The organism is Brenneria roseae subsp. roseae, assembly GCF_003115845.1.
Lineage (GTDB): Bacteria > Pseudomonadota > Gammaproteobacteria > Enterobacterales > Enterobacteriaceae > Brenneria > Brenneria roseae.
On the sequence record NZ_KZ819026.1, the window covers coordinates 57672 to 288357 of the forward strand.

The 230686-nt window shown below is 50.5% G+C and carries 215 protein-coding genes, 1 tRNA gene, 1 other RNA gene, 1 pseudogene, 1 riboswitch and 2 other annotated features (2 of these 221 only partly in view); of the genes and pseudogenes, 98 read left to right on the top strand and 120 right to left on the bottom strand.

The genetic code is table 11. The features are described 5' to 3' along the window. From rsmF to yebS, 3 genes are all read right to left on the bottom strand, one after another. Positions 1-111, bottom strand: the 5' end (the start) of a protein-coding gene (gene rsmF / locus DDT52_RS08020; protein ID WP_136155882.1) for a 16S rRNA (cytosine(1407)-C(5))-methyltransferase RsmF. 1341 nt of this gene lie to the left of the window's left edge; 111 of the gene's 1452 nt are visible here — the first part of the coding sequence; its start codon is at positions 109-111; the stop codon falls past the left edge of the window. 105 nt (positions 112-216) lie between these two features. Next, on the bottom strand, positions 217-2850 hold the full coding sequence (locus DDT52_RS08025) for a PqiB family protein (RefSeq protein ID WP_136155883.1): 2634 nt from the start codon (positions 2848-2850) through the stop codon (positions 217-219). Continuing rightward, complete coding sequence (yebS, locus tag DDT52_RS08030; protein ID WP_136155884.1) at positions 2801-4117, bottom strand: membrane integrity lipid transport subunit YebS; 1317 nt, start codon at positions 4115-4117, stop codon at positions 2801-2803. The genes DDT52_RS08025 and yebS overlap by 50 nt, the downstream gene beginning before the upstream one ends. A 345-nt stretch (positions 4118-4462) precedes the next feature. Here yebS and DDT52_RS08035 point away from each other — a divergent pair, with 345 nt between their 5' ends. From DDT52_RS08035 to prc, 3 genes are all read left to right on the top strand, one after another. Then, positions 4463-4969 (top strand): GAF domain-containing protein, encoded by a 507-nt coding sequence (locus tag DDT52_RS08035; protein ID WP_109054938.1) that lies wholly within the window; start codon positions 4463-4465, stop codon positions 4967-4969. 84 nt (positions 4970-5053) lie between these two features. After that, complete coding sequence (gene proQ / locus DDT52_RS08040; RefSeq protein WP_136155885.1) at positions 5054-5788, top strand: RNA chaperone ProQ; 735 nt, start codon at positions 5054-5056, stop codon at positions 5786-5788. 19 nt (positions 5789-5807) lie between these two features. Beyond that, positions 5808-7835 carry a carboxy terminal-processing peptidase gene (gene prc / locus DDT52_RS08045; protein ID WP_136155886.1) on the top strand — a complete coding sequence of 676 codons (2028 nt, stop codon included), beginning with the start codon at positions 5808-5810 and terminating at the stop codon, positions 7833-7835. Positions 7836-7903: 68 nt separating this feature from the next. Here prc and potD read toward each other — a convergent pair whose 3' ends face one another. The 4 genes from potD to potA form a co-directional block, all read right to left on the bottom strand. Beyond that, positions 7904-8947 (bottom strand): spermidine/putrescine ABC transporter substrate-binding protein PotD, encoded by a 1044-nt coding sequence (gene potD, locus DDT52_RS08050; protein ID WP_136155887.1) that lies wholly within the window; start codon positions 8945-8947, stop codon positions 7904-7906. 130 nt (positions 8948-9077) lie between these two features. Further along, on the bottom strand, positions 9078-9854 hold the full coding sequence (potC, locus tag DDT52_RS08055) for a spermidine/putrescine ABC transporter permease PotC (RefSeq protein ID WP_136155888.1): 777 nt from the start codon (positions 9852-9854) through the stop codon (positions 9078-9080). Continuing rightward, on the bottom strand, positions 9851-10711 hold the full coding sequence (gene potB, locus DDT52_RS08060) for a spermidine/putrescine ABC transporter permease PotB (protein ID WP_136155889.1): 861 nt from the start codon (positions 10709-10711) through the stop codon (positions 9851-9853). Before potB ends, potC begins: the two co-directional genes overlap by 4 nt. Then, positions 10695-11810 carry a spermidine/putrescine ABC transporter ATP-binding protein PotA gene (gene potA, locus DDT52_RS08065; RefSeq protein WP_136155890.1) on the bottom strand — a complete coding sequence of 372 codons (1116 nt, stop codon included), beginning with the start codon at positions 11808-11810 and terminating at the stop codon, positions 10695-10697. The genes potB and potA overlap by 17 nt, the downstream gene beginning before the upstream one ends. 420 nt (positions 11811-12230) lie before the next feature. On the opposite strand from potA, the gene pepT reads away from it, so the two are divergent. Next, the gene (gene pepT / locus DDT52_RS08070; protein ID WP_136155891.1) at positions 12231-13466 is read left to right on the top strand and encodes a peptidase T; all 1236 of its coding nucleotides are present in this window, start codon (positions 12231-12233) and stop codon (positions 13464-13466) included. Positions 13467-13548: 82 nt separating this feature from the next. Here the strand turns inward: pepT and DDT52_RS08075 are convergent, their stop codons facing one another. From DDT52_RS08075 to rluE, 8 genes are all read right to left on the bottom strand, one after another. Next, positions 13549-14670, bottom strand: coding sequence for a ribosomal protein uL16 3-hydroxylase (locus DDT52_RS08075; RefSeq protein WP_136156077.1), 1122 nt, complete (start codon positions 14668-14670; stop codon positions 13549-13551). Between the two features lie 68 nt (positions 14671-14738). Beyond that, the gene (gene phoQ / locus DDT52_RS08080; RefSeq protein ID WP_136155892.1) at positions 14739-16193 is read right to left on the bottom strand and encodes a two-component system sensor histidine kinase PhoQ; all 1455 of its coding nucleotides are present in this window, start codon (positions 16191-16193) and stop codon (positions 14739-14741) included. Next, positions 16186-16878 carry a two-component system response regulator PhoP gene (phoP, locus tag DDT52_RS08085; RefSeq protein WP_136155893.1) on the bottom strand — a complete coding sequence of 231 codons (693 nt, stop codon included), beginning with the start codon at positions 16876-16878 and terminating at the stop codon, positions 16186-16188. Before phoP ends, phoQ begins: the two co-directional genes overlap by 8 nt. Before the next feature lie 152 nt (positions 16879-17030). Continuing rightward, the gene (purB, locus tag DDT52_RS08090; RefSeq protein ID WP_136155894.1) at positions 17031-18401 is read right to left on the bottom strand and encodes an adenylosuccinate lyase; all 1371 of its coding nucleotides are present in this window, start codon (positions 18399-18401) and stop codon (positions 17031-17033) included. Positions 18402-18479: 78 nt separating this feature from the next. Continuing rightward, positions 18480-19106: a high frequency lysogenization protein HflD gene (gene hflD / locus DDT52_RS08095; protein WP_136155895.1), complete on the bottom strand. Its 627-nt coding sequence runs from the start codon at positions 19104-19106 to the stop codon at positions 18480-18482. 2 nt (positions 19107-19108) lie between these two features. Then, positions 19109-20215, bottom strand: coding sequence for a tRNA 2-thiouridine(34) synthase MnmA (gene mnmA, locus DDT52_RS08100; protein ID WP_136155896.1), 1107 nt, complete (start codon positions 20213-20215; stop codon positions 19109-19111). A gap of 105 nt (positions 20216-20320) precedes the next feature. Further along, positions 20321-20767 (bottom strand): NUDIX hydrolase, encoded by a 447-nt coding sequence (locus tag DDT52_RS08105; RefSeq protein ID WP_136155897.1) that lies wholly within the window; start codon positions 20765-20767, stop codon positions 20321-20323. Then, positions 20760-21386 carry a 23S rRNA pseudouridine(2457) synthase RluE gene (rluE, locus tag DDT52_RS08110; RefSeq protein WP_168709753.1) on the bottom strand — a complete coding sequence of 209 codons (627 nt, stop codon included), beginning with the start codon at positions 21384-21386 and terminating at the stop codon, positions 20760-20762. Before rluE ends, DDT52_RS08105 begins: the two co-directional genes overlap by 8 nt. Positions 21387-21517: 131 nt before the next feature. Between rluE and icd the strand changes: the two genes are divergently transcribed. Further along, positions 21518-22771, top strand: a complete 1254-nt coding sequence (gene icd, locus DDT52_RS08115; protein WP_136155899.1) for an NADP-dependent isocitrate dehydrogenase — start codon at positions 21518-21520, stop codon at positions 22769-22771. Positions 22772-22891: 120 nt separating this feature from the next. Here the strand turns inward: icd and DDT52_RS08120 are convergent, their stop codons facing one another. After that, complete coding sequence (locus DDT52_RS08120) at positions 22892-23161, bottom strand: hypothetical protein (RefSeq protein ID WP_136155900.1); 270 nt, start codon at positions 23159-23161, stop codon at positions 22892-22894. 401 nt (positions 23162-23562) lie between these two features. Here DDT52_RS08120 and DDT52_RS08125 point away from each other — a divergent pair, with 401 nt between their 5' ends. The 6 genes from DDT52_RS08125 to DDT52_RS08150 all read left to right on the top strand — a co-directional run bounded on the left by DDT52_RS08125 (position 23563) and on the right by DDT52_RS08150 (position 30934). Further along, complete coding sequence (locus tag DDT52_RS08125) at positions 23563-23820, top strand: hypothetical protein (protein ID WP_136155901.1); 258 nt, start codon at positions 23563-23565, stop codon at positions 23818-23820. A gap of 880 nt (positions 23821-24700) precedes the next feature. After that, on the top strand, positions 24701-26869 hold the full coding sequence (locus tag DDT52_RS08130) for a sensor domain-containing phosphodiesterase (protein ID WP_136155902.1): 2169 nt from the start codon (positions 24701-24703) through the stop codon (positions 26867-26869). A 228-nt stretch (positions 26870-27097) separates the two neighbouring features. After that, positions 27098-27976: a protease HtpX gene (gene htpX / locus DDT52_RS08135; protein WP_109054958.1), complete on the top strand. Its 879-nt coding sequence runs from the start codon at positions 27098-27100 to the stop codon at positions 27974-27976. Positions 27977-28304: 328 nt separating this feature from the next. Beyond that, positions 28305-29471, top strand: coding sequence for an oligogalacturonate lyase (gene ogl, locus DDT52_RS08140; RefSeq protein ID WP_136155903.1), 1167 nt, complete (start codon positions 28305-28307; stop codon positions 29469-29471). Positions 29472-29690: 219 nt separating this feature from the next. Beyond that, positions 29691-30482 carry a DNA-binding transcriptional regulator KdgR gene (gene kdgR, locus DDT52_RS08145; protein ID WP_136155904.1) on the top strand — a complete coding sequence of 264 codons (792 nt, stop codon included), beginning with the start codon at positions 29691-29693 and terminating at the stop codon, positions 30480-30482. Between the two features lie 185 nt (positions 30483-30667). Further along, the gene (locus DDT52_RS08150; protein ID WP_425591539.1) at positions 30668-30934 is read left to right on the top strand and encodes a YebO family protein; all 267 of its coding nucleotides are present in this window, start codon (positions 30668-30670) and stop codon (positions 30932-30934) included. A gap of 194 nt (positions 30935-31128) precedes the next feature. On the opposite strand, the gene DDT52_RS08155 is transcribed toward DDT52_RS08150, so the two are convergent. Next, entirely contained in the window at positions 31129-31563 is a 435-nt protein-coding gene (locus DDT52_RS08155; RefSeq protein WP_136155905.1) for an FMN-binding protein, read from the bottom strand. Between the two features lie 436 nt (positions 31564-31999). Here DDT52_RS08155 and thrS point away from each other — a divergent pair, with 436 nt between their 5' ends. The 8 genes from thrS (at position 32000) to ihfA (ending at position 39229) form a co-directional block, all read left to right on the top strand. Then, a complete protein-coding gene (gene thrS / locus DDT52_RS08160) occupies positions 32000-33928 on the top strand; it encodes a threonine--tRNA ligase (RefSeq protein WP_136155906.1) in 1929 nt (642 codons plus the stop codon). Between the two features lie 3 nt (positions 33929-33931). Beyond that, positions 33932-34474, top strand: a complete 543-nt coding sequence (infC, locus tag DDT52_RS08165) for a translation initiation factor IF-3 (protein ID WP_109054963.1) — start codon at positions 33932-33934, stop codon at positions 34472-34474. A 98-nt stretch (positions 34475-34572) separates the two neighbouring features. Beyond that, positions 34573-34770 (top strand): 50S ribosomal protein L35, encoded by a 198-nt coding sequence (gene rpmI, locus DDT52_RS08170; protein WP_109054964.1) that lies wholly within the window; start codon positions 34573-34575, stop codon positions 34768-34770. 42 nt (positions 34771-34812) lie between these two features. Further along, positions 34813-35169: a 50S ribosomal protein L20 gene (gene rplT / locus DDT52_RS08175; RefSeq protein WP_109054965.1), complete on the top strand. Its 357-nt coding sequence runs from the start codon at positions 34813-34815 to the stop codon at positions 35167-35169. A 141-nt stretch (positions 35170-35310) separates the two neighbouring features. Beyond that, positions 35311-35436, top strand: a sequence feature (Phe leader region). Next, positions 35317-35361 carry a pheST operon leader peptide PheM gene (gene pheM / locus DDT52_RS08180; RefSeq protein WP_121514181.1) on the top strand — a complete coding sequence of 15 codons (45 nt, stop codon included), beginning with the start codon at positions 35317-35319 and terminating at the stop codon, positions 35359-35361. Its footprint overlaps the feature before it by 45 nt. Before the next feature lie 105 nt (positions 35437-35541). Beyond that, complete coding sequence (pheS, locus tag DDT52_RS08185; RefSeq protein ID WP_136155907.1) at positions 35542-36525, top strand: phenylalanine--tRNA ligase subunit alpha; 984 nt, start codon at positions 35542-35544, stop codon at positions 36523-36525. A gap of 15 nt (positions 36526-36540) precedes the next feature. Next, on the top strand, positions 36541-38928 hold the full coding sequence (gene pheT / locus DDT52_RS08190; protein WP_136155908.1) for a phenylalanine--tRNA ligase subunit beta: 2388 nt from the start codon (positions 36541-36543) through the stop codon (positions 38926-38928). 4 nt (positions 38929-38932) lie between these two features. After that, positions 38933-39229, top strand: a complete 297-nt coding sequence (ihfA, locus tag DDT52_RS08195; RefSeq protein ID WP_009112984.1) for an integration host factor subunit alpha — start codon at positions 38933-38935, stop codon at positions 39227-39229. Positions 39230-39295: 66 nt separating this feature from the next. Here ihfA and DDT52_RS08200 read toward each other — a convergent pair whose 3' ends face one another. From DDT52_RS08200 to nadE, 4 genes are all read right to left on the bottom strand, one after another. Continuing rightward, a complete protein-coding gene (locus DDT52_RS08200; protein WP_136155909.1) occupies positions 39296-39649 on the bottom strand; it encodes a nitrous oxide-stimulated promoter family protein in 354 nt (117 codons plus the stop codon). Positions 39650-39784: 135 nt separating this feature from the next. Continuing rightward, positions 39785-41503: an ABC transporter ATP-binding protein gene (locus DDT52_RS08205; RefSeq protein WP_136155910.1), complete on the bottom strand. Its 1719-nt coding sequence runs from the start codon at positions 41501-41503 to the stop codon at positions 39785-39787. Between the two features lie 88 nt (positions 41504-41591). Then, positions 41592-42479, bottom strand: a complete 888-nt coding sequence (gene yddG, locus DDT52_RS08210) for an aromatic amino acid DMT transporter YddG (RefSeq protein ID WP_136156079.1) — start codon at positions 42477-42479, stop codon at positions 41592-41594. An 85-nt stretch (positions 42480-42564) separates the two neighbouring features. Beyond that, positions 42565-43389, bottom strand: a complete 825-nt coding sequence (nadE, locus tag DDT52_RS08215; RefSeq protein ID WP_109054971.1) for an ammonia-dependent NAD(+) synthetase — start codon at positions 43387-43389, stop codon at positions 42565-42567. Positions 43390-43614: 225 nt separating this feature from the next. Here nadE and osmE point away from each other — a divergent pair, with 225 nt between their 5' ends. Both osmE and DDT52_RS08225 read left to right on the top strand, forming a co-directional pair. Further along, the gene (osmE, locus tag DDT52_RS08220) at positions 43615-43947 is read left to right on the top strand and encodes an osmotically-inducible lipoprotein OsmE (RefSeq protein ID WP_136155911.1); all 333 of its coding nucleotides are present in this window, start codon (positions 43615-43617) and stop codon (positions 43945-43947) included. A 362-nt stretch (positions 43948-44309) separates the two neighbouring features. Beyond that, on the top strand, positions 44310-44801 hold the full coding sequence (locus DDT52_RS08225; RefSeq protein ID WP_136155912.1) for an RcnB family protein: 492 nt from the start codon (positions 44310-44312) through the stop codon (positions 44799-44801). A 103-nt stretch (positions 44802-44904) separates the two neighbouring features. On the opposite strand, the gene DDT52_RS08230 is transcribed toward DDT52_RS08225, so the two are convergent. From DDT52_RS08230 to kduI, 9 genes are all read right to left on the bottom strand, one after another. After that, positions 44905-46299 carry an L-cystine transporter gene (locus DDT52_RS08230; RefSeq protein WP_136155913.1) on the bottom strand — a complete coding sequence of 465 codons (1395 nt, stop codon included), beginning with the start codon at positions 46297-46299 and terminating at the stop codon, positions 44905-44907. 641 nt (positions 46300-46940) lie between these two features. After that, positions 46941-47660 (bottom strand): oligogalacturonate-specific porin KdgM family protein, encoded by a 720-nt coding sequence (locus DDT52_RS08235; RefSeq protein WP_136155914.1) that lies wholly within the window; start codon positions 47658-47660, stop codon positions 46941-46943. A 408-nt stretch (positions 47661-48068) separates the two neighbouring features. Then, positions 48069-49358: an ABC transporter substrate-binding protein gene (locus DDT52_RS08240; protein ID WP_136155915.1), complete on the bottom strand. Its 1290-nt coding sequence runs from the start codon at positions 49356-49358 to the stop codon at positions 48069-48071. Positions 49359-49373: 15 nt separating this feature from the next. Then, positions 49374-50501 carry an ABC transporter ATP-binding protein gene (locus DDT52_RS08245; protein ID WP_136155916.1) on the bottom strand — a complete coding sequence of 376 codons (1128 nt, stop codon included), beginning with the start codon at positions 50499-50501 and terminating at the stop codon, positions 49374-49376. 13 nt (positions 50502-50514) lie between these two features. Next, positions 50515-51420 carry a carbohydrate ABC transporter permease gene (locus DDT52_RS08250; protein WP_136155917.1) on the bottom strand — a complete coding sequence of 302 codons (906 nt, stop codon included), beginning with the start codon at positions 51418-51420 and terminating at the stop codon, positions 50515-50517. Continuing rightward, positions 51413-52303, bottom strand: coding sequence for a carbohydrate ABC transporter permease (locus DDT52_RS08255; protein ID WP_136155918.1), 891 nt, complete (start codon positions 52301-52303; stop codon positions 51413-51415). Before DDT52_RS08255 ends, DDT52_RS08250 begins: the two co-directional genes overlap by 8 nt. A gap of 45 nt (positions 52304-52348) precedes the next feature. Next, complete coding sequence (gene pelW / locus DDT52_RS08260; RefSeq protein WP_136155919.1) at positions 52349-53980, bottom strand: pectate disaccharide-lyase PelW; 1632 nt, start codon at positions 53978-53980, stop codon at positions 52349-52351. Between the two features lie 280 nt (positions 53981-54260). After that, positions 54261-55022, bottom strand: a complete 762-nt coding sequence (gene kduD, locus DDT52_RS08265) for a 2-dehydro-3-deoxy-D-gluconate 5-dehydrogenase KduD (RefSeq protein ID WP_136155920.1) — start codon at positions 55020-55022, stop codon at positions 54261-54263. Between the two features lie 81 nt (positions 55023-55103). Then, entirely contained in the window at positions 55104-55940 is an 837-nt protein-coding gene (kduI, locus tag DDT52_RS08270) for a 5-dehydro-4-deoxy-D-glucuronate isomerase (protein WP_136155921.1), read from the bottom strand. A gap of 331 nt (positions 55941-56271) precedes the next feature. Here kduI and DDT52_RS08275 point away from each other — a divergent pair, with 331 nt between their 5' ends. Next, positions 56272-56604 carry a cupin domain-containing protein gene (locus DDT52_RS08275; protein ID WP_109054983.1) on the top strand — a complete coding sequence of 111 codons (333 nt, stop codon included), beginning with the start codon at positions 56272-56274 and terminating at the stop codon, positions 56602-56604. 75 nt (positions 56605-56679) lie between these two features. Here DDT52_RS08275 and hxpB read toward each other — a convergent pair whose 3' ends face one another. After that, positions 56680-57345, bottom strand: coding sequence for a hexitol phosphatase HxpB (hxpB, locus tag DDT52_RS08280; protein ID WP_136155922.1), 666 nt, complete (start codon positions 57343-57345; stop codon positions 56680-56682). Between the two features lie 349 nt (positions 57346-57694). Between hxpB and DDT52_RS08285 the strand changes: the two genes are divergently transcribed. Further along, the gene (locus DDT52_RS08285) at positions 57695-58243 is read left to right on the top strand and encodes a YniB family protein (protein ID WP_136155923.1); all 549 of its coding nucleotides are present in this window, start codon (positions 57695-57697) and stop codon (positions 58241-58243) included. A gap of 55 nt (positions 58244-58298) precedes the next feature. Here the strand turns inward: DDT52_RS08285 and DDT52_RS08290 are convergent, their stop codons facing one another. From DDT52_RS08290 to DDT52_RS08310, 5 genes are all read right to left on the bottom strand, one after another. Continuing rightward, the gene (locus DDT52_RS08290) at positions 58299-59159 is read right to left on the bottom strand and encodes a fructosamine kinase family protein (protein ID WP_136155924.1); all 861 of its coding nucleotides are present in this window, start codon (positions 59157-59159) and stop codon (positions 58299-58301) included. A 333-nt stretch (positions 59160-59492) separates the two neighbouring features. After that, positions 59493-60353 carry a metal ABC transporter permease gene (locus DDT52_RS08295; protein ID WP_136155925.1) on the bottom strand — a complete coding sequence of 287 codons (861 nt, stop codon included), beginning with the start codon at positions 60351-60353 and terminating at the stop codon, positions 59493-59495. After that, positions 60350-61213 carry a metal ABC transporter permease gene (locus DDT52_RS08300; protein WP_136155926.1) on the bottom strand — a complete coding sequence of 288 codons (864 nt, stop codon included), beginning with the start codon at positions 61211-61213 and terminating at the stop codon, positions 60350-60352. Before DDT52_RS08300 ends, DDT52_RS08295 begins: the two co-directional genes overlap by 4 nt. Then, positions 61213-62103 carry a manganese/iron ABC transporter ATP-binding protein gene (locus DDT52_RS08305; protein ID WP_136155927.1) on the bottom strand — a complete coding sequence of 297 codons (891 nt, stop codon included), beginning with the start codon at positions 62101-62103 and terminating at the stop codon, positions 61213-61215. The genes DDT52_RS08300 and DDT52_RS08305 overlap by 1 nt, the downstream gene beginning before the upstream one ends. Further along, positions 62100-63014, bottom strand: coding sequence for a metal ABC transporter substrate-binding protein (locus tag DDT52_RS08310; protein ID WP_136155928.1), 915 nt, complete (start codon positions 63012-63014; stop codon positions 62100-62102). Before DDT52_RS08310 ends, DDT52_RS08305 begins: the two co-directional genes overlap by 4 nt. A gap of 933 nt (positions 63015-63947) precedes the next feature. Between DDT52_RS08310 and DDT52_RS08315 the strand changes: the two genes are divergently transcribed. The 3 genes from DDT52_RS08315 (at position 63948) to rlmA (ending at position 65256) form a co-directional block, all read left to right on the top strand. After that, complete coding sequence (locus DDT52_RS08315; protein WP_109054991.1) at positions 63948-64064, top strand: DUF2627 domain-containing protein; 117 nt, start codon at positions 63948-63950, stop codon at positions 64062-64064. Between the two features lie 39 nt (positions 64065-64103). Further along, positions 64104-64313, top strand: coding sequence for a transcription antiterminator/RNA stability regulator CspE (gene cspE / locus DDT52_RS08320; RefSeq protein WP_005968829.1), 210 nt, complete (start codon positions 64104-64106; stop codon positions 64311-64313). Positions 64314-64425: 112 nt separating this feature from the next. Continuing rightward, a complete protein-coding gene (gene rlmA, locus DDT52_RS08325; protein WP_136155929.1) occupies positions 64426-65256 on the top strand; it encodes a 23S rRNA (guanine(745)-N(1))-methyltransferase in 831 nt (276 codons plus the stop codon). Positions 65257-65343: 87 nt separating this feature from the next. On the opposite strand, the gene mntP is transcribed toward rlmA, so the two are convergent. From mntP to DDT52_RS08355, 6 genes are all read right to left on the bottom strand, one after another. After that, a complete protein-coding gene (gene mntP / locus DDT52_RS08330; RefSeq protein ID WP_136155930.1) occupies positions 65344-65916 on the bottom strand; it encodes a manganese efflux pump MntP in 573 nt (190 codons plus the stop codon). A 413-nt stretch (positions 65917-66329) separates the two neighbouring features. Next, a complete protein-coding gene (locus tag DDT52_RS08335; protein WP_136155931.1) occupies positions 66330-66788 on the bottom strand; it encodes a DUF986 family protein in 459 nt (152 codons plus the stop codon). A gap of 99 nt (positions 66789-66887) precedes the next feature. Further along, positions 66888-67730: a PTS mannose transporter subunit IID gene (locus tag DDT52_RS08340; protein ID WP_109054994.1), complete on the bottom strand. Its 843-nt coding sequence runs from the start codon at positions 67728-67730 to the stop codon at positions 66888-66890. 14 nt (positions 67731-67744) lie between these two features. Continuing rightward, entirely contained in the window at positions 67745-68542 is a 798-nt protein-coding gene (locus DDT52_RS08345; RefSeq protein ID WP_109054995.1) for a PTS mannose/fructose/sorbose transporter subunit IIC, read from the bottom strand. Between the two features lie 68 nt (positions 68543-68610). Then, positions 68611-69570, bottom strand: coding sequence for a PTS mannose transporter subunit IIAB (manX, locus tag DDT52_RS08350; protein WP_136155932.1), 960 nt, complete (start codon positions 69568-69570; stop codon positions 68611-68613). Positions 69571-69941: 371 nt separating this feature from the next. After that, the gene (locus DDT52_RS08355; protein ID WP_136155933.1) at positions 69942-70412 is read right to left on the bottom strand and encodes an Lrp/AsnC family transcriptional regulator; all 471 of its coding nucleotides are present in this window, start codon (positions 70410-70412) and stop codon (positions 69942-69944) included. A 193-nt stretch (positions 70413-70605) separates the two neighbouring features. Between DDT52_RS08355 and DDT52_RS08360 the strand changes: the two genes are divergently transcribed. Both DDT52_RS08360 and DDT52_RS08365 read left to right on the top strand, forming a co-directional pair. Then, positions 70606-71247, top strand: coding sequence for a YitT family protein (locus tag DDT52_RS08360; RefSeq protein ID WP_136155934.1), 642 nt, complete (start codon positions 70606-70608; stop codon positions 71245-71247). A gap of 412 nt (positions 71248-71659) precedes the next feature. Continuing rightward, positions 71660-73210 (top strand): TerC family protein, encoded by a 1551-nt coding sequence (locus DDT52_RS08365; protein ID WP_136155935.1) that lies wholly within the window; start codon positions 71660-71662, stop codon positions 73208-73210. Between the two features lie 210 nt (positions 73211-73420). Here the strand turns inward: DDT52_RS08365 and sdaA are convergent, their stop codons facing one another. The 3 genes from sdaA to pabB form a co-directional block, all read right to left on the bottom strand. After that, on the bottom strand, positions 73421-74785 hold the full coding sequence (gene sdaA, locus DDT52_RS08370; protein WP_136155936.1) for an L-serine ammonia-lyase: 1365 nt from the start codon (positions 74783-74785) through the stop codon (positions 73421-73423). 369 nt (positions 74786-75154) lie between these two features. Beyond that, on the bottom strand, positions 75155-75760 hold the full coding sequence (locus DDT52_RS08375; protein WP_136155937.1) for a CoA pyrophosphatase: 606 nt from the start codon (positions 75758-75760) through the stop codon (positions 75155-75157). Continuing rightward, positions 75741-77165, bottom strand: a complete 1425-nt coding sequence (gene pabB / locus DDT52_RS08380) for an aminodeoxychorismate synthase component 1 (RefSeq protein WP_136155938.1) — start codon at positions 77163-77165, stop codon at positions 75741-75743. Before pabB ends, DDT52_RS08375 begins: the two co-directional genes overlap by 20 nt. Before the next feature lie 124 nt (positions 77166-77289). Here pabB and DDT52_RS08385 point away from each other — a divergent pair, with 124 nt between their 5' ends. Beyond that, positions 77290-77532, top strand: a complete 243-nt coding sequence (locus DDT52_RS08385; RefSeq protein WP_136155939.1) for a YoaH family protein — start codon at positions 77290-77292, stop codon at positions 77530-77532. Positions 77533-77567: 35 nt separating this feature from the next. Here the strand turns inward: DDT52_RS08385 and DDT52_RS08390 are convergent, their stop codons facing one another. Next, positions 77568-77912: a RidA family protein gene (locus DDT52_RS08390; protein WP_136155940.1), complete on the bottom strand. Its 345-nt coding sequence runs from the start codon at positions 77910-77912 to the stop codon at positions 77568-77570. A 179-nt stretch (positions 77913-78091) separates the two neighbouring features. Here DDT52_RS08390 and yoaA point away from each other — a divergent pair, with 179 nt between their 5' ends. The 6 genes from yoaA (at position 78092) to rnd (ending at position 84836) form a co-directional block, all read left to right on the top strand. Continuing rightward, positions 78092-80011, top strand: coding sequence for a DNA repair helicase YoaA (gene yoaA, locus DDT52_RS08395; protein ID WP_136155941.1), 1920 nt, complete (start codon positions 78092-78094; stop codon positions 80009-80011). Between the two features lie 130 nt (positions 80012-80141). Continuing rightward, entirely contained in the window at positions 80142-80840 is a 699-nt protein-coding gene (tsaB, locus tag DDT52_RS08400) for a tRNA (adenosine(37)-N6)-threonylcarbamoyltransferase complex dimerization subunit type 1 TsaB (protein ID WP_136155942.1), read from the top strand. 144 nt (positions 80841-80984) lie between these two features. Continuing rightward, positions 80985-81587 (top strand): Slp family lipoprotein, encoded by a 603-nt coding sequence (locus tag DDT52_RS08405; RefSeq protein ID WP_168709754.1) that lies wholly within the window; start codon positions 80985-80987, stop codon positions 81585-81587. Between the two features lie 228 nt (positions 81588-81815). After that, the gene (fadD, locus tag DDT52_RS08410) at positions 81816-83507 is read left to right on the top strand and encodes a long-chain-fatty-acid--CoA ligase FadD (RefSeq protein ID WP_136156080.1); all 1692 of its coding nucleotides are present in this window, start codon (positions 81816-81818) and stop codon (positions 83505-83507) included. 64 nt (positions 83508-83571) lie between these two features. Beyond that, on the top strand, positions 83572-83694 hold the full coding sequence (locus tag DDT52_RS21375; protein WP_281728903.1) for a hypothetical protein: 123 nt from the start codon (positions 83572-83574) through the stop codon (positions 83692-83694). Between the two features lie 20 nt (positions 83695-83714). After that, positions 83715-84836, top strand: a complete 1122-nt coding sequence (gene rnd, locus DDT52_RS08415; RefSeq protein WP_136155944.1) for a ribonuclease D — start codon at positions 83715-83717, stop codon at positions 84834-84836. Between the two features lie 300 nt (positions 84837-85136). On the opposite strand, the gene minE is transcribed toward rnd, so the two are convergent. From minE to minC, 3 genes are all read right to left on the bottom strand, one after another. Then, positions 85137-85406 (bottom strand): cell division topological specificity factor MinE, encoded by a 270-nt coding sequence (gene minE, locus DDT52_RS08420; protein WP_015840174.1) that lies wholly within the window; start codon positions 85404-85406, stop codon positions 85137-85139. 3 nt (positions 85407-85409) lie between these two features. Further along, on the bottom strand, positions 85410-86222 hold the full coding sequence (minD, locus tag DDT52_RS08425; protein ID WP_109055009.1) for a septum site-determining protein MinD: 813 nt from the start codon (positions 86220-86222) through the stop codon (positions 85410-85412). 89 nt (positions 86223-86311) lie between these two features. Next, on the bottom strand, positions 86312-86998 hold the full coding sequence (minC, locus tag DDT52_RS08430) for a septum site-determining protein MinC (protein WP_136155945.1): 687 nt from the start codon (positions 86996-86998) through the stop codon (positions 86312-86314). Positions 86999-87135: 137 nt separating this feature from the next. On the opposite strand from minC, the gene DDT52_RS08435 reads away from it, so the two are divergent. The 4 genes from DDT52_RS08435 (at position 87136) to DDT52_RS08450 (ending at position 89295) form a co-directional block, all read left to right on the top strand. Further along, the gene (locus DDT52_RS08435) at positions 87136-87393 is read left to right on the top strand and encodes a YcgL domain-containing protein (RefSeq protein ID WP_136155946.1); all 258 of its coding nucleotides are present in this window, start codon (positions 87136-87138) and stop codon (positions 87391-87393) included. A gap of 416 nt (positions 87394-87809) precedes the next feature. After that, complete coding sequence (locus DDT52_RS08440; RefSeq protein ID WP_109055012.1) at positions 87810-88466, top strand: fumarylacetoacetate hydrolase family protein; 657 nt, start codon at positions 87810-87812, stop codon at positions 88464-88466. 100 nt (positions 88467-88566) lie between these two features. After that, positions 88567-89013, top strand: coding sequence for a YcgN family cysteine cluster protein (locus DDT52_RS08445; protein WP_136155947.1), 447 nt, complete (start codon positions 88567-88569; stop codon positions 89011-89013). A gap of 84 nt (positions 89014-89097) precedes the next feature. Further along, positions 89098-89295 (top strand): DNA polymerase III subunit theta, encoded by a 198-nt coding sequence (locus DDT52_RS08450; RefSeq protein ID WP_109055014.1) that lies wholly within the window; start codon positions 89098-89100, stop codon positions 89293-89295. 75 nt (positions 89296-89370) lie between these two features. Here DDT52_RS08450 and dsbB read toward each other — a convergent pair whose 3' ends face one another. Further along, positions 89371-89901, bottom strand: coding sequence for a disulfide bond formation protein DsbB (gene dsbB / locus DDT52_RS08455; protein ID WP_136155948.1), 531 nt, complete (start codon positions 89899-89901; stop codon positions 89371-89373). Between the two features lie 492 nt (positions 89902-90393). Between dsbB and fadR the strand changes: the two genes are divergently transcribed. Beyond that, positions 90394-91113 (top strand): fatty acid metabolism transcriptional regulator FadR, encoded by a 720-nt coding sequence (fadR, locus tag DDT52_RS08460; RefSeq protein ID WP_136155949.1) that lies wholly within the window; start codon positions 90394-90396, stop codon positions 91111-91113. Positions 91114-91216: 103 nt separating this feature from the next. Here fadR and DDT52_RS08465 read toward each other — a convergent pair whose 3' ends face one another. Next, positions 91217-92758, bottom strand: a complete 1542-nt coding sequence (locus DDT52_RS08465) for a SpoVR family protein (protein ID WP_136155950.1) — start codon at positions 92756-92758, stop codon at positions 91217-91219. A gap of 307 nt (positions 92759-93065) precedes the next feature. On the opposite strand from DDT52_RS08465, the gene DDT52_RS08470 reads away from it, so the two are divergent. After that, the gene (locus DDT52_RS08470) at positions 93066-94319 is read left to right on the top strand and encodes a D-amino acid dehydrogenase (protein ID WP_136155951.1); all 1254 of its coding nucleotides are present in this window, start codon (positions 93066-93068) and stop codon (positions 94317-94319) included. A 169-nt stretch (positions 94320-94488) separates the two neighbouring features. Here the strand turns inward: DDT52_RS08470 and DDT52_RS08475 are convergent, their stop codons facing one another. Together DDT52_RS08475 and yeaG are read right to left on the bottom strand one after the other, a co-directional pair. Continuing rightward, a complete protein-coding gene (locus DDT52_RS08475; protein WP_109491346.1) occupies positions 94489-95763 on the bottom strand; it encodes a YeaH/YhbH family protein in 1275 nt (424 codons plus the stop codon). 36 nt (positions 95764-95799) lie between these two features. Further along, positions 95800-97734, bottom strand: a complete 1935-nt coding sequence (yeaG, locus tag DDT52_RS08480) for a protein kinase YeaG (RefSeq protein WP_109491313.1) — start codon at positions 97732-97734, stop codon at positions 95800-95802. 572 nt (positions 97735-98306) lie between these two features. Between yeaG and DDT52_RS08485 the strand changes: the two genes are divergently transcribed. Together DDT52_RS08485 and DDT52_RS08490 are read left to right on the top strand one after the other, a co-directional pair. Beyond that, a complete protein-coding gene (locus tag DDT52_RS08485; protein ID WP_136155952.1) occupies positions 98307-99056 on the top strand; it encodes a MipA/OmpV family protein in 750 nt (249 codons plus the stop codon). Positions 99057-99205: 149 nt separating this feature from the next. Beyond that, positions 99206-100072 carry an aldo/keto reductase gene (locus tag DDT52_RS08490; protein ID WP_136155953.1) on the top strand — a complete coding sequence of 289 codons (867 nt, stop codon included), beginning with the start codon at positions 99206-99208 and terminating at the stop codon, positions 100070-100072. 84 nt (positions 100073-100156) lie between these two features. Here the strand turns inward: DDT52_RS08490 and DDT52_RS08495 are convergent, their stop codons facing one another. Together DDT52_RS08495 and gapA are read right to left on the bottom strand one after the other, a co-directional pair. Next, positions 100157-101026, bottom strand: a complete 870-nt coding sequence (locus DDT52_RS08495; RefSeq protein WP_136155954.1) for a D-hexose-6-phosphate mutarotase — start codon at positions 101024-101026, stop codon at positions 100157-100159. Positions 101027-101133: 107 nt separating this feature from the next. Further along, on the bottom strand, positions 101134-102129 hold the full coding sequence (gene gapA / locus DDT52_RS08500) for a glyceraldehyde-3-phosphate dehydrogenase (protein WP_168709751.1): 996 nt from the start codon (positions 102127-102129) through the stop codon (positions 101134-101136). A gap of 344 nt (positions 102130-102473) precedes the next feature. Here gapA and msrB point away from each other — a divergent pair, with 344 nt between their 5' ends. Then, a complete protein-coding gene (gene msrB, locus DDT52_RS08505) occupies positions 102474-102893 on the top strand; it encodes a peptide-methionine (R)-S-oxide reductase MsrB (RefSeq protein ID WP_136155956.1) in 420 nt (139 codons plus the stop codon). A 130-nt stretch (positions 102894-103023) separates the two neighbouring features. Then, a complete protein-coding gene (locus DDT52_RS08510; protein ID WP_136156081.1) occupies positions 103024-103302 on the top strand; it encodes a YeaC family protein in 279 nt (92 codons plus the stop codon). Positions 103303-103362: 60 nt separating this feature from the next. Here DDT52_RS08510 and pncA read toward each other — a convergent pair whose 3' ends face one another. The 3 genes from pncA to sppA form a co-directional block, all read right to left on the bottom strand. Continuing rightward, on the bottom strand, positions 103363-104004 hold the full coding sequence (gene pncA / locus DDT52_RS08515) for a bifunctional nicotinamidase/pyrazinamidase (protein ID WP_136155957.1): 642 nt from the start codon (positions 104002-104004) through the stop codon (positions 103363-103365). 27 nt (positions 104005-104031) lie between these two features. After that, the gene (ansA, locus tag DDT52_RS08520) at positions 104032-105051 is read right to left on the bottom strand and encodes an asparaginase (RefSeq protein WP_136155958.1); all 1020 of its coding nucleotides are present in this window, start codon (positions 105049-105051) and stop codon (positions 104032-104034) included. An 84-nt stretch (positions 105052-105135) separates the two neighbouring features. Beyond that, the gene (gene sppA / locus DDT52_RS08525) at positions 105136-106986 is read right to left on the bottom strand and encodes a signal peptide peptidase SppA (RefSeq protein ID WP_136155959.1); all 1851 of its coding nucleotides are present in this window, start codon (positions 106984-106986) and stop codon (positions 105136-105138) included. A gap of 430 nt (positions 106987-107416) precedes the next feature. Between sppA and DDT52_RS08530 the strand changes: the two genes are divergently transcribed. The 3 genes from DDT52_RS08530 to DDT52_RS08540 all read left to right on the top strand — a co-directional run bounded on the left by DDT52_RS08530 (position 107417) and on the right by DDT52_RS08540 (position 110274). Continuing rightward, positions 107417-107968: an NAD(P)H nitroreductase gene (locus tag DDT52_RS08530; protein WP_136155960.1), complete on the top strand. Its 552-nt coding sequence runs from the start codon at positions 107417-107419 to the stop codon at positions 107966-107968. Between the two features lie 96 nt (positions 107969-108064). Next, on the top strand, positions 108065-109984 hold the full coding sequence (locus tag DDT52_RS08535; RefSeq protein ID WP_136155961.1) for a DNA topoisomerase III: 1920 nt from the start codon (positions 108065-108067) through the stop codon (positions 109982-109984). Beyond that, the gene (locus DDT52_RS08540; RefSeq protein ID WP_136155962.1) at positions 109984-110274 is read left to right on the top strand and encodes a YnjH family protein; all 291 of its coding nucleotides are present in this window, start codon (positions 109984-109986) and stop codon (positions 110272-110274) included. Before DDT52_RS08535 ends, DDT52_RS08540 begins: the two co-directional genes overlap by 1 nt. 69 nt (positions 110275-110343) lie before the next feature. Here DDT52_RS08540 and xthA read toward each other — a convergent pair whose 3' ends face one another. Then, complete coding sequence (gene xthA, locus DDT52_RS08545) at positions 110344-111150, bottom strand: exodeoxyribonuclease III (protein WP_136155963.1); 807 nt, start codon at positions 111148-111150, stop codon at positions 110344-110346. A 232-nt stretch (positions 111151-111382) separates the two neighbouring features. Beyond that, positions 111383-111480, top strand: a riboswitch (glycine riboswitch). A 21-nt stretch (positions 111481-111501) separates the two neighbouring features. On the opposite strand from xthA, the gene DDT52_RS08550 reads away from it, so the two are divergent. Further along, the gene (locus DDT52_RS08550) at positions 111502-112122 is read left to right on the top strand and encodes a trimeric intracellular cation channel family protein (RefSeq protein WP_136155964.1); all 621 of its coding nucleotides are present in this window, start codon (positions 111502-111504) and stop codon (positions 112120-112122) included. 55 nt (positions 112123-112177) lie between these two features. Here DDT52_RS08550 and DDT52_RS08555 read toward each other — a convergent pair. From DDT52_RS08555 to DDT52_RS08570, 4 genes are all read right to left on the bottom strand, one after another. After that, positions 112178-112308: non-coding RNA, RtT sRNA (locus DDT52_RS08555), on the bottom strand. A 40-nt stretch (positions 112309-112348) separates the two neighbouring features. Next, a tRNA-Tyr gene (locus DDT52_RS08560) sits at positions 112349-112433 on the bottom strand. A 150-nt stretch (positions 112434-112583) separates the two neighbouring features. Further along, complete coding sequence (gene purU, locus DDT52_RS08565; RefSeq protein WP_136155965.1) at positions 112584-113432, bottom strand: formyltetrahydrofolate deformylase; 849 nt, start codon at positions 113430-113432, stop codon at positions 112584-112586. Between the two features lie 82 nt (positions 113433-113514). After that, positions 113515-113982: a YchJ family protein gene (locus DDT52_RS08570; RefSeq protein ID WP_136155966.1), complete on the bottom strand. Its 468-nt coding sequence runs from the start codon at positions 113980-113982 to the stop codon at positions 113515-113517. A gap of 134 nt (positions 113983-114116) precedes the next feature. Here DDT52_RS08570 and rssA point away from each other — a divergent pair, with 134 nt between their 5' ends. The 3 genes from rssA (at position 114117) to galU (ending at position 117241) form a co-directional block, all read left to right on the top strand. Further along, positions 114117-115025: a patatin-like phospholipase RssA gene (gene rssA, locus DDT52_RS08575; RefSeq protein ID WP_136155967.1), complete on the top strand. Its 909-nt coding sequence runs from the start codon at positions 114117-114119 to the stop codon at positions 115023-115025. 83 nt (positions 115026-115108) lie between these two features. After that, the gene (gene rssB, locus DDT52_RS08580) at positions 115109-116125 is read left to right on the top strand and encodes a two-component system response regulator RssB (RefSeq protein ID WP_136155968.1); all 1017 of its coding nucleotides are present in this window, start codon (positions 115109-115111) and stop codon (positions 116123-116125) included. A 204-nt stretch (positions 116126-116329) separates the two neighbouring features. Next, positions 116330-117241 (top strand): UTP--glucose-1-phosphate uridylyltransferase GalU, encoded by a 912-nt coding sequence (galU, locus tag DDT52_RS08585; protein ID WP_136155969.1) that lies wholly within the window; start codon positions 116330-116332, stop codon positions 117239-117241. 137 nt (positions 117242-117378) lie between these two features. Here galU and hns read toward each other — a convergent pair whose 3' ends face one another. Next, on the bottom strand, positions 117379-117786 hold the full coding sequence (hns, locus tag DDT52_RS08590) for a histone-like nucleoid-structuring protein H-NS (RefSeq protein ID WP_009112886.1): 408 nt from the start codon (positions 117784-117786) through the stop codon (positions 117379-117381). A 393-nt stretch (positions 117787-118179) separates the two neighbouring features. Between hns and DDT52_RS08595 the strand changes: the two genes are divergently transcribed. After that, complete coding sequence (locus tag DDT52_RS08595; RefSeq protein WP_136155970.1) at positions 118180-118776, top strand: thymidine kinase; 597 nt, start codon at positions 118180-118182, stop codon at positions 118774-118776. Between the two features lie 335 nt (positions 118777-119111). Here DDT52_RS08595 and adhE read toward each other — a convergent pair whose 3' ends face one another. Then, complete coding sequence (adhE, locus tag DDT52_RS08600) at positions 119112-121796, bottom strand: bifunctional acetaldehyde-CoA/alcohol dehydrogenase (protein WP_136155971.1); 2685 nt, start codon at positions 121794-121796, stop codon at positions 119112-119114. 1077 nt (positions 121797-122873) lie between these two features. On the opposite strand from adhE, the gene oppA reads away from it, so the two are divergent. The 5 genes from oppA to oppF all read left to right on the top strand — a co-directional run bounded on the left by oppA (position 122874) and on the right by oppF (position 128552). Further along, positions 122874-124502 (top strand): oligopeptide ABC transporter substrate-binding protein OppA, encoded by a 1629-nt coding sequence (gene oppA, locus DDT52_RS08605; RefSeq protein WP_281728905.1) that lies wholly within the window; start codon positions 122874-122876, stop codon positions 124500-124502. 180 nt (positions 124503-124682) lie between these two features. Further along, a complete protein-coding gene (oppB, locus tag DDT52_RS08610) occupies positions 124683-125603 on the top strand; it encodes an oligopeptide ABC transporter permease OppB (protein ID WP_136155972.1) in 921 nt (306 codons plus the stop codon). Positions 125604-125615: 12 nt separating this feature from the next. Then, positions 125616-126524: an oligopeptide ABC transporter permease OppC gene (gene oppC, locus DDT52_RS08615; protein ID WP_136155973.1), complete on the top strand. Its 909-nt coding sequence runs from the start codon at positions 125616-125618 to the stop codon at positions 126522-126524. Positions 126525-126534: 10 nt separating this feature from the next. Next, positions 126535-127530, top strand: coding sequence for an ABC transporter ATP-binding protein (gene oppD / locus DDT52_RS08620; protein WP_136155974.1), 996 nt, complete (start codon positions 126535-126537; stop codon positions 127528-127530). Then, entirely contained in the window at positions 127527-128552 is a 1026-nt protein-coding gene (oppF, locus tag DDT52_RS08625; protein ID WP_136155975.1) for a murein tripeptide/oligopeptide ABC transporter ATP binding protein OppF, read from the top strand. The genes oppD and oppF overlap by 4 nt, the downstream gene beginning before the upstream one ends. 228 nt (positions 128553-128780) lie before the next feature. On the opposite strand, the gene DDT52_RS08630 is transcribed toward oppF, so the two are convergent. Both DDT52_RS08630 and cls read right to left on the bottom strand, forming a co-directional pair. Continuing rightward, a complete protein-coding gene (locus tag DDT52_RS08630) occupies positions 128781-129104 on the bottom strand; it encodes an HI1450 family dsDNA-mimic protein (protein WP_136155976.1) in 324 nt (107 codons plus the stop codon). 56 nt (positions 129105-129160) lie between these two features. Next, positions 129161-130621, bottom strand: a complete 1461-nt coding sequence (gene cls, locus DDT52_RS08635) for a cardiolipin synthase (protein ID WP_136155977.1) — start codon at positions 130619-130621, stop codon at positions 129161-129163. 197 nt (positions 130622-130818) lie between these two features. Here cls and DDT52_RS08640 point away from each other — a divergent pair, with 197 nt between their 5' ends. Beyond that, complete coding sequence (locus DDT52_RS08640) at positions 130819-130995, top strand: YciY family protein (RefSeq protein WP_136155978.1); 177 nt, start codon at positions 130819-130821, stop codon at positions 130993-130995. A gap of 170 nt (positions 130996-131165) precedes the next feature. On the opposite strand, the gene DDT52_RS08645 is transcribed toward DDT52_RS08640, so the two are convergent. Both DDT52_RS08645 and DDT52_RS08650 read right to left on the bottom strand, forming a co-directional pair. Next, positions 131166-132827 (bottom strand): methyl-accepting chemotaxis protein, encoded by a 1662-nt coding sequence (locus DDT52_RS08645; RefSeq protein WP_136155979.1) that lies wholly within the window; start codon positions 132825-132827, stop codon positions 131166-131168. 163 nt (positions 132828-132990) lie between these two features. Further along, on the bottom strand, positions 132991-133287 hold the full coding sequence (locus DDT52_RS08650; protein WP_136155980.1) for a YciI family protein: 297 nt from the start codon (positions 133285-133287) through the stop codon (positions 132991-132993). A gap of 206 nt (positions 133288-133493) precedes the next feature. On the opposite strand from DDT52_RS08650, the gene DDT52_RS08655 reads away from it, so the two are divergent. Further along, entirely contained in the window at positions 133494-134291 is a 798-nt protein-coding gene (locus DDT52_RS08655) for an energy transducer TonB (protein ID WP_136155981.1), read from the top strand. 116 nt (positions 134292-134407) lie between these two features. Here the strand turns inward: DDT52_RS08655 and yciA are convergent, their stop codons facing one another. The 4 genes from yciA to DDT52_RS08675 all read right to left on the bottom strand — a co-directional run bounded on the left by yciA (position 134408) and on the right by DDT52_RS08675 (position 136926). Continuing rightward, positions 134408-134833: an acyl-CoA thioester hydrolase YciA gene (yciA, locus tag DDT52_RS08660; protein WP_109491342.1), complete on the bottom strand. Its 426-nt coding sequence runs from the start codon at positions 134831-134833 to the stop codon at positions 134408-134410. 121 nt (positions 134834-134954) lie between these two features. Beyond that, positions 134955-135518, bottom strand: a complete 564-nt coding sequence (locus tag DDT52_RS08665; protein WP_136155982.1) for a septation protein A — start codon at positions 135516-135518, stop codon at positions 134955-134957. A gap of 192 nt (positions 135519-135710) precedes the next feature. Beyond that, entirely contained in the window at positions 135711-136463 is a 753-nt protein-coding gene (locus tag DDT52_RS08670) for a YciC family protein (protein ID WP_136155983.1), read from the bottom strand. A 94-nt stretch (positions 136464-136557) separates the two neighbouring features. Further along, positions 136558-136926, bottom strand: coding sequence for a YkgJ family cysteine cluster protein (locus DDT52_RS08675; RefSeq protein WP_136155984.1), 369 nt, complete (start codon positions 136924-136926; stop codon positions 136558-136560). A gap of 286 nt (positions 136927-137212) precedes the next feature. Between DDT52_RS08675 and ompW the strand changes: the two genes are divergently transcribed. Further along, complete coding sequence (gene ompW / locus DDT52_RS08680) at positions 137213-137851, top strand: outer membrane protein OmpW (RefSeq protein WP_136155985.1); 639 nt, start codon at positions 137213-137215, stop codon at positions 137849-137851. A 195-nt stretch (positions 137852-138046) separates the two neighbouring features. Here ompW and trpA read toward each other — a convergent pair whose 3' ends face one another. From trpA to DDT52_RS08710, 5 genes and pseudogenes are all read right to left on the bottom strand, one after another. Continuing rightward, a complete protein-coding gene (gene trpA, locus DDT52_RS08685) occupies positions 138047-138853 on the bottom strand; it encodes a tryptophan synthase subunit alpha (RefSeq protein WP_136155986.1) in 807 nt (268 codons plus the stop codon). After that, entirely contained in the window at positions 138853-140046 is a 1194-nt protein-coding gene (trpB, locus tag DDT52_RS08690) for a tryptophan synthase subunit beta (RefSeq protein WP_210732696.1), read from the bottom strand. The genes trpA and trpB overlap by 1 nt, the downstream gene beginning before the upstream one ends. A gap of 42 nt (positions 140047-140088) precedes the next feature. Further along, complete coding sequence (gene trpCF / locus DDT52_RS08695; RefSeq protein WP_136156083.1) at positions 140089-141450, bottom strand: bifunctional indole-3-glycerol-phosphate synthase TrpC/phosphoribosylanthranilate isomerase TrpF; 1362 nt, start codon at positions 141448-141450, stop codon at positions 140089-140091. Between the two features lie 7 nt (positions 141451-141457). After that, positions 141458-143067, bottom strand: a pseudogene (gene trpD, locus DDT52_RS21535) (bifunctional anthranilate synthase glutamate amidotransferase component TrpG/anthranilate phosphoribosyltransferase TrpD). Continuing rightward, complete coding sequence (locus tag DDT52_RS08710) at positions 143067-144629, bottom strand: anthranilate synthase component 1 (RefSeq protein ID WP_136155990.1); 1563 nt, start codon at positions 144627-144629, stop codon at positions 143067-143069. The pseudogene trpD and the gene DDT52_RS08710 overlap by 1 nt, the downstream one beginning before the upstream one ends. A gap of 95 nt (positions 144630-144724) precedes the next feature. Then, positions 144725-144829: a sequence feature (Trp leader region), on the bottom strand. A 309-nt stretch (positions 144830-145138) separates the two neighbouring features. Between DDT52_RS08710 and rnm the strand changes: the two genes are divergently transcribed. From rnm to rluB, 3 genes are all read left to right on the top strand, one after another. Next, complete coding sequence (gene rnm / locus DDT52_RS08715; protein WP_136155991.1) at positions 145139-146014, top strand: RNase RNM; 876 nt, start codon at positions 145139-145141, stop codon at positions 146012-146014. Between the two features lie 174 nt (positions 146015-146188). Next, complete coding sequence (locus DDT52_RS08720; protein WP_109054017.1) at positions 146189-146809, top strand: L-threonylcarbamoyladenylate synthase; 621 nt, start codon at positions 146189-146191, stop codon at positions 146807-146809. Positions 146810-147042: 233 nt separating this feature from the next. Then, the gene (gene rluB, locus DDT52_RS08725; protein ID WP_136155992.1) at positions 147043-147927 is read left to right on the top strand and encodes a 23S rRNA pseudouridine(2605) synthase RluB; all 885 of its coding nucleotides are present in this window, start codon (positions 147043-147045) and stop codon (positions 147925-147927) included. Positions 147928-148025: 98 nt separating this feature from the next. On the opposite strand, the gene cobO is transcribed toward rluB, so the two are convergent. Together cobO and DDT52_RS08735 are read right to left on the bottom strand one after the other, a co-directional pair. Beyond that, positions 148026-148616, bottom strand: coding sequence for a cob(I)yrinic acid a,c-diamide adenosyltransferase (gene cobO / locus DDT52_RS08730; RefSeq protein ID WP_136155993.1), 591 nt, complete (start codon positions 148614-148616; stop codon positions 148026-148028). Between the two features lie 17 nt (positions 148617-148633). Continuing rightward, on the bottom strand, positions 148634-149395 hold the full coding sequence (locus tag DDT52_RS08735; RefSeq protein WP_136155994.1) for a YciK family oxidoreductase: 762 nt from the start codon (positions 149393-149395) through the stop codon (positions 148634-148636). Positions 149396-149842: 447 nt separating this feature from the next. Between DDT52_RS08735 and sohB the strand changes: the two genes are divergently transcribed. Beyond that, a complete protein-coding gene (gene sohB / locus DDT52_RS08740) occupies positions 149843-150889 on the top strand; it encodes a protease SohB (protein WP_109054021.1) in 1047 nt (348 codons plus the stop codon). Positions 150890-150946: 57 nt separating this feature from the next. On the opposite strand, the gene DDT52_RS08745 is transcribed toward sohB, so the two are convergent. Beyond that, positions 150947-151216 carry a YciN family protein gene (locus DDT52_RS08745; RefSeq protein ID WP_136155995.1) on the bottom strand — a complete coding sequence of 90 codons (270 nt, stop codon included), beginning with the start codon at positions 151214-151216 and terminating at the stop codon, positions 150947-150949. A gap of 534 nt (positions 151217-151750) precedes the next feature. Between DDT52_RS08745 and topA the strand changes: the two genes are divergently transcribed. Then, positions 151751-154348 carry a type I DNA topoisomerase gene (topA, locus tag DDT52_RS08750; protein ID WP_136155996.1) on the top strand — a complete coding sequence of 866 codons (2598 nt, stop codon included), beginning with the start codon at positions 151751-151753 and terminating at the stop codon, positions 154346-154348. Between the two features lie 349 nt (positions 154349-154697). Beyond that, complete coding sequence (cysB, locus tag DDT52_RS08755; RefSeq protein WP_109054024.1) at positions 154698-155672, top strand: HTH-type transcriptional regulator CysB; 975 nt, start codon at positions 154698-154700, stop codon at positions 155670-155672. Between the two features lie 131 nt (positions 155673-155803). Here the strand turns inward: cysB and nth are convergent, their stop codons facing one another. The 10 genes from nth to DDT52_RS08805 form a co-directional block, all read right to left on the bottom strand. Then, on the bottom strand, positions 155804-156439 hold the full coding sequence (gene nth / locus DDT52_RS08760) for an endonuclease III (protein ID WP_136155997.1): 636 nt from the start codon (positions 156437-156439) through the stop codon (positions 155804-155806). Further along, on the bottom strand, positions 156436-157137 hold the full coding sequence (locus DDT52_RS08765; protein ID WP_136155998.1) for an electron transport complex subunit E: 702 nt from the start codon (positions 157135-157137) through the stop codon (positions 156436-156438). The genes nth and DDT52_RS08765 overlap by 4 nt, the downstream gene beginning before the upstream one ends. Continuing rightward, positions 157138-157767, bottom strand: coding sequence for an electron transport complex subunit RsxG (gene rsxG / locus DDT52_RS08770; RefSeq protein WP_136155999.1), 630 nt, complete (start codon positions 157765-157767; stop codon positions 157138-157140). A 9-nt stretch (positions 157768-157776) separates the two neighbouring features. Next, positions 157777-158847: an electron transport complex subunit RsxD gene (rsxD, locus tag DDT52_RS08775; RefSeq protein WP_136156000.1), complete on the bottom strand. Its 1071-nt coding sequence runs from the start codon at positions 158845-158847 to the stop codon at positions 157777-157779. Next, positions 158848-160743, bottom strand: coding sequence for an electron transport complex subunit RsxC (rsxC, locus tag DDT52_RS08780; RefSeq protein WP_136156001.1), 1896 nt, complete (start codon positions 160741-160743; stop codon positions 158848-158850). Continuing rightward, positions 160736-161314 (bottom strand): electron transport complex subunit RsxB, encoded by a 579-nt coding sequence (gene rsxB / locus DDT52_RS08785; RefSeq protein ID WP_136156002.1) that lies wholly within the window; start codon positions 161312-161314, stop codon positions 160736-160738. The genes rsxC and rsxB overlap by 8 nt, the downstream gene beginning before the upstream one ends. Next, positions 161314-161895 carry an electron transport complex subunit RsxA gene (rsxA, locus tag DDT52_RS08790; RefSeq protein ID WP_136156003.1) on the bottom strand — a complete coding sequence of 194 codons (582 nt, stop codon included), beginning with the start codon at positions 161893-161895 and terminating at the stop codon, positions 161314-161316. The genes rsxB and rsxA overlap by 1 nt, the downstream gene beginning before the upstream one ends. A gap of 206 nt (positions 161896-162101) precedes the next feature. Further along, positions 162102-162317, bottom strand: coding sequence for a transcription modulator YdgT (gene ydgT, locus DDT52_RS08795; protein WP_136156004.1), 216 nt, complete (start codon positions 162315-162317; stop codon positions 162102-162104). Between the two features lie 152 nt (positions 162318-162469). Next, positions 162470-163975, bottom strand: coding sequence for an L-arabinose isomerase (gene araA, locus DDT52_RS08800; RefSeq protein WP_136156005.1), 1506 nt, complete (start codon positions 163973-163975; stop codon positions 162470-162472). A gap of 50 nt (positions 163976-164025) precedes the next feature. Further along, positions 164026-165711 (bottom strand): ribulokinase, encoded by a 1686-nt coding sequence (locus DDT52_RS08805; RefSeq protein WP_136156006.1) that lies wholly within the window; start codon positions 165709-165711, stop codon positions 164026-164028. A gap of 375 nt (positions 165712-166086) precedes the next feature. On the opposite strand from DDT52_RS08805, the gene DDT52_RS08810 reads away from it, so the two are divergent. The 6 genes from DDT52_RS08810 (at position 166087) to DDT52_RS08835 (ending at position 173096) form a co-directional block, all read left to right on the top strand. Then, positions 166087-167070, top strand: coding sequence for an arabinose ABC transporter substrate-binding protein (locus DDT52_RS08810; protein WP_136156007.1), 984 nt, complete (start codon positions 166087-166089; stop codon positions 167068-167070). Between the two features lie 118 nt (positions 167071-167188). Continuing rightward, positions 167189-168712, top strand: a complete 1524-nt coding sequence (gene araG, locus DDT52_RS08815) for an L-arabinose ABC transporter ATP-binding protein AraG (RefSeq protein ID WP_136156008.1) — start codon at positions 167189-167191, stop codon at positions 168710-168712. Positions 168713-168730: 18 nt separating this feature from the next. Continuing rightward, the gene (gene araH / locus DDT52_RS08820; RefSeq protein ID WP_136156009.1) at positions 168731-169720 is read left to right on the top strand and encodes an L-arabinose ABC transporter permease AraH; all 990 of its coding nucleotides are present in this window, start codon (positions 168731-168733) and stop codon (positions 169718-169720) included. 124 nt (positions 169721-169844) lie between these two features. Then, on the top strand, positions 169845-170780 hold the full coding sequence (gene araC / locus DDT52_RS08825; protein ID WP_136156010.1) for an arabinose operon transcriptional regulator AraC: 936 nt from the start codon (positions 169845-169847) through the stop codon (positions 170778-170780). Positions 170781-170873: 93 nt separating this feature from the next. After that, positions 170874-171920: an oxidoreductase gene (locus DDT52_RS08830; RefSeq protein ID WP_136156011.1), complete on the top strand. Its 1047-nt coding sequence runs from the start codon at positions 170874-170876 to the stop codon at positions 171918-171920. A gap of 186 nt (positions 171921-172106) precedes the next feature. Then, on the top strand, positions 172107-173096 hold the full coding sequence (locus DDT52_RS08835; RefSeq protein ID WP_136156012.1) for a bile acid:sodium symporter family protein: 990 nt from the start codon (positions 172107-172109) through the stop codon (positions 173094-173096). A 54-nt stretch (positions 173097-173150) separates the two neighbouring features. Here the strand turns inward: DDT52_RS08835 and add are convergent, their stop codons facing one another. The 4 genes from add to manA form a co-directional block, all read right to left on the bottom strand. After that, complete coding sequence (gene add / locus DDT52_RS08840) at positions 173151-174167, bottom strand: adenosine deaminase (protein ID WP_136156013.1); 1017 nt, start codon at positions 174165-174167, stop codon at positions 173151-173153. A gap of 98 nt (positions 174168-174265) precedes the next feature. Beyond that, a complete protein-coding gene (locus DDT52_RS08845) occupies positions 174266-175228 on the bottom strand; it encodes an arsenic resistance protein (protein WP_136156014.1) in 963 nt (320 codons plus the stop codon). A 90-nt stretch (positions 175229-175318) separates the two neighbouring features. After that, positions 175319-176887, bottom strand: a complete 1569-nt coding sequence (locus DDT52_RS08850) for a YdgA family protein (RefSeq protein ID WP_136156015.1) — start codon at positions 176885-176887, stop codon at positions 175319-175321. Positions 176888-176952: 65 nt separating this feature from the next. Then, on the bottom strand, positions 176953-178125 hold the full coding sequence (gene manA / locus DDT52_RS08855; protein WP_136156016.1) for a mannose-6-phosphate isomerase: 1173 nt from the start codon (positions 178123-178125) through the stop codon (positions 176953-176955). Positions 178126-178297: 172 nt separating this feature from the next. Here manA and fumC point away from each other — a divergent pair, with 172 nt between their 5' ends. Beyond that, complete coding sequence (gene fumC, locus DDT52_RS08860) at positions 178298-179695, top strand: class II fumarate hydratase (RefSeq protein ID WP_136156017.1); 1398 nt, start codon at positions 178298-178300, stop codon at positions 179693-179695. 108 nt (positions 179696-179803) lie between these two features. Here fumC and tus read toward each other — a convergent pair whose 3' ends face one another. Next, positions 179804-180736 carry a DNA replication terminus site-binding protein gene (gene tus / locus DDT52_RS08865; RefSeq protein ID WP_136156084.1) on the bottom strand — a complete coding sequence of 311 codons (933 nt, stop codon included), beginning with the start codon at positions 180734-180736 and terminating at the stop codon, positions 179804-179806. Between the two features lie 148 nt (positions 180737-180884). Continuing rightward, on the bottom strand, positions 180885-182144 hold the full coding sequence (locus tag DDT52_RS08870) for an MFS transporter (protein WP_425591540.1): 1260 nt from the start codon (positions 182142-182144) through the stop codon (positions 180885-180887). A gap of 112 nt (positions 182145-182256) precedes the next feature. Between DDT52_RS08870 and DDT52_RS08875 the strand changes: the two genes are divergently transcribed. From DDT52_RS08875 to DDT52_RS08890, 4 genes are all read left to right on the top strand, one after another. Further along, positions 182257-183153, top strand: coding sequence for a LysR family transcriptional regulator (locus DDT52_RS08875; RefSeq protein WP_109054045.1), 897 nt, complete (start codon positions 182257-182259; stop codon positions 183151-183153). Between the two features lie 214 nt (positions 183154-183367). Then, a complete protein-coding gene (gene mlc, locus DDT52_RS08880; protein ID WP_136156018.1) occupies positions 183368-184585 on the top strand; it encodes a sugar metabolism global transcriptional regulator Mlc in 1218 nt (405 codons plus the stop codon). Positions 184586-184766: 181 nt separating this feature from the next. Beyond that, positions 184767-185432, top strand: coding sequence for a dethiobiotin synthase (gene bioD / locus DDT52_RS08885; protein WP_136156019.1), 666 nt, complete (start codon positions 184767-184769; stop codon positions 185430-185432). Positions 185433-185559: 127 nt separating this feature from the next. Further along, positions 185560-187047: an MDR family MFS transporter gene (locus DDT52_RS08890; RefSeq protein ID WP_136156020.1), complete on the top strand. Its 1488-nt coding sequence runs from the start codon at positions 185560-185562 to the stop codon at positions 187045-187047. 86 nt (positions 187048-187133) lie between these two features. Here the strand turns inward: DDT52_RS08890 and DDT52_RS08895 are convergent, their stop codons facing one another. Both DDT52_RS08895 and DDT52_RS08900 read right to left on the bottom strand, forming a co-directional pair. After that, positions 187134-187424 (bottom strand): DUF1161 domain-containing protein, encoded by a 291-nt coding sequence (locus tag DDT52_RS08895; protein ID WP_136156021.1) that lies wholly within the window; start codon positions 187422-187424, stop codon positions 187134-187136. A 98-nt stretch (positions 187425-187522) separates the two neighbouring features. Then, complete coding sequence (locus tag DDT52_RS08900) at positions 187523-187873, bottom strand: DUF1283 family protein (protein ID WP_136156022.1); 351 nt, start codon at positions 187871-187873, stop codon at positions 187523-187525. A 199-nt stretch (positions 187874-188072) separates the two neighbouring features. Between DDT52_RS08900 and DDT52_RS08905 the strand changes: the two genes are divergently transcribed. Beyond that, the gene (locus DDT52_RS08905) at positions 188073-188258 is read left to right on the top strand and encodes a ParD-like family protein (RefSeq protein ID WP_136156023.1); all 186 of its coding nucleotides are present in this window, start codon (positions 188073-188075) and stop codon (positions 188256-188258) included. Between the two features lie 13 nt (positions 188259-188271). Continuing rightward, positions 188272-189045 carry a type I methionyl aminopeptidase gene (gene map / locus DDT52_RS08910; protein ID WP_136156024.1) on the top strand — a complete coding sequence of 258 codons (774 nt, stop codon included), beginning with the start codon at positions 188272-188274 and terminating at the stop codon, positions 189043-189045. Between the two features lie 50 nt (positions 189046-189095). Here map and ydfG read toward each other — a convergent pair whose 3' ends face one another. From ydfG to DDT52_RS08925, 3 genes are all read right to left on the bottom strand, one after another. Then, complete coding sequence (gene ydfG, locus DDT52_RS08915) at positions 189096-189845, bottom strand: bifunctional NADP-dependent 3-hydroxy acid dehydrogenase/3-hydroxypropionate dehydrogenase YdfG (RefSeq protein ID WP_136156025.1); 750 nt, start codon at positions 189843-189845, stop codon at positions 189096-189098. 148 nt (positions 189846-189993) lie between these two features. After that, positions 189994-191211: a glycosyltransferase family protein gene (locus DDT52_RS08920; RefSeq protein ID WP_136156026.1), complete on the bottom strand. Its 1218-nt coding sequence runs from the start codon at positions 191209-191211 to the stop codon at positions 189994-189996. Between the two features lie 29 nt (positions 191212-191240). Beyond that, complete coding sequence (locus DDT52_RS08925) at positions 191241-192080, bottom strand: mannosyl-3-phosphoglycerate phosphatase-related protein (protein WP_136156027.1); 840 nt, start codon at positions 192078-192080, stop codon at positions 191241-191243. A gap of 312 nt (positions 192081-192392) precedes the next feature. Between DDT52_RS08925 and pdxK the strand changes: the two genes are divergently transcribed. Both pdxK and DDT52_RS08935 read left to right on the top strand, forming a co-directional pair. After that, positions 192393-193253, top strand: coding sequence for a pyridoxine/pyridoxal/pyridoxamine kinase (gene pdxK, locus DDT52_RS08930; RefSeq protein WP_425591541.1), 861 nt, complete (start codon positions 192393-192395; stop codon positions 193251-193253). Positions 193254-193331: 78 nt separating this feature from the next. Then, positions 193332-195047 (top strand): tannase/feruloyl esterase family alpha/beta hydrolase, encoded by a 1716-nt coding sequence (locus tag DDT52_RS08935; protein ID WP_136156028.1) that lies wholly within the window; start codon positions 193332-193334, stop codon positions 195045-195047. Positions 195048-195075: 28 nt separating this feature from the next. Here DDT52_RS08935 and DDT52_RS08940 read toward each other — a convergent pair whose 3' ends face one another. Further along, entirely contained in the window at positions 195076-195918 is an 843-nt protein-coding gene (locus tag DDT52_RS08940; RefSeq protein ID WP_136156029.1) for a helix-turn-helix transcriptional regulator, read from the bottom strand. A gap of 29 nt (positions 195919-195947) precedes the next feature. Then, a complete protein-coding gene (locus DDT52_RS08945) occupies positions 195948-196574 on the bottom strand; it encodes a YbhB/YbcL family Raf kinase inhibitor-like protein (protein ID WP_136156030.1) in 627 nt (208 codons plus the stop codon). A 292-nt stretch (positions 196575-196866) separates the two neighbouring features. Here DDT52_RS08945 and DDT52_RS08950 point away from each other — a divergent pair, with 292 nt between their 5' ends. Continuing rightward, on the top strand, positions 196867-197181 hold the full coding sequence (locus DDT52_RS08950) for a helix-turn-helix domain-containing protein (RefSeq protein WP_136156031.1): 315 nt from the start codon (positions 196867-196869) through the stop codon (positions 197179-197181). Continuing rightward, positions 197174-198442: a type II toxin-antitoxin system HipA family toxin gene (locus tag DDT52_RS08955; protein ID WP_136156032.1), complete on the top strand. Its 1269-nt coding sequence runs from the start codon at positions 197174-197176 to the stop codon at positions 198440-198442. The genes DDT52_RS08950 and DDT52_RS08955 overlap by 8 nt, the downstream gene beginning before the upstream one ends. Positions 198443-198688: 246 nt before the next feature. Here the strand turns inward: DDT52_RS08955 and DDT52_RS08960 are convergent, their stop codons facing one another. The 3 genes from DDT52_RS08960 to DDT52_RS08970 all read right to left on the bottom strand — a co-directional run bounded on the left by DDT52_RS08960 (position 198689) and on the right by DDT52_RS08970 (position 199801). Further along, a complete protein-coding gene (locus tag DDT52_RS08960; protein ID WP_136156033.1) occupies positions 198689-198967 on the bottom strand; it encodes a type II toxin-antitoxin system RelE/ParE family toxin in 279 nt (92 codons plus the stop codon). After that, positions 198967-199236 carry a CopG family ribbon-helix-helix protein gene (locus tag DDT52_RS08965; RefSeq protein ID WP_136156034.1) on the bottom strand — a complete coding sequence of 90 codons (270 nt, stop codon included), beginning with the start codon at positions 199234-199236 and terminating at the stop codon, positions 198967-198969. The genes DDT52_RS08960 and DDT52_RS08965 overlap by 1 nt, the downstream gene beginning before the upstream one ends. A 169-nt stretch (positions 199237-199405) precedes the next feature. Next, positions 199406-199801, bottom strand: a complete 396-nt coding sequence (locus tag DDT52_RS08970) for a cytochrome b562 (RefSeq protein ID WP_109054062.1) — start codon at positions 199799-199801, stop codon at positions 199406-199408. Positions 199802-200159: 358 nt separating this feature from the next. Between DDT52_RS08970 and DDT52_RS08975 the strand changes: the two genes are divergently transcribed. Beyond that, a complete protein-coding gene (locus DDT52_RS08975; protein WP_136156035.1) occupies positions 200160-200426 on the top strand; it encodes a YjbD family protein in 267 nt (88 codons plus the stop codon). A gap of 83 nt (positions 200427-200509) precedes the next feature. Here DDT52_RS08975 and DDT52_RS08980 read toward each other — a convergent pair whose 3' ends face one another. Continuing rightward, entirely contained in the window at positions 200510-200794 is a 285-nt protein-coding gene (locus tag DDT52_RS08980; RefSeq protein WP_136156036.1) for a YciI family protein, read from the bottom strand. 252 nt (positions 200795-201046) lie between these two features. Between DDT52_RS08980 and DDT52_RS08985 the strand changes: the two genes are divergently transcribed. The 3 genes from DDT52_RS08985 to DDT52_RS08995 are packed head-to-tail and all read left to right on the top strand — an operon-like array spanning position 201047 to position 207902. Then, positions 201047-202465, top strand: coding sequence for an SrfA family protein (locus tag DDT52_RS08985; RefSeq protein ID WP_136156037.1), 1419 nt, complete (start codon positions 201047-201049; stop codon positions 202463-202465). After that, positions 202465-205452 carry a virulence factor SrfB gene (locus DDT52_RS08990; protein WP_136156038.1) on the top strand — a complete coding sequence of 996 codons (2988 nt, stop codon included), beginning with the start codon at positions 202465-202467 and terminating at the stop codon, positions 205450-205452. Before DDT52_RS08985 ends, DDT52_RS08990 begins: the two co-directional genes overlap by 1 nt. Continuing rightward, positions 205449-207902, top strand: coding sequence for a putative virulence factor (locus tag DDT52_RS08995; protein ID WP_136156039.1), 2454 nt, complete (start codon positions 205449-205451; stop codon positions 207900-207902). The genes DDT52_RS08990 and DDT52_RS08995 overlap by 4 nt, the downstream gene beginning before the upstream one ends. An 86-nt stretch (positions 207903-207988) precedes the next feature. Here the strand turns inward: DDT52_RS08995 and cybB are convergent, their stop codons facing one another. Continuing rightward, entirely contained in the window at positions 207989-208525 is a 537-nt protein-coding gene (gene cybB, locus DDT52_RS09000) for a cytochrome b561 (RefSeq protein ID WP_136156040.1), read from the bottom strand. Positions 208526-208735: 210 nt separating this feature from the next. Next, complete coding sequence (locus tag DDT52_RS09005; protein WP_136156087.1) at positions 208736-210025, bottom strand: Gfo/Idh/MocA family oxidoreductase; 1290 nt, start codon at positions 210023-210025, stop codon at positions 208736-208738. Positions 210026-210144: 119 nt separating this feature from the next. Between DDT52_RS09005 and DDT52_RS09010 the strand changes: the two genes are divergently transcribed. From DDT52_RS09010 to uspE, 4 genes are all read left to right on the top strand, one after another. Further along, positions 210145-211737, top strand: coding sequence for a hypothetical protein (locus DDT52_RS09010; protein WP_136156041.1), 1593 nt, complete (start codon positions 210145-210147; stop codon positions 211735-211737). A gap of 293 nt (positions 211738-212030) precedes the next feature. Beyond that, a complete protein-coding gene (gene ogt, locus DDT52_RS09015; protein ID WP_136156042.1) occupies positions 212031-212564 on the top strand; it encodes a methylated-DNA--[protein]-cysteine S-methyltransferase in 534 nt (177 codons plus the stop codon). Positions 212565-212735: 171 nt separating this feature from the next. Then, on the top strand, positions 212736-213488 hold the full coding sequence (gene fnr / locus DDT52_RS09020; protein WP_109054072.1) for a fumarate/nitrate reduction transcriptional regulator Fnr: 753 nt from the start codon (positions 212736-212738) through the stop codon (positions 213486-213488). Between the two features lie 124 nt (positions 213489-213612). Next, positions 213613-214569: a universal stress protein UspE gene (gene uspE, locus DDT52_RS09025; protein WP_136156043.1), complete on the top strand. Its 957-nt coding sequence runs from the start codon at positions 213613-213615 to the stop codon at positions 214567-214569. An 84-nt stretch (positions 214570-214653) separates the two neighbouring features. Here uspE and pntB read toward each other — a convergent pair whose 3' ends face one another. Both pntB and pntA read right to left on the bottom strand, forming a co-directional pair. Then, positions 214654-216042, bottom strand: a complete 1389-nt coding sequence (gene pntB / locus DDT52_RS09030; RefSeq protein ID WP_109054074.1) for a Re/Si-specific NAD(P)(+) transhydrogenase subunit beta — start codon at positions 216040-216042, stop codon at positions 214654-214656. A gap of 10 nt (positions 216043-216052) precedes the next feature. After that, positions 216053-217582: a Re/Si-specific NAD(P)(+) transhydrogenase subunit alpha gene (gene pntA / locus DDT52_RS09035; RefSeq protein ID WP_136156044.1), complete on the bottom strand. Its 1530-nt coding sequence runs from the start codon at positions 217580-217582 to the stop codon at positions 216053-216055. A 512-nt stretch (positions 217583-218094) separates the two neighbouring features. On the opposite strand from pntA, the gene ydgH reads away from it, so the two are divergent. Then, entirely contained in the window at positions 218095-219048 is a 954-nt protein-coding gene (gene ydgH / locus DDT52_RS09040; RefSeq protein WP_136156045.1) for a DUF1471 family protein YdgH, read from the top strand. Positions 219049-219180: 132 nt separating this feature from the next. Here ydgH and kdsA read toward each other — a convergent pair whose 3' ends face one another. The 6 genes from kdsA to hemA all read right to left on the bottom strand — a co-directional run bounded on the left by kdsA (position 219181) and on the right by hemA (position 224579). Further along, positions 219181-220035 (bottom strand): 3-deoxy-8-phosphooctulonate synthase, encoded by an 855-nt coding sequence (kdsA, locus tag DDT52_RS09045; RefSeq protein ID WP_136156046.1) that lies wholly within the window; start codon positions 220033-220035, stop codon positions 219181-219183. A gap of 82 nt (positions 220036-220117) precedes the next feature. Further along, the gene (gene sirB1 / locus DDT52_RS09050) at positions 220118-220927 is read right to left on the bottom strand and encodes an invasion regulator SirB1 (protein WP_136156047.1); all 810 of its coding nucleotides are present in this window, start codon (positions 220925-220927) and stop codon (positions 220118-220120) included. 2 nt (positions 220928-220929) lie between these two features. Next, positions 220930-221322 carry a SirB2 family protein gene (locus tag DDT52_RS09055; RefSeq protein WP_281728904.1) on the bottom strand — a complete coding sequence of 131 codons (393 nt, stop codon included), beginning with the start codon at positions 221320-221322 and terminating at the stop codon, positions 220930-220932. 44 nt (positions 221323-221366) lie between these two features. After that, positions 221367-222206: a peptide chain release factor N(5)-glutamine methyltransferase gene (prmC, locus tag DDT52_RS09060; protein WP_136156048.1), complete on the bottom strand. Its 840-nt coding sequence runs from the start codon at positions 222204-222206 to the stop codon at positions 221367-221369. Further along, the gene (prfA, locus tag DDT52_RS09065; protein ID WP_136156049.1) at positions 222206-223288 is read right to left on the bottom strand and encodes a peptide chain release factor 1; all 1083 of its coding nucleotides are present in this window, start codon (positions 223286-223288) and stop codon (positions 222206-222208) included. The genes prmC and prfA overlap by 1 nt, the downstream gene beginning before the upstream one ends. 34 nt (positions 223289-223322) lie before the next feature. Beyond that, the gene (gene hemA, locus DDT52_RS09070) at positions 223323-224579 is read right to left on the bottom strand and encodes a glutamyl-tRNA reductase (protein WP_136156050.1); all 1257 of its coding nucleotides are present in this window, start codon (positions 224577-224579) and stop codon (positions 223323-223325) included. Positions 224580-224810: 231 nt separating this feature from the next. Between hemA and lolB the strand changes: the two genes are divergently transcribed. The 3 genes from lolB (at position 224811) to prs (ending at position 227403) form a co-directional block, all read left to right on the top strand. Then, positions 224811-225434, top strand: a complete 624-nt coding sequence (lolB, locus tag DDT52_RS09075; RefSeq protein ID WP_136156051.1) for a lipoprotein insertase outer membrane protein LolB — start codon at positions 224811-224813, stop codon at positions 225432-225434. A 3-nt stretch (positions 225435-225437) separates the two neighbouring features. Then, complete coding sequence (ispE, locus tag DDT52_RS09080; protein WP_136156052.1) at positions 225438-226310, top strand: 4-(cytidine 5'-diphospho)-2-C-methyl-D-erythritol kinase; 873 nt, start codon at positions 225438-225440, stop codon at positions 226308-226310. Positions 226311-226455: 145 nt separating this feature from the next. Continuing rightward, positions 226456-227403: a ribose-phosphate diphosphokinase gene (prs, locus tag DDT52_RS09085; protein ID WP_136156053.1), complete on the top strand. Its 948-nt coding sequence runs from the start codon at positions 226456-226458 to the stop codon at positions 227401-227403. A 208-nt stretch (positions 227404-227611) separates the two neighbouring features. On the opposite strand, the gene ychH is transcribed toward prs, so the two are convergent. Further along, positions 227612-227881, bottom strand: a complete 270-nt coding sequence (ychH, locus tag DDT52_RS09090; protein ID WP_136156054.1) for a stress-induced protein YchH — start codon at positions 227879-227881, stop codon at positions 227612-227614. 285 nt (positions 227882-228166) lie between these two features. Here ychH and pth point away from each other — a divergent pair, with 285 nt between their 5' ends. Both pth and ychF read left to right on the top strand, forming a co-directional pair. Continuing rightward, positions 228167-228754 (top strand): aminoacyl-tRNA hydrolase, encoded by a 588-nt coding sequence (gene pth / locus DDT52_RS09095; RefSeq protein WP_136156055.1) that lies wholly within the window; start codon positions 228167-228169, stop codon positions 228752-228754. 130 nt (positions 228755-228884) lie between these two features. Next, a complete protein-coding gene (ychF, locus tag DDT52_RS09100; RefSeq protein WP_136156056.1) occupies positions 228885-229976 on the top strand; it encodes a redox-regulated ATPase YchF in 1092 nt (363 codons plus the stop codon). A 139-nt stretch (positions 229977-230115) separates the two neighbouring features. Here the strand turns inward: ychF and DDT52_RS09105 are convergent, their stop codons facing one another. After that, positions 230116-230686 carry the 3' portion of an AraC family transcriptional regulator gene (locus DDT52_RS09105; protein ID WP_136156057.1) on the bottom strand. The gene runs 164 nt beyond the window's last position, so the window shows 571 of its 735 coding nt (coding positions 165-735); its start codon lies off the right edge, out of view — the gene reads right to left on this strand; the stop codon is at positions 230116-230118.

A 230686-nucleotide genomic window follows, 5' to 3' on the forward strand; every position in this document is an offset into this window, starting at 1 on the left:
CGGTCGTTGGCAGGCGGCAATAAAATCGTCCATCGAAAGCTGGGCAGGCATGATCGCCCGCGTTGCATCAAGAAATTCAACAGGTAAATTGGCCGGAGTCTGTTTAGCCACGCGGGATGTCCCATTACAGCGATAAAGATTAAGTGGCGGAGTTTACCATAAAAATGATTACCGCGTGGGTCAGGCAGGGGCAGTATCACTGCCCCCTGACAGCGTTTAGTTTGCCGGAATTGCCGTTCCCCATTGACGCCACTCTTTTGGCTCTTCATTACGCAACAGGAAATGTTTGCCTTCCTGCGCCTGCGGTGATAGTGGGGTGGTGGCCGGCGTCGCAAACGCGATACCACCACGGATAAACTGCTGGAATGTGCCGCTTTTTATCACGCCGCCGGTTAACCCGAACTGTAGGTTATAGCCGGAAGCCAGCCAGAATACGGAATTGTCTCTTACCAGATGCTGGTAACGTTTACTGATGCGTAATGCAACGGAGATGCGATCGGAGAGTATCCCCAGCGATAAACCGGTGACCGTTCCCACCTCAATACCCCTGAATAACACCGGCGTTCCCACCTGTAGCGCGCCAGCTTCCGGCGCATCCACGCTGATATTTAATCCATCCTGATAGCGTGAATCGGAAATGGTTGCTTGCTGTAGTTCAAAACTGCGAGTGACGCTGCCGCTGCCCGGTTCAACATTGATATAAGGCTGGAATAATGTTTCCAGATGATTCACGCCGGCCGCTGAAATTTCCGGTGTCACCACGGAAAAACGCGTGCCTGAACGGGCGAAATTACGCACGTATTCGGGATAAAGCACCGCCTGCACCCAGACTTCATTACGCTGGTCGGACAGTTTCAGTGAATCAAGCTGACCGATATCGATACCCAGGTAGCGAATAGGCATTCCCGGTGACAGCTTGCTGGCATCGTAAGTACGAAGGATGATTCGGCTGCCGACCGCACGGGCTGCCGTCTCATTATTGTAGAGGACGCGTTTACCGCCTTTGATTTCAGGCGCGCCTTCGAGGTTATCAAAGCTGATGGCGCCTTTCAGCGCACGATTGAGCGGCGATGCCTGCACGGTTAAACCCGACGTATTCAACTGTACGCGCGCGCCGCCCTCGGCCCAGAACACACTGTTATCAGTCAGCAGCTTGCGGTGTTCCGGACGAATATAGACATCGACTTCAAAATAATTCGCTTTGGGCCGGACGTGCATGATTTCACCCACCTCAAACTTACGGTAGAGCACAATCGAACCATCCTGAATATCAGGCAGGCTGTCCGTCACTAACGTAAGGGTCGGTGAGGGGGTCGTCCCACGAATGCCTTCCTGTGCTTTTTCGAGGTCGCTGAAAAGCGGATAACTCGTCAGGATGTCACCTTTGCTGCCAGGCAGTACCTGAATGCCTCCGCTTACCCATTCCTGCGCACTGGCGCCCAACACCTGTATGCCGTCCAACCCCACTTTAACGTTCACCCGGCTGTTGACGATGAACTTACTGTCCTTATGCAACAGATGACGGTACTGTGGCTCGATCGCCAGAGTAAAACTGACGCCTTGTTCATCCAGCGTGCGCTTAACAATTTGACCAATTTGTACGCCGTGCAGCAAAACAGGCTGTCCACTGTCGATGCCATAGCTTTGCGCCGCGTTCAGCTGTATGGCGAGGGCGCCAGGTTGCGACAACGGCTGCTGGCTGCTGTCCAGCACTTCAAAATGTTGCCGGGGGCCGCCTTCTCCGGGAATCAACGTCAGCGTCGGCCCGTTGAGCAGTCGGGAAATGTTCAGATCGTTAAGTGATAGTTTGGGTTTGGTCAGTTCAATACGCGTGCCTTCACGCATCAGGGAAACCACGGCGGGATCGATAATCAGTTCGCCATTGACCCGCTGGCTGTCGGGAATCAGAGTGATTTTGTTCAACGTTCCGACTTCCAGGCCCTGATACATCAGCGGCGTACGGCCTTCGGCCAGCCCGTCTCCTGACGGCAATTCAAGCGTTATCATCACCCCGCGCTGACTTTGCGCCAGATCGGGATATAAACGGTAGGATTGTTCGGCGCTGGCTATTTCACCGCTTTCCGGAGAATCGAATGCAATCGCGCCGTTAACCAGCGCGGACAGATTTTCCATTTCAACTTTGGCGCCGCTAAAGCTGATATCCGCATTGAAACCGGACACGTTCCAGAAGCGGCTGTCCTTTTTCACCAGATTGGTAAAGCGTCGCTCAATCAGAACGTCGATCGTCACGCTATGGTGATCTTGCGAAACCGTATAGTCATACACTCTCCCCACCGGGATTTTGCGGTAATAGACCAGCGAGCCGTTATTCAGTGAACCTAAATCATCGGCTTGCAGGTGAACTAACAGCTCACCGGTATTCACCCGATATTTGGGTTGTGTATCCAGGGCGGAAAAATGTGACTGTGGTTCGCCTGAACCCGGCATCATGCCAATGTAGTTGCCGCCGACCAGCGCATCGAGGCCGGAGACGCCGGCAAGGGAGGCTTTGGGGGTCACCAGCCAGAATTGCGTACCGGTACGCAGAGCATCGGCCATGTCGCTTTTGATGCTGGCCTCGACCTGAATGGTGCGCAGATCGTCACTGAGCTTGATATCTTGCACGGTGCCGACTTCAACTCCCTGATAACGAACTGGCGTGCGCCCGGCGACAATGCCGTCCGCGGAGACGAAATCAATCGTGACCGTCGTTCCACGCTCCTTTTGATTGGTATAAACCAACCAGCCGGCAATCAGTAGCGCAATTAACGGCAGCAGCCAGAAAGGCGAAAACCGATGTTTATTCTTCACTGTTGCCTGATTTGATATCTCGGGTTTGTTGTCTTGCATCGTTATCCCACATCAGTCGGCTATCCAGCCATTCAACGGCCAGGATAGTTAGCACCACCGCCGCCCCAAAATAAAAAGCGGCGGGCCCCATCGTAAAAGCGAGTAGTTGATCGCGGTTGACGAGCGACATCGTCAACGCAATGACAAATAAATCCAACATAGACCAGCGCCCGATCCAGGCAATCATTCGCAATAGCCGCATTCTGGCCATGATGCCTTGCTCGATCCGGAAATGAATACTGAGCAACAGACTAAACAGCACTACGACCTTGGTAAAAGGCACCAGAATACTGGCGATAAATACCACCAGTGCCACCGGAATATTGCCGGATGCCAGCGAGAGAATACCGGAAAAAATGGTGTCTTCGGTACGAACGCCGTTCACATAGATAATCGAGATCGGCAACAGGTTGGCTGGAAACAGGAAAATGACCGATGCAATCAGGGCGGCCCAGGATTTTTGCAGGCTATGCCGTCGCCGCAACCGCAAAGGGACATGGCAACGCGGGCAGCGTCCCTGGTTATCGGGTGAACTGGTAAAGTGGCAGGCGATACAGATTCGATAGTGTTCTGGTGAAATAACCGGGCGCAGGCGGGGGTAAAAACGCTGCCACAGCTGATCGGTATTCAGATGGATCAGCGTCAGAACGCTCAATGCCATTAGCGCCAGAAATGCAATCAAGCCGTGCCCCGGCTCGACATCGGCAAATTCCCGGACTTTGATGGCGGCCACGGCCATCCCCACCAGATAGATATCCAGCATCATCCATTCTTTCAGCCTGTCCAGCATCAGCAGGATAGGACGCAGGTTCATGCCGATACGCGGCGCAAAGAACAGATACAACAGCGCGAAAACCAGCGTCAGCGGAACGCCGACGGTACAAAAAGCCACCATGCTTGCCGTTACCGGGTTTCCCTGCCGGGTAATCTGCCAGATGCCTTCAAACAGGCTGGCATTGATGGTGACGCCAAGCAGCCGAATGCTGATTAACGGTTCGGTAAAAGCAAACGGCATGAGGACCAGCATGGCAACGGCCATGGCGGTCAGCCGGGAGATGGGCCAGTCGAGCCCCGAACTGACTTTGGCATCGCAGCGCGGGCAGTTGGCCGTCTGGTTGCGCTTGAGTCCGGGTATCATAAAGAGCGCATCGCACTCCGGACAGCGATGGTAACGCGCTATGGTCTGTGATGACGCCGTAATGCCGTCCACCCGCGGCGGTCTGGAAGACGGAACAGGGGCAGGACTGATTATGTGATGTATCTTCATATTTCCTGCTGTCAGGTGAACAGGCACCATTTTAGTGTATCAGGTACTGGCGCATAACCGAACGCTGCCATAGCGTAACTGAATGATGCCTGACATAAAACGCGGCTACACTTTATTTATGCGGTTTATGGCTATGAGAAAAAGACATATAGCGGATAAGATACGCGGTTGCGATGTTGATATGGTGTTCGGCGCATAAATAGCACATTATGCCCGTTGCCTGCATGGTAATGCGGAGAATTCCGTGCGCGGATGAATAAATCTTATGGCATCCTGTAGCGGGTATTTTCGTATTGTGATTTATGCTGTTATCTGTCTGAACTGAAAAGACAACTACATATTATTATGAATAAACAAGAATTTTATAAGGATTTAACCCGTGATTTGTCATCGCTGATCGCGGGAGAAAATCGTTTTATAACAATACTGTCAAACAGTAGCGCATTACTATTTGAGCGTTTGGATGGGGTTAACTGGGCTGGTTTTTATCTACTGGAAAACGATACGCTGTTCCTGGGACCTTTTCAGGGACGGGTTGCCTGTGTCCGTATTCCGGCGGGCAAAGGCGTATGCGGTCGGGCGATCGCTGAAAATCGAATCCAACGCGTAGATGATGTGCATGCCTTTCCCGGTCATATTGCCTGCGATGCAGCAAGTAACGCTGAAATTGTCCTGCCGCTGATAGTCAGCGGTCGATTGATCGGTGTTTTAGATATTGATAGCACGATTTATCAACGGTTTGACGCGGATGATGAAGAGGGTCTTAAAGCCGTGGTGAACGTACTTTGTGCTCAACTTGAAGAGAGCGATGTGCTGACTTTTATCAATTCTCTCACGTTGAGACAAGGATAACGTAGCAATTGCTGATGGCGTCATTATAATGACGCCTGTTCATGCCTGCGCCGGTTGGCAAACCCGTTGTAATCAGGAAATTTCATGGAAAATCAACCTAAGTTGAACAGCAGTAAAGAAGTCATTGCCTTTTTGGCAGAGCGATTCCCGCTTTGTTTCACTACTGAGGGTGAAACTCGCCCGTTAAAGATCGGTATATTTCAAGATCTTGTTGAGCGCGTGCCGGAATCAGATAACGTGAGTAAAACGCAATTGCGTTCTGCATTGAGGCTCTATACCTCAAGCTGGCGTTACCTGTACGGCGTTAAACTGGGCGCTCAGCGCGTGGATTTGGATGGAAATCCATGCGGCGAGTTGGAACAGCAGCATGTCGATCATGCCCGTAAGCAACTGGAAGAAGCGAAAGCCCGGGTTCAGGCACAGCGTGCTGAGCAACTGGCCAAAAAACGCGAAGCAGCCGGGGAATCCGCCGAATCCGCTCGTACCCCACGTCCTCAGGGAAAGAGCGCGCCGCGTCGTGACCGTGATGGTGCCAACACCGCACCGCGTAAATCACGTCAGTCCTCGTTCCGCCAGTCGACGTCATCTTCTCAGCAATCCGTCAAAGCGCAGCCACGGCAGGCCAAACCCGCCGTCAGCGAGCCTCAGCGTGTTGCGGTTACGGATGTTTCCAAACTGCAAATCGGTCAGGAAATCAAGGTCAGAGCCGGCAAAGATGCCATGGATGCTACTGTGCTTGAGATTGCCAAAGGTGAAGTCAGGGTTCAGTTGGCTTCAGGTCTGGCAATGATTGTGCGCGCAGAACATTTGCAGTTCTGATACGGAGGCCAACCTGGGCATGAACAATTTAGTCAGAATGACCGCCATTGCGGGTTTGCTGTTGACAGGCGTCAGTTTTGCAAATGTAAATGCAAATGAAAATATTACACGCGCTGAGCAAATTCCTCAGCTTCAGCAGGAGCCTCAGCATGCAACGGTAAGCGATCGCGTTGCGTCACGTTTCCTGCGCTCCCATTATCGTCAGTTCATGCTGGACGATCAGTTCTCCGAGAAGATTTTCTCCCGCTATCTCAATATGCTCGACTACAGCCACAATGTGTTGCTGGCATCGGATATTGCGCAGTTTTCCAATAAGAAAACGCAACTGGGCGAGGAGATCAAATCAGGTAAGCTGGATATCCCTTATGCGCTTTATAATCTGGCGCAAAAAAGACGTTTTGAACGTTACCAATACGCGTTGTCGTTACTGGAAAAGCCGATGGACTTTACCGGCAACGACACCATCGATCTTGACCGCAGCAAAGCGCCCTGGCCGCAAAATGCGGGGGAGCTTAATCGGTTATGGGATGCCAAAGTCAAGTATGACTGGCTGAGCCTGAAACTGACCGGTAAAGATGACAAAGATATCAAAGAAACACTGACCAAACGTTATCAGTTTGCGATTCGCCGTCTGGCGCAGAGCAACAGCGAAGATGTTTTTCAGTTGGCCATGAATGCTTTTGCGCGGGAAATCGATCCGCACACCAGCTATCTCTCTCCAAGGAACACCGAACAGTTCAATACGGAAATGAGCCTATCGCTGGAAGGTATTGGCGCGGTGTTGCAAATGGATGACGATTACACCGTGATTAACTCCATGGTGCCCGGCGGTCCGGCGGCGAAGAGCAAAAGCCTCTCCGTTGGCGATCGGGTGGTGGGCGTGGGGCAGACCGGCAAACCGATGGTGGACGTTATCGGCTGGCGGCTTGACGATGTTGTCGCATTGATTAAAGGGCCGAAAGGCAGCAAGGTTCGCCTGGAAATTCTGCCGGCGGGTAAAGGGACGAAAACCCGGACGGTGACGTTGACGCGTGAACGCATTCGTCTTGAAGACCGTGCGGTGAAGATGTCGGTCAAGAATGTCGGCAAAGAGAAGGTTGGCGTACTGGATATCCCTGGTTTCTATGTCGGCCTGACGGATGACGTCAAGGTTCAACTACAGAAGCTGGAAAAACAGCATGTCAGCAGCATTGTTATTGATCTGCGCAGCAACGGCGGCGGCGCGCTGACGGAAGCGGTCGGTTTGTCCGGTCTGTTTATTCCGAGCGGCCCGGTTGTTCAGATTCGCGATAATAACGGTAAAATTCGTGAAGATAGCGATACTGACGGCATAGTGTATTACAAAGGACCGCTGGTGGTGCTGGTAGACCGTTTCAGCGCATCCGCATCGGAAATCTTTGCGGCGGCGATGCAGGACTATGGCCGTGCGCTGATTGTGGGCGAACCGACTTTTGGTAAAGGTACGGTACAGCAGTATCGCTCGCTGAACCGCATTTACGATCAGATGTTGCGTCCTGACTGGCCGGCGTTAGGGTCTGTTCAGTATACGATTCAGAAATTTTATCGTATCAATGGCGGCAGCACGCAGATGAGAGGCGTCACGCCAGATGTGATGATGCCAACCGGAACGGAAACGGTTGATACCGGTGAGAAGTTTGAAGATAACGCGCTGCCGTGGGATAGCATTAAAGCCGCTAACTACACGAAGAGCGGCGATCTGAAACCGCTGATCGGTTCGCTGAACGAGTATCATCAGGAGCGGATTGCCAAAGATCCTGAATTCCAGTATGTCGCTCAGGATATCGCGCGCTATAACTCGACGAAAGACAAACGCAACACGGTGTCGCTCAACCTTGCTCAGCGTGAGAAGGAAAATGAAGACGACGAAGCGATGCGTCTGGGACGAATCAACGAGCGTCTGGCAAGGGAAGGTAAAAAACCGCTGAAATCACTGGAAGATCTGCCAAAAGATTATCAGGCACCCGATCCTTACCTGGATGAAACGGTACACATTGCGCAGGATTTGGCGCAGGAGCAAAAAGAGTAAATCTCTCTGTTTGCTTGCTTTTGCCAACCCTCCCCTGCGAAGGGGAGGGTTGAGTAAGCATCAAAAGATTAACGACCCGCTTTCAACTGCTGAAAATAGGTTTCGTACAGCGTGCTGGCGCTGCCAACATCGTTTTGCCACTCACCTTTATTGATTGTTTCTTCATCCGGATACAGCGTTTTGTCACCTGACACCTCGGCAGGCAGCAGTTTCTTCGCTGCAAGATTCGGTGTGGGGTAACCAATGGTCTCAGCTACCTGTGCGGCAATCTCGGGACGCAACAGGAAGTTAATCATTTTCATCGCGCCATCGACGTTTTTAGCATTAGCCGGGATAGCCAGACTGTCCATCCAGAAAATACCGCCTTCTTGCGGCCAGACCACATCCAACGGGGTACCCGACTGACGGGCGACATACGCGGAACCGTTCCAGACCATTCCCAGATTCACTTCACCTTCCATAAACGGATTACCCGGATTATCGGAATTGAAGGTCAATACGTTAGGCATTAATTTCTTCAGTTCGTTATAGGCGGCTTCAATCTCTTTCGGATCGGTGGTATTGGCGGAATAGCCCAGCTTACGCAGCGCAATCTGGAACACTTCGCGAGCATCATCAGTCAGCAGCAGGCTGTTTTTATACTTGGTGTCCCACAGATCGGCCCAGCGAGTGACGCTGGCCGGGTCGATAGCGTCAACGTTAACGCCAATTGCCGTTGCGCCCCAAATATAGGGGACGGAGTATTCGTTGTCAGGGTCAAAGGATTTGTGCAACAGATTCGGATCAAGATTGTGGAAGTTGTTGAGCTTGCTGGTATCAATCTTTTGCAGCATGCCCTCTTTGCTCATTTTGGAGATGAAATAGGTAGAAGGCACGACCAGATCGTAGGCGCTGTCCTGATAGGTTTTCAGCTTGGCATACATGCTTTCGTTGGATTCATAGGTGGAATAAATCACCTTGATGCCCGTTTCCCTGGTGAACTGTTCCAGCAGTCCGGGCGGTACATACTCTGTCCAGTTATAGAAATAAAGAGTTTTACCGTCGTTGGCATTGGCGCTGCTAAGCCCCAAAGCCAGCGTGCAGGCTGCCAGCAGATGTGACCACGTCTTCATATTGTTTATCTCCTTAAATTTCCCAAAGGATACATACCGCTATTTTAAAACCTGTTGGGTATAAGTATTACAGGCTAGTGATTAAATGTGATGTAGTTTTCCTAATCCTGGTTTTGCCATGCATTCCATATTATTTCCTGGTACGGTCGCGCAGGATCAACTGACTGCTGAGAACCAAAAGTAACGATAATATGAGCAACATCGTCGCCAGCGCGTTGACTTCCGGAGAAACCCCAACCTTGACCATCGAGTATATTTTCAACGGCAGAATTTCATATGTCGGGCCGGTGACAAAAGACGATACGACCACGTCGTCCATGGATAAGGTGAAACTGAGTAACCAGCCGGCAGCAACCGCCGGCATGGCTAACGGCAGAATGATTTTTCGCAGAATTATGACTTCACTCGCGCCCAAATCGCGGGCCGCCTCCAGCATTCGAACATCGAATCCTTTCAGACGCGAATAGACGGTTATCACGACGAAAGGCAGACAGAATGTAATATGAGAAAACAGCAGCGACCAGAATCCCAGTGAAATCCCCAACAGCATAAATAGCACCAGCAGGGAGATCGCCATGACGATATCGGGTGACATCATCACGACGAACAACATGCCGCTGACGAACGGTTTACCACGAAAGCGATAGCGATAGAGCGCAACGGCGGTCAGAGAGCCGATCAACGTGGCAAAGGTAGCGGAAAAAACCGCCATAGTCAGCGAATGCTGGGCGGCCTGCAACAGGCTGTCGTTGTTCAGCAGCCGGCGATACCAGTCCAGCGTAAAGCCTTGCCAGTTAATGCCGAAGCGTGCCTGATTGAAGGAGTTCACAATTAAAATAATGATGGGAATGTACAGATAGGCGTAGATGATAGACATAAATCCGCCACGCAACAGGCGTCCAATCATGCCAGTTCCTCTTTCTTGTTCAGCAGGCGGGCCGTGCGGTAGTAGATAAACAGCAGTACCCCCATGATTAAGGTCAGGCAGATACTGGTCGCTGCGCCAAATGGCCAGTCACGAATGTTAAGGAACTGACTTTTGATGACATTACCAATCAGCAGGTTTTTGGCTCCGCCCATCAGGTCTGCGACGAAGAACAGCCCCATTGCCGGCAACAGCACCAGCAAACAGCCCGCAATGATCCCCGGCATGGTCAGCGGAATGACGATACGGATGAATGCCTGCCACTTGTTGGCGCCCAGATCGCGGGCGGCTTCGAGATACGCCTTATCCAGTTTCTCGATGCTTGAATAGAGCGGCAGCACCATAAAAGGCAGCAGGATGTAGATCAGGCCGAGCACCACCGCTTCGGAGGTGTACATAATGCGTAAGGGGGCATCAATGATGCCGGTCCACATCAGGAATTCATTCAAATGTCCGCGCGTGCTCAGAAATATTTTCAGCCCATAAATGCGAATCAGTGAATTTGTCCAGAAAGGGACAATCAGCAAAAACATCATCAGCGGGCGGATTCGTTCTGGCAGGCGGGCCAGGATAAAGGCGAAGGGATAGCCCAGAATCAGGCAGCAAAGCGTCGCGATCGCCGCCATATTCAACGAATGCAGCAGAACCGAGGCGTACATGGGATCGGCAAGACGGGCGTAATTGTCCAGCGTGAACACCAGACTAACCAGATCGGTATCGTCACGGGTCAGGAAACTGGTGCCGATAATCATCAGATTCGGCATGAAAACGAACAGCGCCAGCCAGGCGACGATGATCGTGATAATAGCGTTCTGAAAGCGTTTACGCGGCTTCTTCATCGTGCAGAACGACCTCCCAACTTTCGACCCAGGTCACGGCGACTTTCTGATCGAGCGAGTGATCAAAATCAGGGTCGTCCTCATTGAAGAACTCACTGACCATCACCATTTTGCCGTTCTCAAGCTCAATGTTGGATTCCAGCGTCATGCCTTTGTAATTTCGCTCGCGCACATACCCGATGATCCCCTCGGCCTGCGTGCTGTCATTGATTTCCTCCACCCGCAGGTCTTCCGGTCGCAGTAACACGTTGAGGTGCTGCCCGATGCTAACCGGGAAATTGACCGTAACCACGCACTCGTGTTCTTCCACACGAGCGCGTACCCGCTGTTCGTCAATTTGTTCTAACACGATGGCGTCAAGCCTATTGATTTCACCGATAAAGCTGGCCACAAACAGGTTCTTCGGCTCTTCATAGATTTCTCGCGGCGTACCGTCCTGCTCAATACGGCCATCGCGCATCACCACGATGCGGTCAGACATGGTGAGCGCTTCTTCCTGATCGTGCGTCACAAAAATAAACGTAATGCCCAGCGTACGTTGCAGGGCTTTCAGTTCATTTTGCATCTGCTTGCGCAGCTTGTAGTCGAGCGCCGAAAGCGATTCATCCAGCAGCAGAACTTTCGGCTGATTGACGACCGCCCGGGCAATCGCCACGCGCTGCTGCTGGCCGCCGGAAAGTTGGTGAGGACGACGTTGCGCCAGACTGTCCAGTTGCACCATCTTCAGGGCTTCAATCACGCGCGGGGTAATTTCGGCCGCCGGCGTTTTCTGCATCCGCAGGCCGAAGGCAACATTGTCAAAAACGCTAAGGTGAGGAAATAGGGCGTAGCTTTGGAATACGGTATTAATGTACCGCTGCTCGGCAGGCTGGTGGGTAATATCCTGTTTTTCTAATATAACATTGCCGCTATCTACGGTTTCCAGACCGGCGATTAACCGTAATACGGTGGTTTTACCACAGCCGGAGGGGCCGAGAATGGTCAGAAACTCGCCGTTATTAATGGTGAGATTAAAGTGAGAAATGATGTCTTTGCCATCAAAACTTTTATGGACATCGATCAACTCGACGACCGGTGTAGCGCAAGCGTTATCTTTCATTAAGGTATTGCTCTGTTTCCAAGTATGGCGTGTCCACGGAAGATCCGCTGTGATGCATGCCAAGGGTTATCACCTTTCAGCCTACGAACTCAGTTGAGGGCGGCATTTTACGGGAAACGATGCTCAACGCCAACTTGTGTTGGCATACTTCTGACCGGGAATCTGGATTGCCTGATAAAAGGGGGCGGGGGAATGATATCTGAATATTTCATGATTGTTCTTTTTTTGATGATAATCTGTGAAATATGGCCGGTGGGGCAACGTCTTTGTCGTATTTTGCTACCTTGAAAACGAGGCTGAATAGTGGAAATTACGGTTTTCCCGCTTCAGGGCGCTAACACAGTAAAAACTGACCTGACGCAATATCTGCGTTGATAGCCATCCTCATAATGCAAAACAGGGCTCCAGAGGGCAATAGAGATGGATAAATTACTCGACAGGTTTTTAAACTACGTTTCTTTTGATACTCAGTCAAAATCCGGCGTTCGGCAGGTACCGAGTACAGAAGGACAACTCAGACTGGCGCGTGCTTTGCAACAGGAACTGCTGGAGTTGGGATTTGAACAGGTAACGCTTAGCAAACATGGCTGCGTGATGGCGACGCTGCCTGCGAATGTCGCCTGGGCGGTGCCGACCATCGGTTTTATTTCTCATATGGACACGTCGCCTGATTACACCGGGAAAAATGTCAATCCGCAAATACTGGAAAACTATCGCGGCGGTGATATTGCGTTGGGGATTGGTGACGAGGTGCTGTCGCCGGTGATGTTCCCGGTGTTGCATCAACTGTTAGGTCATACGCTGATTACCACCGACGGCAAAACGCTGCTGGGTGCGGATGATAAGGCGGGAATTGCCGAAATTATCACGGCGATGATGCGATTGAAAAAACGTCAGGTGGCGCATGGGGAAATTCGCATTGCGTTTACGCCCGATGAAGAAATCGGCAAAGGGGCACAGTTCTTTGATGTGAAGACATTTAATGCGCAGTGGGCCTATACCGTTGACGGCGGCGGCGTTGGTGAACTGGAGTATGAAAACTTTAATGCCGCCTCGGTGACCGTAAAAATTGTTGGTAATAACGTGCATCCAGGCAGCGCCAAAGGCGTGATGGTGAATGCGCTGACGCTGGCGTCTCGTTTCCATCAGGAAGTCCCTGCCGAGGAGTCTCCCGAAAAGACCTCGGGTTATCAGGGGTTCTATCATTTGCACAGTGTCAAAGGTGTGGTGGAACGCGCGGAAATGCACTATATCGTGCGTGATTTTGAGCGTTCGGGCTTTGAACGACGCAAACAGAAGATGATCGACATCGCCGAAAAAGTAGGGGCGGGTCTGCATCCCGATTGTTATATCGAGGTGACGATAACCGACAGCTATTACAATATGCGGGAACAGGTCGAGCAACATCCGCATATTATTGCGCTGGCGCAGCAGGCCATGCGGGATTGCGATATTGAACCTGTTCTCAAACCGATTCGTGGCGGAACCGATGGCGCGCACCTGTCGTTTCAGGGGTTACCGTGCCCGAATTTGTTTACCGGCGGATACAATTACCATGGAAAGCATGAGTTTGTGACGCTGGAAGGTATGGAGCAGGCGGTATCCGTCATCATGAGAATTGCCGAATTGACCGCCCAGCGGGCCAAACCACAGTAAGCCTATTTTATCGCGCTGTCGGCATAATAAAAAACCAAAGGCGGGGGAAACCCCGCCTTATTTCTATCTATCATCCTGGAGATTAATCGGCGAAATACCAGTAGCCGCTGTTAACCAGAACGGTAAGCTGGGCCAGGAACGACGGATCGTCCAACGCTTCACCCAACAAGGATGCATCAATAGCATAGTGCTCAGCCAGCGCGAATGCGGCCTGCTTGTGCGGCGTATCGATTTTTTCGCCGTTCACAAAACAGCCATCACCGACGCACAGGACGCGTAACCCGCCCAGACGACGTAATTGCTCACCCTGTTGCAGATACTCGTAGACTTCACCCGCCTGATAAGGCGGTTCCGGCGGCGCGAGATCGAGCTCATGACGAGATTGAGAAATAAATTCACCAAACCAATTCTGGAAATGTTCTGGCTGCTGAACCAGCTCCAACATCATTTTCTGTAGCTCGTCCATCTCTTGCGGCAGAATGGTTGCCGGATGCTCACGCGAGGGAATTGACGGATCGCTGTAGCGATGGCTGCCAAGTTCACGGGAAAGCACATAGTCGGCAAAACCACTCACCAGCTCACGCGCATTCGGGGCACGGAAGCCAACGGAGTAGTTGAGCGCGTTTTCCAGCGAATAGCCCTCGTGCGGGAAACCGGGTGGAATATACAGAATATCGCCGGGTTCCATTTCTTCATCAATGATGGCATCGAACGGATCGACCTGTAGCAGGTCAGGATGAGGAGAATGCTGCTTCATCGGGATCTTTTCGCCCACGCGCCAGCGGCGGCGTCCGGTACCCTGAATGATGAACACGTCATATTGATCCAGATGAGGGCCAACGCCGCCGCCGGGAACGGAGAAAGAGATCATCAGGTCATCCATGCGCCAGTCCGGTAGCTGGCGGAAAGGGCGCATCAGCGCTGCGGAAGGCTCATGCCAGTGGTCGACGGCCTGAACCAACAGCGACCAGTTGGTCTCACCCAAATGATCGAAACTTTCAAAAGGACCGTGGCTGACCTGCCAGCGGCCATTGTTGTGGCTCACCAGACGGCTATCGACCTCATTTTCCAGCGCCAGACCTGCCAGTTCATCAGGAGAAATCGGATCAATGAAATTCGTGAAGCCGTGTTTGATAATGACCGGGCGTTTTTGCCAGTAGCGCGCAAAAAAATCCTGCCAGTCGAGATTGAGCTGATAGTCCATACCATATTTCCCAGGAAACAAGAGGCTGGAAGCAATTATAGCGGAAGCGCCGTCAGCTGTACTGACTTTCACACCTCATTCTGAGCAAGATTCTGGCGGGAGAAGATGGCTTCCACTCGGGCGCCGCCCAGTTTGCTGTCGCTGATGAGGATCTCTCCCTGATATTGTTCAATAATTTCTGCGGCAACCGATAAGCCGATGCCCTGTCCGGGGCGTAACCGGTCAGCGCGCTGCCCTCGCTGGAAAATGACTTCCCGTTTACTGGCGGGAATGCCGGGGCCATCATCGTCAATAATCAGATGAAGTTTATGGTCGGAATGCTGAGCGCTGATCTCGACGAATTCCAGACAGTATTTGCAGGCGTTATCCAGTATGTTGCCCAACACTTCCATAAAGTCGTTTTTTTCACCCACAAACGTGAGTTCGGGGGAGATATCCAGCGTCAGTACGACGCCTTTCCGCTGATACACCTTATTCAGCGCAGAACAGAGTCCATCCAGCATTGCGGGCACGGAATGGACTTCCCGCATCAGCATATGGTGCTCCGAGCGGACGCTGGCGCGGTGCAGGTAATAACCTATCTGCTGTGATATCCGGCTGATTTGGGACAGCATAATCGGTTCTGCCTGATCGATGGTGATCTCTTTACCGGTACGTAATGCCCGCAGTGTGGTTTGTAACACCGCCAGCGGGGTTTTCAGACTGTGCGTCAAATCTGTCAGGGTGGTGCGATATTTATGGTAACGCTGTCGCTCATTATTCAGCAGGATGTTCAGGTTTCTCACCAGACTGAGCATTTCCCGCGGAGGATTTTCATCCAACTGTTCCCGCGTTCCGTTTTCCAGCTCGGCAATTTGCCTCACGAGGTGTTTGATCGGCCGCAAGCTCCAGTGAGCGGCCAGCCAGAGCAGGGGCAACACCAGTATCAGATTGGCCAGCAATACGTAGTTAAACCATTCCCAGACCACGTCCGCCTGCTGCAATTCCTGCGGAATTCTGTCAATGACGACAATCGTCAACTGGGGGAGGTGCTCAGTCTGCGGGTAGACGTTCACCGCGATCGAGTGGGTAAGGGCATTGCTATGCACGTTGTTGAGCGCCCGCAGGCCATTCAGGAGCAGCGTATTGCCCGTGAGCACGGCGCTGCTGGTGTCGCTGTCGGTATCCAGCTCATGGTAGGCGGTTTTTTGCAGCAATTCAGGTTTGATCAGGGCTTCGAGTTCGGGAACTTTCTTTTCACGCCAGAGAATGTTTCCCTGCCGATCGTAAATCAGCACCAGCGTGGGGAAATTGATATCCACATCCGGGGGCGTCACGATGTTGAGCTGATTATCCCGCCACTGTGCCAGGCTATAATACAGATTACTTTCGCCCCGCAGCAGGCGGAAAGAGGTTTTATCAAAATTGACGCTGTAGCCGATAATGGCTACCACGCCGTAAGACAACGACAGCGCGAGGACGATAGCGACTGTCGCCAGCAAAAAGCGAACGCGTAGTGAAAACGGCGGTTTCGGCTCACTCATTTTGCGTTTGATGGTTCTCAATGTCGAAACGGTATCCCTGACCACGGACCGTCGTGATGACGTCGGGTGATCCGGCGCTTTGTATTTTTTTGCGTAAACGTCCCATCAGCACATCAATGGTATGGCTTTCACGCAATTCTGCATCGGGATAGAGTTGCAGCATCAGTGATTCCTTGCTGACCACTTTACCGCTGTTGCGAATCAGGGTTTCAATGATCGTGTATTCAAACGCGGTGAGCTTGACCAACGCGCCATGAATCATCAGTTCGCGTCGTGAAAGATCAATTTCAAACGGTGCGATGTTGATCACCTGTGACGCCAGCCCGCTGTTGCGGCGCATCAGCGCCTGTAAACGTGCGGCAACCTCTTCCATATGAAACGGTTTGGTGACGTAGTCATCCGCACCGGCTTCCAGCACGGCGACTTTATCCTGCCATCCTTCACGGGCGGTCAGCACCAGAATCGGCAATTTAACCTGCTGTGAACGCCAGCGCCGAATCAAGCTTATGCCGTCTTCATCAGGCAGGCCGAGATCCACAATCGCAATATCAGGCGTATTTTCATGTAAAAAATAGTCGGCTTCTTTCGCATCGGCGGCGGCATCAACCTGATGTCCCATTTCATTCATTTGAACGGTCAGATGATGACGTAATAAAATATTATCTTCGATAACCAGAATGCGCACGGTTATTTCCTCTGTCAAACAGGCAAAATCAACCTGATGAAAAGATTAAACTATCCATAACGATAACAAACAAGGAGTAAACAGGTAATAAACGCAGGAATTGTTTGGCGGAAATAAAAGGCGGACGAGGTCCGCCTGAGCAACGATTTGGCTTATTTCAGTTCATCGACCATTTTGATTGCGCGACCAATGTAGTTGGCCGGCGTCATGGCTTTCAAACGGGTTTTTTCTTCTTCAGGCAGCGCCAGACCGTCAATAAAGGCCTGAATGCCTGCGGCATCAACGCGCTTGCCGCGGGTCAGCTCTTTGAGCTTTTCATACGGTTTCTCAATGCCGTAGCGACGCATCACGGTCTGAATAGGCTCGGCCAGCACTTCCCAGTTGTGATCCAGTTCGTCAGCGAGGCGATCGCGATTCACTTCCAGCTTGCTGATGCCTTTCAGGGTTGCCTGATAAGCAATCAGCGCATAGCCAACGCCCACGCCCAGATTACGCAGAACGGTCGAATCGGTCAGATCGCGCTGCCAGCGGGAAACCGGTAGTTTGCTGGCCAGGTGGCCCAATACGGCATTCGCCAGACCCAGGTTGCCTTCAGAGTTTTCAAAGTCAATGGGGTTTACCTTATGCGGCATGGTAGAGGAGCCGATTTCACCCGCGATGGTTTTTTGTTTGAAGTGATTCAGGGCGATGTAACCCCAGATATCACGGTCAAAATCGATCAGAATAGTATTGAAACGGGCAATGCAATCGAATAGTTCGGCGATGTAATCATGCGGTTCGATTTGCGTGGTATACGGGTTCCAGGTAATGCCCAGCGAGGTGACGAAACTTTCGCTGAACGGATGCCAGTCGACTTCCGGATAGGCGGCGAGGTGAGCGTTGTAGTTGCCGACCGCCCCATTGATTTTGCCCAGAATCTCTATCTGCTGAAGCTGTCGATATTGGCGCTCCATACGGTAAGTTACGTTGGCAAACTCTTTGCCGATGGTGGACGGCGTGGCCGGCTGACCGTGCGTGCGGGAAAGCAAAGGAATATCACGGTATTGATGAGCCAGATCGGCCAGCGCATCAATGATTTTGCGCCACTGCGGCAGAATGACATCGCGGCGTGCCGTATTCAGCATCAATGCGTGAGACAGGTTGTTGATGTCTTCAGACGTACAGGCAAAGTGGATAAATTCGTTGACGGCATGCAGCGCAGGCACCGACGCCACTTTCTCTTTCAGAAAATACTCTACGGCCTTAACGTCATGGTTGGTGGTGCGTTCAATGGTTTTAATGCGTTCGGCATCCTGCTCGCTGAATTCGGCGACAATCTGGTCAAGGAAAGCGTTTGCGTCACGATCAAATGCAGGAACTTCCCGGATTTCTGCACAGGCTGCCAGTTTTTGCAGCCAACGTACTTCAACCTGTACGCGGAACTTCAGCAGACCGAATTCGCTGAAAATCGTGCGCAACGTGCTGACTTTATCGCCGTAGCGTCCATCGATGGGGGAAACGGCGGTCAGTGAGGATAATTCCATCGCAAGCAACTCCTGAGATTGGTTTTAATAAAAACATTGAGAGACGGTTAGCACAAGTCGTAGCCGATTAATCGATTGTCAGCAACGAGCTAGTATCTGTTTGGCTTGTTTGACCAGATGACCACGGAAAAACATCAACTGAAGACGTCCTCCGCCAATCTGTTGCCACAGTACGGCAGACCGAATTCCGGCCAGCAACACCGCGCGTACCTTGGCCTGAATCTGGCTGTTTTTCAGTATGTCCGGCGAACCCATGACCTGAATACGCGGCCCCAGCGCACTGATCACATCAACATAAATACCGGCCAGCGCGCCGATGATCGTATCAGAGAGCAGTTCAAAATGCTCCAACTGCCGTTCCAACTGCCCGATGCGTTTACCCAGTTCGTCCAGCGAGGCAGGTTTGGCATTCAGCTTACGCTCAAGGGCGATCAGGCTGAACGCGTAACGCGATAGCTCGGCGCCCGGACCTTTACTGCTGGTGTTCAGAATCCCCAGCAGGGTTTCCAGACCGGTTTTCAGATTACTTTCCGCATCACCATAAACCGACAGCGTAGATGTCGGGTTGACCACCAGAATACTATTCAGAGCGGTGTGCAGAACATGATTGTCGCAATGACCGGTATGCGCCAATTGCTGAACCAGATGGGCCGACTGACAGATACCCGCCAGCGCCAGGGTAATATCATGATAATTTTTCGCCACGATCACTCCTGTAAACGTTCTTCAATAATGCCGCCGCCAAGGCAGATCTCATCCAGATAGAAAACGGCGGACTGTCCCGGGGTGACTGCGGCGACCGGCTCATCAAAACGAACCGAGATGCGGTCTTCGCCGAGTGGGGTGACCGTACAGGGAATATCAGCCTGACGATAACGGGTTTTGACGACGCAACGTAATGCCGCCGTCAGCGGTTGACGGTCAACCCAATGTAACTGTTGGGCAATTAACCCGTATGACATCAGGCGAGGGTGCTCATGCCCTTGCGCGACATACAAAATATTATTGGCGACATCTTTGTCTACGACATACCACGGATCTTCGCCGCCGTCTTTGACGCCGCCAATGCCCAGCCCTTTACGCTGTCCCAGCGTGTGGTACATCAGCCCCTGATGCTGGCCCATCGGTTTGCCATCATCAACGGATAATATTGGGCCCGGCTGGGCCGGCAGGTAACGCGCCAGGAAATCGGTGAATTTACGCTCGCCGATAAAACAAATTCCCGTGGAGTCTTTTTTCCTGGCCGTGACCAGTTCCAGTTGTTCCGCAATTTTGCGAACCTCGGGTTTTTCCAGTTCCCCGACAGGAAACAGACTTTGCGCGATTTGTTCGTGGCTTAGCGTATAGAGGAAATAGCTTTGGTCTTTATTGCCATCCACACCGCGCAGTAAACGGCTTTTGCCGTCAACGTCCTGACGGCGGACGTAGTGACCGGTCGCAATGTAATCCGCACCGAGATCTTCGGCGGCAAATTCGAGGAAGGCTTTGAATTTGATTTCTTTGTTGCACAGAATGTCAGGATTGGGGGTGCGGCCGGCTTTGTATTCCGCCAGAAACAGTTCAAATACATTGTCCCAGTATTCGGCAGCAAAGTTAACGGTGTGCAGCTCAATACCCAGTTTGTCACAAACGGCCTGGGCATCGGCAAGATCGGTTGCCGCGGAACAATACTCCGTGTCGTCATCCTCTTCCCAGTTCTTCATGAACAGGCCTTCAACATGATAGCCCTGTTGTTGTAACAGGTAAGCGGAAACGGATGAATCAACACCGCCGGACATACCGACGATCACTTTTTTCTGGCTGTTATCTGACATGGACATCTCACGAACTGAAATACTTATGCATTAAAAGCAAAAACAGGCGGCGCATTTTAGCATGTTGCGTTGGGGCCTGCACCGCTATTCCTGACGGTCCGGCTGTTAAAAAGGCCAGTTAAAGGCTTGTAGCAGGGTTAAAGGATAACGTTCTGGCTGCTGATAGCAGCGAATACTTTCCGCCACCAGTGGAGATCGCAGGCAGTGCGAATGCAGGATTTCTTCGGCGGTCAGCCAGTGGCAACACTCGATATCGCTGTCGTGGGGTTGGGTTTCGGCGCGCTGCGGGAGATCGAGAGCAAAACAGAAGCGCAGAAACGGGGTTTGGTCTGGCGCAATCCACTGATGCATATGCAGAAAATGTTGCGGCACGGCGTGAATTCCCGTTTCTTCCCATAGCTCGCGGCTGGCCGCCTGAATCAGTGTTTCATCGGCTTCCAGATGTCCTGCGGGTTGATTCCACAGGCGTTTATCGTTAATCAACTCTTCAACGACCAGAAAATGGTTCTCGGCCTGAACAACGCAGGCAACCGTAACATGAGGTTTAAACATCAGTGATTTCCTTCCATTGTCCGGGTAACAAGGTTCCCACGGTCTGATTGGCCATGCTGTAGCGAATCAGACGCAGTGTTGGGTAACCAATATGGGCGGTCATACGGCGAACCTGACGGTTACGCCCTTCATACAGCGTGATTTTCAGCCAGCAATCGGGAATGCTTTTCCGCTCGCGAATCGGTGGCGTCCGTGCCCACAGCCATGCTGGTTCTTCCACAATCTCGGCGCCTGCTGGCAGCGTTTTTCCATCTTTCAGCTCAAGCCCGCGGCGAAACCGTGCCAGCGCGTCGTCATCCGGGATACCTTCGACCTGCACATAATAGATTTTTGCCGTTTTTTGTGCCGGTTGCGTGAGTCTGGCCTGTAGTTTACCGTCATTGGTCAGGATCATCAGCCCTTCGCTGTCCCGATCCAGACGCCCGGCGGCATAGATGTCGCTTAGTGGAATATAGTCCTTCAGCGTCTTGCGGCCCGCCTCATCGGTGAACTGCGGCAAGACATCAAAGGGTTTATTGAACAGCACGACGCGCCGGGGGGCGTTATCTGGACGCCGTTTTCGTGCCGTCTGCGAGCTGAATCGTTTAACGTTGTGATTTTTAACAGGGAATTTATTCATCATCTTTATGGCCGCGGAAAACAAAAGCATTATACTCGAAATGGTTTGCGATTGGCGCGGGCTGAATATTCAAGTAGTATTGACACGCATCTTACAAGTCATTAACAAAATTGCGCTCGAAGGAGAGGTTAATGGAAAGCAAAGTAGTTGTACCGACAGAGGGGCAAAAGATCACGGTTGATGCCCAAGGCAAACTGGTTGTCCCCAATAATCCGATAATCCCGTTTATTGAAGGCGACGGCATTGGCGTCGATGTGACGCCCGCCATGATCGATGTCGTGAACGCGGCAGTGAAAAAAGCCTATCAAGGCAAGCGCGCTATTTCCTGGATGGAAATTTATACCGGTGAAAAATCCACACAAATTTATGGTAAAGACGTTTGGCTGCCTGAAGAAACGCTGGATCTGATCCGTGAATACCGTGTTGCGATTAAAGGCCCGCTGACAACGCCAGTAGGCGGCGGCATTCGTTCTCTGAACGTTGCACTGCGTCAACAGTTGGACCTGTATATTTGCCTGCGTCCGGTACGCTACTACGAAGGTACGCCCAGCCCGGTAAAACATCCGGAGCTGACCGATATGGTGATTTTCCGCGAAAACGCAGAAGATATCTATGCGGGTATTGAGTGGAAAGCGGGTTCGGCAGAAGCTGACAAAGTGATCAAATTCCTGCGTGAGGAAATGGGCGTTAATAAAATCCGTTTCCCTGAACAGTGTGGCATCGGTATCAAACCGTGTTCCGAAGAAGGAACGAAACGCCTGGTTCGTGCCGCGATTGACTATGCGATCACCAACGATCGTGATTCCGTCACGCTGGTGCATAAAGGCAACATCATGAAGTTCACCGAAGGCGCCTTTAAAGACTGGGGTTACCAGTTGGCGCGCGAAGAATTCGGTGGTGAACTGATCGACGGCGGACCGTGGGTCAAGATTAAAAATCCGAACACCGGCAAAGACATTGTGGTAAAAGACGTGATTGCCGATGCGTTCTTACAGCAAATCCTGCTGCGTCCTGCTGAATATGATGTTATCGCCTGTATGAACCTGAACGGCGACTATATTTCTGATGCGCTGGCGGCACAGGTCGGCGGTATCGGTATTGCTCCGGGAGCCAACATCGGTGACGAATGCGCGCTGTTCGAGGCGACTCATGGTACGGCGCCGAAATATGCGGGTCAGGACAAAGTGAACCCGGGTTCCGTTATCCTGTCCGCTGAAATGATGCTGCGCCACATGCAATGGTTCGAAGCCGCCGACCTGATTGTTAAAGGCGTTGAGGGTGCTATCAAGAACAAGACCGTGACCTACGATTTCGAACGTCTGATGGACGGCGCCAAGCTGCGGAAATGTAGCGAGTTTGCGCAGGACATTATCGATAACATGTAATCGGCGTTTATCGAAGATTAAGAAGAAGGGGCCTTTATTGGCCTCTTTGTTTTCCCCGTTATTTATCGGCAATAGTTGCCAATCGGTTTCTATTACGTCTACGTCAAAACCAGAGGCATTTCATTGTTGATGAAATGAGGCCAGCGGTCGTCTGAAATCGGCGGGGAGAGGCGACATGGCAACGGTTCTCAGGTGTCTGTTACAGATAAACCAAACTTCATTTCTGTCATTGGACAGGATGTAATAGGCGTCAGATGTTTCAGATGGATTGAACATTCCAATCGCGCGGTATGCCGTTTCAGCGTTAAAGCCGCTTTTGAGCGGCAAAGGGGTAGGGCCATTGTCCAACTCTTTTATTCTCAGATACAGACCTTCTTCAAACCAAAGCATACTGGCCTCTGAAATCTTACTGATGATTGTAAGAGTATAGGCGCGGGATCGTGTTTCCACCGTATGTCAGGATTTCGATAAGTATAAAAATTAGAATCATTATTGGCAAAAAATACTATTTCGAAGTTTTTACCGTATTTTATGCTAGGGAAATTCTCTCCTTACTTGTTTATTTTGTTATTCAGTCTGGGTCATTGCCGATATCAAAAAAACTAATGTAATGATTCTCTTCATAGGTTCGTCTTATTACACCGCGACTTTGTTAAAAACGTGGATTTAACTTGATCTAAATCACAATCTGACAGTATGCATTTTGTTCTTATGAAAATCCCGTTGTGGGAAAATAATTCATCGATAGATTTCATAAAGGCATGCTGATAGTGATATGCCGCGGAGGATGTATGTCTGTAATTCGCACGTGTTTGAGTCTTTTTGGCGGTGATACTGTGATCGTTCGGTGTCCTAATACTTTTGAAATTCAAATGGTTAATGGTGGCAAGGCCGAAAACGATCAAAATCAGACGGTTACGTCAGGCGCTATTAGCGTTAGTGCGGAAAATGAGATTTATTTAACGGTCCCGTATACCGGTGATTGGGATTTAATCATCAAGGCAAAAAATAATACGCCGGAACATTCGATAAGCTATTTTCCAGCCTGATTAATATCGTGGCCAGTAATTTTTCTAATAAAAAATCGATGCGATAACCGTATATATCCAATAGCTTTTGAGATCCAGGGAAGCGGCAGTTGAATGAATCCCCAGGCGTTTACACAAGGAAGTGACCTGAGGACAATTGACGAATGCCAGACAGGAGCCGTAATGAGAACATTGCGCTTTCAACCTGAAAGATGGCGGGTAAACCTGAACCGGCAGGGAAACATGGCTGTCTGAGAATCCATTGATAGCGATCGCTTATGTGCTGAATATTGGCGTCTCAGCAAAGCCGCATTACTATGCAAAAAGGCCGTTTTTTTCGTAAAAAGACGTTTCTGAAAACCGTTCCCGGTACAATAATATTGCGTACTATAGACCTCTCCTTCTCCCGAATTTAAATCTCTTTGCTGCGAACGCTTTTGTGCTATCTGCATAAAAGGTACACAATTCAGCATGTTTTCCAACGATGAACCTCACGAGAATTGATCAAAAATACTTGCCGCAGTAAGCATCTGATCAGTTCCGTTATCGTGCAAAAGTTTGCATTCCAGCTTTGCAGGCAATACCACTCCGACTTGATTGTAATCAATCTGTGTGATGGCTTTTTATGTCGCCATTGAGCAATAAATTATCCAAAGATCTTAATACATCGGATTGTTATTAGTGTGTGCCAAAGGGGATAGACACGAGATCTTTTGCCATAATCATTTATCAACGATGGGAGTTTACTGCTCTGAACATGGGGTTTTTTACCCATGAGTTCTGCTTGCCAGCGCGGGTTTACTGTTTGCGCCGATACCATTGCAACAATTCATTATATTTATAACTTAAATTTTACTTTTTAATCTGAAACCTAAGACGATGGATACTGTAGGGGGAACCTATGAGTCGTGCCCCAATAGGCAAAGATGAAGCTGCCCGTATTGCTGCTCTTCGTGAGTATGGTGTCAAAAATTTTTTATTTGATACTGGCCTTAACAATTTGATTAATCTGGCGGCAAATATTTTTGACGTTCCTATTGTCTGGATCTCGTTGCTGGAATCAGAACGACAGCTATTTGCGGCGGGTCTGGGGATTTCTTTTTATGAAACGCCAAGAGATCTCTCTTTTTGTACCCATGCGATTCTGAAAAAGAAAATCATGGTGGTTCCCGATGCCAGCAAAGATCTACGTTTCAAAAATAACCCGTTGGTGACCGGTGTCCCTCATGTTCGTTTTTATGCCGGTATTCCATTAAGAACATCGGCGGGCCACGCGATTGGTACGCTTTGCATTGTCGACGTCAAGCCTCGTCTCGCTTTCAGCGCCAGAGACGAACACAATCTGCAGGATTTGGCTGTACTGGTGATGGATAAGCTGGAAATGCGGCGCCTTGATTTAGCGCGAAAAGCCAGTCAGGTTCGGTTTGAAAATATCGCCAATACATCGCCAGACAGTATTATCTGCGTGAATGAGAAAGGCGTGATTACGTTTTGGAATGCCGCTGCCCACAAGATGCTTGAATATGTCGGCGATGAAATTATTGGCTTAAATATTAATACCATCGTGCCCGATGATTTTCTTGCTCAGTTGGATCACCTGATTAGCGATCGTGAGGCCTTGCTCAACGGTGTCATGTTGGAGCTGGCTGTCAGAACCAAAAGCGGTGTGATGGTGCCTGTCGAGCTGTCGATTTCCATGTGGGAAGATAATGAGAATGTCAGCTATGGCGCAATTCTGCGTGATATCACTGAGCGCCGTCGTAACGAAGAACGGCTGTTTTTACTCGCGCATATGGACCCGCTCACCGGGCTTGCAAACCGTACCTTGCTGACCACTAGTCTGGAACAGGCGCTGAAAAAAGATCCTGTGGTCTGCGTGATGATGGTCGATCTGGATGGTTTTAAGGATGTCAATGACAGCCTGGGCCATGCCAGCGGCGATCACATCCTGGTCCGTGTGGCGAAGAAAATTCAGTCCATTGCCCAGACTGGCGATCTGGTTGCCCGCATGGGCGGCGATGAATTTGTTTTGCTGTTTCAGGGGATGACCGACCAGCACGTTATATCCGGCATTGCGGAAAAAATTATCCACGAGGTTTCTCAGGCCATGATTATTGATGATCACCAAATCAATATCAGCGCCAGTATAGGGATCGTGCTGGCTCCTGAACATGGCGTTACGGCGCAGGAATTGTTGACCAGCGTGGATCTGGCGCTTTATCAGGCCAAGTCCGAAGGCCGAAATTGCTATCGGTTTTTTACCCGTGAGCTGCGCGAAATTTTTCAGGCCAGACATGCTTTCCAACTCGAGTTCGTACGGGCGTATGAGCAACATGAATTTGAGATGTTCTATCAGCCGCAGGTAAATCTGGCGAGAAACGAAATCGTAGGCGCGGAAGCCCTGTTGCGCTGGCGTCATCCACATCGGGGATTACTGGGACCGGGCGCGTTTCTTGCTGCACTGGAGCACGGCCCCTGGGCTGAGCGCGTTGGCGACTGGGTTGTTAAAACCGCTTGCGAACAAACTGCCCGCTGGCGTAATGCGGGCGCTGAAAATTTCCGCATCAGCATTAACCTGTTCAGCGCTCAGTTTCGTTCGGGAATGCTGGCGCAGAAGATTGCCGATGTGCTGAGGCAGACGGGATTGCAGCCAGGTGCGCTTGAGCTGGAGATCACCGAAAACATTATTCTGCGCTATGACGAAAACATGTTGCAGCCGTTAAACGAACTTCGCGATGCAGGTATCGGAATTGCGTTTGATGACTACGGTACCGGTTATGCCTCGCTGAGTATGTTGAAAAACTATCCGGTGACGCGACTCAAGATTGATCAGACGTTTGTACGCACCATGTGTGAATCACCCGCGGATGCGGCGATTGTTCGGGCAATACTCTATCTCGGCAAAAGTTTCGGGCTGGGGGTCATCGCGGAAGGGGTCGAAACTCAGGAGCAGTGCGAACGCTTGAGAAGCAAAGGTTGCGAAGAGGCACAGGGATATTTGTTTGGTCATCCGATGTCAGCGGCGGATTTCACTCGGCTGTTGAAACTTGATCTTCCCGCCGCTGAATAACCATTCAACGTTCTACCATTATGATGGATAGCCGACCATGCTGGTCAGCGGTGGGTATTATTTGGGAAGAGGGCAAAGAGATTAATACAAAACGACTTTCCTTTTGAAAAATGTAAAGTTATGTGGATTTAGTAACTGAAAAGTTAAGAATGCTTGAAAATGCCACGGCAACCCATACGATGTGAGTGTTGCAAACTTTATTTTTCTGCGAGAGGAAATCAGACTTCTATGATGCGTATTGCACTTTTCCTGATCACCAACCTGGCGGTGATGTTGGTTTTCGGGCTGGTACTCAGTCTGACGGGAATTCAATCCAGCAGTGTCCAGGGTTTAATGATTATGGCTGGGCTGTTCGGCTTTGGCGGTGCTTTTGTTTCTCTGCTGATGTCCAAATGGATGGCATTACGATCTGTCGGTGGTGAAGTGATTGAACGGCCACGCAATGAAACAGAGCGCTGGCTGCTGGAAACTGTCCGTTCGCAGTCACAGCAGGCCGGTATCGCGATGCCTCAGGTAGCGATTTACCATGCCCCTGATATTAACGCCTTCGCAACCGGCGCCCGCCGTGATGCATCACTGGTTGCGGTTAGCACGGGCTTGCTGCAAAACATGAGCCGTGATGAGGCGGAGGCCGTCATCGCGCATGAAATCAGCCATATTTCCAATGGCGATATGGTTACTATGACGCTGATTCAAGGCGTCGTGAATACTTTTGTCATCTTTATCTCCCGCTTAATCGCGCAGGTCGCGTCGGGCTTCCTGTCCGCTAACCGCGATGGAGAGAGCAGCAGCGGCAATCCGCTGGTCTACTTTGCGGTGGCAACCGTGCTGGAACTGGTGTTTGGCATACTGGCCAGCATTATTACCATGTGGTTCTCCCGTTACCGTGAGTTCCACGCTGATGCCGGTTCCGCCAAACTGGTCGGGCGTGAAAAGATGATTGCCGCGTTGCAGCGTCTGAAAACCAGCTACGAACCGCAGGAAGAAAACAGCATGATGGCGTTCTGTATCAATGGCAAATCCAAATCATTCAGCGAGCTGTTTATGTCGCACCCGCCGTTGGACAAACGCATCGAAGCGCTGCGTTCAGGGGCTTATCTGAAATAAGGCTATAGCGGTATTTCTTAAAAGCCCGGGCCAATGAAGCCTGAGTTCGGTATTCCACCGGACTCAGGCTTTTTTCTTTCTGAAACCCCGCCGCCGGTTTCTGTAACATCAGGGCATAAAATGGTTTCATTGAATCTGAAACAGCTGGTGAAAACAGAAAGAATGTTTTATAAAATAAAACCACGATCACGGAAAAATGAAACATTGTTTCTATAATGTCAGCATACTAGGTAATTCGTGTGAGAGAGTATAGCCAGAATGACGGGTCTTCCTGGTTGTATGCTCGTGCGACGTCAGATTCTTCATGATAAGTTCTAAGGATTTACGGATGGCCAAAGGCAACAAATTCCCCCTAAAATTTCATTCCTATCAGGATGCGGCAACCGGCACCGAAGTGGTGCGCTTAACCCCGCCCGATGTCATCTGCCACCGCAATTATTTTTATCAAAAATGTTTCAGCAATGATGGAAGTAAACTGCTGTTTGGTGGCGCGTTTGATGGCCCGTGGAACTATTACCTGCTGGATCTGAACACGCAGGAAGCCACGCAGTTGACCGAAGGCAAAGGTGATAACACCTTTGGCGGGTTCCTGTCTCCTGACGATGATGCGCTGTACTATGTGAAGAACGTACGTAACCTGATGCGTGTCGATCTGAAAACGCTGGAAGAGAAAACCATTTATCAGGTTCCTGATGATTGGGTTGGTTACGGCACCTGGGTAGCGAATTCTGATTGCACCAAGATGGCTGGCATCGAAATCAGGAAAGAGGATTGGAAACCGTTAACTGACTGGAAAAAATTCCAGGAATTCTATTTCACCAACCCGTGCTGCCGTCTGATCCGTGTTGATCTGGCGACGGGCGAAGCGGAAACCATTCTTCAGGAAAATAAATGGCTGGGTCACCCGATCTACCGTCCCGGTGATGACAACACGGTGGCGTTCTGCCATGAAGGGCCGCACGATCTGGTTGATGCCCGTATGTGGTTCATCAATGAAGACGGCACCAACATGCGTAAAGTGAAAGAGCATGCTGAAGGCGAGAGCTGCACCCACGAATTCTGGGTTCCTGATGGCTCAGCGATGATCTACGTTTCTTATCACAAGGGTAATCCAAACCGCTATATCTGTAGCGTTGACCCTGTCACGCTGGAAGATCGTCAACTGACCGTTATGCCAGCCTGTTCTCACCTGATGAGTAACTATGACGGATCGTTGCTGGTGGGCGATGGCTCCGACGCACCGGTTGATGTGCAGGATGATGGCGGTTACAAGATTGAAAACGATCCTTTCCTGTATGTATTTAATATGCAAACCGGCAAGCAACACCGGGTGGCGCAACATAATACATCCTGGAAAGTGCTGGAGGGCGACCGTCAGGTAACGCATCCGCATCCTTCTTTCACACCGGATAATAAGCAAATCCTGTTTACCTCCGATGTTGACGGAAAACCGGCGCTGTATCTGGCGAAGGTGCCTGACTCAGTTTGGCAGTAGCAAGACTGAATAAACCGCGCCATCATGTTGAATGTCGCGGTTTATTACCTATAAATTTGCTTACATAATTAATTCGTAACGTTTCTGACGCTGATATTTATCAAAGTTACTTGATTATCGTCTTTGCTCCATTGCCATAATCAAAGCGTTCCCTTTATACTAAAACCATTGTTCTATTTTTTTTAAAACAAGAAAAAACTGAGTAGGGTAACCACAAAAATGGCTATTGCAGATTTAGATAAACAACCCGATTCCGTGTCGTCCGTTTTAAAGGTTTTTGGTATTTTGCAGGCATTAGGTGAAGAGCGTGAGATTGGTATTACCGAACTGTCTCAACGTGTAATGATGTCCAAAAGTACCGTATACCGCTTCTTGCAGACGATGAAATCCCTCGGCTATGTAGCGCAGGAGGGCGAATCGGAGAAGTACTCATTGACGCTTAAGTTGTTTGAGCTCGGGGCTAAGGCGTTGCAAAACGTCGATTTGATCCGTAGTGCGGATATACAGATGCGCGAGCTTTCGGTGCTTACGCGGGAAACCATTCACCTGGGCGCGCTGGACGAAGACAGCATCGTTTATATTCACAAGATTGATTCGATGTATAACCTGCGTATGTACTCGCGTATTGGGCGTCGTAATCCATTACACAGTACGGCTATTGGTAAAGTGCTGCTGGCATGGCGCGACAGGGATGAGGTGGAGGAAATCCTCTCGACGGTCGAATTTACCCGCAGTACGCCGCATACTCTCTGTACCGCGGATGAACTGCTAACGCAGTTGGATCTGGTGCGTGGACAGGGATATGGTGAAGATAATGAAGAGCAGGAAGAAGGATTGCGTTGCATCGCGGTTCCTGTTTTCGATCGTTTTGGCGTGGTTATCGCCGGCTTGAGCATTTCATTCCCGACAATTCGTTTTTCTGAAGAAAACAAACTCGGATACGTTAAGATGTTGCATATCGCCGCCAGAAATATCTCTGAGCAGATGGGATACCACGAATATCCATTCTGATTCAAACCGTGCAGTTAAGCCTGTCTTTGCGGCAGGCTTTTTTTATGGCGGGCTATCGGTTCCGTGACTCGCAAAGGCGATACCGGGAAGAGTATCGAACTTGTCGGGCGCTCAGTGTTAAGATGAGTGCAGCGAATGGCTGTTTGCCGTTTGTCCTGATTGACGGAATGTTAAGTGGAGTTGGTGTGAACATATTAGAAATGGTCTTTATCGCGCTGGTGGTAGTGCTGGTGATGCTGGTTTGGTTTTTCATTAACCGGGCGAGCGTTAGGGCAAATGAGCAGATTAAATTGCTGCATGAAATTGTTGAGCAGCAGCGGCAACAGTTGGCGCTGTTAAACATGTTGGTTCCGCAGGAAGTGCGCGAAGAGAAAGCGGAAGACGCCGATGCGTTGCAAATTCAAGAGCGTGATGATGTGCTGGCGTTTAAAAACGTCATTCCTGAACGTTGATCACCGCGTATGGCGATTTTACTGATCCATAAATCACCCCTGAAATTTGTTTGATTAACGTTACCCCAGCAAAATGGAAAAGGCTTCTCTGGAAGCTCGCAGATTCTCCCGCATTCAATCAAAATGCGGGAGATTGATGATTACCGATGGTTATTTGATGAAATTATGATCATCTTTAATGATAACAATAGGGCTTATTCTATTTTAGCCGTTTCCAGATTACCTGCTTTGGCGTTCTTTATCGCCGCGCCTGCCAGTATTTTAAAATCTTCCGTTGAATGTGTTGCTCCGGTGACACCATCAACTTCTGCAACATTTTGTTTTTCCAGCAAGCTCTGAGAAAGTTTGACGGTGTAAATAGTGGGTGATGTGCCGGTCACGGCGTGCATTTTCTGGTTGTATTCTTCGTCGCTGGTCTTCAGATGACCATCTTTTTCACTGGTGTAATCAAATTTGACCTCAGTGATTTTTCCATCCTTGTAGATTAAGTCTAGAAAAGGTTTCCAGCCATTCTCATCAAAGGTGGTAGCTTCGGCTTTATAAGTGCCATCTTTAATCGCACTCTCTGCAGCAAAAACACTGACCGCAAAAAAGGCTGTTAAAACTACAGGCAACAATTTCATTTTCATACTTCATTTCCTTTCTGGATGATGGGAATCGTGACAATGTAAAACCATTAATGATGAGTGGGTATTAAAATCAGAATAGCGTTCTATTTTTTTGAATTCAGTGTTCCAATTAACAGATTTATACTAATGTACGCTTTTATTGTGGCGTTAAGGTGGGCATCTTGATGATGTGCGGCGGGGGCGAGGGTGTTCATCATGTTGATGGTTTCCCTCGATTAACCTGTCGTGACTGGCTTTAACACACGCATTATACGGTGTATTATTACCGCGACGTTATCCATGTCACGCTGGTGGGCATTTTTATGTATGCGCATCCATGTGTATATATTTCGCAGAGTATAGAGGAATAGCATGGTTAACATTTTGATGTTCAATAGTTAAATGATTTTGTATGTGATCTTTCGTGTGGGTCACCACTGCAAATAAGGGAATTATAATGCCTGTTATTACCCTTCCTGATGGAAGTCAGCGTCAATATGACCACGCCGTTTCTCCCCTTGATGTTGCCCTTGATATTGGTCCCGGATTGGCAAAAGCCTGTATTGCCGGTCGTGTCAATGGCGAACTGGTAGACGCCAGCGACAAAATCGAAACCGATGCGCAGTTGGCGATTATCACTGCCAAAGATGAAGCGGGACTGGAGATTATTCGCCACTCTTGCGCCCACCTATTGGGTCACGCCATCAAGCAATTATGGCCGGATACCAAGATGGCGATTGGCCCGGTCATTGATAACGGTTTTTATTATGATGTTGATATCGATCGTACTCTGACTCAGGAAGATATCGATCTGCTTGAAAAGCGCATGCATGAGCTCGCCAGCACTGACTATGACGTGATTAAAAAGAAAGTCAGTTGGCAGGAAGCGCGCGATACGTTTGCTGCTCGCGGTGAGACTTATAAAATTGCCATTCTGGACGAGAACATCAGTCATGATGATCGCCCCGGGTTGTATCATCATGAAGAATACGTCGATATGTGCCGTGGTCCGCACGTGCCGAACATGCGTTTCTGCCATCATTTCAAATTGCAGAAAACGTCAGGCGCCTATTGGCGTGGCGACAGCAAAAATAAAATGCTGCAACGTATTTACGGTACCGCCTGGGCAGATAAAAAGCAGCTCGGGTCTTACCTGCAACGCCTCGAAGAAGCGGCCAAACGCGATCACCGCAAGATCGGTAAGCAGCTCGATCTTTACCATATGCAGGAAGAAGCGCCGGGTATGGTGTTCTGGCATAATGATGGTTGGACTATCTTCCGTGAGCTGGAAGCGTTTGTACGCATGAAGCTGAAAGAGTACCAGTACCAGGAAGTGAAAGGCCCATTCATGATGGACCGCGTGCTGTGGGAAAAAACCGGGCACTGGGACAACTACAAAGAAGCGATGTTTACCACATCGTCAGAAAACCGTGAATATTGCATTAAGCCGATGAACTGCCCGGGTCACGTACAGATTTTCAATCAGGGATTGAAATCTTATCGCGATCTGCCGCTGCGTATGGCCGAATTCGGTAGCTGTCATCGTAATGAACCGTCGGGTTCCCTGCATGGTCTGATGCGCGTTCGCGGCTTTACTCAGGATGATGCGCATATCTTCTGTACTGAAGAACAGGTGCGTGATGAAGTCAATAGCTGTATCAAAATGGTGTATGATGTGTACAGCACCTTCGGTTTTGAAAAAATCGCGGTGAAATTATCTACCCGTCCTGAGAAACGTATTGGCAGCGATGAAATGTGGGATCGTGCCGAGAAAGATTTGGCCGCCGCCTTGAGTGAAAATGATATTCCATTTGAATATCAACCTGGCGAAGGGGCGTTCTACGGACCAAAAATTGAATTTACCTTACATGATTGTTTGGATCGCGCCTGGCAGTGTGGTACGGTGCAACTCGACTTTTCACTACCGGGTCGCCTGAATGCCTCCTACGTGGGTGAAAGTAACGAACGTCAGGTACCGGTAATGATTCACCGTGCCATTCTGGGATCAATGGAGCGCTTCATCGGTATTCTTACCGAAGAATTCGCCGGCTTCTTCCCAACCTGGTTGGCACCGGTACAAGCGGTGATTATGAATATCACCGATAGCCAGTCTGATTATGTCAGCGAATTGACCAGAAAACTGCAAGAAGCAGGCATTCGCGTAAAAGCAGACTTGAGAAATGAGAAGATAGGCTTTAAAATCCGCGAGCACACTTTACGGCGTGTTCCCTATATGCTGGTCTGTGGCGATAAAGAAGTGGAAGCAGGGAAAGTTGCTGTCCGCACTCGTCGAGGTAAAGACCTGGGGAGCCTTGATGTCAGTGAAGTCATTAGCAAGCTGCAACAAGAGATTCGCAGCCGTAGTCTTCATCAATTGGAGGAATAAGGTATTAAAGGCGGAAAACGAGTTCAACCGGCGCGTCCTAATCGCATCAACAGAGAAATTCGCGCACACGAGGTACGCTTAACTGGCGTCGAAGGCGAACAGCTTGGCATTGTCAGTCTGAATGAAGCATTAGAAAAAGCCGAGGAAGCAGGTGTTGATTTAGTTGAAATCAGTCCGAACGCCGAGCCGCCGGTTTGCCGAATCATGGATTACGGCAAGTTCCTCTATGAGAAGAGTAAGGCCACAAAGGAACAGAAGAAGAAACAAAAAGTTATTCAGGTCAAGGAAATCAAATTCCGGCCTGGTACCGATGATGGCGACTATCAGGTCAAACTACGCAACCTGGTTCGCTTTCTGGAAGATGGCGATAAAGCCAAAATCACACTGCGTTTCCGCGGTCGTGAAATGGCGCACCAACAGATTGGTATCGAAATGCTTAACCGTGTTCGTGACGATCTGAGTGAACTGGCAGTGGTTGAATCCTTCCCATCGAAGATTGAAGGCCGCCAGATGATCATGGTGCTCGCACCTAAGAAGAAACAGTAAGGCATTCAAGTAACCGAACCCGCGCCGCGCTTGCGCTGTGCGGGTTTTGTTCGCCTTATCTGATTCGTTGTAATTAACAATGCGAAGTGGAAATTAACATGCCAAAGATTAAAACAGTACGTGGCGCCGCTAAACGCTTCAAAAAAACCGCCAAAGGTGGTTTCAAGCGTAAGCATGCTAACCTGCGTCATATTCTGACCAAAAAAGCGACTAAACGTAAACGTCATCTGCGTCCGAAAGGCATGGTCTCCAAAGGAGATCTGGGCCTGGTCGTTGCATGTCTGCCTTACGCATAAGTAACCTTTTTGAATTTAGAATAAGACTTTAGGAGAGAGCATATGGCTCGCGTAAAACGTGGTGTGGTTGCTCGCGCACGTCACAAAAAAATACTGAAACAAGCGAAAGGTTACTATGGTGCCCGTTCGCGCGTTTATCGTGTTGCCTTCCAGGCAGTAATCAAAGCTGGTCAATACGCTTACCGCGACCGTCGTCAACGTAAACGTCAATTCCGCCAGCTGTGGATTGCACGTATCAATGCAGCATCCCGTCAGAATGGCTTGTCTTACAGCAAATTCATCAATGGCCTGAAAAAAGCCTCTGTTGAAATTGACCGTAAGATCCTGGCTGATATCGCCGTATTCGACAAAGTCGCATTCAGCGCACTGGTTGAAAAAGCGAAAGCAGCGCTGGCATAAGTCAGTTAAAAGAGGGAGCATTGCTCCCTCTTTTAGTTGCGTTAACGCACAGATAAACGAGTATTACTGTTGACATTTTGTGTGTCTCACCTTTCAATAAAGTAGTTTTATTTTCCCGTTTTACGATGACGACAAGGTAACGCAAGTATGCATACTGCTATTTTCCGTTTCTTTTTTTACTTTAGCGCCTGATTTCAGGGTGGCTTTGCGCGTAAGAAAAGAAACGAAAAGTAGCGCCTAAGCCTCCCTCAGGGAGGCTTTTTTGTTTAATAAGCATAATTTTCAATATGCGGAAAAAAGCATCTCGCGTTATTGAGTAAAATATTTTCCAATCATGACAGTTGGCCATACAGGCAGAAGAAGAGGAATGCAATGCCACATCTCGCAGAGCTGGTTGCCAAAGCCAGAACAGCCATAGAAGAGGCCCAGGACATTACCGCACTGGAAAATGTGCGCGTCGAGTATCTTGGCAAAAAAGGTCACTTAACCCTTCAGATGACCTCGCTACGCGAGCTGCCGGCTGAAGAGCGTCCTGCGGCAGGCGCTGTTATCAATCAGGCCAAGCAAGACGTGCAGGAAGCGTTGAATACCCGTAAGCAAGCGCTGGAGACGGCTGAGCTGAATGCCCGACTGGCGGAAGAAACGATTGATGTGTCGCTGCCTGGCCGTACCATCGAAAACGGTGGCCTGCATCCGGTGACCCGCACCATCGATCGCATCGAAACTTTTTTCGGCGAGTTGGGCTTTTCCGTGGCGACAGGGCCGGAAATTGAAGACGATTATCATAACTTCGATGCGCTGAATATTCCCGGGCACCACCCGGCGCGCGCCGATCACGATACTTTCTGGTTCGATGCGAAACGCTTGCTACGTACCCAAACCTCCGGCGTGCAAATCCGTACGATGGAGAATCAACAGCCGCCAATCCGCATTATTGCACCCGGCCGTGTGTATCGTAATGACTACGATCAGACACATACGCCGATGTTCCACCAGATGGAAGGGCTGATTGTGGATAAGAACATCAGCTTTACCAACTTGAAAGGAACGCTGCATGATTTTCTGCGTAACTTCTTTGAGGAAGATTTACAGGTTCGTTTCCGTCCTTCCTATTTCCCGTTTACCGAACCGTCGGCTGAAGTTGATGTGATGGGCAAAAACGGTAAATGGCTGGAAGTGCTGGGTTGCGGCATGGTGCATCCGAATGTGTTGCGCAATGTGGGTATCGATCCTGAAGTCTATTCCGGTTTTGCCTTTGGCATGGGTATGGAACGTCTGACCATGTTGCGTTACGGCGTAACCGATTTGCGCGCATTCTTTGAAAACGATCTGCGTTTCCTCAAACAGTTTAAGTAAGGCGGGAATATCATCATGAAATTCAGTGAACTCTGGTTGCGCGAGTGGGTAAACCCGGCGATTGACAGCGAAGCATTATCTGAACAAATCACCATGGCAGGCCTTGAAGTTGATGGTGTTGAGACTGTTGCCGGATCGTTCCACGGCGTTGTCGTGGGGGAAGTCGTTGAGTGCGGACAACATCCGAACGCCGATAAACTGCGTGTGACAAAAGTTGATGTGGGCGGCGATCGCCTGTTGGATATTGTTTGCGGTGCGCCTAATTGCCGCAAAGGCTTAAGGGTGGCGGTCGCCACTATTGGCGCGGTGTTACCCGGCGATTTCAAAATCAAAGCGGCCAAACTGCGCGGCGAGCCGTCTGAGGGGATGTTGTGCTCGTTCTCCGAGCTGAGTATTTCTGACGATCATAGCGGCATTATCGAATTACCGTTGGATGCGCCGATTGGCACGGACATTCGTCAATATCTGCAACTGGACGATACCGCCATTGAAATCAGCGTAACGCCAAACCGCGCCGATTGCCTTGGCATCATTGGCGTTGCTCGCGATGTGGCCGTACTGAACCAATTACCGCTGACAGAACCAGAAATTCAGCCAGTTGCGGCAACCATTCAGGATACGTTCCCGATTCAGGTTGAGGCGCCGCAGGCTTGTCCTCGTTATCTGGGGCGCGTTGTCAAAGGCATCAATGTTAAAGCGGCTACACCGCTGTGGATGAGTGAAAAACTGCGCCGCAGCGGTATCCGTTCTATCGATCCGGTAGTTGATGTCACCAACTATGTTTTGCTGGAGTTGGGCCAGCCGATGCATGCGTTCGATCTCGACCGTCTGGAAGGCGGGATCGTGGTGCGTTTGGCTAACGATGGCGAAACGCTGACGCTGCTGGACGGCAATAAAGTGAAGCTGAAGGCGGATACGCTGGTGATTGCCGACAAACAAAAGTCGCTGGCCCTGGGCGGCATTTTCGGCGGGGAGCATTCCGGCGTTAATGAAGACACGCAGAATGTCCTGCTGGAATGTGCTTACTTTAACCCGCTGTCCATCACCGGACGTGCGCGCCGCTATGGCTTACATACCGATGCATCCCATCGTTACGAACGCGGTGTCGATCCCGCATTGCAATATAAAGCGATGGAGCGAGCCACGCGTTTGCTGATCGAGATTTGTGGCGGTGAAGCGGGCCCGGTGGTGGATGTGACCAGCGAGGCGAATTTACCTGCGCGGGCGACAATTACGCTGCGTCGTGAAAAACTGGATCGCCTGATTGGTCACGTCATTGCCGATGAGCAGGTAACCGATATTTTGCAGCGTCTTGGCTGCAACGTGACCAACACAGAGGCGGGTTGGCAAGCGGTTGCGCCAAGCTGGCGTTTCGATATGGAGATCGAAGAAGATCTGATCGAAGAAGTTGCCCGTATTTACGGTTACAACAATATCCCGAATATTGCCACGCTCGCACCGTTGACCATGACTTCTCATCGTGAGGCGACGCTTTCTCTCAAGCGCGTCAAGACGTTATTGGTCGATCATGGCTATCAGGAAGCAATTACTTACAGTTTTGTTGACCCGAAAATTCAATCGCTGATCCACCCCGGCGAAGACGCGTTGATTCTTCCCAGCCCGATTTCAGCAGAGATGTCAGCGATGCGTCTCTCCTTGTGGAGTGGGCTGCTGGGGGCGGTGGTGTATAACCAGAACCGCCAGCAGAGCCGTCTGCGCCTGTTTGAAAGCGGTTTGCGTTTTGTGCCGGACAGCAGTGCAGACCTGGGAATTCGTCAGGATTTCATGTTGGCAGGTGTGATTACCGGCACTCGCTACGAAGAACATTGGGATCTGGCGCGTCAGGCCGTTGACTTCTATGATTTAAAAGGAGATTTGGAAGCGGTGCTGGCGTTGACGGGTAAACTGTCTGACATTGAGTTCAAGGCTGAAAGTAATCCGGCATTGCATCCAGGGCAAAGTGCTGCTATTTATCTTTGCGGGGAACGTATTGGATTTATTGGTGTTATCCACCCGGAACTGGAGCGCAAGCTGGATCTGAATGGACGCACAGTCGTGTTTGAGTTGCTGTGGGATAAGGTTACAAACCGCATTCTGCCTGACGCGAGCGACATTTCCCGGTTCCCTGCAAACCGTCGTGATATTGCTGTGGTAGTGGCTGAAAATATCCCCGCAGGCGATGTTTTAGCCGAGTGTAAGAAAGTTGGCGCAAATCAGTTAGTTGGCGTAAACTTATTCGACGTGTACCGAGGAAAGGGCGTAGCCGATGGTTACAAGAGCCTGGCTATCAGCCTGATCTTACAAGATACCTCTCGTACACTGGCAGAAGAGGAAATTGCCGCTACCGTTGCAGAATGTGTAGCAGCATTAAAACAGCGATTCCAAGCATCCTTGAGGGATTGAACCTATGGCGCTTACTAAAGCTGAAATGTCAGAATACCTGTTTGAGAAGCTCGGGCTGAGCAAACGGGATGCCAAAGAGCTAGTCGAGCTGTTTTTTGAAGAAGTTCGTCGCGCTTTGGAAAATGGCGAGCAGGTCAAATTGTCGGGTTTTGGCAATTTTGATTTGCGAGACAAGAACCAACGACCGGGACGTAACCCAAAAACTGGCGAAGATATTCCGATTACGGCGCGCCGTGTGGTCACGTTCCGTCCGGGGCAAAAGTTAAAAAGCAGGGTAGAGAACGCCTCTCCCAAAGAGTAAACGAGATAACCCAAAAGGCCGCGCAAGCGGCCTTTTTCTTTAAGAGGGACGGTCGGGATGGCGTGGCTATCTGGGACCGGTTTTTGATGCCGGATTGTCCGGTACCGGGCGATGATCGTCGATCAAATGGCGGATGGCCAGAATCGGATGGCGAAGCAGCATGCGTGGTCCTGACCAGCGCATAATCGCTTTGATTTCTTCCCGCCTGGCGGGTTGATAGCAGTGAATAGGGCAGTGCTTGCACGCGGGTTTCTCTTCCCCAAAGTAACAACGTTCCAGACGATTGATGGCGTAATCAAACAGACGCTTATATTTGTCTTTGCTGTCGATTTCGGGGTGATGCTTTTCGTACAATTCGATCATCAACCCAACGGTGCGGATTTCACGCTGCCTGTGTTTGCCCAGAGGTTTTCTCGCCATGTCCGTCATTTTCTGATGGAGTAATAATAGATATATTTTAAATGCAATTTATGTGAGTTGAAACCACCAGCGTCACATCCACAGGGAAAATAAAGGAAGATGCGAGGAACAGACGCCCTCGCGAAGAGAAGAGAATCAAGCGTGTCCGAACTGTGCCTGATGCAAACTGGCGTAAATCCCGCTATGCGCGATTAAATCCTGATGACTGCCTTGCTCAATGATACCGCCGTGATCGACCACCACAATGCGTTCGGCATTCTGAATGGTTGCCAGCCGATGGGCAATAACCAGCGTGGTTCGTCCCGCAGAAAGATCGCTGAGCGATTGTTGAATCGCCTGTTCGGTGGCGGTATCCAATGCGGAAGTCGCTTCATCAAGGATCAGAATCGGTGGATTTTTCAGAAAAATCCGTGCAATGGATAAACGCTGCTTCTGTCCACCGGATAATTTGACGCCGCGTTCACCCACGATGGTATCCAGACCGTCAGGCAGATTCTCAATCAGTTCGTCCAGTCTGGCGCGCTGCGCCGCCTGCATGATTTCTTCATCGCTGGCGCCCAGTTTGCCATAGGCGATATTTTCACGAATGCTGCCGCCAAACAGAAAAACATCCTGTTGGACGATACCAATCTGGCTACGCAGAGAAGCCTGCGTCATGTCGCGGATATCAATACCATCAATGGTGATGCTGCCGCTGGTTAAATCATAAAAACGGGGCAGCAGCGAACAGAGTGTGGTTTTTCCCGCGCCTGAAGGTCCGACGAAGGCGATCGTTTCGCCGGCGCGAATCGACAGGTTAACGTTATGGATGATGGGACGACCGGGCGAATAGCCGAAGCCAACCTGGTTGAACCGGATATCGCCTTTGAGTGGACCCACATCGCGAGCGTTGGGCGCGTCTGCAATTTCCGGCACGGTATCAATCAGTTGGGTAAAGCGTTTGAAACCGGCAATACCTTTCGGATAGCTCTCCAGCACAGAGGTAATCTTGGCGACAGGGCGGAAGAACACTTCGATCAGCAGCAGGAAGCCGATAAAACCGCCGTAGGTCAGTTCACCTTCAATGACATACCAGATGCCTGCCAGCATGACGATCAGCTGAATCAGACGTGTGCTCAGGTAGCTGAGCGTCAAACTGGCGGTCATGATGCGATAGGCCTGAAGTTTGGTACGGCGATAGTTTTCATTGTCGTGGGAAAACAGCTTTTTCTCATGCGCTTCATTGGCGAAAGCTTTGACGACGCGAATGCCGCCGACGCTTTCTTCAATTCGGGCATTGAAATTACCAACCTGGCCAAATAACTGGCGCCAGGTATCGGTCATGCGCGCGCCATAGCGGCTGACCAGAAACGTCATGAACGGCACGATAACGATAGTGAGCATGGCCAGTGGCAGATGTACGGTAGCCATCAGAATAAACGCGCCAATGAAGGTCATAATGGCGATAAACAGGTCTTCCGGACCATGATGGGCAATTTCGCCCACTTCCTCCAGATCTTTGGTGACGTGGGTAATAATATGCCCGGTTTTCATATTGTCGTAATAGCGGAAAGGGAGCTTTTGCAGGTGCTCAAACGCCTGGCGACGCATATCGGTTTCGATGCCCACGCCCAGCGCATGTCCCCAATAGTTAACAATGGCCATGAGTCCGGTATTCAGTAAATACACGATCAGTAGCGCAACGGAAGCCAGCAGAATCAGCGACCAGTTCTGCTCTGGCAGCAGCTTGTCGATGAACGCTTTAATTGCCATCGGGAAACCCAGTTCAAGCAGCCCTGCGATAATGGCACAGCCAAAATCCAGCACAAATAACCCTTTATAAGGGGAGTAATAAGAGAAGAAGCGCCGTAACATACCGTTTTTTTGAGTTAAATAAATGTGAAATCTACTATAACAGGTTATTGCACCGAGAGGGATATCCACAACCTGAGGAACATACTGCTTATTCCCGGGGTTGCCGGGTAGCGAACCAGCACAGCAATGAGCCCAGCGTCACCATGATAACACCTTGCCAAAAGGAATACGCGGGCGAGACTCTCAGCCACAATGACGCCAGCAGAGTGGAAATGACCGGGGTAAAATAAGACGCGGTAGCCAGTAATGTCAGATTACCATGCTGAATCCCCGTGTCCCACGCAGAGTAGGCGAGTGCGGTGGAGGCGCCCATGAAAATCAGCTCAATCGCGTTCGTCATGGTAAAGGTTAAGACATTCTCCGCACTGAATGTATATTGCAGCCATAGCACGATGGAGGTGATGAGGAGAAAGAATAGCACTCCGCTTTCTCCGTGGCCGAACCGTTTGGCGATATTGCAATACATGGCCCAGGTTATGGCGGCTGAGAAGGCTAATCCGTAAGCGAGTGGATTGGTCAGGATATTTTGCCATAGCACGTATGGAGACCACGCGTTGCCCCCCTTCATGATCCAGATAATACCGGATAACGAGAGAGCCAGTCCTATCCACAGCAGGAAGCGGCTTTTTTGCTGATTGATGAAGATTGAGAACAGGATGGTCAGACTGGGCCACAGATAGTTAATCATGCCCAGCTCTATCGCTTGCAAACGGTTGTTGGCGAGACCGATAGAGATGGACAGAAAAATTTCATAGCAGATAAAGAGCATTCCCCCGGCCAGAAGATAGACTTTGGGCAGCGTTTTTATTTTGGGAACGCCATGAAACAATAATAGGCAGAGCGTACTGGTGGTGTAAATCATGGCTGCGCCGCCAAGGGTGCCCAGTGATTCGGTAATGCTGCGAATCAGCCCGACAGACGTGCTCCACAAAATAATGGCCAGTAAACCAACGAACGTTGCACGCTGTGGCGTGATCTTCATGCTGAGGTATCTTACGTATCAGTGAAAATAAGAAAAGCGGATGCTGAGGGCAGCATCCGCCAGTGCACATTACATTTGATTAACGCCAGAAATCGTCGAAAACGGTAACCGGTGGCCGGCGCTTGTGTTCGGTTTTGCGATACCAGTTTTCAATGGTCGCCGCGTCTTTCGCATCCACTTGTTTGCCTTCAAGATAGTCGTCAATTTTTTCATAAGTCACACCCAGTGCGATTTCATCGGGCAGTGAAGGGCGATCGTCTTCCAAATCGGCCGTTGGCGTCTTGGTGTAAAGGTGAGAAGGACAGCCCAGTTCGCGCAGAAGCGCCTTCCCCTGACGTTTATTTAAACGGAATATCGGATTGATGTCTGTTCCACCGTCGCCATATTTGGTGAAAAAACCGGTCACCGCTTCAGCCGCATGGTCGGTTCCTACGACCAGACCCGCATTCATGCCCGCGATGCTGTATTGAGCTTTCATCCGTTCACGGGCTTTTTCATTGCCTTTGACGAAATCGGAAAGCTCAATGCCAATGGCTTTTAACGTGGCTTCGCTGGCTTCCACCGCGGGTTTAATATTGACCGTCAGAACCTTGTCAGGTTGTATAAAAGCGATGGCGTCCTGGCAGTCGGATTCATCGGCCTGCGTGCCATAAGGCAGGCGCACGGCGATAAATTGATAGCGTTCATCACCCGTTTCATTGCGCATCTCAGTAATGGCCGTTTGGCAGAGTTTACCGGTTAACGTCGAGTCCTGACCACCGCTGAGCCCCAATACCAGAGATTTCACAAATGGATGAGCATTCAGATAATTCTTTAAAAAATCAACGCTAACGCGAATTTCTTTCACCGGGTCAATGGTACTTTTGACTCCCAGTGCAGTGATAATGTCCTGCTGTAATGACATAATCTCCCCCTCCTGAACTTATTGATCCTGCGGAATAATTATCTTAATCCCCTGAGTGTAAAACGAATTGGCGTGAAGAAAAAGAACAAGCGTTCTGCCAATGGTATTACCTATGAGTGATACCTTTTCTCTATCAATGACGGCGTTATTACACAACCCTGTCATTTGAAAAAAGGCCTTTTGCCATCTAGACTCATTGATGACCCATTCATATGAGGTAATGTAATGAAAAATAATCGACTAATGTGGTGTATTGTTGCGGCAGGAGCAGTCTTTCTTTCTGGATGTTCGGCTTATAACAAAGCAGAAAGCTATGTAAATGAGCCGGTAGTGAAGGATGTCAAGGTAGGAATGACGAAAACGCAGGTTCATCAGCTTGCTGGTTCGGGAGGAATGGAAAGAACGCTGGTGAACGCGAAGGGGACTTGTAGCGATTATCTGTTGAAGAACCGTGACGGCACGGCCCAGAACTATTTTGTCAGCTATGATGAAACCGGGCATGTCCGCAATAAAGGCTTCCAAAGCTGTCAGGCATACGATACTTCTCCGAACCGATAACAGAACTTTCATTATTGTGTAATTGCGTAGGCGATGGACTTACGTGATCATTGGTTATATCTGTGTTTTCATCTCTAAAAGCATGCTGGAAGACGGGCGTTAACGCTTCAGGTGTCTTTCAGCATGCTTTGTGAATATCTCTTGTTCCCTGTGTACCCAATACCTTCCCTTCTATCATGAATTGCCATAACCCCTGGCAGAATAATGAGTAATTATTTGTAGTGTTAAGATTTTGCCTGAATTTGGTAAAATACTGTCAGATAAAGGGTTTTAAGATATTTCCATCTTCCGTCCAACGGCATTGTGCCCGATATTGCTGTTAACCAGTTCTACAAGACTGTTAATGCGTCGAGGAAAATACAATGACGAAAAAAACACTGGCACTGATGATGTCGTTACTGCTGGTCACCAGTTCTTTTTCAGGCATGACTTTTGCGGAAGGTCCGAATGGAGCGCAAGAGCAGAAACGGCAGCCGGTTAATAACCAAAACGGTGGCGAGCACAAGAATGCCCCTGCCGCCAGCAGTAAACAGAAAACCGCACCTAACGGTAATAACCGCAATAATGACAAAGGGACCCCGGTAAAGCAGGCTTCCCGTGGACAGCAGAAGCAGAATGCGCCCAACTTCCGTGAACGCGATCATTTTGTGTGGAGCGGCAATGATTTCAGAAAAGGTCATCCCGTCCCTCAACGTTTTCGTGGGGATAGTTATCGCGTCAATGACTGGCGCGTCCGCGGGTTACATGAACCACCTGCCGGTCAGCACTGGGCCTACATTAATGGTAACTACGTTTTGATCGCGGCAGCCACGGGGATAATCACCGCTATCCTTTTGAATAGTGCGTTAAACTAGCCGTAAAAATTAGTAAGGTGCCGGTAGAGCAACTACCGGCACCTTATCGTTTTATCATCCGCCAGCGACAACTCACGATGTCCACGGTTTTATGAAACGCTATTTACCGGTGCGCTAACTCCGCGTCTTCCCGGGCGTCAAATATCGTTTTATCGGTCTGTTTGAGCAACTGACTGGTCACGGTGCCAGCCGTCATCGATCCGCTCACATTCAATGCAGTACGCCCCATATCAATCAACGGTTCAATGGAAATCAGCAGAGCAACCAGCGTAATAGGTAATCCCATTGCTGGCAGCACAATCAGTGCCGCAAACGTTGCGCCGCCACCCACGCCGGCGACGCCGGCAGAACTGATGGTGACAATCCCGACCAGCGTAGCGATCCACACCGGATCGAGCGGATTAATCCCCACCGTTGGCGCGACCATCACCGCCAGCATGGCAGGATAGAGTCCTGCACAGCCATTCTGACCAATAGTGGTGCCGAATGACGCGGCAAAGCTGGCGATGGAATCCGGCACGCCAATACGACGGGTTTGCGCTTCGATACTCAACGGGATTGTGGCGGCACTGGAACGGCTGGTAAACGCAAAAGTCAGTACCGGCCAGACTTTGCGGAAGAACCGTGCTGGATTGATCCCTGTGAAGGACAGAATCAGGGCATGTACGCCGAACATGATGGCCAGTCCCAGATAGGACGCCACCACAAAACTCCCCAATTTCAGAATGTCTTGTAGATTGGAGCTGGCAACCATTTTGGTCATCAGCGCCATTACCCCGTAAGGCGTCAGCTTCATCACCAGACGAACCAGTTTCATTACCCAGGACTGTAGCGTATCAATCGCAACCAGTACACGTTCACCTTTGGCGCTGTCGTCTTTCAGTAGTTGCAATGCGGCGACACCGAGAAACGCGGCAAATATGACGACGCTGATAATCGAGGTGGGATTTGCCCCGGTTAATTCGGCGAATGGATTTTTAGGTATGAAGGACAAAATAAGCTGAGGCACATTAAGATCGGCAACTTTACCCGCATAATTATTTTCAATCGCGGTCAGCCGTGCGCTTTCCTGCACTCCCTGCACTAATCCGCTGGCCGTCAGGCCAAACAGGTTGGTGACGAAAACGCCGACCAAAGCTGAAATCAGCGTGGTAATCAGCAGCGTAGAGAGCGTCAGCACGCTGATCTTGCCTAATGATGAAGCGTTGTGCAGCTTTGCTACCGAGCTGAGGATGGAAACGAAGACCAATGGCATCACAATCATTTGCAGCAGTTGGACGTATCCGTTTCCCACAATATTGAACCAGGCAATAGACTGGTTGATGACATCAGTATTGTCGCCATAAATAAGATGTAGCGCTAATCCGAATAAAACGCCGACGACGAGCCCGAGCAAGACTTTTTTCGCCAGGCTCCAGTTGCGGTTCTTGCTGCTGTAAGCCAGCATGACCAGTAAACCGGCAAACACCAGAATGTTTAATAGCAGAGGAAAGTTCATCCTCATTTCTCCCTAATTCGTTCTAACCGTTATTTGTTACAAAAATGTCGATAATCGCCGACAGGATACCAGTTCTTTTATCATCATGTTATAGGCGTTTGAGTGATAATCTGGGCAAACAATGGATAATAGGTGAAATAATATTCGCTCGGTTTGCTGCTTTGACAGTTGAATAGTTTGCGCCTGGGATATTGCGCCATCGATAGGGGCGGGTAATGACTGAATCCGGTTATCCCGTAACGGTGGTCAGACTGATGCCGGCATCCTGGTGGCGCCGCTGGCGAGAGCGCGAAAAATCACGGTAGTTCACCTGAATAACATAACGGAAGAGGCGGTGTTGATTGAGTGGTAGCAAAAAAATAGGGTAGTCATTACATCGGAGAAAAAATGACTACCCTGAACCGCAAGAAATACATTAACAAATAACACTCACAAACGAAGAGGGTAATTAGACACAGAAATTAAAAAAGATAAAACTCTTACAGCTAACACAAAATAACACTGACAGACTACTTTCGTTAAAGTATACCCTTAACGAAGGGATGTTAAAAATTAAGCTCACTCATGAAACTTCAACGGATTAATTCCAACATCCCTTTTCCACTGCTAATACTAAAGGATATTTAAATAATCCAGGAATATTAGAAGTTATATTGTACGCCAACACGATAACGGGTTTGGCGATGATCGCTGGTGCCATCCTGAGCTACGTTACCAACAGCAGCATACGGTTTCCAGTTTTTATCCAATGCGTAAGACAGTTTTACATCATGGTCGATGTTATAAGTTTCATTATCGTATTGGTAAGCCCCGGCTTTGTTGGCTTTTTTATAGTCCATTTCATATTCAACCTGGAAGCCCATCGGCAGTTTATAGGCGAGCAACCCGGTAAGGTTATAGCCGTTTTCCTGCGTGCTGCTTGTGCCGCCAATATTGCCGCTTTTTCTCAGGTAATAAGGGCGATAGCGCAGTGAGTAAGACAGATTATCGGTAATATTGACTTTACCACGCAGGTAAGGGCGATAGTTGTTAGAGGATGAGACGGTATCTAAAGAAAAACCAGGTTCAAGCGAGAACGTTTTATTGAAGTTATAAACGTAGCTGGCAACAACTTCGGTACCGTTGCTTACTGTTTCATGGTAAGGCTTATTGGGCGTGACTTCAGAAGACGGTTCACCATTTTTCCATCTTGCTTCAACAGACAAACCAAATCCATTAGCAAAACGATGAGACATTAACAGACGATCGCGATGGTCGTTCTTTGGTGTATCTTTCATTTCATGACGATAGTCAATAGTTACCGCCATTGCATTAACACTAATCAATGAGGTGACTGCCAAAGCTAGTAATTTAAATTTCATTGTTATATTCCCTATCGGTTAGGATGATACTTAATTCAAAAGACGCATTACTATTTTTAATACAAGTTCTATTTTATTTATTATTAAACTGCGTTTTGTGATCGCGATCTGCTTGGGTAACAAAAAGTAAAACACAGTTTCAAAATGTGAAGGAGATCGAATTGAATAGATGGTTTGTTTTAATTTAAATAAAATTTAATAAATATCTTATTTCAGATTATATAAAAACACTGTCATTGTTAATAACAGGTTGATTAATTAATAAGCATTCGTTTCTATTATTTTATAAATAATAAAGAAAATGTCTTGTTTCATTTTAAATGAAATATAATAAGTCACTTGTTTCAATTTATATAAAAACCTGCCATGTTAATGGCAGGTTGGATAATTAATAAATTTCAGGGTATTTTATTTCATTGCACGTTTCAAAATACGTTCAGACTGACGTTGAAAATATTTCGCTGTTTCTTCAACAGATTTCTGGCCGTAATCGATGGACTGAATGGCATCGCCAAACAGGGATACGATTTGCGGATCGTCAAAATAAGGCGAAACGCTCATGCTATGCGGCAGTGTCAGCGCCTGATTCAGACCCGCAACAGCCGGAGAATCATCCTGAATGACGCCATCGGCAGTTAGCTGAGCTACCGCCGCCTTACTTAACGGAACGCCACGCTCTAATCCCAGAGCCTGAACGCCTTCTTTGCTGTTCAACAGGAAGTCAATCAGCAGAGACGCTTCTTTAGGATGTTTGCTTGATTTACCAATTGACAGCATTTGCGCGGGTTTAAAGAACAGACCGGCATCTTTAGCGCCAGGCAACATTGGATAGCTGCCTAACTCCAGTTTTGCCGGGGGTTGCAGGTTATCGGAGTACTTGGTAATCGTAGAGTTCCACATGTAGGTGCCGCTCCACTCGCCGTTAATCCACGGCTTCATTTCATACATGTTGCTCTTGCCGAAAGAGGCATAGTATTTCGCTGAAGGCATAACATGGCTATCAACCAGCGTCTTATACATGTTGAAGAACTCTACCCATTGCGCATCGCTGTATGAGAACTTCTGACCTTTCTCATCAATGGCCGGGATATTGTACTTCTGAACCATATAGGAGTTTAACAGCGCCAGTGAATCCTGATGCTCCAGAACCACAGGGTAGTATTGCTCACCCAGTTTTTCTTTAAACACTTTACCGGCGTTCAGCAGTTCATCCCAGTTTTTAGGATATTCCAGTCCGGCCTTTTTCCAGCTTTCGGTGTTGAAATAGAACACACGAGCCGTAACAGAAATAGGAATGCCGTTCAGTTTGCCATTGACCGTCGTACCCTGAAGCTCTTTTGGATCAAACTGGGTCAGATCCAGCGTGTCTTTGACTTTATTCAGGTCGTAGAAACCATCGCCGTTTTTAGAGAAAATCGGCAGCCAGTTCCAGTTGGTTTGCATGACATCAGGTTCAGTATTACCGGCAATCTGGGTGGTCAGACGGGACAAGTGTCCGTCCCAACCGGTGTACTCTGATTTAACGGTAATATTGGGATGCTGTTTATGGAAATCTTCAATTGCCTTGAGTGTCTGCTGATGGCGGGCGTTTCCACCCCACCAGGACATTCTCAATTCAACCTGATCGGCAGCAAAAGACGGCGCTGCCAATAATGCCAGAGACGACGCTATCAGCGTGTGTAGGATCGCTTTTTTCATCGGTTACTACTCCTGTTAAAGAGAGATATTTTTTTCTGTTTTTGCATCAAAGATATGGCATTTATCCATATCGAACTGGAAGAATATCTGGCGATGCAGACCATTCTTAATAATCAGCCGCGCTTCATCGGACGGAACGCGGCTGGTTAATTCAAAGCCATCAACCTTTATGTACATAAAGAATTCATGGCCCATGTTTTCTACGCGCACCAGTTCACCCTGAGAGTGGTTGGCCTCAAACGGGGTTTCGGAAACGGTCACGTATTCAGGACGGATACCGAAGAAAACATCCTGACCGGAATAGGAGCGCACTTTATCCTGCTGCTCACTGTTCAGGACCAGCGTGTAGTGGCCGACGGTCAACCCAATCTGACCGTCTTTTTCCACCAGCTTGCTGGGTTTGATGTTCATTTCCGGCGAGCCGATGAAGCCGGCTACAAACATGTTGACCGGGAAGTGGTACAGGTTATCCGGCGTATCCACCTGCATGATATGACCCAGTTTCATGACGCAGATACGGTCGCCCATGGTCATGGCTTCGGTCTGGTCGTGGGTAACATACACGGTGGTGGCGGCCTTACCGCTTTTCTTCAACTGCTTGTGCAGATCAGAAATACGGATACGCATCGAAGCACGCAGTTTGGCGTCCAGGTTTGACAACGGTTCGTCAAACAGGAAGACGTCGGGTTTTTTCACGATGGCGCGGCCGACCGCCACACGCTGCGCCTGACCGCCGGAAAGCTGGCGGGGCAGGCGGTCCATCAGTTCTTCCAGTTCCAGAATTTTTGATGCTTCCGTTACCTGCGCTTCGATTTGGTCTTTGGGCATTTTGCTGAGTTTCAGACCGAACGCCAGGTTCTCTTTTACCGTCATGTGCGGGTAGAGGGCATAGTTCTGGAACACCATCGCAATACCGCGCTCTTTCGGCGCCAGGTTGTTCACCACGCGTTCGCCGATACGGACTTCGCCGCCGCTGATAGTTTCCAGACCCGCCAGCATGCGCAGCGTGGTGGATTTGGCGCAGCCCGACGGGCCGACGATAACCATGAATTCGCCGTCTTTAATGGTCAGGTCGATGCCGTGTACCGCTTTGAAACCGTTGGAATATACTTTTTCCAGCTTGTTGAAAATGACTTCAGCCATGATAAATCCTCTATTAACCTTTAATTCCGCTGCTGGTCACGCCTTGTACGAAGTAACGCTGTGCCAGGAAGAAAACAATGATGGAAGGCAGAATCGAAATGCTGGACATCGCCAGGATTTCATTCCACGGAGCGCCTTCGGTGACGTCGATAGACATTTTCAGCGCCAGCGCAATCGGATATTTATCCACGCTGTAGACATAGATCAGCGGACCGATAAAGTCGTTCATTGACCACATGAACTGGAACAGCGCAACAGAGATAATGGCCGGTTTCAGAATTGGCACGACCACATACCACAGCACCTGGAAGGAGTTACAGCCATCGATCTGGGCGGCTTCTTCCATATCACGCGGCACGCCGCGCAGGAACTGGATCAGCATGAACACAAAGAAGCCCTGTGTCGCGAATGCCAGCGGCAGGTACAGCGGCAGGTAGCTGTTCAGCATGCCCATTTCACGGAACATGATGTACTGCGGGATCAACAGGACGGTGCTTGGCAGCAACATGGTGGCGATCAGGGTCGCGAACCAGAAGTTCTTCCAAGGGATCTCGAAACGGGCAAAGCCGTAAGCGACGATGGTGGAAGAGATAATGGTCAGGAGCACTTTCGGGATCACATACTTGAAGGTGTTGATCATGTAGTGACCGAAATTGTATTCCGTCCCGGTTTTCCAGCCGTTGATAAAACCGTCCCAGGTGGCGTGCTCGGGCCACAGACCCAGCGTGGTAAAGATTTCATGGTTCGGCTTGAACGATGCCGAGAACATCCACGCCAGCGGATAGAGCATCAGCAGGCCGACAAACAACAGGATCACGTAACGGATGGCGGCGCTGATTTTCTCTTTACGCAGCGTCCGGCGAACTTCCAGTGCCGCAATTTCTTGCGCAGAAGTCATATTTGAATGCATGTCAGCCATTTTTTCCTCCTTTATCGGCGGAGTAGAACACCCAGTATTTGGACGACTTGAAGGCAACCGACGCAAATACGGCAACAACCAGGAACAGAACCCATGCCAGCGCCGCCCCGTAGCCCATATCGAAATACTTGAAGGCCGTATCATAGATATAGAGTGAGAACAGGTAGGTGTAATGCGTTGGTCCCCCGCCTGTGATGACGTAAGGCGCGGTAAATTCCTGGAATGCCTGAGTGGTCTGCATGATAAAGTTGAAGAAAATTACCGGTGTAATTAACGGCACCGTTACTTTCAGGAACATTTGCCATTTGGATGCGCCGTCAATCATGGCGGCTTCATACTGTGACTGCGGTACGTTCTGCAAGGCGGCCAGGAAGATAACCATGGCCGAACCAAACTGCCATACGCGTAACAGGGTGACGGACATCAGCGCCAGTGACGGTTCGCCCAGCCAGTTGATGGCGTCTAAACCGAATACGCCCAGAAAACTGTTCAACAGACCATCAATGGCGAACAGGGCCCGCCACAGAACGGCGATGGCCACGCTGCTGCCCAGAATGGACGGTACATAGTAAGCGGTACGGAAGAAACCGATACCACGCAGTTTGAAATTAAGCACAAACGCAATTAACAATGCGAAGATTAATTTCAGGGGAATGGTCAGAAAAACATAGGCGAAGGTCACGCCCATTGATTTCCAGAAGAGATCGTCCTCCATCAACATTCGGTGGTAGTTTTCCATACCGGTGAATTCAGGCGGACTCATCAAATCATACTCAGTAAAACTGAGAAAAAATGATGAAACAAAGGGGAAAGCGGTAAACACTATCAGCCCTATTATATAGGGGGAGATATAGGCTAACCCCAGCATTCTGTTTTCATTCATAATGCTTACCTATTGAGTAATTGTGAATCATTAAAAAACATAAAATCAAAGTGTTAATAACTCTGGATAAATAAACTCCACGTCATAGATAATTCTGTTTTCCCCGTTAACGCGAAAATCACCGTGAACATACCCACCTTGTGTTAAGAACGGTGGAATATCGTTTAATTTGTTGCGGCAAGCAGCAATAAGAGTCAATAGCGCCAGTGGAAAGGGATCATCCAGGCGAACATAACGGTGTTGCGCCGAACGAACGAATAAACCGCGGTGGAAATGCTTTTCAAACAGGATTTCCGCGAACTGCCAGGCGTTTTCTGCCCATTTTCCCGACTGTTTGTGCTCTGCCAGTTCAATCATCGCCAGTAGTAGCATTGGGCTGGCAACATCATGAATATCTTCATCATTCAGACGTGTCAGCATGGTATTGATCAGCGCATACAAATCCTCGTCACCGCTGAGGCGATAGGCCCGAACCAGCGGCAACAAATAATCGCCTTCCAGAGCAAAGGGTTTCAGTTCCGTGCCGGCTTTCCCATAATAGCCATCGCGCCTGAAGCGATAGCCAGTCATATCCTGACCGTTATTCCACATGGGACGCAGCGTATTGCTGGTAACGTCATAGGCATACTGGTAATAATTTTTCAGCCCTGAAATGACCCAGCCAAGCATTTCGTCATCTGGCTGGTCATGCAGGATATCCAGCATAGCCAATGGGTTATCAATCAACAGCGGACGCATGTCGCGGAACAATACGTTCGCTTCACGGGCAATTTCGCCGAACTCCGGGCCAAACTGGCGCTGAGCGCGATCGCCAAACCACGATTGTGTCTGATTGTCATCTTCAGGCACCGGCTCGCGCTGTAGCGGTGAGCTGAACTGATAAACCGGCATACCGGTTTCCGGATTACGCGCCAGCACATATTGGCGATACAGGTGTTTACCCCAGTCAGCCGCATGCTTATCGCCAGTGTATGCGGCGTATTTGAAGGCGGCATAAATCAGGTCAGTTCCGGCATTGACAAAGGTCAGCCCTTTGGTGAGTGGCAGAACGGGCCACTGCGCCGGGTCGACAACGTCACGACGTGCGTGCAGAAAGACATCAGGATCGCGGGTTTTGGTGTAATCACCGTGACGTCCCAGATCCAGGGCGTTCCAGTCTTCGACATGCGCATGCCAAAAACCCTGAAGGAAGTTCAGCGTCTTTTCTGCGTTTACGCGATGCAGCAGCGCGTAGTAGGGCAGATGATGCTTTAATTCATGCACCTGCGCTTTTGATTCCGGCCCTTCGCTTGCCAGCGTATCCAGATTGATAAAACGGTGGCCGCCCCAGTAAAACAGGCCGCTGGTCTTATCCACAAAGTGATTCAGAAAATAATCACTTACGACTATGGCTTGTTCCTGATAGTCGGTTTCCCCGGTGACGGCGCTCATGGCACACAGCGTTCTCAGCCAATTCTGCTGACTGGCAAAGTTGGAGATTGGCGCACGGTGTCCGTCAGGGAACTGCCAGACAACCGGTTCATGGCTCAGTACATCAAATCCATCCGCCAGTAATGGCGTTGGATTTGTACGGCTGTGAGCCACTGTCTGAACCGTCTCGATATGACTGCTCAGTGCATTAACCCATTCATCAATCTTCGTTTTTCGGCTGGTGTGCAAACTTGCAAAAATACTCATGGAGTACCTTCTTATGGAACTGAATGTCAGTTCCTTATAAATAGAAACACTGTTTTGATTGATTATATTGCGCGAGTTACCTTGCCGTCATGCACGCAATATCGAAAGTGTGATCAAAGTCGGAACGTTGTTTTGATTTTTTTTCAATGAAGGGTTTGGGTAAAAAAAAAGCGGATAAAAAAATAAATAACTGATTGAAAAAAAAGCAAAAGGCACAATCTACGTTGTGCCTTTTGTCAAGCAATGCATGAAAAGAAAACGCAGCGCGATAAATAAAAAATTAGCGAGCCAGCCAGCCACCGTCAACCGCAATGGTATAGCCGTTAATGTAGTCGGATGCACTGGAAGCCAGGAACACTGCCGGCCCCATCAGATCCTGCGGTAATCCCCAACGACCCGCCGGGATACGATCCAGAATTTCTTTGCTGCGATCTTCGTCAGCACGCAATTGCTGGGTATTGTTGGTGGCCATGTAACCAGGGGCAATCGCGTTGACGTTGATGTTGTATTGCGCCCACTCGTTCGCCAGCAGACGGGTCACACCCATCACGGCACTTTTTGACGCCGTATAAGAGGGAACGCGGATACCGCCCTGGAAGGACAGCATGGAAGCGATATTGATAATTTTGCCGCCGTGACCTTGTTTAATGAACTGGCGGGCAACGGTCTGAGACATGAAGAAAACGCTCTTGATGTTCAGGTTCATTACATCGTCCCAGTTCTTTTCGCTGAATTCGATCGCGTCTTCACGACGAATGATACCGGCGTTGTTAACCAGAATGTCAATCCTGCCAAATTCGGCAACGGCTTTTTCTACCAGATCTGCGTGACCGGCGATATTGCTCATATCGGCTGTCAGGCTGAGGAAACGACGTCCCAGAGCAGTGACTTTTTCGATAGTGTCTTTGGGGTCAACAATGTTGACGCCGACAATATCACAACCGGCTTGCGCCAGGCCGATGGCCATGCCCTGACCTAACCCCGTATCACAACCTGTGATAAGAGCAACTTTACCCTGTAAATCGAAGGAATTTAAAATCATAGCCTTAATCTCTCTGTAAGCGACAATAATGAGTCGTTAGCTGTTACTGTAGGGAATACCGGTCATTCCGGTTGCAAGCGATCAACGTAACTCGCTAACCTTGACGTGATCCATGTCATCGAAAACCTGATTCTCGCCAACCATGCCCCAGATAAAGGTGTAGCGTTTGGTACCCACACCGGAATGGATCGACCAGCTCGGTGAAATCACCGCCTGTTCGTTTTGTACTACTATGTGACGGGTTTCCTGTGGTTGACCCATCATGTGAAAAACGGCCGTTTCGTCGTCCATATCAAAATAGAAATACACTTCCATCCGGCGTTCATGCGTATGGCAGGGCATCGTGTTCCACAGGCTGCCTTCTGCCAGCCTGGTCAGTCCCATAGTGAGCTGACAGGTTGGCAATACGTCAGGAACGATGTATTTGTTGATAGTACGACGGTTGCAACTGGCATCTTCACCAATGGTTTGTGGCGAAGCCTCTGCCTGGGTAATTTTGCGGGTAGGGTATGACGTATGGGCCGGTGCGCTGTTGTAATAGAATTTCGCGGGGTTTGCGGCATCAACGCTGCGGAACTGTACCTCCTTCGCGCCCATGCCAACATATATCGCTGTTTCATTACCGATGTCGTAGCGTTCTCCATCAACGGTGACGATACCGGCACCACCAATATTGATTGCGCCCAGTTCACGGCGTTCAAGGAAATAGCTGACGCCTAGCTGTTTGCTCACTTCGCTGCCAACGGCGACAGTATCATGAACCGGCATAATGCCACCGACGATAATGCGGTCAATGTGGCTATATGTCATGGTGTAGGTATCGGCAGAAAATAATTGTTCGATCAGAAACTCGCGGCGTAAACCTGCTGTATCGAGTTGTTTTGCGTGATCGCGGTGAATGCTTTGACGAACTTGCATTTTTTCGCCTCTCTTTCAGACATAAATAAAAAAACTGCAACAACCCCTTGGCGAAAGCACCGGGCGGAACAAGCGGTGCTGCGTGGCAGTGACAACGTCACTTGAACCTTGATTGCCCGGTTCTTTCTTGTTATAGGGGGATAATAGTTTGGTTGGGATGTGAATTCAATAAAAATGAAATAATGTTTTATTTATTTCTTGAGGGACGTCATGGTTTTGCTTATTTTATGTTTCATCTGGTGAGGATGTTACTAGAATGTCGGTATCTGAAATTACACGCTCATCCTGATATGCGGTGCGGATGAGACATAGAAATAGAGAAGGAGAGATGATGAGACGGTATTTTATTGACGACGAAACGCCATGGGAAGAACTGGGCGGTGGCATCAAACGCAAGATCGTGACCTGGAGTGATGAACTGATGATGGTCTGCGTACATTTCGACAAAGGCGCAATCGGTACGCCTCATAAGCATGATATTCACGATCAGATCGCTTATGTCGCGGCAGGCAGTTTTGAGGTCGTCATTGAAGGCGAAAAACGTATCCTGAAAACGGGTGATGCGTATATGGCCGTCAAAAATGAGATGCACGGTGTGGTTTCTCTGGAAGACGGCAGCGTGTTGATTGATACGTTTTCTCCAAAACGGGCCGATTTCCTTTAATTATCCCCCCTGCCATTGGCCGGATTTGTCGTTCGGCCAATGCGCTCTCTACGGGTTTTCCATTACCGCTTCGTTTTATGCAATATGCCCGATATCTAACTGCTGCAACGATCCCAGTTTGTGATCGGCCAGTGTCCAGCGAGGGTCCTGGCTGAACTCGGGTTGCGGAACGACGATGGAACGCATGCGGGCCGCTTTGGTGGCAATCATTCCATTTATTGAATCTTCCAGCGTGACGCACTGTAACGGCGCAACCCCTAATCCATCGGCCGCATTCAAATAGACCTCTGGATGCGGTTTGCTATACGGTAACTTTTCCGCGGAAACCAAAACGTCAAAATAGGTTTCAAGGTGGAACGTGCGGAGTACCTGTTGCAGCATGTGCAGCGGTGACGCTGAAGCCAGACCGATTTTGAGGTTCTGTTGGCGGCAGAGCTGCAATGCCTGTTCAACGCCAGGCAATAAAGGGCGGCGCTCGTCGACCAATTCGATAGCGCGTTCGATAATTCGGCTAACGACGACTTCTCTGCTCGGCGTTTTCCAGGGGGCGACCTGATACCACAGATCAACCACCATATCGATGCGCAATCCCAGCGTATCGGTCATGGATTGACGTAGTGAGGTGTCAATGCCCAGCGAGGCGATGACTTCAATTTCGGCCATATCCCACAAGGGTTCGGAATCAATCAGTAAACCATCCATATCAAAAATGGCCGCGCGGATAGAAGAATCAGAAGTCATACAACCAGCTCCCCGGAATAGAAAAATCAGAAATCAATAATAATAGGCGTTAATTATATGCTAATTCGCTGCTCATGCTGCTCATAAAGGTTGTCGAGCGATAAAACATTGACTGATAATAAACTTACAGTAGGCTGCTATCGGGTTTTTTATGTCTACACTGTTCGTTATATACCCAATAGATTTATGCGGGCTTATCCTGCCCGCCTCGGGGGGCAATCTGTATGAGCAGAGTCAAGGGATGCTTGCTGCACCCCTGAAGGAGCCGTGTCATTGAGGGCCGAGAGTGCGCCGATGACAGGGATACGAAAGAGATCAATGGATACTGCGTCGTTCAAAAGGGGAGCACATGACGTATCAACAGGCTGGCCGTATTGCCGTGGTTAAGCGTATCGCGGGATGGATAATTTTTATTCCGGCTCTGCTGTCTACACTTGTTTCATTAGCCAACTATTTATATACCTACGCGCAGAAAAAACAGGGAATTGATGCGGTTTTGCTGGATTTTCTGCACTTGATGATTGATATGGTTCGCTTCAATACGCCATTTCTGAATATTTTCTGGTATAACTCGCCGGTGCCTGATTTCTCCCGTTTTTTCACTGCATCAAGCCTGATGTTCTGGTTGATTTATATCCTGATTTTTATCGGACTGGCCTTGCAGGTGTCTGGCGCACGTATGTCGCGTCAGGTGAAAGCGATTCGCGAGGGGATTGAAGATCAGCTGATTCTGGAAAAAGTGAAAGGTGATGCAAGCCGCACGCGCGAGGTTCTGGAAGCGCGCGTTGTCGTTCCACGCCACACCATTTTTCTGCAATTTTTCCCTCTCTATGTCCTGCCGATCGTGATTGCGGTTATCGGGTATATGGTTCTGCGTCTGCTGGGTATGCCGGTATAATCGAATACGATGCCCTATAGGCGCGATTAACGCCTATAGGGCATTGGATGCTACGTTACACGCTGAGTTGTTCTTCTATAGCCTGTTGGGCTTCAAGGATGTTTTTCCCACCGAACAGATTGGCTCGGTTGAGCAGATAATAAATCTGGTAGACCGGCTGGCGCTCAATAAAACCTTTCTCCAGCGGCCATACGCTCTGATAGCCATCATAGATTTGCGGTGGCAGCCCAGGGTAGAGCGGCAGCATCGCCAGGTCGCACTCGCGGTCGCCCCAATAGCAGGCCGGATCAAACAGGTAGCATCCGTTGTGACTGTTCGCGCAATTATCGGGCCACAAATCGCCATGCAATAATGAAGGCTGAGGCTGATGGCCTGCCAGTCTTTCCTCCGTACGGGCAATCAGGGTTTCAATGTGACCAAAATGCATGCCTTTTTCGGCGGCTAACTGAAGTTGCCAGCCAATTCGTTGTTCAGCAAAGAAGGATGACCATCGGCGTTGCCAGCAGTTAGGTTGGGGCGTCGTCGACAGGTCATTGTCAAAATCCAGACCGAACTGCGGTTGGTCGCTCCATTGGTGCAGGTGCGCCAGCTGTTCGCCAAGGCACCAGGCGCTATGTGCATCCAGCGGTTTTACCGGCAGATATTCCAGCAGCAGGAAACTGTGATCGCGGGAACTGCCGACACCATAGACCTCCGGGACATTAACGGTATTACTGCGGGCCAGCAACGTGAGCTGGTCGGCCTCGGCAGTGAATTTGGGCAGCATTTCACGGATATCATATTTTACGAAGACCTCGCGGTCACCATATCGGGCATACCATGCGGCGTGAATTTCCCCGCCTGACAATTCGCGGCGCTCCTGAATGTCAGCGGTACCGAGGTGTTCTTCCAAAAGTCGGCTGATTGCTTGCCACATAAGGTCATCCTCCCATTGATATTGCCAGATACCCGGATCTTCTCGCTTCAGTCACCCGATAGTAGCTGGCTATCACTACGGTAGCCCATTGAGCACGATAAAAACTGGACCTGTGACACAGTGATGATGGATGACGGCAGTAAAAGTGCTCAGGAGAAGAGTATAGACGCAGTTGAAAAATAACGCAGTTATCCCTGTACCGTACAATAGGTAAACGAAATATAAGGGACGTTGCGGGGAGAGACGATGTTTTCCGGGTGGGAATAGCTCAGGGATGGCAGACCATCCCTGAGCTTACGTTATGACCGGGGCAACCGGCTGATGTTTCTCGATTTATGCAATTTTCGCCGGGGCGGTCAACGTTGAGCTCCTATGCTGTTTCCACTGGTGATAAATCAGGGACAGCGTAAAGAACGCAGCCTGAACGATCACAATACAAGGGCCGGTAGCGCCATCAATGTAGAAACTGATTAATGTGCCTGCAATACAGGACACGACAGACACGATCGTTGCCAGGATCAACATACGGTCAAAGCGTTTGCACACCATAAACGCGATGATCCCTGGCGCAATTAGCATAGCGATAACCAGAATCACGCCGACCGCCTGCAATGAGGCCACGATGGTCAAGGCCAGTAGACAGAGAAGACCGTAATGCAGCAGCTTCACTGGCAGGCCGATAACGCGCGCGTGGTCGGGATCGAAGCAGTAGAGCATAAAGTCACGTCGTTTCAGCAGGATGACCGACAACGTGATGCCGGCAATTAACAGAATTTGCGTCAGCTCTTGCCCGGTAATACCCAGCACGTTGCCAAACAGAATATGGTTGAGGTGCTGATCGGTATCAATACGCGCGAACATTACCAGACCGAGTGCGAACATACCGGAGAAAATAATCCCCATGACCGTATCTTCTTTTACCCGGCTATGCTCTTTAACATAGCCGGTGGCGACAGCACAGAATATTCCGGATGCAAAAGCGCCGATCACCAAAGGAATGCCAAGCCAGAATGCCAGAACAATTCCGGGCAGCACGGCGTGGGAGATGGCGTCCCCCATTAGCGACCAGCCTTTCAGCACCAGATAGCATGACAGTACGGCGCATACTGTTCCCGTGACGATGGCGGCGATGAGCGCCCGCTGCATAAACGGAAAGGCGAGAGGTTCAGTTATCCAACTGATGAGCATGTTCATAGCGCGTCTCCCGTCTGATCGCGTCGTCGGGCGCGGCGCGATGCCAGTAAACCATGCTTGGGCGCGAATAAAAAAGCGAGCAGGAATACGATGGTTTGCAGGGTGACGATAACGCCACCCGTTGCGCCATCGAGGAAAAAGCTCAAATAGGCGCCGCTGGCGCTGGTGATGGCGCCCAGCGTAATGGAGATCAGCACCAGACGTTCAAATCGGTCGGTGAGAAGGTAGGCGGTCGCACCCGGCGTGATCACCATCGCGATGACCAGAATGGCCCCCACAGTTTGCAATGCGGCAACGGTACAGGCGCTGAGCAGGGTAAAGAAAAGAATTTTCAGTTTCAGTGGAGAAAGCCCAATCGATCGCGCATGGTTTTCATCAAAAAACACCGCCAGCAAATCCTTCCATAACAGACACAGGATCACGAACGTGACGCCGATGATGATTTCCACCTGTAGCACATCTTCATCGGCAATACCCAGAATATTGCCGAAGATAATTGACTGGACGTTAACCGACGTCGGATTAAGTGAAATAATTAACAGACCGACCGCAAAGAACGTAGAAAAAATGAAGCCAATAATGGCGTCTTCGCGCAGTCGGGTAATATGCCGGATAAGCGTCATGGCCAACGCGGCCAGCATGCCGGTAAAAAACGCCCCAGCGGCATACGGCAAACCAAGCGCATACGCGCCTGCTACACCGGGAACAACCGAGTGCGACAGCGCATCGCCCATTAACGACCAGCCTTTTAGCATGAGGTACGCCGACAAAAATGCGCAGACGCCACCGACAATCGCACTGACCCAGATCGCTTTGACCATGTAGTTGTAGCCAAAGGGCTGCAATAGAATATCGACCATCAGTCTTTCTTTTCCTCCAGAGCTGAACGCAAAGCGGGAGGATCGCTTTTGGTTGAACCATAGAAAACGGCTGGACGTTCATCGTCGGTCAATACCGTCACTGAACGCGTATCATCATCGTCGTGGAGGTGCGGGCCGCCAAGATTAATATGGCGCAACACCCCGCCAAAGGTTTTTTCCAGATTGCTTTGCGTGAACGTGCTATGGGTGGGGCCGGCAGCCAGAACGGTCCGGTTGACCAGGATCACGTTATCGCAAAATTCGGGCACACTACCGAGGTTGTGCGTGGCCACCAGAATCAAATGTCCTTCGTCGCGCAGCGTGCGAAGCAGATCGATAATTGCGTTTTCAGTTTTCACATCGACGCCGGTAAACGGTTCATCCAGCAGCAATACGCTGCCTTGTTGCGCCAGCGCCCGGGCAAGGAAGACGCGTTTTTTCTGTCCGCCGGAAAGCTCGCCGATCTGACGCTGGCGCAGGCTGGAAAGCCCCACGCGTTCCAGCGACTCGGTAACGATATCCCGATCCTGCTGGCTGGGAATGCGCAGAAAATTCATTTTGCCATAGCGCCCCATCATGACGACATCGGAAACCAGTACCGGAAAGTTCCAGTCCACATCTTCGGTTTGTGGAACATAGGCAACCAGATTCTGCTTCAGGGCCTGAAAAATAGGCTGCTTGTTAAGCCGGACTTGTCCGGTGGTTGGTTTAACCAATCCCATGATACTTTTGAATAACGTTGATTTCCCGCTGCCATTTACTCCGACCAGCGCGCAAATCGTTCCGCCATTCAGTGAAAAAGAGGCATGTCGGATTGCCTGATGCCCGTTACTGTATGTGACGGAGACATCATCGACGTCTAATGATTGTGTTGCGGTATCACTGCTCATTGATCAAATCCTTTGGCAATGGTTTCTACCGTGACGTTCAGCAAATCAATGTAGGTAGGAACCGGGCCTTTTTCATTTGACAGCGAATCAACATAGAGCACGCCGCCATACCTGGCGCCCGTCTCTTTGCTGACCTGTTTTGCCGGTTTGTCCGAGATGGTGCTTTCACTGAATACGACAGGAATGTGTTTCTCCCGGACGGTATCAATCACGCGGCGTACCTGTTGCGGCGAGCCCTGTTCGTCCGCGTTGATTGGCCATAAGTACACTTCATTAAATTGATAATCTTTGGCCAGATAGCTAAAGGCGCCTTCACTGGTCACCAGCCACCGTTGCTGTTCAGGAATGCGTGAGAGACGTTCACGTAAAGGAGAATCGATCGCTTTGATTTTCTCTGCATAAGCGTTGGCATTGCGGTTATAGATTTCTGCATTATCCGGGTCGTATTTCACCAGGCCCGCGCGAATATTCTCAATATAGATCAGCGCATTGGACGGCGACATCCAGGCATGGGGATTGGGATTGCCATTGTAGGCACCTTCACGGATGGGCAATGGTGTGATGCCTTCCGTCACGACGACAGCGGGAACATCTTTGACATTTTCAAAGAAGCGCTCAAACCAGCGCTCCAGATTCATACCATTCCACAGAATCAACTGTGCTGACTGCGCCTTGACAATATCTCGCGGCGTTGGTTGATAGTCATGAACTTCTGCACCCGGTTTGGTAATTGACTCTACCGTCGCGGCATCACCGGCAATGTTTTGCGCAATATCCTGGATGATAGTAAAGGTAGTAACAACCCTGAGTTTTTCTGCCGCCTGCGTATGGCCGCTGGCTAGCAGGAGTAATGCGCACGGCAAGGCAACACGTCGCAGGAGGGGGGAGAGACAAACCTGAAAACCGATCATGCAAATAATATCCTTACAAAGCGTGAATGTGTCATATGAGAATAATTATCAATATCATTTAAGTCAAGACACAGGAAAAGAAAGGTAGAAGAAGGTGATAGCGTGTTCGACTGGCAACACGAATGATGGCTGTCTGTGCGTGCACATGAGTAAGGAACCCATAATGCTCCTTCGGTAACAAAAACTGTGATCTAATTTAATAAATCGTAAGTAGTGTTGCAACGTAACTCTAACGATAAGCGAGGAAAATCGCGCTTTTCAGGACAAGTATAGAAGATGACATAAAAACACCATAGAACATAGGGAGATAAATTAACGAAACGGCAGGTCCTGCCGATATAATATAAGTTATATGAATGTGGAATATTTTATCAGGAAGGTGTGGAAACACGATGAGTACAAAATCAGAAAGACGTTGGAAGCTGGCAAGCATAATTTTACTGATCGTATTGGCTGTGTTATTTGTGGTGATGTTGCAGATTGATTAACGGAGAAAAGTGGTAAAATTTAGCGGGAAGGTCATTTTCGTTTCGCTGTGAGGCCTGAATTGGGCGCTTAGAGGAAAAAATAGGAATGGATATCCGATATTTCTATAAGGCTTGAAAGTGGGGACTTTGGCGTTGGGCCTGACGGTCGTATCCTGAAATTTAGGGGTACGAATAATAATGAATTATTATGATCAAGCGAACAGACTATCCGTGGTGTACGCGTTTCTCAGCGTATCTTTTTTATATCAATAAGCTGCTCATTGGACTTATTGGGTAAAGATGTATTTAATCTTATCAATAGAGCGGTTTAGCGCGTAATCGCATATTACTGAGTCATTGATGGCTCTAATCTGTGCGGCATGTCCATGACTGATGAAAAATGGCTTGCCATCGATTACAGAGTGTGTAATAACGCTTCTGGGTAAAACGAGGTACAGTTCTGTATATGAATGGCATTTTCAGTAAAGAAGACTTGAGTACAAACGTTAGCGTTGAATACCGCTTCTCTGCCGATCCTTATCTTAGTGCCTCAAGCAGTAACGACTTTGGTTTGTCTGTATAACGCCTCTGGCGGTTTAAACAATTAAAGGAAATATTTGAAATGGCAAAGATTAAAGGTCAGGTTAAGTGGTTCAATGAGTCTAAAGGCTTCGGCTTTATCACTCCAGCTGACGGCAGCAAAGATGTATTCGTACATTTCTCTGCAATTCAAGGCAACGGCTTCAAAACTCTGGCTGAAGGCCAGAACGTAGAGTTTGAAATCCAAGATGGTCAGAAAGGTCCATCAGCAGTAAACGTCACTGCACTGTAATTTACAGAGCCTGTTGCAAAACCCGCCATGGTGCGGGTTTTTTGTTTTTGGCCGTTTTTAGTTCCTGATATGACGATGGAACCGCGCTGTGGCGAATGAGGAAATGGTACTGATGTCTTACCAATGTCCACTGTGTCAGCATCCGTTATACCGCCGCGAGCGGCAATGGTCTTGTGGTCAACATAGCTTTGATTGTGCGAAAGAAGGCTACGTAAATCTGCTGCCGGTACAATTTAAACGCTCCCGGCAACCGGGTGACAGCGCTGAGATGATGCAGGCGCGTCGGATGTTTCTGGAGGCGGGCCATTACCAGCCGCTGCGGGAATGGGTTATGCAGCGGTTTGATGAAAAACTGGCGGATGAAGCGACCGCATTGCTCGACATAGGCTGCGGCGAGGGGTATTACACGGCTGCTGTGGCGAAACATCTGAAACAGCGCAGAGAAATGGCGGTCTATGGGCTGGACGTCTCAAAAGCGGCGATCCAGCGGGCGGCGAAGCGTTATCAGAACGTGGATTTTTGCGTGGCGTCAAGCCAGCGTCTGCCATTCAACGATCGGTCGTTTGATGCCATATTGAAAATTTATGCGCCTTGTAACGATGCCGAATTGCTACGCACGGTGAAAACAGGTGGATGGGTGATGACGGTATCACCAGGACCTCGCCACCTCTATCAGCTCAAGGCTGAAGTTTACGATCGGGTGCTGTTGCACCCGGTCAAAGATGAAAGGCTGACGGGGTTTGAACTTATCGAACAACAAACGCTGGCCTATCCGATGCAGTTGTCGGGTCAGGAGGGGGCGGCATTGTTGCAAATGACCCCATTTGCCTGGCGGGCGACGCCGGAAGTCAGCCAGCGCTTGCAGGACGCGGCGCAATTCACCTGTGAGACGGATTTTATTATCCGGTTGCATCAGCGCATCGAACCGGTATCTGCATCGTAAGCGCGATCTGATGCGTCTGGATGCCCGCGATAAAAAAGGGGCAGGATCTCGACGATCCTACCCCTTTTTTACAAGATGCTGGAAATGTCAGGCTAAATTACCGATATGTTCATAAAGGATATTACAGCCGATACCAATCAATATCACGCCGCCCACAATCTCGGCCTTTTTACCGAGCAGCGGACCGATGTAACGTCCAATCAGCATACCTAACGTCACCATAATCATGGTCGCCATACCAATAACCATGGCGGTATGGAAGATATTGACTTGCAGGAAGGCAAGTCCAACGCCAATCGTCATGGCATCGAGACTGGTGGCAACCGCTGTACACATCAAAAGTGCCAGACTATGTTTTTTGATTTTCTCGCAGTGGCGGGTATCTGTTTTTTTGCAGCCTTCGGCAATCATGCGGCCGCCAAGGATCACCAGTAAAGTGAATGCAACCCAGTGATCCCATTCGAGAACGTATTGGCTGGCAAAAAAGCCCAAGGTCCAACCGATTAACGGTGTGATGGCTTCAATGACACCGAAGATGAGGCCTGTGCGAATGGCGTCCCGAAAACGGGGCTTGTGCAGTACGGCACCTTTACCGATAGATGCGGCAAACGCATCCATAGACATACCAAAAGCCAGAATGAGAGTTGCTGATAAGTTCATTTTAAATAGCCTCGGCTGGGCGGTTCTCCATATCCACGTTGATCATCCCCAACCAGATGATGACCCCCGTGTCTATGGTCTCGCCTGCCAATCGGCCGCCCGCACCACGCTTTAAACTACCCTTCAAAGGCATAAGGATAGAAAACGAGTATGTTGATACGAGCATTTCTGACGGTAAGGTTTGTCAGAAATCGGCTACTCCCCAATGACGGCGCAACCTTAACATATTATTTATGGATTAAACAACAATAAAAGTTTTATGGGTTATTGATGCAATTGATAATTATTTTCATTTAAATAAAAGGGGCTTAAAAAAGCAAAAAATAACGTCAACGTTGATAAGGTTAAAATACCATCAATATGTTATGGGTATGTTTAATAATAATTCAAATTTATACTGATCCATCTTTATGTTATTGATTTTCAATCATGAAATTATATATCCTTTCCAAATCATCAATCTGGCTAACATGTATTAATAATCGACGCCGTTCCAAATCAATAACCAGAACACCATCCTCAGATAAATTCATGCTCTGAATGCGGTTATAAGCAATAAATATATTGGCATAAAAGAACCCTGTTAATTTAAACAACAGTTTTGGGCGTCTGATATAGGCAAGATAGAACGCCATGAATGCCAGGAAAAGTAAAAGGGAAGTGGTTATTACCGCACCATTATTCATGACATTCTGATAAATAAGAATGACCACCAGACCAATGAAAATAAGGGCATCCAGCCGGCTGACTCGCTTAAGCATGACGCGTAGTTGGGTTTTGCCTTTTAATCGGTCCATGATGAATTCATCGTAGATGGCATAAAGCAGCGCCAATCCGATCAACACCACCAGAGCGATATCCGTAAACGTCATGAGAAACTCCATGGGTAATTAGCAACGTTGAATCTAACATGAAAGAAGGGGGAAGAGGTAAATAGGGCCGGAGGTTTGCACCCCCGGCGATTTGACAGATTACACGCCAAGCAGGCCGATCCAATAACCAAATATACCGATGGCAAAGAAACCGACGATGAGCCACAGCGCGTTGACTTTCCGTCTGAGCAGATACATACAGCCGAACGTCAGCAGCAAAGGAATTAATCCTGGCATGAGCTGGTCGAGAATCGACTGGACCGTGGTGACCGTGGTTTCGCCATTCTGGTTGGTGACCCTTGATACCACCAGCGGTATGTTGACGTGGGTCCACTTGTTAACCAGCGCCCCCATGACAAACAGACCGAGAATGGATGCCCCCTCCGTCATCTTTTGCAGGAAGCCGCCCCCCATATCGTTAACGATATCCACACCTTTCCGATAACCGTAGGCCACCCCGTAGTAGCGGACCAGCAGGCGTACCAGATTAAACAGAACGAAGAAGAGCACTGGCCCCAGCAAACTGCCGCTCATGGCGATACCGGCACCCAACGCGGCAAACACCGGGCGGGCCGTCCCCCAGAATATCGGGTCGCCTACGCCTGCCAACGGCCCCATCAGACCGACTTTAAGACCGTTGATGGCCCCATCATCGATGGGAGCGCCATTGGCGCGCTGCTCTTCCATCGCCATGGTCACCCCAAGCACCGGGGCGGCAACAAACGGCTGGGTGTTGAAAAATTCCAGATGGCGTTTGATCGCCTGTTTACGCTCTTCCGAATTCTCAGGATAAAGGCGGCGGATTACCGGCACCATGGAGAAACAGAACCCCAGCGCCTGCATACGTTCAAAGTTCCATGAACCCTGGAAAAGATTGGAGCGAATAAACACCGCGCGAATATCGCTGGCAGTGAGTTTTTTGACTTCAGTTGTTTCACCCATTTTTCTCACTCCTCTTAGTCCAGTTCATTGTCAAGGTCGTTGCTGCTGGCGGCCACCGGCTGGCCCTGAGACTTGTTGTACTTCGGACTCAGTTGGATATACAGCACGGCCATCACAATACCAATCACACCCAATGCAACCAGGTTGAAGTCGGTGAAGGCAGCGGTAACAAAACCGAGATAGAAGAACGGCATCAGATAGCCTGCGCGCATCATGTTGATGACCATGGCATAACCGACGACGACAATCATGCCGCCCGCGATATTCAGGCCGTTGGTCACGACTTCCGGAATCGAATTCAGCATGGCGTGAACGGCATCAGTACCGACGGAAATCGCGACGATAACGGCAGGGATCGCGATACGCATTGCCTGAAGCAGCAGGGCTGAGACATGAATCCAACTGATTGCGCTTAAATTACCGCGTTCGGCGGCGCTGTCAGCGGCATGCTGGAAGGCGACGGTGATGGTGCGAACGATGATCGTCAGAACCTGACCTGCGGCAGCCAGCGGAATGGCCAGCGCGATCCCCGCGCCCACGCTCTGACCACCGGCAATAACCAGAATGGTCGAGATAATGGAAGCCAGGGCGGCATCAGGTGCAACGGCCGCCCCGATATTCATCCAGCCCAGGGCGATCATTTCCAATGTACCGCCGATAATAATCCCGGTTTGCAAATCGCCCAGAACGGCGCCGATCAGCGTACAGGCCACCAAAGGGCGATGGAATTGGAATTCGTCAAGAATAGATCCCATCCCCGAGATGCAAGCTACGATAAATATCAGCACAATTTGAAGTGTGGTGATCTCCATTGTACTTCTCCTATGGAAAACGTTTCTGAGTAAAATAATTCGTTACACAGCGATAGTTATTAATTGTGTTAACGAGCCATCTTATTAATTAAGTCCATCATTTTGAGCTTGGTATCCGTCGATACTTTCCTGACTTCTAATTCAATTCCGAGCTTATCCAGTTCTTTAAACGCCGCAATATCTTTTTCGTCGATAGAGACTGCGTTATTGACCTGAGTCTTGCCCTGACGGAACGCCATTCCTCCAATATTAACGGATGTTATTTTTACGCCGTTTTCAACCAGCGTGACGACATCGGTCGGGTTGGTAAATAAAAACATGACGCGGTCGGATGCATATTTGGGGTTGTCATAAACGCGAATGGCTTTGGCAACATCCACAACATGCGCCGTGACGCCCGGAGGAGCAACCTGGGTCAGCAGGGTTTTACGCACGTGATCGGCTGCAACTTCGTTACTGACGACAATAATACGCGATACATTGGTTTCTTTGGTCCAGCGGGTAGCCACCTGACCATGGATTAAACGGTCATCAATACGGGCCAGCCCGATCTTCATGTGTTCGCCAGTGCCGCTGATGGGCGCGGCGGCCTGCGCTTTGTATGGGGTCGCGGCAACAGGCCCGGCAGTTGTCTGCTGTTTCAGCGCCTTGACCCCATCTCTGCCTGCTTCCAGAGCAATGGAAACCAGATCGGCGAATGCAGGATTGTCATCCCGCGCCATAAAGGTTTCCGCCAGCATCGGAATATTTACCCCGGCGATAACTTCATGATTCTCCTTGTCCGTTACCAGGCGGCTGGCCGCGTTGAATGGGCTGCCTCCCCAGGTATCGACCAGGAACAACACGCCATTTGCCGTGTCTAATTGAGATAACTTCTCCTGATATTTTTCTATTAGTGTTTCAGCGTTCTCTCCGGGGACGAAATCGATCCAGGCGACGTTGCTCTGTTCGCCCAGAATCATTTCAGCCGTTTTTAACAGCGGCCCCGCAGTGGCTCCGTGAGTGCATAACATTATCGCAATACTCACTTGCTACCTCCTCATTATTCACGATCAAATTGAATGTGTAATGCGTCAGGAAACAGGGTTAACGCTCATGTGCTGAAAGTTAACCGTCGCGGTATCAGTATGGACGTAAGAATCTAACTTGCTTACTTATCCGGTAAATAAATGTCACTATTAACCCAATACTTTCAGCAAGTAGATGCCGGCGCCTAAACGTAACACTACGGTTTGACAGATTTATTTTAGCCATCGAAAAAATAAATTGTGTGACGTTGCTCTAATGCTGATTAGTTAAGAATGGTTATGTCTGGGTTGCGCACATTTTTATCTACGTGCGCTTTACCCTGGGGAACGAAAGCGATGCGGACGAGAAATTTGTGATGAAATCTCGATAGTTACACGCTAGCTTTTACGGGGAGGGCGGTTTTATAAATCAACCGCCGCAGGGAGAAAGAGGATTGAACATCACGCAATCCTTCAATCCTGATCAATTTTTTCTGCAGGAAACGCTCGAAATCCGACAGGCTGGCAGCCACAACCCGCAGCATAAAATCATGGCTGCCTGACATCAGGTGGCACTCCATTACTTCATCAAACGTTGCAATCTGTTGTTCAAATTTGCGAAAGGTCGCCTCTGATTTCGGCTCCAGCGTCAGGGATATGTAAGCGTTTACCGGAAACCCGGCTTTTTCCTGATCGAGCAGCGCGACATAGTGGGCGATCGCGCCAGCGTCTTCCAGATTTTTGAGCCGGCGGGTGCAGGGGGTGGCAGACAAGCAAACCCGCTCCGCCAGTTCGGTGGTTTTTAACCTGGCGTCCTGCTGTAATTCATTCAGTATTTGCGCATCAATGCGATCGATTTTCATTAGGTGATACTCGCTGTTTTCCCATTAATAATGAGGTGAAATCACTCATTCATGATGCTATCAGGGTTATTTTTAGTTAAAAGTCACTCGGTGATCAATGATAATTTAACTGCGTCAAGTGAATTATCAGTCGAATAAAATGCAAATATATGCATTTCTTATGGCTGAAAACATTCGGTGGGGATAGAGATTGATGCGTGTGCTAAGAAAATCGGTGGCGCTGCGAAAAGGGCCGGATGGGGTTTTTCAACATACGTTGAAAGATGACATTTATGGGCTGACGCTGGGCGTGATGTTTATCGCCGTGGGGTTGAATATGCTCAAGCTGTCCGGCATGGTAACCGGCGGCATTGCCGGTATCGCATTACTGATTTCCTATTATGTCCCGCTGTCTATTGGCTTGTTGTTTATTCTGGCCAATATTCCGTTCATGATTTTCTGCTACTTCAGCATGGGGCGCAGTTTCACGTTGAAAACCCTGATCGTCAACGTAGCCCTCGCCCTGACGACACAGGCTGTCCCGCATTTTATTACCATCAGCTATATCCACCCGCTGTTTTCTGCTTTGGTTGGCGGTACCTTTCTTGGCATGGGGATTCTTTCTCTGGCCCGGCACAATGCGTCCGTGGGAGGCACCGGGGTCGTTACCATGTGGCTATACCGGCGCTTCAATATCAATGTCGGTAAGACACAGATGTTGCTGGATATATTGGTGTTCCTGCTGTCACTGTTCAAAATGCCGGCCATGCTGTTGTTCTGGTCTGCGGTCAGCGCACTGGCGATGAATGCAATGTTGATGAACTGGCACAAACCGGGCCGCTATCAGGGCGGATGAACAGGTCTCCGCGCGGCTACGCTGATGGATAAGATTACGACTGGCGTCAGGGTTTTTAAAGCCTGTGTGAAAAAAGTATTAGGGTGAAACGTGGTGATCCCCCGCCAATGCGCTGTAGAACACCGTGTTTGTCACGAAGAACGGGGGAAGAAAATCTTTGTGAAAAAGTCTAAACAACCTGTTAGAGTAATCTTCCCTTAAATTGCTTAGGAGCACTGGGCATCAGCCCTTCCCATGGACTGTCACCGACAAAACGTTAACTGTTTACCTGCATGCGCTGGTGGTTTTCTGTACTCGGTTGGTTTTTCCAGCCATTCTCTGAGTTACTCTGCTTCATTCCTATTCTTTCTATTACCATTCAATGTAAATAACGCATTGAAGTCATTTGCTCGTTCATTTTTCGGAGTCTGACATGGAATTTTTGCTGGATCCTTCAATCTGGGCAGGCCTATTGACGTTGGTGGTACTTGAGATTGTTCTGGGTATCGACAATTTGGTGTTTATCGCGATTCTTGCGGATAAATTGCCACCCAGGCAGCGAGATAAAGCTCGCATTATCGGTCTGTCGCTGGCGCTGTTAATGCGCCTGGGCCTGTTGTCTCTGATTTCCTGGATGGTCACGCTGACCCGTCCATTGTTTTACGTTGGTGATTTCAGCTTCTCCGGCCGCGACCTGATTCTGCTATTCGGCGGGGTATTTCTGTTGTTTAAAGCGACGATGGAACTGCATGAACGGCTGGAAAATAAATCCCATGACGAAAATGGCAATCGCGCACATGCCAGTTTTTGGGTGGTCGTTGCACAGATTGTCGTACTGGATGCGGTATTCTCACTCGATGCCGTAATTACCGCCGTAGGCATGGTTAATCACCTTGCGGTGATGATGACCGCCGTCGTGATCGCGATGGGAGTGATGCTGCTGGCCTCCAAACCGTTGACCAACTTTGTCAACGCGCACCCGACGGTGGTTGTACTCTGTCTCAGCTTCCTGTTGATGATTGGTTTGAGTCTGATGGCGGAAGGTTTTGGTTTCCATATTCCTAAAGGCTATCTGTATGCTGCGATCGGATTCTCTATCCTGATCGAACTATTCAACCAGATTGCCCGACATAACTTCATGAAGCATCAGTCGCGGCGTCCTTTGCGCGAGCGTACCGCCGAGGCGATTTTACGCCTGATGGGAACCCGGAAAACAACGGATGAAGTGGATAGCGAACCGAAAAAAGTGACGCCGGATACCTTTGCAGAGGAAGAACGCTACATGATCAGCGGTGTGCTCACGTTGGCGTCACGTTCTCTGCGCAGCGTCATGACGCCGCGAACCGAGATTTCCTGGGTAGACTGTGAACGCTCCGTCGACGATATTCGATTGCAACTGCTGGATACGCCGCACAGTCTTTTCCCGGTCTGCCGCGGCTCGCTGGATGAGCTGGTCGGCGTGGTGCGGGCCAAAGAGTTGCTGGTCGCGCTTGAAACGCACACTGATGTGGAAAGCTTCGCCGCGGTGAACCCGCCTATCGTCGTACCGGAAACGCTGGATGTGATTAATTTGCTTCCGGTCCTGCGCCGCGCCAAAGGCAGCCTGGTTATGGTGAGCAATGAATTTGGCGTGGTGCAGGGGTTGGTGACGCCGCTGGACGTGCTGGAAGCGATTGCCGGTGAGTTTCCGGACGAAGATGAAACGCTGGATATTGTGGCTGATGGCGACGGCTGGCTGGTAAAAGGGGGCACGGATCTGCACTCGTTACAGCAGGTGGTCAACAGCAGTGATTTGGTGAGTCCCAAAGAGGATTATGCCTCGCTGGCCGGGCTGTTGCTGGCACACAGCGATGAGTTTCCGAAAGTGGGTGAAATTATCGAATTACACCAGCTGCGCTTTCAGATTCTCGAAGTCTCGGAATATCGTATCGAGCTGGTGAGGGTAGAGAAAATCGCCGATCCGGTTGAGGACGAAGACGCGTAATAACCGTTTGTACGCAACAGCGCAACATTGCCGCTAGCCGGCGGTGTTGCCGCTGAATCAATAACGTTGATCGCGTTTGCGCGTGAGGCGTGAAGCAGAGGGTCTGGTATCAGCCCTTAATCGATGCAAAGACGGTGAAGGTCAACAAAAACCAGGGAGCAGGTTATCGGCGGAATGGGCTTCCGCCGAGGGATCATGAACTAAAGGGAATTAGTCGCACTGAACCTTGATCGCCAGACCGCCGCGAGAGGTTTCGCGATATTTGGCATTCATGTCTTTACCCGTTTCGTACATGGTTTCAATGACCTTATCCAGAGAGACGCGAGGTTCGCTGGTGCGGCGCATCGCCATACGGGCGGCGTTGATCGCTTTCACCGCGGCAATCGCATTACGCTCGATGCAGGGGACCTGAACCTGACCCGCAACCGGATCGCAGGTTAAGCCCAGATTATGCTCCATCCCGATTTCAGCCGCGATGCAAACCTGTTCCGGGCTGGCGCCCATCAGCTCCGCCAAACCTGCCGCCGCCATGGAACACGCAACGCCGACTTCACCCTGACAACCGACTTCTGCGCCAGAGATTGAGGCATTCATTTTGTACAGAATGCCAACGGCGCCTGCCGCGAGGAAATAGCGGGTATAGATGCCGGGTCCCGCGGGTTCAATGAAATGATCATAGTACGCCAATACCGCCGGGACGATACCGCATGCGCCGTTGGTTGGCGCGGTGACCACACGTCCGCCTGCCGCATTTTCCTCATTCACCGCCAGAGCAAACATGTTTACCCAATCGACGACGTTCATCGGGTCGTTAGAGTTTTTGTCCGAGGAAACCAGCATCCGGCGCAGCGCAGACGCGCGACGTGGAACACGCAGCGGGCCGGGCAGAACGCCTTCGGTATTTACACCGCGGTCAATACAGGCCCGCATGGTTTGCCAGATATCGGCGAAGTAATTTTCGATATCCTGACGGCTATGCAGCGCCAGTTCGTTACGCATTACCATGCCGGACAGCGAGAGGCCGCTTTGTTTGCAATGCGCCAACATCTCTTTGGCGGAATGAAAGGCGTAGGGGACAGAGGCTTCCGTTTGCGAAGACTTACCGAAATTCTCTTCATCGACGATGAACCCACCACCAATTGAGTAATAGGTTTTGCTGTAAACCGCTTTATTTCCGGCAAATGCCGTAATCGTCATGCCATTTTCATGCAACGGCAGGTTTTCGCTGCGAAAAACCATGCCGCCTTCGCGTGGAAAGTCGACTTCATGCCGACCGCCGGCCAGTAACAGACGCTCGCGCTGTTCGACATCACGGATGAATCCCGGAATGGCATCGATATCGACCGTATCAGGCATATTGCCCGCAAGCCCCATGATGATCGCGATATCGGTATGGTGACCTTTTCCCGTCAATGACAGTGAGCCGTAGACATCGACGGCAATGCGCGTGATGGAGATCAGTAAATCCTGATTTATCAAATCATCGACAAATTGCTTACCGGCTTTCATCGGTCCAACCGTATGAGAGCTAGAGGGGCCAATACCGATTTTAAACATGTCGAAAACGCTTATCACGCAAAAACTCCTTAAAAAGCGCAGGTTACACCCGTAGGTTAGAATAAAACTCGTTAAATCACGCTATTGTAGTGTGGAATATGTTGCAAAGTTTTCTTTTTCGCATGAAATAAACTTATGCCAATTCGCAATAGAACTTATATCAGAGAGGATGCGATAGCCGGTATTGCTTACAGAATAGTCGAAAAAGGAGAATTAAACAGCGCTATATCCATGCTGTTGGTATGGATAATTGGCGGTGCAAAAAAAGTGCTTATGCGTTAATCCGCTTATGAGCGCACTGCGCTGGGGTTTTATGAGTCTATTTACCGCCAGTCATTCACGTTCATTTATTCCCCCCGCAACGAGGGTTGATGAGCGAAATAGCGGTTATGGCGTACTGGAAACGTGCAGGGCAAGCTGGCGGATGATGGCGGCGGTCAATCCCCAGACAAACTGCTGCTGGTACCAGGAAAGGTAAACGCGGTGGCGCTTTTCCTGTCGTTCGATATCCAACGGATAATAGCGTGCCAGCGCAAAGGCGTCTTCCAGCGGCATTTCAAATAGTTCGGCAACTTCCGTCTCATTTTGGTGAAAATGGGTGTGGGCCGGGATCAATCCGACAACCGGCGTGACCTGAAATCCACTGATACTGTCCGTGGGCGACAACGTGCCGAGCACCGTCACATTCTGTGGTGGGATCGCGACTTCTTCCTGCGCCTCGCGTAGCGCCGTCGCGATCAGAGAACCATCTTCCCGGTCGGCCGCGCCACCGGGAAACGCAACCTGACCCGCATGTTTTCGTAAACCCGGCGCACGCCGGGTCAACAGTAATGTCGGGGAAGGGCGGCAAACGATCGGCACCAGTACGGCCGCCTGACGCGGTTGATGAGCCGGAGAGCGGGGGCGCAATGTTTGCAATTGAAAACGTGTAATAAACGCCGCCAAATCAAATGGCGCTGACGCGATTTGCCGGTCAATGACTGAATGGGTCACGACTCTCTACCTGAACGTTTGGTTGATGATCCAATAAGGGTAAAATGCGGCCGACCTTATCAAAGGTTTCCTGATATTCCGCCTGTTCCTGACTGTCTGCCACAATACCGCCGCCTGCCCAGCAGTATATTTTCCCCTGCTCGGTTAATAACGTGCGGATGGCGATGTTGGTATCCATGGTGCCACAAAAACTAAGATAGCCAATACTGCCGCAATAGGCATTACGTCGTTGAGGCTCCAGTTGTTCAATAATCTGCATTGCCCGAATCTTGGGGGCGCCGGTAATGGAACCGCCGGGGAAACAGGCTCGCAGTAACGCGGCGGCATGATATGTATCTGGAAGTCGGGCTTCAATCGTGCTGACCAGGTGGTGAACGGCCGGGAAGGGCTCAACGACGAACAGTTCAGGAACGTGGACGCTACCGGGTTCTGCAACCCGGCCAATATCGTTACGCAATAAATCCACGATCATCAGGTTCTCGGCGCGATCCTTGTCGGACAGTGCCAGACGTTCGGCCTGCAAGGCATCAGCGTGTTCGTCGGCTAGCCGAGGTAGCGTACCTTTGATCGGTCGGGTCTGAATGCGGTTATTTTCAAGCCACAGGAAACGCTCGGGAGAGACGCTGATCACCGTATTTTCAGGCAGACGGATGAAGGCGGAAAAAGGGGCCTTGTTGCCCGCAGACAGACGCAGAAACGCCTGCCATTCATCCCCTTCATATTCCGCGCTAAAACGCTGGGCCAGATTAACCTGATAGCAGTCTCCCGCCAGCAGATAGTCCTGTATCCGGCGAAATTTTTCGCCGTACTCCGTGCGTGACATGTTGGCGCGCCAGGGGCCGCTGAGTTGAAACGGCGCCCGATCATCATCAGCGGGCGGTGTTGACAACCAGTCGAGTCGTTCCTGAAGCGAGCCTTGTACGATCAGGGTTAGCGTCTGACGCTGATGGTCGGCGACCAATGCCCAGTCATAAATACCGACGGCCATATCGGGTAAATGAATGTCCCGTTCGGCCTGAACCGGCAGTATTTCAATACAACGACCTAAATCGTAGCCAAACAGGCCGAGCGCGCCGCCCTGAAAAGGAAAATCAGGCTGCGTTTCTGCGTCAATGCCAAGGTCCGCCAGCGCTTGCTGTAAAAGCGCAAACGGATCGCCTGCCACTATTTGCGCTATCCCGTTCTGGGTGATCGTCGTTTTTTCGCCGCGGGTGGAAAGTGTCACTCGCGGGTCGGCGACCATAATGTCGAAACGATTGTGTGGATGATCGGCAAAACCTGAGTGCAATAACATCGCCCACGGCTGCCGGGAAAAGGCGGCAAAGCGCGTCAATAGCGCATCCGGCCGATACGGTAGCGAATAGTGGACACAGGAGGCGCTCGGGGTGTTTTCGTATAATTTCATGCTTGCAGGTGACGTTTATTTTGTTTTCTGTCTGTTCGGCTAGCGTATCACAAACCATAACTGCTGGTGTATGACCGAAAGAGCGTGCGATGATACGCGCCAGATTGGTTATCAGGAATGTATCATGATTGCAGGCATGCCCGCGTTGACGCATCAACAGCAGCAAGAAGCGGTAGAACGGATTCAGGAACTGATGTCACAGGGAATGAGCAGTGGTCAGGCGATCGCGCAGGTTGCGGCAGAAATTCGTGAAACCCATCAAGGTGACAGTGTCACAGCGATGTTCGACGATGAAGACGATCGGCACAACGGTCAGGACGACGACGAAGGTACGTTTGACGATGGTGAAGAAGAGGAAGAACACTGATCGTTATTCCTCTTCTGATGCGAATTAATACACCGCTATACCGCCGCGATGGCTTTGATTTCGATTTTAAATTTCGTGTGCATCAGTTTGGCCTGTACGGTGCAACGCACGGGCGCGTGACCCGGTACTACCCAGGCATCCCAGGCGGTATTCATGGCCTCGAAATCACCGGCGTCAGCCAAAAAGATCGTGACATCCAAAAGCCGGCTTTTATCTGTTCCCGCCCGTTGCAGGATCGCATCCAGCGCGGCCAGCGCATTTTCTGTCTGGGCTTGCGCCCCGTCATCCAGATTCTCCGGCACGCTGGTGTAGTACAGCGTGTTGTTGTGAATAACCGCGTCAGACCAGCGGTCTTCAGGATTGATTCGCTGAATTGGCATGAGGATATTGTCTCCATGTGGGGTAAATAATGGCGCTAAGCGTAACATAATCTTTTCCGCGTTCATTACTTTCTCAGGGGCGGATTTGGAGTGGTAGTGATAGTGGAGTATTGGCATAATCAGCCGGGCGGCGTCACTGGATAGCGCTGGCAGTCTGAACCTGACTTAAGAGAGACAGCGTGACAAGCGATCGTGTAATTGATGATTTTGCAACCGATGGGGCGTTAGCCAAGGCTATCAGCGGATTTAAGCCGCGTGAACCGCAACGACAGATGGCGCAGGCGGTGATTCAAGCCATTGACAGCAAGCAGGCGCTGGTGGTTGAGGCGGGAACCGGTACCGGAAAAACCTACGCTTATCTGGCGCCTGCGCTGCGGTCGGATAAAAAAGTCATCATTTCAACGGGGTCAAAAGCCTTACAGGATCAGCTTTACAGCCGGGATTTGCCCACGGTCGCGCAGGCGCTGAAATACGGGGGCAAACTGGCGCTGCTTAAAGGCCGTTCCAATTATCTTTGTCTCGAACGGCTCGATCAGCAATCGCTGGCGGGAGGGGACTTATCCGCGGAAACGCTCAGTGAACTGGTCCGGCTGCGGGGCTGGTCTTCTGAAACAACGGAAGGCGACGTAACCACCTGTGGCGGTGTGGCGGAAGACAGTCCGATCTGGCCGCTGGTAACCAGCACCAACGACAATTGTCTGGGCAGCGACTGTCCGCGTTACAAAGAGTGTTTTGTGGTAAAAGCCCGTCGCAAAGCGATGGATGCCGATATCGTCGTGGTAAATCACCATCTTTATCTGGCGGATATGGTGGTGAAAGAAAGCGGTTTTGCCGAATTGATCCCGGAAAGTGACGTGGTCATTTTCGATGAGGCGCACCAGATCCCAGACATTGCCAGTCAGTATTTTGGTCAGCAGCTCTCCAGCCGCCAACTGATGGATTTGGCAAAGGACATTATCATTGCCTATCGGACGGAAGTGCGGGATGCGGCCCAGCTACAGAAAAGCGCCGATCGTCTGAGCCAGAGTACGCAGGATTTTCGGCTGGCATTGGGCGACCCCGGCTTTCGCGGCAATTTGCGAGAAGTGCTTAACCAACCCCATCTTCAACGTGCGCTGGTGCTGTTGGATGACGCGTTGGAACTCTGCTACGACGTCGCCAGGCTCTCATTGGGACGATCGGCGCTGCTTGATGCCGCCTTTGAGCGGGCAACGTTATATCGCAATCGCCTGAAACGCCTGCGGGATGTTCAACAACCGGGCTACAGTTACTGGTATGAGTGCAATTCCCGCCACTTTGTGTTGGCGCTGACGCCGCTGTCCGTCGCCGATCGCTTCCGGGAACTGATGAAAGAAAAACCGGCGGCGTGGATATTTACCTCCGCCACGTTATCCGTCAACGAACAGCTGAAACATTTTACCGATCGGCTGGGTCTGGAAACGGCCAGTACGCTGTTATTGCCCAGTCCGTTTGACTATGCGAGCCAGGCGTTGCTTTGTGTGCCGCGCTATCTGCCGGAAACGAATCAGCCGGGCGCCGCGCGTAAGCTGGCAGCCATCTTGCGCCCGCTGATTGAGGCCAATCAGGGCCGCTGTTTTATGCTGTGCACATCGCACCAGATGATGCGCGATCTGGCCGCCGAATTTCGCGCCACGATGACATTGCCCGTGCTGTTGCAGGGGGAAACCGGCAAAGCGCAGCTACTGTCGCAGTTTGTGTCTGCGGGGAATGCGCTGCTTGTGGCAACCAGCAGCTTCTGGGAAGGTGTTGACGTACGCGGCGACGCCTTGTCCTGTGTGATCATCGATAAATTACCCTTTACTTCGCCGGACGATCCGTTATTGAAAGCGCGCATTGAAGATTGTCGCCTGCGCGGCGGGGAACCGTTCGACGACGTACAACTGCCTGACGCCGTGATTACGTTAAAACAGGGCGTTGGCCGTCTGATTCGTGATACGGACGATCGCGGGGTACTGGTGATTTGCGATAGCCGATTAGTGATGCGCCCTTATGGCGCCGTTTTCCTCAATAGCCTGCCTCCCGCTCCCCGCACCCGGGATATGGCGCAGGCCATCGCATTTCTTACCCGAAAAGCGTAACGGGTAATTATGTCGGATAGACCGTGAGATGAAGGAATGCAATACGCTGATGGTTTGAAAGATGACGAGGGTGCCGGGTGGTATGTTATCATGCGCGCCGTTAAGATTTATATCCCCGCCTGAGGTTGGCATGTCTACGCGAATTCTAGCGCTTGATACCGCGACGGAAGCCTGTTCTGTCGCTCTCTGGAATGATGGTGAAATTCATTCTTTGTTTGAAGTTTGTCCTCGTGAGCATACTCAGCGAGTGTTGCCAATGGTCCGGCAGGTGCTGGCTGAAAGCGGCGTAACGCTTGGCGAACTGGATGCGGTGGCGTTTGGCCAGGGGCCGGGCAGTTTTACTGGCGTGCGAATTGGCATTGGCATTGCTCAGGGGCTTGCATTAGGCGCAGAATTGCCGATGATTGGTGTTTCCACACTGGCAACGCTGGCTCAGGGCGCGTTTCGGCGGGTTAATGCCTCACAGGTATTGGCCGCCATTGATGCCCGCATGGGTGAAGTTTACTGGGCGCAATATCAGCGCGATGTCGATGGCGTCTGGCAAGGCGAATCTTCCGAGGCCGTCCTGACGCCACAGCAGGTACAAACGCTGACGGCCGGATTGCAAGGGGAATGGGCGACGGCGGGAACGGGTTGGCAAACCTATCCCGGACTGGTGAGCCAGACTGCGTTGACCTTGCGTGATGGCGACATGTTGTTACCGCAGGCCGAGGATATGTTGCCGCTGGCGTACCAGCAATGGCGTGCCGGGCGGGCGGTGAGTGTTGAACTGGCCCAGCCGCGTTACCTGCGTAACGAAGTGGCCTGGAAAAAACTGCCGGGACGTTGAATACCCAGGCTATTCCCCTATAAGATAACGGCCTTCAGTCATGGGAACCGTTGTTCCCGGATGGAAGAAAACAGCAACTTATTCGATGCGTTATAGTCTAATTATCAGACATTGAAAAAGGTGTATGTCATGACAATGATTACAATGCATATAAAACCCAAAACATTGCCGATACGGACCGCATGGCGCGGTATTGCTGTCGCTGCTGTGTTGATGCTGTCTGGTTGCGTGAGTGTGCCTGATGCAATCAAGGGAACGTCCCCAACCCCGCAGGACGATCTCGTGCGGGTAATGAATGCACCGCAGCTGTATGTCGGTCAGGAATCGCGTTTTGGTGGCCGGGTGGTCAATGTGCACAATGATGCCAACCGAACCCGATTGGAAATCGTCAGTCTGCCTCTCGACAGCGGAGCCCGGCCGCAGCTGAATCAGCCTTCGGAAGGCCGTTTCGTTGCCTATGTGAATCGCTTTCTGGAGCCGGTTGATTTTAAAAATCGATTGATCACTGTCGTCGGCCCCATTACGGGATCTGAGCAAGGTGCCATCGGTAACAAACCCTACCGCTTTGTCGTGGTGGACGTGCAGGGATATAAGCGCTGGAATGTAAGACAGCAGGTGATGATGCCGCCTGGCGCTTATGGTCCGTGGGGATGGGATATGCGCTATGGCCGAGGTTGGGGACCCGGATGGGGTTTCGGCGGCGGTTGGTATGGTCCTGTGCAGGTTGAAAATGTCGTAACAGAATAAAAAGTTGTTACGGATGAAAGAAAATCAGGCGACTTAGGTTGCCTGATTTTTTTATGGCCGGCCGCACCTGCATTTTTTGAACAAATCATTAACATTAAATAAGTGATCGCTCTCGCAACCTTGACATTGTTTGCTAGCCAACTGGTAAGCTGAGTTAAAATAATGTTAATTGATGGTTTGATGCTGAGGTGAGCGATGCCACTGAAAAAATATCTCGGGAGTGACGTCTTGGAAAAAGTCTGGTTATCACGCTATCCGGCCGCGGTGCCTGCCGAAATCGATCCGGATCGTTTCGCCTCACTGATTGACATGTTTGAAAGTACGGTGGCGCGGTATGCCGATCAGACGGCATTCATCAACATGGGTGAAGTGATGACCTACCGCAAACTGGAAGAGCGTAGCCGGGCTTTCGCGGCCTATCTGCAAAACCGGCTTGGATTGAAAAAAGGTGACCGTGTCGCCTTGATGATGCCCAACCTGTTGCAATATCCGGTCGCGCTATTTGGCGTGCTGCGGGCAGGAATGGTGGTGGTGAATGTGAATCCGCTGTATACGCCGCGGGAACTGGAACATCAGCTTAAAGATAGCGGGGCCAGCACGATCGTCATCGTGTCCAATTTTGCCCATACGCTGGAGAAGGTTGTCGATAGTACACCGATAAAGCACGTTATCCTGACCCGAATGGGGGATCAACTCTCCACGGCAAAAGGGACGCTGGTCAATTTTGTTGTCAAATATATCAAGCGGCTGGTGCCGAAATATCATCTGCCGGATGCGATCTCTTTCCGTCGGGCATTGCAGGAGGGACGACGACTGCAATATGTCAAGCCGGACATTATCAATACCGATCTGGCTTTTCTGCAATATACCGGGGGAACGACTGGCGTTGCCAAAGGCGCGATGCTGACGCACCGCAACATGCAGGCGAATCTGGCGCAGTGTAAAGCCGCTTACGGACCCGTACTGCGAGAGGGGCAAGAGCTGGTGGTGACGGCACTGCCGCTGTATCACATTTTTGCGCTGACGGTGAACTGCCTGCTGTTTCTTGAACTGGGCGGCAAAAATCTGTTGATTACCAATCCGCGTGATATTCCGGCCGTCGTTAAGGAATTGAAACAATATCCCTTTACGGCGGTCACCGGAGTGAACACATTATTTAATGCCTTGCTGAATAACAAAGAATTTCATGAGCTCGATTTTTCCACGCTGAGATTGTCCGTAGGCGGCGGCGCATCGGTACAGCAGGCGGTTGCCGAACGTTGGGAAAAACTCACGGGTAAACATCTGCTGGAAGGCTATGGGCTGACGGAAAGTTCACCCCTGGTGTCGGGTAACCCCTATGACATGCAGTATTATACTGGCAGCATCGGATTGCCGGTTCCTTCCACGGATGTCAGGATCCTTGATGATGATGGCAATGACGTCGGCCCCGGTGAGTCTGGCGAACTATGGATTCGCGGCCCGCAGGTGATGCTGGGTTATTGGCAGCAGCCGGCAGCCACCGATGAAGTATTGAAAGACGGCTGGCTGGCAACGGGTGACATTGTCACTTCTGATGATGAAGGATTTCTGCGAATTATCGACCGCAAGAAAGACATGATTCTGGTATCCGGCTTTAACGTTTATCCTACGGAAATTGAAGATGTGCTGACCCGTCATCCAAAAGTTTCTGAGTCTGCGGTGGTGGGGATACCGAACGACGTGTCGGGAGAAGCCGTGAAGGCCTTTGTGGTGCGCCGGGATCGCTCATTAACGAAAGATGAATTGATTACGCACTGCCGCCGTAATCTTACCGGGTATAAAGTACCGAAAGAAATTGAATTTTGTGAGGATTTACCTAAATCAAACGTAGGAAAAATCCTGCGCCGAGAGTTGCGGGACGATAAGAATCATCAGATGAAAAAGGCTGTCAACGCCTGAATTCCGGAGCGATTGCGATGATTTATCAATAAACGTCTGCCAGAAGCCGGAAGGACACGATATCATGGCTATCGCCATAGAAAAGTGGCGTGTCGATCGGCTTGCGGGAATTTATCCGCAAGAGGGACGTCAGGCCCTGTTATCCCATTCACGCCGGTTGATCCGGCGTGACTTTTTATATTTATAAGCTATCAAGAGAATGATGTTTTGAATTATCAGTTGATCACCACCGATACCGGGTTAAAACAAGTTTGCACACAGGCGCGCCAGTATCAACGGATCGCGTTGGATACGGAGTTCGTCAGAACGAGGACGTACTACCCGCAGTTAGGGTTGATTCAATTGTATGATGGCGAACAGCTTTCGCTTATCGATCCGCTGGAGATTACCAACTGGCTTCCTTTTCAGGAACTGTTGCGCGATGAGCAGGTCGCCAAATTTCTGCATGCCGGCAGCGAAGATCTGGAAGTATTTCTCAATGCTTTTGATCTGTCGCCTACGCCATTTATTGACACCCAGATTCTGGCCGCCTTCTTAGGTAAACCGCTTTCTTATGGCTTTGCTGCGCTGGTCGCTGAGTATATGGACGTGACGCTCGATAAAAGTGAATCGCGTACTGACTGGCTGGCGCGTCCGCTGAGTGAAAAACAGTGTGACTATGCGGCTGCGGATGTGTTCTATCTATTACCGATGGCGATCAAACTGGTCGAAGAAATCAACGCTGCCGGATGGACAATGGCCGCGCAGGATGAGTGTCGCCTGCTTTGTCAGCGCAAACAGGAAATTCTGGCGCCCGAGGTGGCTTATCGTGAGATAGGAAATGCCTGGCAGTTACACGGTCGCCATCTGGCTTGCCTGCAACGCCTTGCCGAGTGGCGTTTGCGTAAGGCCCGTGAGCGCGACAGCGCGGTAAATTTTGTGGTGCGTGAGGAAAACCTTTTACAGGTTGCCCGATACCTGCCATCGTCATTAGGGGAGTTGGACTCTTTGGGACTTAGCGGTCCGGAAATTCGTTACCACGGTAAAACGCTATTGTCTCTGGTTGCGCAAACGAGCGGTATTGCCGACGCTGACTGCCCGGCACCGGTAATCAATTTGATTGATTATCCTGGCTATAAAAAGGCATTCAAGGAGATTAAAGCCATGGTGCAATGCTACAGCGAAAGCAGTGGATTATCTGCTGAACTGCTGGCGTCACGGCGTCAAATTAACCGGGTGCTTAACTGGCACTGGAAATTAACCTGGCAGGATGCCTTACCTGAAATGTTCTCCGGCTGGCGCAATAATTTATATGGCGATGCGTTACGGGAAATCCTGCACGGATATTAATCAGCGCTAACTGAAATTAATCGCTGTTCACCCATTATTGATAGACGTATTTTCAACATGGGGAAGGCGGCGATTATTTCAGATATTTCTCAGAAAATATTAGCGGCGTTTTTTGCCTCAATCTATTTCTGGGTGTTTATTTTTTAAACACGAGACGACGGCGAACGTCAGATAAAACGATCGTTCAGAAATAAAAAGCAGGAATAAAAAAGGAAATACAGCGTCTGGATGACCAATAAAGACTGGATATATATACAATATCCCCTGCAAAATTAGCAGGGGATGGTTATGGCAGAAAAATCATTTAGGTGTTTCTTCCGCCTCTGGCAATGTGACGTTCAACTCAAGTACGGAAATATCATCTCCTTTTTGCTCTAGTTGAACGGTTACCATTTCCGGGTCAATCTGTACATATTTACAGATGACCTCAAGTATATCCCGTTTTAGCTGCGGCAGATAATGGGGTTCACTATCTCCCCGACGTCGCTCCGCGACAATAATTTGCAGCCGTTCCTTGGCAATATTGGCTGTCGTTTTTTTGCGGGACAGAAAGAAGTCGAGTAATGCCATAATTTATCCCCCAAAAAGTCGTTTAAGGAAACCTTTCTTCTCTTCCTCTACAAAGCGAAAAGCCTTCTCTTCGCCCAACAGGCGGTCTACGGTATCCGCATAGGCTTTGCCGGCATCGGACTCGACATCCAGAATAACCGGCTCACCCTGGTTGGACGCGCGTAGTACTGACTGATCTTCAGGAATCACGCCCACCAGCGGAATTCTGAGGATCTCAAGCACATCTTCCATGCTCAACATATCGCCGCGGCTCACCCGGCCTGGGTTATAGCGAGTCAGCAGCAGGTGTTCCTTGATAGGTTCTTCTGAACGTTCCGCCCGGCGCGATTTTGACGAGAGAATGCCAAGAATACGGTCGGAGTCGCGAACGGAGGACACTTCCGGGTTGGTTGTGATGATAGCTTCATCGGCGAAATAAAGCGCCATCAGCGCGCCGGTTTCGATGCCCGCCGGCGAATCACAAACGATGAAGTCGAATTCCATTTCGCCCAGATCGTTCAGTATTTTCTCGACGCCTTCACGGGTCAACGCATCTTTATCACGCGTTTGCGACGCGGGCAGAATGTACAGATTATCCGTGCGCTTATCTTTGATCAGCGCCTGATTCAGAGTCGCATCACCTTGAATAACATTAACAAAATCATAAACTACGCGACGCTCGCATCCCATAATCAGGTCGAGGTTGCGCAAACCGATGTCAAAGTCGATGACAACGGTTTTTTTCCCTTTCCGGGCTAAACCGGTAGCAATGGCCGCGCTTGAAGTGGTCTTGCCAACGCCCCCTTTACCCGATGTAACAACAATGATGCGTGCCATAAATGTTTCCTTGTCAAAGGGTTCAGAACGTATCCGTCAGGCTGTTCTCATTGTCACGGTCGGTGACGACAACGCCCGCTGGATAGGTACTAGTCTAGAGGTTTTATGTTTAAAACATTGTCCAGCAGGTTCAGGTTTATCCTTGCAGCCTGCCCGGAGTATGAAGCGGGTATCTGATCGCTCAGCCAATAACGGCCGGCGATGGATACAAGCTCAGCGGCCAGATGCGTGCAAAATATCTGGCTTTGTACATCGCCAGACACGCCGGCGAGGGCGCGGCCACGCATCATGCCATAAATATGAATATTGCCATCGGCAATCACCTCGGCGCCCGCACTGACACTGCTGGTTACAATCAAGTCGCAGTTCCGGGCGTAAATCTGCTGACCGGAGCGTATCGGGGTATTGATGACTTTGGTTTTTACCACGGCAGGAACAGCAGCAACGGGTTCGATCGGACGGCGTTGCGCTTTACCCTCGCTCAGCAAAGGTAAGCCCGCCAGCGTAATCGCCTGTTTCAACTGTTCGTCTTTACAGCCGCTGACGCCAACGACGCGCAGTCCGGTCGATGAAATAGCCTGTTGTAATGTTATCCAGTCGGTTTCCGCCGTCAATGCGGCGACATTAATGACAACGGGGGCATTTTTCAGAAAAGCGGGCGCTTGCTCGATCTTTTCCTGCAATGCCTGATAAATTACCTCGGGTTGGGAATCATGCAAATGAACAACCGATAAGGTAAAGCTGCTGCCTTTTAGCTCAATTGGCGTTAGTGACATCTATCCTGACTCAGTTTCAGCATCTTTTTAATCCCCAGAGTAACATTTGAGACATGATATTCCAGAGCGCTGTAAGCATGTTATAGTCACAATTATATACAGGCAAGACGCCATTCCCATTAAACAGAGTAAAAAAGATGTTTTGTGTGATCTATCGAAGTGCCAAACGTGACCAGACATATCTTTATGTCGAAAAAAAAGACGATTTTTCTCGCGTTCCGGAAGATCTGATGAAAAGTTTTGGTACGCCGCATTTAGCCATGTTATTGCCGCTGGATGGCAGTAAGAAATTGGCCAATGCCGATATTGAAAAGGTGAAACAAGCACTCCGGGATCAGGGATTTTATCTACAGATTCCACCTCCGCCGGAAACGTTATTAAAGACGCTTTGGTAAATGTAAAAAATTAATACCAGCATTTATTTTCAGATAATGCCTTAGCCGTAATATTACGGAGCGGAGTATTCAAAAAAGCAACCTAAATAACCAGATCTCTCGTTGGAATAGTCAGCGCGGTATTTAACCGGCCTCATCGCCGGATGACTTTACTCACTATTGTCAGCGATAGAAATTTGTCCGTTTGTTTTATACTGTGGCGTTCTCTACAGCGATTGGTGACGCTGGTGGCAGAATTGCTATCCGGAATCATGTAGAAGAGGTTCCTGTTTCAGCATCGGCGATGCCATACTCTTTGTCGTGCGTTGGCATTATGATAGGTATGCGGTTGCCTTCAGGGCGATAGCCGACGGCGCAAGACAGCGGGAACGAACTGTTTTTACATAATCACTCATAGACAGGGCAGGAGAATATCCATGTATCAACACAGAGACTGGCAAGGGGCATTGCTTGATTTCCCAGTCAACAAAGTAGTATGTGTCGGTAGTAACTACTCGGAACATATCAAAGAAATGGGCAGCGCAACGCCAACCGAGCCAGTGTTGTTCATCAAACCTGAAACGTCACTGTGTGATTTGCGTCAGCCAGTGGCCATTCCTAAAAACCTTGGCACCGTCCATCATGAAGTCGAACTGGCCGTACTTATCGGTACGCCGCTGAAGCAGGCGAATGAAGAACGTGTCGCGCGGGCAATTGCCGGTTACGGCGTCGCGTTGGATTTGACGCTGCGTGATTTGCAGTCCGAATTGAAAAAGGCCGGACGGCCATGGGAAAAAGCGAAGGCGTTTGATGGCTCCTGTCCTCTTTCCGGTTTCATTCCGGTATCCGAGTTCGGCGATCCGCAGCAAACTGAACTGGGTGTCAAAGTGAATGACGAGGTTCGTCAGCAGGGGAATACCCGTGACATGATTACGCCGATTCTGCCGTTGATTGCCTATATGAGCCGCTTCTTTACGTTGCGTGCGGGCGACATCATCCTGACCGGTACGCCGCAAGGCGTCGGGCCGATTCAATCCGGCGATATGCTGAAAATCACAGTCAACGATCGTACCCTGAACACCCGCATTATCTGATGATCTGGCTACCCGTTCCGCGCGGATGGGTAGCAAAACTTGCTCCCGCCTGCTAAACCCGTTATACAGAGCACCCAAGAAAGATTAACTGGAAAAGAAAATGACTGAACGCCCTTTTTGGCAGCACAAGACATTGTCAGAGATGTCCGATGATGAATGGGAGTCGCTGTGCGATGGCTGCGGTCAGTGCTGTTTGAATAAGCTGATTGATGAGGATACGGAGGAAATTTATTTCACCAACGTAGCCTGTAATCAACTGAATATAAAAAGCTGTCAATGTCGTAACTATGAACGTCGTTTTGAGTATGAGCCTGACTGCATCAAGCTGACGCGAGAAAATCTGTTGACTTTCAACTGGCTACCGGCAACCTGCGCCTATCGTCTGATTAATGAAGGGAAAACGTTGCCGCATTGGCATCCGCTGATTACCGGCTCCAAGACAGCGATGCATGGCGAACGGATTTCTGTGCGCCATATTGCCGTGCGTGAAAGTGAGGTTATTGACTGGCAAGATCACATTTTGAACAAACCGGCGTGGGCAAGATAGCCATAATCCACGTTCTTCCCTGTGCAATTTCCAATATGCTGTATAATTTTAATACACCAGCAAATAGCACAGGAGGAAGAACGGATGATTAACTTTGAAAAAATCATTATTCAATACAGCGATCAGTACACTGATTTTGCTGCCTCCACGATCGCTTTTATGGAAAGTCAGCAGAAAGCGATCAACGCTGATGAGGTGTCGAAAAATATTCCTAAAGAGAAGAGACAATTTTTCAAAGAGAGATTAGTCCATTACCGGCGTATCTATCGCCCTCAGCAGTGAAGGAGCGTTCTGTGTTTCAACCTGATCACACTCTGCCCGGGTGTGATCCCGGGCCTTTTGTTTTTCTTCTGTTACTCAGCGACTGAAGAGGTCGCGACGCTTGGGGCGAAAAGGCTGAGCAATCAGGACCAATACCGCAATCAGTAAATAAGCCGCGAAAATACCGACTAACCACTGTGGCATTTCCAGTGACAACCACTGCCATTGACGTTCGGAACAGTCTCCTGAAGCATTGAACACCGCTGGAATCCATTTATCCAGCGGCAGCCATGACGGAAAACTGACAAAGAAGTCACAGGTGTTAAATGGGGACGGGTTAAGCAGTATATCCGTATGTTTCCAGGCGAGGCGCAGGCCTTCAAATGCGCTGTATATCCAAAGTCCGATCGCGGGATAACGCAGCAAGCCGGCCGGGGCAATCGCTCCCAGCAAACCTGCGCCCATCACGCCAAAAAGCGCATTGCGTTGATAGATGCAAAGTACGCAAGGCTTCAAGAGCATGACGTGCTGGAAATAAAGCGCGACCAATTCCAGAATCAAGGCTGTCAACGCCAGTAACAACCAGGCACCGCGCCCGCGTGAGCAACGGTTAAGAAATCGCAACATAACAAGTATTCCATGCTAAAAATGATCGAATCAGCAGTGTAAACCGATTTGGTTTCACCACCATCATTTCACTGTGCAAAACGTAACAATCTATTTATTTGATTCTTTTCTTTAATTCTATGACGGTACGACGATGGCGAAGAAGCTATCGGGTTCTCCGCCATCACTTTCCCACCGTCCAACTACTATACACGATTGTGGCGATTAATGGCTGCCTGATGCATGCAAATCCGGCGGCGGAATCCGGTGTCGCAGCAGGAAACCGATAAGCGGCGCGAGCGTGAATTCAACTCCGGCAGGGAGTAGCATCATATCTGAAATTTTTTATAATCAAGCGGGAATATATCGTCGGCAGCCCCAATGGTTTTGTTTGCAGTCACAGTTTTACCTCGAATGTGATTTGTGTATGGCTGCGACGCTATATCATGTTTAGTTCGTCTGGTATGATGAGTCAGCTGTCATCGGTAAATATCGCTACGGAATATCAAACTCATGGTCATAAAGGCGCAAAGTCCGGCTGGGTTCGCGGAAGAATATATCATTGAAAGTATATGGAATAACCGCTTTCCTCCAGGTTCAATTCTGCCAGCAGAAAGAGAGCTTTCCGAACTGATAGGGGTAACCCGTACGACGTTGCGCGAGGTGCTTCAGCGTTTGGCGCGTGATGGCTGGCTAACCATTCAGCATGGAAAGCCAACGAAAATCAATAACTTCTGGGAAACTTCTGGACTGAATATTCTGGAGACGCTGGCGAGACTCGATCATGATAGCGTACCGCAACTGATTGATAATCTTCTGGCTGTGCGAACTAATATTGCGGCGATTTTTATCCGCACGGCGTTGCGGCAACACCCTGAAAAAACGCGCGAAGTGTTAACTCAGACGGGCTCGGTGGATGACAACGCGGATGCTTTCGCTCAGCTTGATTATAATGTTTTCCGCGGACTGGCTTTTGCCTCGGGCAATCCTATCTATGGTCTTATCCTTAACGGATTGAAAGGCCTGTATATCCGCGTTGGCCGCTATTATTTCTCTAATCCCGACGCGCGCAAACTGGCGATGGATTTTTATGGCCGGCTGGAAGTATTGTGCCGCGACGGGTTGTATGAGCAGGTGATGGATGTGGTCAGACACTACGGTAAGGAAAGCGGCGCTATCTGGCACAGTATGCAGAGCTCTATCCCACGGGATATTGCTGAAATTCGCCGTTGAGCAAATCTGAAAAAATCGCCGCGGAGTAACGGCCTGTTCCTGCCGTCATAAAAAAGGGTATTCAGCTTGCTGAATACCCGTGGTTGTTTTTCTCCGTAGAGCGTCAGGATGTCGTCGCGGTATTTCGCGGCGGACACCGCTCCAGCAGCTCTACGCTGCCGTCAGTATTATCCTGCTCAAGATACACATCAAATCCCCACAGGCGATGAACGTGTTTCATCACTTCACGGCTGCTTTTATCCAGCGGCGCACGATTGTGGGGAATATAGCGTAACGTCAGCGAACGGTTACCGCGCAAATCCACATTCCATACCTGAATATTGGGCTCCAGATGACTCAGGTTATATTGCGCGGACAACTCCTGGCGGATTAAGCGATAACCTTCTTCATCATGAATCGCGGCAATTTCCAGATAGTTGTTGTGATCGTCATCCAGCACGGTGAACAGCCTGAAATCCCGCATGACTTTTGGTGACAGGAACTGGCTGATGAAACTCTCGTCTTTGAAGTTCTGCATGGCGAAATGCAACGTATCCAGCCAGTCCTTACCAGCGATATCCGGGAACCAGTAGCGGTCTTCTTCCGTGGGCTCCTGGCATATGCGTTTGATGTCCTGGAACATGGCAAACCCCAGAGCATAAGGGTTGATGCCGTTGTAATACGGACTGTTGTATGGCGGCTGATAGATTACGTTGGTATGGCTATGCAGAAACTCCATCATGAAACGCTCCGATACCCGACCTTCATCATAAAGATGATTGAGGATCGTGTAGTGCCAGAACGTGGCCCAGCCTTCATTCATGACCTGAGTCTGTTTTTGCGGATAGAAATACTGACTGACTTTACGCACGATACGCAAAATTTCACGCTGCCACGGTTCCAGTAGCGGCGCGTTCTTTTCCATAAAGTACAACAGATTTTCCTGCGGCTCCTGGGGAAAGCGACGGGCCTGTTCAGGTGAAATACCCTGTTCGCGTCGTGGCAGCGTTTTCCACAGTTCGTTAACCTGACTTTGCAGATATTCTTCGCGGCTTTTTTGCCGGGATTTTTCCTCTTCCAGTGAAATTTTCTGCGGCCGTTTGTAGCGATCCACGCCGTAATTCATCAAGGCATGGCAGGAGTCCAGCAGGCGTTCAACCTCTTCGACGCCATAACGCTCTTCACACCGCGAGATATACTGCCGGGCAAAAATCAGATAGTCGACGATAGAGCCGGCATCGGTCCAACTGCGGAACAGATAGTTTCCTTTGAAGAACGAGTTATGCCCATAGCAAGCATGCGCCATGACCAGCGCTTGCATGGGCATGGTGTTTTCTTCCATCAGATAGGCAATACAGGGATCGGAATTGATAACGATTTCGTACGCCAGCCCTTGTTGACCGTGCTTGTAGCGCTGCTCGGTTTCAATGAACTTTTTCCCGAACGACCAGTGAGCATAATTGATCGGCATGCCGATACTGGAATAGGCATCCATCATCTGCTCCGACGTAATCACTTCAATTTGATGCGGATACGTATCCAGCCGATAATATTTCGCTACCCGATCTATCTCATCAAGGTAGACCTGTAATAGCTCGAACGACCAGTCTGGTCCGTCATCAAGACGATTAGGTTTCTTTACCCGATTATCAGTCGATATAGCCATCAGCGCGCCCCCTACATGACAATCTGCACGGTATCGTACAGACATTATTAATCGTAGCTCAATCTGGTAAAAGTAGTGAGAAAACGGTGGGTTGGGAAAAAATATTCATGGGATGAATACGCATCATACGATGCGTGGCCGGGAAAAGAATAATAGATAAATGCTATATCTGCGCCTGATGACAATTTTTATCTAAATGCTAGAGTAGTCTTCTATTCCACTATAGAAGTGGTTTTTTATTCCAATGGATAGGTAATTGACCAGCATATTGCATGGTGATTAGGAAAAAGAGAGGGGATAAGTAAAAATGCGGGTTGTGATTCTGGGGAGTGGCGTTATTGGTGTCTCTACCGCATGGTATCTGGCGCAAGCCGGACATGAGGTCACCGTCATTGATCGGCAGCCTGAGCCAGCGCTTGAAACCAGCGCAGCCAATGCCGGTCAGATATCGCCCGGCTACTCCGCCCCTTGGGCGGCGCCGGGCGTACCGCTGAAAGCGATTAAATGGATGTTCCAACGTCATGCGCCGTTGGCTATTCGCCCTGATTTCACCACCGAACAGCTGCGCTGGATGTGGCAGATGCTGCTCAATTGCGATAGCCGTCATTACAACGTTAACAAGGCGCGGATGGTTCGGCTGGCTGAATACAGCCGGGATTGCCTACAGAAATTACGTCAGGATACCCCTATTCAGTATGAGGGACGGCAGGGGGGAACGTTGCAGTTGTTCAGAACCGAACAGCAATATGAAAATGCCGCCCGCGATATCGCGGTGCTGGACGATGCGGGGGTGCCGTATCAATTGCTGACCAACATGCAACTCTCGACCGTTGAGCCTGCGCTGGCGAATGTGACGGAAAAACTCGCAGGTGGTTTGCGTCTGCCGCATGATGAAACCGGTGATTGTCAGATGTTTACCCGTCATCTGGCCAAAATGGCAGAAGCGCACGGCGTGGTATTCAAGCTGGGTCATGAAATCCGCCATTTGCAGGTGGAAGGTCAGCAGGTAACGGGCGTGCAGTATGGCGGAGAAGTGATAACGGCTGACGCTTATGTCATGGCCTGTGGCGCCTATTCGACGGGATTGCTGCGCGATTGGTTCAATATTCCGGTCTATCCGCTGAAAGGCTATTCACTGACCATTCCACTGGCGGACGATGCCGCCGCACCGGTGTCTACCGTGCTGGATGAAAGCTATAAAGTGGCGATTACCCGCTTCGATCAACGTATTCGCGTGGGGGGAATGGCGGAGATTGTTGGCTTCAATACGGCGTTGAACCCAAAGCGTCGTGAGACGCTGGAAATGGTGGTCAGAGATTTGTATCCTCATGCCGGTCATGTCGAGCAGGCGGTGTTCTGGACGGGATTACGTCCGATGACGCCGGACGGCACGCCGCTGGTAGGGCGCTCGCCACTGAAAAATCTCTATCTGAATACGGGGCATGGTACGTTGGGCTGGACAATGGCCTGTGGATCGGGACAGCTGCTGGCGGACATCATTTCAGGAAAAACGCCGGACATTCAATCCGACGATTTATCCTTGTCGCGCTATGAGCAATAACAGGCTTCGCTAAGCAGAGCGAAACTTTGGCAGGCGGTGGCAGCGTCATGGCGGTGAGTCCCAGAGCTGTGCCGTCTGCCATTTGCATGAATTCCATCATCGTTCTAAGAGTATAGAATCAACCAGATTGATAACCTGGCTGATTCTACCGATAGAAATAATCAATGTATCAATGACCAACAGTTTGTTTGCGGAAAAGTTCGCGAAACACCGGATAGATATCATCCGGATCGCGGATATGTTGCATGGCAAAATTATCAAATTCCTCCCGCAACATTTCGTACTCGCGCCATAGCGTCTGATGGGAGCGCCGGGTGATTTCGATATAACTGTAATAACGAACCATCGGGAGCAGTTGATTTGCTAGGATCTGATGGCACAGTGGAGAGTCATCAGCCCAGTTATCGCCATCGGATGCCTGTGCGGCATAGATATTCCACTGCGATGGGTCGTACCGTTCACGGACCACATCCTCCATGAGTTTTAACGCGCTGGATACGATAGTTCCGCCCGTTTCCTGAGAGTAGAAGAACTCTTGCTCATCGACCTCTTTGGCTTGTGTGTGATGGCGAATATACACGACGTCGACATTTTTATAGCTCCTGCTGAGAAACAGATAGAGCAGGATATAAAAACGTTTGGCCATGTCTTTGGTTGCCTGGTCCATCGAACCAGAAACGTCCATCAGACAGAACATCACTGCCTGACTGGATGGCTCGGCCCGGCGTTCGTAATTTTTATAGCGAAGATCAAATGTATCAATAAACGGAACGCGGGCAATTTTTTGGCGCAGTTCCGCAATATCCTGACGTAAACGCTCTTCCTCCAGCAGTTGGGCCGGTTCAGTGTGCTCCAGTTGGTCCAGCGTATCTTCCAGCGCGTGCAGTTCCCGACGTTTGCCCGCTGTCATTGCCATGCGGCGGGCAAGCGAGTTTTGCAGCGAGCGCACGACGCTGATATTGGCGGGAACACCGTTTGCTGTGTACCCCGCGCGATGAGTTTTGTATTCGTTCATCTGGCGATGCTGCGTTTTCTTCAAATTGGGCAGCGCCAGATCTTCAAACAGCAGGTCCAGATATTCATCCTTGGATATCTGAAATACAAACTCATCCTGGCCTTCACCATCTTTACTGGCATCGCCCTGACCGGAACCGCTGCCACCACCTCCTTGTGGCCGCTCGATACGATCGTTTTGTACAAAGTGGTCATTTCCCGGATGGACGCGATGGCGGCGTCCCCCGCGAGCCTGATGAAACATGGGTTCGTTGATGTCCCCATTGGGGATCGAAACAGACTCCCCACTTTCGATATCGGTCACCGAACGCTTATTAATGGCCTCGGAAATCGACTGTTTTATTTGCGACTTATAGCGGCGTAAAAAGCGCTGGCGGTTAACCATGCTTTTGTTTTTGCCATTCAGCCGTCGATCAATGAAATAGGCCATACTTCCCCCAAACGACATTGCCAACTTCATGCATCATTATGATGATTTCCTCACCCGCAGATACCATTCGCACAGCAAACGTACCTGTTTACGGGTGTAGCCTTTCTCCATCATCCGATCGACAAAATCATCATGCTTTTTCTGTTCATCCGTTGAGGTTTTGGTGTTAAACGAAATGACAGGCAACAATTCTTCGGTATTGGAGAACATTTTCTTCTCGATTACCGTCCGCAATTTTTCGTAACTGGTCCAGTTCGGATTACGTCCGTTGTTGTTTGCACGGGCACGCAGTACAAAGTTGACGATTTCGTTACGGAAATCTTTGGGGTTGCTGATACCTGCCGGTTTTTCGATCTTCTCCAGTTCGGCGTTAAGGGATTCCCGGTCAAACAGTTGGCCGGTGTCCGGATCGCGATACTCTTGATCCTGAATCCAGAAGTCGGCATAGGTGACATAGCGGTCAAATATGTTCTGTCCGTATTCAGAATAGGATTCCAGATAGGCGGTCTGAATCTCTTTACCGATAAATTCCGCATACTTAGGAATCAGATAACCTTTCAGATGCTCCAGATATTTCTCTGCCAGATCTTGTGGGAACTGTTCACGTTCAATTTGCTGCTCCAGCACATAGAAAAGATGTACCGGATTCGCCGCGACCTCACTGTGATCGAAGTTGAACACGCGCGAAAGGATTTTAAACGCAAAGCGGGTTGAAAGACCGTTCATGCCTTCATCCACGCCGGCGTAGTCACGGTATTCCTGATAAGACTTCGCTTTCGGGTCGGTATCTTTCAGGCTTTCACCGTCGTATACCCGCATTTTGGAGTAGATGCTGGAGTTCTCCGGTTCTTTCAGGCGAGAAAGAATAGAGAAACGGGCCAGCGTTTCCAACGTTCCCGGCGCGCAAGGCGCGTGAGTCAGTTCGCTGTGGTTAAGCAGTTTGTCGTAAATTTTGACTTCTTCCGAGACGCGCAGGCAATACGGCACTTTCACGATATAGACGCGGTCAAGGAACGCTTCATTGTTTTTGTTGTTACGGAACTGAACCCATTCCGATTCATTGGAGTGCGCCAGAATGATGCCGTTGAATGGCAGGGCGGCAATGCCTTCCGTACCGTTGTAGTTGCCTTCCTGCGTTGCCGTCAGCAGGGGATGCAGCACTTTAATCGGGGCCTTGAACATTTCCACGAATTCCATAATGCCCTGGTTGGCGCGGCAGAGGGCGCCGGAATAACCATAAGCATCGGGATCGTTCTGGGCATAGTGTTCCAGTTTGCGAATATCGACTTTACCCACCAGCGCCGAAATATCCTGGTTATTTTCGTCACCGGGTTCGGTCTTGGCGATACCCACCTGCGCGAGAATGGAAGGCCATACTTTGACGACCTTGAACTTGGTGATATCACCGCCGAAATCTTGCAGGCGTTTGGCCGCCCATGGCGACATGATGGTGCCCAGATAGCGTCGTGGAATGGCGTACTCTTTTTCCAGGATCGCGGCGTCTTCCTGCGGATTGAACAGGCAGAGCGGGTGATCGTTGACCGGGCTGCGTTCACCGTTGGCGCTGAGAATATAGATAGGGACACGTTGCATCAGCACTTTCAGGCGCTCCGCCAGAGACGATTTCCCGCCGCCGACCGGTCCCAACAGATACAGAATCTGTTTCTTCTCTTCCAATCCTTGCGCCGCGTGCTTCAGATAAGACACGATTTGTTCTATGGCATCTTCCATGCCATAAAACTCTTCAAAAGCAGGATAACGGGCAATGACCCGATTCGAGAATAAACGGGATAAACGCGATTCATGAGCGGTATCCACCATCACGGGTTCACCGATAGCCATTAACAATCGCTCAGCGGCGTTGGCATACGCGCTACGATCCTGCTGACAGATAGTAAGGAATTCCTGCAGTGTGAACTCTTCGTCCTTGGCAGCGTCGTAACGCTGACGGTAGTGATCAAATATGTTCATAGCGATGCCCGTCCTTCGTCGATTAGCACAGATTAAGAGAGCGTGTTGAATGCATACAGCCTATATAATGTATACCCACCCTTCAAATGGCAGCAGTGTGGTTTCATTTACTGATTCCATTCGTTGGATTATCCCGGTTCCTGATGACTCGTTCCGTCGCCGCTTTGCCGCACATTGAAATTGATTGAGTATAATGCTCTCCGAAAGAAGAAATCATCCTGAGTACAGCAACCCTTATGCCAACTTGTCGCTCAGGGCAATCTTGCCATTTTATGCATGGCTGCTGACCCGGAAAATTTCACCTTCTGTATTAAAGCGTAGTTTGCCATCCATAAAATTTCCTCTACTCGATGGACATATTTTTAAGACATTTCAATGACTCACTTCTTTACGATCGCGTGTATTATCCCACGGGATGGGCGTTGGGACTGAATGCCATGCGTTCGTCATACGACGGTTTTATTGATATAACGTATTCGCTTATCTTATTTTTAATTAATCTGATAGAGAGACGGTGGGCCGCGAAAGCGCCACTCCGGGTCGTATCCATATGCAATAGGAAATAGAAAACAGTGAAAAACTCTCAAATATGTCTGTTGACCGCGTTTGTTTCTGGCGCCATTGCATTGCCTTCCGCCTATGCGGCTGAGGTGTCTTTAGGCGTTGGGGCTATCGGTTCAACGTCAGTGTACCGTGGTGTTGATAATCACGTTTATCCTCTTCCTGTTCTGAACTATGAAAGCGAGAATTTTTATTTTCGCGGTTTAGGCGGTGGTTACTATCTGTGGAATGATGGCGCCAATCATCTTTCGCTGACCGCGTATTACCTGCCATTAGGCTTTAAAGCCGGTGACAGTGACGATCGGCGGATGAAGCAACTGGATAAACGCCGCGGAACGCTGATGGCCGGTATGGCTTATCGTCATATTGCCGACTGGGGTGAAATTCGTACCGTACTGGCGGGGGATACCTTGGATTACAGCAACGGTTTCGTCTGGGATACCGCCTATCTTTACCGTTTCACTATGGGCGATCTGAGCGTCACTCCCGGTATCGGCGCAACCTGGTTCAGTGAGAATATGAACCGCTATTACTATGGCGTCAGCAGCAGTGAATCCGCGCGTTCAGGTTTTGCACGCTACCGGCCAGGCGATGGTTGGGCGCCGTATCTGGAACTCAGTGCGAATTATCAGATCAACTCAAGTTGGAGCACCTGGGCGGTGGGGCGTTATACGCGCCTATCTGACGAGATAAAAGATAGCCCGATTGTGGATAAAAGCTACAGTGCCTTGATGAGCGTAGGCGTTAGCTATCGGTTCTGATGAGAGGACGGCGCTGTTGGTGCATTTGTTGCACTAAAATGGGGTGGAGCCACCCCATTTGCACATTAATTGAGCAATGAGCCTCGTGCTATTTTGTTCAGAGAAGGACGACGCTTAATGACTATCAAAAATGGCGGGAGTGTTTTTCAATGTTGCAAAGTAACGGCGTAAGAAAAGTAACTTTTCCAGATGGAACCGCGGTTCCTGCGATTGGGCAGGGAACATGGTATATGGGGGAAGATGCCGATTTGAGAGAGCAGGAGGTTAATGCGCTACAGGTTGGCATAGAACACGGGTTGACGTTGATCGACACGGCAGAAATGTACGCCGATGGCGGCGCTGAAGAGGTTGTCGGCGAAGCCATTCGTGGACAACGCGATAAGGTCTATCTGGTTTCTAAAGTGTATCCGCACAATGCGGGCGGCCAGAAAGCCATCAACGCCTGTGAGCGAAGTTTACAGCGTCTGCAAACGGATTATATCGATTTGTACCTGCTGCACTGGCGCGGTGGTTTTCCGTTGATTGATACGATTGCCGCCATGCAAAAGTTACAGCAGGCGGGAAAAATCAGACAGTGGGGCGTCTCCAATCTGGATATTCAGGATATGCGGGAGCTATGGTCGCTTGACGGCGGCAAGGCCTGCCAAACCAATCAGGTGCTTTATCATCTGGCGTCACGCGGGATTGAGTTCGATTTGTTGCCATGGTGCCAACAACATCATGTCCCGGTCATGGCTTACTGTCCGCTGGCGCAGGCTGGCCGTTTACGCGATGATCTGCTGTCGCATCCGGTGGTGAGCCGCATTGCCGAGCAGCGAGGAATAACGACTGCCCAGGTTTTGCTCGCGTGGGTCATTCGTCATCCGGACGTCATTGCGATCCCTAAAGCCAGTACGGAACAACATGTGATAGAGAATGCTGGCGCATTGAAGATCGTGCTTTCACCCGAGGAGCTGGCGATGTTGGATCAGGCGTTTCCTGCTCCCACGCACAAACAGCATCTGGATGTGGTATAGGGTAAACATCAACCCCATCACCTGAGCCAGATGATGGGGGAGGTGTACGTTATACGCTGGCAATTAGAAAAATGGCCGGCGTCGTTATTTCTTGATACGAATAACGCTGGTCAATCGTGCCGGAGACTGGACGCTGGCGGTGAATGGCTGATTAATGCGTGCGGTTTCTACACACACAAAGGTTTTATAGCCGTCATCTGTCATATCGCTGATGGTATGCGACAGTTCTGCGCCGGGGTTCCAGGATACGACATCACTGTGGTGAGTGTGATGCACTTCAATTGTGCGTTGCAGCGCCGGGTCATTAATCACGCTAATGGACTGCGGATGGGTGTAAATCCGGTCTGTCCGATCGGTAAAGACCAGATCGCCTTGCGCTGTAGACAGCTTGCCCTGATTAACTTTATCGATAAATTGCTCACCCAATCCGCTGATGCTGATTTTGCTGATATCGCCGATCTCGAAGTAGGTATGCAATGCGCTGGTGATGCTGTAGTCCCCGTGCGCTTCCAGCTCAATGCGGCACTCTTTCCCCAAATGGAAACGGGCTATCAGTGTAAATTCATGCGGCCAGACGGCGCGGGTTTGCTCGTTGTCACGTAATGTGAAGGCGAGTTGAACGCCATCACCATCTTCGCTGTGAGAAGTAAACTCCCATGGCAACAGACGTGCAAAACCGTGGTTAGGTTCGGCGAACGGGCCAAACCAGGGGAAACAGATGGGCACACCGCCGCGAATAGCCACATGCTCGGTGAATGGCGTGTTGTCGCTCAGCCACAGAACCGGCGCTTCATTGGTTGGCTGCCAGCGCAACAGGTGTGCGCCCTGTAGCGTAACGGCGGCTCGAACCTGTGGATGCTCAACGACAATGGCGGGTAACTGGTCCAACTGACGTTGGCTAATGGTAGGCGTAATTTGTTTTGTGATGGGAAGTTTGAAGATTTTATCGTTCATGATATTGCCTTTTATGGTTGTTGTTCATAAGCAAATAAATGCTCGTCAGGCGGCAAATAAAAAGGGCGACACATGGCCGCCCTTCATCATCGAATCATCATCGATACTTATTTAGAGATATGAGCAATCAGATCCAATACTTTGTTGGAGTAGCCAGTTTCGTTATCGTACCAGGAAACCAGTTTCACAAAGTTATCGTTCAGTGCGATACCTGCTTTGGCATCGAATACAGAAGTCAGTTTTTCGCCGTTGAAATCGGTAGAAACAACGTCATCTTCAGTGTAGCCCAGAACGCCTTTCAGCTCGCCTTCCGACGCTGCTTTGATTGCCGCACAGATTTCTTTGTAAGAAGCCGGTTTTTCCAGGCGTGCAGTCAGGTCAACAACAGAGACGTTCGGAGTAGGAACGCGGAACGCCATACCGGTCAGTTTACCATTCAGCTCAGGAATGACTTTACCTACGGCTTTAGCCGCGCCGGTAGAAGACGGGATGATGTTCTGAGACGCGCCGCGGCCGCCGCGCCAGTCTTTGTGAGACGGGCCGTCAACGGTTTTCTGAGTCGCGGTGGTAGCGTGAACCGTGGTCATCAGCGCTTCAACGATGCCGAAGTTGTCGTTGATAACTTTAGCCAGCGGAGCCAGGCAGTTAGTGGTACAAGAGGCGTTAGAAACGATTTCCTGACCTGCGTAAGCCTTGTGGTTTACGCCCATAACAAACATCGGAGTGTCATCTTTAGACGGACCAGTCAGAACCACTTTCTTGGCGCCGGCGGTGATGTGCTTACGTGCAGTTTCGTCAGTCAGGAAGATACCCGTTGCTTCAGCAACAACGTCAACGTTGACTTCGTTCCACTTCAGGTTAGCTGGATCTTTTTCTGCGGTGACGCGGATGGTTTTACCGTTAACAACCAGGTGGCCATCTTTAACTTCAACGGTGCCGTTGAAACGGCCATGAGTAGAGTCATACTTCAGCATGTAAGCCATGTATTCGGCATCTAACAGGTCGTTGATGGCAACGATTTCGATGTCAGAACGTTCTTGTGCAGCGCGAAAAACAATACGGCCGATACGGCCAAAACCGTTGATACCTACTTTGATAGTCATATATTCCACCAGCTAATTGGTTAGTGAATAAAAGGTTGGTTGTAAAATTACAAAAACCTTGCTGAGCGTCAAGCGGAATCGTGTCAATAGTTGCTGTAAGTCAAACCTATGACCAACCTTTGAACGAAATTCCACCTTTGCTGTAACTAAAGAACATCTAAGACTGATATGAAGGCGTAATACATCATATAAAGCCCGATTTACTCAAAATTGTGACATTTGTCACAATTGAGTATTGTTCATGATAATGGTGTTTATATTAAGCCAAAATGGCCTGCAAGGTTGTTAATTTTTTGTTATAATTAGTGATTATTTTGATAGATGACACATTTTGCGAGATTTCCATGACAAACGATCCCACCCGGCAAACGCCGTCAGATGACGCTGATCTGACCGAAATTCAACGTTATGTCACACAGTTCCGGGGCACTGAACCGGCTTTCTCCGGCAAATTGCTGCATAATAAACGGACCGGCATATATCACTGTCTCTGCTGTCAGTCGCCGTTATTCTATTCCGATAATAAATATGACTCTGGCTGTGGCTGGCCGAGTTTTGATCAGCCCGTGTCGTCGGAAGCGATTCGCTACCTTGACGATGATTCGCACAATATGCACCGCATTGAGATTCGCTGCGGGCATTGTGACGCGCATCTGGGACACGTCTTTCCCGATGGTCCTAAAACCACGGGAGAACGCTACTGCGTAAATTCTGCCTCACTCAGCTTTATTGACGATGTTGATGGCGGGAGAGTCGACGGTTAATCCGCTATATACTGGTGCTGCCCGGCCGGAAACGCCCGTTTTAGCTTTAAACGATTCAGCTGTAAATGCTGATTTGGATATGTCAGCGCCGGACAACACCCATAAATATTTCACTTTGCAGGACCAGGATATGCAACTTGATGACCTGATTGAGGCAATGACGCCGGAAATTTATCAGCGGCTGGCAACGGCGGTAGAATTGGGAAAATGGCCTGATGGCGTCGCGTTATCGGCAGAGCAAAAAGAGAACTGCCTGCAAATGGTGATGATGTGGCAAGCTCGTCATAATGAGCAGGCGGAACATATGACGATCGGAACCAACGGCGAGATCGTGATGAAAAGCAAGCAACAACTCAAGCAACAGTTCAATGACGACGCTGCTATTATCAAGCTCAAACCTCAGCAATAACCCCGGACATCATGAAATGCCGGAGCAAAGCGTTATTCCCCGGCAATAATGCGTGGCGACTCAGGCGGTCAGGCTGGCGATAACCTGCTTCAGGTCGAGCAGCCTGGCGCCGTGCTGTTCCATCTCCTGCAAGGCATTCTGGCTGTCGTCAGGGCTAAGATTTACCCCGCGGCACCCGTCGATCAGCACGTCGGTTTCATACCCCAGAGCAAGCGCGTCCAGCACGCTGAATTTCACACAGTAATCGGTTGCCAGCCCCATCACGGTCAGATGGGTAATATTTCGCGCTTTTAGCCAGCCGTCGAGCCCGGTCTCGGCGCGATGTCCGTTATCAAAGAATGCACTGTAGCTGTCTATGTCGGACTGAGTTCCTTTCTGAACGACCCAGGTGATGGCCTGTTGATTTAACGCAGGATGGAATTGCGCACCCGCTTCGCCTTGTACGCAATGCACAGGCCACCATATTTGCGGCAAACCGTTCAGTTCTCCCACTTCGCCTACGTTCGCATGGGCATTAACGGCAAAACTGCCGTGATCGGCAGGGTGCCAGTCCTGACTGGCAATCACCGGGATGTTGGCTGGCAGACAGGCGCTGATAGCGCGATTGGCAATCTCAATGACCCGATCGCCCTCGTTGACGGCCAATGCACCACCGGGACAAAAGTCATTTTGTAAATCAATCAATAACAGTGCTCTGTTCATGGTTTAACTCCGTGATTGACTTAATGTTCAGTCTTTATCGCTTAACTCGCCCCGCAAATTTTTCTGCATCAGTTGCCGGATTTCGTCGGGACTCAGTTCCTGCTGGCTTAGCAGATAGTGCAGTTTGGTCAGGGCTGCTTCCACCGTCATATCAAAGCCGCTGATGACGCCGGCCTGCGCCAGTGCGTTGCCGGTAGCATAACCGCCCATATTTACCCGTCCAGAAATACACTGGGTCAGGTTCACCACGACAATACCGCGCTCTGATGCCTGACGTAACTCATTCAGCAAACCAGGACTCTGGGGAGCGTTGCCCACGCCGTAAGAGCGCAGGATGAGCGCTTTGACCGGCTGGCGCAGGAAGTTACCCACCACATCGGCCGAAATACCCGGATAGATGGTGATTACCCCGATAGGCTGCGGCGTTATGTTGTGGACCTTCAGCGGCGGACAATTCTCACAAGATGCGGCAGGGGCCAGACGGCGAATATGGATCCCGGCTTCTAACAGCGGCGGATAGTTGGGAGAGGCAAACGCATCGAAGCCATCTGCATGCGCTTTGGTCGTCCGGTTGCCGCGTAATAGCTTGTTGTTGAAAAAGAGGGCCACCTCATTGATGGGATGGTTGGCCGCGACATAGAGTGCATTGAGCAGATTGGTTTGCCCATCCGAACGTAGTTCAGCTAAAGGGATTTGTGACCCTGTCACAATAACCGGTTTGGCCAGATTTTCCAGCATGAACGAGAGCGCTGATGCCGTAAAGGCCATGGTGTCGGTACCGTGCAGAATGACAAATCCATCGTACTCGTCGTAATGCTGCTGAATATCATTTGCGATAGTTTGCCAGTCTGCCGGCGTCATGTCGGAAGAGTCAATCAGCGGGGAGTATTCATGGATAGTAAACGCGGGCATTTCAGAACGATGGAATTCCGGCATCTGCGCCAACTGCTGCTGGAGATGTCCGGATACGGGAATATAACCGTTGCTGGAGCGTTGCATCCCGATAGTGCCGCCGGTATAGGCAACATAAATAGATTTTTTCTGCATAGATGTGCGCACAAGGATAAAAACAAGATTATAGAGAAACGATACAAGGAAAACAGCCCGGCATTCATGCCGGGCTGCTGCTGGTTAGCGAACTTCTCCACAGTTCAGGCACAAGGCATATCTGTTCTGCGGATCGTTGAGATTATTCATGATAGAAGGTTGCGAATGTACGGCTTCGGCCAACTGCGCCACCGGCGCGGGCAGCATTGACTGAATCGCGACCGGCAACCAGGCATAAACAGACGCATTAACCTGATTCAACATGGCGTCAAACAGGCTGGGTTGTTCCATATACCAGTTCAACTGATACTGCCCCAGCTTCGCCAGTTCCGCGGCTTTCTTCACGGCATCGTCAAAGTCGCCCAGTTGGTCGACCAGGCCGTTTTCTTTCGCATCGCTGCCGACCCAGACATGTCCCTGAGCAATGTGATCGATTTGCTCCGGCGTTTTCTTACGGGCCTGGGCCACGATATCAATGAAGTTTTTGTAACCGCGCTCAATGCTGATCTGCATCATCTGACTGAATTCAGGGGGCAACGATTTGGTTACCGACAGATCGGCCAATGGCGAAGTGGCAACACCGTCAGTATGCACGCCAATGTTGTCCAGTGAGTTTTCAAACGTATTGATGACGCCAAAAATGCCGATGGAGCCTGTCAGCGTACTCGGACTGGAAATAATCGCGTTAGCCGGCGTTGAAATCCAGTAGCCGCCCGATGCCGCCATGCCGCCCATGGAAACGACAACCGGTTTACCTGCCAGACGAACGGCCATCAGTTCGGAGCGAATCAGTTCGGATGCGGTGACGCTGCCGCCGGGGCTGTTTACTCGCAGTACAACGGCCTTCACCTTAGGATCCAGACGCGCGTTGCGGATCTGGTTCGCCGTGGTATCACCGCCAACCATGCCCGGTGTTTCCGGTCCGTCAATAATCGCGCCATTGGCAAAAATAACCGCGATCTGATTGCTATTCTGCACTGGCGGTTTAGGCGCGTAATCGTAAATGCTGGTGAAATTGAAGTTGTTCGTTTTGTTATTCCAGCCAAACGCTTTGACCAGCGTTTGCTCGATAACTGAACGGGAAGCCACTTCATCAACCAGTTTATTCTGCAAGGCATAATTTGCCGTATCGCCCTGAACGGCCTGCAACCCGGCGATCACGCCGGCAGCGCCGGGGAACAGTTGCTCTGGGGTAATCTGGCGATTGGCGGAAACGGTATTCAGATACTGTTGCCATAGCGCATTGACCCAGCGGCCGTCAGCCTCCCGGGCATCGTCGGACATATCATCACGCAGATAGGGCTCGACCGCGGATTTATAAGTACCCACCCGGAAAATATGGGTCGTGACTTTCAATTTATCCAGCAGAGATTTGAAGTAGAGGTTGTTGGTCGCCAAACCGTGCAGATCAACATTGCCCTGTGGTGTCAGAGAAACGGTATTGGCAAAGCTGGCCAGATAGTATTGTGACTGGTTGTAGCTGTCGCCAACGGCATAAATCGGTTTACCGCTGTCACGGAATTCGCGTAATGCCTTACCGATATACTGCAATGACGGCTGATCGGCACCGGAAAAATCGCTCAGATCGAGCACCATGCCGGTAATATTGTCGTCGTTTTTCGCCTGACGAATACTATCGACAATATCGAACAGTGAGTTCTCCTGGCGACGATTGCTGGATGCGCCGAAAAATTCGCGGCCTAATTGACGCAATTTATTATTTACCGAGGGTTGATCGACAACCACACCGGTCAAATCAACCAGCAATGCGCCACGCGTGGTTTCTGCGGGAGAACCGTTGAATTGTGAATAAATTCCGACGCCGATCAGAATGAGAGCGATAAGAAAAATGTTGAGAATAAATTCTCTGATAAAATTAAGCAGACGCCATGTCCACTTAAAAAGTCCGCTAAAAATTCGCCACAATGTGCGCATAGTATCTCCGTGATCGGGGAAAACAGCTTAAAATCTATCCCATAAGGCCATTTACGGCGCATTTTGACACCGGATAGCAGTGTATACACCCGCTAACGGGTTCCGCGCGTCCGGAGAAAGGACGGTATCCGGCCAAAATGTTGCGCATTTTTGTCTGCGTGCTATCCGTGTTTAAACTGTCTGTGACAGTTTAGTCTATTGAGATAGGTTTCTAGTATCCTAATGAGCGAACAACAAAAAGTCAGTATTAAATAATACCCGAAACACCCTGGCATGGGGCAATCTTGTAACAAAACTTCTACTTATGCTACCGTGGCGCGCAACGTTGCCCTATACCCAATAGATTTCAAGCCGCGGGAAGCGCATGCACCAGTGACTTGAAAGTGAACGGGATATTTCAGAAATCAGATTGCCATACAGGAGATGTGCGATGGATGCTCTCGAATTGTTACTCAACCGGCGTTCGGCTTCGCGCCTGATAACACCTGCACCCGCGGGGGAGGCGTTGAGCAATATCATTCAGGCAGGAATGCGTGCGCCGGATCATGGCACGATGCAACCCTGGCGATTCTTTGTCATTGAGGGGGAAGGATTGACGCGCTTTAGTGCCGTGCTGACTGCTGCGGCTAAAGATGAAGGTATGGACGAAGCCGGTATTGATAAGGCACAACAGGCGCCTTTCCGCGCACCGCTGATTATTACGATCGTGGCGCATTGCGAAGAACATCCTAAAGTCCCGCTTTGGGAACAGATCGTTTCGGCCGGTTGCGCTGTTCAGGCAATGCAGATGGCCGCGCTGGCTCAGGGCTTTAATGGTATCTGGCGCAGCGGTGCCTGGACGCATAGCCCGCGCGTTCGTGAGGCTTTTCAGTGCCGCGAGCAGGATGAAATCGTCGGATTCCTCTATCTGGGAACACCGCTATTGAAGGCGTCAACGACGGTCACGCCGCTCGACGCGGAAAAATTTGTTCAGTATTTCTGATAAGCGCCAATTGAAGATGTCGTGTTTCCTGGCGGATGATTTGCATCGTTTTGCAAAACAGCGCCGGGAAACGCTCTTTCAGCGCAACGGTGCGTAATGCGACTTTTTATTGCCGAAAAGCCCAGCCTCGCGCGGGCAATTGCGGATGTGCTGCCTAAACCGCATCGGCGCGGTGACGGTTTTATTGCCTGCGGGCAGAGTGATGTTGTCACCTGGTGTGTCGGGCATCTGCTCGAACAGGCGCAGCCGGATGTTTATGATGCGCGCTATGCGCGCTGGTCATTAGCCGATTTACCTATTATTCCTCAAAAGTGGCTGCTGCAACCCCGGCCATCGGTTAGCAAGCAGCTTAATGCCATCAAAAAATTACTGGCAGACGCCGACGAAATTATTCATGCGGGCGATCCCGATCGTGAAGGGCAACTGTTGGTCGACGAAGTGCTGGAATACCTTGCGTTACCGGAGGAGAAACGTCATCAGGTGCGCCGTTGCCTGATCAACGACTTAAACCCGCAGGCTGTCGAGCGCGCGGTTTCACGATTGCGGGAAAATCGGGAATTTATTCCGCTCTGTGTGTCGGCGTTGGCCCGCTCCCGGGCTGACTGGCTTTATGGCATCAACATGACCCGTGCATATACGTTGCTTGGGCGTAATGCGGGTTATGAGGGCGTCTTGTCGGTTGGCCGGGTTCAGACGCCGGTGCTTGGTCTGGTTGTGCGACGGGATGAAGAGATCGAGAATTTTGTTCCCAAAGACTATTTCGAGGTTAAAGCACATATTGTTACACCTGCTGACGAACGATTTGTCGCGATCTGGCAGCCCAGCGAATCTTGTGAGCCTTATCAGGATGAAGAAGGGCGATTGCTGAATCGGGCGTTAGCCGAACACGTTGTCAAGCGTATCGATGGTCAGCCGGCTTTTGTCACCAGCTATAATGATAAACGCGAGTCTGAAACTGCGCCGTTGCCCTATTCGTTGTCAACGCTACAGATTGAAGCCGCCCGGCGTTTTGGTCTCAGTGCGCAACAGGTGCTGGATATTTGCCAGAAACTGTATGAAACCCACAAGTTGATCACCTATCCGCGTTCGGACAGTCGTTATTTGCCTGAAGAGCATTTTGCGGGACGTCATGCGGTATTGAATGCCATTTCGGTGCATCAGCCGGCGTTATTGCCTCAGCCCGTCATGGATATCGAACGGCGTAATCGCTGTTGGGATGACGGCAAAGTGGATGCGCATCACGCGATTATCCCAACGGCCCGGAGCGCCGGCACGACGTTGTCGGATAACGAGAGCAAGGTTTATGGACTGATTGCGCGGCAGTACATCATGCAGTTTTGTCCAGACGCGGTTTTTCGCAAATGTGTCATTGAGTTGGACATTGTCGGTGGTAAATTTGTGGCGAAAGCGCGTTTTCTGGCTGAAGCCGGCTGGAGAACCCTGCTGGGCGGAAAGGAACGAGATGAAGAGAATGAGGGATCGCCGTTGCCCGTCGTTGCCAAAGGTGACGAACTGCTGTGTGAGCGTGGCGAAGTTGTTGAAAAGCAGACTCAGCCGCCAAGACCGTTTACTGATGCGACATTGCTATCGGCAATGACCGGCATTGCGCGATTTGTGCAGGATAAGGAACTGAAAAAAATCCTGCGCGCTACCGATGGTCTTGGCACTGAGGCGACGCGTGCCGGGATCATCGAACTGCTGTTTAAACGGACATTTCTGTTCAAAAAAGGACGTTATATTCATGCCAGCGAAGCCGGGAGAGCGTTGATCCATTCACTGCCGGATAGCGCGGCGCTGCCGGATATGACGGCCCATTGGGAAGCTACATTGACGCAAATCAGTGAAAAGAAATGCCGTTATCAGGATTTCATGCAGCCGCTGACCCATTCGTTGCAGGAAATGATTCACCAGGCCAGACAAAACCGAACTGTCAGTGCGTTCAGGGGGATTTCAGCACCGCCGGCCGGCAGTAAAAAACGGCGCAAGCCGCAGTCTAACAGGAAGGAGCAGGACTAATGAGATGGCGAGTTTCTGGGTTTATTCTCAGTGCTGTTTTAGCACTGCCGTCAATGGTTCAGGCCAATCGCGGAGGTCCGGATATTGTGGTGCCGGTCCCCGCCGAAGTGTGGGGGGCGGGCTCTGCCGCACGCGAACAGAATACTAACTGTATGCGCTGCTGTGTTTATGAAAACCGAAACTATTCGGAAGGGGCGGTTCTAAAAGTAGAGGGCGTACTTTTGCAATGCGTACGCGATAAACAGACGCTGGGGACTAACAATCTGATTTGGCAATTGATCAAACAGTGAAGGGCGCCGCCTGTTATAGTTGGGAAAACATCAAGCAGTTGCGGCAGGGATACCGCAACTGCCCGGTTGTTATAGAGTAAATTCCGCCCATATCGGCGCATGGTCGGAGGGTTTTTCCATCGCCCGGATATCATAATCGATACCCGTCTGAATACAGCGTTCGGCCAGCATCCGACTTGCCAGTATCAAATCAATGCGTAATCCCCGGTTAGTATCAAAACCCGCAGAGCGGTAATCAAACCACGAAAAACGATCGTTACATTCAGGATTGGCGGCGCGGAAGGTATCGGTCAACCCCCAGGACTGTAAGCGGACCAACCATTCGCGCTCTTCCGGCAGGAACGAGCATTTTCCCGTACGCAACCAGCGTTTACGATTATCTTCCCCAATGCCGATATCCAGATCGGTTGGGCTGATATTGAGATCGCCCATCACGATTAACGGCTGATCGGCAGCATGATGTTGTTCGATATAGTGCTGCAAATCCTGATAGAAACGAGTTTTCGCAGGAAACTTGATGGGGTGATCGCGGCTTTCCCCCTGGGGGAAATAGCCGTTTACCACCGTCAGCAGACCGTGTTCGGTTGCAAAATCCGCCATGATAATACGCCGTTGCGCATCGACGTCATCGGTAGGAAAACCGCGCCGGACGGCGACGGGTGCGGATTTACACAACAGCGCCACGCCGTAATGGCCTTTCTGTCCGTGATAGAAAACGTGATAGCCGTATTGACTAACGTCTTCAAGTGGAAACATGTCGTCATGGACTTTTGTTTCCTGCAAGCCGATGACGTCTGGCTGATGTTGTTCGATAACTGCGGCCAATTGATGAGGGCGAGCCCGCAGCCCATTGATATTAAAAGAAACAACTTTCATGTTAGCTGCCGTTCAATGAAAATGTTTCCAGATGGTAGCAGAAATTAAGGCCGCACGTCACGACAGCGCGACCGCTGTGCTTTCTGGCAATAAGATTCGGCTATGATTGGTTGAACCGGGCGCGTGGAGACCGTATACTCCGCAGCTCGCAGGAGAGTGAGCATCAAAAGACGATGCTCCGCCGAAGGCGCAAACTCCCATAATCGCTCAGGCCTGCATACTGCGAATTCCATTGACGCCAACTGGAGAGAGGTTGTTGCGACAACCCACCGAAGGGGCAAGCGGCGAATGCCGCGTAAACTCTCAGGTAAAACGGACAGAGGGAGGGGCACATTTCACAGGAAAATTTGTGTGCTTACTTACATCTATCTGATCGCGATCACGGCTGAAGGAATGTCTGGCGCGTTGGCTGCCGGCCGACGCAATATGGATATTTTTGGTGTCGGTATGATTGCGTTTATCACCGCGCTTGGCGGTGGTACGGTTCGTGACATTCTTCTCGGCAATTATCCCATCGGTTGGACGCAACACGCCGGTTATATTTATCTCACCATTGGCGCAGGCCTTTTCACCATTATTATCGCGCGAGTCATGCATCATTTGCATCGTCTGTTTCTGGTACTGGACGCGATGGGGCTGATCGCTTTTACCGTTATCGGCTGCAATGTCGCTCAGGGATTAAATTACTCCACCACGGTAGTGGTCATGGCAGGTATTGTGACGGGTATTTTTGGCGGTATTCTGCGCGATATCTTCTGTAACCGAACGCCGATGGTTTTGAGGAAAGAACTCTATGCCAGCGTATCGTTGCTGGTGGCCTTGTTATACCTTGGTCTGAAAGCCCTGAATGTGAACCATGACATCAACCTGCTGGTCTCCTTCACCATCGGACTATCCGTACGGCTGGCGGCAATTCGCTGGTCATGGCAGCTCCCGGTTTTCTCTTATATGCCAGGTAGCTGGAAAAGTTGATCGGCAACTTGATGAAGTACTGATGGTGGGAATTTAATCCAGAAGTGTTATGGAATGGTGGTGGGGGAAGGATAACTCGGTGCTTCGCACCTCGCCCTGCGGGTCAACGCTGACGCGTTGCTCAAAACCGTACCGGTTTTGTCGAACCTTAGTCGAAGGTTCTCACCTTCCCCTGACGGGAATATAAAGTGCTGGCGTGAGAGTTTAATCCAGAAGTGTTATGGAATGGTGGTGGGGGAAGGATTCGAACCTTCGAAGTCTGTGACGGCAGATTTACAGTCTGCTCCCTTTGGCCGCTCGGGAACCCCACCACTGGCCTTGCTGCAAGATGCTTTTGTTTCAAGCGGGGCGCATCATATCAAATGACGCGCCTCTGTAAAGCTGGATATATCAAAAATGAACGCGTTTGCCGATTTTTTATGCCAGGCGTCCTTATACAAAAGCGATGTCCGATCAGCGAATTAAAGAATGATGGTGCGGTTTCCGTAAACGAAAACACGCTGCGCCAGTACGCGATAAAGCGCACGGCTGAGCACATTCTTCTCAACGTCACGTCCGGCACGCATCATGTCATCAGCGGTGTAGGTATGATCTACATTGATCACGTCCTGCATGATAATGGGGCCTTCATCCAGGTTGTCGTTGACATAGTGGGCTGTTGCGCCAATGATTTTTACGCCGCGCTCATAAGCCTGATGATAGGGACGCGCGCCGATAAACGCTGGCAGGAACGAATGGTGAATGTTGATAACCTGATTCGGATAGTGCTGAACGAAAGCCGGGGTCAGCACCCGCATGTATTTTGCCAGAACGACATAATCCGGTTTGTACTGATCGATCTGCGCAATCATGTGTTGATCGTGTTCTTCGCGGGTAAAGCCGTCATGGCTGACCAAATGGAAGGGAATATCAAAACGTTCAACCAGCGTACGCAGCGTTTCGTGATTGCCAATTACCGCGGCAATTTCGACATCCAGTCCGCCGTAAGCGCTTTTCATCAGCAAATCGCCCAGGCAGTGAGCTTCCTTTGTGACCAGAATAACAATACGGCGGCGACCTGCGCTGGTTAATTCACGAGAAGAGCCTTCAGGGAGTGCGCCATCAAGATCGGCCAACAGGGTCGTATCGTTAAAAATACCTTCCAGCTCAGTGCGCATGAAAAAACGGCCAGTGCGGTGGTCAACAAACTCGTTGTTCTGCACGATGTTAAGTTCGTGCTTGTAACAAATATTGGTAATTTTTGCGATAAGTCCCTTGGCATCAGGGCAAATAGTTCGTAACACTTTTCTTTGTATATTCTGGGATTGCATGAGAGCGTGGATCCTGTCCAAAACTAAAATAACGATCGTATGTTAATGCAGTGCCGGAACTCACTGCGGTTAATGTGTTTGCTTATTGCCCGCAGCACTTTTTGTATTTTTTGCCGGAACCGCATGGACAATGTTCATTTCTGCCAGTTTGCAGATGAATACCGTCTATATAGTACCAGCGATCGTGATAGCGAAGGAAGCGTGAGCGTTCCCGCATCAACCCGGTCTCCTGCTGGTTTGTCGCCGACGTATAGCGAGCGGCGAATTCGACATAACCTTCGTCTTGCGTCTTGCCAGGCGCGGTGGACAATATATTGAGTCCAAGCCAGCAGGTGTCACGACTACTCGCCGCGATGGAATCACGCCATTTTTCGGGTTGATGATCGGGATGCCAGGTCGCAACCAGATAGTCCACATCGCGTTTGACATAGGCCGTATAACGCGAACGCATTAACGTCTGGGGATCAATGGCGACACGGGTGTTGCCAAGATACGGCTGGCAGCATGCGCTATACTGCAAACCGCTGCAACAAGGACAAAATTCTGGCACAGCGTCTCCTGAAGAAAATTTAATTTAAAACCTGATAGATAATAGTGAGATCCTTACTCAGGATGCCGATATGTTAACCAAGAAGCACTGGAAGTAGCAATGTGGGCTAAAATGAAAATACATGGAGTTCAACCATGCGACAGGTAAAAATTGGTCTGGCACTCGGTTCCGGAGCTGCCAAGGGATGGGCCCACATTGGTGTCATTAATGCGCTTACCGAACTGGGTGTTCGGGTTGATATCGTGGCGGGCTGTTCTGTCGGCGCCCTGGTAGGGGCCGCGTATGCCACGCATAATCTGGCGGTAATGGAACGCTGGGTGTCGGGATTTGGCTACTGGGATGTCATTCGATTAATGGATCTCTCCTGGCAACGTGGCGGGTTATTACGTGGCGATCGGGTATTTAACAATGTAAAGCACTTGTTACGTACGCAGCAGATTGAAGAGTGTGCTATTAAATTTGGTGCGGTAACAACCAATCTGAGCACTGGGCGCGAACTCTGGTTAACGAAAGGGGACTTGCACCAGTCGATTCGGGCATCTTGCAGTATGCCGGGCTTATTGTCTCCCGTTTGGTTTAATGGCTACTGGCTGGTGGATGGCGCAGTCGTGAACCCCATTCCTGTTTCTCTGGCTCGCGCGATGGGAGCCGATGTGGTCATTGCGGTGGATCTGCAGCAGGATGCCAGCCTTAATCATCAAGATCTGTTATCGGTCAAGCCAATGGCGGCAGAGGGTGACGCTGACATTGAGCCAAATGACTGGCGTAGTAAAATCCGCGAACGGTTATTACGAGGGCGACGTCATCGCACGAAGGTTTCGCCAACCGCGATGGACATCATGAGCACATCGATCCAGATTCTGGAAAACAGACTGAAGATGACGCGAATGGCTGGTGATCCTCCAGATGTGCTGCTGCGACCTTATTGCCCACAGATTGCCACTCTGGATTTTCATCGGGCGCAGGAAGCGATAGACGCCGGTCGTCAGGCGGTGGAGAAGAAACGTGATGAATTGTTGCCTCTGGTTAATCAATCGCACTGAAACCCTGTACAGGCTGCGTCAATCACTTAAGCGATGGCAATAAGCAAATCTGAATATGAAGAGTTTGAAGCAAGAGGTAACGGATGGAACAACCATTAGCGGGTAAACATGTTTTAATCATTGAGGATGAAGCCGTTTTCCGCTCCGTGCTTTCTGGTTATCTGACTACGCTTGGTGCCTCGGTGTCAGAGGCTGTCCACGGACTGGAAGCATTGAGTGTTTTGGAACATCACCGACCTGACTTGATAATTTGCGATCTGGAAATGCCGATGATGGGAGGCATTGAATTTCTTGAGCATATGCGCTTGAAGGACAACACGACGCCGATATTGATAATCTCGGCCACCAGCCAGATGGCGGATGTCGCGAAAGTACTGCGCCTTGGGGTTCAGGATGTACTGCTCAAACCGATTCGTGATTATGCCCGCTTGCGTGAGGTTGTGATGTCCTGTCTGTATCCGGACATGTTTACATCCCCGGTAAACGAGCTTGAACAGTTAATGGAGGATATGGACTCTCTGAATCAATCCCCTGATGCTGTTGCAAAGCTGCTGGCGCAGTTACAACCGCCGGTTCAACAGACGCTTGCACACTGTCGTATCAATTATCGCCAATTGACGGTTGCCGAACAGCCGGGTCTGGTTTTGGATATTGCAGCATTCTCGGAAGAGGACCTGGCTTTTTACTGTCTGGATGTCACTCAGGCAGTAAATAATAACGGAACGTTAGCAGCATTATTACTTCGAACATTGTTTAATGGACTGCTTCAGGAGCATTTGGCTAATCAGCAGCATCGCTTGCCGTATTTACCAACATTATTAAAGCAAGTGAATCAGTTGTTACGGCAAGCAAGTTTGGAAGGGCGCTTCCCATTGCTGGTGGGTTATTATCATCGTGAATTAAAACGGTTGATCCTCATATCCGCCGGTTTGAATGCCACATTAAATGTCGATGGCAATCAGATTTTCCTGAATAGTGGTGTTCCGTTAGGCACGCTTGATGTCGCTTACCTCAATCAGTTAAATCACAATTGCGATGCCTGGCAATGTCAGATATGGGGTGGCGGTGGACGCTTACGACTTATGCTGTCTACAGAATAATCTGATAGATATGCAGGTCACTCTCTCCAGACAATGTTAGCCTTCCGTTATTATTTTTTATTTTCTACTATATACATAGTGATCTTATTTTTTATTGAGTTATAACGTCGGGCAAGCGCTACCGCGTTAAACTGGTTATACTCATCCAGTTTTTAGACCGGACAAATAAAGTTCATTATTTGAACAATATATAAGAGGTTGTTTATGTCGATTGTTAATAAGAAAGTAAAAAAAGCGGTAATCCCGGTTGCGGGGTTAGGAACGCGCATGCTACCGGCGACGAAAGCGATTCCTAAGGAAATGCTGCCTTTGGTAGATAAACCGTTAATTCAATATGTGGTTAATGAGTGTATTGCTGCCGGGATCAATGAAATCATTTTGGTTACACACTCTTCTAAAAATTCGATTGAAAACCACTTTGATACCAGCTTTGAACTGGAAGCCATGTTGGAAAAACGCGTTAAGCGTCAGTTACTCCGGGAAGTTCAATCTATTTGTCCTAAACACGTTACCATTATGCAGGTTCGTCAAGGTTTGGCGAAGGGATTAGGACACGCTGTCTTATGCGCGCATCCATTAGTTGGGGATGAACCGGTTGCCGTTATTTTGCCTGATGTGATTATTGATGAATATGCGTCCGATCTGAAGAAAGATAACCTGAGTGAAATGTTGCGGCGTTTTTCAGAAACCGGCCATAGCCAGATTATGGTAGAGCCAGTTGAAAACGTTAGCAGTTACGGTGTTGTTGATTGTAAAGGCGTGGAATTAAAGGCGGGTGATAGCGCACCGATGGTTGGCGTAGTTGAAAAACCGAAAGCCTCAGAAGCGCCGTCTAATTTAGCCGTTGTTGGCCGTTATGTTCTTTCTGCGGATATTTGGTCTCTGTTGGCAAAGACGCCTCCCGGTGCCGGTAATGAGATTCAGCTAACCGACGCTATTGCCATGCTGATGGAAAAAGAAACAGTGGAAGCGTACCACCTTAAAGGCATAAGCCACGACTGTGGTAACAAATTAGGGTATATGCAGGCATTCGTAGAGTACGGTATGCGCCATGAGAGCCTGGGTGGCGAGTTTACCCAGTGGTTGCAGGATACGATTGACGCCGAAGAGAATTAATACCCGGTAACGCTTGCTCTCTGTTTTATTCCACAAATGGAGAGCATAAATTTTCTTCTATATCCTTCCGTTTTTTTGACAAAAAAATACCCTCGGTAAAAACCAAGGGTATCTGCGTTTTTTATTTTAAAGCTGGATTAAAGCAGGAAATCGTCTAAGGATTTGCCTTGTTCTTCGATAGCTTTTTTGATTACTGCAGGTGTACGGCCCTGGCCGGTCCAGGTTTTTACTTCGCCGTTTTCATCGGTATATTGATATTTTGCAGGGCGGGCAGCACGTTTGCTTTTCCCTGCAACTTTTACAGAACCGAGAGATTGTAATAATTCGTTGGGATCAATACCGTCGGCAATCAGCATATCGCGATATTGTTGTAATTTACGTGCACGTTCTTCAACTTCTGCTTGAACCTGGCTTTCTTCTTCGCGCCGCTCATTAACTACGACTTCCAGTTTCTCCAGCATTTCTTCCAAAGTATCCAGGCTACATTCTCTAGCCTGGGCACGCAGAGTACGGATGTTGTTTAGAATCTTTAGTGCTTCGCTCATTGTGATAATCTCAAATTTATATTATTGGTGTCGTGTAGTGTGATAATAGAGTGCTATTTTCTTTTCTGCAATAGTCAAATTTGTAAGTTTGTTAAAAATTACCAATTTTAAAACGGATATCACACACGGTGCGGCTTGAATATAAAATACGTCAGTCACGATAAGAAATACATTTTTTTCGTCATTTTTTCAGCAACAAATGTGTACGGATAGGTTATTGAGCCATGCATTGTTGTTATAAGGAATCTTTATCTTTCAATAGTTATCAATAGTTGCGGCTCGATCGGGGGGAGAATGTAATAGCGCATTGCATCGCCCAAAGGCAGGTTGTTACAATAAAGTTTAACCGGTATAAGACATGATATAACCTATCTTTGGGAGGGCCTCCTGAGTATGGCTCAACTTTATTTTTATTATTCAGCAATGAATGCAGGGAAATCCACAGCGCTATTGCAATCTTCATATAACTATCAGGAACGCGGCATGCGGACGCTGGTGTTCACTGCGGAAATAGATAGCCGGCATGGTGTTGGGGTAGTGAGTTCGCGTATCGGTCTTTCTTCTCCTGCTTTATTGTTTAATCCGCAGACGCCTTTATTTAGCCTGCTGGCGAAAGAACATCGGGCCCAGCCTATTCACTGCGTATTAATTGATGAATGTCAGTTTTTGACCCGTGAACAAGTGAGCGAGCTTTCTGATGTGGTGGATCAATTAGATATCCCTGTATTGTGTTATGGCTTACGAACGGATTTCCGTGGTGAATTGTTCTCGGGAAGCCATTATTTATTAGCCTGGGCCGATAAATTGATTGAACTTAAAACGGTTTGTCACTGTGGGCGTAAAGCGAACCGGGTATTGCGTCTGGATTCTCAGGGTAATCCGCTGCGTGAAGGTGAACAGGTCGTGATTGGTGGTAATGAAAGCTATGTTTCCGTCTGTAGAAAACATCATAAAATCGCACTGGGAATGAGCAGAATTGAAAGCGAATAAGGTTAGCACATGATTGGAGGGGGGCATCAATTTGTCGTTATTGCTGAAGCGCCTCATTTTAATAAGGCAGCCTTGTGCCTGAATATGGCATCTCCTCCTGGGTCAGGCGATAAAACGTCTTGAAGCGTGCGGGGATGCGTTATGTGAGCGTTTTAACCGACAGAAGGAATGGAACACGGCACAGCAGGGATGATACCTGTGCAGAATCGATTTTGTAAGGCGATGGCGTGAATACGGCGATATTGGCGTCAGCAAGAAAATGCCCTGCATGAGCAGGGCATTGCGATAAAACCAGAGCCAACAGCCTCATTTGAGACTGTTGAACATGTCATGAATCAACTGGTGACTTTCTTCGGTTGTTTCACGGTTTTTGCTGCGGGGGCAGCGGCTTCAACCTCTTTTTTCGCCGCATCTTCAGAGAATTTACGACCATAGTAGGTATCCATCAGAATTTGCTTCAATTCAGAAATAAGCGGATAGCGAGGGTTAGCCCCAGTACACTGGTCGTCGAACGCATCTTCAGACAGTTTATCCACTTTCGCCAGGAAATCAGCTTCCTGCACGCCAGCTTCACGAATAGACGTTGGAATGCCCAGTTCGGTCTTCATTTCTTCCAGCCAGTTAAGCAGTTTCTCAATTTTCTGCGCGGTGCGATCGCTCGGTGCGGTCAGACGCAGATGATCAGCGATTTCAGCATAACGACGGCGGGCCTGAGGACGGTCATACTGGCTGAACGTGGTTTGCTTGGTCGGGTTATCATTCGCGTTATAGCGGATAACGTTGCAGATCAACATCGCATTCGCCAGGCCGTGCGGGATGTGGAACTCGGAACCCAGCTTGTGCGCTATAGAGTGACAAACACCGAGGAAGGCGTTGGCAAAAGCGATACCGGCAATGGTCGCTGCGTTATGAACACGCTCGCGAGCCACTGGATTTTTTGCGCCGTCGCGATAGCTGGCCGGCAGATATTCTTTCAGCAGTTTCAGCGCTTGCAACGCCTGACCGTCGGAATATTCATTCGCCAGTACGGAGACATAGGCTTCCAGTGAGTGGGTAACGGCGTCCAGACCACCAAACGCACACAGTGATTTCGGCATATTCATCACCAGATTGGCGTCGACAATGGCCATATCAGGCGTTAATGCGTAGTCAGCCAATGGATATTTCTGCCCGGTGGCATCATCGGTCACAACGGCAAACGGCGTAACTTCGGAACCCGTACCGGACGTGGTAGTGATAGCGATCATCTTCGCTTTCACACCCATTTTCGGGAACTTGTAGATGCGTTTGCGGATATCCATAAAGCGCAGTGCCAGTTCTTCAAAATGGGTCGTGGGGTGTTCATACATTACCCACATGATTTTTGCCGCATCCATCGGGGAACCACCACCGAGCGCAATGATGACATCCGGTTTAAAGGAGTTCATTTGCTCTGCGCCTTTGCGCACAATGCTCAGCGTCGGATCGGCTTCGACTTCAAAGAAGACTTCAGTTTCCAGGCCCTGTTGTTTCAGTACGGTGGCTACCTGGTCGACATAGCCGTTATTGAACAGGAAGCGGTCAGTAACAATGAACGCACGTTTAGCGCCGTCGGACGCGACTTCTTCAAGTGCGATAGGCAATGAGCCGCGACGGAAATAAATAGATTTGGGAAGTTTATGCCACAACATATTTTCTGCTCGCTTGGCTACCGTTTTCTTGTTGATCAAGTGTTTCGGACCGACGTTTTCCGAGATGGAGTTACCACCCCAGGAACCACAACCCAGCGTCAGGGAAGGGGCGAGTTTGAAGTTATACAGATCGCCGATACCACCTTGAGACGCGGGGGTATTGATCAGTATACGGGCGGTTTTCATCATGTTGCCGAAGTAATTGACACGTTCTGGCTGGTTGTCCTGGTCGGTGTACAGACAGGAGGTGTGGCCGATCCCGCCCATGGCGACCAGTTTTTCTGCTTTTAGCACCGCATCGTTAAAATCGGTGGCACGATACATGGCAAGCGTAGGCGACAGTTTTTCGTGGGCAAACGGTTCGGATTCATCAACAACGGTAACCTCGCCAATCAGTACTTTCGTGTTGGCTGGTACGGAAATGCCCGCCATTTCTGCGATTTTCGGTGCAGGCTGCCCCACAATATCTGCATTGAGCGCCCCGTTTTTCAACAGAATAGCCTGAACGGCATGAAGCTCTTTACCTTTCAGCATGTAACCGCCATGTGAAGCGAAACGTTCACGGACCGCATCATAGGCGCTATCAACGACAATAACCGATTGCTCTGACGCACAAATCACGCCGTTATCAAACGTTTTTGACATCAGAATAGAGGCAACCGCACGTTTGATATCGGCGGTTTCATCAATGACCACGGGCGTATTACCTGCGCCCACGCCGATTGCCGGTTTACCGGAACTGTAGGCCGCTTTCACCATACCGGGGCCGCCGGTCGCCAGAATCAGGTTGATATCCGGGTGATGCATTAATTGGTTGGACAGTTCGACGGACGGTTGATCAATCCAACCGATAATGTCTTTGGGCGCGCCGGCGGCAATGGCGGCTTGCAGGACGATATCCGCCGCTTTATTGGTGGCGTTTTTCGCCCGGGGATGCGGAGAAAAGATAATTCCGTTACGGGTTTTCAGGCTGATCAGCGCTTTGAAAATCGCGGTGGACGTTGGGTTGGTTGTCGGCACAATACCGCAGATCAGGCCAATCGGCTCAGCAATGGTAATGGTGCCAAAGGTGTCATCGGTCGAGAGAACGCCGCACGTTTTCTCGTCCTGGTATGCGTTATAAATATATTCGGAAGCAAAATGGTTTTTGATCACTTTGTCTTCAACAATTCCCATGCCGGATTCGGCAACGGCCATCTTTGCCAACGGGATTCGCGCATCCGAAGCAGCGAGCGCGGCAGCGCGGAAAATCTTATCAACTTGCTCCTGCGTATAGTTGGCAAACTCCTGTTGTGCCTTTTTTACTCTCTCCACCAGTGTGTTAAGTTCAGCAACATTGGTTACGGCCATAATGTTCTCCTGATAATGTTAAACTCTTTCAGTCAATCGCCTGCTAAATAAAAAGTATAGATAACTGTGCTGATAACGCGTCTTTCCAACGAACCGCAAAGCTTGGCTTATCCCATCTATACCGCATTGATTGACTCAAAGAGCTTGTTTTATCTCCGTAGTCCACTATCCGGTTTTTAAAATACTGTAACCGTCAATAAGGCATGTTTTTAAAACATTGTTTTGAAAAATGCCATAAATGAAGAAGAATCACTCGTTCAACCGAGTATGAAAAGAGCATACCTATTTATAGATGACGTTTTTGTGATCTCCATCTATATTTTGGCATGCTGACACCATTCAGCAACCCAGGTATTGACAATAATTATCAACAATTCATCTCGATCGCACTCCTGCCTGTAGCTTGATGTTTTTCTGCGCCATTTCTGTCATTTCCTTTGTATAAACATTTCTTATATCTCAAGTTTAACATTTTGATTGGTTTATTATCTTTCAATCGTGATCGCGATCCTTTTACGGCGTTGTAAATGAGGTGTATTTTGTTAAATTTGTAACAAATAAGGATAAGAGGAGGTTACGGGCATAAGCATGTGCCGGTATGATTTCTCCGTTATGTCAGGATTTGAACAGATCTTTTTGTATCAATAGGTTAATTGGCTATTGGCTTTAAAAATCATGCATTATTTTAAATGACATTATTTATCAAGTGGTTAATGGTTTTTTTTTCTAATGTTATTTAACGCTTGTTTTGACTGTTATAAAGAAAGCTCAGCAACATGAATTTAAAAATATTGGCGGATGTGTTCTCTTTTGATAGCTTCGCTCTGACGTTGTCATTCCGCAACAATTGATAAGTTAATTTTATCTATTTTATGGAGTAAATGGAGGAGGGCCCTCGGAAAGTCTTTCGTTATTCACGCACGACAAGTCAGTTAAACCAACGTCAGAAAGGTCTCAATCGCGATTTTTCTGAGGCGTTGATGGATATTCAGTCCGGTGTGTTTTTTGCTAATTAGTGCATAAAAATAGTGTACAAGACAGGAGTGTTAAAAAGTGGGAAACAACAAAACGAATAATATCAAAACAAATAAATGTTTTTTTGTCAGCATGATTGCCATGTTGGTCGCGGCTTCATTTTCTACTGCCTGGGCCGCAGATGTGCCAACGGGGGTTCAACTGGCGGAAAAACAGGAGCTGGTGCGTAATAACGGCGCGGAAGTGTCTTCGTTGGATCCGCATAAAATAGAAGGCGTGCCAGAGTCGAATGTGTCGCGCGATCTGCTTGAAGGATTGGTGATTTCGGATGCGAACGGCAAAGTGATTCCCGGCGTGGCCGAAAGTTGGGACAACAACGATTTTAAAGTGTGGACTTTCCATCTGCGCAAAGATGCTCGCTGGTCAAACGGTGACCCTGTCACGGCACAGGATTTCGTTTATAGCTGGCAACGGCTGGCCGATCCTAAAACGGCATCGCCTTATGCCAGCTATCTGCAATATGGGCATTTGGCTAATATTGATGACATCATTGCCGGCAAGAAAACAGCGGATACCCTTGGTGTGAAAGCGTTGGACGATCATACGCTGGAAGTAACGCTGTCCGAAGCGGTGCCTTATTTCTATAAACTGCCGGTTTATCCGGCCATGTCACCCGTAAATAAAGCGACGGTTGAAAAATTTGGTGAGAAATGGACCCAACCGCAGAATTGGGTAGGAAACGGCGCTTATAAACTGAAAGCGTGGGTCGTGAATGAAAAAATCGTATTGGAACGCAACCCGCAATATTGGGATAACGCCCACACGGTGATCAATCAGGTCACCTATTTGCCGATTGCTTCTGAAGTGACCGATGTTAACCGCTATCGCAGCGGTGAAATCGATATAACCTATAACTATTTGCCGATTGAACTCTTCCAGAAGTTGAAAAAAGAGATTCCTCAGGAAGTGAAGGCCGATCCTTATTTGTGTACTTATTACTACGAAATCAATAATCAGAAAGCGCCGTTTAACGATGTTCGGGTCAGAGAGGCGCTGCGCTTGGGGCTGAGCCAGGATATGTTAACCAACACAGTGAAGAATCAGGGGGATACGCCAGCTTATGGGTTTGTGCCTCCCTACATTGACGGGCTGAAAGCCGACGTGCCGGAGTGGTTTACCTGGCCACAGGAAAAACGTAATGAAGAAGCGAAAAAACTGTTGGTGGAAGCGGGGTATACCGCAGAAAAACCACTGACGCTGAATCTGTTGTATAACACGTCTGATTTGCATAAGAAGATGGCTATCGCGGCGACTTCCATGTGGAATAAAAATATTGGTGTTACGGTAAAACTGGACAATCAGGAGTGGAAAACCTTCCTCAGTTCCCGCCATCAGGGTTCATACGACATCGCGCGTGCGGGATGGTGTGCTGACTATAATGAGCCGTCTACCTTCCTGAATGTTATGGTGTCAGGCAGCAGTAATAACACTGCGCATTATAAGAACAGCGAGTTTGATGCGCTGGTGGCGAAATCCCTACAGGTGCAATCAGAAGAAGATCGCGCTGTGATTTATCAGCAGGCAGAGACCTTGTTGGATAAAGACGCGGTCATTGTTCCAGTCTATTACTACGCCAATGTCCGGTTGGTAAAACCGTATGTCGGCGGATTAACCGGTAAAGACCCGCTGGATAACGTTTACGTCAAAGACCTTTATATTATCAAGCATTAAATAAAATAAGCGGCATGAAGAAATTCATGCCGTGCTGTTAATTTGAGACTAAAAACTGAGCGCCGGCGGCAAGAGCGTGCCGGCAAACACGATGTTTGAGTAGGCCCCGGCAAGCCAAATAACGTGTCAGTGGCAACGTCTATTTTCCGGTCATAGCAGCAGGTTTTATAGGTATGGGCAATGCTAAAATTTATATTTCGCCGTTGTCTGGAAGCCATTCCGACACTGTTTATTCTTATTACACTCTCGTTTTTCATGATGCGTCTGGCGCCCGGCAGCCCCTTTACCGGGGAACGTAATCTTCCGCCTGAAGTGATGGCGAATATCGAAGCTAAATATCATCTGAACGATCCTATTCTGAAGCAATACGGCAATTATTTATTGCAGCTGATTCAGGGGGACTTTGGGCCATCTTTTAAATACAAAGATTATTCTGTGAATGATTTGGTGGCGGCGTCATTTCCTGTTTCAGCCAAGCTGGGCGCCGCGGCGTTCTTACTGGCGGTGATATTAGGGGTAACCGCCGGGGTGGTGGCGGCGTTGAAACAAAATAGTAAATGGGACTATACGGTTATGGGGTTTGCCATGACCGGCGTGGTTATTCCCAGCTTTGTCGTTGCGCCCTTACTGGTGCTGATCTTTGCGATCACGCTGCGTTGGCTGCCAGGTGGCGGCTGGAACGGTGGTGAAGCCAGATACATGATTTTGCCGATGGTGGCGCTATCGCTCTCTTATATTGCGAGTATTGCTCGTATTACCCGAGGTTCGATGATTGAAATTCTCCATTCCAATTTTATTCGTACGGCACGTGCTAAAGGGTTGCCGCTGCGCCGCATTATTTTTCGTCATGCGCTGAAACCGGCGATGTTGCCGGTCCTTTCTTATATGGGGCCGGCGTTCGTCGGTATTATTACGGGTTCAATGGTTATTGAAACTATTTTTGGATTACCGGGAATCGGTCAATTGTTTGTGAATGGCGCACTGAATCGGGATTATTCACTGGTGCTCAGCCTGACGATTCTGGTCGGCGGATTAACCATTTTATTCAATGCGATAATTGACGTGTTATACGCGGTTATCGATCCCAAAATCCGCTACTGAGTTGGGGGCGCTATGCTTTGGAATCGAAAAGATATTGAGGCATTGGAAAATTTCAATGAGCAGATGGAGATTGAGGGGCGCAGTCTTTGGCAGGATGCACGCTTGCGCTTTATCAATAATCGGGCTGCGTTGACCAGCCTGCTGGTGCTGGGGTTAATTACGCTGTTTGTGATTGTCGCTCCGCTTTTGTCCCCTTTTAATTACGCGGATACGGACTGGGGCATGATGTCTTCCGCCCCCGATATGACTTCCGGACACTATTTTGGCACCGACTCTTCCGGTCGCGATCTGCTGGTGCGCGTGGCGATCGGTGGTCGTGTTTCACTGATGGTGGGCGTCGCGGCCGCGTTGGTGGCTGTCGTCGTCGGCACGCTATATGGCGCGCTGTCTGGTTATCTGGGCGGAAAAGTTGATTCTGTCATGATGCGTTTGCTGGAAATTCTCAATTCATTTCCGTTCATGTTCTTCGTCATCCTGCTGGTGACCTTTTTCGGACAGAATATGTTGTTGATCTTCGTCGCGATTGGCATGGTTTCCTGGTTAGACATGGCGCGTATTGTGCGTGGTCAGACATTGAGCCTGAAACGTAAAGAATTCATTGAGGCGGCGATGGTATCCGGCGTTTCGACTCGTGGCATTGTGCTGCGCCATATTGTACCAAACGTACTGGGCGTGGTTGTGGTGTATGCGTCATTGCTGGTTCCCAGCATGATCCTGTTTGAATCTTTTCTGAGTTTTCTGGGATTAGGCACACAGGAACCTTTGAGCAGCTGGGGCGCATTGTTAAATGATGGCGCCAATTCGATGGAAGTCTCTTCCTGGCTGCTATTTTATCCCGCCGCATTTCTGGTGGTTACGCTGTTTTGTTTTAATTTTATCGGCGATGGCCTGCGTGATGCCCTTGATCCGAAAGATCGCTGAGGAGTGTTTCATGAATAGGATTGATGTATCCCGTGAGAATGAGGCGCTCCTCCGTGTTCAGGATTTACGCGTGACGTTTCATACCCAGGATGGCGAAGTGACCGCGGTAAACGATCTGACGTTCATGTTGAATGCCGGGGAAACGCTGGGGATCGTTGGTGAATCGGGATCGGGTAAGTCGCAAACCGCCTTCGCGTTGATGGGGCTGTTAGCCAGGAATGGTCATATTACCGGTTCTGCGCTTTTTCGCGGCAAAGAGATATTAAATCTGACAGAACATCAGTTGAATAAATTGCGTGCTGAGGAGATCGCCATGATCTTTCAGGACCCAATGACCTCTCTGAATCCTTATATGCGGGTGGGGGAGCAACTGATGGAAGTCCTGATGCTTCACAAGCAACTTGGTAAAAGCGAGGCCTTTGAAGAGTCGGTCAGAATGCTGGATGCCGTAAAAATGCCGGAAGCGCGCAAGCGCATGAAAATGTATCCCCATGAATTTTCAGGAGGGATGCGTCAGCGTGTCATGATCGCGATGGCGCTGCTATGCCGGCCTAAGCTGCTGATCGCCGATGAGCCGACCACGGCACTGGATGTGACGGTTCAGGCGCAAATCATGACGTTGCTTGGTGAATTGAAGCGCGAATTTAATACCGCCATTATCATGATTACGCACGATCTGGGGGTGGTGGCCGGAATCTGTGACAAGGTGCTGGTCATGTATGCGGGGCGCACGATGGAATACGGCTCGGCGCGTGAAGTATTTTATCATCCCAGTCATCCTTATTCCGTCGGATTATTGAACGCGGTTCCCCGTCTGGATGCTGAAGAGGAAACGCTGGCAACGATCCCCGGTAATCCCCCCAATTTGCTGCACCTGCCGAAAGGTTGCCCGTTTCAGCCTCGTTGCCCTTATGCGATAGACATCTGCCATAGTACGCCAGCGTTACAATCCTTCGGTGATGGACGTTTACGCGCTTGCTTCAGAACGGTCGAGGAGGTGCTATGAACAGCGCATCGGGAAAAACGGTACTGCTGGAAGTCGCCGATCTGAAAGTGCATTTTAACGTCAGAGATGAAAAGCAATGGTTTTGGCAGCCGCTGAAAACATTGAAAGCGGTGGACGGTGTCACGCTTCGTCTATATGAAGGCGAAACGCTGGGCGTAGTGGGTGAGTCTGGCTGTGGTAAATCTACACTGGCCCGGGCAATTATTGGGTTGGTCAAGGCAACCAGCGGGAAAGTCACCTGGCTGGGGAAAGATTTGTTGGGGATGGATGAAAAGGCGTGGCGCAAAACGCGTAGCGATATCCAGATGATTTTTCAGGATCCGCTGGCCTCTCTGAATCCACGGATGACGATCGGTGAAATCATCGCCGAACCGCTGAAAACTTATCATCCTGAGCTTACGCGTCAGGCGGTAAAAGATCGTGTCAAAGGAATGATGCTGAAAGTCGGGTTATTGCCAAACCTGATTAACCGCTATCCCCATGAGTTTTCGGGGGGGCAGTGTCAGCGTATCGGTATTGCACGGGCGCTGATTCTCGAGCCGAAACTGATTATTTGCGATGAACCGGTTTCGGCGCTCGATGTTTCCATTCAGGCGCAGGTAGTGAACCTGCTGCGGCAGCTACAGCGTGAAATGCGGCTATCGCTGATTTTTATTGCGCATGATTTATCGGTGGTAAAGCATATTTCCGATCGGGTATTGGTGATGTATTTGGGGCATGCGGTGGAGCTGGGAACTTATGAGCAGGTTTACCATAATCCTCAACATCCTTATACGCGGGCACTGATGTCCGCTGTGCCGATCCCTGACCCGGATAAAGAAAAAAACAAGCAGATACAATTGCTGGAAGGGGAACTGCCTTCACCGATCAATCCGCCATCGGGGTGTGTATTCTGCACTCGCTGCCCGATCGTCGGACCGGAATGTTCCAAAACCAGACCTGTTCTGGAAGGCAGTTTTTCTCACGCGGTATCCTGTCTGAAGGTGGACCCACAGGCACTGCCGGTAGAAGCGGAGCACTAAATGTCGGACGTCCCTTACGAGGGACAACAGATGTTGATAAACCTATTTACGGGATCAGAACGGTGATAATGGGATAGAAGAGTAAAGCGTCCGCGCCAGGGATGGCGCGGCCCGAGCTTACAGGGATGTACTTGCAGCGTCTTTACGATCTACCCATTATCGCCGCTCAGCGCACGTTGTCGTCAAACTCACGTCCGGTACAAGGCACGTTTTTTTAGGTAGGTGAACTTATTCTTTCCACAGAATGTGGCAAAGTTTGTGGTCTTTTTCCCGGCAAATTAACACGCGGGCGAAAATATCGGTGATATCCCCGCCATCCTGTTCCGCGAGCCCGATGACCACCTCAGCAAAAAAATCAGGATTCAGATCGAATTCGACGTGTTCAGCCCAGTCTTCCGCCGGATCGAATAGCTCGGCCCCGCCGCGTTCCTCGAATTGCAGGTTGAACAGCAGAATATCTGCCGGATCGAGGTTATCTGCGGCGAGTTCCAGAAAAATGTCGTAAGCCTGTTCCAGCGCTTCGTCTTCGGTCAAGCGGTTATTCAAGTCCATAAAAGCTATTCCTGTTGATACGCAATGGCGTTATTAAAACACGGTAAAAGCGGTATTTATAGCAACGGACTGAAAAAGTAAAACAGCCGCTCAACAATTCGCTGCCAGTAAGGCCTTTTTTGCCATTGCTCCGTGTTCAGCAAGGCGGAACGAGCAATATAGTCTTCCTGTACGCAGGCCAAATCACTACCGAAACCGGCATCGTCAATGACCAACGTAATCTCAAAGTTCAACCACAGACTGCGCATGTCAAGATTCACGGTGCCGATCAGACTCAACTGCCCATCGACCAGTACGCTCTTGGTATGCAACAGCCCGTCTTTAAACTGGTAAATTTTTACCCCGGCATCCAGCAGCTCGGTAAAGAAACCACGACAGGCCCAGCCCACCAGCACCGAGTCATTTTTGTAAGGAACAATGATGCTCACATCCACGCCGCGTTGAGCGGCGGTACAGATGGCGTGTAGCAGGTCATCACTGGGAACAAAGTAGGGCGTAGTCATGATCAACTGCTTGCGTGCAGAGTAGACGGAGGTCAATAACGCCTGATGAATCATTTCCTCCGGGTATCCCGGCCCGGAAGCAATCACCTGAATGGTGTGACCGCTCTCCTGCTCAAACGGCATCACGTTGACGTCGGGAGGGGGCGGTAACAGGCGTTTCCCCGTTTCCATTTCCCAGTCACAGCAGTAGATAATACCCAGCGTCGTTGCTACCGGGCCTTCAATACGCGCCATCAGGTCAATCCATTGTCCCACGCCGGCGTCTTGCTTAAAGATACGCGGATCGACCATATTCATACTGCCGGTGTAGGCGATACGGTTATCAATCAGGACGATTTTGCGATGCTGCCGTAAATCCATACGTCGCAGGAATGCGCGGAATAAGTTGACCTTTAGCGCCTCGACCACGTCAATTCCGGCGGTGCGCATCAGTTCAGGATGTTGATTGCGGAAAAAGTGAACGCTGCCGGCCGAGTCGAGCAAGATACGGCAATGCACGCCGCGCCGCGCGGCGGCAATCAGCGCGCTGGTAACCGGCTCCACCAATCCACCGGGCTGCCAGATATAGAACACCATCTCAATATTGTTTTGGGCCAGATTGATATCACGCAGCAGGGCCTTGATAGTGTCATCAAAAGTGGTGAGCAACTGCAACTGGTTTCCTTTGACGCCGCCCACCCCTTGACGTCGCTCGCAGAGTTGGAATAACGAACTGGCGACTTCGCTGTTTTCCGTGGCAAAAATTCGCCGGTATTCTTTAAGTTCGCGTAACCATTGTGCCGTAGAAGGCCACATTTTGCTGGCGCGTTCTGCCCGGCGCTTACCCAAATGCAGTTCACCGAAGGAAAGATAAGCAATAATACCGACAAGTGGCAGGATATAAATGACCAGCAACCAGGCCATGGCCGACGGTACCGTGCGACGTTTCATCAGAATACGCAGCGTGACACCTGCGATCAGCAACCAGTAACTGAAAACAAGCAACCAACTTATTACGGCATAGAATGTTGTCATAGAGGCGAGACAGATCCCTTCTGTAAAATATCAATAAAGAGTGTACGCATAGTTTTATAAAAGGGGAAATGCCTTTGGTCTGAATAAAATAGCGCAGTTGGCGGTTTTTCTGTTCAGGAAAATTTAAACATTGCTTGGATCGCGATATGAAGGATCTATAATGCCTGGCGTAAGTTGTCGATAAAAGAGTTACGCCCATGAAACGCAGTCGGAATGAAGTGAGCCGCTGGCGGATGTTACGTCAGGTCCAACGTCGAAGAAGTCGCTGGCTGGAGGCCCAATCCCGAACATACCGTCATATTCACTATGCGCGCTATTTGCAACAAAAGCATCAGCGGCGGGCATTGTTATATGCGGTAACCTATGAATGGTAATTATCTGAAGAATCAAGGCTGAAGCAGCAATATAGTTTGATTTTACAGTGACGTCATTCGTGTTTTTCACGGAACGGGAGATCTCTTCGGAAATCTCTGTTCCGTGCATATCGTTTAACACCGGCTGGGTCATCGCCTTGTCATCTCTCCGCGTAAATGCTTCCCGATATTCAGGATAACGCCGGTATCAATACGCTATCGCTGCTATGGGAAAGCGCATCTTCGTTTGAAGGCAGTTGAAACAGGGAAACGGTCTCATTGAGTTGTTCGGTTTGTGCCAGCAGCGAGGTGAAGGTTAATGCCGAGGCTTCAACCTGATCTGCATTCTGTCTCACGCTGTCATTCAGCGTGCTGATACGATTGGTTACTTCGTGAATGCTTTGATTTTGTTGGTGCGATATTTCCGATATCTCGCTCAAGAACGTGCTGGTGCCTTTCGCCGCTTGAATGATTTCCTGTAGGCTGTCATTCAATTTTTTCACCAACAGCGTACCTGTTTCAACGCTGTGGTCGGAATCCCGGATTAGCGCGTTAATATTTTGCGCCGAATGGCTGCTTTGTGACGCCAGCGTCCCCACTTCCCGGGCGACGACCGAAAAACCGCGTCCCATTTCGCCAGCGTGAGCCGCTTCAATGGCCGCATTCAAAGACAGAATGTGCGTCTGGAAAGCAACGCTTTCAATCATACCGATCGCTTCCGTCATTTCCCGCGTTCTACCGGTGATGTCCGACATGGCTGCTTTGACCTCATCCATCATCGTTTCGCCTTGAAGCGCAATATTGCTGGCGTCGGTAGCATGCAGACTGGCATGTTGAGTGTGCTCGGCGTTTTGTTCGAGATGCTGACTCAATTGTATAATATGTTCTGTGGTGGCTTTCAGCTCATGGGATTGCCTGATCGCCTGTTCGGAAAGCATCTGGTTGTTCTGGGCGACTTTATCAACCTGATTCATCATATTGTCCACGCTCTGGCGGACACGATTGACCAGATCAACAAGTCCGTTTTGCATCTGGATCACGCTGTCATGCAACTGACTGACTTCCCGTGTGCCGGCTTTCTCCAGATGGAGGGACTGTGATAGATCGCCTGCCGCAATGCGTTGCAGGTGTTGAATAATACTCGTCAGCGGGCGGATGATAATACGGCTGACGCCTAACCAGACGGCGATGGATACCGCCAGCAATATGCTCAGCACAATAATGAATATCAACTGAGCGCGATCGAGGGACTCGAGGAATTGCTGCCCGTGCTGTTTCTGTAGCGCATCGTTGCTTTGTAAATAGAGTGAATATTTCTGGGTAAAGTCGTTTTGATAGGCCTGAATGGGAATTGCAAAGAAAATATCAATATCGTTGGTGGTTTTTATGCCCTGAGCCAGTTCAAGCAGCCCGTTATACAGCTGATTATAACTTTTCTTCAGATCATCAAATGTTTGTTCATCGGTAAGATCGGTCGGGGACTTTTCCAGTAACTGATAATTCACCTGCGCTTGCTTCAGAGAGTCTTCGGCTTCATCCATCAAGCTATGCCAACTGCCTTCGGAACCGGTTTCCTTGTCTACCAGCAGGTAAATGCCTGCGCGGTTCAGCTTATCACTGGCATTCATGATGGCCATTCTGGCTTTATCCATCAGCGCCTGCTGCTGGCGCAGGTTTTCATTGGCAGAAATGTCCCATCTTACTTGTGTCATGGTTTGAGAAATGATGCCTACCGACACCAACTGCAATAAAGAAAATAACCCGATGACAAGTAGTAAACCGGAAAGGATGCCCAACCGACGGTGGCGGTTTCTCATCAATATGCCAATACGTGAAGTAATAGACGTTAACATGTAGTCTGACTCTCATGCTCCATGAAGAGTCTTTAAACTATCATTGTCAAATGACCAAAATATTTCAGCGCCTTACGGAGAAGGCAAGAGGGCAAACTTAATCGAAAAACGTTATGGTCACCGCACGCTGTACAGACGACGGTGACCCTGATCGTCGCAGGCGCTAGAACACTTTCTTGAAGGGTTTAACCCGCACCTGGCGATAAACACCCGCAGTAATGTAAGGATCCGATTCTGCCCATGACCTGGCATCAGCCAGAGAATCAAACTCTGCGATGACAACGGAACCGGTAAAACCGGCGTCGCCAGGCGTTTCACTGTCCACCGAAGGCGTCGGACCTGCGGTCAGCAACCTGCCTTGATCGTGCAACTGTTTCAGGCGGGCGAGATGATCCGGCCTTGCCGCCAGCCGTTTTTCCAGCGTATCGACATTATCTTCAGCATAAATAACATAGAGCATAAAAAAACCTCACCAATAGCGTCACGCAACAAAAAGATAAATCATCATACGTGATGAAAATGTCAGGACAAGCATATCGTTATGTCGTCGGTGTCGAGGTGTTTGTTCAACCCCCTGTGTTTTTTTTAACAATTGCTCGGGTTGTTATTGAATATGATTGCTATTTGCATTTAAACTTGGGCGGCATAAGAGGATAAAGACATACGATGCCGCATACAAAATTTCTCCTTACCCGCCGTTATTCATGGCCATTTATACTTTCAGTGGGCGTCCACGGCTCGCTGATTGCAGGCTTGCTGTACGCATCATTCAATAATGCTATTGAACTGCCTCAGGAATCTAAACCGATCAGTGTGGTGATGGTCAATCCTGCTGCATTTGAAGCGGCCCCAGCTGCGACATCAGCGCCTACCGAACCTGAGCCAGTAAAGCAGCCGGAACCAGAGCCGCTGCCCGAACCAACGCCAGAACCAGAACCCATTCCAGAGCCGGAGATTACGCCAGAACCCTTGCCTGAACCGGTTCCAGTGCCTCTGCCGGAGCCGAAGCCTCAACCTCCTAAGCCCAAACCGCAGCCGAAACCGGTGAAAAAGGTCGAGGAACCGAAACCCGTTAAACGCAAACCCGCAGCTGAGAAACAGCCGCCGTCTCCGTTTACCAGCGAAACGCCAACGCGTAGCGTCAACAATGCGCCTGTTCAGCAGGCGCCGGCACCTTCAGCGAATATGCAGTCGACCGGACCAAGACCGCTGAGTCGCGCCCAGCCACAATACCCGGCACGTGCGTTCGCGTTGCGGGTGGAAGGCCGGGTTAAAATGCAATTTGACGTCGATGGTTCGGGCCGGGTGGATAATGTTCGTGTGCTTTCTGCCCAACCTCGCAATATGTTTGAGCGAGATATCAAGCAGGCGATGCGGAAATGGCGCTATGAAGCCAATAAGCCCGGTAAAGATATGGTCGTCACGATCGTCTTTAAAATTGATGGTGGGGCGGCGGTAGAGTAACTAATCAGCTTTGTTGAGATGCCAACAGCCTGTTGATAAACCAATGGGCTGCTGGCAACGTTCTGAATATGGAATTGTCGGGGCTTTTGCTGTCAGCGATGGCGCTGAAGCGCCTTTTACGCTTCGCCTGGATTAAAGTTGCTTTTGCCAACGGGAAGTTCGCGCGGACGTCCTTCTTCATCAACAGCCACATAGGTGAATAGCGCTTCCGTTGCCCGGTAGCGTTGACCAATGGGCTCCGATGACACTTTTTTCACCCAGACTTCGACATTGACATTAATGGAAGTGCGTCCGGTATGCAGGCAGCGGGCGTAGCAGCACACCACATCACCAACCGCGACCGGCTTTAAAAACGACATTCCATCCACCCGGACGGTAACCACACGGCCTTCCGCAATTTCTTTCGCTAAAATGGCGCCACCGATGTCCATTTGCGACATCAACCAGCCGCCAAAAATATCCCCATTCGCATTGGTGTCTGCGGGCATCGCCAGTGTACGAAGTACCAGTTCGCCCTGAGGTAACACGTCTTGTTTGCTCATATGTTATCAATCAATTTGGTTGAATTTATAAAGTCACTGCGTGTTTATCAAACGGGCACCATCTTTATCATTGCCATGACAAACGCATTGTTTTTCCTGCGCTTGAAGTCGACAGGGCCGGTTAATGCTTGCCTTCTTTTTCTTCTGACTTTTCCTCGTCACCAGGCAAGTGCCGGTAAATGTAAATGCCGCAGAGTAACGTAAACAGCAGGGTAAATCCTGTCAGGCCAAAGACCTTAAAGTTAACCCACACACTTTGTGGCATCCAGAACGCAATATAAATGTTTAATAATCCACATACCAGAAAGAACAGGGCCCAGGATAGGTTAAGTTTTTCCCACACGGTTTCTGGCAGGGTCAGCTCTTTCCCCAGCATTTTCTGGATCAGCGTTTTCTTCATGACGAACTGGCTTACCAACAGGGCGATGGCAAACAAGGCATAAATAATGGTGACTTTCCATTTAATGAACTGATCGTTATGGAATACCAGGGTCAATGTCCCGAAAATGGCGACCATCACAAAGGTGACCAGCGTCATTTTTTCTATTTTACGATATGCAAACCAGGTTACGACCAGCGCAAGGGCAGTTGCCGCGATCAAGGCGCCTGAAGCGATATAGATGTCGTACAGTTTGTAAACAACAAAAAAAACGACCAGCGGAAGAAAATCAAGAAGTTGCTTCATTATGTCAATCCGTCACTCAATAATGTATTGGTGATGACCTGACGGCCATCTGATAACTAAGCCATTATCCTTTATTGTGATGCACTGTTCCCGAGATATCGTAATAATTTGCAGAAAATTACGATTGAGCATTCTGTCAGTAAGGAGCATCAGGGGAAAAGCGTGCCGCAGAGTGCGCAGCACGCCGTTGCATCAAGAACGCAGCAGCATATACAGACGGAACAGATAGATCAGCAGGACAGCAGAAACCAGATTGCTCAGTCCGTTTAAGATCACCGCGGTCACCGTGGGAGAAAACATGGGCAGTTTGGTCACCAACAGCAAAATGGAAATTTTGGTCAATAACCAAAGGATCACCGCCGGCGCCGTGATTTTAAAGTTGTTGTAGGCCAGTCTGGCGCTGATTTTAATTGAACTGAATGCGCCTCGTTTCTCCGTTACGGCGATAACGGGCGACAAACTTAGCGCAATGGCCAGCAGGACGCCGGGAATGACTAAAAACAGCATGCCCAGTTGAATCAGCAGCGTGCAGAGGAGAATCAACAGGAACAAACGGGGCAAAACGGGAGCGGAAGCGCCAATGGCGCGCAGTGCGCTGGTAGGGGTTCCTGCGGATACCATCTGAATCAGCATCAGAATACCGCCAGTAAGCAGCGCGTTACCGATAAGGGCAGAAAATGTGCCCGCCGCTGACATTTTCAGCAGTACGGTCTGCTGTTCCGGCGTCATTTGCTGGATCAAGTCCATCATCCCCAGTTCTACAGAGGAAGACAGATCGTTACCTGCGTTCTGCAATATCTGTAAATCTTCGCTGCCTGGGGACATGGCATGATTCATGATGACAGTAATGAACGCCGTCAGCAGAGCCATCAGTAAAATGCTGATGAACTGGTTGCGTGTAAAATTCATTGTGTCACGGTACAAAGTGTTAGCCGTGATAGGCATGCAAACTCCTTGAGGTAAAATGATCAATCAGACTCAGCCGTTGATTGTAACCTGTTACGCCAAACTGTGGCACCCCGTCCACTCTGTGACTGCGTCATTTATTGCCATTATCTTGCGCCGGAACAGCCAACGCTGTCGCCAATGGCGGTAATCCATAATGCGCCCGCGCCCGATCACAAGCGTCATTGATCTGTCCATTTTCCCTGGATTGCATGAACTCCCGACAGGGGGAAGGCCGATCGGCGTAAATAGAACAACTGACGGATTCGCCAATTTTTCCCTCTAACGCCGCACAACGTGGTTTTTTACTATTGGTTCCTTCCATGCAGCGCAGGAAAGGGGAAAGTGGTTCAGTGAGTAATGAGGGGACAGAGCCTCCGCCATCATCGGCTTCAGCCCAGTAAAAAGACACCCTGAAATAGGCGCAACAGGCGCCACAATGCATACAGGTGTTGTCGTTCATTTGATTTTAACTACCGCCCTTAACCGGTATTGAATCATGTTGGTGAGAATAAAAATCTACCGCCTGAATTGGACAATTGGGAGTGTAATTTGCGAGAAGCGCATTTTATGCACTTATTGTTGATTTTTGATTCAGATCAATTCTTTCATTTTTAATAAGTTAGCGATAGTTGATGAATTTCGTTTTTTGTAAAAAACCTTTTAAAGATGTGATCTGGCTTAAAACAAGAATACCCATAGAGAGGTATATTTCGCTCGAAATTTAAACCATACAAAGGGAGTGGGTAATGAAAAAGGCGTCTTTCTTATTACTGGCGGCAGCACTGGTGCCATCATTCGTGCAGGCTCATCAGGCTGGTGATGTCATTGTTCGTGCAGGGTCCGCAACTGTGCGTCCGGTGGAAGGGTCTGACAATGTATTGGGAAGTCTGGGATCGTTTAAAGTTGATAACAATACCCAGCTTGGTTTAACGTTCAGTTACATGGTGACTGACAATATCGGAGTGGAGTTACTGGCGGCGACACCGTTTAATCATCGGGTTGGGCTGGACAGCCTTGGCGGGACCATTGCCGAAGTGAACCATCTGCCCCCATCGCTGGTCGCACAATACTATTTCGGTGACAAGGCCGACAAGCTTCGTCCTTACCTTGGGGTCGGGGTGAACTATACTATGTTTTATGATGAAAAATTCAATCAACGCGGGAAAGACGTCGGGCTGAGCGATCTGAGCCTGAAGAATTCCTGGGGATTGGCGGCGCAGGCAGGGTTGGATTACAACCTGGATGAAAACTGGTTGATTAACGCCTCGTTGTGGTGGATGGATATTGATACGGATGTGAAGTTCAAACTGAACGGTGAACAGCACAGCGTCAGTACCCGGTTGGATCCGTGGGTCTTTATGTTTGGCGTAGGATATCGGTTCTGATTATTTATAAACGGGCAACGTTATGTTTCTATCTTGCCCGTCTTATTTTTTTATTCGATAACAAACCATAAAAAACGGCGGATTCTTATCCGCCGTTTTTGCAGACAGGCAATAACAAACCAATATACCGCACCATGAGATACGCGCCATACCGCAAAGAAACGATATGGCGCCAGGAGAGGTTACTTTCAGTGCTTACGAACGCGTCGCGGCTTTCATTTCGCTGACAAAAGCGTGTAACTGCGACAGCATTTCAGCAGGTTGATGCTGGTTTTTCTCGATGATCCGCACCACCGCGGAGCCGGAAATGGCACCGGCGGCGCCAGCAGAGAGCGATTCACGAACCTGAGAAGGTTCAGAGATCCCAAATCCCTGAAGGGGCGGCGCGGCATTATACTCGCGCAATTTAGTGACGAGGTGGTGCAGCGGCAATTGCGCCCGTTTTTCCGCGCCCGTCACGCCGGCACGGGATAACAGATAAGTATAACCCCGGCCATAGGAGGCTATTTCGCGTAGCAAATCGTCATCGGCGTTAGGCGGGCAGATAAAGATCGGCGCGATACCATGACGTTGAGCCGCCGCACGGAAAGGCGCCGACTCTTCCACCGGAACATCGGCAACCAGAACAGAATCAACGCCGACTTCGGCGCAACGCTGATAAAACGCATCAATACCGTTACTGAATACCAGATTGGCGTACATCAGCAGACCGATAGGCACATCCGGGTATTTCTGCCGGATTGCGGCCAACATCTCAAAACAGTGGCCTGGTGTTACACCGGCGGCAAAAGCGCGGAGCGTGGCATCCTGAATGGTTGGACCGTCTGCCAGCGGGTCCGAGAAAGGAACCCCCAGCTCTAACGCATCGGCGCCAGCCGCAATCAACGTATCGATAATTTTCAGTGATTGCTCGGGTGATGGATCGCCCAGCGTAACAAAGGGGACAAACGCGCCTTCTTTGTTATCAGACAGACGTTTGAATAGATGTTGATAGCGCTCCATTAAATTTCTCCCCGGTCTTTCAGAATATCGTGAACGGTAAATATGTCTTTATCGCCGCGGCCAGACAGGTTGACCACCAGTATTTGTTCTTTCTCCGGCTCTTCTTTGATCATCTTAAGCGCGTAGGCCAGCGCGTGCGCCGATTCCAGTGCCGGAATAATCCCTTCCTGGCGAGAAAGCGCTTTAAAGGCATCCAGCGCTTCATCATCGGTGATCGAAACATAATCAGCGCGGCCAATACTGTTCAGATAAGCGTGCTGCGGCCCTACGGAAGGGAAATCCAGACCGGCGGACAGGGAATAAGATTCTTCAATCTGTCCGTCCGAGGTTTGCATCATGGGAGATTTCATACCGAAGTAGATCCCCACGCGCCCATGTTTCAACGGCGCCCCGTGTTGTCCCGTTTCAATGCCGAGGCCGGCGGGTTCGACGCCAATCAACCGCACCGACGCATCATCAATGAAGTCGGCAAACATGCCAATGGCGTTGGAGCCGCCACCCACGCACGCCAGAACAGCATCCGGCAGCCGGCCTTCTTTTTCCTGCATCTGGGCTTTGGTTTCTTCGCCGATCATCCGCTGGAATTCACGTACGATGGTCGGATAAGGGTGCGGGCCGGCCGCCGTTCCCAGCAGGTAATGGGAATTCTCATAGCTGCCAGACCAGTCGCGCAGCGCTTCGTTACAGGCATCCTTCAGCGTGGACGAACCGCTGTGTATGGGGATCACTTCGGCGCCCATCAAACGCATACGGAATACGTTGGGCGATTGGCGTTCAACGTCCTTGGCCCCCATATAAATGCGGCACTTCAACCCCAGCAGAGCACAGGCCAGCGCGGTAGCGACGCCATGCTGGCCGGCGCCGGTTTCAGCGATGATTTCGCTTTTACCCATACGTTTGGCCAACAGCGCCTGGCCCAGAACCTGGTTGGTTTTGTGCGCGCCGCCGTGCAGCAGATCTTCGCGCTTCAGATATAGCTTGGTGCGCGTTCCCGCCGTCAGGTTTTTGCATAGGGTCAAGGCCGTTGGCCGACCGGCATAGTTTTTCAGCAGATCGAGAAATTCAGCCTGAAAGTCAGGATCTTGCTGAGCGCTGACAAAAGCTTCTTCCAGTTGACGCAGCGCGGGGATGAGAATCTGCGGGACATACTGTCCGCCGAATTCACCAAAGTAAGGATTGAGTAACGTCATAATGTTCCTGTCTTTATACATTTAATAGTGATCGGTATCGTCGGCTTATATCGTGCGCAACGCCTTGAAAACAGCCGCAATCTTATTCGGATCTTTCTGTCCGGGCTGGCTTTCTACCCCGGAGTTAAAATCCAACCCTATACCGCCGAGCTGAGCTGCCCGTGAACAGTTTTCGGCATTCAATCCCCCGGCCAGCATGACATTGTCCAGCGACTCGCCATTGAGAACTGACCAGTCAAATGTTTGACCACTTCCGCCCTGAGCATTATCCAGCAAATAGCGATCGACATCCCGCAGGTTGCGAACGGGAAGTTCTCCATCCATGCTCAGCGCTTTCCAGATCTGGCAAGATGCGGGCAACTGCTGACGAAGTTGTGAAATGGTTTGTTGGTTTTCCCGCCCGTGTAGCTGGACGGCGGCTAACTTAAGCTGCCCGGCGATGTTGACAATCTGGTCAACGGGCGCATCGCGGAACACGCCGACATAGCGAAGCGGGGCGCCGGCGATCACTTTTTCAGCCTGTGACGGATCGACATGTCGCGGGGAGGTTTCCACAAATATCAGGCCGCCGTAAAGTGCTCCGGCACGATAAGCCGCCAGCGCATCTTCGGCGCGGGTGAGTCCGCAGACTTTGTTTTCACCCAGAATGACACGTCTTACGGCCATGGTCAGGTCGGGCTCGGACATTAATGAACTGCCGATCAGGAAACCATCGGCGAACTGGCTCAACTCACGAATTTGCGCATAGCGATTGATACCTGACTCGCTGATCACCGTCACGCCAGATGGCAGACGTGGCGCCAGTGTCCGGGTACGGTTGAGATCGATAGACAGATCGCGCAAATTTCGGTTGTTGATCCCGACCACGCGAGCTTCAAGCTGAATCGCTCTCTGTAACTCTTCTTCATTACTGACTTCGGTCAACACTCCCAGTTTCAGGCTATGCGCGACGTCGGACAACTGCCGATACCGATCGTCATCAAGCACCGATAGCATCAGCAAAATCGCATCGGCCTGATAGTAACGCGCCAGATAAATCTGGTAGGGTGAAATGATGAAATCCTTGCACAGTACCGGTTGTGACACCGCCGCGCTGACCAACGGCAGGAACGAAAAATCGCCCTGAAAATATTTCTCATCGGTCAGCACAGAAATGGCCGAGGCGTAGTCCTGATAAACCCGTGCAATGGCGACGGGGTCGAAATCATGACGAATCAGCCCTTTTGACGGTGAAGCTTTTTTACATTCCAGAATAAACGCCGGTTTATTATGTCGCAGAGCCTGATAAAAATCACGCTGACTTGGCACGATCTCATGCTGAAAAGTAGACAGCGGCTGTTTTTGCTGGCGCGCTTCAACCCATAAGGCTTTATCACGCACTATTTTATTCAGAACGGTTTCCTGCATGACTTCGTTATCCTCTGGCAGACAGGTCAATAACACGCTGATAAACCTGTCCACTATGTATGACTTCCAGCGCCTGTTGCGCATTCTGACGCAGATTCTCCTGCCCGAACAACCGCATTAATAATGCGACGTTGGCGGCGACGGCGGCGCCATGCGCGCGCTCGCCTTTACCTTGTAGCAGAGCGGCCAGAATGTCACGATTTTCTTCCGGGGTTCCGCCCTGCAATGACGATAGCGAATAGCTGTCCAGACCGAAATCCTTGTGCGTCAATTCGTAAGTTTCAATCTCGCCATTATTGAGTTCGGCAACCTGCGTTGGCGCATGAATGGCGACTTCATCCATCCCGCCGCCGTGAACCACGGCGGCACGTTGATAACCCAGCACACGCAGCGTTTCGGCGATAGGGCGAACCAGCGCCGGACTATAGACGCCGATCAGCGCCAGCGGCGGTCGGGCCGGATTGACCAGCGGGCCCAGTACATTGAATACCGTGCGGGTTTTCAACTGCTGACGTACCGGCGCCGCATGACGGAACCCCAGATGATATTGCGGGGCGAACAGAAAACAGACGCCTAAATCATCCAGTGCCTGGCGAGAGGTCTGCGCAGACATGTCGAGTTTGATGCCAAACGCCGCCAGCAAATCGGATGACCCTGAGCGGCTGGATACACTGCGGTTACCGTGTTTGGCCACTTTCAGACCGCAACTGGCCGCGACAAAAGCGCTGGCTGTTGAAATATTAATGCTGTTGGTGCCATCGCCCCCGGTGCCGACGATGTCGGCAAACAAATAATCCGGCCGGGGGAAAGGCTGGGCATCAGCCAGTAACGCCGCCGCCGCGCCCGCGATCTCATCAGGGTGTTCGCCACGAACTTTCATACTGATTAACGCCGCGGCCAATTGGCTGGCTTCCAGTTCACCGTGAATAACCGCGGTAAACAGGTCCTGGCTTTCCTGGCGGCTGATGTTTTCAGCCCGGTATAATTTTTCCAGTGTGTTTTGCAAGGGGAAAGTATTTTGCATGATAGCGGTCTTCCTTAAGCCAAAGCCCAGTTCAGCGTTTGTTCGAGCAGACGCGCGCCGTGGGTGGTTAAAATTGATTCAGGATGAAATTGGAAACCACAAACGCGGTCGGCATCATTCCGCACGGCCATGACCATGTTATTGAAACGCGCGTTGACTGTCAGCGTTGAGGGAATATTGCTGCCAACCAGCGAGTGATAGCGGGCGACCGGCAGAGGCGATGGTAATCCGTTGAACATGCCTAATCCGTCATGATCGATAGCGGAAGCTTTGCCATGCAGAATTTCCCCGGCCTGGCCGACGTGGCCGCCATAGGCTTCAACAATGGCCTGATGACCGAGGCAGATGCCGATAATCGGCAATCTGCCGCGCAGACGTTGCAGCAGTTGCGGCATACAGCCTGCGTCTGCCGGGGTGCCGGGGCCGGGGGAAAGCATCAGCACGGGTTTTTCCATTTGCTGTAGGCGTTCAATAATGACCTCGGCAGGTATCTGGTTGCGGTAAATCACCACATTGTGTCCGCTGGCGCGCAACTGATCCACCAGGTTGTAGGTAAAGGAGTCGATATTATCGAGCAGTAGGATATCGGCCATTAGAACATCTCCTTTGCATTATGCGCGCTGGCAATGGCCCGCAGGACCGCCCGGGCTTTATTACGTGTTTCATCGGCTTCCGCCTGTGGATTCGAGTCGAGAACGACCCCGGCGCCCGCCTGAACGGTGGCGATGCCATCTTCAACGTAGGCGGAGCGGATAACGATGCAGGTATCCAAATCGCCATGCGCGGTGAAATAACCAACGGCGCCGCCATAGCTGCCGCGACGGGTTTTCTCGCTCCCGGCGATCAACTGCATGGCGCGGACTTTCGGCGCGCCGCTTAGCGTCCCCATGTTCATACAGGCACGGTAGGCGTGCAGCACGTCCAAATCTTCCCGTAGCGTACCGACGACGCGGGAAACCAGATGCATAACGAAGGAATAACGATCCACTTTGGTCAGATCGGCGACGTAACGGCTGCCTGGATGACAGATTCGCGCCAGATCGTTGCGCGCTAAATCGACCAGCATCAGGTGTTCCGCCAATTCTTTATGATCGGTGCGCATTTCCAGTTCAATACGGCTGTCGAGATCGCGATCCAGTGAACCATCCGCACGACGACCGCGAGGACGCGTGCCTGCAATCGGGTAAATTTCAATCTGGCGGCTGTCCGCATCATATTTCAATGAGCTTTCCGGCGAGGCGCCGAACAGGGTGAAGTCCTGATCCTGCATAAAAAACATATACGGGCTGGGATTATTGTCTTTCAGTGTTTGATAGGCCGCCAGCGGGGAGGGGCAGGGTAATGAGAAGCGTCGTGACGGCACTACCTGGAAAATTTCACCAATGCGGATAGCCTGTTGCATCTGGCTGACGACTTCGCCAAAGGCTTCGTCGCTCTGATTACAGTTCAACGTCATACTTTCAATTGACTGGCACGGCAGCGCCGGTGCCGGGTGAGTCAACTGCTGCTGCAACTGTTCCAGACGGTGTTGCAGGCGTTGGCGTTCAGCATTATCCGGCGTAAACAGGCTAGCCTGTAGTTTGGTGACATGTTGTTGATGGTCGAGAATCAATAACGTTTCCGCCAGATAGAAACAGAAGTCCGGGCAGCGTTGTTGCTGACTCAGCGCCGGCAGCGATTCAAAACCGGCGACCAGGTCGTATGCAAACAGTCCGCCGAGAAACATCGCTTCCCGCTCGTCTTTAGGACAATCGACCAACGTCAGAATCTGACGTAAGGCATCAAAGACGGACAATGAACGCAGTCGCGCATCTTCATCCTGAAGCGTATCGGCTTCGGGAAATGTCAGTTCTCGTCCGTTCGGATGTGGTTCATTACGAATGTCGGCGGGTAGCGCGGCATCCAGCAAAGGAAGCAAGGCTGCGCCGTTTGCCGTCAGCGCCTGTACTGAAACCAACGGGCCCAGTGCGGTAATACGCAAGGCGCTATCGACGATTAACAGGCTTTGCAGATTTTCTTTGCTGTCAATTTCTGCGGATTCCAGCAGCAGCGTCGATGGTCTGGCGCCGCACAGCTGATGGAAAATGGCGCTGGGGTCGTTTCGATACACGGCCTCGGTACGCAGCAGTTCCAGTGTTGGTTTTGTTGTTTGCATTATTGCTACCTGTATCAATGTGTCCATAAAAAACACTCGGGGGTTTTTCAACGTCGCTTGCGACGGCCCAAAGGGTGATGGATAAATAGCCCGTATAAAAAAAGCCCGCTGGATAAGCGGGCCTGGGAATATCTGCATGTCGTGATAATAGCTATGCGTGATTACTCCACCCGCGACAGGGAAGAGCGCCACCAACCAAGTTTCATCGTCTTTTGCATAGTCATTATCATCATCTCACGATCTGTGTGCTGAGCTTGCGTACTAGTTAACTGGTTCGCGTGGCAAAAGTCAACAACAGGAATAACATTATTTTATTGGACCGGGCAATAGTTTGGTTAGCCGCGTAGCGGTCGTCGAGGAAATGAATCTTATTTACCCTTTTACGCAGGTTAATGGCATCATGCCGTCTTGGCGTTTGTTGACCCGATTAGATATCAGGAAAAATTTGCCATCGGTTTCTGCCTGCTTAAGCGGGTGATGAACGTACTCCGCCAGTCATGGATATATTTGTGCCAGAAGAATCTCAATCAATTTTGTCATCGTTTCCGCTCTATGACCTGCATAGCCATACTACTGCGTCAGACGGTTTATTGACGCCTTCCGAACTGGTCGCCCGTGCCGTCGCGATGCGTGTGAATGTTCTGGCTATTACCGATCACGATACCACCACCGGACTGGCGGAGGCCCGGCGGTCTATTGATAACCACCGATTGCCGCTGCGGCTTGTTGCCGGCGTGGAGATTTCCACGCTGTGGGAAAACCATGAAATTCATATCGTGGGACTGGGGATGGATGTTGATCACCCGGCTCTGTGTGCGCTTTTACAGCAGCAGGGGCAGTCAAGGCTGGCACGGGCAGAGCAAATTGCTATCCGGCTGGAAAAAGCCCGCATCCCTGATGCGTTTGCCGGTGCCTGCCGGTTGGCGCCGGGCGGTCAGATCACCCGCGCGCATTTTGCCCGCTATCTGGTTGAGCTTGGTGTTGCACCGAATATCAATCAGGTATTCAAAAAATATCTGGCGAAAGGGAAAACCGGTTACGTTCCGCCACAGTGGTGTACAATAAAGCAAGCGATTGATGCCATTCATCAATCTGGTGGTGTTGCGGTGTTGGCCCACCCAGGGCGTTACGACCTGACGGCCAAATGGCTGAAGCGTCTGTTAAGTACATTTGCCGAGAATGGCGGGCAGGCCATGGAAGTGGCGCAATGCCAGCAGGCGCCGGATGAACGTACCCAGCTTGCTCGTTATGCCAGAGATTTTCATCTGATGGGGTCGCAAGGGTCTGATTTCCATCAACCTTGCGCCTGGATTGAGCTAGGGCGGAAATTGTGGCTGCCTGCCGATGTTGAGCCCGTCTGGCAACACCCGGCTTTGGCGCAGTAACGGCGACGATCGAATGTGAGTCATTATCCCATAACCGGCTTGGCAACCACGCGTAAATAACGTGTTGGAATAATCATGCCCTAAAATAACCAGCACCATAACGATCCAATATTTGTACGACTACGCGGGGCGCTGAAGGCGTACACCGGTATTTCAGAAGCACGAGGTAGTGTCATGAGTCAGTTTTTCTATATCCATCCGCAGAATCCACAACCGCGATTGATTACGCAATCCGTGGATTTTCTGCATAAAGGTGGAGTCATTGTCTATCCCACCGATTCCGGTTATGCACTGGGATGTATGCTGGGCGACAAGAACGCGATGGAGCGTATCTGCCGAATCCGCTCACTGGACAGCAACCACAACTTTACATTGATGTGCCGCGATCTGTCTGAGCTGTCGACTTATGCCTATGTTGATAATGCCGCATTTCGCCTGATTAAAAACAATACGCCGGGCAACTACACCTTCATTCTGAAGGCGACCAAAGAGGTTCCCCGCCGCCTGATGAATGAAAAGCGCAAGACGATTGGGTTGCGCGTGCCGTCCAATCCCATTGCGCTGTCATTGCTGGCCGCACTGAATGAGCCGCTTATGTCTACCACGCTGATGTTGCCGGGCAATGATTTTGCCGAATCCGATCCGGAAGAAATTCAGGACACGCTGGGCAAACAGGTGGATTTGATCATTCACGGCGGTTTTCTTGGGCAGCAGCCAACCACCGTGATTGATTTAACCGAGTCGTCGCCGCAGATTGTCCGTGAAGGCACCGGGGATGTGACGCCGTTTCAGTAATCGTTAACTCATCATCGGGCTGATTGATGGAGGGATAGCGACAACATCCCGTTGCTGGAATGCCGCGTTGCTCTGTCCGCCCAACAATAACAATTAGGATACAAATGGCGCGAATCTCTGTATAATCGCGCCAGCATTTTTTATGACATCTTATTTTCACATAACTCACTGAATTATAATAGTGAGTTATGTTCCCCCCGACGCCTGGGAAGGCGACACTCAGAGGTTGCTCGATGAGCGAAAAGCTACAGAAAGTACTGGCGCGCGCAGGTCACGGTTCGCGTCGTGAAATTGAAGGTATCATCCAGGCAGGACGCGTTAGCGTTGACGGCAAAATTGCCACGCTGGGTGACCGTGTTGAAGTGACAAAAGCCACCAAAATCCGTATTGACGGCCACGTGGTTTCCGTCAAGGAAACCGAAGAAGCGGTTTGCCGTGTGCTTATCTATTATAAACCGGAAGGTGAACTGTGTACGCGCAGCGATCCGGATGGTCGTCCTACCGTATTTGATCGTTTACCGAAAATCCACGGTTCTCGCTGGGTGGCCGTCGGTCGTCTGGACGTGAATACCTCGGGGCTATTGCTGTTTACCACCGATGGGGAACTGGCCAATCGCCTGATGCATCCCAGCCATGAAGTTGAACGTGAATATGCGGTGCGGGTATTCGGCGAAATCAATGATGAGAAGCTCAAACAGCTCAGCAAAGGCGTGCAGTTGGAAGATGGCCCGGCGTCGTTCCGCTCGATTCGTTATCAAGGCGGCGAGGGCCTTAACCAATGGTATAACGTGACGCTGACGGAAGGGCGCAACCGTGAAGTTCGCCGCCTGTGGGAGGCGGTCGATGTGCAGGTTAGCCGCCTGATCCGCGTGCGCTACGGCGACATTCAATTGCCTAAAGGGCTGCCGCGCGGCGGTTGGACTGAAATGACGCTGGACGATCTTAACTACCTGAGGGGATTGGTGCAATTGCCGCCAGAGACCGTGACCAAACTGCCGGTTGAGCGGGAGCGTCGTCGGGTAAAAGCCAATCAGATTCGTCGTGCGGTAAAACGCCACAGCCAGATTAATTCGACGCCGGCAAGACGCTCGTCGCCGAAACCCAAACGTAACGGCTAATATCCACTCGTTGACGTTCACCAGGGAGGTTCCCGTGCAGGGGACATCTCTGGCGAGATGGCGTGATCCCTGCGCCCTGGAATCACATAAAACGCCATTTACCAGTCTATACCTTGCTGTGCTTGGATTCCCGCTTCAAACGCATGTTTGACCGGGCGCATTTCGGTCACGGTATCGGCTATCTCCAGTAAATCCCGGTGACAGCCGCGTCCGGTGATTATCACCGTTTGTCCGGCAGGGCGCTGGTTCAGCGCGTTAATTACGTCATCCAGCGCCAGATAACCGTAGCTGACCATGTAAGTCAGCTCATCCAGCACCACCAGATCCAACTGTGGATCGGCGAGCATTCGCTTACCGTGCTGCCAGACTTTCACTGCCGCATCGGTGTCAGTCTGGCGATTCTGGGTTTCCCAGGTAAAGCCGGTCGCCATAACCTGAAATTCCACACCGTGCTTTTGCAGCAGATTTTTTTCGCCATTTGGCCATTCGCCTTTAATAAACTGAATAACGCCTGCGCGTAAGTTGTGCCCGACGGCGCGCGTAACCGTACCAAAAGCAGCGGTGGTTTTCCCTTTGCCATTCCCTGTAAAAATGATCAGAATGCCGCGTATGTCATTGGCCGCGGCAATACGGGCATCTACACGTTCTTTAATGCGTTGCTGACGCTGTTGGTGACGTTCATCGCTCATCAGATATTCTCGATTGGTTAGTCGGCGGGGCCGGCTTTTCTGCCGGGTTGGGCGTCAAAGCTCATCCCGGTTTTCCGGCGGCTGTCATCACCCATTAAATAAAGGTACAGCGGCATGATATCCGCTGGGGTTTTCAGTTTATCCGGGTTTTCATCCGGGAAAGCGGAGGCTCGCATGGTGGTGCGCGTACCGCCGGGGTTGATGCAGTTCACCCGCAAATGGGTATGACGATATTCATCCGCAAGGACCTGCATCATGCCCTCGGTCGCAAATTTGGACACTGAGTAGGCTCCCCAGCCGGCACGTCCCTGGCGTCCTACGCTGGAGCTGGTGAAAACCAGTGACGCACTGGGAGACTTCAGTAATAACGGCAGCAGAGCTTGCGTCAGCATAAAGGCCGCATTGACGTTGACCTGCATGACCTGATGCCAGGTTTCGACGGATTGCTCCGCCATCGGCGCGATATCCCCAAGTAGTCCGGCGTTGTGCAGTACGCCATCCAAATGGGGAATGACACGGGCTAACTCGTTGGCAAGTTGGAAAAACTGTTCGGAATGGGCCGTTAACATGTCACAAACAATGATGTGGGCTTCTGTGCCATTTTCCTGAAAAATTTGCTGTTTCACGGCCTGAAGTTTGCTTTCTGTTCGGCCAAGCAGAACAAGGCGGGCGCCAAATCGGGCATAGGTGAGTGCCGCTTCGCGGCCGATACCGTCGCCTGCACCGGTGACCAAAATGATACGTTGTTGCAGCAAGTCGTTTTTAGGCTGGTAATGCACGGGGAATTCCTCTTACCGTGGCGGTGTTGATGCCACGTTTCAGATAACAGACCTGCCGGACACCATGATTTAGCGGTATGCCATCGCTGTACTGCCAGGGTATCCGGCTGAACAAAGACATCCAATGGGGATGAAGATAGAGGAGTTATGCCTTAAATAACGCGAGTTTTCAATGAGAGTGGCGCCATTTCTTATGGCGGGCTATCCTGCCCGTCACCCTCGCGGGCCGTCGCAAGCGACGTTGAAAAACGCGCCCGGCGTTTTTTTATGGCGGGGCCACTCTCGCGGGTGCGGTAAAAAGCAGCAGAAAGCATGGAAACGATGTGAATAACATCGCCATCTCGCACGTCATCAGTTAGGTTAACGGTTTAGCGCACGACGCTGACGTCGTAGTTGGTTAGAATAATCAACATCATATTCAATACTCAGTTAATGAGGGCGGTATTTGTGGAATTACTTTCTCAGTACGGTTTGTTCCTGGCTAAAGCGCTCACCATCGTGGTGGCGATTGGCGCGCTGGTGATTGTGGCATTTGGCATATCACAGCGAAAGCGTCAGCACAAAGGTGAGTTACAGGTGATTAATCTGAGCGAACAGTACCGTGATATGCAGCGGGAAATGCAAACCGCCTGCATGAATGACGCTGAGCGTAAGCAGTTATCCAGGCAAGAAAAAAAGAAAGCAAAAGCGTCAGCCCGGCAAGATAAGCAGCGTGCGAAACGCGGTGAAGAAAAAAATGCGAAACCTTGTCTGTATGTGTTGGATTTTAACGGCAGTATGGATGCCGGCGAGGTAAGTTCGTTACGTGAAGAGATTTCCGCCGTACTGGCCGTGGCGAAACCGCAGGATGAGGTGCTGCTGAGACTGGAAAGTCCGGGTGGGGTGGTGCATGGCTACGGGCTGGCCGCATCGCAGCTGCAACGCTTGCGACAGGGCGGCGTTCGCCTGACGGTCGCGGTCGATAAAGTGGCCGCCAGCGGCGGATATATGATGGCCTGCGTAGCCGATCGCATTGTCGCCGCGCCGTTTGCCATTGTGGGGTCCATTGGCGTGGTCGCTCAGATTCCTAACTTCAATCGCTTATTGAAGAACAAGGATATTGACGTTGAATTGCATACCGCTGGTGAGTTCAAACGTACATTAACCCTGTTTGGTGAAAACACCGAGGCCGGGCGGGAAAAATTCCGTGAAGATTTGAATGTCACTCATCGGCTGTTCAAACAGTTTGTACAGGATATGCGCCCTTCACTGGATATTGATTCCGTCGCCACCGGTGAACATTGGTTCGGTTCTCAGGCCAGGGATCTGGGGCTGGTCGATGCGATTGGCACCAGTGACGATCTGCTGATCGCCGAAATGGAAAACCACGAAGTCCTCAACGTGCGTTACACCCGTCGTAAACGCCTGCTGGATCGCCTGACAGGCAGCGCGGGGGATACCGCGGAACGATTAATGCTGCGCTGGTGGCAGCGCGGCAATAAACCGCTGCTGTAAGCGTGGAAATATAGCGCGTAACGCCATCGCCCGCGAATTATCGCGGGCGGTTTGTTTTTAATCGATCAGATAATATTTTTCAGACAGCACCTGGGCCAAATGTTTAAACATATTGAAAACCGCCGTTGTCTTGAGCGTGGGTAACCCATTGGCATCAAGGAAAAACTCGCCGCGGAAAACCAGTACGTCATTTTTTTGTTCTACGCTCTCGGCGAGCATGCCGTGCAGGTAATCGTCGTGATTTTGAATAATTGAATTGGCTTCAGCCAGCAAGCTCTGGCGGTCAATCGGGGATTTTTCTGCGCGTATCTGAGATTCATTGGACATTTATTACCTACTCCTGTGTTCAAACTTTAATCATCGTCGGCTTTTTAGCGTAATCCTGAACAGTTAAGGATCGCGATGCTGGAGCGACTACGGTGCGTGCTATCCAGATCAATAGTGATGTTTCCCGTGATGAAAAGATTGTACTGCGTGAAACGAGGCTATCGCAAATGCACTAAATTTTAGCAACTTGCTTGCCGATACTGAATTCAGTTCAGATTGGCTAAAACGTCGTTTCCATGCTAATTAGGTTGCGTGGCGTTATTTATCAGGTAGAGTGTGGGATTTTGTGCTGCCGGTGGAATAATTTCTTTACGTCATGGCAGTCTGCACTGATTTAATGTGGTAGATAGACAGCGTTAATGTTCAGACAGAATAGAGGGTTACAGGCGTCGCGTTGAAAAAAAGGCTCACCCGCGCAGGATAAATCCGCAACGCCGTGATCCACAATTAATCGAGCATCCGCCCTTGTTTATTTTGGTGGATGCCCCCAAAAGATATCTGATTTTCAGAAGAATTAAGCAGGTAATAGTACATATGGGTAAAGCTCTCGTTATAGTTGAGTCCCCGGCAAAAGCCAAAACGATCAATAAGTATCTTGGCAATGACTACGTGGTGAAATCCAGCGTCGGTCATGTGCGCGATCTGCCGACCAGTGGTTCAGTCAGTAAGAAGAGCGCAGACTCAAACAAAGACAAAACGAAAAAAGCGGTCAAAAAGGATGAAAAATCCGCGCTGGTCAATCGCATGGGGGTTGATCCTTACCATGGCTGGAAAGCTAATTACGAGATTTTGCCTGGCAAGGAAAAAGTCGTTTCTGAACTGAAAACGCTGGCGGAAAACGCTGAGCACATCTATCTCGCAACCGACCTTGACCGCGAAGGGGAAGCTATTGCCTGGCACCTGCGGGAAATCATCGGTGGTGACGATAAGCGGTTCAGCCGCGTGGTGTTTAACGAAATTACCAAAAATGCCATCCAGCAGGCGTTCCAGAAACCGGATAAGTTAAATATCGATCGCGTGAACGCCCAGCAGGCCCGTCGTTTTATGGACCGCGTCGTGGGCTACATGGTCTCTCCGCTGCTGTGGAAGAAGATTGCCCGTGGATTGTCCGCCGGGCGCGTACAGTCTGTCGCCGTACGCCTGATCGTTGATCGCGAGCGTGAAATCAAAGCATTTGTTCCGGAAGAATACTGGGAACTGCACGCCGATTTACTGTCCGGTAATGATGATCAGTTGCAAATGCAGGTCACTCATCACAACGGCAAGCCATTTAAACCGGTTAATAAGGATCAGACACAGGCAGCGGTCAGCCTGCTGGAGAAAGCCAGCTATGTGGTCGCCGAACGTGAAGATAAACCGACCAGCAGTAAACCCGGCGCGCCTTTCATCACATCGACGCTACAGCAGGCGGCCAGTACCCGTCTTGGCTTTGGCGTGAAAAAGACCATGATGATGGCTCAGCGCCTGTACGAAGCGGGCTACATCACTTATATGCGTACTGACTCAACCAACCTGAGTCAGGATGCGTTAACCATGGTTCGCGGGTACATCGGCGACGAATTTGGTAAACGCTATCTGCCGGAGGCGGCTAACCACTACAGCAGTAAAGAGAATTCACAGGAAGCGCACGAAGCGATCCGTCCTTCAGATGTGAAAGTATTGGCCGATAGCTTAAAAGACATGGAAGCGGATGCGCAGAAATTGTATCAACTGATTTGGCGTCAGTTTGTCGCCTGTCAGATGACGCCGGCGCGGTACGATTCCACGACATTGATTGTTGAAGCCGTGGGTTACCAACTGCGGGCCAAAGGCCGCACGTTGCGATTTGATGGCTGGACGAAAGTCATGCCCGCGCTGCGTAAAAATGATGAAGATCGTACTTTGCCGACGGTCGCGGTGGGTGAACAACTGGCATTGCAGAAACTGTTGCCGGGGCAGCACTTTACCAAACCGCCGGCACGTTACAGCGATGCATCATTGGTAAAAGAGCTGGAAAAACGCGGTATCGGTCGTCCTTCTACTTATGCATCGATTATTTCGACCATTCAGGATCGCGGCTATGTGCGGGTAGAAAACCGCCGTTTCTACGCTGAAAAAATGGGTGAAATTGTTACCGATCGTCTGGAAGAAAACTTCCGTGAACTGATGAACTACGATTTCACCGCGCGTATGGAAAGCAGTCTCGACCAGGTGGCGAATAATCAGGCGGAGTGGAAAGCCGTTCTGGATGAGTTTTTCGCCGAGTTCAGCAAACAGTTGGAAACCGCAGAGCAGGATCCGGAAGAAGGCGGCATGCGGCCGAATCAGATGGTGATGACCAGCATCGACTGCCCGACCTGCGGACGCAAAATGGGAATACGCACTGCCAGTACCGGCGTTTTCCTGGGTTGTTCAGGCTATGCGCTGCCGCCAAAAGAGCGCTGTAAAAGCACTATCAATCTGATCCCCGAGGCAGAAGTGCTGAATGTGCTGGAAGGGGATGAAGCCGAAACCAATGCGTTACGCGCGCGTCGCCGCTGTTCGAAGTGCGGTACCGCCATGGATAGCTATCTGATTGATAATCAACGTAAGCTGCACGTATGCGGTAATAACCCGGCTTGCGATGGTTATGAGATCGAAGAAGGTGAATTCCGTATCAAAGGTTATGACGGCCCGATTGTTGAATGTGAAAAATGCGGCTCGGAAATGCACCTCAAGATGGGGCGCTTCGGCAAGTACATGGCCTGTACCAATGAGACCTGTGGCAACACGCGTAAAATTTTACGTAACGGCGACGTCGCGCCACCGAAAGAAGATCCGGTACCGCTGCCTGAGTTGCCCTGTGAGAAGTCGGATGCGTATTTCGTTTTACGAGATGGCGCCGCAGGCGTTTTCCTGGCAGCCAATACGTTCCCGAAATCCCGGGAGACGCGTGCGCCGCTGGTTGAAGAATTACAACGCTTCAAAGATCGTCTGCCTGAAAAATTGCGTTATCTGGCCGATGCGCCGGCAACGGATAAGGATGGCAATAAAGCGATGGTGCGTTTTAGCCGTAAGACAAAGCAGCAGTATGTTTCTTCGGAAAAGGATGGCAAGGCTACCGGCTGGTCAGCTTTCTACGTCGACGGCAAATGGGTGGAAGGCAAGAAATAAGTCGTTTATCCATATGTTCTTGCGGTTGCCCGTCAGAGATAATGTGGGTAAATGAACGTTAAAACTCACTCAGGCCAGCCTTTTTAGGCTGGCTTTTTTTGATCTGGGTAAGAGGATGGCGATTTACCCGAGAGAATAATTATCCGTTGATATACCCTTAGCCGGTTTCACGCAATTTCTTTGTGGACATCATGCGATTGTGGTTATATAAAAACTATTTTTATGATTAAATGACATTAAATGCATGTATATGCATCAGAGTATCGGATAACAAAGCATATTTCTGTTAATGGAATATCATCAGACTTTAGCTACCGCACGCACAATTCAATTGGGAATGGGATAAATTATGAAACTGCAACAGCTTCGTTATATTGTTGAAGTTGTTAACCACAACCTGAATGTTTCTTCTACCGCTGAAGGTTTGTATACCTCTCAGCCAGGGATCAGTAAACAAGTCAGAATGTTAGAGGACGAGCTGGGCATTCAGATTTTCGCCCGTAGCGGAAAACACCTGACGCAGGTCACCCCCGCAGGACAGGAAGTCATCCGTATTGCGCGTGAAGTCCTTTCCAAGGTCGATGCCATTAAAGCTGTTGCCGGCGAGCACACTTATCCGGATAAAGGCTCTCTGTATGTCGCAACGACGCATACGCAGGCCCGCTATGCGCTACCCAGCGTAATAAAAGGATTTATCGAGCGTTATCCCCGCGTATCGCTGCACATGCATCAGGGATCGCCCACGCAGATCGCGGAGGCGGTGGCCAAGGGAACGGCGGATTTCGCCATTGCGACAGAAGCGTTGCACCTCTATGACGATTTGATCATGTTACCGTGTTACCACTGGAATCGTGCGGTGGTGGTGAAGCCCGATCATCCTTTGGCGGCAAAGAAAGACATTAGCATTGAAGAGTTGGCCGCCTATCCGATAGTCACCTATACCTTTGGTTTTACGGGGCGTTCAGAGCTGGACACCGCGTTTAATCGGGCAGGGCTGACCCCACGGATTGTATTCACGGCCACCGATGCGGATGTCATTAAAACCTATGTCAGGTTGGGATTGGGCGTGGGCGTGATTGCCAATATGGCGGTCGATCCACAGATAGAAACCGATTTGGTGACCATCAATGCCAACAGCATTTTCAGCTACAGCACGACTAAAATCGGCTTTCGCCGCAGCACGTTCTTAAGAAGCTATATGTATGATTTCATTCAGCGCTTTGCCCCGCATCTGACCCGTGATGTGGTGGATACCGCGGTTGCGTTACGCTCTAATGATGAAATCGAGGCGATGTTTAAAGATATTACGCTGCCGGTGAAGTAACTGGCGTAAAGAGCGGGTGCAAACAAAAAGGCCAGATAGTTTGACTATCTGGCCTTTTTGCGGGTATTGGTCAAACTGCAATTGTTGTGGTCTCGAAGCCTGCTTTCTCAGGGAACCGCGTAGCGCATTGACTACGCGTAAACTTTTTCTTTGAACTCGCAGAGATCTTCAATCAGGCAGGAGCCACAGCGTGGTTTACGGGCGATGCAGGTATAACGGCCATGAAGAATGAGCCAATGATGGCAATCGACCTTAAATTCTGCGGGTACCACTTTCAACAGCTTTTCTTCTACTTGCTCGACGTTTTTGCCCGGTGCGAAGCCAGTACGGTTACAAACGCGGAAAATATGCGTGTCAACGGCAATCGTCGGCCAACCGAAAGCCGTATTCAATACTACGTTAGCGGTTTTACGGCCAACACCGGGTAAGGCCTCCAGCGCCGCCCGATCTTCAGGTACCTGGCTTTGGTGCTTATCAATCAGAATACGGCAGGTTTTGATGATATTCTCTGCTTTGCCGTTAAACAGGCCAATGGTCTTGATGTACGCTTTGACGCCGTCAACGCCTAATTCGAGCATCGCTTCCGGGGTATTGGCTACCGGATAAAGCTTTGCCGTGGCCTTGTTAACGCTGACGTCGGTCGCCTGAGCAGAGAGCAGAACCGCGATGAGTAATTCAAAAGGGGTACTGAACTTCAATTCCGTTGTGGGATGGGGATCGTTGGCGCGCAGTCTGCTTAAGATCTCAATCCGCTTTTCCCTGTTCATAATGGTTCTCCTGCTGCCTCGGAAGCGGCCGTTTTTGTCACAACGGAGACACGTGCCCGACGCTGTTTCATTTTTTCATCAATCAGGTATTTTGCCGCCAGCAGCAGCCCTAAACCGATAAACGCGCCAGGAGGCAACATTGCCAGCAAGAACGGCGAGTCCAGGTGAACCACTTCAATCCGCAGTGCCGTTGCCCAATGACCTAACAGCTGGGATGCGCCGTCAAACAATGTTCCGTTGCCGAGAATTTCACGCAGGGAACCTAATGCCACCAGCACGCTGGTGGCGCCGAGTCCCATCGCCAGGCCGTCAATGGCCGACAGTCCGACGGGATTTTTCGATGCAAAGGCTTCGGCGCGACCGATAACAATACAGTTCGTCACAATCAAGGGAATGAAAATTCCCAGTGATTGATATAATCCATAGGCGTAGGCGTTGATCAGCATCTGTACCATACTCACCACGGATGCAATAACCATGACATAAATAGGAATGCGGATTTCCGCCGGAACCCAGCGTCTTAGCGAGGAGACCGCGATATTGGTGCAGGTCAGTACCAGCGTGGTCGCCAGCCCTAATCCTAACGCATTGGTGACGGTGGAGGACACCGCCAGCAACGGGCACAGGCCGAGCAATTGCACCAGCGCCGAGTTGTTTTTCCATAATCCCTGAATCAGGATTTGTTTGGCTTCACTCATCTATTTATTCTCTCCACAAACGGGCAGGGTATCGAGCTGCGACGGCAGCGTTTGCAGATACAGCGCACTTCGTTTCACGCTATTGATGACCGCACGTGGCGTAATGGTTGCCCCTGTAAACTGGTCAAACATGCCGCCTTCTTTTTTTACCGCCCAGCGGGCATCATCGACGCCTTGCACCGATTGACCGTTAAAACGGGTGATCCAGTCAGAAATGCGGATCTCGATTTTATCACCTAATCCGGGCGTTTCATGGTGTTCTGTGACCCGGGTAGCTAATACATTGCCATTAAAATCGGCGCCGATCAGAAGCTGTATGGCGCCGGAGTAACCATCGGGCGCGGTGCTCTCTATTGCCGCCGCGACGGGGATGCCATCTTTACGGGCAATGAATAATTGGCGAGGGGATGTTGAACCCAACGCCGAATTCGTGACAACGTAACATTCCTGTTGCATGTCATTATTATACAGATCAGACGGAACAACCTGATCCAACAGCATTTTTTGTTGCAGTAGCGCCTGTCGGGAAATGGTTGGTCCAGTCAGACTGTTTACCACGGCAGTCAATGCAGTGGTAAATGCGGCAAACAGTGCCAGCGTCATGGCATGGCGGCGCATTGTGGTAAACATGGCAGATCCTTAGCGATGATGGCCGTAAGCGCGCGGTTTAGTGTAGTAGTCAATTAATGGCACCGTAATGTTTGCCAGCAGTACCGCAAACGCCACGCCATCAGGATAGCCGCCATAGGTTCTGATCAACCAGACTAACAGACCAATCAGAGCACCAAAAATCAGGCGGCCTTTATTGGTCGTTGATGCGGTTACCGGATCGGTGGCAATAAAGAATGCCCCCAGCATGGTGGCGCCAGAAAACAGATGCAGAACGGGCGGTGCGCATTTTTCCGGTGCCAGTAACCAACCCAGTGAAGCGCACAGCACCAGGCTAAATAAAAAACTGATTGGAATATGCCAGCGTATGGTTCCGCGAGCCAGCAGAAACAGTCCACCGATGAGAAAACCGATATTAACCCACTGCCAGCCGATACCGACCATGACGGTGGTAAAAATGGTTGGCGCGAACAGCGGCTGTTGCAAAATATCCTGCGGTTGATGACCCGAGTGCAGGCCTGTTTTGAATGTATCCAGCGGCGTCGCCTGACTGATGCCATCGACCGTATGCATTAACTGCTGTGCAGAGTACCCAGATGGCGTATGACCGGACAGGATCGTCATCAGGGCGTCGTAGAAACCGATCGGCATGATCTGAAGCGGACCGGGGGGTAACCAACTGGTCATCTGAACGGGGAAAGAGATGAGCAGGACAACATAGCCAATCATTGCCGGGTTGAACGGATTTTGCCCCAGTCCGCCGTACAGCTGTTTGGCAATCACAATGGCGAACGCGGTTCCTATGACAACCATCCACCAGGGAGCCAGCGGCGGCAGGCTAATGCCAAGCAAAATGGCGGTCAACAATGCAGAGTTATCGGCCAGTGTCGCGCGGACATCGAACTTCCTCAGTGACACCGTCACGAATTCGGCAATCAGCGCGGTAGCTGATGCAAGGCCAACCTGAATCAGGTTGCCGTAGCCAAAGAAATAGTACTGCGCCAGCATCCCTGGGATACAGGCCACGATAACCAACAGCATAATACGCTGAGTGCGTTGCTGATTGTGAGTAAAGGGAGAACTCGCGATTTTGAAAGCCATTTATTCCTCTTGAAACTTCGATGCCGCCTGAGCGGCCTTACGTGCTTTCACGCGGGCAATGGCCGCGGCAACGGCGGCTTTGCGTGGATCGATCAGGTCATCATCCACGTTTCCGGTAGGTTCCGGCGTAACGGGTTCCGCCTCAGCATTGGTACCGCCAGCCTGCTGCGCGGCCTTACGCGCTTTGACGCGGGCAATGGCTGCGGCGACCGCCGCTTTACGAGGATCGGCCTCCGCATTGTTTGAACTATCAGGCGCTAAGGTTTCCGCGAGGGATTGTTTTTCCCGCGCCTGAGCTTTGCGCGCGGCGCGAGCGGCAATGACGGCACTGTTGTCTGGCTGTTGACCCGGAACGATTTCAATTACCGTATCAACGGTGGCCGCTTTTTTATGGCGAATTCTTTCCAACGCGGCTTGTACCGCTTGTTTATCGCTGGTTGATACGCCAGCGGCAGCTTGTTTATGCCGCAATTCACGAGCCAGTTTTTCACGTTCAAGCCGCGCCTGCTTGGCTTCAAAGCGCAGTTTGGCCTGCGCTGCACGCTGGGCCTCTTCATCGATGGCCCGAATTTCGGCTTTTTCCTGCCGGTAATACTGCACTAGCGGGATATTGCTGGGGCAAACATAGGCACAGGCACCGCATTCAATGCAGTCGAACAAATGGTGGTTGCGGGCCTTTTCATGCTCCTGTCCGCGGCTGAACCAATATAACTGTTGCGGCAGTAATCCGGCGGGGCAAGCGTCGGCGCATTGGCTGCAACGGATACAGGATTGCTCTTCGGCAACGGGTTCGATTTCCGTGTAAGACGGCGCCAACAGGCAGTTACTGATTTTGACCACCGGCACATCCAGTGACGGCAGCGTAAAGCCCATCAGCGGCCCGCCCATAATCACCATGGGTTGTTTATTGACGTGGAAGCCCGCGTGTTTAAGCAAATGACGTACCGGGGTGCCTAACCGCGCCCAGACATTCCCGGGCTGACGCAGCGCTTCACCGGTCAACGTCACGACGCGTTCGGTCAGCGGTTCGCCATCGATAACCGCACGTTTAATGGCAAACATCGTCCCCACGTTCTGCATCAGTATACCAATGGCGGCAGAATGCTTACCAAAGGGCACTTCCTTACCCGTCAGAATTTTGGTGAGCTGTTTGGCTCCCCCCGACGGGTATTTGGTCGGGATCACGCGCAGTTGTATGTCGCTGCGCTGGCGTAATGCATGGCGCAGGGCTTCAATGGCTTCGGGTTTGTTATCTTCAATACCGATAAGAATACGCTGAGGTTGCAGCAGAGAATCAAGAATATCGATGCCTTGTACGATTTCATCGGCGCATTCCTGCATCAGCCGATCGTCTGCGGTGATATAGGGTTCACATTCCGCCGCATTGATGATCAGCGTTTCGATCCCGCGCATGCCGCCCTGTAATTTTGCCGCAGTCGGAAAACCTGCGCCGCCGAGACCGGCAATCCCCGCCTGATGAAGATGATTCAGCACCGTATCGGCTGATTGTGTACGGTAATCGGCCAGCGTATGGCGCTCACACCAGCGGTCTTCGCCGTCGGGAATAAGGATGACGCTTAACTCTGGCAGGCCGGAAGGGTGCGCCGTCATGTGCTGGCGAATGGCGTTAATCGTGCCGGATGTAGGGGCGTGAACGGGGAGAGTTCTCCCTTTGCCGAGGGTCAAAGGCTGACCGCGCAGCACTTTCTCGCCCACTTTTACGCACAGTTCCCCTTCAGGGCCCAGATGCTGTTTAAGTGGAATAATAAACTGTTCAGGCAAGGGAATTTGACGCAGCGGAATCCGGCTGGACTGCGTTTTCATTTCCGGCGGATGAATACCACCGTCGAAATCCCAAATTCTGTCTTTTTTAAAGGCGGAAAACAGCTTAAGCATGTTGTTCTACTTGAATAACGCGAACCGGAATCGTATCGAGGTCCCACTTCCAGTTGGCGGGCGTGGGCGCAATGGGGTGCATCTCAATACAATCTGTCGGGCAGGGTGAGACGCACAGATCGCAACCCGTGCATAAATCACTGACAACGGTATGCACGGCTTTGGTACTGCCAACAATGGCATCTACCGGGCAGGCCTGGATGCATTTCGTACAGCCAATACAGTTACTTTCATCGATCCACGCCACTTTACGTTCGGGATTCAGCACGGCGTTATCACCGTCGAGGGGCTGAGGATCGATGTTCAGCTTTTCAGCCAGCTTCAGCATCATGGCTTCGCCGCCAGGCCCGCACTTATTGATGTTTTCACCATTCAGGCATACCGCTTCCGCATAAGGGCGGCAGCCGGGATAACCGCACTGGCCGCACTGGCTTTGCGGCAACATGGCCTCGACCTGTTCGACCATGGGATCGCCTTCCACCTGAAAACGTCGGGAGGCGTAGCCAAGGACGAGGCCGAAACACAGCGCGAGCGAGCTTAACGCGACAATAGCGATCCAGATAGTCGTCATCAGAATTTCACCAGACCGGTAAAGCCCATGAATGCCAGCGACATCAATCCGGCGGTGATCAATGCGATAGCGTTCCCGCGAAACGGGGCAGGAACATCAGAAACCGCGATACGCTCGCGAATGGCGGCAAACAGCACCATGACCAAAGAGAAGCCCATCGCGCCGCCAAAACCGTAAACGGTTGACTGAAGAAAACCGTGCGACATATTCACGTTGAGTAATACCACGCCTAAAACCGCGCAATTGGTGGTAATCAACGGCAGGAAAATCCCCAGCAAACGGTAGAGGGCAGGACTGACCTTACGCACGAACATCTCGGAAAACTGAACGACAAACGCTAATACCAGAATAAACGCCATGGTTCGCAGATAAAGAATATCCAGCGGCAACAAAATGAATTCGTTGACCAACCAGGAAAACATCGATCCCAGGGTCATTACGAATGTGGTCGCCATCCCCAGGCCAATCGCCGTCTCCAGTTTTTTGGACACGCCCATAAATGGGCACAGCCCCAGGAATTTCACCAGAACGAAATTATTTACCAGGAGGATGCTAACAAATAATAAAGCGTATTCGGTCATTACAGTGCCTAAAAAAACAAAACCCGCATATTATCGGGTATTGTCGGGCTTTCGACAACATACCCAAAGTAGGGGTATAGGCGAAAAACGGGGTATCTGCATCAATATTCCGGGTCGGGAAAGGCTATCCGTCGGGAAAACGCGATAGCCACAGGTACGTGCGGATGCATAACTATTCGAAGCGGGGGGATCATATCATCAAAGGATTACATCACATAACGCCATACTGATTTAGGTACGCATCCCAAATCAAATAATTTCCCGCCAGAAACCAATTCGGCCCGACGATGGTCGGCGGCGCGATACATATTGATGATTTCTTGATTATCTGTCAGAGAATAATTGAGATGATCGAAAAGTTTTTCCAGACTCTCTATGGTGCTGACTTTTCTGAATTTAAGCAAATAGTCATAAGCGGTCATAATGAATGAGCTAATAGTTATGTAGTTGAGATGACTAAGTATATGCACGAGAGAAACGCTGTCCAGAGGGGGATAGAAAAAGAAATCTGATTTTTGATACCGCGGCATAAATCGGGAAAAAAGGCGGCCGAAGCCGCCTCAGTTAACTCACCTTACTGTGTGCAAAGCTTGTAATAGACTTCGTTCCAGCGCAGTGCGTCTTTAAACGCGGGGATACGCGTATCGTTATCGATGACCAGTAATTCAATATTCTGCATTTCGGCATACAGGCGCATATAGTCCAGATCCAGTGCCTGCGAGAATACCGTATGATGCGCGCCGCCTGCCAGAATCCAGGCTTCGGCCGCCACTTCCAATGACGGCTGGGCCTGCCAAATCGCCCGCGCCACAGGCAGCTTGGGCAGTGGGCGGGGTTGTTCGATGGCATCGACCTGATTCACCAGCATTCTGAAGCGATCTCCCATATCGATGACGCTGGCATTGAGAGAAAGTCCCGCAGGCGTAGAGAAGATCAGACGGGCGGGATCGGCCTTGCCGCCGATGCCCAGATGTTGCGCATCCAGAATCGGTTTCTGTTCTTTGGCGATGCTGGGGCAAACTTCCAGCATATGGGAGCCCACAACCAGATTGTTGTTATTCTGGAAGTTATAAGTGTAATCCTCCATAAATGAGGTTCCGCCCGGCAATCCATGCGCCATCACTTTCATGATGCGCAGTAGCGCCGCCGTTTTCCAGTCGCCTTCGCCGCCAAAACCGTAACCCTGTTGCATCAACCGCTGTACGGCTAGCCCCGGTAACTGTTTCAGTCCATAGAGGTTCTCAAAATCGGTGGTAAAGGCTTTATAGCCGCCCTGTTCCAGAAAACGCTTTATGCCGAGTTCAATCTGTGCCGCATCCAGCAGGTTCTGGCGATTAGGACCATGCAGCCTGACGGCGTCCGTCAATTGATAGCTGGCTTCGTATTCTTCAATCAGCGTATCGATATCACCTTTAGCGACTGCATCGACAACGGCAACCAAATCGCCCAACCCCCAGGCGCTAACGGAGTAACCGAACTGAATCTGCGCCCCGACTTTATCGCCCTCGGTGACGGCCACTTCGCGCATGTTGTCGCCAAAACGCGCCAGCTTCAGCTGTTTGCCTTCCTGAATCGCCGCGGCGACGCGCATCCACTTGGCGATGCGCTGGTGCGCGTTTTTATCCTGCCAGTGGCCGACCACCACCTGATGCGCCTGATGCATCCGTGCCCCGATAAAACCGAATTCACGGCCGCCGTGCGCCGTCTGATTCAGGTTCATAAAATCCATATCCATAGTATCCCACGGGATTTCGGCGTTGAACTGGGTATGGAATTGCAGCAGCGGTTTATGAAGGATACGGAGTCCGCCAATCCACATCTTGGCCGGAGAAAACGTGTGCAACCAGGTGAGCAGGCCAATACAGTTATCCTGATAGTTCGCATCGCGGCACAGGGATGTGATTTCGTCCGGCGTTTTCACCAGGGGTTTCAGCACCAGTTTAACGGGCAGACCGCCGTCCTGATTCAGACCCGCGACGACTTTTTCCGCATTCTCTTTTACCTGCTGTAAGGTTTCGGGTCCGTAAAGGTGCTGGCTGCCGATAACAAACCAGACTTCAAGCTGCTTAAAATGATCCATGATGACTCCTGTTTCGGTATCCCCACGCAGGGGAAGAAAATAATCGATGATTAAGCTTCTGCCTTGGCTTTCGGGTTGTAAGCGGGTTCAGCCACGCGACACCATTGCTGGTAACGCTCATAAAGCTGCTGATAGCGGGCCACGCGTTGGCTATCCGGCATCAGCGTGCGTTCAATGCTGCTGGCCATATGGCGTTGTGCCGTCGGAATATCGGCATGTTTACCCGCGGCGACGGCGGCGAAAATGGCTGCACCCAACGCACAGCACTGATCGGAAGCAACGATTTGCAACGGGCGATTCATGACATCGGTGCAAACCTGCATGATGGTGGGGGATTTACGTGCGATACCGCCCAACGCAAGAATGTTCTCAACCGGCACGCCCTGATTTTCAAAACACTCCATGATGGCGCGGGCGCCGAAAGCGGTGGCGGCGATGAAGCCGCCAAACAGCGTTGGCGCGTCGGTGCCGAGATTGAGATCGGTGATCACGCCTTTTAACCGTTGATTGGCAAAAGGCGTTCTGCGCCCGTTAAACCAGTCGAGGACAACGGGCAGATGATCCAGCGTTGGGTTTTCGGCCCATGCCTGCGTGAGTCGTTCAAGCAATTTACTTTCCGTTGCCTGTAGTGGCGCATTGAGTTCGGGATAATCTCTGATGGCCTGTTGCAAAGACCAGTTCAACAGACGGCCAAACCAGGCATACATGTCACCGAAAGCGGACTGCCCGGCTTCCAGCCCGATATAGCCGGGCACCACGCTGCCATCCACCTGACCGCAGATCCCTGCGATTGTGCGATCGGCAATACGGGACTCATCGGCGATCAAAATGTCGCAGGTGGAGGTGCCAATGACCTTAACCAGCGTATAAGGCTGCGCGCCGGCGCCAACGGTGCCGACATGACAGTCAAACGCGCCGCCCGCAATCGTCACGGTGTCCGGCAAACCAAGCCGCTGCGCCCATTCGAGGGTGAGGGTGCCGACCGGCCGATCGGCCGTCCAGGTTTCGGTAAACATCGGGTATTGCAAACGTTCGGTCAGGCAGGGGGAAAGGGCGTGCAGAAAGTCTTTGGGCGGCAAACCACCCCAGTCAGGATGCCAGAGTGACTTGTGACCGGCGCTACAGCGCCCGCGTTTGATGTTCTCCGGCGCCACCGTACCGGAAAGCAGGGCGGGAACCCAATCGCATAATTCGATCCAGGAAACGGCGGCCTGACGGACCTGCGCATCTTCACGCGTTACATGCAGGATTTTCGCCCAAAACCATTCGGAAGAATAGACGCCGCCAATATAGCGGGTGTAATCCGGAAATGGTCCGCTGCGACACAGCGTGTTGATCGCTTCGGCTTCTTCTATCGCCGTGTGATCTTTCCACAAGACAAACATCGCATTGGGGTTATCGGCGAATTCGGGACGCAGCGCCAGAACCTGTCCCTGTTCATCTATCGGCGCCGGCGTCGAACCGGTGGAGTCAACCCCGATACCGATAACCCGCTGACGCTGTTCTGCCGTCAGCAGCCCGACAACGACCCGGATAGCCTGTTCCAGTGATTCGATGTAATCCAGCGGATGATGTCGGAACTGGTTGTTGGCGGGCTGGCAATACCTGCCTTCACGCCAGCGAGGGTAATAGACCACTTCTGTTGCTAATTCTTGCCCGGTCTGGCAATCAACGGCCAGCGCGCGCACCGAATCACTGCCGAAATCGAGGCCAATAGTAATCGCACCCGCACTCATCGTTTCGCTCCTGTTAATCCTGCTTTTTATTGTTGTTAACAATAGGCAGGGGATAAGTCGGGGCGTGAGGATCCGTTAGCTGGAAGTATGTATTTTTCTGTCGCCAGCAGTCATTTTGTGATGGTGGTCAAAAGTTAATAACTGGTTAAATTTGCTAAATGTATGCACAAACCTGTCGTTGTTACGGTATGTGATAGCGCTCTATATTCTTGATGAAAATACCGGTTAAAACATAGAGCGTCTGAATGTTGCTGAGTAAAGGAATGATGCTAAGTCTGTGTTTTTCCTTTATCCAGACTGAAATTGCCCTACCGAGAACGATGATATACATCAGCCTGGCTGACGTATAAAAAGATAAATATATCGGAGAACATCATGCATAAATTCACTAAGGTGCTGGCAACGATCGGGCTGGCTGCCGTTATGTCACAATCGGCTATCGCCGAAACATTGAAACTGGGATTTCTGGTAAAGCAACCGGAAGAACCCTGGTTTCAGACTGAATGGAAGTTTGCTGATAAAGCAGGAAAAGATCTCGGTTTTGATGTGATTAAAATTGCGGTTCCCGATGGGGAAAAAACCCTTAATGCTATCGACAGTCTGGCGGCCAGCGGGGCGAAAGGTTTTGTTATCTGTACGCCCGATCCCAAGTTGGGGCCGGCAATCGTCGCCAAAGCACGTAGTTACGATTTGAAGGTTATCGCGGTGGACGATCAGTTTGTCAACGCCAAAGGTGAGCCGATGGACACGGTGCCGCTGGTTATGATGGCCGCAACCAAAATCGGTGAGCGCCAAGGTCAGGAACTGTGGAAAGAAATGAACAATCGCGGCTGGAAGGTGGAAGAAACCGCCGTCATGGCCATTACGGCAAATGAGCTGGATACCGCGCGCCGTCGCACCAGCGGTTCGATGGAAGCCCTGAAAGCCGCCGGTTTCCCGGAACAGCAAATCTATCAGGTGCCCACCAAATCCAACGATATCCCCGGCGCGTTTGATGCCGCTAACTCCATGCTGGTTCAGCATTCCAATGTGAAAAACTGGCTGATTGTGGGCATGAACGACAACACCGTGTTGGGCGGCGTTCGTGCGACCGAAGGCCAGGGTTTTAAAGCCCCAAATGTGATCGGCATCGGCATCAATGGCGTGGATGCGGTGAGCGAGCTGTCCAAAGCTCAGGCCACCGGCTTCTATGGTTCACTGCTGCCAAGTCCGGATATTCACGGATATAAGAGTATCCAGATGCTGAATGAGTGGGTGACCAAGGGCGTTGAGCCGGAAAAATTCACCGAAGTTACCGACGTGGTGCTGATTACTCGTGAAAACTTCAAGGTCGAACTGGAGAAAAAAGGGCTGATGTAAGTCGGGAGGGACAAGGATGTCCGTGCGTTTACCCATAAATGTGATTCACCCCGCCAAAGCATGGCGGAATCGAAACCCACTGGCGTTATCGCCGGTGGTTAACCATGAGGAAACGGACATGACAGCACAGTCACCCTATTTGTCGTTTCATGGAATTGGTAAAGAGTTTCCCGGTGTCAAGGCGCTTTCAGATATCAGTTTTTCCTGCCAGGCCGGGCAGATCCATGCATTGATGGGGGAAAACGGGGCGGGTAAATCCACGTTGCTGAAAATTCTGAGTGGTAACTATGCCCCCTCGGCCGGGGAAATTCATATTCAGGATAAGCCGGTTCAATTCAGTAACACGATGGACGCCCTGAATGCCGGAGTGGCGATTATTTACCAGGAATTACACCTGGTTCCGGAAATGACGGTTGCGGAAAATATCTATCTTGGTCAGTTACCGCACAAATATGGCATGGTCAATTATTCGCTGCTGCGTTATGAGGCCAAACTGCAACTTGAACACCTGGGATTGGATCTTGATCCGGATACCCCGCTGAAATACCTGTCTATCGGGCAGTGGCAAATGGTGGAAATCGCCAAGGCGCTGGCCCGCAATGCCAAAATTATTGCGTTTGACGAACCAACCAGCTCGCTCTCGGCCCGTGAAATAGAACAGCTATTCCGGGTGATTAAAGAGTTGCGCAGTGAAGGGCGAGTCATTCTGTATGTTTCACATCGTATGGAAGAAATCTTCGCTCTGAGTGATGCGATTACCGTGTTTAAAGATGGCCGCTATGTGCGCACGTTTGACGATATGCAGCAGGTAAACCACGAATCGCTGGTACAAGCTATGGTGGGACGCGACCTGGGGGATATCTATGGTTACGCGCCGCGCCCGCACGGTGAAGAACGCCTGACGCTGAAAGACGTGAAAGCGCCCGGTGTAAAATCGACGGTTTCGCTGAATGTGCGCCAGGGCGAGATTGTCGGCCTGTTTGGTTTGGTGGGCGCGGGCCGCAGTGAATTGATGAAAGGGTTATTTGGCGCCACCCGGATTACATCGGGTGAGGTATTGCTGGATGGCAAACCGTTGGTGGTGAATTCGCCGATCGACGCGATCCGTCAAGGGGTGATGCTGTGTCCTGAAGATCGCAAAGCGGATGGCATCATTCCCGTTCACTCGGTACGCGACAACATTAATATCAGTGCGCGGCGTAAAAGCGTGAAAGCCGGATTCATCATCAATAATCAGTGGGAAGAGGATAACGCTGCCCGCCGTATTGACGCGCTGAATATCAAAACGCCTTCTGCGGAACAGCTGCTCATGAACCTGTCCGGGGGAAATCAGCAGAAGACCATTCTTGGACGCTGGCTGTCAGAAGATATGAAAGTCATTCTGCTGGATGAACCGACCCGCGGGATTGACGTGGGCGCCAAGCATGAGATTTATCATGTGATTTATGCCTTGGCAAAACAAGGCATTGCCGTGCTGTTTGCTTCCAGCGATTTACCCGAAGTGCTTGGGCTGGCTGACCGTATCATTGTGATGCGTGAAGGTGCCGTTTCCGGTGAGATCCCACATGAAGAGGCCACGGAACAGAAGGTACTGAGTCTGGCAATGTTACGAACCCCCGATATCGAATCTGCGGTTGCCTGACCGCGAAGGAGCAAAATAATGTCAACGGTTACGTCTGCTACCCCCGAAAAAAAGAAGAAAAGCGGTATGGGGATTTCCCGCATTTGGGATAACTACGGCATGCTGGTGGTTTTTGCCGTACTGTTTATCGGATGCGCTATTTTTGTGCCTAACTTTGCCTCCTTTATTAATATGAAAGGGCTGGGGCTGGCTATCTCCATGTCCGGTATGGTGGCCTGCGGTATGTTGTTCTGCCTGGCTTCCGGTGATTTTGACCTGTCGGTGGCGTCGATCATTGCCTGTGCAGGGGTCGCGACCGCGGTGGTCATCAATATCAGTGAAAGCCTGTGGATTGGTGTCGGCGCTGGGCTACTGCTGGGCGTGTCGTTCGGTTTGCTAAACGGTTTCGTCATCGCGCGGCTAAAAATCAACGCACTGATCACCACGCTGGCCACCATGCAGATTGCACGCGGCCTGGCCTATATCATTTCCGACGGTAAAGCGGTTGGGATTGAAGATGAACGTTTCTTTGAATTAGGTTATGCCAACTGGCTGGGATTGCCCGCACCGATTTGGATTACCGTGGGCTGTATGATCCTGTTTGGACTGCTGCTGAATAAAACCACGTTTGGCCGTAATACGCTGGCGATTGGGGGAAATGAAGAAGCGGCGCGTCTGGCGGGGGTGCCCGTAGTGCGCACCAAGATCATCATCTTTGCGCTTTCCGGTCTGGTTTCCGCGGCGGCGGGCATCATTCTGGCATCGCGTATGACCAGCGGACAGCCGATGACCTCCATCGGTTATGAGCTCATCGTTATTTCCGCCTGTGTGCTGGGCGGGGTATCGCTGAAAGGCGGTATTGGCAAAATTTCCTACGTGGTCGCCGGGGTGCTGATTCTGGGCACGGTAGAAAATGCGATGAATCTGCTGAATATTTCGCCGTTTGCACAGTATGTGGTACGTGGTTTGATCCTGCTGGCTGCGGTGATTTTTGACCGTTACAAACAGCTGTCGAAGAAAACCGTATAAACGTTTATCGATTCGTCATATCCGTGCGGACGGATATCGCTTCGGGCTACCGCCGGCGGTGTGTTTCCCATACGGATATGACGCAGGATAAATTGAGTTTTTACTGACGTGTTCCGGAGGTTCGATGTATCACCGTATGGCGCATGAATCCCAGTCTAATCCGTTGCTGCCGGGGTATTCGTTCAACGCGTATCTGGTCGCCGGGCTGACCCCCATTCTGGCGGAAGGACCGCTTGATTTCTTTATCGATCGGCCCGATGGCATGAAAGGTTATATCATCAATCTCACTATCAAAGGACAAGGACAGGTGTTTGACGGTGATGATGCTTTTTATTGTAATCCCGGGGATTTACTCCTGTTTCCCCCTAAATCCAAACATTTTTACGGACGATCCCCCAGTAGCGACTGCTGGTATCACCGCTGGGTGTATTTCCGACCGCGCGCCTACTGGGCTGATTGGCTCGAATGGCATACCAGGAATTGCGGTGTGGGGCGTCTGAGCCTGCCAAATAATCAGCTGTTGCTGGAGTTTGATCGATTGTTTGCCAATATCGAACAAACGCAACGTTCAGGACGGCGTTTTTCGGAAGAGCTGGGGATGAACTTGCTTGAACGCCTGTTGTTGCGAGCAATGGAAGAAGATCCCCAGAGCCCGCAGAAAATTATGGATCCGCGCGTGATCGAGGCCTGCCAGTTTATTACCAGTAATCTGGCGGGTGAGTTGCGGATTGATGAAGTGGCCCGGCATGTTTGTCTGTCGCCATCGCGTCTGGCGCATCTGTTCCGTGAACAGGTCGGGATCAACATTCTGCGTTGGCGCGAAGATCAGCGGGTGATTCGCGCCAAACTGCTGTTGCAGACGACGCAGGAGTCGATCGCCAATATCGGCAGGGTGGTCGGCTATGATGATCAACTGTACTTTTCCCGGGTATTCCGTAAACGCGTTGGCGTTAGCCCCAGTGATTTCCGGCGCCGCAGCAGTGAAATCAATTACCCGTCGGCCAAAACACACGAGGCTCCACGGTGGGGGAACCCGATATCAGATGCCGTAGGCGCCTGACCGGAATTGCCTGCCATCGCCCAAAATAGCGGGTTCCCCTGATGCTATACTGAATTTTACATTACGCAGTAAACGCATCTAAGGGGAATCTCTATGAGTAACACAGTTCGTGTTGGGTTACTGGGTTATGGTTACGCCAGCAAAACGTTCCATGCGCCGTTAATTGCCGGTACGCCGGGGATGGAACTGGTGTCGGTTTCCAGCAGTAATGCGGATAAAGTCCATGCCGACTGGCCAACCATGCGAGTTGAATACGATCCGCAAACGCTGTTCAACGACCCGGATATTGATCTGATTGTTATTCCCACGCCGAATGATACGCACTTTCCTCTGGCTCGCCAGGCACTGGAAGCCGGGAAGCATGTCGTGGTGGACAAACCCTTTACCGTCACGTTGTCACAGGCGCATGAGCTCGGCGCCGTGGCAGAGCATACCGGGAAACTGCTCTCGGTTTTTCATAACCGCCGCTGGGATAGTGATTTTCTTACGCTCAAAAATCTGCTGCAAAGTGGCGCGCTGGGTGATGTGGTTTATATGGAATCCCACTTCGACCGTTTCCGTCCGGAAGTTCGTCATCGCTGGCGGGAAGACGGTAGCGAAGGGAGCGGGATCTGGTACGATCTGGGGCCGCATCTGCTCGATCAGTCACTACAGCTATTTGGTTTACCCGTGGCGATTCAGGTCGATATGGCGCAGTTGAGACCCGGCAGCAAAGCGGTTGACTATTTCCACGCGACGTTGATTTATCCCCAGCGCCGCATCGTGCTGCACGCCAGCCTGCTGGTGGCCGCGGCCTCGGCGCGTTATATTGTCCACGGCACGCGGGGCAGCTTTGTGAAATACGGTCTTGATCCGCAGGAGGATCATCTGAAAGCGGGCGAACGTCCACCGTCAGTGAACTGGGGACAGGATAAGCGTGACGGCGTGCTGACGCTGCATCGTGATGGCATGATGGTCGAGCAGGCCGTTCCGACGTTACCCGGCGACTATCCGGCTTACTATGCCGCGATCCGTGATGCGTTAAGTGGTAAAGGGGATAATCCGGTCAGCGTTCATCAGGCCATCCATGTGATGGAACTGATCGAGCTGGGATTACTTTCTTACCAACAGAAAAAAATCATGACGATAAAAAATAGCTAGATTTGACGTTTTTTATGGCGGGCTATCCCTGTCCGCCACCGTCGGGCCGTTGCTGGCCACGTTGAAAATGGCATCCGGCGATTTTTTATCGCAGATAGTTGGCGTTTTGTTTAGGCAGGCGATCTTAGGATCGCCTGTACTATTTAAATCGGGCTAATTTTAAGCTTGCGAAATAAGGTATGAATAATGGGGTGGTTACAGCGGTTACGGATTGATACGTTTTTGCTGATATTGGTCTTGGTTGTCATTACGGCATCATTCTTTCCTTGTGAAGGTGAAGTGAAAGTCTTTTTTGAATATCTGACGACAGCAGCTATCGCGCTGCTGTTTTTTATGCATGGCGCAAAATTGTCCCGGGAGGCGATTACCGCGGGAATGGGGCACTGGCGGCTGCACATCGTCGTTTTTGCCAGTACCTTTGTTCTTTTCCCGCTGCTGGGGATCGGCATGTCGATGTTGGTGCCGGTCGTGCTGACGCCGACGCTGTATCTGGGCTTTCTCTATCTGTGTGCGTTGCCGGCAACCGTACAGTCCGCCATCGCCTACACCTCGATGGCCGGCGGAAACGTCGCGGCCGCCATTTGTAGTGCTTCAGCTTCCAGCATTCTGGGCGTGTTTTTGTCGCCGATTCTGGTTGGTTTACTCATGCATACGCAGGGTGGGGAAACCGATACGCTGCATGCCATCGGTTCGATCATCATGCAATTGATGGTGCCGTTTGTCATCGGGCATTTGTCACGCCCGCTGATTGCCGGCTGGGTAGAGCGGCATCGTAAACTGATTAATATTACTGACCGGTCATCTATTCTTTTAGTGGTTTACGTTGCGTTCAGTGAAGCCGTTGTTCAGGGGATTTGGGGACAGATTAATGGCTGGTCTTTATTGGCGGTGGTCTGTTGTTCCATGCTGCTGCTGACGATTGTACTGATTGTGAATACGCTGGCGGCACGCAAACTGGGTTTCAATACGGCCGATGAGATTACTATCGTGTTCTGCGGTTCCAAGAAAAGTCTGGCGAACGGCATTCCGATGGCGAACGTTCTGTTTCCTGCCGCTGCGGTAGGCGCGATGGTGTTGCCCTTAATGATATTCCATCAAATCCAACTGATGGTGTGCGCGGCGTTGGCTCAACGCTATGCCAGACGCATCAAACAGGCTGAGCAGGTAGCTGAATAATCGATAATGGATTACCGCGCCTCCCCGGCAAGGGGAGGACGGGAAACGGTAAGATCAAGACGATATGCCGCGCTTGCACAGCACTTTCTTACGTAGCTGCTGCTTTTCCTGTTCACCCAGAAACGCGATGTTCAGACCGTTTTCCTGAGCCTGACGGGTTTCTCTTTCGCTTAACCCGGCCAGAGGCGCCGCGACTTCATATTCATGCCTGATTTCGATCCCCTGAACCGCCGGATCGTCAGTATTGATGGTGGCTGGAATGCCGTGGCGCAGGAAATGGAGCAGCGGGTGTTTGTCCAGCGATTCAACGGTACTGGTCTGAATATTGGACGTCAGACAGGACTCAATGCCGATACCGTGTTCGGCCATGTAAGTCATTAGTGCGGTATCGATAATCGCGGTCACGCCATGCCCGATGCGCTCGGCTTCCAATTGGTTAATCGCTTGCCAGATACTTTCCGGGCCGGCCGCTTCTCCGGCATGTACGGTAATATGCCAGCCGGCATCACGCGCCTGACGGAAGTGTGATGAGAAAAGCTCGCCGGGGTAGCCTAACTCATCGCCAGCCAGATCGAGGGCTACAATCTGGTCACGGTAAGCCAGCAGCGCATCCAGTTCCTGTTGGCAGGCATCGGTGCCAAACGTGCGGCTCATAATACCAATCAACCGAATGTCGATATCACGATCGCGGCAACCGGCGGTAACACCGTCAATGACAGCCTCAACCACGCCTGCAATCGGGAGCTTGTGGTTCATGGCCATGTAATAGGGGGAGAAGCGCAATTCTGCGTAATCCAGCCCTGCATTGACAGCGTCTTCAACGTTTTCGTAAGCGATTCGACGACAGGCATCCAGCGATCCCAGAACCGCGACGCCCCAATCCAGCTTTTGCAGAAAACGCAGCAAATTCGGCTCATTTTTGGTGATTTGAACATGTGGACGCAGTGCTGCCAGATCATTGGCAGGCAAGGCAACATTGAATTGTCTCCCCAGTTCCAGAATGCTCTGTGCCCGGATATTCCCATCCAGATGACGATGGATATCCGTCAGTGGGAGTTGTGAATCAATCATAATGTACTCTTTACAAAATCTGATAATCGTCCGTTAAGTGCAATGAAGTATAAAAAGAAATGGCAACAAATAGCCAATTGTTGCAAAAAAAAGTCATTTCAATTTTGAATGCGCCCCAGCCGGGGAATAATTCGGATATAAATCAGCTCGCTAAGTAATTCGACCAGGGTCTGGCCGACAATGATGGCGGGCAATATTGCCGTGGCGCCCGGCATCGCCAGCGCCAGCGGCAGCACCACCAGCGAGTTCCGTGTTCCAGCGCTGAAAGCAACCGCCCGGCCGCCTGGCGCATCAAGCCGGAATAGCCTGCCGATCATCCAGCCCAGGGTTGGTGCGACGATAGCGAAGAGGACATAGAAAGGCAGTACGGTTAATACCGTTCGCCAGGCGCTTTGAAGCTGTGGCATGACTGTGGCCACGACGACGAATAACACCAGCGCCGTGGCCGGAACGGGCAAAAACGATAGGGCATCTGACATTGTTTTTACCGACTGACGGCGTGAGCTTCCCCATTGAATAGCGGCCGCCGCCAGCAGAGGAATAGCAATTAGCCAGACAAAGGCGTGTAAAAACGGGGTGAGATGAACGGAAGCGGCGGCTTCCTTATTGAGAAAGAGGCCAAGATAAAGCGGTAGTGCCAGCATTTGAACCATCAGCAAGACGGGCGTGGCGGCCAGCAGTCGTGGGGCATCGGCACGGCCGATCTGAGAAAATGTCACGACGTAATCAATGCAGGGCGCAAGCAGGACCAGCAACATACCAAATCGAATGACGGGATCGTCCGGCAAAAAAGGAAGTAAGCAAAAAATAAATAGCGGGATAGCGACAAAATTAGCCCCCAGCAGTGCTGCAAGAAAACGCAGTTGGGTAAAGCTTTTTCCTAGCGCGGTCATCGGCACCTGTAAAAAAGTTACAAATAACATCAACGCAAGTGCTGGATTGATAGCCACATCCAGCGATTCGGCATCGGGGATAACCTGGGCCATCAGGGCGGCAAGGATAACGGTGACAAAGTAGATCGCCGTCTGATGCGTTTCCATGAAGGTTCTGAAAGCGTGCATATCGAGTCTCGTGACGGAAAAGCGGGTATAGGCAGGACGTCCTGTGGCCGCGACCGGCCACCACAGGACGTTGACTGAAAATGACTACGGTTACTGCGCTGTAGGCGGAGTAACCGGTTCATCCTGAACATTTTCATCTTGAGCATTGGGTTGAGATTCTTCACCACTTTCGGCCGGCAGGCCGATAAATGGCGCGATAAACTCGGCCAACGACATTTTATTACCGTTGAAATCAACCTGACCGTCAGCATATTGCAGTGAACTGGTGATCGCGTCGTCTTTGGTGACGGACAGTTGGTTCATCTGACCGATGCCCGCCATCATTTGCACCTGCTGCTGCGCCATGTCGGCGACCTGTTTCTTCTCTTCATCGGTTGCGGGTTGCGGTCCGGTCTGAATCATCAACTCCGCCAGCATGGCTAATGGTACATTCAATTTAACATCGAGCGTTTTCACCGATTGCAGGATGATTTTTTCTTCATCGGAAGCGGTGGGATCGGTGGCCTTCGCGCTGTTTTGCAGCGGGTCGGTCAGATCCAGCGCGAGAGTGAATGTGCCTTCACCTTTGCTGTTTTTCCAACTAATGGGGGAGACGGTGACATTCGGGTTCCCTTTCAGTAATTGCGGCAGGTATTGCAGGAACGTCATGACAATCTCGTGCTGATACCTATCCGGGTCCATGCCGTCTGGATTTTGCAGAATTTGCTGAATCTTCTGCTGATAAGCGGTAGCGAACTGTTTGGCGCCTTCGCCATCAAGCTGCGAGATGGACATGTTGAACGCGCCGGAACCGAGATTGCGCTCAGCGATAGTCATCGATTCCAGCGCCAACGCCAGTTTACCCGCCAAATTTTTATCATCTTCGGTCATGCTGGTTTGCAGGGAGAAGTTATTGAACGTGACAGGGTCACCTCCCTCAACCGAAAAAGTCAGTGATTTGACGGAAAGATCCGCATCGCCTAAATCAAGATCGAACTTGCCTTTCTGATTGTTACCTTTCAGGGTGAAATCGTTCACGACAAGTTTTTCGGTCTCGCCCCATGGGTTTTTCTTTTCACTCATCAGGTTACTGATCGTGCCTTCCAGCCTGCTGCTGCGTAAATCGCGGCCGATATCAAGCAGCAGTTCTGTACCGCTGAATACGAATTTCTGATCGTTATTCTGAAACTCCACCGGGATCAGGGTGACGACGGACTGAGTATCGCCGTTGTAGGCGACCCGCGTTTCCGCGGTGAAAAATGACTTATCTTTAGTTAACTCAAACAACGCCTTGACGGCCGCGGTGTTGGCCAGTTCGCTGTGTACGGACGCCATGGCCGGAACCAGGTTGAATTTCCTGACCTGGGCCAGAGGAAAAGGACCGTGCGAAACGGTTTCATTGAGCACCACTTCCTCGCCTGGCGCAAGGACCTGCACCCCTTTAGCCGTACCATCAGCCTGAAGAACATAAGATAATTTACTGCTGAATATGCCGCCCTGATAATCGCGGTACACGATTTTGAGGCCGGCATCCGGATAGCTCTTTTTCAACTGGGCATTGAGCGTATCGGTAAAACCATCAAGCTGTTGAGCCAATTGTTTACCTGTGTACCAGGATGCGCCGGTCCAGACGGCCCCCAGGGCAATAATCACGCCTGCGGCAACTAACGACTTCTTCATTTTAATTTATCCTTTATTAAATAATGCCGCCCTTCATCTTGAGGGCGTAACGAAATGACCGGTTTTTACCGATTAAATACCCGGGCGATACGCCCTTGTCCTTGGACGCTTACCGGAGACTCACTGGCAGAAATGAAGCAGGACTCTCCGGCCGTAAGTCTGAGCTGCTGCCGGTCTTTTTGCAGTAGCGCATTACCGTCAACGCAGAAAACAATCGCGGCGCTGTTTTGTGCGAGCGTCTGCGGCGTATCACTCAGGTAATGCAGTGAAAAGGCAAAATCATCAACAGGAATGGGGAAGTTTAGTTCATTTCCCTGTTTGATGGGGACGGTCAACAATTGAGAGGCCGGTTTGGCTTCAAATTTAACATTATCCAGCAGTTCCGGAATATCGATGTATTTTGGCGTTAACCCGGCCCGCAGTACGTTATCCGAGTTGGCCATCACCTCCAGAGACACACCTTTCAGGTATGCGTGGGGGGTCTGCGCATATAAAAACATGGCCTGACCGGGTTGCAGAGTAATGACGTTCAGCAGCAGCGGAGAAAACAGGCCGCTATCATCCGGATAAAACCGGGTGATTTCGCGAATGGTAGCCCAGGGCTCGTCTTGCTGGCTGTTCAACGCCGCCTTTAAGACGCCCAGCGCCCGGCTTTTTTGATCGCCATCCATACTCAGCAGGTTGGCAAACAGCATGGCGAGAGTTTTACTGTCCGGCTGTTGTAAAAACGCAGCAATCGACGGATGGGCGCTGGAGACGGGCTGGAGCAATTTGACAATTTCAGATAATTCTCGAAAACCATTCATCGCCTGAAACGGCGTGAGGGCGAAAACCAGTTCGGGTTTATGGTTGGCGTCTTTATAGTTTCTTTCAGCGGCATCCAGTGCGATCCCGGCCGCATTTTCTTTGGTAAAACCTTGTTCTGCGGCGGATTTACTTGGGTGAACCTGGATGGATAACGGTTGTTCAGCACACAAAACTTTAAACAGGAAAGGCAATTCGCCGAAACGCTGCGCTACCGCCGTTCCCAGATGGATCGATAAATCTCCGGCAATCAGATCGCGCAGGCTACATTCGCGGCCATTCTCATCCACAAGGTGGGAACTGCTTTTCGGATGGGCGCCCATCCATAACTCTGCCATTGGTAAATTATTAGGGTTATCAATGCCATACATCTCAGTCAAAGCGTGTTTACTTCCCCAGGCATAATGCTGGACACGGTTGAGCATTTTTTGCATGTTGGCTCCCTGCGATTGAATAACTTGTTAATTAATATAATTTAACTGGTTAATATAATTAATAAACCAGTCAGTGATGAATACACTGTACCGGTTCACATCATGGTAATGTTTTGTGTGACACTATTCCAGAGAGTGAAACTAAGGCTATTCCATAATAGGAGAAAAGGTAATGACAACGACGCGTATTGAAAAAGACTCAATGGGACCGATTGATGTACCTGCCGATCGCCTGTGGGGGGCTCAGACGCAACGTTCACTGGAACATTTCCGCATTTCTGAAGAGAAAATGCCGCGAGCGTTGATTTATGCATTGGCTCAGACAAAACGGGCGGCGGCCAGCGTCAATATGGATCTAAAATTGCTGCCTGCCGAACGTGGCAATGCCATTGTTCAGGCCGCTGATGAAGTGCTGGCTGGTCAACACCCCGGCGAATTTCCTCTGGCCATCTGGCAAACCGGTTCCGGCACGCAGAGCAACATGAACATGAACGAAGTGCTGGCCAATCGCGCCAGTGAATTATTAGGAGGGGAGCGAGGAAACAGCAGATTGGTTCACCCTAATGATGACGTGAACAAAAGCCAAAGTTCCAACGATGTTTTTCCTACCGCGATGCATGTGGCGGCCGTTATTGCCGTTAATGAACATCTCATTCCTGAACTGAAAGAACTGCAACAGACATTGGCCTCGAAAGCGGAACAGTTCAAAGACATTGTGAAAATCGGGCGAACGCATTTACAGGACGCCACCCCGTTGACGCTGGGACAGGAGATTTCTGGCTGGGCGGCAATGTTGCAGCATAATCTGAAGCATATTGAAAACAGCGTTCCTCATATTTGTGAACTGGCGTTGGGGGGAACGGCGGTGGGAACGGGCCTGAATACGCATCCTGAGTATGCGGTGCGCGTGGCGGCCGAACTGGCGAAGTTGACCGGACAACCGTTTGTCACCTCACCGAATAAATTCGAGGCATTGGGCACCTGTGATGCGCTGGTTCACGGACACGGCGCGTTGAAAGGACTTGCGGCCTCGCTGATGAAGATCGCTAACGATGTCCGCTGGCTGGCTTCCGGGCCACGCTGTGGGATTGGCGAATTAAGCATTCCTGAAAATGAACCGGGTAGCTCGATCATGCCGGGCAAAGTGAATCCGACGCAGTGTGAAGCGATGACCATGCTGTGCTGTCAGGTGATGGGGAATGACGTAGCCGTTAATATGGGGGGCGCATCCGGTAACTTTGAGCTCAATGTGTATCGTCCGATGGTGATTCATAATTTCCTGCAATCCGTTCGTTTGCTGGCTGATGGCATGAATAGCTTCAATAAGCACTGTGCGATAGGCATCGAGCCGAATCGTGAGCGAATTGATCAACTGTTGAATGAGTCTTTGATGCTGGTAACCGCGCTGAATACGCATATCGGCTATGACAAAGCCGCTGAAATCGCCAAAAAAGCCCATAAAGAAGGCCTGACGTTAAAAGCCTCGGCGCTGAAATTGGGTTACCTTACGGAAGCTCAGTTTGATGAATGGGTTCGACCGCAGGATATGGTTGGTAGTCTGAAAGCGTAAATTACGAACTTGACTGCTCCTGGTCCGATAGAACGGGGAGCAGTCACTGCATGACATTTATTATTTTAATACTTCTCAGATGCGACCAGCCGCTTTTCCACTTCGATATTACAGAATATCGGTATAGAGATGCAAACGAGGAATAAGCAAGCGCAGTGGCGTAGCCTGCGGCTTGTGCTTATGTTTGATGTTGTTGGCATCGTAATGGTTTAATTCACCAATAATCGGCACATTGTTGCCATTATCCTGTTGGCTCAATATCAGCAGCGGAGACGGGCAGGGGTGTTGCACCTGTTTCTGCTGTTCCGCATACCAGACTCTGGCGATAGGCTGCACTTTTACCGGGCGTTTTATCTTTAATTGCGCGTGTTCAGGCAGACTTAATATCGTTTCGATTTCCTGTTCCACCAATTCTGCCCACTGCTCTTTGCTGTAGGGGGCCAAACCCCGTTCGGCTTTCAAACTTTTCTCCAGTTTTTCCAGCAGTTCCGCACGGCTCATGTTTTTGATGATGTGCTTGTTTGCCCATCCAAATCGTACTGAAGCCGGATTGGTGAGCAACATCAGCGAACGGTAGGCGCTTAGCGTAATCAACCCGCGCAGATGCGTATGCACAAACTCAAAGCGTTGTTCCGGCGCCAGATCTGATTCGACGGTAATGATCTGCTCCAGCGTTTTCTTCAAGGTATTAATGTCACCAATAAGTTGACTCGCCTGATGATACTCATCCTGATTAACGGAAAAGCACAGGGCGCCCGGTAAGCGAATGGCGGCTTTACTACTGATTGTTGCAGGGTAGTGATGGATGAACAGGCGCTGAAAATGTGCCAGGCCTTTGTCACGAGCTTCAATGCCGACATGTTGAGTTACCGGAATCTGTTCAATAACATCGTGCTCGGTGCCTTTTTCAATGTAAGGGAGTGAATATACGCGCCCAGCCAGCAGGCGGAAGGATGAGAACATTATCTGCATTTCCGCCAGTCTCTCTTCCAGAGAGGCAAAGCATACGTTCATTCTGTCAATCAGTGAATAGCGATCCATCATCATCAGTCATTTTAGTTACAACATACTTATATATATACTCAATCGAAACCATCAGCAACCGGGTTTACATTTCTGGCCTATGAGAGAATGAGGATCGGAAGAGGGAGATGCCCTTGTCACGGCGGAGTCCGTGACAAGACCTGATTTAAAGTTGTTTCAATCGAAAACTGATCAGCAGGGAGAGTAACAGCAACAAACCTAAAAAGACGGTAATGCCGGACCAACCGAACGAGTGCCAGAACACACCACCTAGTGTACCGGCAAGGCTGGAGCCCAGATAATAGGAAAACAGGTACATGGACGACGCCTGACCTTTTGCCCGACGCGCCCGTTGGCCAACCCAACTGCTGGTCACGGAGTGAGCGGCAAAGAATCCCGCAGTAAACAGCATCATCCCGCCAAAAATAAAGACCAGACCGTTCAGGGCAATAAATCCCAAACCGATCAGCATCAAAAGAACGGAAATACTCAATACCGGACCGCGCCCGAAACGATAAGTTAGTGCGCCGGCTTTGGGGGAACTATAGCTGCCAGTAAGGTAGACGATGGACAGTAATCCCACAACCGCCTGACTGAGCAAATAGGGTGCTGCCAGCAATCGATAGCCGATATAGTTGAACAGGGTAACAAACGTCCCCATCAGCAAGAAACCCTGTAAAAACAACAGTGGCAAACCCGCATCATGCCAATGCAGTTTTACATTCAATAGCAGAGTTTTGGGACGCAGCGACCCCGCTCTGAAATGGCGCGACTCAGGCAAAATGCGCCAGAAAGTCAGTGCCGCTACCAACGCCAGCACGCCAATCGCGCCAATGGCAATCCGCCAGGCGAAATAGTCAGTCAGAACACCGCTGACCAGACGACCACTCATCCCGCCAATGGAGTTACCGCTGATATACAACCCCATCGAGAACGCTAACACGCTGGGATGAATCTCTTCGCTCAGATAGCTCATGGCGACCGCCGCCACGCCACTGAGCGATAATCCGATCATCGCCCGCATGATCAGAACCGCATGCCAACTGGTCATGAACGCACAAATCAGCGTGCAAATAGCGGCAAGCATCAGCGACACGACCATAACGTTTTTACGCCCGATAGTGTCAGACAAGGGGCCGGTAAACAACAAACCAACGGCCAGCATCACGGTAGAGACCGAAAGCGCCAGGCTGCTGGTCGCCGGTGAAATGGAGAAATCGTGCGAGAGTACAGGCAACAAAGGCTGTACGCAGTAGAGCAAGGCAAATGTTGCAAGACCGGCGGAGAATAACGCCAGCGTCACACGCATAAACTGCGGGGTGCCGCGTTTGATGTAGGGGGCTTTGCCGTTTGAATTTGGAACGTTTGGAAGATCTTCCGCATCATCAATAACAGAGACGGTCGCGGAAGATGACAGGATACTCAAGATAAATCCTTACCATATAAGGTAAATAACAGCCAGAGGAGATGCTGGGATCATAGAAGAGTGATATTCTTTTGTATAATATATTAATAGTTATAATTAAGACGTCTGACATATGAATATCGAACTTCGACACCTTCGCTACTTCATTGCGGTTGCAGAAGAACTGCATTTCGGGCGTGCCGCCGAAAGACTGAACATCTCACAGCCACCGCTTAGCCAGCAAATTCAGATTCTGGAAGAGCAGGTCGGCGCCAGGCTGCTGGAACGTAATAATCGAAATGTACAATTGACGCCGGCAGGCGCCATGTTTCTGAAAGAAGCCTGGGCTATCATTGGCCAGGTTGATCAGGCAGCGGAACGCGCATCACGTATTCAACGAGGTGAAATCGGAGAACTGACGATCGGGTTTACCTCGTCCGCACCGTTTATCAAAAAAGTGTCGCGCAGTTTGCTGCGTTTTCGGCAGACTTACCCGGAAGTGCATATTCAGATGATGGAGCTGAACACGAAACAGCAAATCGAACCGCTGTTGAACGGTAAACTCGATCTTGGGGTCATGCGCAATAATCCCTTGCCCGATGCGCTTGAGCATCAGCTGTTGCTGCATGAAGCGTTGGTTGCGGTTGTTCATGAAGAGCATCCGCTCGCCAAACACGCCACAGGCGGCGCCATTAGTATCAAACAACTGGCGCAAGAGCCTTTTGTCTTTTTCTCCCGGGCGGTGGGAACCGCGCTTTACGATGAAATACTGACGTTGCTGAAGAGATACGGCATCAGTCCGTACATTACGCAGGAAGTGGGGGAGGCCATGACGATTGTCGGGTTGGTTTCGTCTGGTCTCGGCGTTTCCATATTACCCGCCTCTTTTATCCGGATCCGCGTTGATGGCGTGAAGTATTTATCGCTGGCCGAAAGCGATGCCACGACGCAGGTGTGGCTGGTTACGGCCCGGCATCGTCCACTGAGCGCCGCGGCACAGACATTGATCGGGCTTATGCTGGGGCGGTAACAAATTCAATATGTGCGTTAAATCACATAACGAATCAAATATTTGACGGCTTTAGTGAAAAGCCCCACCATATCCTCAGTTTTTTTATTTTGCAGCGTGAAAAATAGTATATGGCACAGCGACAGCGAATACAGTCGTAACATTTAACAGTCAGTGCAGTAGAAAAACAGATTCCCAGCCGCAGTATCAGCAATGAAGAGTAGGAGCCAGCTTTGTGATTGCCGATGGTCAACCAGGTCACATCGATCAAATTAAACAAATGAATGCCGGTGCGGTATACCGACTGATCGACAAGTATGGCCCGATATCACGTATTGAACTGTCTAAACGAGCTCAACTGGCGCCCGCCAGTATCACCAAAATCGTGCGCGAACTGCTGGAAGCCCATCTGGTTCAGGAAACGGAATATCAGGATATCGGCAGCAGGGGGCGTCCGGCTATCGGGGTGATCCTTGATACTCAGGCATGGCATTTCCTTTCCGCTCGCATCAGCCACAACTCAATGACGCTGGCCCTGCGTGATTTGAGCAGCAAACTGGTGGTTGAGGACAACGTTCCACTTCCCGCCGAACATTCTCAACCGTTGCTCGATCGCATTTTGAATGAAATTGACAAGTTCTTCATCCGTCATCAAAAACGACTGGAGCGGTTGACCGCTATCGCCATTACGGCGCCGGGTATTATCGATGCCACAACCGGTATTATTCACCGTATGCCGTTTTATGATGTCGAAGAGATGGCTATTGGCCCTGCGCTGGAACAGCGCACCGGGCTACCGGTTTACCTGCAACATGACATCTGCGCCTGGACAATGGCGGAAGCGTTATATGGCGCCTCCCGAGGTTCTCAGAATGTCATTCAGATTGTGATCGATCACAACGTGGGGGCTGGCGTTATTACCGGCGGGCGCATTTTGCATGCGGGCAGCCGCAATCTGGTCGAAATCGGCCATACGCAGGTCGATCCTTATGGCAAACGCTGCTATTGCGGCAACCATGGCTGCCTCGAAACCGTTGCCAGTACGGAAAATATGCTGGAACTGGCCCAGCAGCGGATGAACGCTTCCATGAGTTCTATTCTGCACGGTTCTCCACTTACGGTAGACAGCCTGTGCGCCGCGGCGCTCAAAGGCGATGCGCTGGCAAAGGATATCATTCACGATGTGGGGAATAACGTAGGCCGAATTGTCGCTATCATGGTGAATTTGTTTAATCCGGATAAGATTCTGGTCGGCTCTCCGCTTAATAAGGCGTCCAGTATTTTATATCCGGCGATTATGGGCTGTATCCATCAGCAGTCTTTCCCGCCATACAGTCACAACATTCAGGTAGAAGCGACCCAGTTTTATAATCAAGGGACGATGCCCGGCGCCGCATTAGTGAAAGACGCTTTGTACAACGGTTCGCTTTTGGTGAAACTGTTGCAGGGCTAAAATATATTGCCCGATCGTCTGTTTTAAACTTCCGCTTATTTCTATCTTTCCGGGGCGGATGTCCTGAGAAACAAAACATTGAGCTAACGCAAGCTGCCTGAACGGTGCATCGCCTAGACTTTCACGGTTGGAAAGCATTTTGCTGTGGTTGTTATTTTTCAGGTGGCCCGGAGTCTATCTCATGTTGAAACGTATTTTTGTCACAGGTACTGATACTGCCGTCGGTAAAACGGTGGTTTCCAGAGCGTTATTGCAAAAACTGGCAATGAGTGGCAAATCCGTTGCGGGCTATAAACCAATCGCGAAAGGATGCCAGGAAACAGGAGACGGGCTGCGGAACCACGATGCGCAGCTGCTGTTGGCAGCCTCTACCCTGGAATTAGCCTATGAGCAGGTGAATCCTATCGCTCTGCCGGAAGATGAAATCAGCGCCAGCGCACATCCGATCAATTACAGCGCCATGACCCAGGGGCTACAGTATCTGGGAGAAAATGCCGACGTAGTTGTCGTGGAAGGCAGCGGCGGATGGCGCACGTTAATGAACGATCTGCGGCCCTATTCCGAGTGGGTCATTCAGGAACAACTCCCCGTCGTATTGGTTGTCGGTATCAAACTGGGGTGCATAAGCCACGCGTTGCTAACCGCTCAGGCTATCCTTAACGACGGTTTGCCGCTGGTTGGTTGGGTTGCCAACCGTATTAACCCCGGATTGGCAAACTATGCGGAAATCATAACGGTACTACGCAAAAAGATCCCTGCGCCACAATTGGGTGAGTTACCTTATCTGCCCCGGGCAGAACAACGGGATTTATCCACCTATATCGATCTCTTCGCCGTGACAAATTAAACGCCGACCTTACTGTTTCCCGCCTTGAAACGCTTAATCAGAATAGTAAGGTTTACATGATGCCTGCCCCTGCCGGGTAACACCTGATATACTCAAAAACAGACTTTTCTCCCTCATAGAAAATGTAATGAAAACAGCACATAACTTCGAGCATCCCCCGGTTCCGCATCGTCACTGGATATTGATTGCCTGCATGCTGGCCATGTTCACGGCGGCCATTGAAGTCACCATCGTTGCAACCGCATTGCCGACCATTATTGCGGATCTCGGTGGTTTCTCCCTGCTGGGATGGGTTTTTGCCGGTTATTTGCTGACGCAGGCCATCAGTATTCCGATCTACGGCCGACTGGCCGACCTTTTTGGCCGCAAGCGTATTTTTTTCATTGGTACCATTACGTTCCTGCTGGGGTCGGTGCTGTGCGGTTTTTCTACCCATATGGGATGGCTGATTCTGTTTCGTACCATTCAGGGGCTGGGAGCAGGCGCAATCACCCCGATTGCTTTTACTATTGTCGCAGATGTGTACAGCAGTTCGGAACGTCCTAAAATACAGGGTTATCTTTCCAGCGTCTGGGGGGTGTCCGCCATTGCAGGGCCGCTGCTGGGTGCCTTTATCGTTCAACATTTCAACTGGGCGCTGGTTTTTTGGGTTAATGTGCCTATCGGCTTATTCTCCATTTTCTTACTGGCGCGCTATCTGCCGACGGTTAATCACAAACGGCCTCATCAGTTGGATTGGGCCGGCGCATTTTACCTTGCCATCACTGTCGCCAGCTTGTTAATGGCATTACTTCAGGCTGAAGTGTTTGGACTTTGGGTTATCCCTCTATTGATCATTGCACTGGTTGGCGGCGTTTTACTGTTTAAACAGGAAACGAGTACGCCGGAGCCACTTTTCCCACTGGCGCTATGGCGTAATAAGGTCATCATTGCAGGTAATCTCGGTGGGTTGGTCATCGGCGCCGCGATGATGGGCGTCAGCGCTTTTTTGCCAACCTTTATACAAGGCGTGATGGGCAAAACGCCGCTGGAAGCAGGCAGCATTTTGGCATTGATGTCTATTGGCTGGCCGCTGGCCAGCGCGCTGAGCGGACGCCTGATGTTATGCACGTCCTATCGGTTTACCGCTGTATGCGGAAGCATTCTGATTATTACCGGCAGTCTGACGCTGCTGACGCTCGATCAAGCCAGCAATCTGAACTGGGCGCGGGTCGCGGCGTTTCTTATCGGCGCAGGAATGGGATTATGCAATACCACCTTTTTGGTCTCGGTACAAAACGCCGTAGACTACTCCATTCGCGGCATTGCGACAGCATCAACCATGTTCACCCGAATGCTGGGGTCAGCGCTGGGAACCGCCATTCTTGGCGCTACGCTCAACATAAACCTGCACTGGCGGTTGCCAACACTGGACGATCCGCTACAAACGCTGATGGATGTCCATAGTCGAAATACGATGAGCGTCGAGCAACTCCATTTGATCTCCTGGCAGGTATCGACATCTATTCACTGGGTTTTTGTCGTTTCGGCGCTGATAGCCGTTATTACATTATTTTCGGCCTGCATGATCCCCGCCAGTCAACGACCGGGGCGTCAGGAAGCAGTGAGAAAATAGCACTCTGCTCAGGGGTTATCTGAAATCCGAATAAGCAGAGAATAAAGGCGCGGGGATCGCGCCTTTAAGCAGGTAACCAGGGAACGTTACTGCGTCGATGGTTGACTTTCACTTTCCGATGGAGTGGATACGTTGTCTCCATCAATATGGCGGATATAAACAATCTTCTGTGAATCATTCTCACAATGGCCGACCACCTGACCACCGACCTGACTCACCTGATCGTTTGGCACTATTTCCAGCGAAAAACCGGATTCGGGCACACCGTTATTGATGATCTTCTGTGATATGTCAGCTTTGACACTTTCACAGGACGCTTGCACAGCCAGAGGAGCGATGATACATAAAGCCGCGCCCAAAATGATGATTTTTTTCATAATGTCACCCTGTTATTTGGATTATAAATCCTGCCAGTCGCCTGGTGTTTTATACACACCAGGCGGATGACGATTGCTATAAAAGAGTAGACTAAAAATCAGGGGGCGACCGGACGGCCAGTACGACGGTCGAGGCAACGGTCTGTATTCTCTTCCCAATAAGCATTCACGTTATAGCTGGCGTTACATTTCTCACGACCATCGACCGCTTTTTCAACTTTATCGAATTCTTTTTCAACACGAGAATTGACTTTACTGCGCAGGGAACGGGTTGAATCCCATTGTTCACTGCTTTGACGAGCGGCTTCCTTGGATAAGGCGCTGTCGCCAGACTCAATCACAACGTGGCGAGTGTCTGCCAGCGCGGTGGGGTGCCAGACCGCGGCCACCACAACCAGAGAGAGCGGGATCAAGGCCCGGATCAGAGAAGCAAAAGAATGTTGGTTCATGTTTCCACCTTGACAGAACAAATAGTTAATACAAACGCCACGACAACCACGATGACATAAAGTGTAGCTTACCATTTTTCGTCTCAACAGCACTATAACCGGATACCGCATTCAGTCGCGCGGTCGGTTAACGCTTGCTGTCCTGAATAACAGACAATAAAATATACGATACATATATGTTTCATATATCGAGATCGTTATGGGTATTGTAAAAATTAGTGATGAACTGCATGAAGAGATTCGCAAAGCCAGCGCAGCAATGGTGCGTTCTATCAATGCTCAGGCTGAATTTTGGATAAAAATCGGCATGTTGGCTGAAAAGAATCCCAACATGACCTATATCGAGATTTTGCGTGAACAGCTGAAGCAGGCTTCAGCTGAGTAAAATGAGGTTAACAATGAATACGATAGTACTGAAGAACAGTGATGAACTGGCGCTGATGCGTGAATCAGGCAAATTACTGAGCTCAGTTTTTACCTATCTGGACGATTTTATCCGGGTCGGTATTTCAACGATGAAAATCAACGAATTAGTTGAAGACTTTATTACGAATACGCTCAATGCGAGACCCGCCAGTAAAGGGCAGTATGATTTTCCCTATGTGCTCAATACGTCTGTCAATGACGTGGTATGCCACGGCATGCCTTCAACGACACATTTTTTGAAATCAGGCGACATTATAAATGTGGATATTACGCTTGAGAAAAACGGGTTTATCGCAGACTCAAGTAAAATGTATATGATCGGCGAGGTTTCGCCACTGGCGAAACGACTGGTTGAAAATACCTATCAGGCGATGTGGCAGGGCATTCGCGTAGTCAAACCGGGAGCGACATTGGGCGATGTCGGTCATGCCATTCAAAAGTTTGCTGAAGCACAAGGTTATTCTGTGGTTAAAGAATACTGCGGCCACGGTATAGGCCGGGAGATGCACGAAGAACCACAGGTGTTACATTATGGCTCCCCCAGATCGGGGGTTGTATTACAGGAAGGCATGACATTTACGATTGAACCGATGATTAATCAAGGTTCCGCGAAAATTAAGCTTAAACGCGACGGCTGGACGGTGGTGACCCGTGATAAGAAACTGTCCGCGCAGTGGGAACATACCATCGCGGTAACGGCCGACGGTTATGAAGTGTTAACCCTGCGAAATGATGAAAGCATCTAATTAAAAAGGCGACCCGTCGGGCCGCCTCCTAATTCATTGAACCGCTGCGATTAACTTTCGCGATATACGTTCAGTCCCGCGAAAGACTGGCTGACCGGCATCATTTCCAGCGTATTGATGTTGACGTGGGCGGGTAGCGTTGCGACCCAGAATACGGCCTCAGAAACATCCTCGGCCGTCAGGGGGGTGGTGTTGTCATAGATCTTGCTGGCTTTATCGTCGTTTCCTTTAAAACGCACCGCCGAGAACTCTGTACCGCCTACCAGACCGGGCTCGATATTGGTGACGCGGATCCGCGTACCGAATAGATCCGCCCGCAAACCCAGGCTGAATTGCTGAACGAACGCCTTGCTTGCGCCATACACGTTCCCCCCCGCGTAAGGCCAGTTCCCCGCCGTGGAGCCGATGTTGATAATGTGCCCGACGTTACGGTCAACCATCGCCGGCAGCAGCGTGCGAGTCATGAACACCAGTCCCTTGTTATTGGTGTCAATCATGGTTTCCCAGTCATCCAGCGAAGCTTTGTAAGCCGGTTCCAATCCCAGCGCCAGACCGGCATTATTCACCAGTACATCAATAGAACGCCACTCGGCGGGCAGGGATGCGATCGCCTGTGCGATCGTTTTCCGATCGCGAACATCCAGCTTTAACGTATACAGCGCGTCCCCCAGTTCCGCCTTCAGTGCGTCCAGACGTTCCTGACGACGACCCGTGGCGATAACCTGATGGCCTTCTTTAATAAATTTACGGGTAATTGACTCACCAAACCCGGCGGTGGCGCCGGTAACCAAAATAATCATGTTATTTTCCTCTGACGATGTTTATGGTTTTCAATTAAAGAGCGTGGGCGCAGAAGCCTGCGCCGCAAGAACGAGCTGATATCCATACAGATTAACAAAAGGCGTGACCTCATTTAGCCGCGCAATTCACGATGGGTCAAGAACAGGATCAGTCGTCCTGATTATCAGCTTCCACTGCGCTATACAATCGCTCAAGAATATCGGGAAAGGCTGATTGCACCCGGTTCCAGCTTGGCACGAATGGTTTATCCCCCGGACTTTCGGTGTAAACCTGCCCGGAAAGGGTGATGACATCCGAGAACAGCTCAACGGCGGACTCTTCAGTATGCCGATCGAAATGCAACCCGTTCATGCGGGCATCATGCTCAAACGCGTCAATCATATCGAGAGCGGTACGGTAATAAGTCGCGCGCAATACCCGGAACGAGTCCGTGGTAATATTCACACCGAGTATCGCCAATTTGCGATACAACGCCTTGGTGATATCGGTTGCCATTCGCTGTAGACCAGAGCTGGGATCATCTTCCGACATCGGCTGATGTTTATGGTCATAGTTATCGGCAATATCAACCTGGCAAATTCGACTGGTCGCCGTTCCCCGGTGGATTTCCGATAGCACGCCAATCTCCAATCCCCAGTCGCTGGGAATGCGCAGGTTATTCAAAATATGGGTGCGCATCGCAAATTCCCCCGACAAGGGATAACGGAAACTCCGCATGTAATCCAGATAGTCCGAATTGCCATAAACCTTTTGCAACGATTTCAGCAGCGGAAAGACCAGCAAACGACCCACGCGCCCATTAAATTTGCCATCCGCCACCCGGGCGTAATAGCCTTTACAGAAATCATAGTGGAAATGTGGATTGGCTACCGGATAGAGCAAACGCGCCAACATGCTCCGGTTGTACGTGACAATGTCACAATCATGCAGCGCCACACAGGACGTTCGCCGGGAGGCCAGCGTATAACCGACACAAAACCACACGTTGCGGCCTTTACCCGGCTCCATCGGCGCCAGCGATCTTTCCACCAGTTCCTCACTGAGCGCTTTCAGACGCGGTCCGTCATTCCACAAAATACGATGGCGCTGCGGCAGGCGGGAAAAGAATTCGCGGGCATAGTGAAATTGTTCCCGATCGGCACGATCGAGGCCGATTACGATCTCGCTCAGATAGCTTACCTGAGACAGCAGCTCGACGATGTTATCCAATGCAGGGCCTTCCAGCTCGGAATAGAGCGAAGGGAGAATCAATCCCATGCTGTTTTGACCGGAAAATACCTGTAGCTCATATTCCAGCTCTTCCAGCTTGCGTTGGGTCAGATTGTGGAAATTGGTAATGATTCCATCCTGATAAAATTCACTCATCGCATTCTCCCGCAGGTTGCGTTTATGTTTTAATGCGCCGGGTTTATCGGTGAAAGACCTGCTCCAATGAAGTGCGTCAATCCTTCACACCAACCCACAGGCCCCATGGCCTGCGTGCGATATAGTTTGCCAACATAATGCTCAGATAGTTCAACGACCTGATTTCCCTTACTTTTAATTAATACGGCATGATCCATGGCGTTTAACAAAGAGACATCATTCGGCCCGTCGCCAAGACCGACGGTTATCACGTTGGTTTCGTATTTCTCGCAATACTGTGTTTTTATCCAGCTGGCCGCAAATCCCTTGCTGACACGCGATCCCATCACATGATAAAAGCGGCCGCCTTGCGTCAGAGACAGCCCATATTCAGCCAGTCGCTGACGAAAACGGGTTAATGCCGTGGCATCATCCAGCCACAGCAATGGTTCCGAGGCTTCTCGCCGACGCGCCAGTTCAGCGTTTTGCAGTGAAAGCCCGGTCGCGCTGGCAACCTCCTGGTTATCCATGTCAGCAAAACCTTTAAATTGAAAAGACTCTCGTTCGCGTAATTGGCGAAGCCGGGCGTAAATGGAAGGGTAGTCAGCGTCAAAAATCTTGCGGGGATAATCCGGGTGTGTGTGCCACGGTGCGGGTAACGCAATCAGCGCGCCGTTTTCTGCAATATAGGGAAAGTGGCTTAACCCCAGCTCGCTTTGCAGTTGTTCCACTTCCGCTGCGGTTTTACTGGTAGTAATAATGAGGGGAATCCCCAACCGGGCCAGGCGACCGAGCCACGGGCGCGCAGGCTCCCAACTGTAGGTATCGTGATCCAGCAGCGAACCATCAAGATCGCTGAAAATTATCAGATTAGCGCTCAATACTGGCATCGGTTCCCCCTAATTTATCGGAAATAAACAGATAATAACGATGGGTGTACAAGGCTGTGTTGAGTCGTTGCTTCACAGTTGGCTGAGATATCAACCTGATAATGCGGATAAAGTGTGATGTAAATCGCTGCACTTAACTGTACGCAGAAATCGGCATTTACGCAAATTGACATACTCCGGCTTCGCGTTTGCAGCAAAAAGGAACAGAAATTTCCGTTCTGCGAACAAATAAATGCTACACAGCACGGGAAAAAATGTGGTGAACTCACTTATTGATCTGTTGAAAGTCACAGCAATGAATAAGGAATCGCATTGAAACACGTACCAATAACCCCAAATCCCGCTCACCGCGGCTATCACGCCGGACCAGCAAAATATGACGTTATATCAATTCAATCACAGGTCATTTATGGCTGTGTGGGAAACAGTATCGCGGTTCCCGCGTTGATGCAGCATGGATTAAGGGTTTCATTCGTTCCCACCGTAATACTGAGCAATACGCCCCATTATCCAACCTGCTATGGCGGTAAAGTGCCCGTAGAGTGGTTTGAAGGTTTCCTTAAAGGGTTGCTCGAAAGAGATGGATTGAAACACGTCAGAGCCATTGTCATTGGATATATTGGCTCGCCGACACTGGTGCAACCGCTTGCAGAATGGCTAAAAATCGTTCGCGATATTAAACAAAACATCCGGATTATTCTTGACCCGGTAATGGGCGATACCGACTGCGGTTACTACGTCAGCGAGGAGATCAACGAATATTACCGCCGGTATTTACTGCCGATGGCAACCGGACTCACGCCAAACGCATTTGAGTTGGAATGTCTGTGTGGAAGGGCAATTCACAGTGCGGAAGACACCGTCGCCGCGGCCAAAACCCTGCTTCAGGGACATATCGAATGGGTGGTGGTAACCAGTGCGGCGGGAACATCGGATACAAAAAACATTCAGGTCATTTGTGTTACCCGAAATGATGCGGTTGTCATCAACCATGCCAGATTGCCCATCTCACCAAAGGGGACGGGAGATCTGTTTTGCGCAGAGTTAACCGCGTGGCTTTTAAAAGGCTATCCGTTGGCGGAAGCCACGGAACGCGCCAGCCATCAGGTAGAGCAATCCGTATTGAAAACACAGTTGGCGGAAAGCGAAGAGCTGTGTATTGCCTCAATTTAATGTGGCATCGGCAGCACGGCTGCTTGCAGTAAACGTCTCTGATTTCAACAGATAACCAGACATGATTAAGGAGAAATTATGCAATATCACATCAGAACGATGGTATCGGGTCTACTGTTCGCCACGGTAACGCTACTGTCTGCCCCGTTAGCGCTGGCGCAAGATGGACAACCAACACCGCAGCAGGCGATAAAACCGGTGATCGACTGCGCTACGCTGGCGACGGTTGATCTGACTTCGCTTGGCGGCAAAGGCAGCCACGTACTTAGCGCACAGCAGGAGACGATCAATGGTCAGGCGTTTTGCGTGGTGGATAGCCAACTGGCGCCGACCATTCAGGTGAAAACCCTGCTGCCAATCAACACCTGGCAGGGGCGTTACATGCAGATTGGCTGTGGCGGATTGTGTGGAAACATTAATCTCAGTATCGGCGCAGCAGCGGGCTGTATGCCGCTCAACAACAGTGAATTCGTGCTGGCCGCCACCGATATGGGGCATCCTGGTCAGGAGATGGATTTTGGCAAGGATGCGCAAAAACGCGAGGATTTTGCCTGGCGTTCACAGCATCTGACGGCTGAACTGGCTAAATTACTAATAAAAACATTGTATGGCCAGCCTGTTCGATGGAGCTATTTCAATGGCTGTTCCGATGGCGGACGTGAGGCGCTGATTGCGGCGCAACGCTTCCCGCACGATTTTAACGGCATTATCGCCGGTGCGGCGGCGATGAATTTTCAGGTGCAAAACGGGCTATACCATTCATGGCTGGCCGTTTCCAACACCGGGCCCGATGGTAATGCGGTTCTGACCACCTCACGACTGCCATTGATCCACAAAGCGGTTATCGCGCAGTGTGACGAACTGGACGGGCAAAAAGACGGATTGATTAGCGACCCGCAAAGCTGCCACTTTAATCCGCAAGTCTTGCAGTGCAAAACCGCGCCGGACACACCGCAGGCAGATTGCTTATCCCGCGCAGAAACAACGACATTGACGCGGATCTATGATGGCCCGCGCGAACCTGTCAGTGGTGAAAAACTGATCATTAGCGGACCGCTGCCGGGTTCTGAACTGGCCTGGGCGGGAGTCTTTATTCCCCGTACGGCGGATGAGCCGATTTTCAGCAAGATCATCGCGCTGCCGACGCTGAAATATATGCATTTTGCCACTAATCCACCGGAAAGCTTTACGCTAAACGATCTGGCGTTTAACGCCGACACATTCCAGAAACTGCGCGCGCGCCACCCGCTTTATGACGCCACTAACCCGGATCTTTCGGCTTTTTCGCAGGCCGGCGGCAAACTGATTATCTGGCATGGTCTGGCGGATCCGCATATCTCTCCGATCAACTCCATTGCTTATCACCAGGCGGTGGGGCAACAGATGGGCGCATCCCAACGCGATAGTTTTGAGCGTTTGTATCTGCTGCCGGGAATGTACCACTGTTCCGACGGTGAAGGTCCGAGTCTGGTCGATTTCCTGACGCCGATGATGGCGTGGGTTGAAGAGGGCGTCGCACCGCAGAGCATCATCACCCGACAGGCCGCACCACAGAGTAATAATGACTTCGGTCAACCGCAGGCCGGGGATAAAAACGCCAATCAGATCAAACTGGAAACGGTGCCGCCGCAGACTGCATCCCGTCCGGTTTATCCTTACCCCAGTATCGCGGTTTATAATGGTCACGGCGACCCACAGCAGGCGACCAGCTATCACCCGGTACGGCTAAAAAATGTCCCCGACGGCTATGAGTGGATGGGAAAAGATTTCTATCAACCTTATACACCGCAGTAATGTCTGCGGAATTCCTGCATCTCTAATATCAACGGATATCAGCGGGGGAACAGCCGAAGCGTTGTTTAAAGCGCAATGAGAAACGGGAAGCGGCGCGATAACCACAAGCATCGGCGATTTGAGAAAGGCTCCAGCGCGTAGTTTGCAGCAGCGTCATCGCATGGTGCATGCGGATATCCTGCAATAATGTGCGAAATTGGGTCTGTTCCTCCGCTAAACGTCGCCTTAATGTCGCTTCGCTCATTCCAAGTTGCTGACCGGCATTCGCCGCTGTCCAGGCGAACGCCGGCGAGCCGGCCAGCAACGCGGTCAAACGGTCGCCGAGGGGGGCTGAGGCGCGCGGCATAAAGATGATCCCTCGTTCGGCCAATGCGATCAGCACACCACTTAAACGATGTTGCTGCACTGAGTAACTGGACGACTCAATGCTAAGCCCTCGCAAACAATAATCCAGCGTGTCCCGCAATTCACTGTCCAACGACAGTATTTTAAAGCCGCTAAGAGGCGGCTGCGTGGTAAAAAATTGCGCATGATCGCGATAAAATGCGGCATTGAGTTCGGATGAAAAGCTCAGGTATAAAGACTGAAATGAACCACTTACCGGCTCGGGAGTTTTACTTATATTAGCAACGGTATGCTGGGCAACCAGCATAATGTGCTCTGCGTTATCCAATTGCATAAATGACCGATCGCGGCGGAGGCTCAATTGTCCTGATTTTACCAACAGCAGCGTCGCTTCAAAAAAACGGAAATCAGCGACCTGATGCGGATATCGCAGGTAAGGTTGAGCCATCGAATAGAGCCGGTAGCGATCTACCGGCAACTGAGAGGGCAGCAGAGTGTGGGTAACGTCACGAATGTCATGTTTCATCGGCTTTCCCGGCAAACGAAATAAATGTCTTAACGCACGTTGGGATTTAGGCTGTAAGTTCCGGTCAGACTCGCTTCCGCCAGAATATGGCCGGCGATCGCCGATAATACTGCCGGGCCATCGAGTTTATCGTGCAGATCCAAACGTGGAATATCAAGTGCGTAGAGCGTAAAAGTGTAGTGATGCGCAATGGCATCGTTCCATGGCGGACATGGGCCATCGTAACCGTAATAATCGCCGCTCATTTGCTCATCGCCTTTGAACCAGGCGGTATAGTCATTAAGGCCATGGCGCATTCCGGCCTCCACGGGCAGTGACGGTTTTCCTCGGGGAGCAATGCCATCGCTGTGGCGGCCTTCAGCAATCTCACGAATCTGCGCCGGAATATCTACCAGCACCCAGTGGAAAAAATTAACGCGAGGCAATGACGCTGAAACTTCTTTCCCTTCCTGATTGACATCATCAAGAGTGCTTGGCGCATGCGGATCCAGACACAATAATACAAACGACTGAGTATCGGCAGGAACGTCGCGCCAGGCTAAATACGGGTTTTTATTGCTGGATAACGCTAAATGATTTTCCGGATCCTGAACGGCAAAGGCAAACTCACCGGGAATGGGCGAACCTTGTTCAAAGTTTTGGCTGGTCAATTTCATTGGGAAATCCTTCATCGGTTAGAAAAGTCATGTAAGGTGAGGGCATCTGCCCCCTGCAAGCGTGAGTATAAAGGGTTGCCGGATCAGGAAAATGACTTATCCAATCATATTAATCACATATTCCATCAAAATGATATGAAGAGTGATTAATGCGCCTGTCGGTATGACTTTTGTGTCATAACGCGAGAAAAGAGAGGCGTCAAATGTTGTGCTTGCCAGTTTTGCTTCCACTCCAACTTAACTCTATAATATAGTGTATTATGTGATAAAAACTTAGATAAGATACAATATTATGGATTTAAATCTTAGCACTCCCGCAGAAATTGTCACGCTTCTATGTGATCGATTACGCAAAGAACGCCTGGCAAAACAGATGACTCAGGCTGATGTGGCTGCCCGTGCAGGGGTAGGTGTCAATACGGTATCGAATCTTGAAGCAGGCAGAAATGTGGGCTTCGAAAATCTGGTCAGGGTTGCAGTAGTACTGGGGCATGGCGAGGCATTGAAAGATCTGTTTAAACCTAAGATTGATAGCCTGGCTGATATTTTACGTTATGAGAAGAGCGCAGTACGTCAGCGCGTAAAAAGGAAGAATAGCGATGCCTGAACAAATAGACGTCTTTTACGAAGGATGGGGTGAAAGATGGCTTTGGGGCAAGCTGGTATCCTCGACGGCGCTTACGGGGCGACCAATGATCGCCTTTGAGTACAGTGAAGAAGCCATACGCAAGGGGCTTGAGCTATCCAGATTGACATTACCGCTTGATGGGCCACGATTACGCAAGGATTTTCCGGCTCATCAGTTAAACCTTCCCGGCCCAGTCTATGACTCTTTACCCGATGGCTGGGGGATGTTACTCATGGATCGCTTATTCAAGCGAAGAGGGTTAAACGCTGCCCGTATTGGCCCTCTGGAACGGCTCACCTGGGTGGGCAGTAATGCAATGGGGGCGATGACATTCCAGCCTGTACAGGCTGATGCAGCGATCACCTCGCGAGAAGAGATCCCACTGGTTCAACTGGCATCGGAAATTCAGGAGGTGTTAAGCGGGGAAGGCGGGGAGTTTCTGCAAAAGTTATTGCAGATGGGCGGTTCACCGCAGGGCGCACGGCCTAAGGCGTTGCTATATTGTGACCCTGTCACGTTTAAATTCACCACATCTCCTTTACCGGGAGCAGAAAGCTGGCTTATCAAATTTCCGGCCCGACAGGAACACGCTGAAGTCTGCGCCATTGAGGCCGTATACTCGGCATGCTTGCGGATATGTGGTATTCAGACACCCGATATAGCCTATTTTGAACTGCCGGAAGGGAAAGCGGCATTCGCTACCCGACGATTTGATCGGGAACGGGGGATACGTATCCCGATGCAGAGTCTGGCCGCATTCACCGGAGCAAACTATCAGGTCCCGGGTTCACTCGACTACCGGAGTTTTTTACGTGCCACGCAAATGTGCACCAATGATGTCAGGGAAAAAGCGTTCGCCTTTGAACGTGTTGTTTTTAATGTGGCGTTCAACAACCGGGATGACCATCCTAAAAACTTCGCTTACTTAATGTCCGCAGAAGGACAATGGACCCTGGCGCCAGCCTATGATGTGACGTATTGCGACGGACCCGGCGGCTATCACCAGATGGATGTCATGGGTGAGGCATTAGATATTGAGAGAAAGCATCTCCAGGCGCTGGGCGAGCAGGAAGCGGAGTTATCACCTGCGAAAGTCGTGGAGATCATAGAAAACATTTGCGACGTTGCCGCGAAGTTCAGTGAGCTTGCCATTGATAAGTATCCAGGGCAAATCACCGGCGACACGCTGAATTATATACAAAAGCAAATTGATGGAAATATCAGTCGGTTGAAGGCATAACGCAGAACATAACGATCAGCAAGAACTAAAAGAGGAGGGATTAACTTACACCAATCATTTGAGCTTGATGTACGATAGACTTAATTTAACATAATATACATTATGCGAACCCAGATAAAGATGGACGAGAACTGGCGTTTTCCCAGTGGATTTGTGTGTGCTGATTGGTTTGTTGTAATCAATTATCACTTCTTCGGCACCATCATCATTAAAGGCAAAAATACAGATGATGCCCATCGGAACCGATTAAGGCCATTTTTGGGCAGTATGAAGTATGCGAATAATCTCTATCTCCCCCGATTCATTCTCAACACGATAAACCAGAATGAAATGAGGATGGATAACCAGCTCTCTCGTGCCAGTCACTCGGCCATTGCGAGCCTTCAACGGCTGGTCGGTCAGACTGGCGGCCATGCTGCTGATCCGTTCGTCAAGCTCAATGGCCGCGCGAAGATTGTTTTTTGCAATGTATTCCCGAATTTTGCGCCGATCCTGACTGGCTAATTGCGTCCATAGAATTTCCATTACCTATCAGCCAATTTCTTCGTTGCTTGTTCGCGCCACGCAGTTGCTGATGCTTCTACTGATTCACCAGAGAGAACTTCGCCACGATTCGCCTGGGCTATCCCGGCCTGTACCTGCTCCCGGAACCATGCATCATGCTGGCGCTGAACTGTCTCGCGCATGAAGTCACGGATGAGCTGTGAGCCATTACGATCCATTGCCTTTGCCGCTTCCAGAAAATCAGCCTTCAGTTCGGCGTCGATTCGTAAATTCAGGGTTACTTGTGTCATGCATCACCTCGTCGTTACGCTGTATGTACATGGTAGCACAACGCAGATAAATGGTAGAATCACGAATATGGATGAGGATGCTGCGACAAAAAAGCCATCCGCAGCGTAAACGCTGATACAGACGGCTTCTGGAAACGGTAAACAGTGTGACTAACTGGATATGGCTAACCTAGCCTCTCAGTTTCTTATGGTATTCATTCCTCAGCAAGGCAATATCGGAAATCGAGGCCTTGGCTTCTTTCAGTTTACCTTCATCGGCTAATGTCAATGCATCGTCGATTTTTTGCAGGACTTTATCCAGACCTTCAACATAGGCTTTTCTATCAGGGTCATCAGCGGATTGGTTGGCAAAATCAGGTGGTATCTGTGTCTTAGCACTGGTTACGTTTTCACGGAACGTGGTCAGCGCGGCTTTCAGCGTTGCAGCATCATCTGCTTTACTGGCGCTGATATAACTCTGCTGCATGGCTCTCATATCCGCTGCCGCAGTTGCATTTGCTAAAACCGGCATCATTAAACTACCGGCCAATAGCACTGAAAAGCAGGCCTTGGTTATTCTATTCATCGGTGAACTCCCAGTTTATTTTTCAAAGCACGACATGCACTTAGAACATTTGATTCATTCTTCCGATCGCCATGTGACGATCGGCCCAACGTTTCTATTGTTAGAGATAGCCCTGAATACTCGCTTCCATTTAACCACTATCGCGTTGCGATGACGCCAGTATGATTCTATTGTGCTTTTATAGCCGATGTTAAATATTTTTTAACTATTTTAGCGCCTAAATTTTCATTAATAGCGCAAATATTGCAGCATATTGTTAACATTTATATTGCCACTGCGCTTCTACAAACACGTATTTCATGACCCAACTGCCCTTTTCCACTACAATGAAATACCTTCCCCTGTCAGGAAAACCGCGATGCCCCGATTAACTCAGAAAGATATGACCGAAAGTGAGCAACGACAGTTAAAAACGTTACTCGATCAGGAAAGAAAAAGGCTCGGTCGCCCGCTGACTAATTCCGAAAATAACCATATCAAAGACGACTACATTGATACCTTAACGAAGGAGCGCGAGGCGGCGGCCAAGAAGGCCCGGGCAGAAAAGAAAAAGAACAAGTTTAAACCGGATGTTACAGCAACGTATGAATGGTCTGCCAATACCAATCTTCGCGGTCGACGTTAAACACAATAATTAAGCCTTTGCGTATGGGCTGGCCGCACAGAAAAATAAGATGGCAGGCCGCGATCCTGCCATTTGGCAAAGCGTTAAATGCTTTTTAATACATCAAGGGCATCCGTGGTCATGGATGGCGCAAATTCTATGATTTCGTAATCAGCAACCGCATTGAACGGGTCCTCAGCCAGAACTGATTCAAGCGATTGGCGATCCATGGTTTTTGCGAAAATCACCCCGCCCGTTCGCGGTATTTTTCTACCGGACGCGACGAATATACCTTGTGCATAATGCCTTTTCAGCCACTCGATATGGCCTTCCAGATAGGCTTCAACCTCTTCAATCGGTTTATTGTATGTCAGGCTAACGATAAACATTATTCATCCTTTTTTGGCGACAACTGATTTATTCACATGGGATTATTTAAGGCTATCTTCATCCATCAAGCTAAGCAACCGCGGTTTTTTCTCCTGTCTCCCCGGTTTGCGCGCCGTCTATGGCTTAAATATTTGTTAATTTTGTCACTTCTTTAAGCGTTTGATTCGCCATCATTAGCACTACAGTATACCCTGTCGCAGATTACACTCTATTTTCTGCCTTAGGCATCTATTACAAAAGGTCTCTTTTGCGTGGCAAAATTATTTTTACGTAGTGGAAGTTTGGATGACTTTCTGGCTCTGGGCGAAAATGGGCAGCCGGTTTATGCATCAGCACTTCAGTTACGGGAAACATTACGTCTTCGGAAACAACAACAGATTGCAGACTGTCTGGCCATTCCCCAACCCAATGAAAATGGCGACCGAATTGACTGGTATTCGCCGATCGAAGGTAAAGTGACCTCATGGATTGCCGCCAGTGAAAAGGAACGCGACGTTGCGCTAAAACGGTTGGAAACCTATCAGGTCGCCGTTGCTGACATTAGCCGGCGTGCGCAAAGTGCGGAGAACGCCGGGCAGAAGCTGTTTGGCGTCCTGCTGGCGAAAGCCATCCAGTTTCCGGGACCGAATCATGTCTATCTGGTTGATGGTAACCCCGTATTAACCTTCTGGGGTTTTGTCAATCTGGATAAGAAATCGCGAACCGACGCGCTTGACTGCCTGCGCCCGACAGAGAAAGAAAGTGAGCCGGTATTCACGGTTCCTGCATCCATCTCCGCCTATGCCGAACCGCCCGAAGCGCCGGTTGCGCCCTCCACGCCTGAACCAAAACCTGTTATGACGACGCCGGAGCCAGTTCCAGAACCTGCCGTGGCCGCCCGCCGTCCCTGGTTACGTCTGTGGTGGTTATTCCCGGCGGCAGCGTTAATGGCCGTATTGTCTTTCTTTATTCGCGGCGGATTTTCTGAACAGAACGCGACGCCAGAACCCGCGCCATTAGCATCAATCGTTAAGCCAGAAAAACGCGCCTTGCCTTCTTCTGCCAGCACATCAGAATCGGAGCCACCGGTGGTGAGTAACGCCACGACGCCGGCACCCGTACCGCCAGAAACCGTGCCAGCAGCCGAGCCGGTAGTCGCCACAACCGCGCCGACTGAAGAGCCTGTTGCGGAAACACCGACGGTTAAACCACCGGTGACCACCGAGCCGAAAGAAATCGCAGCAGTTCCCGCAGAGCCCGCTCCTGCTCCAGAAACGCCGATAGTCCCGGCAGGAAAAGACGATCTGGTCATGCCTGCGGATGCCGTGCGTATGGGTTCCATCAACTTCCTCAATGGAAACTGGCGGGTCGCTGTCAATGTGAGAACGCCGCCGATCACGGGCCGCCCCCCCAGCCTGAGCTATCAAATCAGGAACGGCAAAGGCACCGCGCGGATTACGCATGGTGACGGTGTCACTTGTCGTGCGGATATTGAAGCGGGGTTGATGAGTTCCGGTAATCTGATTATTAACAGCCGTACCAGAGCGCGGTGCAGTGATAATTCCAGATTCCAGATGCCGGAAATCGTATGTAAACAAGGCGCGGCTGCGACTGGCGCAGCGGAGTGTATCGGTCGCTACAACGCTGACTCGGTTTTCCCTATGACGATAAAGCGTGAGAGTAAATCCTAATGCTAGCAACGATTACTGATTACAAACAAAGAATTACGCTTATCCAGGACAGTGGGATCCAATTTCTGGATTTCGCGTTAAAACCGGAAGCAAGTCTTGATTTTCCGAATAAATATGTTCGTAAAAGCGCCAACGGACCGTTACTGCGCCTGATTTACGATGAGCGGACGGACAAATATTTGCTGCCGTCCCCCGCAGGCGCGCCGCCGGAAGTGGTCAAGCCCGAGCTGAGTATTCCGCTTGAACAATCGCTGAAGCTGCTGGAAAAGATCTGGTTGCCGCTGCCCTTTTTGCGTTTCAATCCGCCGCGTACATTTATGGGCGGACCGGATAACTGGGTGCGAATGCAAGTCCTCGCGCTGGACACACCGGATCAGGATGGTAATACCCACCGTATCTGTCTGGCATTTGATACCAAAGTATATCCAGAAGGTCATCCTTACGAAGCGCTGGCGCCGAATGAGAATGACATCAAAACCGGTGGCAGCTTTGCATTGGCCTATCGCAGTGACGAACTGGGCGAATTCCTCGATCAAACCTGGGTTGATGGCTGGCTGAGAGAAGTCTTCACTCAGCGGGCGGCCCGGCAGGAAAATCGGGATGCGCGGGATATCAAAGCCGCACTCAGAGGATTTGAATATCAGGCGCACTACATGAACCTGCTGGACATGTTGGGCAACCAGCTGTCTATACCAGAAATTCGAATTAATACCAACACATTACAAGAACCGGCCGTCAATGTTGACCTGATCCTTGACGTGGGTAACTCTCACACCTGCGGTATTCTGGTTGAAGATCACGCCGATGAAAGTAACGGCCTGAAACAGACCTACGAGTTACAATTGCGCGACTTGAGTAAACCGCATTACCTGTATAACGAACTATTTGAAAGCCGCGTTGAATTTGCCCAGGCGAAGTTCGGTAAGCAAAACTTCTCCGTGGAAAGCGGCCGGGATGATGCGTTTATCTGGCCTTCGATTACCCGCGTTGGCCGCGAAGCCAGCCGTATGGCGCTGTTGCGTCAGGGCACGGAAGGTTCAACCGGTATTTCCAGTCCGCGTCGTTATTTGTGGGATGAAGAAAGCTATGCGCCCGGCTGGCGTTTCAGTCAACCGGATGCGCATTCGCAAAATGAGCCGCTGGCGACCGCCATGCCGATGACCATCCTGCTCAATGATGAAGGTCAACCGCTGTACGACCAGCCGTTGGACGAACGTCTGCCGGTATTCTCTCCGCACTACAGCCGCAGTTCCATCATGACGTTTATGCTGTCCGAGTTGTTGGTTCAGGCAATGATGCAAATGAACAGTGCGGCACAACGGCTGAAAATGATCCACTCGTCCGCGCCGCGTCAATTACGCAATATTATTCTGACGTTGCCTTCGGCCATGCCTAAACCAGAACGTGAAATTTTCCGCCGCCGGATGCATGAAGCGATCGCGCTGGTGTGGAAAGCCATGGGTTGGCACCCGCTGGATGATGATTTCACGACACCGTCGGACAAGCAGAAAAGTCGCGTACCGGTGCCGGAGGTTCAGATCGAATGGGACGAAGCCACCTGTGGACAAATGGTCTACCTGTATAACGAAGCCCAGGTAAATTTTGGCGGTCGTGCGGAAGACTTTTTTGCCAGCATGTCGCGTCCGGATAAAGAACTGGCCGAAGGTGAACCTGCCGGTAAAACGTTGCGTATCGCATCGATTGATATCGGCGGCGGCACGACCGATCTGGCGATAACACAATATTTGCTGGATGACGGCGTCGGGAATAACGTTAAAATCATTCCGCGCCTGCTGTTCCGTGAAGGCTTTAAGGTCGCGGGCGACGACATCCTGCTTGATGTGATTCAACTTTACGTTTTACCGGCGCTTCAGGCGGCGCTGAAAAATGCCGGTATGGCCAGCCCGGATATGCTGATGGCGAAACTATTCGGCAGCGAAGGCCGTATGGACGGACAGCTCACATTGCGTCAACAGGTGACGTTGCAGATCTTCATTCCGATTGGCCGCTCGATTCTGGAAGCCTATGAAAGCTTCGATCCGCTGGATACCAGTGCCGAAATCGAATCTACTTTTGGTGAATTACTGACACAACATCCGACACCGAAAGTGCTGGAGTACGTCAACACGGAAGTACAACGCGAATTGCCGGTAGATGACAATCCGTTTGATATTTTACAAGTGCCGCTCATTCTTAAATTGAGCAAGCTGCACGGCGAGTTCTTGTCCAACCGCATGAGTATTACGCAAAATCTGCGTTTAATGTCCGAGGTGGTGTCGCTCTACTCGTGCGACATTTTATTGCTGACTGGACGCCCTTCCCGTTTCCCCGGTATCCAGGCGCTGTTCCGGCATTTGCAGCCGCTACCGATTAACCGCATGTTATCGCTGGACGGTTATCATACCAATGACTGGTATCCGTTCAATAAACGCGGACGCATTGATAATCCGAAATCGACGGCGGCGGTGGGCGCCATGCTGTGTCTGCTGGCGCTCGATTTGCGTTTGCCGGGCTTCTATTTCAAAGTCGGGGATTTCCAGCCCTATTCCACGATCCGCTATCTCGGCATGATGGATGCGAATAACGCCCTGACCACGGATAACGTGTATTACGGCGACATCGATCTGGATGACGCCGATTTCGAATTAGGTCCGGACGCCAGTTTCCAGGTGCGCGGTTCTCTTTGCCTGGGCTTTCGCCAACTCGATAACGAACGTTGGCCAGCGTCTGCGCTGTATATCTTGTCGATCGTCGATCAGGATTTGGCGAGGAAAGTCGTTGGCGATAGCATCCTGCGTGTCAGACTCGCCGTGACGAAAGGCGATGGGCAGGATAGTCCGGGACGTTTTGAAATCGCAAGTGCCGTTCTGGAAGATGGCACCCCTGTTCCTGCGCAGCATTTGCGACTTAAGTTAAACACCTTAACCGCTAACGGAACAGGCGCGACGCATTACTGGATCGATAGTGGGAGTGTATTTAGAAAATGAGACCTTTAACGCCTAAACAACTCTCCAGCCGACTCAACAGCCAGCTACAAGCCGTCACCGAGGGCGTTGAGCAGGCCATCGACTGGATTGAGAACACGCGGCAGAATGCGCCGCGTCTGGATATGGAAGCAGACCGTCTGATCGTCACGCTGCGCCGCCATCGCAACAAAACGAAACATCTGGCGAATGTGTCATTCAAAGAGATCGCCATTGGTTTCTTTGGTCTGTCGCAGGCAGGGAAATCTTATCTGATATCTTCTCTGGCATCTGGCGAAAACGGCAAACTGGAAACGTCATTCGAAGGGCAACAGTTAGACTTTCTGACGCATATCAACCCGACCAATCAGGCCACGGCCCTGGTTACGCGCTTTAGCCGTCAGGCCGGAGTAAAAAACAAGTCCTTTCCGGTGCAACTATTACTGCTCAGCGAAGTAGATATCGGCAAGATTATGGCAAATGCCTTCCTGTACGATCTCAATCAGGAAACCTCGTTCGAAGAATTAGATGAACACTATATTAGCGAACATTTGAAAACGCTGTCGCGACACCGCCAGGCGGAACCGGTAGACGGTATGACACGCGATGAAGTGGTCGAACTGTGGGATTATCTGGCTCGCCACGACGCCAAACGGCAAAAGCAGTTGGAAACACACTACTGGCCTGTCGCGGTGGAGCTGGCGCCTTATCTCAGCGTTGACGATCGCGCCCATCTGTTTTCAGTGCTGTGGGGTGACCTTAAAACGTTAACCGCAGCCTATCGTCATTTCGGCCATACCCTGCAACACCTGTCCGGAACAAGCAAGGTACTGGCGCCCCTCAGGATTCTGGTCGATGAAAATCAGCAGCCCGCCAACGGCATTATCCACGGAGCCACGCTGACACGCCTTAATACCGCTTCAGATCCCGGCGTGTTGGTGCGTCCGGTATTAAACGGTCGAGCAGGAAAAACCGTCGAGCTATCTCTGGCGGAATTGACCATGTTGGCCGTTGAGCTATTGATTCCGCTGCATTCGCCCCCTCGCGAAGCGCTGTTTGAGCAGGTCGATATTCTGGATTTTCCGGGATTTGGTGATACCAGCGAGGCGACGGAAGCCGGCAGTGATAACTACCCGCTGGCGCTAACGCTGCTGCGCGCCAAACGCGCATACCTTCTGGAACGCTACACCGATAATCAGGAAATGAATGTCCTGATGGTCTGTACCGCGGCAGGTAAACGTGAAGATGTCAAAACCGTCGGCAAGGCGTTGGACTACTGGGTACGCCAGACGCAGGGAGAAAATACCCAGATCCGCAGCCGGCGCAAGCCAGGCCTGATTTGGGCGGTAACCAAATTTGATCGCCGCATTACCCACGGACAGAACCATGACGCGGCGGTACAGCGTTATGTCGGTAACCCCGGCGATGCCTGGGGGACCATGTTGGCCATGGATAAACGCGGCGTTACCCGGATGGCAACCTGGTTGGGAACTGAAGTCCACCGGGAAGTGAAACTTGGCCGCATCGGCGAGCAGCTCAGCGAAATTCAGCGTGAACTGAGTGACAACCTGCTGGGGTGCTGGTATCAGCCTGCCGGGGCTGACGACCCGGCGGAGAAACAGCGTATCGCGGAGACGCTGCTTAAATCACTGCAAACGCGAACCGGCGTACATGGCGAGCTGCTGGAACGTCTGTTGCCTTCCCGTGATGAACTGCGCCGTCTCTACCTGAAACAGCAAGATCCGTCGGGATATGCCGCTTACCATTCAGAGATTGAAGAGTCAGGCACGCCGCCCACCGGTGCCGATCCTTTTGGGATCGGGATCGAGATAGATCTGTTTGCCGACGATCCGATCGAACCTGACTCTCTGGCGTCCTCGCCGGTACAGACGCTCGACCACGGCTATGAAGCGGAATACGCCCATCATGTATATCGCTACTGGGTTAATCACCTGCGCGGCCAGCCTGAAAACTCGCCGCTGATTGAACTGTTGGGCGTGACAAAAGCAACGATTGAAATTCTGGTGGAGGAACTCATCACCGCCAGCATTCGCCTGAATATTGAGGACGCGCTGGTTGGTATGCTGGTCGATACGGAACAATTAGGCGTTCACCGCGAAAGTAAAGCGGATCGTCAGGTTTCCCGTGTCCTGACCGTGTTGGGCGACTTTGTGGCATGGCTGGGCTTTCAGCAAATGGAAGAAGCCTTGCGCCCTGCCAGCCGAATTAATCGTGGACACCGGATCTTTGCCAAGCCGGAAAAACAGGCGGTAAATTTCGGTGCGTCACAGCGCCTGACCAGACTGGCGCTGACGCCAACCAACAACACCGCTTTTTATATCTATGACTGGCTGGTTGGTTTGAATGAAATGATTATCCAGAATGCAGGATATTCCGCCGGACGGGAGATCAGTACCGATCAGCGCGAGCAGTTAGGGGATATTCTGACGCTGATTAAACCGGCAGAGAAATAATCAGTTAAGCGCACAAAAACCGCTGTGCTTTTGTGCGCTCACCTGCCCAGCAGTATTGCGAATGAATCCCGCTGGGAGCAATACGCTTACCCTTTTCTTTTCCCCGGCATCATTCTGATTAAGGTATTGTCGCGCACAATATAGTGATGATAGAGCGCCGCCGCCGCATGAAGTCCAATGATAAAATATCCGACGCTGGCGATGGTTTCATGGATATCGATGAGATCGCTCTCCATAATCAGATCCGGCTCCGCGCTGAATGGCATCGGAAAGAAGAAAAACGACCATTCGATGCCGCCATAATAAAGTGATAGCGCCCCCATCAGCGGTAGGCCAATAAACATGAGATAGAGTACGCCATGAACGGATTTGGCGAGAATCCGTTGCCAACGCGGTAATGGCGGCACAATTTCCGGTTCCTGGTGGGTAATTTTGATAACGATACGAGCCACACTCAGAATCAATACGCTCAGACCACAGGTATAATGCAGGACTCTCATCCATTCGCGGGCGTTTGAGCCACGTGGCACCAAGCCTCGAAGCTCCATGGCACAATACGTCACAACAATCAAAACAAAAATAATCCAGTGGAAAAAGATTTGGCTCGGGGCGTATTTTTTCATGAGTCATCCTCTGAAAGCTCGAAACATTCATACACGATATAAATCAGATTAGGAAAAGATTAAAACCTTTAAAAGCTTTTCATGAAAATAACTCACGATACGTATGACGTCCGGCGCCTGTTCTATCGGTAGCTTTCCCCGTTAGTGGCTAGTGCGGATACGCAAGATCCCTGCCTGAGCGGTTATTTTCTCAGGCAGGGTTTCTATTGTTTATTTTGGTAATTTCACGGCCAGGTCTTTTATTTTTACTGGCAATTCAGTGCGTAAAGAACGATTAGCGGCGATGCCTGTTAAAATAGACATGGCGCCGTCCCGATAATCGGCTGCCCGATTTAATGGGTCCGGCTCGGGGGTGCCAAACAAATCATTCAGCATGACCCGATCGCCGCCGCCATGACCGCCCTTCTTATATGCAACAGGGACGATATAAGGCTCATCGAACATGGGATATACTTTTATCTCACATGTATTCAGAGCGCCTTCGTCCTCTTTTTGCCCTCCTCCGTTCACATAGGATTTTTCAACCAGCTTCATTTCCAATCGACCTTTACTGCCGTTAAAGACCACATTCAATCCTTCCCAGGGTAAATAGGCATTTAATGAATAGGTCATGATGGCTTTATTTTTATAACGCACCATCACACCCATCACATCTTCAATATTAATCCCGTCGTCAAAAACGCTTTTATCCCGAAGATAACCATCTTCATGTTCTGCATTCAAATAAAGCGCCGTCAACTGTTCGCTTTTATTCATATGTAGCGCGAAAGGATCATTCTCCGCTGCCGAGCTATTATGTGAACGGGTATAAAATTGGGTTACCCCACGATTTTCCGCATTGGCTTTACCATAAAAACGCAGATCGCCTTGGGCATATACCGTTTCTGGTTCGCTAGCCAGCCAGAAGTTGACCAGATCGAAATGATGGGTCGATTTATGCACCAGCAAACCGCCGCTGTTGCGTTTGTCACGATGCCAACGACGAAAGTAATCTGCGCCGTGTTCGGTATTGAGCAACCATTCAAAATGTACCGAGAACACCTCACCAATGATACCGGCAGCGATTAGCTCACGGATTTTGCTGTGATGCGGAGCATAGCGATAGTTGAACGTCACCCGCAGCTTGCGACCCGTGCGGTTGATGGCATCGATAATTGCCTGACATTTATCTTCATCAATGGTCATTGGTTTTTCGCTGATCACATCACAGCCAAGTTCCATTGCCCGGATAATATAGTGGTGATGTGTACGATCCACGGATGTGACAATCACAATATCAGGTTTGGTTTCCGCGATCATTTGCTCGAATTGATCGGCCCGATAAGTAGCCACCGATTCATGCCCGAATTTTTTGATTATTTGATTCGCATAATCCATTCGCGTCTGATTAGTATCACAGAATGCAACAAAGCCCCCTTCCTGCTGATAATCTCTGGCTATAGACTCCAAATAAAGGCCGGAACGCCCTCCCGTGCCGACCACTGCATATTTTTTCTTCATTATCATCATTTCCTCTTTCTTAATGACGCGCTTTGAATAAGCTATTTCGATTGATTGACAGGCTTTCGCCAATGTTTTATATCCTTTATCCACCTTTGACTGGTTGCAGTGAATAACACATGAGTTTTCATCCCCCGCTACGGTTGCTGGAGGTAAATACGCCGCTAATTTGGCATTGGCCTCATTTTCTTGAGATCATGGCTGTCATTGATAAATATCATTTCAATGGTCTTATCATTCATCAGCAAAATATGCTGGCGCTGCTCGCCCGCCCATCCCTATTTAGCAAAGGTCCGGGAATAGAAAACCTGAATCATGAACGCGAAAGTACGCTGAGTTATCTGCAACGAATTAGCGATTATTGCCAGTCGAAAAACATTCAGCTGTGGATTCAGGGGGAAGCGTTTCCGAATGACGCAAAAATAAAGCAAAAATTCCCCGAGTTCTTTCTGCACGAAAGCAGCAGCGGCGGCAGCCAATTTCTGAACCGCTTTTACAGTGAAATACTGGATGAGGTCATTGCGGCCCTGCCCGATATCAGCGGCATGATCCTGAGCCTGCAAATTCCGGAGTTTCATACCGAACAGTGGAAGGATGCGATGAAAACACTGCACCGCTGTTTGCGCCGACGTGGCAAAAAACTGGTTTTGCGTGATTACACGGACGACAGCTGGCCGCGACGTCAGTTGCAAACTACGCTGAATAGCCTGCCAAATGATGTTCGCGTCTCTCTCAAAGCGACGGCGCTGGGCTATCGTCCCGGTTTTGCCAACAACCCGGATCTGGCTGACTTTAAAGGCTACAAAAAATGGGTCGAATTCGATCTCTGGGGTATTGATTACGGTTGGACACTGTTGCCCTGCATGTTGGTGGACGAAATTCAGGGGCGTCTCAGTTGGGCGCACGCGGTCGCCGGTGACGAACTGGAAGCCGTCAGCGCCAGAATCAGCTGGGAATGGCTCAGCAACAGCTCGCTGTTGGAATCGATCAACGAAGTGAATCTGTTTGGCCTGTCGCAAATCGCCTGTCAATCCGGTGAAAATCTGCATGCCAGCGCTATCTTCCACCGTTGGCTGATGACGAACGGCGTGGATATCCGCAACAGGGTACGCCTCGAAACAGTACAGACCCTGTTTTTCAGCAGCTATGACTGGATGTGTAAAACACCTTATTTTCTGGGACGCCTGTTGCATCATCATAGCCAGATACCTCTTGGTTTTGAACATGCCATGCAGCTATTGCATGCTGAAACGCGCAGCGCCAACTGGGCGCAATCCTTTCAACCACTTTTTCCCGTCGATGACCCCGGGTTTGGCGAATCTCAGCGGCAATTAATTACGCTGGAATGTCAGCAGATGCTGTTTTTCGCACAACATTTACGCCAGTCCGCCCGGGAGATTCAACAGACCCGGTTATTGCCCGAAGCCCTCTCCGCACGCTTGTCAGCCAGTTGGGAATATGCCTGGCGTTACACCGGATTATTCAATCAAACCAAACAGCTGATTGCCGATCGCCTGTATATTGAGAACTACGGCCCGACGGCTTCCCGTCGCAATAGTCAGCTACAGCAAATCGGTGAAGCCCTGCGTTTTGCCAGTGAACTGCAAAACTGGTTGCTACAACACCGGCATGCTCATCCACATTTCCTAACGATGCTGATGACGCCAGAGCGTCTGAACAAACTTGCCGAAAGCTGTCGTTTGGCAGACTGAAACCGTGGTGGCTGGTTAACAGCATAGAAGTGAGCAACGCTGATTGAAATGGCGTTTTTAAAAGAGAGGCGGGGAAAATCAGGATAATCGGTTAATTTGTGATATGAATTGCAAATATCATAATTTTAATGTGATTAACATCGCATATTCTCAGCTTAAAAACGTGATTCTTTTCTCTTTTTCACCATTATCCTGTGATGTATATCGCGTTTTATTTTTTAATGCCGGGACGTATACCGGATACTGCGCTTTGTTAAATAATGCCGGCATCAACTCTCAGATAAGGAATAAATATGCAGGTTTTCTTTCTGGACAAAATGTTAACCCCCATCGGCGAATTAATGATTATTGCAGATAAAAATAATCACCTTCGGGCAGTGGAATGGAGTGAATATGAAGAAAAATTATATTGTTCGCTAAATCGCCGTTATCGACATATCCCTTTCTCATTGCAACCTTGCCATAATCCCGGAGGGCTAACCGAGAGTCTGCAACGCTATTTCGCAGGGGATTTAACGGTTATCGAAACGCTGCCGGTTGCATCGGTTGGCACCGAATTTCAACAGCAGGTCTGGAGCCAGTTGCGCCAGATTCCGGCAGGACAAATAATGACTTACGGAACACTGGCCGCGCGTTTGGGGCGCCCTACTGCGTCGCGCGCCGTTGGCATGGCGAATGGATCAAACCCGGTCAGTATCGTGGTGCCCTGTCACCGGGTTATTGGCGCCAACGGTGCCTTGACTGGATATGCCGGCGGCGTGCACCGAAAACAGTGGCTATTAACCCATGAGGGATATTTTCCGCAGCAAGATATATTGCCGCTATAAAGCGTATTTTCCCGACAACATTTTGATCGTTAACGTATATTCTGCTAAGTATTAGCGCGAATTTATAGTTAGTTCACTATATATCGGTCTTTTCAGCGGATTAGTAGTCTTATCACCGACGATAAAAGCTGTTAAAATTGACCAATATCAATTATCGCCTGAGCAAAGTCTATGATCCCGGAAAAGCGAATTATTCGACGCATTCAGTCTGGCGGTTGTGCTATCCACTGCCAGGATTGCAGCATCAGTCAGCTATGTATTCCTTTTACCTTAAATGAACACGAGCTCGATCAGCTTGATAATATTATTGAAAGGAAAAAACCCATCCAGAAGGGACAGGCATTGTTCAAAGCTGGCGATGAGTTGAAATCGTTGTACGCTATCCGCTCAGGTACCATTAAAAGTTATACCATCACCGAACAGGGTGATGAACAGATCACGGGATTCCATCTGGCAGGCGACCTGGTCGGTTTCGATGCGATCGGCAATGCACAACATCCAAGTTTCGCCCAGGCGCTGGAAACATCCATGGTGTGTGAAATCCCTTTTGAAACACTGGATGACCTCTCCGGCAAGATGCCCAATCTGCGTCAGCAAATGATGCGCCTGATGAGCGGTGAAATCCGTGGCGATCAGGACATGATTCTGTTGCTGTCGAAGAAAAACGCGGAAGAGCGTCTGGCGGCGTTTGTTTATAATTTGTCGCGCCGTTTTGCCCAACGCGGTTTTTCTCCTCGAGAATTCCGTTTAACCATGACCCGTGGTGATATCGGTAATTATCTGGGGTTAACGGTTGAAACAATTAGTCGTCTGCTGGGTCGTTTCCAGAAGAGCGGCATTCTGGCGGTAAAAGGCAAATACATCACCATCGAGAATATCGATGCGCTTTCCGAACTGGCTGGTACTCCCCGTAACAAAGCCTAACTGATTGCCGGATCAGTGATTTTCTTATTTTATTGATCCGGTCCACATCATCTGTTGTCCAAAGCGATTCCATTGGGGTACTCTTAATTTACAGACTGTGGATCAACAGCTGTTTGGAGGACCTATGGCAAAGTATCAGAACTTACTTGTCGCTATTGACCCGAATCAGGATGACCAACCAGCGCTGCGTCGGGCGGTTTACCTGGTTCAGCGGCTCGGCGGCCGAATCAAGGCGTTTTTGCCTATCTATGATTTTTCTTATGAAATGACCACCCTGCTTTCTCCGGACGACCGGACAGAAATGCGGCAAGGCGTCATCCAGCAGCGTACCGAATGGATTACGGAACAGTGTAAATATTATCTTGATGCGGGCGTTCCGATAGAGATCAAAGTGGTCTGGCACAATAAGCCATTTGAAGCCATTATTCGGGAAGTGATTGCCGGACAGCATGACCTGCTGCTAAAAATGGCGCATCAGCATGACCGGCTGGAGGCCGTTATTTTTACCCCAACCGACTGGCAGTTATTGCGTAAATGTCCTTGTCCGGTCTGGATGGTGAAAGATCAGCCCTGGCCGGAAGAAGGACGGGCCTTAGTTGCCGTTAATCTGGCCAGTGAAGACCCGTATCACGATCCGCTCAATATTAAGCTGGTCTCCGAAACGCTGGAACTGGCAAAACAGGTCAACCAAACGGAGGTCCATCTGGTCGGCGCCTATCCGGTTACGCCCATCAACATTGCAATTGAACTGCCAGATTTTGATCCCGGGGTGTACAACGATGCAATTCGTGGTCAGCACCTGATTGCCATGAAATCACTGCGCCAGAAATTTAATCTGGATGAACGAGTGACTCACGTGGAAAAAGGTTTACCGGAAGAAGTTATTCCCGATTTAGCGGAGCATTTACAGGCCGGCGTCGTGGTACTGGGATCGCTCGGCAGAACCGGTCTTTCCGCCGCGTTTATCGGTAATACCGTGGAACACGTCATCGATCACCTGAAATGTGACCTGCTGGCGATCAAACCTGATGACTTTGTTTCGCCGATTACGCTTGAAGACCAGGAAGACGAGGACGCGTAGAAAGAACCGTCGGCATTCTCGATTTAGAAACCGTAAAAAAGGGGCGATATTATCGCCCCTTCGCCTTTTCTCATATTACGTTGCTTACAGCGCTTTCAGGATCGCCTCTACGCTCGCTTTGGCATCACCAAACAACATCTGCGTATTTTCTTTAAAGAACAGCGGATTCTGAACGCCGGCATAGCCGGTATTCATTGAACGTTTGAATACGATAACATTCTGCGCTTTCCACACTTCCAGCACCGGCATCCCGGCGATGGGGCTATGCGGATCTTCCTGTGCTGCCGGATTAACCGTATCGTTGGCGCCGATGACCAGTACCGTATCGGTATCGGTGAAATCATCATTGATCTCATCCATTTCCAGTACGATATCGTAAGGTACCTTGGCTTCAGCCAGCAGGACGTTCATGTGCCCAGGCAGACGACCGGCAACCGGATGAATGCCAAAACGGACATTAATACCGCGGGCACGCAGTTTGGCCGTAATATCGTGAACCGGATATTGAGCCTGTGCCACTGCCATACCGTATCCCGGAGTGATAATCACAGAGGTCGAATTTTTGAGCAACTCTGCAACATCTTCCGCAGACGCTTCACGATACTCACCCATTTCCTCGCTTGCACCCGTAGAGGAACCATCGGTACCGAAGCCCCCGGCGATCACGCTGATAAAGGAACGGTTCATTGCTTTACACATAATGTAAGACAGGATGGCACCGGAAGAACCAACCAGCGCGCCGGTAACGATCAGCAGGTCGTTGCTCAACATGAAACCGGCAGCGGCAGCGGCCCAACCGGAATAAGAGTTCAGCATGGAAACCACGACAGGCATGTCTGCCCCACCGATAGAGGCGACCAGATGCCAGCCGAACGCCAGCGCAATGATCGTCATCAGCAGTAACGCGATAACCTGCAAAGCCACGCTGCCCGTATTAATGAAGACCAGCAACAGCAGGAAAGAAACAACCAGCGCCGCCAGGTTCATTTTATGGCGATGCGGCAGCATCAGGGGTTTGGATGAAATAATGCCGCGCAGTTTGCCAAACGCGACAACAGAACCGGTAAAGGTCACTGCACCGATGAAGATTCCCAGAAAGACTTCCGTCAAATGGATATTCACCATCACCGGATCGGTGATTTCGCCGTGATCGAGAAAACTGTTAAACCCAACCAGCACCGCGGCCAGACCCACAAAACTGTGGAGAATGGCAACCAGTTCCGGCATTTCCGTCATTTCAACTTTACGTGCCAGATAAACGCCGATCGAGCCGCCGATCACCATCGCGACGATAATCCAGGCCACATTTCCGGCATCAGGCCCCAGGATGGTGGCAAGCAGTGCAATCGCCATCCCGGTGACGCCAAAGATATTTCCCTGACGGGACGTTTCATGCTTGGACAAACCGGCCAAACTGAAAATAAATAAAATCGCGGCAACAATGTATGCAGCTGTAACTAATCCACCAGACATGTGTTACCCCTTAATTTTTGCGGAACATTTTCAGCATGCGCTGAGTGACGGTGAAACCACCGAAAATATTGATGCTGGCAATCAATACGGCAATAAAGGAAAAGAAAGACACCCATCCGCCGTGACCGATTTGCAACAATGCCCCGACAACGATAATGCCGGAAATCGCATTGGTTACCGACATCAGCGGCGTATGCAGCGCATGACTGACGTTCCACACCACGTAGTAACCCACGACGCAAGCCAGAGCAAATACAGTAAAGTGAGACAAAAATTCTTTTGGCGCCACGTTAGCCAGCCAGCCAAACAGCAGGATCGCCAGCGCAAGGAAAGCATATTTCTTCCAGGGAGACGAGGGTTTGGCCTCTTCTTTCACCACCGCAGCGGCGGGCTTGGCCTGTTGCGGTTGAGCGGAAACCTGGATCGGCGGCGCTGGCCAGGTAACTTCGCCCTCTTTGACGACGGTTACGCCACGAATAACATTGTCTTCGAAATCAACGTCAATCTCGCCGTTCTTCTCTTTACACAGCAGTTTCAGCAGGTTAACCAGGTTGGTACCGTAAAGCTGAGAGGACTGGGTCGGTAAACGGCTTGGCAGGTCGGTATAACCGATAATCTTGACGCCGTTTTCCGTTACCGTTACCCGATCGGCAATGGTCAATTCGCAGTTGCCGCCCGTTTGCGCCGCCAGATCGACAATCACGCTGCCGGGCTTCATGCTCAGCACCATCTCTTTGGTAATCAGACGCGGAGCCGGCTTACCGGGAATCAGTGCGGTGGTGACAATGATGTCCACTTCTTTTGCCTGTGCGGCAAACAATTCCATTTCCGCTTTGATAAAGGCTTCAGACATGACTTTGGCATAGCCGTCACCGCTGCCTGCTTCTTCTTCAAAGTCGAGTTCAAGGAACTCGGCGCCCATACTTTTGACCTGCTCTTTTACTTCCGGACGAGTGTCAAAAGCACGAACAATCGCGCCAAGGCTTCCAGCCGCGCCAATTGCAGCCAGACCGGCCACACCGGCGCCAATAATCATCACTTTTGCCGGCGGAACCTTACCGGCAGCGGTAATTTGTCCAGTGAAGAAACGACCAAATTCGTGGGCAGCTTCAACAATAGCGCGATAACCCGCGATGTTGGCCATGGAGCTGAGCGCATCCATAGACTGGGCCCGGGAAATACGAGGAACAGAGTCCATTGCCAGCACAGTCACCTGGCGCGCAGCCAGCTTTTCCAGCAGTTCAGGATTTTGCGCCGGCCAGATAAAGCTGACTACGGTGCTTCCCGCGCGGGTCAGCTCAATTTCATCATCCTGCGGTGCATTCACTTTCAGAACGATGTCAGATTGCCAGACTTCAGTACTGTCAACAATTGACGCCCCGGCTTCCTGATATGCCGCATCGTCAAAGCTGGCCAGTTTCCCCGCTCCACTTTCTATCGCGACCTCAAAGCCAAGTTTCAGCAACTGCTCAACCGTTTTCGGCGTTGCTGCAACCCGTGCTTCATTGGTCAACCGTTCTCTTGGTACACCAATACGCATACTGATTCCCTTTTCGCTTATTTTAACGAAGGTTGTTATTTTCACTGTATCTATAATATGGATCAGCCGAGACCCGCTGCACCCTGTATCTCTTCAAGCAAATTCACCTATAACCTACTGAAAATGTGATCGATGATCCATACATAAAACGAATTTCACAGAAAAGCCGAGTTATCACGGGGATAGCCAGCTTTTTTTGGTCAGAAATCATGCTTATCTTCACCTTTTGTAGCATTATTATTGAAGTATTGTTCTGAGTCATTTCACAAAAATGATGTGTTATGGGCTTGTTAATGCAAAGAACAATATAAATATCCCTTATGATGGTAAAATAATCATTAACCGTCATTATTAGTGCTTTTCTCTATTCCACAGAGAAAAAAATAACCGGGGATGTCGCTTAAAATGCTGAAGCGTACCGGTTTATTCCGTGCGATAATCGGCGACTATTCTGTCACATCTTGATCGCTCAGTAAGTTGTAAACCAAATGCATCAGGCGAAAGGATTTTTTATGAAGCTGAAGACTACTGTTATTGTATCCACATTACTTTCATTAGCTGCATTTTCAGCGCACGCAGCACAGGAACTCACGCCGGAACAGGCTGAATCGCTAAAACCATTTGAGCGAATTTCCTTTATCGGGCGTTTTAATGCCATAAACGAAGCCGTGGCCGCGGCATCAAAGCGCGCAGATAAATTAGGCGCCGATTCGTTTTACGTTCAGAGTATGAACGACGTCAATTCTAGCGGTAACTGGAATGTAACGGTCGATCTCTATCATAAAGATGCTCCGAAGGTGGACCCGACGAAAGTCGAGTACCGCACGTTTTATGGCGTGAAAGAGCTGCCGAAAAATGAAGCTTACGCTCTGGAGCCGTTTGATACGGTCACCGTTAGCGGTTTCTTCCGTAGCCAGCCCGATCTGAATGATGCCATCGCAAAGGCGGCAAAAGATAAAAACGCTGACTCCTTCTATATTGTGCGTCAGGTTGATGTGAATTCCGACGGCGCTAATCAGAAAGTTACGGCTTACGTTTATAAAGCCGATGCGCCAAAACGTCAGATTCAAAGTACGGATGCGATCCCGGCTGATTCCGATGCCGGCCGGGCGGCACTGGCAGCCGGCGGGGCGGAAGCCGCTAAAGTAGAAATCCCCGGCGTAGCCAACTCCGGTAGCCCGAGCCGCAATATTGGCAATTTCTTCGAGACCCAGTCGTCTAAAGGTGGTCGTTACACAGTAACCTTATCCGATGGGACAAAAATCGAAGAGCTTAACAACGCCACCGCAGCGCAGATGGTTCCGTTTGATTCCATTACCTTCCGCGGCAATTTCGCCACGATACCGGCTGTTTCTGAGGCGGTTGCCAAACGTGCCGCGCAAAAAGGCGCCAAGTACTACCACATTACCAAACAGGCGCAAAATAAAGGCAGCAACATGACAATCAGCGCTGACCTGTATAAATAATCGTTCTGGTTACCTCCTCTTCCGGGGGTAAACCAAAATGAAAAAACCCGCCGGAGCAGCGGGTTTTTTCATTTTGGTCATCAGCGACAACCAGATGCAAATGGCACCTGCATCTCACTGAATTGAAGTCACTTAGTTACTGGTATCCAACTCAGGGAAGCTTTTCACCAGTTCATCAATGGCTTTGATCTGTTGCAGGAAGGGTTCCAGCTTATCCAATGGCAGTGCGGAAGGTCCATCGCACTTTGCATTGGCCGGATCCGGATGCGCTTCAATAAAGAGTCCAGCCAGACCGACCGCCATACCCGCGCGGGCCAGTTCCGTCACCTGCGCACGGCGACCACCTGATGCCGCACCAAACGGGTCGCGACATTGCAGCGCATGAGTCACGTCAAAGATCACCGGGCAGCCGTTGGAAACCTGCTTCATCACATTAAAGCCCAACATATCCACGACCAGGTTATCGTAGCCAAAATTACTGCCGCGATCGCACAGAATGATCTGATCGTTGCCGCCTTCAATAAATTTATCGACGATGTTCCCAATCTGGCCCGGGCTGACAAACTGGGGTTTCTTCACGTTAATAACGGCACCCGTTTTTGCCATGGCTTCGACCAGATCGGTCTGGCGCGCCAGAAACGCCGGCAATTGAATAACGTCCACCACGTCGGCCACAGACTGAGCCTGATAGGATTCGTGAACATCGGTAATGACTTTTACACCGAAAGTCTGCTTCAATTCCTGAAAGATTTTCATGCCTTCTTCCAGACCCGGCCCGCGGTAAGAATGAATTGAGGAACGGTTAGCCTTGTCGAATGAGGCTTTAAACACGTATGGGATGCCCAGTTTCTGAGTTACCGTGACGTAATGCTCACAGATACGCATCGCCAGATCGCGTGATTCAAGTACATTCATGCCGCCAAACAGTACAAAAGGCAAATCGTTGGCAACCGGGATATCCCTTACCTTGACCACTTTGTTCTTCATACTTTTACCTTAATGTCGGATAACTCGAAATTGAATAAATTAAAAATGAACTCGTGCAAAACCGTGTCCATGTAAAACAATATCAATGTAAAACAATGTGCTTTTGTTCTATGGAGTGAATCTGAACCTTGATCATTTCACTCACCGGATCTTCAGGACACTGCTCAACAAAATAATTGAGATCGGACAACGCGATATGATCGCAATCCAGTTGTGCGTAAATCAGGCCGCGATCGCGGATTTCATAGGGATCATCCGGATCAAACTGCAATACCGCTTCACTGGCTCTCAGGGCCAGCTCCATCTGTTTTTCTTCCATAAGCGCGACTTTCAGCGTATCAAGCATCTTACGCACAATGAGCACATTCTCGGCTTCATCCAGATCTTCATCCATCAACTGGGATGACGGACCAATGTTGCCTTTGAGCCATACATCCAGAATGTGTTCACTCAGCGTATCGCCATTTAACGGGTTGATCAGCCATATCTCTTCATCCAGCCAATCAGCCCGTAGAATCAGCTGGGTCGGGAAAATCACCGGCAGCAGCGGCAGGCCGAGTTCATGGGCGATATGCAGAAAAATCACGCCTAAAGAAACCGGCATCCCCTGACGCGACTCAAGCACTTTATCCAGCCACAGCACATCGGAAAGCCGATATACCCCGCTGGCTCCGCCAAATCCCCAGGTGTGAAAAAAAAGCTCAATCAATTTCTCCAGTTGCAGATCCTGTTCAAGATCGTCAGCGATAACAGAACGAGCTTCATCAACCAGCTGTTGCAGATTTTGCCGCACACTCTGGGCGGGGAAGTCACGGCGGATGGCCTGTGAAACTAATACGACACCTTCACTTAACTGTGAACGGTTGAATTCAAAATCAGCAATAGAACTCATAGTTATTCCATCAGCAGCGGTAACTTAGTAAGTGAAATCTGCATAACCAGATAAAAGCATACCAAGGCGAATATAAACGCCAGCCAGCGAACCTTCTGGCTGCGTGGGCGTTTCCCCAAGGCGATCGAGCCAAGGAAGATATAAATAATAACGCCAAACAATTTTTCCGTCAGCCAGCTTTGTTCAGCGGTAAACGGATAAACATGGTTAATGAAAACTAACGCCAACCCACTGAGCAGCAGCAACGTATCATTAATATGCGGGAGTATTTTCACCCAGCGTTGCTGCAACATTGCCGGCTGGCGGCATAACCAAAAAAAGCGCAGTACAAACAGAAAAAGGCTGGCGCCGACAGTAACCATATGCAAATAGGCAAAACCCAGAAAAAGCACCACGCGAGTTTACTCCTGAATCATCGTGTTGTTATCGTTTTCATCCATTATCCGAGCGAAAACTGGCCGAGCGAGACGCGGTCATTGCCGCCATAATCCTGACAGGTTTCAACGTGTGCAAACCCCTTCTGTTGCAAAAGTTGACGAACTACCGCGCCTTGCCGCCAGCCATGCTCCAGCACCAGCCAACCGTCCGGCTGCAAATAATCCACCGAGTTTTCAATGATGAAGCGCAGATCGGCCAGCCCGCCTTCTGCGGCGATCAGCGCGCTGGCTGGTTCAAAACGCACATCGCCCTGAGAAAGATGACTATCTGCGGCATCAATGTAAGGCGGGTTACTGACAATCAACGTAAAACGCATCGATGCCAGCGGCGAAAACCAGTCGCCTTGCAGGAACCGAACATTCTTTATGTTCAGCCGGGCGGCATTATGCTGAGCCAACGCGACGGCTTGCGGTTGAACGTCAATTCCCGTTACCTGGCAATCCGGACGTTCACTGGCGATAGACAATGCAATCGCCCCCGTGCCGGTACCTAAATCCAGTACGCTGGCGGCGGTTCCGGGCGGCAGCCGCTGCAATGCCTGTTCAACCAGACATTCTGTATCCGGACGAGGAATCAATGTCGCAGGCGATACGGCCAGCGACAGTGACCAAAACTCGCGCTCACCGGTCAGATAGGCGACAGGTTCACCGTTCATCCGCCGTGCCAGCAAGGATTCCAGCCGTTGCAACTGCGTTTCCGTCAACATTGTCTCGCCAAACGCCACCAGAAACGTACGCGCCTTGCCCGTGACAAACCCCAGCAGCACCTCTGCATCGCGTTTCGGACTTTCCCCGGCGGCAAGACGCGCCGTCGCCGAGGTTAACCAGGCTTGATAATTCATTATTCCTGCTCGGATAGCGCAGCCAGCTGATCGGCCTGATATTCCTGCACCACAGGCTGAATCAGCATATCCAGTTTCCCTTCCATTGCTTCATCCAGACGGTAAAGCGTCAGGTTAATGCGGTGGTCCGTCACCCTTCCCTGTGGGAAATTGTAAGTACGGATACGGTCTGAACGATCGCCGCTGCCAAGCAGATTACGGCGAGTAGAGGCTTCTTCCTGCTGGCGTTTTTGCACTTCTGCCGCCCGGATGCGGGCGCCCAGCACGGATAGCGCTTTAGCCTTGTTTTTGTGCTGTGAACGTTCATCCTGACATTCCACAACAATGCCTGTCGGCAGGTGGGTAATACGAATAGCGGAATCAGTGGTGTTGACGTGCTGCCCACCCGCTCCCGAGGAACGGAAGGTGTCAATACGTAAATCGGCCGGGCTGATTTCCGGCAGTTCGGCTTCCGGAATTTCCGGCATCACCGCCACGGTGCACGCTGAGGTGTGAATCCGTCCCTGAGATTCAGTTGCCGGAACGCGCTGAACGCGGTGGCCGCCTGATTCGAACTTAAGCTGGCCGTAAACACCATCACCGGATACTTTTGCGATCACTTCTTTATATCCACCATGTTCGCCGTCACTGGCGCTCATGATTTCAACTCGCCAGCGGCGAGCCTCGGCGTAACGGCTGTACATACGGAAAAGATCGCCGGCAAAGATCGCCGCTTCATCCCCGCCGGTTCCGGCCCGCACTTCCAGAAAGCAACCGCGCTCATCATCGGGATCTTTCGGCAACAGCAGCACCTGAAGTTGCTGTTCCAACGCGTCATTGGCGGTTTTGGCCTGCTTTAATTCATCCTGAGCCATTTCACGCATTTCCGCATCATCCAGCATCAATTCTGCGGTCTGTATATCTTCTTGTACCTGCTGCCATTGTTGGAAACAGCGAGTAATATCAGTGAGCTGCGCGTATTCACGCGACAAGGCCCGAAAACGGTCCATATCAGCAATGACGCTGGACTCACCGAGTAGCGCCTGAACTTCTTCATGGCGTTCTTGTAACGCTTCCAGTTTAGCAACAATAGAAGGCTTCATGCGGGCGGTTAAATCCTGTTAAGAGAGATGAATGCTAGTCCAGCCCAAGGCTGTCGCGTAAAATTTGTAAACGTTGCAGATCGCCATCACGAGCTGCCTGCTGAAGGGATTTGGTAGGTGCATGGATCAAACGATTGGTTAACCGGTGCGTCAGTTCCTGAATCACCGCTTCTACATCATTGCCCTGCTGAATGGCCGCCAGCGCTTTGGCGGTCATTTCCGCGCGCACTTCATCAGCCTGCGCCCGGTAATCACGGATAGTTTCCACTGCGGACTGCGATCGCAGCCAGGCCATAAAGTCGGAGCTTTCCTGCTGAACAATGGATTCAGCCTGAATGGCCGCCGCTTTACGCTGTGCAAGATTATGTTGAATGATGGCATGCAAATCATCAACGCTATAAAGATAGACGTTAGGCAACTTGCCAACTTCCGGTTCAATATCACGCGGAACCGCGATATCCACCATCAACATCGGCTGATTACGTCTGGCTTTTAGCGTCCTTTCCATCATTCCTTTTCCGATAATTGGCAACGTACTGGCTGTCGAACTGATGACAATATCCGCATGGGCAAGCTGTTCATCAAGCTCGGCCAGCGTGATGACTTCCGCACCGACTTCCATCGCCAGCGCCTGCGCGCGCTCTCGGGTACGGTTGGCAATGACCATGCGTTGAACCTGATGTTCACGCAGATGGCGGGCAACCAGTTCTATCGTTTCTCCCGCACCGACCAACAGCACGTTAACCTCGGTCAGAGATTCAAAAATCTGTCTCGCTAGAGTACAGGCGGCAAAAGCCACCGATACCGCGCTGGCTCCGATGTCGGTTTCAGTACGAACCCGTTTGGCCACGGTAAACGATTTCTGGAATAATCGCTCAAGTTCACCGGAAAGCGACTGTTCGCGCTGCGATTCGGCAAAGGCTTTCTTTACCTGTCCCAGAATCTGAGGTTCGCCCAGCACCAATGAATCCAGCCCGCTGGCGACTCTCATCAGATGGCTGACCGCGGCGTTATCCTGATGCCAGTAGAGGCTCTGGCGAACTTCATCCGGATCCAAATGATGGTATTGACACAGCCACTCAATTAATTGTTCAAGTTGGTTTTCCTGCTCTTCAACGCTCAGGTACAGTTCGGTACGGTTACACGTCGACAACAGCACTCCGCCTTGCACCAGCGGCTGCTGTAACAAGCTGTCGAGAGCCTTCCCCAGCGTATCTGGCGAGAAAACAACACGTTCCCGCAAAGAAACAGGAGCAGTTTTGTGATTAATACCAAGCGCAAGCAGGGTCATTGAACAATTCTTGAGTAATACCGGTGTTAGTATGGGTTTCGTCTGAAAGGCATTCTACTTGATGCGGGGAAGCAAGAAAAGCGACGGCGCGTGATGCGGCTCATATGAGGTATATACTCTATGGCAGGAATAACCTGCGTCGAGGTGAAATAACAAACGTTGACGCTGAGCGACAAGCCCGTTAGCGTGACACACCTGTGGTACATAATACGATTGATAGGATCAAGCGATATGCCAATAAATACCGTCCGTTGCCTGCGGCTGCTGCCGTTAGCCAGCCTATTACTGACCGCCTGTAGCCTCAATCAACCCACCGGACCGGGGAAAAGTCCGACCTCGCCAGAGTGGCAACAGCATCAGCAAAAGGTACAGCAATTGAGCCAATATCAGACGCGGGGTTCCTTTGCCTATCTTTCCGATAGTAAAAAACTATATGCGCGTTTTTTCTGGCAGGAATCGTCGGCACAGCGTTATCGCCTGCTGCTGACCAACCCGCTGGGCAGCACCGAGCTGGAACTACGCACTCAACCGGGTAGCGTACAGATTACGGATAATCAGGGAAAACGCTACGAGGGCAAGGATGCCGAATATATGGTGCAGCAGTTGACCGGCATGGCGATCCCCCTCAACAATTTGCGTCAGTGGATCATTGGTCTGCCGGGGGATGCGACCGACTTCTCGCTCGACGATCAGTTTCTGCTGAATAAACTGACCTATCGTCAGGGGAATCAAAGCTGGACCGTCAACTATCAGAGTTACAACCGGAAGATGATCCCGCCGCTGCCGGAAAGCCTCGAACTCGTTCAGGGAGAACAGCGGATCAAGTTAAAAATGGATAACTGGACGGTAAACTAAGCCATGCAGCCCAATTGCATTGAAAGGTGGCCTTCGCCCGCCAAGCTCAATCTGTTCCTTTATATTACCGGCCGCCGGACGGATGGTTATCACCTGCTGCAAACGTTGTTTCAGTTTCTGGATTATGGCGACACGCTGACCATTACGCGCCGTCAGGACGACAGCATTAATCTGCTCACACCGCTGAAAGATGTTGAAAATGAGCAAAATCTGATCGTTCGCGCCGCCCGACTTTTGCAACAGCACTGTTTAGGTCATGGCATTCATCCCGTCTGTTTCGGTGCGGATATCCATATTGATAAATGTCTGCCGATGGGCGGAGGACTGGGCGGCGGTTCTTCCAATGCCGCCACGGCGCTGGTTGCGCTGAATCATTTGTGGGAATGCGGATTGGATACGGATACACTGGCGACGCTGGGCTTGCAACTCGGTGCCGATGTTCCGGTGTTCGTTCGGGGCCATGCCGCATTTGCGCAAGGCGTCGGCGAAAAGCTGACGCCGGCATCCCCGCCGGAGAAGTGGTATCTGGTTGCCCATCCAGGGATCAGTATCGCCACCCCGCTTATTTTTGGCGATCCACAGCTAAAACGAGATTCTCCGGTGCGGTCTTTAGAAACGTTATTAAAACAGACCTTCGTCAATGATTGTGAAGCTATCGTAAGAAAACGTTTTCGTGAGGTTGAACAGCTACTTTCATGGCTGTTAGAATACGCTCCGGCGCGCCTGACCGGAACGGGAGCTTGTGTGTTTGCTGAATTCGACACCGAGTCCGAAGCCCGTCAGGTGCTTGACCAGGCCCCGGAATGGTTGAATGGGTTTGTCGCGCGAGGCGTTAATGTCTCTCCGTTGCAACGTACACTTTCCGGGCAACTTTAGGTTTTGATAATAGCGCTTTGCTGTTAAGTGTGTTTTATCAAACCTGATTCATACACCCGTATGCATATTGCGCCTGTTATTGCGCCCTGTTCCCAAAGGCAAGCAGGTACAATATTTCTCTGGACGCAAGCCTGAGGTTCTTCTCGTGCCTGATATGAAGCTTTTTGCTGGTAACGCCATCCCGGAACTAGCACAACGTATTGCCAACCGTTTGTACACCAGCCTTGGCGACGCCGCAGTCGGTCGTTTTAGCGATGGCGAAGTCAGCGTGCAAATCAATGAAAATGTACGCGGTGGTGATATTTTCATCATCCAGTCCACCTGCGCACCCACCAATGACAACCTGATGGAACTGGTTGTTATGGTTGATGCTCTGCGTCGCGCTTCCGCGGGACGCATCACCGCTGTTATTCCTTATTTTGGTTATGCTCGCCAGGATCGCCGGGTTCGTTCTGCCCGTGTGCCAATCACCGCCAAAGTGGTTGCCGATTTCCTGTCCAGCGTAGGTGTTGACCGCGTGTTAACGGTAGATCTGCACGCAGAACAGATTCAAGGCTTCTTTGACGTTCCAGTTGATAACGTTTTCGGTAGTCCTATCCTGCTGGAAGATATGCTGCAACAAAATCTGGAGAACCCTATCGTGGTTTCCCCGGATATTGGTGGCGTCGTCCGCGCCCGCGCCATTGCCAAGCTGCTCAATGATACCGATATGGCAATCATCGATAAGCGTCGTCCACGTGCCAACGTATCTCAGGTTATGCATATCATCGGCGACGTTGCCGGTCGTGACTGTATCCTGGTTGACGATATGATCGATACTGGCGGCACCCTGTGCAAAGCCGCGGAAGCATTGAAAGAGCGAGGTGCCAAACGCGTATTCGCCTACGCTACGCACCCGATTTTCTCAGGCAACGCGTATGACAACATTAAAACCTCCGTCATTGATGAAGTGATTGTGTGCGATACCATTCCGCTTACCGATCACATCAAATCGTTGCCAAATGTGCGTACGTTGACCCTGTCAGGTATGCTGGCCGAAGCGATTCGTCGCATCAGCAACGAAGAATCAATCTCCGCCATGTTTGAGCATTAATCGTTTTAAACCAACCTATTGGTTCCGACGATAAACAAAACCACCGGTAAAACGGTGGTTTTGTTATATATAAGGGAAATATAGCGAGAGTTATCCGCGCCAAATCGTCATGTCATAAAAAAGATGGAAAGCGGAAAGGTTTAAAAATAAAAAAAACCGCCACAGCAAGCGCTCTGGCAGCTTTCAAAATTCAGCTCAGATATGGGATTCAGGAATGGCGCTGACGGCGACAGCGTTTGTCAAAATGCTTGACCCACCAATAACGATCCGCCACCTCTTCACGTCCACTAATACGTGCGCCGACCAGCCAGAAAATAGCACCGGCAAAAATCCCTACCAGGTCGATATACGTCATATAACTGGGCATCTTGAATTCAGGAAACTGGCTGATAATGGAATAACCGATTCCGCCGACCATCAAGATCATACCTAACCCCATCAGGACATTACCCAATAGTGTTGCATTCTTACGTTTCATCTGTTACCTCCAGATAAACTCTGCGGATGAATAAGATTGCTACCCGGTCGCTCTTCTTGTCTTGGTGTAATTATAGACAATGAAGTGGTCGGATGATTGCGGGGAGGATCACAGATACAGGGATAAAGTAATATTTTTTTACGTTTAAACAAATAAATAAACAAAAAATCGAATAGTGGCCATAAGGTATACAATTTATACCCTTATGCTGGATATTTGGCGTTCAACCGCCCCTGTGTGTAAACTAGCGCCCTTCATGGATACTGTGTAATTTGGAATATTACCGTGAGTAGCATTAAATTAATCGTTGGGCTGGCGAATCCTGGTGCTGAATATGCTGCAACCCGCCATAACGCAGGTGCCTGGTACGTTGACCGTCTGGCCGACACCTATCGTCAACCGCTGAAAGAAGAGAGCAAATTCTTCGGTTATACATCACGTTTGACGCTGGCCGGGCATGACATTCGCCTGCTGGTTCCGACAACCTTTATGAATCTCAGTGGTAAATCTGTCGCGGCAATGGCGACGTTCTACCGTATTCAGCCGGATGAAATTCTGGTCGCCCATGATGAACTGGACTTATTACCAGGGATTGCCAAACTAAAACTGGGCGGCGGTCACGGCGGTCACAACGGTCTGAAAGACATCATCAGTAAGCTGGGCAATAATCCCAACTTTCATCGTTTGCGTATCGGTATCGGGCATCCAGGCGATAAAAGCAAGGTTACCGGCTTTGTATTGGGGAAACCGCCTGTCAGCGAACAGACGCTGATTGATGGCGCAATTGATGAAGCCATTCGCTGTACGGAGATCCTGTTGCAGGAAGATATGGTGAAAGCCATGAACCGGTTACACGCATTCAAAGCGGTATAATCCACCCGCCGATGCGGATGGCGGATCGAGATAAATCGTCATTCCGTGTATAATCTGCCGGAATATTTTCATTCTGACAGGCAATCAAAAGTAATTGTCTGATTAATAAGTTATTTAAGGTGATATAAACATGGGATTCAAATGCGGTATCGTCGGGCTGCCTAACGTCGGTAAATCCACTCTGTTCAATGCGTTGACCAAAGCCGGTATCGAAGCGGCCAACTTCCCGTTTTGTACCATTGAGCCGAATACCGGCGTGGTGCCAATGCCGGATCCGCGTCTGGATAAACTGGCTGAAATCGTCAAGCCACAGCGCATTCTCCCCACGACCATGGAGTTTGTTGATATCGCCGGTCTGGTAAAAGGCGCCTCTAAAGGTGAGGGTCTGGGTAACCAGTTCCTGACCAACATCCGTGAAACAGAAGCCATCGGCCACGTCGTGCGCTGTTTTGAAAACGACAACATTATCCATGTGAATAATAAAGTTGACCCGGTAGACGATATTGAAGTCATCAACACCGAGCTGGCGTTGTCCGATCTCGACACATGCGAACGTGCGATACATCGCGTACAGAAAAAAGCTAAAGGCGGCGATAAAGATGCCAAGGCTGAGCTGGCCGCGCTGGAAAAATGCCTGCCGCAGTTGGAAAATGCGGGAATGCTGCGTTCGCTGGATTTGACGGATGAAGACAAAGCCGCCATCCGCTACCTGAGCTTTCTGACGTTGAAACCAACGATGTATATCGCTAACGTTAACGAAGACGGTTTCGAAAATAATCCATACCTCGATAAAGTCCGTGAAATCGCGGCGAAAGAAGGCTCTGTCGTCGTAGCCGTGTGCGCGGCCGTAGAATCCGACATCGCTGAGCTGGACGATGCCGACCGTGCTGAATTTATGGCGGAACTGGGTCTGGAAGAACCGGGACTGAACCGCGTGATCCGCGCAGGCTACGAACTGCTGAACCTGCAAACCTACTTCACCGCGGGCGTGAAAGAGGTTCGCGCCTGGACCATCCCGGTTGGCGCCACCGCTCCGCAGGCGGCAGGCAAAATCCACACTGATTTTGAAAAAGGCTTTATCCGCGCGCAAACCATCTCCTACGAAGACTTCATCACCTATAAAGGTGAGCAAGGCGCTAAAGAAGCCGGGAAGATGCGTTCAGAAGGTAAAGAGTACATCGTAAAAGATGGCGACGTGATGAACTTCCTGTTCAACGTGTAAATTTGCTTCTGTTGTCTTATGAGATCCCATTAAAGGCTCACAACAACAGGAAAACCTTATAAAATCCACGCGCTGGCGTGGATTTTTTCAAACGACGCACATGATCTCATTTGAGCAGAATATTTGCATTAGGCGACAATTAGGCCATTGATTGAAATTGCCCTGGCGTCATCCCCATAAAACGCCTGAAAACGGCAATAAAGGAACTTACATTCTCATAACCTGATGATTGTGCTACCTGACCGACTGGCTCACCGCATAGCAAATGTTCAAGCGCCATAATTACCTTTGCTTTTTGCCTCCACTGACTAAATGTAAACCCCGTCTGCTGAATAAAAAGGCGGCTTAATGTTCTTACACTCAGCCCGGCTTGTTTCGCTAACGCCGCCTGGGTCAAATCACAAGTAGAGCCTGTTAATATTTTTTGCGCCACCTGTTTTGCCCTGCTGTCACCGGGAAGGATTAATTGCGACGGTGCGGTGTCAGCAAGTTGGATCTCATCAACCATAACCTGTAATAAGTGCTGCAAACGTTCCGGATTATTGTCGGTTGCCTCCATTTCGCTGATTTTTTTGAGCAACAGAAGTAAAAATGGGGATGCGGTTCGAATACAGGGTGAGGATGGGAGCACATCGCAGCATCCGGCACTGAAGTGCAGACTGGCGCCCTGTGCGTTAACCGGCATCCAGGCATAATGTGGCAAGTCCGGG

What these genes read in the sequence shown, in the direction of transcription:
- rsxC (WP_136156001.1), bottom strand. Translation starts at nt 160,743, where the DNA reads ATGCTTAAGCTGTTTTCCGCCTTTAAAAAAGACAGAATTTGGGATTTC.
- DDT52_RS08295 (WP_136155925.1), bottom strand. Translation starts at nt 60,353, where the DNA reads ATGAACATGCTCATCAGTTGGATAACTGAACCTCTCGCCTTTCCGTTT.
- DDT52_RS08345 (WP_109054995.1), bottom strand. Translation starts at nt 68,542, where the DNA reads ATGGAGATCACCACACTTCAAATTGTGCTGATATTTATCGTAGCTTGC.
- DDT52_RS08945 (WP_136156030.1), bottom strand. Translation starts at nt 196,574, where the DNA reads ATGAAATTGACCAGCCAAAACTTTGAACAAGGTTCGCCCATTCCCGGT.
- DDT52_RS08470 (WP_136155951.1), top strand. Translation starts at nt 93,066, where the DNA reads ATGCGGGTTGTGATTCTGGGGAGTGGCGTTATTGGTGTCTCTACCGCA.
- DDT52_RS08940 (WP_136156029.1), bottom strand. Translation starts at nt 195,918, where the DNA reads ATGAAACATGACATTCGTGACGTTACCCACACTCTGCTGCCCTCTCAG.
- DDT52_RS08340 (WP_109054994.1), bottom strand. Translation starts at nt 67,730, where the DNA reads ATGGGTGAAACAACTGAAGTCAAAAAACTCACTGCCAGCGATATTCGC.
- DDT52_RS08360 (WP_136155934.1), top strand. Translation starts at nt 70,606, where the DNA reads ATGCGTGTGCTAAGAAAATCGGTGGCGCTGCGAAAAGGGCCGGATGGG.
- araA (WP_136156005.1), bottom strand. Translation starts at nt 163,975, where the DNA reads ATGGATCATTTTAAGCAGCTTGAAGTCTGGTTTGTTATCGGCAGCCAG.
- phoQ (WP_136155892.1), bottom strand. Translation starts at nt 16,193, where the DNA reads ATGAGTGAGCCGAAACCGCCGTTTTCACTACGCGTTCGCTTTTTGCTG.
- oppD (WP_136155974.1), top strand. Translation starts at nt 126,535, where the DNA reads ATGAATAGGATTGATGTATCCCGTGAGAATGAGGCGCTCCTCCGTGTT.
- bioD (WP_136156019.1), top strand. Translation starts at nt 184,767, where the DNA reads ATGTTGAAACGTATTTTTGTCACAGGTACTGATACTGCCGTCGGTAAA.
- proQ (WP_136155885.1), top strand. Translation starts at nt 5,054, where the DNA reads ATGGAAAATCAACCTAAGTTGAACAGCAGTAAAGAAGTCATTGCCTTT.
- DDT52_RS08925 (WP_136156027.1), bottom strand. Translation starts at nt 192,080, where the DNA reads ATGCCAGTATTGAGCGCTAATCTGATAATTTTCAGCGATCTTGATGGT.
- pelW (WP_136155919.1), bottom strand. Translation starts at nt 53,980, where the DNA reads ATGAGTATTTTTGCAAGTTTGCACACCAGCCGAAAAACGAAGATTGAT.
- yebS (WP_136155884.1), bottom strand. Translation starts at nt 4,117, where the DNA reads ATGAAGATACATCACATAATCAGTCCTGCCCCTGTTCCGTCTTCCAGA.
- hns (WP_009112886.1), bottom strand. Translation starts at nt 117,786, where the DNA reads ATGAGCGAAGCACTAAAGATTCTAAACAACATCCGTACTCTGCGTGCC.
- minE (WP_015840174.1), bottom strand. Translation starts at nt 85,406, where the DNA reads ATGGCATTACTCGACTTCTTTCTGTCCCGCAAAAAAACGACAGCCAAT.
- DDT52_RS08245 (WP_136155916.1), bottom strand. Translation starts at nt 50,501, where the DNA reads ATGGCTGAAGTCATTTTCAACAAGCTGGAAAAAGTATATTCCAACGGT.
- DDT52_RS08305 (WP_136155927.1), bottom strand. Translation starts at nt 62,103, where the DNA reads ATGAGCAGTGATACCGCAACACAATCATTAGACGTCGATGATGTCTCC.
- xthA (WP_136155963.1), bottom strand. Translation starts at nt 111,150, where the DNA reads ATGAAAGTTGTTTCTTTTAATATCAATGGGCTGCGGGCTCGCCCTCAT.
- kduD (WP_136155920.1), bottom strand. Translation starts at nt 55,022, where the DNA reads ATGATTTTAAATTCCTTCGATTTACAGGGTAAAGTTGCTCTTATCACA.
- DDT52_RS08720 (WP_109054017.1), top strand. Translation starts at nt 146,189, where the DNA reads ATGAGTCAGTTTTTCTATATCCATCCGCAGAATCCACAACCGCGATTG.
- cobO (WP_136155993.1), bottom strand. Translation starts at nt 148,616, where the DNA reads ATGAGCGATGAACGTCACCAACAGCGTCAGCAACGCATTAAAGAACGT.
- rpmI (WP_109054964.1), top strand. Translation starts at nt 34,573, where the DNA reads ATGCCAAAGATTAAAACAGTACGTGGCGCCGCTAAACGCTTCAAAAAA.
- DDT52_RS08335 (WP_136155931.1), bottom strand. Translation starts at nt 66,788, where the DNA reads ATGACGTTTACGGATATCGCTCTGGTGGTGTTGATCGGATTGGCGCTG.
- hxpB (WP_136155922.1), bottom strand. Translation starts at nt 57,345, where the DNA reads ATGACTTCTGATTCTTCTATCCGCGCGGCCATTTTTGATATGGATGGT.
- mnmA (WP_136155896.1), bottom strand. Translation starts at nt 20,215, where the DNA reads ATGTCAGATAACAGCCAGAAAAAAGTGATCGTCGGTATGTCCGGCGGT.
- DDT52_RS08130 (WP_136155902.1), top strand. Translation starts at nt 24,701, where the DNA reads ATGAGTCGTGCCCCAATAGGCAAAGATGAAGCTGCCCGTATTGCTGCT.
- sirB1 (WP_136156047.1), bottom strand. Translation starts at nt 220,927, where the DNA reads ATGAGTTCTATTGCTGATTTTGAATTCAACCGTTCACAGTTAAGTGAA.
- DDT52_RS08240 (WP_136155915.1), bottom strand. Translation starts at nt 49,358, where the DNA reads ATGAAAAAAGCGATCCTACACACGCTGATAGCGTCGTCTCTGGCATTA.
- DDT52_RS08920 (WP_136156026.1), bottom strand. Translation starts at nt 191,211, where the DNA reads ATGAGTGAATTTTATCAGGATGGAATCATTACCAATTTCCACAATCTG.
- icd (WP_136155899.1), top strand. Translation starts at nt 21,518, where the DNA reads ATGGAAAGCAAAGTAGTTGTACCGACAGAGGGGCAAAAGATCACGGTT.
- DDT52_RS08640 (WP_136155978.1), top strand. Translation starts at nt 130,819, where the DNA reads ATGAAACGCAGTCGGAATGAAGTGAGCCGCTGGCGGATGTTACGTCAG.
- kdsA (WP_136156046.1), bottom strand. Translation starts at nt 220,035, where the DNA reads ATGAAGAACAAAGTGGTCAAGGTAAGGGATATCCCGGTTGCCAACGAT.
- DDT52_RS08810 (WP_136156007.1), top strand. Translation starts at nt 166,087, where the DNA reads ATGCATAAATTCACTAAGGTGCTGGCAACGATCGGGCTGGCTGCCGTT.
- nadE (WP_109054971.1), bottom strand. Translation starts at nt 43,389, where the DNA reads ATGTCATTACAGCAGGACATTATCACTGCACTGGGAGTCAAAAGTACC.
- araC (WP_136156010.1), top strand. Translation starts at nt 169,845, where the DNA reads ATGTATCACCGTATGGCGCATGAATCCCAGTCTAATCCGTTGCTGCCG.
- DDT52_RS08765 (WP_136155998.1), bottom strand. Translation starts at nt 157,137, where the DNA reads ATGAGTGAAGCCAAACAAATCCTGATTCAGGGATTATGGAAAAACAAC.
- ompW (WP_136155985.1), top strand. Translation starts at nt 137,213, where the DNA reads ATGAAAAAGGCGTCTTTCTTATTACTGGCGGCAGCACTGGTGCCATCA.
- DDT52_RS08540 (WP_136155962.1), top strand. Translation starts at nt 109,984, where the DNA reads ATGAGATGGCGAGTTTCTGGGTTTATTCTCAGTGCTGTTTTAGCACTG.
- cybB (WP_136156040.1), bottom strand. Translation starts at nt 208,525, where the DNA reads ATGAAAAAATACGCCCCGAGCCAAATCTTTTTCCACTGGATTATTTTT.
- ydgH (WP_136156045.1), top strand. Translation starts at nt 218,095, where the DNA reads ATGAAGCTGAAGACTACTGTTATTGTATCCACATTACTTTCATTAGCT.
- potD (WP_136155887.1), bottom strand. Translation starts at nt 8,947, where the DNA reads ATGAAGACGTGGTCACATCTGCTGGCAGCCTGCACGCTGGCTTTGGGG.
- rlmA (WP_136155929.1), top strand. Translation starts at nt 64,426, where the DNA reads ATGTCTTACCAATGTCCACTGTGTCAGCATCCGTTATACCGCCGCGAG.
- cspE (WP_005968829.1), top strand. Translation starts at nt 64,104, where the DNA reads ATGGCAAAGATTAAAGGTCAGGTTAAGTGGTTCAATGAGTCTAAAGGC.
- DDT52_RS08830 (WP_136156011.1), top strand. Translation starts at nt 170,874, where the DNA reads ATGAGTAACACAGTTCGTGTTGGGTTACTGGGTTATGGTTACGCCAGC.
- DDT52_RS09005 (WP_136156087.1), bottom strand. Translation starts at nt 210,025, where the DNA reads ATGAAGAAAAAATATGCAGTGGTCGGCACGGGAGGGCGTTCCGGCCTT.
- minD (WP_109055009.1), bottom strand. Translation starts at nt 86,222, where the DNA reads ATGGCACGCATCATTGTTGTTACATCGGGTAAAGGGGGCGTTGGCAAG.
- rsxD (WP_136156000.1), bottom strand. Translation starts at nt 158,847, where the DNA reads ATGGCTTTCAAAATCGCGAGTTCTCCCTTTACTCACAATCAGCAACGC.
- DDT52_RS08675 (WP_136155984.1), bottom strand. Translation starts at nt 136,926, where the DNA reads ATGAACGACAACACCTGTATGCATTGTGGCGCCTGTTGCGCCTATTTC.
- DDT52_RS08255 (WP_136155918.1), bottom strand. Translation starts at nt 52,303, where the DNA reads ATGAATGAAAACAGAATGCTGGGGTTAGCCTATATCTCCCCCTATATA.
- fnr (WP_109054072.1), top strand. Translation starts at nt 212,736, where the DNA reads ATGATCCCGGAAAAGCGAATTATTCGACGCATTCAGTCTGGCGGTTGT.
- DDT52_RS08495 (WP_136155954.1), bottom strand. Translation starts at nt 101,026, where the DNA reads ATGAACGATAAAATCTTCAAACTTCCCATCACAAAACAAATTACGCCT.
- pncA (WP_136155957.1), bottom strand. Translation starts at nt 104,004, where the DNA reads ATGAACAGAGCACTGTTATTGATTGATTTACAAAATGACTTTTGTCCC.
- ydfG (WP_136156025.1), bottom strand. Translation starts at nt 189,845, where the DNA reads ATGATTATTTTGGTTACCGGCGCCACCGCCGGGTTTGGTGAGTCAATT.
- DDT52_RS08490 (WP_136155953.1), top strand. Translation starts at nt 99,206, where the DNA reads ATGTTGCAAAGTAACGGCGTAAGAAAAGTAACTTTTCCAGATGGAACC.
- oppC (WP_136155973.1), top strand. Translation starts at nt 125,616, where the DNA reads ATGCTTTGGAATCGAAAAGATATTGAGGCATTGGAAAATTTCAATGAG.
- rssA (WP_136155967.1), top strand. Translation starts at nt 114,117, where the DNA reads ATGCGACAGGTAAAAATTGGTCTGGCACTCGGTTCCGGAGCTGCCAAG.
- cls (WP_136155977.1), bottom strand. Translation starts at nt 130,621, where the DNA reads ATGACAACATTCTATGCCGTAATAAGTTGGTTGCTTGTTTTCAGTTAC.
- kdgR (WP_136155904.1), top strand. Translation starts at nt 29,691, where the DNA reads ATGGCTATTGCAGATTTAGATAAACAACCCGATTCCGTGTCGTCCGTT.
- manA (WP_136156016.1), bottom strand. Translation starts at nt 178,125, where the DNA reads ATGCAAAAAATGCTCAACCGTGTCCAGCATTATGCCTGGGGAAGTAAA.
- yeaG (WP_109491313.1), bottom strand. Translation starts at nt 97,734, where the DNA reads ATGAACATATTTGATCACTACCGTCAGCGTTACGACGCTGCCAAGGAC.
- minC (WP_136155945.1), bottom strand. Translation starts at nt 86,998, where the DNA reads ATGTCACTAACGCCAATTGAGCTAAAAGGCAGCAGCTTTACCTTATCG.
- DDT52_RS08290 (WP_136155924.1), bottom strand. Translation starts at nt 59,159, where the DNA reads ATGTGGCAAGCAATCAGCCGACTTTTGGAAGAACACCTCGGTACCGCT.
- DDT52_RS08225 (WP_136155912.1), top strand. Translation starts at nt 44,310, where the DNA reads ATGACGAAAAAAACACTGGCACTGATGATGTCGTTACTGCTGGTCACC.
- tus (WP_136156084.1), bottom strand. Translation starts at nt 180,736, where the DNA reads ATGGATCGCTATTCACTGATTGACAGAATGAACGTATGCTTTGCCTCT.
- yciA (WP_109491342.1), bottom strand. Translation starts at nt 134,833, where the DNA reads ATGAGCAAACAAGACGTGTTACCTCAGGGCGAACTGGTACTTCGTACA.
- DDT52_RS08895 (WP_136156021.1), bottom strand. Translation starts at nt 187,424, where the DNA reads ATGAAAAAAATCATCATTTTGGGCGCGGCTTTATGTATCATCGCTCCT.
- topA (WP_136155996.1), top strand. Translation starts at nt 151,751, where the DNA reads ATGGGTAAAGCTCTCGTTATAGTTGAGTCCCCGGCAAAAGCCAAAACG.
- ogl (WP_136155903.1), top strand. Translation starts at nt 28,305, where the DNA reads ATGGCCAAAGGCAACAAATTCCCCCTAAAATTTCATTCCTATCAGGAT.
- rsxB (WP_136156002.1), bottom strand. Translation starts at nt 161,314, where the DNA reads ATGACGACTATCTGGATCGCTATTGTCGCGTTAAGCTCGCTCGCGCTG.
- DDT52_RS08405 (WP_168709754.1), top strand. Translation starts at nt 80,985, where the DNA reads ATGCATATAAAACCCAAAACATTGCCGATACGGACCGCATGGCGCGGT.
- prc (WP_136155886.1), top strand. Translation starts at nt 5,808, where the DNA reads ATGAACAATTTAGTCAGAATGACCGCCATTGCGGGTTTGCTGTTGACA.
- DDT52_RS08535 (WP_136155961.1), top strand. Translation starts at nt 108,065, where the DNA reads ATGCGACTTTTTATTGCCGAAAAGCCCAGCCTCGCGCGGGCAATTGCG.
- potC (WP_136155888.1), bottom strand. Translation starts at nt 9,854, where the DNA reads ATGATTGGACGCCTGTTGCGTGGCGGATTTATGTCTATCATCTACGCC.
- rssB (WP_136155968.1), top strand. Translation starts at nt 115,109, where the DNA reads ATGGAACAACCATTAGCGGGTAAACATGTTTTAATCATTGAGGATGAA.
- DDT52_RS08275 (WP_109054983.1), top strand. Translation starts at nt 56,272, where the DNA reads ATGAGACGGTATTTTATTGACGACGAAACGCCATGGGAAGAACTGGGC.
- ychH (WP_136156054.1), bottom strand. Translation starts at nt 227,881, where the DNA reads ATGAAACGTAAGAATGCAACACTATTGGGTAATGTCCTGATGGGGTTA.
- fadR (WP_136155949.1), top strand. Translation starts at nt 90,394, where the DNA reads ATGGTCATAAAGGCGCAAAGTCCGGCTGGGTTCGCGGAAGAATATATC.
- DDT52_RS08205 (WP_136155910.1), bottom strand. Translation starts at nt 41,503, where the DNA reads ATGTTACGGCGCTTCTTCTCTTATTACTCCCCTTATAAAGGGTTATTT.
- DDT52_RS08995 (WP_136156039.1), top strand. Translation starts at nt 205,449, where the DNA reads ATGAGACCTTTAACGCCTAAACAACTCTCCAGCCGACTCAACAGCCAG.
- trpCF (WP_136156083.1), bottom strand. Translation starts at nt 141,450, where the DNA reads ATGCAGGAAACCGTTCTGAATAAAATAGTGCGTGATAAAGCCTTATGG.
- oppB (WP_136155972.1), top strand. Translation starts at nt 124,683, where the DNA reads ATGCTAAAATTTATATTTCGCCGTTGTCTGGAAGCCATTCCGACACTG.
- DDT52_RS21375 (WP_281728903.1), top strand. Translation starts at nt 83,572, where the DNA reads ATGGCTATCGCCATAGAAAAGTGGCGTGTCGATCGGCTTGCGGGAATT.
- DDT52_RS08990 (WP_136156038.1), top strand. Translation starts at nt 202,465, where the DNA reads ATGCTAGCAACGATTACTGATTACAAACAAAGAATTACGCTTATCCAG.
- DDT52_RS08465 (WP_136155950.1), bottom strand. Translation starts at nt 92,758, where the DNA reads ATGGCTATATCGACTGATAATCGGGTAAAGAAACCTAATCGTCTTGAT.
- DDT52_RS09010 (WP_136156041.1), top strand. Translation starts at nt 210,145, where the DNA reads ATGAGTTTTCATCCCCCGCTACGGTTGCTGGAGGTAAATACGCCGCTA.
- DDT52_RS08745 (WP_136155995.1), bottom strand. Translation starts at nt 151,216, where the DNA reads ATGTCCAATGAATCTCAGATACGCGCAGAAAAATCCCCGATTGACCGC.
- DDT52_RS08155 (WP_136155905.1), bottom strand. Translation starts at nt 31,563, where the DNA reads ATGAAAATGAAATTGTTGCCTGTAGTTTTAACAGCCTTTTTTGCGGTC.
- DDT52_RS08630 (WP_136155976.1), bottom strand. Translation starts at nt 129,104, where the DNA reads ATGGACTTGAATAACCGCTTGACCGAAGACGAAGCGCTGGAACAGGCT.
- DDT52_RS08355 (WP_136155933.1), bottom strand. Translation starts at nt 70,412, where the DNA reads ATGAAAATCGATCGCATTGATGCGCAAATACTGAATGAATTACAGCAG.
- hemA (WP_136156050.1), bottom strand. Translation starts at nt 224,579, where the DNA reads ATGACCCTGCTTGCGCTTGGTATTAATCACAAAACTGCTCCTGTTTCT.
- rluB (WP_136155992.1), top strand. Translation starts at nt 147,043, where the DNA reads ATGAGCGAAAAGCTACAGAAAGTACTGGCGCGCGCAGGTCACGGTTCG.
- rsxG (WP_136155999.1), bottom strand. Translation starts at nt 157,767, where the DNA reads ATGTTTACCACAATGCGCCGCCATGCCATGACGCTGGCACTGTTTGCC.
- DDT52_RS08850 (WP_136156015.1), bottom strand. Translation starts at nt 176,887, where the DNA reads ATGAAGAAGTCGTTAGTTGCCGCAGGCGTGATTATTGCCCTGGGGGCC.
- DDT52_RS08120 (WP_136155900.1), bottom strand. Translation starts at nt 23,161, where the DNA reads ATGCTTTGGTTTGAAGAAGGTCTGTATCTGAGAATAAAAGAGTTGGAC.
- ihfA (WP_009112984.1), top strand. Translation starts at nt 38,933, where the DNA reads ATGGCGCTTACTAAAGCTGAAATGTCAGAATACCTGTTTGAGAAGCTC.
- ispE (WP_136156052.1), top strand. Translation starts at nt 225,438, where the DNA reads ATGCAGCCCAATTGCATTGAAAGGTGGCCTTCGCCCGCCAAGCTCAAT.
- DDT52_RS08365 (WP_136155935.1), top strand. Translation starts at nt 71,660, where the DNA reads ATGGAATTTTTGCTGGATCCTTCAATCTGGGCAGGCCTATTGACGTTG.
- nth (WP_136155997.1), bottom strand. Translation starts at nt 156,439, where the DNA reads ATGAACAGGGAAAAGCGGATTGAGATCTTAAGCAGACTGCGCGCCAAC.
- DDT52_RS08645 (WP_136155979.1), bottom strand. Translation starts at nt 132,827, where the DNA reads ATGTTAACGTCTATTACTTCACGTATTGGCATATTGATGAGAAACCGC.
- thrS (WP_136155906.1), top strand. Translation starts at nt 32,000, where the DNA reads ATGCCTGTTATTACCCTTCCTGATGGAAGTCAGCGTCAATATGACCAC.
- araH (WP_136156009.1), top strand. Translation starts at nt 168,731, where the DNA reads ATGTCAACGGTTACGTCTGCTACCCCCGAAAAAAAGAAGAAAAGCGGT.
- DDT52_RS08875 (WP_109054045.1), top strand. Translation starts at nt 182,257, where the DNA reads ATGAATATCGAACTTCGACACCTTCGCTACTTCATTGCGGTTGCAGAA.
- purB (WP_136155894.1), bottom strand. Translation starts at nt 18,401, where the DNA reads ATGGAATTATCCTCACTGACCGCCGTTTCCCCCATCGATGGACGCTAC.
- DDT52_RS08435 (WP_136155946.1), top strand. Translation starts at nt 87,136, where the DNA reads ATGTTTTGTGTGATCTATCGAAGTGCCAAACGTGACCAGACATATCTT.
- uspE (WP_136156043.1), top strand. Translation starts at nt 213,613, where the DNA reads ATGGCAAAGTATCAGAACTTACTTGTCGCTATTGACCCGAATCAGGAT.
- DDT52_RS08230 (WP_136155913.1), bottom strand. Translation starts at nt 46,299, where the DNA reads ATGAACTTTCCTCTGCTATTAAACATTCTGGTGTTTGCCGGTTTACTG.
- fumC (WP_136156017.1), top strand. Translation starts at nt 178,298, where the DNA reads ATGACAACGACGCGTATTGAAAAAGACTCAATGGGACCGATTGATGTA.
- DDT52_RS08845 (WP_136156014.1), bottom strand. Translation starts at nt 175,228, where the DNA reads ATGCACGCTTTCAGAACCTTCATGGAAACGCATCAGACGGCGATCTAC.
- DDT52_RS08385 (WP_136155939.1), top strand. Translation starts at nt 77,290, where the DNA reads ATGATTGCAGGCATGCCCGCGTTGACGCATCAACAGCAGCAAGAAGCG.
- DDT52_RS08450 (WP_109055014.1), top strand. Translation starts at nt 89,098, where the DNA reads ATGATTAACTTTGAAAAAATCATTATTCAATACAGCGATCAGTACACT.
- DDT52_RS08905 (WP_136156023.1), top strand. Translation starts at nt 188,073, where the DNA reads ATGGGTATTGTAAAAATTAGTGATGAACTGCATGAAGAGATTCGCAAA.
- DDT52_RS08035 (WP_109054938.1), top strand. Translation starts at nt 4,463, where the DNA reads ATGAATAAACAAGAATTTTATAAGGATTTAACCCGTGATTTGTCATCG.
- galU (WP_136155969.1), top strand. Translation starts at nt 116,330, where the DNA reads ATGTCGATTGTTAATAAGAAAGTAAAAAAAGCGGTAATCCCGGTTGCG.
- DDT52_RS08595 (WP_136155970.1), top strand. Translation starts at nt 118,180, where the DNA reads ATGGCTCAACTTTATTTTTATTATTCAGCAATGAATGCAGGGAAATCC.
- DDT52_RS08510 (WP_136156081.1), top strand. Translation starts at nt 103,024, where the DNA reads ATGCAACTTGATGACCTGATTGAGGCAATGACGCCGGAAATTTATCAG.
- rsxA (WP_136156003.1), bottom strand. Translation starts at nt 161,895, where the DNA reads ATGACCGAATACGCTTTATTATTTGTTAGCATCCTCCTGGTAAATAAT.
- araG (WP_136156008.1), top strand. Translation starts at nt 167,189, where the DNA reads ATGACAGCACAGTCACCCTATTTGTCGTTTCATGGAATTGGTAAAGAG.
- mntP (WP_136155930.1), bottom strand. Translation starts at nt 65,916, where the DNA reads ATGAACTTATCAGCAACTCTCATTCTGGCTTTTGGTATGTCTATGGAT.
- add (WP_136156013.1), bottom strand. Translation starts at nt 174,167, where the DNA reads ATGATTGATTCACAACTCCCACTGACGGATATCCATCGTCATCTGGAT.
- htpX (WP_109054958.1), top strand. Translation starts at nt 27,098, where the DNA reads ATGATGCGTATTGCACTTTTCCTGATCACCAACCTGGCGGTGATGTTG.
- trpA (WP_136155986.1), bottom strand. Translation starts at nt 138,853, where the DNA reads ATGGAGCGCTATCAACATCTATTCAAACGTCTGTCTGATAACAAAGAA.
- DDT52_RS08970 (WP_109054062.1), bottom strand. Translation starts at nt 199,801, where the DNA reads ATGAATAGAATAACCAAGGCCTGCTTTTCAGTGCTATTGGCCGGTAGT.
- lolB (WP_136156051.1), top strand. Translation starts at nt 224,811, where the DNA reads ATGCCAATAAATACCGTCCGTTGCCTGCGGCTGCTGCCGTTAGCCAGC.
- DDT52_RS08890 (WP_136156020.1), top strand. Translation starts at nt 185,560, where the DNA reads ATGAAAACAGCACATAACTTCGAGCATCCCCCGGTTCCGCATCGTCAC.
- pheS (WP_136155907.1), top strand. Translation starts at nt 35,542, where the DNA reads ATGCCACATCTCGCAGAGCTGGTTGCCAAAGCCAGAACAGCCATAGAA.
- pheT (WP_136155908.1), top strand. Translation starts at nt 36,541, where the DNA reads ATGAAATTCAGTGAACTCTGGTTGCGCGAGTGGGTAAACCCGGCGATT.
- tsaB (WP_136155942.1), top strand. Translation starts at nt 80,142, where the DNA reads ATGTCTACGCGAATTCTAGCGCTTGATACCGCGACGGAAGCCTGTTCT.
- adhE (WP_136155971.1), bottom strand. Translation starts at nt 121,796, where the DNA reads ATGGCCGTAACCAATGTTGCTGAACTTAACACACTGGTGGAGAGAGTA.
- sppA (WP_136155959.1), bottom strand. Translation starts at nt 106,986, where the DNA reads ATGCGCACATTGTGGCGAATTTTTAGCGGACTTTTTAAGTGGACATGG.
- purU (WP_136155965.1), bottom strand. Translation starts at nt 113,432, where the DNA reads ATGCAATCCCAGAATATACAAAGAAAAGTGTTACGAACTATTTGCCCT.
- DDT52_RS08075 (WP_136156077.1), bottom strand. Translation starts at nt 14,670, where the DNA reads ATGGACTATCAGCTCAATCTCGACTGGCAGGATTTTTTTGCGCGCTAC.
- DDT52_RS08965 (WP_136156034.1), bottom strand. Translation starts at nt 199,236, where the DNA reads ATGACACAAGTAACCCTGAATTTACGAATCGACGCCGAACTGAAGGCT.
- DDT52_RS08025 (WP_136155883.1), bottom strand. Translation starts at nt 2,850, where the DNA reads ATGCAAGACAACAAACCCGAGATATCAAATCAGGCAACAGTGAAGAAT.
- DDT52_RS08665 (WP_136155982.1), bottom strand. Translation starts at nt 135,518, where the DNA reads ATGAAGCAACTTCTTGATTTTCTTCCGCTGGTCGTTTTTTTTGTTGTT.
- oppF (WP_136155975.1), top strand. Translation starts at nt 127,527, where the DNA reads ATGAACAGCGCATCGGGAAAAACGGTACTGCTGGAAGTCGCCGATCTG.
- DDT52_RS08105 (WP_136155897.1), bottom strand. Translation starts at nt 20,767, where the DNA reads ATGTTTAAACCTCATGTTACGGTTGCCTGCGTTGTTCAGGCCGAGAAC.
- potA (WP_136155890.1), bottom strand. Translation starts at nt 11,810, where the DNA reads ATGAAAGATAACGCTTGCGCTACACCGGTCGTCGAGTTGATCGATGTC.
- kduI (WP_136155921.1), bottom strand. Translation starts at nt 55,940, where the DNA reads ATGCAAGTTCGTCAAAGCATTCACCGCGATCACGCAAAACAACTCGAT.
- pntB (WP_109054074.1), bottom strand. Translation starts at nt 216,042, where the DNA reads ATGTCTGGTGGATTAGTTACAGCTGCATACATTGTTGCCGCGATTTTA.
- DDT52_RS08445 (WP_136155947.1), top strand. Translation starts at nt 88,567, where the DNA reads ATGACTGAACGCCCTTTTTGGCAGCACAAGACATTGTCAGAGATGTCC.
- DDT52_RS08710 (WP_136155990.1), bottom strand. Translation starts at nt 144,629, where the DNA reads ATGCAAACAACAAAACCAACACTGGAACTGCTGCGTACCGAGGCCGTG.
- ydgT (WP_136156004.1), bottom strand. Translation starts at nt 162,317, where the DNA reads ATGACCGCTTATGACTATTTGCTTAAATTCAGAAAAGTCAGCACCATA.
- DDT52_RS08805 (WP_136156006.1), bottom strand. Translation starts at nt 165,711, where the DNA reads ATGAGTGCGGGTGCGATTACTATTGGCCTCGATTTCGGCAGTGATTCG.
- DDT52_RS08125 (WP_136155901.1), top strand. Translation starts at nt 23,563, where the DNA reads ATGTCTGTAATTCGCACGTGTTTGAGTCTTTTTGGCGGTGATACTGTG.
- DDT52_RS08900 (WP_136156022.1), bottom strand. Translation starts at nt 187,873, where the DNA reads ATGAACCAACATTCTTTTGCTTCTCTGATCCGGGCCTTGATCCCGCTC.
- DDT52_RS08475 (WP_109491346.1), bottom strand. Translation starts at nt 95,763, where the DNA reads ATGGCCTATTTCATTGATCGACGGCTGAATGGCAAAAACAAAAGCATG.
- DDT52_RS08440 (WP_109055012.1), top strand. Translation starts at nt 87,810, where the DNA reads ATGTATCAACACAGAGACTGGCAAGGGGCATTGCTTGATTTCCCAGTC.
- DDT52_RS08955 (WP_136156032.1), top strand. Translation starts at nt 197,174, where the DNA reads ATGCCTGAACAAATAGACGTCTTTTACGAAGGATGGGGTGAAAGATGG.
- DDT52_RS08250 (WP_136155917.1), bottom strand. Translation starts at nt 51,420, where the DNA reads ATGGCTGACATGCATTCAAATATGACTTCTGCGCAAGAAATTGCGGCA.
- osmE (WP_136155911.1), top strand. Translation starts at nt 43,615, where the DNA reads ATGAAAAATAATCGACTAATGTGGTGTATTGTTGCGGCAGGAGCAGTC.
- DDT52_RS08935 (WP_136156028.1), top strand. Translation starts at nt 193,332, where the DNA reads ATGCAATATCACATCAGAACGATGGTATCGGGTCTACTGTTCGCCACG.
- pabB (WP_136155938.1), bottom strand. Translation starts at nt 77,165, where the DNA reads ATGAAATTATACGAAAACACCCCGAGCGCCTCCTGTGTCCACTATTCG.
- DDT52_RS08670 (WP_136155983.1), bottom strand. Translation starts at nt 136,463, where the DNA reads ATGCCTATCACGGCTAACACTTTGTACCGTGACACAATGAATTTTACA.
- DDT52_RS08975 (WP_136156035.1), top strand. Translation starts at nt 200,160, where the DNA reads ATGCCCCGATTAACTCAGAAAGATATGACCGAAAGTGAGCAACGACAG.
- DDT52_RS08300 (WP_136155926.1), bottom strand. Translation starts at nt 61,213, where the DNA reads ATGGTCGATATTCTATTGCAGCCCTTTGGCTACAACTACATGGTCAAA.
- DDT52_RS08315 (WP_109054991.1), top strand. Translation starts at nt 63,948, where the DNA reads ATGAATGGCATTTTCAGTAAAGAAGACTTGAGTACAAACGTTAGCGTT.
- ychF (WP_136156056.1), top strand. Translation starts at nt 228,885, where the DNA reads ATGGGATTCAAATGCGGTATCGTCGGGCTGCCTAACGTCGGTAAATCC.
- DDT52_RS08200 (WP_136155909.1), bottom strand. Translation starts at nt 39,649, where the DNA reads ATGGCGAGAAAACCTCTGGGCAAACACAGGCAGCGTGAAATCCGCACC.
- dsbB (WP_136155948.1), bottom strand. Translation starts at nt 89,901, where the DNA reads ATGTTGCGATTTCTTAACCGTTGCTCACGCGGGCGCGGTGCCTGGTTG.
- prfA (WP_136156049.1), bottom strand. Translation starts at nt 223,288, where the DNA reads ATGAAGCCTTCTATTGTTGCTAAACTGGAAGCGTTACAAGAACGCCAT.
- pepT (WP_136155891.1), top strand. Translation starts at nt 12,231, where the DNA reads ATGGATAAATTACTCGACAGGTTTTTAAACTACGTTTCTTTTGATACT.
- cysB (WP_109054024.1), top strand. Translation starts at nt 154,698, where the DNA reads ATGAAACTGCAACAGCTTCGTTATATTGTTGAAGTTGTTAACCACAAC.
- DDT52_RS08655 (WP_136155981.1), top strand. Translation starts at nt 133,494, where the DNA reads ATGCCGCATACAAAATTTCTCCTTACCCGCCGTTATTCATGGCCATTT.
- DDT52_RS08950 (WP_136156031.1), top strand. Translation starts at nt 196,867, where the DNA reads ATGGATTTAAATCTTAGCACTCCCGCAGAAATTGTCACGCTTCTATGT.
- DDT52_RS08835 (WP_136156012.1), top strand. Translation starts at nt 172,107, where the DNA reads ATGGGGTGGTTACAGCGGTTACGGATTGATACGTTTTTGCTGATATTG.
- DDT52_RS08235 (WP_136155914.1), bottom strand. Translation starts at nt 47,660, where the DNA reads ATGAAATTTAAATTACTAGCTTTGGCAGTCACCTCATTGATTAGTGTT.
- DDT52_RS08960 (WP_136156033.1), bottom strand. Translation starts at nt 198,967, where the DNA reads ATGGAAATTCTATGGACGCAATTAGCCAGTCAGGATCGGCGCAAAATT.
- rluE (WP_168709753.1), bottom strand. Translation starts at nt 21,386, where the DNA reads ATGAATAAATTCCCTGTTAAAAATCACAACGTTAAACGATTCAGCTCG.
- DDT52_RS08390 (WP_136155940.1), bottom strand. Translation starts at nt 77,912, where the DNA reads ATGCCAATTCAGCGAATCAATCCTGAAGACCGCTGGTCTGACGCGGTT.
- prmC (WP_136156048.1), bottom strand. Translation starts at nt 222,206, where the DNA reads ATGAATTATCAAGCCTGGTTAACCTCGGCGACGGCGCGTCTTGCCGCC.
- ansA (WP_136155958.1), bottom strand. Translation starts at nt 105,051, where the DNA reads ATGCAGAAAAAATCTATTTATGTTGCCTATACCGGCGGCACTATCGGG.
- DDT52_RS08285 (WP_136155923.1), top strand. Translation starts at nt 57,695, where the DNA reads ATGACGTATCAACAGGCTGGCCGTATTGCCGTGGTTAAGCGTATCGCG.
- gapA (WP_168709751.1), bottom strand. Translation starts at nt 102,129, where the DNA reads ATGACTATCAAAGTAGGTATCAACGGTTTTGGCCGTATCGGCCGTATT.
- DDT52_RS08650 (WP_136155980.1), bottom strand. Translation starts at nt 133,287, where the DNA reads ATGCTCTATGTTATTTATGCTGAAGATAATGTCGATACGCTGGAAAAA.
- pntA (WP_136156044.1), bottom strand. Translation starts at nt 217,582, where the DNA reads ATGCGTATTGGTGTACCAAGAGAACGGTTGACCAATGAAGCACGGGTT.
- ogt (WP_136156042.1), top strand. Translation starts at nt 212,031, where the DNA reads ATGCAGGTTTTCTTTCTGGACAAAATGTTAACCCCCATCGGCGAATTA.
- DDT52_RS08530 (WP_136155960.1), top strand. Translation starts at nt 107,417, where the DNA reads ATGGATGCTCTCGAATTGTTACTCAACCGGCGTTCGGCTTCGCGCCTG.
- msrB (WP_136155956.1), top strand. Translation starts at nt 102,474, where the DNA reads ATGACAAACGATCCCACCCGGCAAACGCCGTCAGATGACGCTGATCTG.
- map (WP_136156024.1), top strand. Translation starts at nt 188,272, where the DNA reads ATGAATACGATAGTACTGAAGAACAGTGATGAACTGGCGCTGATGCGT.
- DDT52_RS08310 (WP_136155928.1), bottom strand. Translation starts at nt 63,014, where the DNA reads ATGATCGGTTTTCAGGTTTGTCTCTCCCCCCTCCTGCGACGTGTTGCC.
- potB (WP_136155889.1), bottom strand. Translation starts at nt 10,711, where the DNA reads ATGAAGAAGCCGCGTAAACGCTTTCAGAACGCTATTATCACGATCATC.
- DDT52_RS08980 (WP_136156036.1), bottom strand. Translation starts at nt 200,794, where the DNA reads ATGTTTATCGTTAGCCTGACATACAATAAACCGATTGAAGAGGTTGAA.
- rplT (WP_109054965.1), top strand. Translation starts at nt 34,813, where the DNA reads ATGGCTCGCGTAAAACGTGGTGTGGTTGCTCGCGCACGTCACAAAAAA.